Origin of the sequence: Micromonospora sp. DT228 (assembly GCF_049841595.1) — a bacterium.
Lineage (GTDB): Bacteria > Actinomycetota > Actinomycetes > Mycobacteriales > Micromonosporaceae > Micromonospora.
This window is the reverse complement of record NZ_JBNCKO010000007.1, coordinates 1-229151: the sequence shown is the minus strand read 5'-3', so window position 1 is coordinate 229151 and position 229151 is coordinate 1. Positions and strand designations below refer to the sequence as shown.

At 71.3% G+C, this 229151-nt stretch carries 200 protein-coding genes, 3 pseudogenes and 2 riboswitches; of the genes and pseudogenes, 101 read left to right on the top strand and 102 right to left on the bottom strand.

Features of this window, described 5'->3' with window-relative positions:
- The first annotated feature begins 289 nt into the window (after positions 1-289).
- Entirely contained in the window at positions 290-2926 is a 2637-nt protein-coding gene (locus ACLQ29_RS16945) for an ATP-binding protein (RefSeq protein ID WP_425772488.1), read from the top strand.
- Between the two features lie 48 nt (positions 2927-2974).
- Here ACLQ29_RS16945 and ACLQ29_RS16940 read toward each other — a convergent pair whose 3' ends face one another.
- From ACLQ29_RS16940 to ACLQ29_RS16915, 6 genes are all read right to left on the bottom strand, one after another.
- On the bottom strand, positions 2975-3835 hold the full coding sequence (locus tag ACLQ29_RS16940) for an oxygenase MpaB family protein (RefSeq protein WP_425772487.1): 861 nt from the start codon (positions 3833-3835) through the stop codon (positions 2975-2977).
- Complete coding sequence (locus ACLQ29_RS16935; RefSeq protein WP_425772486.1) at positions 3832-5046, bottom strand: MAB_1171c family putative transporter; 1215 nt, start codon at positions 5044-5046, stop codon at positions 3832-3834. The genes ACLQ29_RS16940 and ACLQ29_RS16935 overlap by 4 nt, the downstream gene beginning before the upstream one ends.
- A 7-nt stretch (positions 5047-5053) precedes the next feature.
- Positions 5054-5578 carry a hypothetical protein gene (locus ACLQ29_RS16930; RefSeq protein ID WP_425755811.1) on the bottom strand — a complete coding sequence of 175 codons (525 nt, stop codon included), beginning with the start codon at positions 5576-5578 and terminating at the stop codon, positions 5054-5056.
- A 50-nt stretch (positions 5579-5628) separates the two neighbouring features.
- A complete protein-coding gene (locus ACLQ29_RS16925) occupies positions 5629-6144 on the bottom strand; it encodes a hypothetical protein (protein ID WP_425772485.1) in 516 nt (171 codons plus the stop codon).
- Between the two features lie 208 nt (positions 6145-6352).
- On the bottom strand, positions 6353-7513 hold the full coding sequence (locus ACLQ29_RS16920) for a toprim domain-containing protein (protein ID WP_425772484.1): 1161 nt from the start codon (positions 7511-7513) through the stop codon (positions 6353-6355).
- Positions 7514-7615: 102 nt separating this feature from the next.
- A complete protein-coding gene (locus ACLQ29_RS16915; protein ID WP_425772483.1) occupies positions 7616-8476 on the bottom strand; it encodes an ATP-grasp domain-containing protein in 861 nt (286 codons plus the stop codon).
- A gap of 153 nt (positions 8477-8629) precedes the next feature.
- On the opposite strand from ACLQ29_RS16915, the gene ACLQ29_RS16910 reads away from it, so the two are divergent.
- A complete protein-coding gene (locus ACLQ29_RS16910) occupies positions 8630-8890 on the top strand; it encodes a hypothetical protein (protein WP_425772482.1) in 261 nt (86 codons plus the stop codon).
- 26 nt (positions 8891-8916) lie between these two features.
- Here the strand turns inward: ACLQ29_RS16910 and ACLQ29_RS16905 are convergent, their stop codons facing one another.
- Entirely contained in the window at positions 8917-9558 is a 642-nt protein-coding gene (locus ACLQ29_RS16905; protein WP_425772481.1) for a class I SAM-dependent methyltransferase, read from the bottom strand.
- Between the two features lie 88 nt (positions 9559-9646).
- Here ACLQ29_RS16905 and ACLQ29_RS16900 point away from each other — a divergent pair, with 88 nt between their 5' ends.
- A complete protein-coding gene (locus ACLQ29_RS16900) occupies positions 9647-10243 on the top strand; it encodes a helix-turn-helix domain-containing protein (protein ID WP_425772480.1) in 597 nt (198 codons plus the stop codon).
- Here the strand turns inward: ACLQ29_RS16900 and ACLQ29_RS16895 are convergent.
- From ACLQ29_RS16895 to ACLQ29_RS16865, 7 genes are all read right to left on the bottom strand, one after another.
- Positions 10240-12927, bottom strand: coding sequence for a bpX6 domain-containing protein (locus ACLQ29_RS16895; protein WP_425772479.1), 2688 nt, complete (start codon positions 12925-12927; stop codon positions 10240-10242). The genes ACLQ29_RS16900 and ACLQ29_RS16895 overlap by 4 nt on opposite strands.
- The gene (locus tag ACLQ29_RS16890; protein ID WP_425772478.1) at positions 12927-14579 is read right to left on the bottom strand and encodes a hypothetical protein; all 1653 of its coding nucleotides are present in this window, start codon (positions 14577-14579) and stop codon (positions 12927-12929) included. The genes ACLQ29_RS16895 and ACLQ29_RS16890 overlap by 1 nt, the downstream gene beginning before the upstream one ends.
- Positions 14576-14986 carry a hypothetical protein gene (locus tag ACLQ29_RS16885; RefSeq protein ID WP_425772477.1) on the bottom strand — a complete coding sequence of 137 codons (411 nt, stop codon included), beginning with the start codon at positions 14984-14986 and terminating at the stop codon, positions 14576-14578. The genes ACLQ29_RS16890 and ACLQ29_RS16885 overlap by 4 nt, the downstream gene beginning before the upstream one ends.
- Complete coding sequence (locus ACLQ29_RS16880) at positions 14983-16134, bottom strand: AAA family ATPase (RefSeq protein WP_425772476.1); 1152 nt, start codon at positions 16132-16134, stop codon at positions 14983-14985. Before ACLQ29_RS16880 ends, ACLQ29_RS16885 begins: the two co-directional genes overlap by 4 nt.
- A 121-nt stretch (positions 16135-16255) precedes the next feature.
- Positions 16256-16897 (bottom strand): hypothetical protein, encoded by a 642-nt coding sequence (locus ACLQ29_RS16875; protein WP_425772475.1) that lies wholly within the window; start codon positions 16895-16897, stop codon positions 16256-16258.
- Complete coding sequence (locus ACLQ29_RS16870; protein WP_425772474.1) at positions 16894-17643, bottom strand: hypothetical protein; 750 nt, start codon at positions 17641-17643, stop codon at positions 16894-16896. Before ACLQ29_RS16870 ends, ACLQ29_RS16875 begins: the two co-directional genes overlap by 4 nt.
- Positions 17640-18353, bottom strand: coding sequence for an ABC transporter ATP-binding protein (locus tag ACLQ29_RS16865; RefSeq protein WP_425772473.1), 714 nt, complete (start codon positions 18351-18353; stop codon positions 17640-17642). The genes ACLQ29_RS16870 and ACLQ29_RS16865 overlap by 4 nt, the downstream gene beginning before the upstream one ends.
- 112 nt (positions 18354-18465) lie before the next feature.
- On the opposite strand from ACLQ29_RS16865, the gene ACLQ29_RS16860 reads away from it, so the two are divergent.
- Complete coding sequence (locus ACLQ29_RS16860) at positions 18466-19314, top strand: sensor histidine kinase (protein ID WP_425772472.1); 849 nt, start codon at positions 18466-18468, stop codon at positions 19312-19314.
- The gene (locus ACLQ29_RS16855) at positions 19311-19976 is read left to right on the top strand and encodes a response regulator (RefSeq protein ID WP_425772471.1); all 666 of its coding nucleotides are present in this window, start codon (positions 19311-19313) and stop codon (positions 19974-19976) included. Before ACLQ29_RS16860 ends, ACLQ29_RS16855 begins: the two co-directional genes overlap by 4 nt.
- A gap of 187 nt (positions 19977-20163) precedes the next feature.
- On the opposite strand, the gene ACLQ29_RS16850 is transcribed toward ACLQ29_RS16855, so the two are convergent.
- The gene (locus tag ACLQ29_RS16850) at positions 20164-22341 is read right to left on the bottom strand and encodes a HelD family protein (RefSeq protein WP_425772470.1); all 2178 of its coding nucleotides are present in this window, start codon (positions 22339-22341) and stop codon (positions 20164-20166) included.
- 527 nt (positions 22342-22868) lie between these two features.
- On the opposite strand from ACLQ29_RS16850, the gene ACLQ29_RS16845 reads away from it, so the two are divergent.
- The gene (locus ACLQ29_RS16845) at positions 22869-23819 is read left to right on the top strand and encodes a hypothetical protein (protein WP_425772469.1); all 951 of its coding nucleotides are present in this window, start codon (positions 22869-22871) and stop codon (positions 23817-23819) included.
- Between the two features lie 48 nt (positions 23820-23867).
- On the opposite strand, the gene ACLQ29_RS16840 is transcribed toward ACLQ29_RS16845, so the two are convergent.
- Genes ACLQ29_RS16840 through ACLQ29_RS16830 form a run of 3 tightly spaced genes read right to left on the bottom strand, consistent with a single transcriptional unit; the run spans position 23868 to position 26093 of the window.
- A complete protein-coding gene (locus ACLQ29_RS16840; protein WP_425772468.1) occupies positions 23868-25457 on the bottom strand; it encodes a serine hydrolase domain-containing protein in 1590 nt (529 codons plus the stop codon).
- Positions 25458-25475: 18 nt separating this feature from the next.
- Entirely contained in the window at positions 25476-25751 is a 276-nt protein-coding gene (locus ACLQ29_RS16835; protein WP_425772467.1) for a hypothetical protein, read from the bottom strand.
- A gap of 3 nt (positions 25752-25754) precedes the next feature.
- A complete protein-coding gene (locus ACLQ29_RS16830) occupies positions 25755-26093 on the bottom strand; it encodes an ArsR/SmtB family transcription factor (RefSeq protein ID WP_425772466.1) in 339 nt (112 codons plus the stop codon).
- 192 nt (positions 26094-26285) lie between these two features.
- Between ACLQ29_RS16830 and ACLQ29_RS16825 the strand changes: the two genes are divergently transcribed.
- Positions 26286-27659, top strand: coding sequence for a serine hydrolase domain-containing protein (locus tag ACLQ29_RS16825; protein WP_425772465.1), 1374 nt, complete (start codon positions 26286-26288; stop codon positions 27657-27659).
- Between the two features lie 76 nt (positions 27660-27735).
- On the opposite strand, the gene ACLQ29_RS16820 is transcribed toward ACLQ29_RS16825, so the two are convergent.
- The 3 genes from ACLQ29_RS16820 to ACLQ29_RS16810 are packed head-to-tail and all read right to left on the bottom strand — an operon-like array spanning position 27736 to position 30881.
- A complete protein-coding gene (locus ACLQ29_RS16820) occupies positions 27736-29271 on the bottom strand; it encodes a hypothetical protein (protein ID WP_425772464.1) in 1536 nt (511 codons plus the stop codon).
- A 9-nt stretch (positions 29272-29280) separates the two neighbouring features.
- Positions 29281-30300 (bottom strand): hypothetical protein, encoded by a 1020-nt coding sequence (locus ACLQ29_RS16815; protein ID WP_425772463.1) that lies wholly within the window; start codon positions 30298-30300, stop codon positions 29281-29283.
- Complete coding sequence (locus ACLQ29_RS16810) at positions 30297-30881, bottom strand: PadR family transcriptional regulator (protein ID WP_425772462.1); 585 nt, start codon at positions 30879-30881, stop codon at positions 30297-30299. The genes ACLQ29_RS16815 and ACLQ29_RS16810 overlap by 4 nt, the downstream gene beginning before the upstream one ends.
- Before the next feature lie 168 nt (positions 30882-31049).
- Between ACLQ29_RS16810 and ACLQ29_RS16805 the strand changes: the two genes are divergently transcribed.
- The 3 genes from ACLQ29_RS16805 to ACLQ29_RS16795 all read left to right on the top strand — a co-directional run bounded on the left by ACLQ29_RS16805 (position 31050) and on the right by ACLQ29_RS16795 (position 34230).
- Complete coding sequence (locus tag ACLQ29_RS16805) at positions 31050-31280, top strand: hypothetical protein (RefSeq protein WP_425772461.1); 231 nt, start codon at positions 31050-31052, stop codon at positions 31278-31280.
- Between the two features lie 333 nt (positions 31281-31613).
- Complete coding sequence (locus ACLQ29_RS16800) at positions 31614-33068, top strand: hypothetical protein (protein WP_425772460.1); 1455 nt, start codon at positions 31614-31616, stop codon at positions 33066-33068.
- A 262-nt stretch (positions 33069-33330) separates the two neighbouring features.
- On the top strand, positions 33331-34230 hold the full coding sequence (locus ACLQ29_RS16795) for an S-4TM family putative pore-forming effector (RefSeq protein WP_425772459.1): 900 nt from the start codon (positions 33331-33333) through the stop codon (positions 34228-34230).
- Positions 34231-34300: 70 nt separating this feature from the next.
- Here ACLQ29_RS16795 and ACLQ29_RS16790 read toward each other — a convergent pair whose 3' ends face one another.
- Positions 34301-35365 (bottom strand): SMP-30/gluconolactonase/LRE family protein, encoded by a 1065-nt coding sequence (locus tag ACLQ29_RS16790; RefSeq protein ID WP_425772458.1) that lies wholly within the window; start codon positions 35363-35365, stop codon positions 34301-34303.
- A 320-nt stretch (positions 35366-35685) separates the two neighbouring features.
- On the opposite strand from ACLQ29_RS16790, the gene ACLQ29_RS16785 reads away from it, so the two are divergent.
- Positions 35686-36078 (top strand): hypothetical protein, encoded by a 393-nt coding sequence (locus ACLQ29_RS16785; protein ID WP_425772584.1) that lies wholly within the window; start codon positions 35686-35688, stop codon positions 36076-36078.
- Positions 36079-36223: 145 nt separating this feature from the next.
- Here ACLQ29_RS16785 and ACLQ29_RS16780 read toward each other — a convergent pair whose 3' ends face one another.
- The 3 genes from ACLQ29_RS16780 to ACLQ29_RS16770 all read right to left on the bottom strand — a co-directional run bounded on the left by ACLQ29_RS16780 (position 36224) and on the right by ACLQ29_RS16770 (position 40983).
- Complete coding sequence (locus tag ACLQ29_RS16780) at positions 36224-37333, bottom strand: glycosyltransferase family 2 protein (protein WP_425772457.1); 1110 nt, start codon at positions 37331-37333, stop codon at positions 36224-36226.
- Between the two features lie 30 nt (positions 37334-37363).
- Complete coding sequence (locus ACLQ29_RS16775; RefSeq protein ID WP_425772583.1) at positions 37364-39070, bottom strand: hypothetical protein; 1707 nt, start codon at positions 39068-39070, stop codon at positions 37364-37366.
- A gap of 344 nt (positions 39071-39414) precedes the next feature.
- Positions 39415-40983, bottom strand: a complete 1569-nt coding sequence (locus ACLQ29_RS16770) for a mucoidy inhibitor MuiA family protein (RefSeq protein WP_425772456.1) — start codon at positions 40981-40983, stop codon at positions 39415-39417.
- Between the two features lie 117 nt (positions 40984-41100).
- Here ACLQ29_RS16770 and ACLQ29_RS16765 point away from each other — a divergent pair, with 117 nt between their 5' ends.
- The 4 genes from ACLQ29_RS16765 (at position 41101) to ACLQ29_RS16750 (ending at position 44077) form a co-directional block, all read left to right on the top strand.
- On the top strand, positions 41101-41766 hold the full coding sequence (locus tag ACLQ29_RS16765; protein ID WP_425772455.1) for a GAD-like domain-containing protein: 666 nt from the start codon (positions 41101-41103) through the stop codon (positions 41764-41766).
- On the top strand, positions 41763-42023 hold the full coding sequence (locus tag ACLQ29_RS16760; RefSeq protein ID WP_425772454.1) for a DUF7161 family protein: 261 nt from the start codon (positions 41763-41765) through the stop codon (positions 42021-42023). The genes ACLQ29_RS16765 and ACLQ29_RS16760 overlap by 4 nt, the downstream gene beginning before the upstream one ends.
- Positions 42024-42081: 58 nt before the next feature.
- On the top strand, positions 42082-42969 hold the full coding sequence (locus tag ACLQ29_RS16755) for a helix-turn-helix transcriptional regulator (protein ID WP_425772453.1): 888 nt from the start codon (positions 42082-42084) through the stop codon (positions 42967-42969).
- A 103-nt stretch (positions 42970-43072) separates the two neighbouring features.
- Positions 43073-44077, top strand: a complete 1005-nt coding sequence (locus ACLQ29_RS16750; protein WP_425772452.1) for a hypothetical protein — start codon at positions 43073-43075, stop codon at positions 44075-44077.
- A 130-nt stretch (positions 44078-44207) separates the two neighbouring features.
- Here ACLQ29_RS16750 and ACLQ29_RS16745 read toward each other — a convergent pair whose 3' ends face one another.
- Positions 44208-44636, bottom strand: a complete 429-nt coding sequence (locus tag ACLQ29_RS16745) for a hypothetical protein (protein ID WP_425772451.1) — start codon at positions 44634-44636, stop codon at positions 44208-44210.
- 290 nt (positions 44637-44926) lie between these two features.
- Here ACLQ29_RS16745 and ACLQ29_RS16740 point away from each other — a divergent pair, with 290 nt between their 5' ends.
- The 3 genes from ACLQ29_RS16740 to trpA all read left to right on the top strand — a co-directional run bounded on the left by ACLQ29_RS16740 (position 44927) and on the right by trpA (position 47837).
- On the top strand, positions 44927-45724 hold the full coding sequence (locus ACLQ29_RS16740; RefSeq protein ID WP_425772450.1) for a GntR family transcriptional regulator: 798 nt from the start codon (positions 44927-44929) through the stop codon (positions 45722-45724).
- Positions 45725-45855: 131 nt separating this feature from the next.
- Positions 45856-47058: a tryptophan synthase subunit beta gene (trpB, locus tag ACLQ29_RS16735; protein ID WP_425772449.1), complete on the top strand. Its 1203-nt coding sequence runs from the start codon at positions 45856-45858 to the stop codon at positions 47056-47058.
- Positions 47055-47837 carry a tryptophan synthase subunit alpha gene (gene trpA, locus ACLQ29_RS16730; RefSeq protein ID WP_425772448.1) on the top strand — a complete coding sequence of 261 codons (783 nt, stop codon included), beginning with the start codon at positions 47055-47057 and terminating at the stop codon, positions 47835-47837. The genes trpB and trpA overlap by 4 nt, the downstream gene beginning before the upstream one ends.
- A 66-nt stretch (positions 47838-47903) precedes the next feature.
- Here the strand turns inward: trpA and ACLQ29_RS16725 are convergent, their stop codons facing one another.
- Positions 47904-48380, bottom strand: coding sequence for a hypothetical protein (locus ACLQ29_RS16725; RefSeq protein WP_425772447.1), 477 nt, complete (start codon positions 48378-48380; stop codon positions 47904-47906).
- Positions 48381-48667: 287 nt separating this feature from the next.
- Here ACLQ29_RS16725 and ACLQ29_RS16720 point away from each other — a divergent pair, with 287 nt between their 5' ends.
- Positions 48668-49144 carry a cupin domain-containing protein gene (locus tag ACLQ29_RS16720; RefSeq protein ID WP_425772446.1) on the top strand — a complete coding sequence of 159 codons (477 nt, stop codon included), beginning with the start codon at positions 48668-48670 and terminating at the stop codon, positions 49142-49144.
- Positions 49145-49528: 384 nt separating this feature from the next.
- Complete coding sequence (locus tag ACLQ29_RS16715) at positions 49529-52528, top strand: glycoside hydrolase family 95 protein (protein ID WP_425772445.1); 3000 nt, start codon at positions 49529-49531, stop codon at positions 52526-52528.
- Positions 52529-52783: 255 nt separating this feature from the next.
- Here ACLQ29_RS16715 and ACLQ29_RS16710 read toward each other — a convergent pair whose 3' ends face one another.
- Positions 52784-56242 carry an alpha-glucuronidase family glycosyl hydrolase gene (locus ACLQ29_RS16710; RefSeq protein WP_425772444.1) on the bottom strand — a complete coding sequence of 1153 codons (3459 nt, stop codon included), beginning with the start codon at positions 56240-56242 and terminating at the stop codon, positions 52784-52786.
- A 142-nt stretch (positions 56243-56384) separates the two neighbouring features.
- Positions 56385-57467: a LacI family DNA-binding transcriptional regulator gene (locus ACLQ29_RS16705; RefSeq protein WP_425772443.1), complete on the bottom strand. Its 1083-nt coding sequence runs from the start codon at positions 57465-57467 to the stop codon at positions 56385-56387.
- 185 nt (positions 57468-57652) lie between these two features.
- Here ACLQ29_RS16705 and ACLQ29_RS16700 point away from each other — a divergent pair, with 185 nt between their 5' ends.
- The 4 genes from ACLQ29_RS16700 to ACLQ29_RS16685 are packed head-to-tail and all read left to right on the top strand — an operon-like array spanning position 57653 to position 61765.
- Complete coding sequence (locus ACLQ29_RS16700) at positions 57653-58873, top strand: ABC transporter substrate-binding protein (RefSeq protein WP_425772442.1); 1221 nt, start codon at positions 57653-57655, stop codon at positions 58871-58873.
- Positions 58870-59982, top strand: a complete 1113-nt coding sequence (locus tag ACLQ29_RS16695) for an ABC transporter ATP-binding protein (protein ID WP_425772441.1) — start codon at positions 58870-58872, stop codon at positions 59980-59982. The genes ACLQ29_RS16700 and ACLQ29_RS16695 overlap by 4 nt, the downstream gene beginning before the upstream one ends.
- Positions 59979-60878: an ABC transporter permease gene (locus ACLQ29_RS16690; protein WP_425772440.1), complete on the top strand. Its 900-nt coding sequence runs from the start codon at positions 59979-59981 to the stop codon at positions 60876-60878. The genes ACLQ29_RS16695 and ACLQ29_RS16690 overlap by 4 nt, the downstream gene beginning before the upstream one ends.
- Positions 60878-61765, top strand: a complete 888-nt coding sequence (locus tag ACLQ29_RS16685; RefSeq protein WP_425772439.1) for an ABC transporter permease — start codon at positions 60878-60880, stop codon at positions 61763-61765. The genes ACLQ29_RS16690 and ACLQ29_RS16685 overlap by 1 nt, the downstream gene beginning before the upstream one ends.
- Before the next feature lie 19 nt (positions 61766-61784).
- Here ACLQ29_RS16685 and ACLQ29_RS16680 read toward each other — a convergent pair whose 3' ends face one another.
- On the bottom strand, positions 61785-63356 hold the full coding sequence (locus ACLQ29_RS16680) for a gluconokinase (protein ID WP_425772438.1): 1572 nt from the start codon (positions 63354-63356) through the stop codon (positions 61785-61787).
- A gap of 311 nt (positions 63357-63667) precedes the next feature.
- On the opposite strand from ACLQ29_RS16680, the gene ACLQ29_RS16675 reads away from it, so the two are divergent.
- Positions 63668-63886: a hypothetical protein gene (locus ACLQ29_RS16675; RefSeq protein ID WP_425772437.1), complete on the top strand. Its 219-nt coding sequence runs from the start codon at positions 63668-63670 to the stop codon at positions 63884-63886.
- Between the two features lie 153 nt (positions 63887-64039).
- Here ACLQ29_RS16675 and ACLQ29_RS16670 read toward each other — a convergent pair whose 3' ends face one another.
- The 3 genes from ACLQ29_RS16670 to ACLQ29_RS16660 all read right to left on the bottom strand — a co-directional run bounded on the left by ACLQ29_RS16670 (position 64040) and on the right by ACLQ29_RS16660 (position 66652).
- Positions 64040-64753, bottom strand: a complete 714-nt coding sequence (locus ACLQ29_RS16670; protein ID WP_425772436.1) for a hypothetical protein — start codon at positions 64751-64753, stop codon at positions 64040-64042.
- A gap of 109 nt (positions 64754-64862) precedes the next feature.
- Entirely contained in the window at positions 64863-65525 is a 663-nt protein-coding gene (locus ACLQ29_RS16665; RefSeq protein WP_425772435.1) for a response regulator, read from the bottom strand.
- Positions 65522-66652: a sensor histidine kinase gene (locus ACLQ29_RS16660; RefSeq protein WP_425772434.1), complete on the bottom strand. Its 1131-nt coding sequence runs from the start codon at positions 66650-66652 to the stop codon at positions 65522-65524. The genes ACLQ29_RS16665 and ACLQ29_RS16660 overlap by 4 nt, the downstream gene beginning before the upstream one ends.
- 215 nt (positions 66653-66867) lie before the next feature.
- Here ACLQ29_RS16660 and ACLQ29_RS16655 point away from each other — a divergent pair, with 215 nt between their 5' ends.
- The 4 genes from ACLQ29_RS16655 to ACLQ29_RS16640 all read left to right on the top strand — a co-directional run bounded on the left by ACLQ29_RS16655 (position 66868) and on the right by ACLQ29_RS16640 (position 71585).
- A complete protein-coding gene (locus ACLQ29_RS16655) occupies positions 66868-67785 on the top strand; it encodes a carboxymuconolactone decarboxylase family protein (RefSeq protein WP_425772433.1) in 918 nt (305 codons plus the stop codon).
- Positions 67786-67794: 9 nt separating this feature from the next.
- Positions 67795-68247 (top strand): DUF6220 domain-containing protein, encoded by a 453-nt coding sequence (locus ACLQ29_RS16650; RefSeq protein WP_425772432.1) that lies wholly within the window; start codon positions 67795-67797, stop codon positions 68245-68247.
- Positions 68244-69980: a multicopper oxidase family protein gene (locus ACLQ29_RS16645; protein WP_425772431.1), complete on the top strand. Its 1737-nt coding sequence runs from the start codon at positions 68244-68246 to the stop codon at positions 69978-69980. Before ACLQ29_RS16650 ends, ACLQ29_RS16645 begins: the two co-directional genes overlap by 4 nt.
- 159 nt (positions 69981-70139) lie before the next feature.
- Complete coding sequence (locus tag ACLQ29_RS16640) at positions 70140-71585, top strand: non-reducing end alpha-L-arabinofuranosidase family hydrolase (RefSeq protein WP_425772430.1); 1446 nt, start codon at positions 70140-70142, stop codon at positions 71583-71585.
- Positions 71586-71759: 174 nt separating this feature from the next.
- On the opposite strand, the gene ACLQ29_RS16635 is transcribed toward ACLQ29_RS16640, so the two are convergent.
- Positions 71760-72707 (bottom strand): aminoglycoside phosphotransferase family protein, encoded by a 948-nt coding sequence (locus tag ACLQ29_RS16635; protein ID WP_425772429.1) that lies wholly within the window; start codon positions 72705-72707, stop codon positions 71760-71762.
- 153 nt (positions 72708-72860) lie between these two features.
- Between ACLQ29_RS16635 and ACLQ29_RS16630 the strand changes: the two genes are divergently transcribed.
- From ACLQ29_RS16630 to ACLQ29_RS16615, 4 genes are all read left to right on the top strand, one after another.
- Positions 72861-73475: a dihydrofolate reductase family protein gene (locus ACLQ29_RS16630; protein ID WP_393368530.1), complete on the top strand. Its 615-nt coding sequence runs from the start codon at positions 72861-72863 to the stop codon at positions 73473-73475.
- Positions 73476-73521: 46 nt separating this feature from the next.
- Positions 73522-74196, top strand: a complete 675-nt coding sequence (locus ACLQ29_RS16625; protein WP_425772428.1) for a DUF6891 domain-containing protein — start codon at positions 73522-73524, stop codon at positions 74194-74196.
- Positions 74197-74318: 122 nt separating this feature from the next.
- Positions 74319-75212 (top strand): SGNH/GDSL hydrolase family protein, encoded by an 894-nt coding sequence (locus tag ACLQ29_RS16620; RefSeq protein WP_425772427.1) that lies wholly within the window; start codon positions 74319-74321, stop codon positions 75210-75212.
- Positions 75213-75299: 87 nt separating this feature from the next.
- Positions 75300-76778, top strand: a complete 1479-nt coding sequence (locus tag ACLQ29_RS16615; RefSeq protein ID WP_425772426.1) for a protein kinase domain-containing protein — start codon at positions 75300-75302, stop codon at positions 76776-76778.
- A gap of 118 nt (positions 76779-76896) precedes the next feature.
- Here the strand turns inward: ACLQ29_RS16615 and ACLQ29_RS16610 are convergent, their stop codons facing one another.
- From ACLQ29_RS16610 to ACLQ29_RS16600, 3 genes are all read right to left on the bottom strand, one after another.
- Positions 76897-77919 carry a glycoside hydrolase family 11 protein gene (locus tag ACLQ29_RS16610; protein WP_425772425.1) on the bottom strand — a complete coding sequence of 341 codons (1023 nt, stop codon included), beginning with the start codon at positions 77917-77919 and terminating at the stop codon, positions 76897-76899.
- Positions 77920-78334: 415 nt separating this feature from the next.
- On the bottom strand, positions 78335-79477 hold the full coding sequence (locus ACLQ29_RS16605; RefSeq protein WP_425772424.1) for an RNA polymerase sigma factor: 1143 nt from the start codon (positions 79475-79477) through the stop codon (positions 78335-78337).
- A gap of 7 nt (positions 79478-79484) precedes the next feature.
- A complete protein-coding gene (locus tag ACLQ29_RS16600; RefSeq protein ID WP_425772582.1) occupies positions 79485-79892 on the bottom strand; it encodes a YciI family protein in 408 nt (135 codons plus the stop codon).
- A gap of 194 nt (positions 79893-80086) precedes the next feature.
- Here ACLQ29_RS16600 and ACLQ29_RS16595 point away from each other — a divergent pair, with 194 nt between their 5' ends.
- The 12 genes and pseudogenes from ACLQ29_RS16595 (at position 80087) to ACLQ29_RS16540 (ending at position 94230) form a co-directional block, all read left to right on the top strand.
- Positions 80087-80542, top strand: a complete 456-nt coding sequence (locus ACLQ29_RS16595) for a Fur family transcriptional regulator (protein ID WP_425772423.1) — start codon at positions 80087-80089, stop codon at positions 80540-80542.
- Positions 80539-82815, top strand: a complete 2277-nt coding sequence (gene katG / locus ACLQ29_RS16590; RefSeq protein ID WP_425772422.1) for a catalase/peroxidase HPI — start codon at positions 80539-80541, stop codon at positions 82813-82815. Before ACLQ29_RS16595 ends, katG begins: the two co-directional genes overlap by 4 nt.
- A gap of 156 nt (positions 82816-82971) precedes the next feature.
- Entirely contained in the window at positions 82972-83649 is a 678-nt protein-coding gene (locus ACLQ29_RS16585) for a hypothetical protein (protein ID WP_425772421.1), read from the top strand.
- A 173-nt stretch (positions 83650-83822) separates the two neighbouring features.
- A complete protein-coding gene (locus ACLQ29_RS16580; protein WP_425772420.1) occupies positions 83823-84641 on the top strand; it encodes a basic amino acid ABC transporter substrate-binding protein in 819 nt (272 codons plus the stop codon).
- Between the two features lie 122 nt (positions 84642-84763).
- Positions 84764-85558: an amino acid ABC transporter permease gene (locus ACLQ29_RS16575; protein ID WP_425755930.1), complete on the top strand. Its 795-nt coding sequence runs from the start codon at positions 84764-84766 to the stop codon at positions 85556-85558.
- A 5-nt stretch (positions 85559-85563) separates the two neighbouring features.
- Positions 85564-86403 (top strand): amino acid ABC transporter ATP-binding protein, encoded by an 840-nt coding sequence (locus ACLQ29_RS16570; RefSeq protein WP_425772419.1) that lies wholly within the window; start codon positions 85564-85566, stop codon positions 86401-86403.
- Between the two features lie 306 nt (positions 86404-86709).
- Positions 86710-87714: a multicopper oxidase domain-containing protein gene (locus tag ACLQ29_RS16565; RefSeq protein WP_425772418.1), complete on the top strand. Its 1005-nt coding sequence runs from the start codon at positions 86710-86712 to the stop codon at positions 87712-87714.
- A gap of 23 nt (positions 87715-87737) precedes the next feature.
- The gene (locus ACLQ29_RS16560; protein WP_425772417.1) at positions 87738-91682 is read left to right on the top strand and encodes a ThuA domain-containing protein; all 3945 of its coding nucleotides are present in this window, start codon (positions 87738-87740) and stop codon (positions 91680-91682) included.
- A gap of 8 nt (positions 91683-91690) precedes the next feature.
- Positions 91691-92194 (top strand): annotated as a pseudogene (locus ACLQ29_RS16555) (cupredoxin domain-containing protein); the annotation flags it as partial.
- A pseudogene (locus ACLQ29_RS16550) lies at positions 92195-92656 on the top strand (OmpL47-type beta-barrel domain-containing protein); the annotation flags it as partial.
- Positions 92651-93220, top strand: coding sequence for an OmpL47-type beta-barrel domain-containing protein (locus ACLQ29_RS16545; protein ID WP_425772581.1), 570 nt, complete (start codon positions 92651-92653; stop codon positions 93218-93220). The pseudogene ACLQ29_RS16550 and the gene ACLQ29_RS16545, both read left to right, overlap by 6 nt.
- A gap of 32 nt (positions 93221-93252) precedes the next feature.
- Positions 93253-94230 (top strand): hypothetical protein, encoded by a 978-nt coding sequence (locus ACLQ29_RS16540; protein ID WP_425772416.1) that lies wholly within the window; start codon positions 93253-93255, stop codon positions 94228-94230.
- Positions 94231-94298: 68 nt separating this feature from the next.
- Here the strand turns inward: ACLQ29_RS16540 and ACLQ29_RS16535 are convergent, their stop codons facing one another.
- Both ACLQ29_RS16535 and ACLQ29_RS16530 read right to left on the bottom strand, forming a co-directional pair.
- Complete coding sequence (locus ACLQ29_RS16535) at positions 94299-95453, bottom strand: DUF1996 domain-containing protein (RefSeq protein ID WP_425772415.1); 1155 nt, start codon at positions 95451-95453, stop codon at positions 94299-94301.
- 270 nt (positions 95454-95723) lie between these two features.
- Complete coding sequence (locus ACLQ29_RS16530) at positions 95724-96251, bottom strand: hypothetical protein (protein WP_425772414.1); 528 nt, start codon at positions 96249-96251, stop codon at positions 95724-95726.
- Positions 96252-96585: 334 nt separating this feature from the next.
- Here ACLQ29_RS16530 and ACLQ29_RS16525 point away from each other — a divergent pair.
- The 3 genes and pseudogenes from ACLQ29_RS16525 to ACLQ29_RS16515 all read left to right on the top strand — a co-directional run.
- A pseudogene (locus ACLQ29_RS16525) lies at positions 96586-96933 on the top strand (MerR family transcriptional regulator); the annotation flags it as partial.
- Between the two features lie 336 nt (positions 96934-97269).
- A complete protein-coding gene (locus ACLQ29_RS16520; RefSeq protein ID WP_425772580.1) occupies positions 97270-101733 on the top strand; it encodes a DUF6531 domain-containing protein in 4464 nt (1487 codons plus the stop codon).
- 1 nt (position 101734) lies between these two features.
- Positions 101735-102178, top strand: coding sequence for a hypothetical protein (locus ACLQ29_RS16515; RefSeq protein WP_425772413.1), 444 nt, complete (start codon positions 101735-101737; stop codon positions 102176-102178).
- 28 nt (positions 102179-102206) lie between these two features.
- On the opposite strand, the gene ACLQ29_RS16510 is transcribed toward ACLQ29_RS16515, so the two are convergent.
- Together ACLQ29_RS16510 and ACLQ29_RS16505 are read right to left on the bottom strand one after the other, a co-directional pair.
- A complete protein-coding gene (locus tag ACLQ29_RS16510; RefSeq protein WP_425772412.1) occupies positions 102207-102386 on the bottom strand; it encodes a hypothetical protein in 180 nt (59 codons plus the stop codon).
- A gap of 7 nt (positions 102387-102393) precedes the next feature.
- Positions 102394-103488: an ROK family protein gene (locus ACLQ29_RS16505; protein WP_425772411.1), complete on the bottom strand. Its 1095-nt coding sequence runs from the start codon at positions 103486-103488 to the stop codon at positions 102394-102396.
- A 50-nt stretch (positions 103489-103538) separates the two neighbouring features.
- On the opposite strand from ACLQ29_RS16505, the gene ACLQ29_RS16500 reads away from it, so the two are divergent.
- Positions 103539-104756, top strand: coding sequence for an MFS transporter (locus ACLQ29_RS16500; RefSeq protein WP_425772410.1), 1218 nt, complete (start codon positions 103539-103541; stop codon positions 104754-104756).
- 27 nt (positions 104757-104783) lie between these two features.
- Here ACLQ29_RS16500 and ACLQ29_RS16495 read toward each other — a convergent pair whose 3' ends face one another.
- Both ACLQ29_RS16495 and ACLQ29_RS16490 read right to left on the bottom strand, forming a co-directional pair.
- Positions 104784-106112, bottom strand: coding sequence for an alpha/beta hydrolase (locus ACLQ29_RS16495; protein WP_425772409.1), 1329 nt, complete (start codon positions 106110-106112; stop codon positions 104784-104786).
- 92 nt (positions 106113-106204) lie between these two features.
- Positions 106205-107590 carry a serine hydrolase domain-containing protein gene (locus ACLQ29_RS16490; RefSeq protein WP_425772408.1) on the bottom strand — a complete coding sequence of 462 codons (1386 nt, stop codon included), beginning with the start codon at positions 107588-107590 and terminating at the stop codon, positions 106205-106207.
- A 177-nt stretch (positions 107591-107767) separates the two neighbouring features.
- Between ACLQ29_RS16490 and ACLQ29_RS16485 the strand changes: the two genes are divergently transcribed.
- Positions 107768-109144, top strand: a complete 1377-nt coding sequence (locus ACLQ29_RS16485) for an FAD-dependent oxidoreductase (protein ID WP_425772407.1) — start codon at positions 107768-107770, stop codon at positions 109142-109144.
- Between the two features lie 21 nt (positions 109145-109165).
- Here ACLQ29_RS16485 and ACLQ29_RS16480 read toward each other — a convergent pair whose 3' ends face one another.
- From ACLQ29_RS16480 to ACLQ29_RS16455, 6 genes are all read right to left on the bottom strand, one after another.
- The gene (locus tag ACLQ29_RS16480) at positions 109166-109642 is read right to left on the bottom strand and encodes a heme-degrading domain-containing protein (protein WP_425772406.1); all 477 of its coding nucleotides are present in this window, start codon (positions 109640-109642) and stop codon (positions 109166-109168) included.
- A gap of 28 nt (positions 109643-109670) precedes the next feature.
- A complete protein-coding gene (locus ACLQ29_RS16475) occupies positions 109671-111131 on the bottom strand; it encodes an SDR family NAD(P)-dependent oxidoreductase (protein WP_425772405.1) in 1461 nt (486 codons plus the stop codon).
- Positions 111132-111262: 131 nt separating this feature from the next.
- On the bottom strand, positions 111263-112168 hold the full coding sequence (locus ACLQ29_RS16470; protein WP_425772404.1) for a siderophore-interacting protein: 906 nt from the start codon (positions 112166-112168) through the stop codon (positions 111263-111265).
- Between the two features lie 27 nt (positions 112169-112195).
- Entirely contained in the window at positions 112196-114304 is a 2109-nt protein-coding gene (locus tag ACLQ29_RS16465) for an iron ABC transporter permease (protein ID WP_425772403.1), read from the bottom strand.
- Complete coding sequence (locus ACLQ29_RS16460) at positions 114301-115284, bottom strand: ABC transporter substrate-binding protein (RefSeq protein ID WP_425772402.1); 984 nt, start codon at positions 115282-115284, stop codon at positions 114301-114303. The genes ACLQ29_RS16465 and ACLQ29_RS16460 overlap by 4 nt, the downstream gene beginning before the upstream one ends.
- A 34-nt stretch (positions 115285-115318) precedes the next feature.
- Positions 115319-116152 (bottom strand): ABC transporter ATP-binding protein, encoded by an 834-nt coding sequence (locus ACLQ29_RS16455; protein ID WP_425772401.1) that lies wholly within the window; start codon positions 116150-116152, stop codon positions 115319-115321.
- A gap of 114 nt (positions 116153-116266) precedes the next feature.
- On the opposite strand from ACLQ29_RS16455, the gene ACLQ29_RS16450 reads away from it, so the two are divergent.
- Positions 116267-119446 (top strand): BTAD domain-containing putative transcriptional regulator, encoded by a 3180-nt coding sequence (locus ACLQ29_RS16450; RefSeq protein ID WP_425772400.1) that lies wholly within the window; start codon positions 116267-116269, stop codon positions 119444-119446.
- A 1-nt stretch (position 119447) separates the two neighbouring features.
- On the opposite strand, the gene ACLQ29_RS16445 is transcribed toward ACLQ29_RS16450, so the two are convergent.
- Positions 119448-120275 carry an ABC transporter permease gene (locus tag ACLQ29_RS16445; protein WP_425772399.1) on the bottom strand — a complete coding sequence of 276 codons (828 nt, stop codon included), beginning with the start codon at positions 120273-120275 and terminating at the stop codon, positions 119448-119450.
- Positions 120272-121252, bottom strand: a complete 981-nt coding sequence (locus ACLQ29_RS16440; protein WP_425772398.1) for an ATP-binding cassette domain-containing protein — start codon at positions 121250-121252, stop codon at positions 120272-120274. The genes ACLQ29_RS16445 and ACLQ29_RS16440 overlap by 4 nt, the downstream gene beginning before the upstream one ends.
- A gap of 278 nt (positions 121253-121530) precedes the next feature.
- On the opposite strand from ACLQ29_RS16440, the gene ACLQ29_RS16435 reads away from it, so the two are divergent.
- The 4 genes from ACLQ29_RS16435 to ACLQ29_RS16420 all read left to right on the top strand — a co-directional run bounded on the left by ACLQ29_RS16435 (position 121531) and on the right by ACLQ29_RS16420 (position 124730).
- Positions 121531-122067 (top strand): DinB family protein, encoded by a 537-nt coding sequence (locus tag ACLQ29_RS16435; RefSeq protein ID WP_425772397.1) that lies wholly within the window; start codon positions 121531-121533, stop codon positions 122065-122067.
- Positions 122068-122112: 45 nt separating this feature from the next.
- The gene (locus ACLQ29_RS16430; RefSeq protein WP_425772396.1) at positions 122113-122724 is read left to right on the top strand and encodes a dihydrofolate reductase family protein; all 612 of its coding nucleotides are present in this window, start codon (positions 122113-122115) and stop codon (positions 122722-122724) included.
- A gap of 257 nt (positions 122725-122981) precedes the next feature.
- A complete protein-coding gene (locus ACLQ29_RS16425) occupies positions 122982-123923 on the top strand; it encodes a hypothetical protein (protein ID WP_425772395.1) in 942 nt (313 codons plus the stop codon).
- A gap of 297 nt (positions 123924-124220) precedes the next feature.
- The gene (locus tag ACLQ29_RS16420) at positions 124221-124730 is read left to right on the top strand and encodes a pyridoxamine 5'-phosphate oxidase family protein (protein ID WP_425772394.1); all 510 of its coding nucleotides are present in this window, start codon (positions 124221-124223) and stop codon (positions 124728-124730) included.
- Positions 124731-124789: 59 nt separating this feature from the next.
- On the opposite strand, the gene ACLQ29_RS16415 is transcribed toward ACLQ29_RS16420, so the two are convergent.
- From ACLQ29_RS16415 to ACLQ29_RS16360, 12 genes are all read right to left on the bottom strand, one after another.
- Positions 124790-125527, bottom strand: a complete 738-nt coding sequence (locus ACLQ29_RS16415; RefSeq protein WP_425772393.1) for a GntR family transcriptional regulator — start codon at positions 125525-125527, stop codon at positions 124790-124792.
- 921 nt (positions 125528-126448) lie between these two features.
- A complete protein-coding gene (locus ACLQ29_RS16410) occupies positions 126449-127252 on the bottom strand; it encodes a methyltransferase (protein WP_425772392.1) in 804 nt (267 codons plus the stop codon).
- Positions 127253-127279: 27 nt separating this feature from the next.
- Positions 127280-128050 carry an ABC transporter ATP-binding protein gene (locus ACLQ29_RS16405; RefSeq protein WP_425772391.1) on the bottom strand — a complete coding sequence of 257 codons (771 nt, stop codon included), beginning with the start codon at positions 128048-128050 and terminating at the stop codon, positions 127280-127282.
- Positions 128050-128793 carry an ABC transporter ATP-binding protein gene (locus ACLQ29_RS16400; RefSeq protein WP_425772390.1) on the bottom strand — a complete coding sequence of 248 codons (744 nt, stop codon included), beginning with the start codon at positions 128791-128793 and terminating at the stop codon, positions 128050-128052. Before ACLQ29_RS16400 ends, ACLQ29_RS16405 begins: the two co-directional genes overlap by 1 nt.
- Positions 128790-129809, bottom strand: coding sequence for a branched-chain amino acid ABC transporter permease (locus ACLQ29_RS16395; RefSeq protein ID WP_425772389.1), 1020 nt, complete (start codon positions 129807-129809; stop codon positions 128790-128792). Before ACLQ29_RS16395 ends, ACLQ29_RS16400 begins: the two co-directional genes overlap by 4 nt.
- Entirely contained in the window at positions 129806-130702 is an 897-nt protein-coding gene (locus ACLQ29_RS16390) for an ABC transporter permease subunit (protein WP_425772388.1), read from the bottom strand. The genes ACLQ29_RS16395 and ACLQ29_RS16390 overlap by 4 nt, the downstream gene beginning before the upstream one ends.
- On the bottom strand, positions 130699-131892 hold the full coding sequence (locus tag ACLQ29_RS16385; RefSeq protein ID WP_425772387.1) for an ABC transporter substrate-binding protein: 1194 nt from the start codon (positions 131890-131892) through the stop codon (positions 130699-130701). The genes ACLQ29_RS16390 and ACLQ29_RS16385 overlap by 4 nt, the downstream gene beginning before the upstream one ends.
- A 49-nt stretch (positions 131893-131941) precedes the next feature.
- Positions 131942-132346, bottom strand: a complete 405-nt coding sequence (locus ACLQ29_RS16380) for a roadblock/LC7 domain-containing protein (RefSeq protein WP_425772386.1) — start codon at positions 132344-132346, stop codon at positions 131942-131944.
- A gap of 16 nt (positions 132347-132362) precedes the next feature.
- On the bottom strand, positions 132363-134756 hold the full coding sequence (locus tag ACLQ29_RS16375) for a sensor histidine kinase (RefSeq protein ID WP_425772385.1): 2394 nt from the start codon (positions 134754-134756) through the stop codon (positions 132363-132365).
- Between the two features lie 253 nt (positions 134757-135009).
- Positions 135010-135492 carry a helix-turn-helix transcriptional regulator gene (locus ACLQ29_RS16370; RefSeq protein WP_393368649.1) on the bottom strand — a complete coding sequence of 161 codons (483 nt, stop codon included), beginning with the start codon at positions 135490-135492 and terminating at the stop codon, positions 135010-135012.
- A gap of 239 nt (positions 135493-135731) precedes the next feature.
- A complete protein-coding gene (locus ACLQ29_RS16365) occupies positions 135732-137024 on the bottom strand; it encodes a cytochrome P450 (RefSeq protein ID WP_425772384.1) in 1293 nt (430 codons plus the stop codon).
- A 397-nt stretch (positions 137025-137421) separates the two neighbouring features.
- Positions 137422-139776, bottom strand: coding sequence for an AbfB domain-containing protein (locus ACLQ29_RS16360; RefSeq protein ID WP_425772383.1), 2355 nt, complete (start codon positions 139774-139776; stop codon positions 137422-137424).
- A 285-nt stretch (positions 139777-140061) separates the two neighbouring features.
- Here ACLQ29_RS16360 and ACLQ29_RS16355 point away from each other — a divergent pair, with 285 nt between their 5' ends.
- Both ACLQ29_RS16355 and pdxY read left to right on the top strand, forming a co-directional pair.
- Entirely contained in the window at positions 140062-140856 is a 795-nt protein-coding gene (locus ACLQ29_RS16355; RefSeq protein ID WP_425772382.1) for a S1 family peptidase, read from the top strand.
- Between the two features lie 139 nt (positions 140857-140995).
- Positions 140996-141847, top strand: coding sequence for a pyridoxal kinase PdxY (pdxY, locus tag ACLQ29_RS16350; RefSeq protein WP_425772381.1), 852 nt, complete (start codon positions 140996-140998; stop codon positions 141845-141847).
- Positions 141848-141933: 86 nt separating this feature from the next.
- Here the strand turns inward: pdxY and ACLQ29_RS16345 are convergent, their stop codons facing one another.
- The 9 genes from ACLQ29_RS16345 to ACLQ29_RS16305 form a co-directional block, all read right to left on the bottom strand.
- The gene (locus ACLQ29_RS16345) at positions 141934-142266 is read right to left on the bottom strand and encodes a putative quinol monooxygenase (RefSeq protein ID WP_425772380.1); all 333 of its coding nucleotides are present in this window, start codon (positions 142264-142266) and stop codon (positions 141934-141936) included.
- 10 nt (positions 142267-142276) lie between these two features.
- Positions 142277-145669: an ATP-binding protein gene (locus tag ACLQ29_RS16340; protein WP_425772379.1), complete on the bottom strand. Its 3393-nt coding sequence runs from the start codon at positions 145667-145669 to the stop codon at positions 142277-142279.
- The gene (locus tag ACLQ29_RS16335) at positions 145666-146400 is read right to left on the bottom strand and encodes a hypothetical protein (RefSeq protein WP_425772378.1); all 735 of its coding nucleotides are present in this window, start codon (positions 146398-146400) and stop codon (positions 145666-145668) included. The genes ACLQ29_RS16340 and ACLQ29_RS16335 overlap by 4 nt, the downstream gene beginning before the upstream one ends.
- Positions 146397-147500 (bottom strand): endonuclease domain-containing protein, encoded by a 1104-nt coding sequence (locus ACLQ29_RS16330; RefSeq protein ID WP_425772377.1) that lies wholly within the window; start codon positions 147498-147500, stop codon positions 146397-146399. Before ACLQ29_RS16330 ends, ACLQ29_RS16335 begins: the two co-directional genes overlap by 4 nt.
- A 74-nt stretch (positions 147501-147574) precedes the next feature.
- Complete coding sequence (locus ACLQ29_RS16325; RefSeq protein WP_425772376.1) at positions 147575-148993, bottom strand: WGR domain-containing protein; 1419 nt, start codon at positions 148991-148993, stop codon at positions 147575-147577.
- 140 nt (positions 148994-149133) lie between these two features.
- Positions 149134-150180, bottom strand: a complete 1047-nt coding sequence (locus tag ACLQ29_RS16320; protein ID WP_425772375.1) for a polysaccharide deacetylase family protein — start codon at positions 150178-150180, stop codon at positions 149134-149136.
- Between the two features lie 418 nt (positions 150181-150598).
- Positions 150599-151183 (bottom strand): histidine phosphatase family protein, encoded by a 585-nt coding sequence (locus tag ACLQ29_RS16315; protein ID WP_425772374.1) that lies wholly within the window; start codon positions 151181-151183, stop codon positions 150599-150601.
- Positions 151180-151950, bottom strand: coding sequence for a CbtA family protein (locus ACLQ29_RS16310; protein WP_425772373.1), 771 nt, complete (start codon positions 151948-151950; stop codon positions 151180-151182). The genes ACLQ29_RS16315 and ACLQ29_RS16310 overlap by 4 nt, the downstream gene beginning before the upstream one ends.
- A complete protein-coding gene (locus ACLQ29_RS16305; RefSeq protein ID WP_425772372.1) occupies positions 151941-152144 on the bottom strand; it encodes a CbtB domain-containing protein in 204 nt (67 codons plus the stop codon). The genes ACLQ29_RS16310 and ACLQ29_RS16305 overlap by 10 nt, the downstream gene beginning before the upstream one ends.
- Before the next feature lie 57 nt (positions 152145-152201).
- Positions 152202-152276, bottom strand: a riboswitch (cobalamin riboswitch).
- Between the two features lie 292 nt (positions 152277-152568).
- On the opposite strand from ACLQ29_RS16305, the gene ACLQ29_RS16300 reads away from it, so the two are divergent.
- The 4 genes from ACLQ29_RS16300 (at position 152569) to ACLQ29_RS16285 (ending at position 156674) form a co-directional block, all read left to right on the top strand.
- Positions 152569-153447: an amidohydrolase family protein gene (locus ACLQ29_RS16300; RefSeq protein WP_425772371.1), complete on the top strand. Its 879-nt coding sequence runs from the start codon at positions 152569-152571 to the stop codon at positions 153445-153447.
- Positions 153448-153755: 308 nt separating this feature from the next.
- A complete protein-coding gene (locus ACLQ29_RS16295) occupies positions 153756-154763 on the top strand; it encodes an ABC transporter permease (protein WP_425772370.1) in 1008 nt (335 codons plus the stop codon).
- Between the two features lie 40 nt (positions 154764-154803).
- On the top strand, positions 154804-155856 hold the full coding sequence (locus tag ACLQ29_RS16290; RefSeq protein ID WP_393368693.1) for an ABC transporter substrate-binding protein: 1053 nt from the start codon (positions 154804-154806) through the stop codon (positions 155854-155856).
- Positions 155856-156674: an ATP-binding cassette domain-containing protein gene (locus tag ACLQ29_RS16285; RefSeq protein WP_425772369.1), complete on the top strand. Its 819-nt coding sequence runs from the start codon at positions 155856-155858 to the stop codon at positions 156672-156674. The genes ACLQ29_RS16290 and ACLQ29_RS16285 overlap by 1 nt, the downstream gene beginning before the upstream one ends.
- Before the next feature lie 185 nt (positions 156675-156859).
- Here ACLQ29_RS16285 and ACLQ29_RS16280 read toward each other — a convergent pair whose 3' ends face one another.
- On the bottom strand, positions 156860-157582 hold the full coding sequence (locus ACLQ29_RS16280) for a FadR/GntR family transcriptional regulator (RefSeq protein ID WP_393368698.1): 723 nt from the start codon (positions 157580-157582) through the stop codon (positions 156860-156862).
- 9 nt (positions 157583-157591) lie between these two features.
- Entirely contained in the window at positions 157592-158986 is a 1395-nt protein-coding gene (locus ACLQ29_RS16275; protein WP_425772368.1) for an L-fuconate dehydratase, read from the bottom strand.
- A 554-nt stretch (positions 158987-159540) separates the two neighbouring features.
- Positions 159541-159757: riboswitch (cobalamin riboswitch) on the top strand.
- Positions 159758-159953: 196 nt separating this feature from the next.
- Between ACLQ29_RS16275 and ACLQ29_RS16270 the strand changes: the two genes are divergently transcribed.
- Positions 159954-162272, top strand: a complete 2319-nt coding sequence (locus ACLQ29_RS16270; RefSeq protein ID WP_425772579.1) for a ribonucleoside-diphosphate reductase subunit alpha — start codon at positions 159954-159956, stop codon at positions 162270-162272.
- A 59-nt stretch (positions 162273-162331) separates the two neighbouring features.
- On the top strand, positions 162332-163327 hold the full coding sequence (locus tag ACLQ29_RS16265) for a ribonucleotide-diphosphate reductase subunit beta (RefSeq protein WP_425772578.1): 996 nt from the start codon (positions 162332-162334) through the stop codon (positions 163325-163327).
- Positions 163328-163903: 576 nt separating this feature from the next.
- Here ACLQ29_RS16265 and ACLQ29_RS16260 read toward each other — a convergent pair.
- Positions 163904-164818, bottom strand: a complete 915-nt coding sequence (locus tag ACLQ29_RS16260) for a MerR family transcriptional regulator (protein WP_425772367.1) — start codon at positions 164816-164818, stop codon at positions 163904-163906.
- Between the two features lie 118 nt (positions 164819-164936).
- Here ACLQ29_RS16260 and eno point away from each other — a divergent pair, with 118 nt between their 5' ends.
- The 3 genes from eno (at position 164937) to ACLQ29_RS16245 (ending at position 169708) form a co-directional block, all read left to right on the top strand.
- Positions 164937-166202 carry a phosphopyruvate hydratase gene (gene eno, locus ACLQ29_RS16255; protein WP_425772366.1) on the top strand — a complete coding sequence of 422 codons (1266 nt, stop codon included), beginning with the start codon at positions 164937-164939 and terminating at the stop codon, positions 166200-166202.
- 163 nt (positions 166203-166365) lie between these two features.
- Positions 166366-166863 carry a GNAT family N-acetyltransferase gene (locus tag ACLQ29_RS16250; RefSeq protein ID WP_425772365.1) on the top strand — a complete coding sequence of 166 codons (498 nt, stop codon included), beginning with the start codon at positions 166366-166368 and terminating at the stop codon, positions 166861-166863.
- Between the two features lie 271 nt (positions 166864-167134).
- Positions 167135-169708, top strand: a complete 2574-nt coding sequence (locus ACLQ29_RS16245) for an ATP-binding protein (protein WP_425772364.1) — start codon at positions 167135-167137, stop codon at positions 169706-169708.
- Positions 169709-169769: 61 nt separating this feature from the next.
- On the opposite strand, the gene ACLQ29_RS16240 is transcribed toward ACLQ29_RS16245, so the two are convergent.
- The gene (locus ACLQ29_RS16240) at positions 169770-171284 is read right to left on the bottom strand and encodes a cellulose binding domain-containing protein (RefSeq protein WP_425772363.1); all 1515 of its coding nucleotides are present in this window, start codon (positions 171282-171284) and stop codon (positions 169770-169772) included.
- A gap of 323 nt (positions 171285-171607) precedes the next feature.
- Here ACLQ29_RS16240 and ACLQ29_RS16235 point away from each other — a divergent pair, with 323 nt between their 5' ends.
- Positions 171608-172984, top strand: a complete 1377-nt coding sequence (locus ACLQ29_RS16235) for a hypothetical protein (RefSeq protein WP_425772362.1) — start codon at positions 171608-171610, stop codon at positions 172982-172984.
- A 91-nt stretch (positions 172985-173075) separates the two neighbouring features.
- On the opposite strand, the gene ACLQ29_RS16230 is transcribed toward ACLQ29_RS16235, so the two are convergent.
- Entirely contained in the window at positions 173076-173429 is a 354-nt protein-coding gene (locus ACLQ29_RS16230) for a TraR/DksA family transcriptional regulator (RefSeq protein ID WP_425772361.1), read from the bottom strand.
- A 109-nt stretch (positions 173430-173538) separates the two neighbouring features.
- Between ACLQ29_RS16230 and ACLQ29_RS16225 the strand changes: the two genes are divergently transcribed.
- Together ACLQ29_RS16225 and ACLQ29_RS16220 are read left to right on the top strand one after the other, a co-directional pair.
- Positions 173539-174129, top strand: a complete 591-nt coding sequence (locus ACLQ29_RS16225) for a TetR/AcrR family transcriptional regulator (RefSeq protein ID WP_425772360.1) — start codon at positions 173539-173541, stop codon at positions 174127-174129.
- 120 nt (positions 174130-174249) lie between these two features.
- Positions 174250-174600 carry a DUF1330 domain-containing protein gene (locus ACLQ29_RS16220; protein ID WP_425772359.1) on the top strand — a complete coding sequence of 117 codons (351 nt, stop codon included), beginning with the start codon at positions 174250-174252 and terminating at the stop codon, positions 174598-174600.
- Between the two features lie 63 nt (positions 174601-174663).
- On the opposite strand, the gene ACLQ29_RS16215 is transcribed toward ACLQ29_RS16220, so the two are convergent.
- From ACLQ29_RS16215 to ACLQ29_RS16195, 5 genes are all read right to left on the bottom strand, one after another.
- Positions 174664-175881, bottom strand: a complete 1218-nt coding sequence (locus ACLQ29_RS16215; protein ID WP_425772358.1) for a ferritin-like domain-containing protein — start codon at positions 175879-175881, stop codon at positions 174664-174666.
- On the bottom strand, positions 175878-176723 hold the full coding sequence (locus tag ACLQ29_RS16210) for a phosphate/phosphite/phosphonate ABC transporter substrate-binding protein (RefSeq protein WP_425772357.1): 846 nt from the start codon (positions 176721-176723) through the stop codon (positions 175878-175880). The genes ACLQ29_RS16215 and ACLQ29_RS16210 overlap by 4 nt, the downstream gene beginning before the upstream one ends.
- Entirely contained in the window at positions 176723-177892 is a 1170-nt protein-coding gene (locus ACLQ29_RS16205; protein ID WP_425772356.1) for an acyl-CoA dehydrogenase family protein, read from the bottom strand. Before ACLQ29_RS16205 ends, ACLQ29_RS16210 begins: the two co-directional genes overlap by 1 nt.
- 76 nt (positions 177893-177968) lie before the next feature.
- Positions 177969-178913 carry an ion transporter gene (locus tag ACLQ29_RS16200; protein ID WP_425772355.1) on the bottom strand — a complete coding sequence of 315 codons (945 nt, stop codon included), beginning with the start codon at positions 178911-178913 and terminating at the stop codon, positions 177969-177971.
- A 50-nt stretch (positions 178914-178963) separates the two neighbouring features.
- Positions 178964-179800, bottom strand: coding sequence for an alpha/beta fold hydrolase (locus tag ACLQ29_RS16195; RefSeq protein WP_425772354.1), 837 nt, complete (start codon positions 179798-179800; stop codon positions 178964-178966).
- Positions 179801-179862: 62 nt separating this feature from the next.
- On the opposite strand from ACLQ29_RS16195, the gene ACLQ29_RS16190 reads away from it, so the two are divergent.
- Together ACLQ29_RS16190 and ACLQ29_RS16185 are read left to right on the top strand one after the other, a co-directional pair.
- Positions 179863-180561 (top strand): TetR/AcrR family transcriptional regulator, encoded by a 699-nt coding sequence (locus ACLQ29_RS16190; protein ID WP_425772353.1) that lies wholly within the window; start codon positions 179863-179865, stop codon positions 180559-180561.
- A gap of 141 nt (positions 180562-180702) precedes the next feature.
- On the top strand, positions 180703-180894 hold the full coding sequence (locus ACLQ29_RS16185; protein WP_425772352.1) for a hypothetical protein: 192 nt from the start codon (positions 180703-180705) through the stop codon (positions 180892-180894).
- A gap of 69 nt (positions 180895-180963) precedes the next feature.
- On the opposite strand, the gene ACLQ29_RS16180 is transcribed toward ACLQ29_RS16185, so the two are convergent.
- Entirely contained in the window at positions 180964-181821 is an 858-nt protein-coding gene (locus tag ACLQ29_RS16180) for an NAD(P)H-binding protein (RefSeq protein WP_425772351.1), read from the bottom strand.
- A 96-nt stretch (positions 181822-181917) separates the two neighbouring features.
- Here ACLQ29_RS16180 and ACLQ29_RS16175 point away from each other — a divergent pair, with 96 nt between their 5' ends.
- Positions 181918-182304, top strand: coding sequence for a winged helix-turn-helix transcriptional regulator (locus ACLQ29_RS16175; RefSeq protein WP_425772577.1), 387 nt, complete (start codon positions 181918-181920; stop codon positions 182302-182304).
- Here ACLQ29_RS16175 and ACLQ29_RS16170 read toward each other — a convergent pair.
- Positions 182301-182693 (bottom strand): EamA family transporter, encoded by a 393-nt coding sequence (locus tag ACLQ29_RS16170; RefSeq protein WP_425772576.1) that lies wholly within the window; start codon positions 182691-182693, stop codon positions 182301-182303. The two genes, ACLQ29_RS16175 and ACLQ29_RS16170, sit on opposite strands and share 4 nt — an antisense overlap.
- Positions 182694-183028: 335 nt before the next feature.
- Here ACLQ29_RS16170 and ACLQ29_RS16165 point away from each other — a divergent pair, with 335 nt between their 5' ends.
- Positions 183029-184417, top strand: a complete 1389-nt coding sequence (locus tag ACLQ29_RS16165) for a PLP-dependent aminotransferase family protein (protein WP_425772350.1) — start codon at positions 183029-183031, stop codon at positions 184415-184417.
- A gap of 39 nt (positions 184418-184456) precedes the next feature.
- On the opposite strand, the gene ACLQ29_RS16160 is transcribed toward ACLQ29_RS16165, so the two are convergent.
- On the bottom strand, positions 184457-185419 hold the full coding sequence (locus ACLQ29_RS16160; RefSeq protein ID WP_425772349.1) for a helix-turn-helix transcriptional regulator: 963 nt from the start codon (positions 185417-185419) through the stop codon (positions 184457-184459).
- A gap of 430 nt (positions 185420-185849) precedes the next feature.
- Here ACLQ29_RS16160 and ACLQ29_RS16155 point away from each other — a divergent pair, with 430 nt between their 5' ends.
- From ACLQ29_RS16155 to ACLQ29_RS16145, 3 genes are all read left to right on the top strand, one after another.
- On the top strand, positions 185850-186512 hold the full coding sequence (locus tag ACLQ29_RS16155) for a hypothetical protein (protein WP_425772348.1): 663 nt from the start codon (positions 185850-185852) through the stop codon (positions 186510-186512).
- Between the two features lie 124 nt (positions 186513-186636).
- Entirely contained in the window at positions 186637-188634 is a 1998-nt protein-coding gene (locus ACLQ29_RS16150; protein ID WP_425772347.1) for a Xaa-Pro dipeptidyl-peptidase, read from the top strand.
- A 196-nt stretch (positions 188635-188830) separates the two neighbouring features.
- Entirely contained in the window at positions 188831-190339 is a 1509-nt protein-coding gene (locus ACLQ29_RS16145) for a phosphoesterase (RefSeq protein ID WP_425772346.1), read from the top strand.
- A 107-nt stretch (positions 190340-190446) separates the two neighbouring features.
- On the opposite strand, the gene ACLQ29_RS16140 is transcribed toward ACLQ29_RS16145, so the two are convergent.
- Positions 190447-191028, bottom strand: coding sequence for a MarR family winged helix-turn-helix transcriptional regulator (locus tag ACLQ29_RS16140; protein ID WP_425772345.1), 582 nt, complete (start codon positions 191026-191028; stop codon positions 190447-190449).
- A 115-nt stretch (positions 191029-191143) separates the two neighbouring features.
- Between ACLQ29_RS16140 and ACLQ29_RS16135 the strand changes: the two genes are divergently transcribed.
- From ACLQ29_RS16135 to ACLQ29_RS16125, 3 genes are all read left to right on the top strand, one after another.
- Positions 191144-192877: an LLM class flavin-dependent oxidoreductase gene (locus tag ACLQ29_RS16135; RefSeq protein ID WP_425772344.1), complete on the top strand. Its 1734-nt coding sequence runs from the start codon at positions 191144-191146 to the stop codon at positions 192875-192877.
- A 63-nt stretch (positions 192878-192940) separates the two neighbouring features.
- Complete coding sequence (locus ACLQ29_RS16130; protein WP_425772343.1) at positions 192941-193579, top strand: ArsR/SmtB family transcription factor; 639 nt, start codon at positions 192941-192943, stop codon at positions 193577-193579.
- Positions 193576-194856 carry an MFS transporter gene (locus ACLQ29_RS16125; RefSeq protein WP_425772342.1) on the top strand — a complete coding sequence of 427 codons (1281 nt, stop codon included), beginning with the start codon at positions 193576-193578 and terminating at the stop codon, positions 194854-194856. The genes ACLQ29_RS16130 and ACLQ29_RS16125 overlap by 4 nt, the downstream gene beginning before the upstream one ends.
- Before the next feature lie 51 nt (positions 194857-194907).
- On the opposite strand, the gene ACLQ29_RS16120 is transcribed toward ACLQ29_RS16125, so the two are convergent.
- From ACLQ29_RS16120 to ACLQ29_RS16110, 3 genes are all read right to left on the bottom strand, one after another.
- The gene (locus ACLQ29_RS16120; RefSeq protein ID WP_425772341.1) at positions 194908-195603 is read right to left on the bottom strand and encodes an alpha/beta fold hydrolase; all 696 of its coding nucleotides are present in this window, start codon (positions 195601-195603) and stop codon (positions 194908-194910) included.
- Between the two features lie 39 nt (positions 195604-195642).
- Positions 195643-196023, bottom strand: coding sequence for a VOC family protein (locus tag ACLQ29_RS16115; RefSeq protein ID WP_425772340.1), 381 nt, complete (start codon positions 196021-196023; stop codon positions 195643-195645).
- Positions 196024-196114: 91 nt separating this feature from the next.
- Positions 196115-196537, bottom strand: a complete 423-nt coding sequence (locus ACLQ29_RS16110; protein WP_425772339.1) for an MmcQ/YjbR family DNA-binding protein — start codon at positions 196535-196537, stop codon at positions 196115-196117.
- Between the two features lie 153 nt (positions 196538-196690).
- On the opposite strand from ACLQ29_RS16110, the gene ACLQ29_RS16105 reads away from it, so the two are divergent.
- Positions 196691-198493 carry an acyl-CoA dehydrogenase gene (locus ACLQ29_RS16105; RefSeq protein WP_425772338.1) on the top strand — a complete coding sequence of 601 codons (1803 nt, stop codon included), beginning with the start codon at positions 196691-196693 and terminating at the stop codon, positions 198491-198493.
- A 12-nt stretch (positions 198494-198505) separates the two neighbouring features.
- On the opposite strand, the gene ACLQ29_RS16100 is transcribed toward ACLQ29_RS16105, so the two are convergent.
- Both ACLQ29_RS16100 and ACLQ29_RS16095 read right to left on the bottom strand, forming a co-directional pair.
- Entirely contained in the window at positions 198506-198682 is a 177-nt protein-coding gene (locus ACLQ29_RS16100) for a hypothetical protein (protein WP_204945194.1), read from the bottom strand.
- A 129-nt stretch (positions 198683-198811) separates the two neighbouring features.
- Positions 198812-199531 carry a spermidine synthase gene (locus tag ACLQ29_RS16095; RefSeq protein ID WP_425772337.1) on the bottom strand — a complete coding sequence of 240 codons (720 nt, stop codon included), beginning with the start codon at positions 199529-199531 and terminating at the stop codon, positions 198812-198814.
- A 126-nt stretch (positions 199532-199657) separates the two neighbouring features.
- Here ACLQ29_RS16095 and eccB point away from each other — a divergent pair, with 126 nt between their 5' ends.
- Positions 199658-201034 (top strand): type VII secretion protein EccB, encoded by a 1377-nt coding sequence (gene eccB / locus ACLQ29_RS16090; RefSeq protein ID WP_425772336.1) that lies wholly within the window; start codon positions 199658-199660, stop codon positions 201032-201034.
- 29 nt (positions 201035-201063) lie between these two features.
- Here the strand turns inward: eccB and ACLQ29_RS16085 are convergent, their stop codons facing one another.
- Genes ACLQ29_RS16085 through ACLQ29_RS16070 form a run of 4 tightly spaced genes read right to left on the bottom strand, consistent with a single transcriptional unit; the run spans position 201064 to position 204940 of the window.
- The gene (locus ACLQ29_RS16085; RefSeq protein WP_425756049.1) at positions 201064-201669 is read right to left on the bottom strand and encodes a class I SAM-dependent methyltransferase; all 606 of its coding nucleotides are present in this window, start codon (positions 201667-201669) and stop codon (positions 201064-201066) included.
- 54 nt (positions 201670-201723) lie between these two features.
- Positions 201724-202590, bottom strand: coding sequence for a carbohydrate ABC transporter permease (locus ACLQ29_RS16080; RefSeq protein WP_393368786.1), 867 nt, complete (start codon positions 202588-202590; stop codon positions 201724-201726).
- Complete coding sequence (locus tag ACLQ29_RS16075; RefSeq protein ID WP_425772335.1) at positions 202590-203549, bottom strand: carbohydrate ABC transporter permease; 960 nt, start codon at positions 203547-203549, stop codon at positions 202590-202592. The genes ACLQ29_RS16080 and ACLQ29_RS16075 overlap by 1 nt, the downstream gene beginning before the upstream one ends.
- A complete protein-coding gene (locus ACLQ29_RS16070; RefSeq protein WP_425772334.1) occupies positions 203546-204940 on the bottom strand; it encodes an ABC transporter substrate-binding protein in 1395 nt (464 codons plus the stop codon). Before ACLQ29_RS16070 ends, ACLQ29_RS16075 begins: the two co-directional genes overlap by 4 nt.
- Before the next feature lie 115 nt (positions 204941-205055).
- Here ACLQ29_RS16070 and ACLQ29_RS16065 point away from each other — a divergent pair, with 115 nt between their 5' ends.
- From ACLQ29_RS16065 to ACLQ29_RS16045, 5 genes are read left to right on the top strand one after another with little or no spacing between them, the layout of a single operon-like run.
- Complete coding sequence (locus ACLQ29_RS16065) at positions 205056-206093, top strand: zinc-dependent alcohol dehydrogenase (protein ID WP_425772333.1); 1038 nt, start codon at positions 205056-205058, stop codon at positions 206091-206093.
- The gene (locus ACLQ29_RS16060; RefSeq protein ID WP_425772332.1) at positions 206094-206915 is read left to right on the top strand and encodes a TIM barrel protein; all 822 of its coding nucleotides are present in this window, start codon (positions 206094-206096) and stop codon (positions 206913-206915) included.
- The gene (locus tag ACLQ29_RS16055; RefSeq protein ID WP_425772331.1) at positions 206912-208267 is read left to right on the top strand and encodes an MGH1-like glycoside hydrolase domain-containing protein; all 1356 of its coding nucleotides are present in this window, start codon (positions 206912-206914) and stop codon (positions 208265-208267) included. The genes ACLQ29_RS16060 and ACLQ29_RS16055 overlap by 4 nt, the downstream gene beginning before the upstream one ends.
- A 48-nt stretch (positions 208268-208315) precedes the next feature.
- Complete coding sequence (locus ACLQ29_RS16050) at positions 208316-208714, top strand: NUDIX hydrolase (RefSeq protein ID WP_393368801.1); 399 nt, start codon at positions 208316-208318, stop codon at positions 208712-208714.
- A 42-nt stretch (positions 208715-208756) separates the two neighbouring features.
- On the top strand, positions 208757-209296 hold the full coding sequence (locus ACLQ29_RS16045) for a DUF2267 domain-containing protein (protein WP_425772330.1): 540 nt from the start codon (positions 208757-208759) through the stop codon (positions 209294-209296).
- An 80-nt stretch (positions 209297-209376) separates the two neighbouring features.
- Here ACLQ29_RS16045 and ACLQ29_RS16040 read toward each other — a convergent pair whose 3' ends face one another.
- Complete coding sequence (locus ACLQ29_RS16040; RefSeq protein WP_425772329.1) at positions 209377-210606, bottom strand: hypothetical protein; 1230 nt, start codon at positions 210604-210606, stop codon at positions 209377-209379.
- 26 nt (positions 210607-210632) lie between these two features.
- Positions 210633-211148, bottom strand: a complete 516-nt coding sequence (locus tag ACLQ29_RS16035) for an NUDIX hydrolase (protein WP_425772328.1) — start codon at positions 211146-211148, stop codon at positions 210633-210635.
- Between the two features lie 65 nt (positions 211149-211213).
- Between ACLQ29_RS16035 and ACLQ29_RS16030 the strand changes: the two genes are divergently transcribed.
- Positions 211214-211705: a type II toxin-antitoxin system PemK/MazF family toxin gene (locus ACLQ29_RS16030; protein ID WP_030336385.1), complete on the top strand. Its 492-nt coding sequence runs from the start codon at positions 211214-211216 to the stop codon at positions 211703-211705.
- 69 nt (positions 211706-211774) lie between these two features.
- Here ACLQ29_RS16030 and ACLQ29_RS16025 read toward each other — a convergent pair whose 3' ends face one another.
- Entirely contained in the window at positions 211775-212419 is a 645-nt protein-coding gene (locus ACLQ29_RS16025) for a flavodoxin family protein (protein WP_425772327.1), read from the bottom strand.
- 138 nt (positions 212420-212557) lie between these two features.
- Between ACLQ29_RS16025 and ACLQ29_RS16020 the strand changes: the two genes are divergently transcribed.
- A complete protein-coding gene (locus tag ACLQ29_RS16020; RefSeq protein ID WP_425772326.1) occupies positions 212558-213577 on the top strand; it encodes a phosphotransferase enzyme family protein in 1020 nt (339 codons plus the stop codon).
- A 155-nt stretch (positions 213578-213732) separates the two neighbouring features.
- Positions 213733-215160: a rifampin monooxygenase gene (rox, locus tag ACLQ29_RS16015; protein ID WP_425772325.1), complete on the top strand. Its 1428-nt coding sequence runs from the start codon at positions 213733-213735 to the stop codon at positions 215158-215160.
- Positions 215161-215256: 96 nt separating this feature from the next.
- On the opposite strand, the gene ACLQ29_RS16010 is transcribed toward rox, so the two are convergent.
- A complete protein-coding gene (locus ACLQ29_RS16010; protein WP_425772575.1) occupies positions 215257-215907 on the bottom strand; it encodes a GGDEF domain-containing protein in 651 nt (216 codons plus the stop codon).
- A 267-nt stretch (positions 215908-216174) separates the two neighbouring features.
- Between ACLQ29_RS16010 and ACLQ29_RS16005 the strand changes: the two genes are divergently transcribed.
- From ACLQ29_RS16005 to ACLQ29_RS15995, 3 genes are all read left to right on the top strand, one after another.
- Positions 216175-216414, top strand: coding sequence for a DUF397 domain-containing protein (locus ACLQ29_RS16005; protein WP_393368818.1), 240 nt, complete (start codon positions 216175-216177; stop codon positions 216412-216414).
- Between the two features lie 149 nt (positions 216415-216563).
- A complete protein-coding gene (locus tag ACLQ29_RS16000; protein ID WP_393369127.1) occupies positions 216564-217445 on the top strand; it encodes a helix-turn-helix domain-containing protein in 882 nt (293 codons plus the stop codon).
- Positions 217446-217534: 89 nt separating this feature from the next.
- Positions 217535-218377, top strand: coding sequence for an SAM-dependent methyltransferase (locus ACLQ29_RS15995; protein ID WP_425772324.1), 843 nt, complete (start codon positions 217535-217537; stop codon positions 218375-218377).
- 33 nt (positions 218378-218410) lie between these two features.
- On the opposite strand, the gene ACLQ29_RS15990 is transcribed toward ACLQ29_RS15995, so the two are convergent.
- Entirely contained in the window at positions 218411-218812 is a 402-nt protein-coding gene (locus tag ACLQ29_RS15990; RefSeq protein ID WP_425772323.1) for a winged helix-turn-helix transcriptional regulator, read from the bottom strand.
- 77 nt (positions 218813-218889) lie between these two features.
- On the opposite strand from ACLQ29_RS15990, the gene ACLQ29_RS15985 reads away from it, so the two are divergent.
- The 6 genes from ACLQ29_RS15985 (at position 218890) to ACLQ29_RS15960 (ending at position 224484) form a co-directional block, all read left to right on the top strand.
- Positions 218890-219822, top strand: a complete 933-nt coding sequence (locus ACLQ29_RS15985; protein ID WP_425772322.1) for an NADP-dependent oxidoreductase — start codon at positions 218890-218892, stop codon at positions 219820-219822.
- 150 nt (positions 219823-219972) lie between these two features.
- Positions 219973-221037, top strand: coding sequence for a LacI family DNA-binding transcriptional regulator (locus tag ACLQ29_RS15980; protein ID WP_425772321.1), 1065 nt, complete (start codon positions 219973-219975; stop codon positions 221035-221037).
- Positions 221038-221039: 2 nt separating this feature from the next.
- Entirely contained in the window at positions 221040-221243 is a 204-nt protein-coding gene (locus ACLQ29_RS15975; protein ID WP_425772320.1) for a hypothetical protein, read from the top strand.
- A gap of 98 nt (positions 221244-221341) precedes the next feature.
- On the top strand, positions 221342-222784 hold the full coding sequence (locus tag ACLQ29_RS15970; protein WP_425772319.1) for a protein kinase domain-containing protein: 1443 nt from the start codon (positions 221342-221344) through the stop codon (positions 222782-222784).
- Between the two features lie 33 nt (positions 222785-222817).
- The gene (locus ACLQ29_RS15965; protein ID WP_425772318.1) at positions 222818-223459 is read left to right on the top strand and encodes a histidine phosphatase family protein; all 642 of its coding nucleotides are present in this window, start codon (positions 222818-222820) and stop codon (positions 223457-223459) included.
- Positions 223460-223608: 149 nt separating this feature from the next.
- Positions 223609-224484, top strand: coding sequence for an alpha/beta fold hydrolase (locus ACLQ29_RS15960; protein ID WP_425772317.1), 876 nt, complete (start codon positions 223609-223611; stop codon positions 224482-224484).
- An 89-nt stretch (positions 224485-224573) separates the two neighbouring features.
- On the opposite strand, the gene ACLQ29_RS15955 is transcribed toward ACLQ29_RS15960, so the two are convergent.
- Positions 224574-225014, bottom strand: a complete 441-nt coding sequence (locus ACLQ29_RS15955; RefSeq protein ID WP_425772316.1) for a VOC family protein — start codon at positions 225012-225014, stop codon at positions 224574-224576.
- Positions 225015-225050: 36 nt separating this feature from the next.
- A complete protein-coding gene (locus tag ACLQ29_RS15950; protein ID WP_425772315.1) occupies positions 225051-225773 on the bottom strand; it encodes a carbon-nitrogen hydrolase family protein in 723 nt (240 codons plus the stop codon).
- 82 nt (positions 225774-225855) lie between these two features.
- Between ACLQ29_RS15950 and ACLQ29_RS15945 the strand changes: the two genes are divergently transcribed.
- The 3 genes from ACLQ29_RS15945 to ACLQ29_RS15935 all read left to right on the top strand — a co-directional run bounded on the left by ACLQ29_RS15945 (position 225856) and on the right by ACLQ29_RS15935 (position 228512).
- The gene (locus ACLQ29_RS15945; protein ID WP_425772314.1) at positions 225856-226641 is read left to right on the top strand and encodes a DedA family protein; all 786 of its coding nucleotides are present in this window, start codon (positions 225856-225858) and stop codon (positions 226639-226641) included.
- Between the two features lie 72 nt (positions 226642-226713).
- Positions 226714-227877: a sensor histidine kinase gene (locus ACLQ29_RS15940; RefSeq protein WP_425772313.1), complete on the top strand. Its 1164-nt coding sequence runs from the start codon at positions 226714-226716 to the stop codon at positions 227875-227877.
- Positions 227868-228512, top strand: coding sequence for a response regulator (locus tag ACLQ29_RS15935; protein WP_425772312.1), 645 nt, complete (start codon positions 227868-227870; stop codon positions 228510-228512). The genes ACLQ29_RS15940 and ACLQ29_RS15935 overlap by 10 nt, the downstream gene beginning before the upstream one ends.
- Positions 228513-229151 lie beyond the last annotated feature (639 nt).

Genomic DNA, 229151 nt, shown 5'->3' with positions numbered 1-229151 from the left:
CTCGATCTTCTCGAGACGACGGATCTGGATCTTCATGGCGACACCTCCCTCCCGGGTCTTCCGACTGAACCGACCAGGACCGGCGGAGGCCGGCTGGTGCCCGGACCAGCACCTCGGTGAAGTCTGTGGCGGGCCGCCGGGCCGTGGGTGAATCCCGGACGATCCCGGATGGCCAGCATCGGTGCCCTCCGGTGCGCTCGGCGGATCAAGGACAAATCAGGTGACGCCGCCGGACCGTGCGGGTCTAGTAGGAGTACAAGCCCGAGATCAGGACCGTGCAGGAGCCGCCGTGACCGAGTCGCTGCCGAGTGGAGGCGGTGTGGCGCCGCCGGATCCCGGGCCTGCCGACTCGCTTGACGAGGTGGCCCAACGACTACGGATGTTGAAGGTGTGGGCCGGTGACCCGTCCTACGACACGATCAAGAGTCGGATCAACGCCGCCGGGAAGGCCACCGGCCGGCCCGGTGGTGTGCTGGCCCGGCGGACGACTGTCGCCGACTGTTTCCGGGACGGTCGACGGCGGCTCAACACCGATCTGGTGATCGCCATTGTCGAGGCCATGCATCCGGACGTCGGGTACGTGGCGCAGTGGCGGCAGGCGCTTCGGGTCGTCGGCGGGGAGGCCCGGGCGGCAGCGCAGGTACGGGTCCAGGACGACCTGCCGCAGGACCTCGTCGGCTTCGTCGGTCGTACCGCCGTGGTGAACCGGCTCCGACGGGAGCTACACAGGAGCGACCTGGACGACGGCCCGGTCGTCCTGGCGATCCAGGGCATGGCGGGCGTCGGCAAGACCCAACTCGCCATCCACGCCGCGCATGCCGTGCACCGGCGGAAACCCTTCGACCGGATCCTCTTCGTCAACCTGCGCGGGTTCCACCCCGATCCCGGTCAACCGCCGGCCGACCCGGCCTCGGTCCTGGAGGGCTTCCTGCGCCTGCTCGGCGTCGCCGGCCAGCAGATCCCGTACGACCTGCCCGCCCGGGTTGCCGCCTACCGCCGCATCCTGGCCGGCACCCACACGCTTGTGGTGCTGGACAATGCCAGCGACGCCGAACAGGCCCGCCCGCTGCTGCCCGACACCCCGGGCTGCCCGGTGCTGATCACCAGCCGACGCGACCTCGGCGACCTGCCGTACGCCACGCGGCTCACCGTGGGCCTGTTCACTCCGGACGAGTCGGCCGCGCTGCTCGCCGAGGGCGGCCCGCCCCTCCCCGCCGGCCCCGACCCGAACGCGGTGGCCCGGATCGCGCAGCGGTGCGGCCACCTCCCCCTCGCGCTCGGGCTGGTCAACGCGCACCTCAGAAGCACCACTGGCTGGACGCTCACCGATCACGCCGACCGGCTCGACGAGCGTCACCACCAGCGCCGCCTCGACGTCAGCGTGGAGCTCGCCTTCGACCTCTCCTACCGGGAGCTACCCACCGAACGGCGACGGCTGCTGCGTTTCGTGGCGGCACATCCCGGCGACGACTTCGATGCCCGGGCCGTCGCCGCCCTCACCGGCGTCCGCCCGTCCGACGCGGAGGTCCACCTGCGCCACCTGCACCGGGACCACCTGCTGCAACAGGCCGTCCCCGGTCGGTACGCCCTGCACGACCTCATTCGCGCGTACGCCGCCAGCCGGTGCGGCGACGAGGACCCACCGCCCGAACGGCGGGCAGCCCTGACCCGTCTGTTCGACTACTACGTGGCCACCACGGCCGCCGCCGTGGGCGTCCTCTACCCGGCCGGATCGCACCGCGAGCCGTCATCCGGTGGCGTGCGCGTCTCGGCTCCGCTCGACTCGGACACCGCCCGCGGCTGGCTGGACACCGAGCGCCCGGCTCTGGTCGCCGTCGCCGCTCACACCGCCGCCCACGGCTGGCCCTCCCACACCACCCGGCTGTCGGCCAGCCTCTTCCCGTACCTGCACGGCGGGTATCCCACCGACGCCCTCGCCATCCACGAGCACGCCCGTACCGCCGCTCGCCGTGCCGGTGACCCAGCCGGACAGGGCCACGCCTCGACCAGCCTCGGCGCCACCTACGCGCAACTCGGCCGCTACGGGCCGGCCACCGAGCACCTCCAGCAGGGCCGGAGCCTGTTCCGACGGGTCGGCGACCAGGTCGGCGAAGCCCGCGCGCTTGTCAACCTCGGTGTCATCGAGTCGCAGCTCGGCCGCAACCGATCCGCCGCCGCCAGCTACGGCCAGGCCCTGACCCTGTTCCGGCAGGCCGGCCACCAGGCCGGGGAGGCACACGCGCTGAACAACCTCGGTGAGGTCGAAGCGCAACTGGGTCAGTACGGGCTGGCCGCCAAGCACGTGCAACGGTCGCTGATCCTGTTCCAGCGACTCGGTGGCCGGACCGGCGAAGCCTGGACGCTGAACACCCTCGGCGACATCGAGATACGGCTGGGTCGGCACCTGGCCGCGGGGATCCACCTGGAGCGGGCCCTGGCCGTGTACCGCCAACTCGGCAATCACACGGGCACGGCCTGGACGCTGAACAGCCTCGGCACGCTGCACACCCGTCTCGGCCAGACCAGCTGTCATCATCAGCAGTCGCTCGACATCTTCCGCGAGACCGGCGAACGGTACGGGGAAGCCAGCGCGCTCAACGGAATCGCCGAGGCGGCTCGTGTCACGGGCAACGTCGCCGACGCCCTTGCCCACCACGGCGCGGCACACGCGATCGTCGTCGAGATCGGCGCGTATCACGAGCACGCCCGTACCCACGCCGGCCTCGGTCACGCCCACCGCGCTCTCGCGGCCCCCACGTCCGCCCGTGCGCACTTCCAACGGGCGCTCACCCTCTACGCCGACCTGGACATGCCCGAGGCCGAAGAGATCCGCGCCCACCTCACCGCCCTCGACAGCGACGGCGTCGGGCCCGGGAGCCCGGACCTGACGGGACAGCTCCTGCTGAGCGCCGTGAGCTGCGGTTGACGACCACCACCGCACGGCCGCAGACGAACCACCGGCCAGACACACGCCCTACTCGGGTACGCGGTCGGGCCGCGGACCGAGCTGGCTGATCTCGTACCCGTCGGGGTAGCTCCTGGCGTTGATCCCGTCGGCGAACAGCGCCGTCTTCCGGGGCGCTCCGAACCACCGCTGCGCCCTGGCCCGCGTCTTCAGACCGAGGTGCAGGCCGGCCCGGACCGGCCACGCCGGCGCCTCGACCCGCATCGCGCGGCGGAGCGGCGCGTCGTACATCGCGCTGACCAGCGCGTTTCCCAGCGGCGCGAGCATCCGGGGGATCCGGGTGAGCATCAGCATCCGGGTGGCCCGCTCGATGGCCGCCGCGTCGTCGTTGGGCTGGAGGTGAGCCGCGTCGTGGGCGTCGAACCAGGTCTCGAACTCGTCGTACGACCCGGGGATGTCCGTGATGCCCATCCGCCGGCCCAGCTCCCGGTAGAACAGGTACGTGGCCTGCCGCTCGTGGCAGCAGGGCGGGCGCCAGCCGTACGTCTGCAACCACCGGGTCGGGATCACCACGAGGCAACCCAGGACGTAGCGGAAGTCGTCGTTGCCGATGTCGTACGGGCGGTGGATCTGGTTGACGCGCCGCAACGCGTCCCGGCCACGAGGCTGCTCGAACCCGTTGAGCACCATCTCGTACATCAGCAGGCCGGTGTCGTCGATTCGCTTCTGGGTGCGGTCGGTCAGCTCACCGGTGGTCGTGTGCACCGCGGCGATGGCGGGGATGGAGAAGGACCTGTTGAAGGCCAGGTTGAGCCCGAGTTTCAGGTCCCACGGAAACTCGTGACGCAGCATGGTCTGGTAGATGGCCAGGTAGTCGCGCTCCGGGTCGAGAGCACGGGTACGGGTCAGGTTCGCGTAGCGGCCTCTCATCGGCGGGCGTCTCCAGCGGTGAGCTTCCGGGTCGTGGCGAGCGTCTGCGCCACCACAGGTGAGCGGGCATAGGCGTCGGTGACGAGCGTCAGCCACGCCACCTCGCCAGCGTAGCCATCGTCCGGGCGGTGCAACTCGTCCGCTGGCTGCGGGGTGGCGGCCACGAGACCGGCGCCGTGCCGACGCAGCGCGCAGGCCAGGTGTGCGGCCTCGACGGCCGCCTGCCGTTCCTGTGTGGTCAGTCCGGCCTGCTCGGCGAGTTGCTCGGCCAACGTCGTCACACCGACGTCGCTGTACGGGCGCAGTGCCAGGCGGCCGTCGCGGATCTCGGCAACCCGGCGGGTCAGCGCGTAGTCGATGTCGCGCGCCGCCGTGAGGGGCCGGCGCAGGGCGGGGTCGAGTTCCAGCTCGGGCAGGGCCGCGATGAGGTCCCGCCAGAGCGGTTCGAGCCGTCGGTAGGAGTGGAAGTCCTCCCACCGGCGCGTGATCCGCAGGGTGGGCCCCCACGCGGGCATGGTGAGGCCGATCGTGATGAGCAGCGCGCCGATGGTCACCAGGACCGCGGCGATCTGTCGCTCGCCGGTGGGTTGGTGGCCGGCCCAGTAGGCGACGAGATACGCGATCTTGTTGACGCTGTAGAGCAGCGCGAAGGCCGCGCCCACCGCGGTGATGCGCAGGCCACGGCGCAACCAGGGCCGACCGCAGATCTTCGCGAAGCTCCAGCACAGCCGGGTGATGTCGAAGCAGTAGGCGAAGAAGCCCAGCACCAGGAAGATCAGCAGGTAGGCGGTCACGACGGGGTCGGTCGCGTACTCGACGGTCAGCAGCACCGGGTCGTCATAGCTGAGGGTGTAGGCGAAGAGGCCGGCCATGACGAGGAACGCGAGCCCGGTGATCCACACCCAGACGCGGGCACGGGCGGCGGCCTTCGCCGGAGGAAGCGCGAAGTGCAGGAGCATGATCTCGGCGTTCGCCGAGATGGTCAGCGCGCAGCCATGGGAGATGACCTTGGCCAGGTTGGGCAGGCCGGACGCCTGGTCGATGGTGGTCGCGATCGGCGGGATGGCGGCGGTGATTCCGGCGGCGAAGGCTCCGAGGCCCGCACAGATCGCGCGGCGGGCCCGGCTCGGGTGCCGACGCTGGAGTCGCACCATGTAGGCGACGGCGATCCAGCCGGCGATGGCGCACACGGTGTACAGGACGGTATCCATCGCTCCGCTACCAGTGGGGGTGCTCGAGTGAGTGCCGCAGCCGGCCGTACAGCTCGGCGTCCTGGCCGTCCAGCGGTTCGTCGTCCACGTCGCCGCGCCCGCCACGGAGCCGACGCAGGAGCAGCGAGCCGATCATCTCGGCCTCGCGTTCCTCGGCCGCGGCGTAGTTGCTGCGGCCGAGGCTGCGCTGGACCAGTTGCGGGTCGAGGTCGGGCAGCAACAGTCGGGACGCGTCCGCGTCCAGTACCTCGGTCGCCCGGTGGCCGGCGAGCAGGTGACCCAGCTCGTGGCCGATGATCAGCTGTTGGTGCAGCGGCGAGGTGTCCTGTTCGAAGAAGATGGCGTCGAAGTCGCCGGTCGGCACGCACATCCCGCACACCGTCTGCGCCGGCAGCTTGATCGGCACCAGGTGGATGGGCCGGCCGCGGCGTTGGCCGAGGACGTCGCAGAGCGTCTGGATGTCGAACGGCTCCGGCACCTCGAGTTCGGCGACGATCCGCTCGCAGCGCTTGCGTAATCGGTACAACCTCACGTCAGCGTTCCCCTGCTCGTCGACGTACTCCCATCGGAGGATGTGCACGGCTAGGTGCGCTCGCCGGGCGCGGAACCGGTGACGCCAGCACCCTCGGCCACGGCTCGCAGGCGGACCACCATCTGCTCGATGAGCTGGGTGTCGGTCGCCGAGAGGCCGTTGTCGGCGAGCACCTGGCGCAGCGCCACCTGCTTGACGTCCATTCGACGCAGCTCGCTGAGCAGCGTGATCTGATCCTGTATTCGCCGCGCCGCCGCGTCGTCGACGAAGTAGCCCGAGTTGACCCCGAAGGCGGCGGCCAGGGCGCGGACGTGTGAGGTGCGGGGATCACGTGCCACCCCGCGGCGTAGCTCTCCGATGTAGGCGGCGCTGATCGTGACACCTGTCTCGGCCGCGGCTATGTTGATCTTGTCAGCGATCTCCTTGTTCGTGTACTTGCGCCCCGGCTCGTCGGAGTCGCCGAGCTCATCGCGAGTGGGGCGGATCTCGTCGAACAGGTATTCGAGCCTCGCGGCCAGCGTGTCGAGGGGCGGCAGCTCCTGCGCTGTGTGCCGATCGTCGGCCATGATTCTTCACCCTCCAGGCACCGAAACGACAGTGTCGCAGACGCATGCGGCAACGAAACAGATGTTGACACCCGCACGGAACGTGAGCGTATGCTCGCTCCTGTTTGGAGCAACACGTGTTGAGCGGTCGGCCAATCTGCTCAACACCCGTTGCGTGGCGGATGAACCCGACGTCCGCCAGCCGAACGGGGAGGCGCCGTGGGAGGGGTCAGCTCCGCAAGGAGCACAACGGGGGGACTCCTCCTGCGCCCGCGCCTGGCCGGGCCGAGTGCAGGGTGTCCTCCAGGTGTGCGATCGCGGCGATCGCGACGGTGTCGACGCCGGCCCCGGTCGTGGCGACGATGCGCCGGGCGAGCCGGATCGCGTCGTCCGGGCTGGCGGCCTGAAACAGCAGCGGCACCAGGACGCGGACGGCGGCGCACCTGCCCTCGATGTCCTCCAGCAGGCGGGGATGCCGCTCGACGAGTCGGGTGAGGCGGTGGTCGAGCACCGCGTCGAGCATGGGACGGGCCCGCCGCCGCAGGGCGGTCCGTAACTGGGCCCTGCCGTTCGGCCGACGGAGCAGGTCGGCCGGGTCGGCGCCGGCGGCGAATTCGGCCACCAGCAACGGGCCGGGCAGGCGTTGCTGCCGCAGCAGGCGCCAGGCCCGGTCCACGGCGGCGAAGCCGGCCGGGTCCGCGTCGAATGCCGCGACGACGCCCTGCGCGGCGCCGGGCAGATTCCGCAGTATCGCGGCCTGGTCGTCGGTGAGTGTGGTGCCGCAGGGCGCGACGGCCACCGCCCCCGAGGGGCCCGACCGGGAGTACGACAGCCACACCGCGAGGACGTCGGCCGGCCCTTCCACCAGGACCGGTGTCCATCGTGCGCGGATACGCTCCTGCTGCTCGGCGATGCCGAACAGCAGCCGTCCCTTGTCGTAGATCGCGCTCCGCGGGCTGTTGATGTACTTCGGTACGCGCACCATCGAATCAGGGCGGCAGCGGCCGAGGAACGCCACGGCCTGCCCGGCGGGATCGCGTACCGGGAACAGGATCCGGTCGCGGAAGACGTCGATGAGCCGGTGCGGGTCCGATCGGGTGCGCCGTGCCACGCCAGCGCCTACCACCTCCTCCGCCGTGAAGCCGGCGGCGAGCAGGTGGTCGGTCAGCGAACTCCAGTCCGGTGGGGCGTATCCGACCCGCCACGGCCACTCCCGCTGGACGAGAACACCGAGGCCGCGGTGGGCGAGATACGCGCGCGGGCCGTCGGCCTGTCCCAGTTGGGCACGGTAGTACGCCACCGCGGCCTCGACGGCCGCCAGGAGCCGCGCGGACTCGGGCCCGCTGCCGCGTACCGGGGATGTCGGATGATGGGGTCGGGGAACGCCCATGGCCTACCTCCGGTGTCCACGCTAGCGGCAACCGGTCCCTCCCGGCCAGGAGCGCTGCGCTGCCCGTGACGAAGCCACCGTGGACCGGCGGCGAGCGCGGGCCTACTGCTGCCCGGGCGGCCCGCCGGCCCAGAGCGCGGCGACGAAATCGTCGGCGCTGATGGTCGTCGGTCGGTCGCTGACCTGACCGTCGCCAAGTTCGATCACGCGCCAGATGCCGTCGTCGCGGCGGGCGAGGTCGACGGTGACGAACGGCAGGTCGAGGGCGGCGATCAGGGGGGTGAGGGTGGTGAGGTCGAGGCCTGGGGGTGGGAGGTCGTCGGGGCTGTCGGGGTGTGCGCCGACGAGTACGCAGGCGCCCCCGATCCACCAGGTGCGTACCTCGGCGGTGGTGAAGCGCTCGAAGGCGCGCAGGACGAAGCCGCCGGTGAAGTCGTCAGCGCGGAGCTCCCGGAAACGGCTGGCCACCCGCCAGGCGGGGGAGGGGTCGGTGAGGTCGGGGATGAACGCCGCCTCGTGCCAGTGGTGTTTCATCGACTTCGTGTAGTCGCGCAGCACGGCGGCGCCGCTGCCGAGCCGGGCCCGGGCCTCGTCGAACGCGGTCCGTTGGGCGCCTGTCGTCCAGGTGGAGGTGGGGGTGACCGGGGCGAGGCGGTCGTACCAGCCGGGGAGTTCGTGGGCGCGGCGGTACTGCTCGGCGCTGGTCCGCAGGGTCACGCCGCGGGCGGCGAGGGCGTCGGCGAAGCCCGCGTACCTGTCGCTGCGGAGCATCCACCCACGGTAGACGGCGACACCGCCGGCGGGCACGGCGGTGACCGCGGCCTGCGGCTCGTCGCTGGCCAGCGCGTCGTGGTCGACCACCGCGACCTCGATCCCGGCGGCGCGAGCGGCGTGCGCCTCGGGCGCGAAGTGGTCGTCGGGCCGGCGCGGCCGTAGGGGGTTCGCGGGGACCAGCAGCAGCATCCGATCATCGTGCCGCAACTACGGCAACGGGCTCCATCCGAGATTCGATCGGCCCGGCCGGTGACTACGCCAACGTCGGCGATCACGGCACGTCGTCCCGGTGTCCCGATAACCTGATCAACCGCCACGGGCGACAGCAGACAGGAGCAGACAATGACGCTGAACAGCACGGTGGCCGAGGCGATCGCCGAGCAGGCTCTGGCGGAGTTGCAACAGGTGCCCTACCCGGCACTCGTGCCGCTGCTCGACGACAGCAGGAAAGCGGTCGTGACCGGTGCCGACGGCAGGCAGTACCAGGTGGTGACGTACGCGTTGCCGGACGTGGATGACTGCGTGCGTGTGGTCGTCGCGGTCGACGACGGCGGGCGTTCGGCCTTCAAGCCCCTGGTCCGCGACATCATCGTCGCCCCCTGACGGGGCGACCCGGACCACCGGGCGGGTCAGGGACGGCGGTTGGCTCTGACGACCACGTCGTGGATCGAGGCTGAGTGGCCGCCGTGCCCCGGCAGGGCCCGGTGCGACTCCCGAGCGGTCACGACCTCCCAGACGAGCGGGTCGAGGCGCGCGGTGATGTCGGCGGCTGTCACCGAGGCCGAGGCGGGCGGCCCGGCCTCGTCGTGCCCGTGCCCGCCGGAGGCGTGATCCTGGTGGTGGAGGTGGCCGACGATGAGCAGGGTGCCGGCGGGGGCCACCCAGGACGCGATGCGGTCGTAGAAGTCCAACTGCGGCATGGCGGGATGCGCGTAGTGGGTGGTGACCAGGTCGTACCGTGTGTCCGGCTGCCACCTCGCCAGGTCCGCCTCGACCCACCGCACGCGGGCGCCGACGTCGCTGGCGGCGGCGCGCTCGGCCGCGCGGGCGAGCGCCGTGGTCGCGACGTCCGCCGCGGTGACCTGCCAGCCGCCGGTGGCGAGCCAGATGGCCTCGGCCCCGGCGCCGCAGCCCGCGTCGAGGGCCGTTCCGGGCGATAGATCACCGATCTCCCGCACCAGGTGCGGGTTGGGCTGGCCGGCGGCCATGGCGGCGGCACGATCGCCGTCCCAGATCTGGTCCCAGTAATCCTTGTCGAACGAGTGCGTCATCAAGGTCTCCGTTGGTGGTAGGTGCGCTCAACAGTGACCAGAAGCGGACGGATCCGCAAAATTTTTTGCCAAATGGCAAACTGGGGCGATGGACGAGTCGACTGACCGGACCCTGGACGCCGTCGGGCCGAGGCTCAAGCAGCTACGGCAGCGCCGCGACATCACCCTGACCGACCTCGCCGCGGAGACCGGCATCTCGACAAGCACCCTCTCCCGGCTCGAGGCCGGCCTGCGGCGTCCCACCCTCGAACAGTTGCTGCCGCTGGCCCGCGCGTACGGCGTCACCCTCGACGAGCTCGTGGACGCGCCGCCGACCGGCGACCCACGCGTCAACATGCGCCCGCTGCCCACCAGCGACGGCTCCACTGTCGTGCCGCTGACCCGCCGGCCCGGAGGCATCCAGGCCTACAAGTTCGTCCTCCCGGCCGGGCGCGACGACGCCGAACCCGACCTTCGCACCCACGAGGGTTACGACTGGGCCTTCGTCCTCAACGGCCGACTCCGGCTCGTGCTCGGCGAGCACGACCTCATCCTCGAACCCGGCGAGGTCGCCGAGTTCGACACCCGCACCCCGCACTGGTTCGGCGCCACCAGCTCAGGCCCTGTGGAGTTCCTCAGCCTCGTCGGCAAGCAGGGCGAACGCGCGCACGTCCGCGCCGCCCCCCAGCGCCACGAATCCAGTTAGAGACGCGTACGCAGGCAGGCGACGGCATGGCGGCGCGTGAGGTCGACGACGACAAGCCTGCCGCTCTCCTCCCACACGGTGAGGGTGTCGGCGTGGCGTCGCACGCCGATCGCGCCGACGGAGGGCGGAAACGCCACGCGCAGGTTGCCGTCGGCGATCTCCACGGTGGTGTCGGTGGGGCGGTCGACGCGCATGCCCCCGCCGGTCAGCAGGGTCGGCTTCGCCGCCACCATCCGGGTCGGCGCACCGTGCCCCCGTACCTCGTACGTGTCGGTGTGCTCGTCGTGGCGGGTGGTGATCAGCGCCGAGGAGGCGAGCAGCGCGACGCTGGCGAGGCCGTCGAGGTCGACAGGTCGGCGCATCCGCAGCATGAGCGCGGGCAGGTCCCAGCGCCACACCTCGGTGTGGTCCGCGTCGGCGCCCGGTTGACGGGTGAGCCGGACCAGCGCGGCGAGGCTGGTCGGGCTCCGGGCGATGTCGAGCACCGCGATGCCGGGGTCCAGTTCGCGCCACGTGACGCGGGGGACGTCGGCGGTCAGGTCGACGAACGCGATGCCGTCGTCGTCGACCACGGTGAGCAATGCGCCGTCGTAGCTGGGCAGCACGTGGTGCGCCGTGATGGCGACGGGGGGCCGCAGCCGGCGGGTGCTCAGGTCCAGGGCGCGGACTTCGGCGGAGGTGCCGCGCCGTGCGACGAGCAGGACGTTGGCGCCGTGATCGGCGACGACGAGTTGGTGTGCGGGTACGTCCCACCGGGCCCGGGTGCGGCCGTCCAGGCCGATCAGGCGTACCCCGAACTCGCCGTGTGCGGTCAGGATGGCGCGGCCGGCGAGCAGGACCGCGTCGTGGATCGGCAGTTGACCGGCGTCGCCGGCCGCCGTGATGTCGACCGGGGTGTCCGATCCGGGCACCCTGCTCGCGGGCAGCGGTGGCAGGTCGGCGGCGGCCAGCCGGTCGGCCCGGTCCCGCAGCCGGCCGGCGACCCGCCTGCGCTCGCCGGCGTCTCCGCCGGGGTCCCCTGCCGCGTCGCGGACCAGGAGACGCAGCGCGCCCGTGCACAGCCGGCGGTCCGCTGCCCGGTCGGTGCAGCGCAACTCGCCAAGCGCGGCCGCGAAGCCGCGCTGGGCCGGCGTCAACTCCCGGTCCCGAGAGTCGAGCAGCGCGAGCGCGGTGCCCACGCTGGTGGCGGTCGGGCGCCAGGTGACCAGGTGCGCGAAGAGGTACCCCGCGGTGTGGCCGCTGAGCGCCATCCCGGCCTGGATGTTCGTCACCACGAGCGGGCGCAGCGCGTCGTCGGGCCAGGCCGCCTCGACGGCCCCGAGATGATCGTCGGCGGCCTGCCGCGCGCGTACCCACTCGGCGCGCAACTGGCGGGCCGCCGCGACGTCGACGCCGGCAAGGCGCTCGACGGCCGCGGCGAACGCGCCCCGGGCCCGCGCCACCCGCAGCGCGCGGTCGCGGTCGCCGGCCCGCCACCACAGCCGCACCGCCAGGTCCGGATCGAGGTCCCGTCCCTCGGCGAGCGTCGCGGCGAGCCGGTACCTGCGGTGTCGCTCCAGCAGTCCGACCGCCTCGGCCGGCAGGTCGAGCAGATCCGCGAGGACGAACGCGGATTCCTCGACCCGGCCGGCACCGTCGAGTTCCGTGGCCGCCTGCCGGTAGAGCGTCCGGAGGTGGTGCTGGATCCCGACGTCGAACGGGACCCCCGCTCCGCCCGGGAGATGCGGGTGCGGCACCAGGTCGCCGGTGCGTGGGCGGGGGAGCCGGAGCGTCGGTCGCCCGCCGGAGCCACCCATCGCGATCGCCTCCCGCAGGGCGCTGTCCCAGTCCCGGCGGGCGAATGCGGCATCGAGTCGCCGTAGGTAGCGGTGCTGCGCGTTGCGAGCCAGCAGGGCGGCGCGGCTGGCCAGCACGAGCCGGGCGAGCAGCGCGTTCCACCGTCCACCCGACGAGGTGCCGCGACCGGTTGGCGGTGCGCCGACGTCCGCCGACGTCGCGGGGCCCCGGGCGATCAACCTGGAGATGCCCCAGAGCAGGCCCGCGCCGGCGCCGACAACAAGCATCGGGTGCGCCGCCGCGACGAGCGCGGCGAGGCCGTACGCGAGGACGGCCGCGCCGATCGCGACGATCTTCGCGACGAGGGTGTCGGGGAGCCGGCGCCAACGGCGTGATCGGGTGGACGCGGACAGCAACCGGCGGGTCCGTCGCGGTGGCGACGCGACACCGGCCACCGCGCGTAGGTCGGGTGCCGGTGGGGGTGGCTGCCAGGGCGCTGGTGTCGCCGCCGCGGCGACCGGGCGGTCCAGTGCCGCGAGCGGCTCGATCCGCAGGGCGGTCAGGTCGATCCACGAACTCCTGTCGACGCGGGGCAGGGCCGCCCGGTTGACAACGGTTGTCGTGCCCGCGTGCGGGAGGAGCACGTCCCCGTCCCGGGCACCCTCGACGGGGGTGCCGTGCGGGTGCAGGACGCCAGCCCTGTCGACGAGGACGAGACCGGGGGCCAGCTCCGCGCGTACCGGGACGGCCTGGTCGAACTCCAGCAGCCACGCCCCGGTGGGCAGGTCGAACAGCGCGCCACCCGGCCGCCAGGTCTCGACGACCCGCCGGCGCGCCTCGACCTCCCCGAGCAGGGGTACGTCGATCAGCAGGGCGCGGGCCGGGAGCTGGCCACGAAACGCGCTCATCAGGTGCTCCGGACCGTGCGCAGGACCTGGTTCGTGGCGAGGTCGGCGATCTCGATCAGTCCGTCCGGCCGTGGCACGGCCAGCCACGGCTTGCTCGGATGCACCGCCGGAGCGCCCACCCCGCCCGACCAGCGGGTGAGCGTCTGGGTTCGGGCCGGCGAGACCAGGCGGACGATCAGTCCGCTGCTCGACAGGGTCACCAGGTGGGGGCCGTCGATGTCGACCAGACCGACGACCGTCGTACCCTTGGCGATCGTCATGTCGCTGACCGGCCCGGACGCGGCGTGGATGCGCCAGGTGGCGTCCCCCACCGACCAGGCCGTCCTCGACCCGGCACCGAGGACCACGCGGGAAGTGGTGGGAATTCGCACCCCGGCGGGCAGGCCGCTGGCCCGGATGTCGGTGCCGCCCCGCCAGGCCAGGCGGGGGGCGTCCAGCTGCCGGCCGGGGGCGACCGCCACATAGGACGACAGCGCGCGACCGGTGGACAGGTTCCACCACCCACCACCGAACGCGCACAGCAGGTCACCGCCGAGGACGTAGAGCGGCGACAGCGGCCCCTCGGCAGCCGCCTCGACATCGGCGACGGACAGGCCGATGGCGGTCAGCGGCACCGCGAGGTCCTGCGTGCTGCCCAGCGCCTTACCGATCACGACCGGCCGCAACGTCTCGTCGACGCAGCTGAGGATGACGAGCCGCCGACCCAACCAGGAGGCGGCCAGCGCCGGGCCGGGCAGGTGGTGTCGTCGCGGACGGCCGGTCGGCACCCGGACCGAGACGACCTCGGCCGGTCCGTCGCCACGGGCGATCAGGTACGGCGCGGCGCTCGCGAACGTCGGTGTCCGCAACGACCCCACGGCCGGGCCGACGGGGACCGCGCGGAACGCGGTGCCGCGCAGAATCCGCAGCGCGACGTCACCGCGCGGCAGCGGGAGATCGACGTGCCGATCACCGACGACGGCCCGGACGCCTGTCGCTCCGTCGACACCCCACTCCTGCTCGTGACTCACCAGCACCCGATGCCGGTCGGGCAGGTCGCCGGCGAGGTGCGGCCCGGTCAGCAGCCAGGCCTGATCGGCGGCGTCCACCTGCTCGGTCCACTCCCGGACTGTCGACGCGTCCGGCTCGGTGGCTCGGCGGGCGGCCAGCCAGCCGCCGAGCTGTCTATTGAGGTCACCGTCCCGCCAACTGCCCGGCCGTTCACCAAGCACTCCCAGCACCAACGACCGCCCCTGGCTGGTGGCCCGGCGATGCAGCACGACGAGCGCGGCGAGCTGGACCAGCCGGGCGGCGCCCAACTGCTGCGGGCCGGTGTCGACGAGGACGACCACCCGTCCGCGCGTCACCGGGGATCGGGTGGCCGTCGCCAGGTACAGCAGTTCCCCGTCGGCGGCGCGGCGGACGAACTCGTCAGGCAGCTCCTGCCACAGCTGCAACTGCGACGGGAGTAGCCGCTCGATGGTGCCGCGCGGTGCCAGCCCGTCGTAGCCGTCGGGTTGGCCGTCGTCCGTGGCGGTGCCGTCCGCGCCGGAGAACAACTCGTCGATCCGTCGGACGAGCGGGCCCATGGCGAGCGCGACGTCGGCCGCCAGTGCCGACAGTGCCGGCGCCCAGGGGGCCAGCGACGCCGGGAGGGTCCGGTGGTCGGTCATGCGGGCGCCAGCCATCCGGGGTCGAGCGGCTCCTGCGGCAGCGGGCCGGCCAGGACCAGGCCGGGCAGCAGCGCGAGCAGTCCGGCCGGCTGCTGGGTGAGGTGGCGTAACGGCTCGCGCAGCAGGTCGGCGCACGGCCAGGGCTCGGCGAGCGTCGGAACCAGCACGCCACCGTCCCACCCGAGGTAGACAGCGCCATCGGCCCACGGCAGATCCGCCAGGTCACCGAGCACGATCAACCAGCTCTGCTCCCGGCCCGCGCAGGCGCGCAGGCGGGCCCCGGCGGTCACCCGCAGCAGCGTGTCCGCGCGCAACTCCGGCACCACCGCGTCGGCCGCGACCACGGCGGCGGCGGGAAGCGCGACGTCGCGCCCCCGCCAGCGCAGGGACACCTGTGCTGCGCTCACCGCTGGATCGCGGCGACCAGGAGGCCGCGCATGTCCCGCAACGCCGACGGGGCATCGGCCAGGACGAACTCCGCGTCGATCTCCCGCAGCGTCGCTTCGAGGCGCAGCCGGTCATCGTGCGTCAGCGGATCGGCGCCCACCTCGTCGAGCAGGCGGCGGCCGGCATCGACAAGGCGCGCCGCGCGGGCCTGTCGACCCCGGGCGAACTCCTCGGCCGCGTACACCAGACTGCCGTTTCGTCCCTGTGCCAACAGGTCGGACAGCGCCTCGCGGGCCGACGCCTGGGCGTCGAGGGTCGGCGCGATCAGCGGGAGCACCCAGAGATCGTCGGCGGTCGCCGTGGTGCGTCCGTCCATTGCCGCCGCGGCGGCCACCAGACGCTGCGACCGCACGACCCGGCGGTCACTGAGCGGTACGCCCGCCTGGCGCAACTGACGGATCGCGGCGGCCAGCAGGCCCCGCACACCCCGGAGGTCACAGTCGTTGGCCGCCCGGGACAGCCGGTCCACCGCCGGCAGCAGCGATCCGGTCGGGTCGGCCGGCCGGGCAGCCGCCGCCCAGCCCACCTCCAGCAGCTCGTCCAGTCGCGCGTCCGGGACCGGGGTGACGAAGACGCGGGCCAGGAACCGGTCCGCGAACGCGGCGAGAGCCGGATCGTCGGGCAGGCTGTTGGCAGCGCCGACGCAGACCCGCAGCGGGCACGACAGGAGAGTCGAGCCCCGCCGGAACACCCGCTCGTTCAGGACGCCCAGCAGGGTGTTGAGGACCGCCGTCGAACCGAGGAAGACCTCGTCGAGGAACACCACCTCCGCCTCGGGCAGCATGCCCGCCGTCTCGAACTCCACCGACCCCTCGCGCAGCCGGCGCAGGTCGACCGGGCCGAAGATCTCGCTCGGCTCGGTGAACCGTCCGAGCAGGTACTCGAAGTAGCGACCGCCGAGCTGGTCGGCGGTGCGCCGGACGGCCTCCGACTTGGCGGTGCCCGGCGGGCCGATGACGAGCACGTGCTCACCGGCGACGGCGCTCAACGCCACCACCTCGGCGACCACCTCCCGGTCGACGAGGCCGGTTCGGGCCCGCGCGATGGCCTCCCGCACGGCGACGGCGTCCGTCGACAGAGGAACGGGCTGCCTGGAGATCGTCTGCACCGACGAAGTCTACGGAAACCGCACGTCGACGGCGCACCACATATTGTGCCGGCCGGCGTCGTGGACGTTCCGCGATGTTGTGCCGGCCGGCGTCGTGGACGTTCCGCGCCGACGTCAGGTGTCACGCGTCGCGGCGACGGAACGTCAGCGCGGCCACGGTGAGGGCGGCGAACGTCCATGCGATCGTGGCGGCGGCGCCGTGCGACGGGTCGAGGGCTGCGGTGTCCGGCAGGTAGGCGGCACTGGCGGTGGACCCGGCCCGCAGCAGCGGGCCGGCGACGAAATACAGCCCGAGCAGCAGGATCGCTGCGGACACGGCGCTGCGGACGATGCTGCCGACCGCCGCCGCCAGCAGTGTGGTGAGCGTCAGGTACCCGGTCGCGGCGGGCGTCCAGCCCGCCCCGTCGGCCGGCAGGGTGCTGGTGGCCGCCGTCGCGGCGGCCACCGGGAGCGTCAGCGCGGCCAGCGCGAGTGCCTTCGCCGCCTGGAGGGGCAGACGGCGGGGCATCGCGAGCAGTGTGGTCCGGATCTGGTCGCCCTCCTGGTGCTCGGACGTGGCCGCCAGCACGCCGAGCACCAGGAAACCGGCCTGGGTGTAGCCGAGTGGACCCAGGGCTGCGTTGTCGCCGAGACGATCACCGTGGGACTCGGCGGACGCGTACGCGTACGTCAGCAGGACGGTGGCGGCCCAGGTCAGCAGCGCGGTCCGACGCATCGACGGCAGGGTCAGCAGTTTGCGCAGTTCGGCGCGGGCGGCGTTCACGCGTCGCGCCGCTGGAACAGGATGGCGCCGACCGCGAGCAGCGCGAGGATCCAGGCCGTCATCACCAGGCCGGCGGTCACCGGCGCAACCTCGACGGGGAAGTCCGCGCTGTGGATGAACATCTGCGCTCCGACGATGTCCGGTAGGTAGGAGGCGAGGTCGGTGACCTTTGTCAGCAGGTACGAGACGGACACCACGGAGCTGTTGATGATCAGCAGTGTCAGCGGCACGATTCCGTTGCGGGTGATGAGCGTGATCGCGTACGCGAGAAGCGCGGTAAGCGTCCAGTAGAGGATCGCGGCGGCGACGCGCGTCGGGGCGGGTACCGGCGCGTGGTCGCCGTGCAGCAGCTGGGTGAGGGTGAGGGTGGCGGTGGTGGTGACCGCTGCCTGTGCCGCGACGACGAGCATCAGCGCGATGGTCTTCGCCGCGAGCAGCCGCAGCCGGTTGGGCACCGCGGCGAGGGTGGCGGTGAGCTGGCGCGCGCCGGGGGCGTCCCGAGCGGTGGACGTGTATTCGCTGCTCACCACGACGACCCCGAGGACCATCGGACCGATCAGGCCGATACCCAGGTCGCGCAGGCCCAGGTCGGACGTGTCGGTGAGGGTGCCGTCGGCGATCGCACGGCGGGTGTACGGCGCGTTCAGCAGGACGACCACGGGTGCGACGAGCGTGCCCAGCACCAGACCGACCCAGGCGGTGGGCAGGCCGAGAAGCTTGCGGATTTCGGCGCGGACCAGGTTCACCACGGGCCACCCGCCTCGGTGGCGGTCAACGCGAAGAAGGCGTCCTCCAGGGTGCGGTGACCGCCGGTGACGTCGGCGAGCCTGCCGTGGGTCACGACCCGACCCTTGTCGATCACCACGACGTCGTCGGCGATCTCCGCCAGTTCGCCCATCAGGTGACTGGAGAGCAGGACGGTGCGGCCCTCTGCGGCGCTGTCGCGCAGGAATCCGCGCATCCAGCGGATCCCGGCCGGGTCCAGCCCGTTGACCGGCTCGTCCAGGACCAGCACCTCCGGGTCACCGAGCAGCGCGGTGGCGAGCCCGAGCCGGCGGCTCATGCCCAGGGAGAAGCGCCCGGCGCGCTTGCGCGCGTCGCCGGTCAGGCCCACGATCTCGAGGACCTCGTCGGCGCGGGAGTCCGGCAGGCCGTTGCTGGCGGCCACCCAGCGCAGGTGGGCGCGGGCCGTGCGGGCCCGGTGCGCGCCGCTGCCGTCGAGCAGGGCGCCGACAGTCGTCAGCGGGCGGTCCAGTTTCCGGTACGGGTGTCCGCAGATCAGCGCGGTGCCGCTCTGCGGGCTGTCCAGGCCGAGCAGGATCCGTAGCGTCGACGTCTTGCCGGCGCCGTTCGGACCCAGGAAGCCGGTGACCCGGCCGGGTCGGGCCTCGAAGGCGACGTCGTGCAGGATCCGCGTCCCGCTCTTGGTCTTGCTGACGCGATCGATCGTGATCATGGGTCGAGTCAACAGGTGAGCCACCCCGCACACATCGGACCGTTCTCGGATCCCCGCGGCCCGGTCGGTCCACGGACCGTCAGACCCTGGTCTGAGAACTACAGTCGGGCAGGTGAACGTCCACCCGCGCCCCTCCGGGCGGTCCAGGACCGTGCCGGTGGTCGCCGTGGTGGTCAGCGTGCTGGTGATGGCCATGTGCACGGTCGGCACGCAGGGCCCGCTCGCCGTCGTGCTGCCGCCGCTGATCGTCGGCGGCGCTGTCGCGGCCGCGGTGTGGGCGGTGCGGCGGTCCCGCGCCGACCGCACCGCCTACGAGTCGCGGCTGACCGCCTGGGCTGCGTCCGAGGCGGTGCTCGCCGAACGGTTGCGGATCGCCCGCGACCTGCACGACATCGTCTCGCACGGCCTGGGTCTGATCACGGTCCGCGCGGCGGCCACCCGGCACCTGCCCAAGCCGGCCGAGGTGCAGGTGGCGCTCACCGACATCGAGGACGCGAGCCGGCACGCCACCGCCGAGCTGCGCCGCATGCTCACCGTCCTGCGGGAGCCGGCCGCCGCCGGCCGCCGTGCGCCGGTGGACAGCCTCGACGACCTGCCCGACATCGTGCACGCGGCGTCGCTGGCCGGGATTCGGGTACGGCTGACGGTCGAGCAGCTCGGCCCGGTGTCACAGGGCGTACAGGTCGCCGTCTGCCAGACCGTGCGGGAGGCGCTCAGCAACGCCGCGCGGCACGCGGGACCGACCGACGTGCGGGTGTCGGTGCACCGGGACGGGACCCACGTGGTGGTCACGGTGGCGGACACCGGCCCGTCAGTGGACGGTTGGCGAGCGTCGCCGGGCGCCGGCCATGGGCTGGCCGGGCTGCGGGAACGGGTCGGCAGTCTCGGCGGCGCCCTGTCGGCGGAGCGGGTCGACGCGGGCTTCCGCCTCACCGCGCGGATCCGGGACGAGGCGGCGTGAGCGACATCCGGGTGCTGCTGGTGGACGACCAGGCGCTGCTGCGACACAGCCTCGCCATGATCATCAACAACGAGCCGGACCTGGCCGTCGTCGGCGAGGCCGGTGACGGCGCACGGGCTGTGGCGTGCGCCCGCGCCACCCGCCCCGACGTCGTCCTGATGGACGTTCGGATGCCGCACCTGGACGGCCTCACGGCCACCCGGCGCATCTGCGCCGACCCCGCCCTGTCCACCGCCCGCGTCCTGGTCCTGAGCATGTTCGAGCTCGACGAGTACGTCTACGAGGCGTTGCACGCGGGAGCCTCGGGGTTCCTGCTCAAGGACGCCCGCCCCGACGAGCTGATCGAGGCGATCCGCCGTACCCACCGTGGTGAGTCGCTGTTCGCGCCGTCGATCCTCACCCGGCTCGTCGCGCACTACGTCACGGCGCCCCGACCTGATCGGCCGACGCCGGCACTGCGGCGGTTGACCGGCCGTGAGGTGGAGGTGCTGACACTCATCGGTGGCGGCCTGTCGAACGACGAGATCGCCACCGCCCTGGTGATCTCGGTGAAGACGGTGAAGACGCACATCACGCACCTGATGGCGAAGCTGGCCGTACGGGATCGGGCGCAGCTCGTGATCGCGGCGTTCGACGCGGGCCTGGTGCGGCCGCGCCGCTGAACCCGACGGGTTCTGGGTCAGCTAGGGCGTGTGTCAAAGTCCTCGGTCGAGCCGAGGCGGAGTCCAGGCGGCGGTCCGGCAAGGCGGAGATTGGTCCGGATACCGGTGTTGTATCCGGACCAATCTCCAACGCGGCCGGTCGTCGTCTGGGCCCGCCGCAGGCCGGCCAGGGGCTTTGACACACGCCCTAGGCCGGTGTGAGGATCACCTGGCCGAGTTCCTGGGTGCATCGGGTCAGCGCGACGTAGAGGCCGTTCCAGCCACGCGGTTCGGCGGCGATGCCCTGCGGGTCGACGAGGAGCGTGGCGTCCCATTCCAAACCCTTGGCCTGTGCGGCGGTGAGCACCGGCACGTCGCTCAGCACGGCCAGGAGTTCGTTGATGCGGTCGGCGGGGGCGACGACACCGACGGTGCCGCCACGCCACCGTTGCCGAAGCTGTCGCACCGCCTGGGCGGCGGCGCCGGCAAGCTCGGCGGGTGTCGTGGTGAGTTCCCAGGGGGCGATGCCGGAGGAGCGCACCGCCCGTGGTGGCGCGTTGTGGCTGCCAGCTCTCGTCAACACCGGCCCGGTGAGATCCATGACCTCACGCGGGGTCCGGTAGCAGATGGTCAGTTCCGCGGCGGTCCAACGGTCTCCGAAGACAGCCTGCACCGCTTGTGCCCAACTGCTGTGCCGGTGCGCCGCCTCCGCCTGGTCGATGTCACCGACCGCGGTGATGGAGCGACTGGGACAGCGCCGTACGACCATCTGCCACTGCATCTCGGACAGCTCTTGCGCCTCGTCGATACAGACATGGCCGTACACCCAGCCGCGCTGTCGGCGAGCGCGGTCGGCGACGAACTCGCCCTGCGGTTGCGGGGCTTCGACCTCACCCAGCAGGTCGGCGAGAGCGTCGAGCAGGGCGATGTCGCTCGATGCCCACTCGGCTGGCTCGGCCGAGACGGCGGTGATCTCCGCCGGGGACAGCCGCGGTGCGAACCGGGCCAGCAGGGTGCGGTCGGTCAGGAGAGCACCCAGCAGGGTCTCGACATCGAGGGTGGGCCACCAGGCCTCGACGAACCGGGCGATGCTGGCGCTCCCGGCGATCCGCGAACGAAGATCCTCGACCTCCTCCTCGGAGAGCACGCCGTTGACGTCGCTGCCGGTGGGGGCCCTGCCGAGGTGGTGCTCGCGCGTGAGGCTCCGGTCGACGCGGGCGAGGATGTCCTCGAAGCCCTCCTCCATCTCGTTCATCAGCGTCTCGCGCTGCTCGACGACGGCGTCGGCGAGGAGGTGGTGCAGCTGCTCGGCGAAGACCGCGCGGGCGCGATGGTACGGCCGACCCTGCACCGCCGAGGCGAGCGCCTGCGCCACCGTCGCGGCGGCGATGGCGTAGAACTCACCCTCCCAGCGCAGCTTCAGCTCACGGGGCCGGGGGAGCAGCGACGTGACGTAGCTTTCCAACGCGTGTTGCCAGAGGGCCCGGCCCTTGATCTCGGCGAGCTGCCGGCTCTCGTCGCGGCCCACCCGGATCCCCGGCAGCAGGGTGTCGCAGGTCGCCGAGACGACTGCGGTCTCACCGAGCGCGGGCAACACCTGGGCGATGTACTGGAGGAACCGTGGCGAGGGGCCGAGGACCAGGACCGCCTGCTCGGCCATCGCCCGGCGGGCGAACAGCAGGTAGGCGACGCGGTGCAGGGCAACCACGGTCTTGCCGGTGCCCGGGCCGCCCTGAACGATGAGCGGGCCGGTCGCCTCGGCCCGGATGATGTCGTCCTGCTCGCGTTGCAAGGTGGCGATCGCCGTCGACATGTGGCCGGTGCGCCGCTGGTCGAGGGCGGCCAGGAGAGCGCCCTCACCGACGAGTTCCGCCGACAGGGTCCCGTCCAGTGGCTCGTCGTCGACGCCGACGACTGTTGATCCGCTCGTCCGGATGTGCCGGCGTCGTGCCTGGCCCTGCGGGTCAACAGCCGTCGCGGTGTAGAACGGCCGAGCCGCGGCGGCACGCCAGTCCACGAGCAGTGGCTCACTGTCCTCGCCGTCGTCGCGCAGACCGATGCGGCCGACGTGCAGCACCGTGCCGTCGAGGCCGTCGAGGCGGCCAAAGACCAGCCCTTCCCGTGCTCGCCGTAGCTCTTCGTACTGTTGACGGAGCATGCGCTGTCGGGCCTGCTCCACCGGGTCCAGGGCCTCGGCGGAAAGCTCCACCCGGAGGTGGTCGACCAGCCTGTCGCGCCGGGCCGTGGCCAGGTCGAGAAACGACTGTTCCTCGGCGACCGCGGATCGGCGGGCGACGTCCTCCGCGGCGGCACTCGGTGGTGCGCCGTCGGAGGTCTCCTTGCTGACGCCAGCAGTGCCGTTGTGCGGAGCAGAATCCTGGCGCATTCGCAATCCCCGTGCTTGTGGTCCCCCGGGCCGCGGATGAGCCCGCAGCCTATTCCCGAGCGAGCATAGAGCCGTTTTCCCTCGTCGGCCAGAAGATCTGTCGCCAGAGACGGGAATCTCAATGCCTTGCGAAAGGTGGCCTCAGTCTATCTGTATTCGTTTTGACATTTCGGTGATTACCTGATCTGAAGGCGGATACTCCTGTCGGCTCGGTCGGCCCTCGCCGCCAGGGGCTGGACAGGCATCGCCAAAGCCTTACGCCGCAACACCTGCCGACCGCTCGCGATCCTCGGCGTCACCTCGTCCCGGAGGCCCGATATCTCCAACACGGGTCGGTGGAGGCCCGGCTCGGCAGCGGCTGGGCGAGCTGTTCCAGCAATACCGGCCAGCGGAGTTGGCGGTGCTGTTCGACTATTTCGACCGCGCCGCCGATGCGCTTCTCACCGCCACCCGCGAGGTGCGCGCGCATACGGCCCACCGCAGCGGCCCGCCCTCCTGAGACGACGACGGGGCACTAACATCCCCTCGTGATCGAAGAGCTGATCGAGAAGGTGGCCGCCGAGGACGACGAGGCCGTCGAGGAACTGTCCGCCATCGCGGACACGGACCCGCGGAGGCTGGCCCCGCACCTCGGGTACCTGCTCGATCGGGACGTGCTGTGGCCGGCGACCTTGTATCGGGCGGCGGAGGTCGACGTGGTCCGCCGGGTCATCGAGCGGATCGATGGCGGCACCACGCCGGACGACCTCAACGAGCTGCTCCTCATCCTGGCGCACACCGCTCACCCGCTGGCCGAGAGCGCCATGCGTCGCTGGACGGCGCAACCGCCGGCCGGCGCGGAGGACCTGCACGTCGGTGCGCTGGGGTACGCCGAAGAGGCCGGTTGGACGATCGGCTCGGACGGCAGCCGCCGGGATCTGTGCGGCGGCACCGCGTACCAGTGGGTCATGCGCGAGACGCCGCCACGCGCGGACGGGCCCACCTGCCCGTGGTGTGCGTCGCCGTTGTGGATCGCCGCGGATCTCGACACCGCGGAACCTGCCGTCGGCGCCGCGCTGGCCCACACCGGCTGGACCGGCCGGCTGGTCCTGGAGACCTGCCATTTCTGCGTTTGCTACACGACGCTGTACAGCCAGGTCACGCCGGCCGGCACCACCACGTGGTGGCCCGGCAACACCCGCCCGAGCTACATCGGTTCCACCGAACCGGAGCATCCGCCGACGCTGGCGCCGATCCTGGGTCCGGCTCGGAAGAGTCCCTATCAGGCGAGCGCGTGGGATCGGGGCGGTTCGACCCTGGGCGGCGCGCCCGAATGGATCCAGGACGCCGAGCACGCCGACTGCCCCGGTTGCGGCCAGAAGATGGACTACGTGGGTCTGGTGGGCGGCGCGGACCTGGACGACTACGGCGAGGGTGCCCACTACCTACACCTGCACCAACCGTGCGGGTTCGCCGCCGTGAACTACCAGCAGAGCTGAACCCGGTAAGCGCTCGCGGGTTCGTGGCGGACGGTGGGAAGCCTGCCGTCACGTTGTCCGAACGGCCGTCCGCGGACGTGGTGTCGGGTCGGTGTCCGTCGGACGTGTGGTTGCCATGCTGGACAGGCCCATGGCCAGTCGGGTCAGGGCCAGTGCGGTTGCCAGGGCGACCACGGCGATGATGGCGTGACCGAGGTCCGGTGCCCACAACTGGAGCTTGGCGAGGTCGGCGCCCTGCCAGAAGGACGGCACCGTGGCGGCGCCGGCTGCCACGGCGGCGGATCCGCAGGTCCAGGCGGTGGTGGCGATGATGGAACGGACGCGCGAGCGGGCCGGTGGGATGGTGCCGTGCCGGAGTCTGCGGATAAGGCGGGTCGAGGACCAGACCAGGGCGGTGATCAGCACCACGGCGACGCCGAGCAGGCCGGTCAGCACCCAGACGTGAACCGGGTCGGCGGCGGCGGCCGTGGGTGTGCCACCGTGCAGGATGCGGGCCAGATTGAACGCTCCGGCGCTGAGCGGAGCATCCATCGGCAGACCGTAGATGTTGGTCATGACGATGACGGCCAGGTTCGACTCGGGTACGAGCACGAGGTGGGTGAAGTAGTCCGGGGTCGCACCGGCGTGCCAGACGATGCGGGTGCCGACGCCGTCGAGGGTGCTGTTCCTCCAGCCGAACCCGTAACTGCCGTGACCTGTGGACACGGTGCCGGTGTGCATCTGTTTCGTGCTGTCGGCGCCGAGAATCCGGGTGTCGCCGTAGCGGCCACCGTTGAGCTGCGCGATCGCGTAGTGGGTCAGGTCGTCGAGGCTGGCGGCGAGGAAGCCGTACGGCACTCCGGCGGTGTCGAACGGCGCGGCGAAGCGCCGCGGTTGGCCGAGGTAGTAGCGGTGTCCGGCCGGGATACCGACCGCCCGGGCCTCCTCGACGGTGGCCGCGGAGTGCGTCATCTGTAGCGGGTCGAGCACGTGGCGGCGCAGGTAGGCGCCGAAGGTGCCGCCCGTGACGTCCTCGACGAGCGCGCCGAGAATCATGTAGTTGGCGTCGCTGTACTCGTAGCGCTGCCCGACGGCGGCGGTGGGTCGCAGCGTGGCCAGGTCACGCACGGATCGGGTCAGGCCGCCGGGTCGGTTGTCGTACCGGTCGGTCAGGCCGGTGCTCCAGACCTCCGGTAGGCCGCTGGTGTGGGTCAGCAGGTGGCGGACGGTGACCGTTCGGGCGGTGTGCGCGTCACCAAGCGTCAGCCACGGCAGGTAGGTCGACGCCGCGGTGTCGAGGTCGACGCGGCCGGCCTCGACCAGTTGCGCCACCGCGAGCGCGGTGAACGACTTGCTCGTCGAACCGAGCAGGAACGGTGTCCGTGCGGTCATCGGACGGCCGTCACCGTCGACACCCCAGGCGCCGCTTCGGAGCACCTTGTCGCCGCGTACCACCGCGTACGCCAACCCGGGTGCCTTGATCTGCTCCAGGTAGGCCTGCAGGTAGTCCTCGGCGGCGGCCAACTCGTCGCCGGGTGCGGCGCGGTCGGGCACCGGGTTGACGGCGAACGGCGCGGGCGTCGTGGCCAGCACCGCCAGGCAGCCGGCCACCGCGACCAGACGCCCGGCCTGCCGTCGTAATCGTGTGTAGTGGCTCATGTCGCACGTCCTTCCGCGTCAGCCGATCTGGCTCAGGAGCCTTTCCAGCGCGGCCAGCCGATGCCTGACCTCGCCGAGTTCTGCCCGTACGCGCGTGAGTTCGTCGGCCATGGCCTGGCCTCCGTCGGCGCTCCGCTCGGCCAACAGCCGGTAACCCTCTTCCCGCGTCGCGGCGTAACGGGCGCGATAGAGGCCGAGCCCGACGAGGCCGGCGACGACGATCACCGTCGCCACGATCACCGCCGAGGCGATGGTGGAGGTCTGCGCCATGTCCAACGCCATCTGCTGGGTCATTGCTCACTTCTCCTGTTCTCTGGCCGGCTCCACGCCGGTCAGGGTCTGCGCGGCCAGCGCGACCGCCGCCAGGTCCAGGGACACCGTGAACGGCGTGGCCTGGAAATACTTCACCGAGCTTCCGTCCGGTGCGGTGACCAGTTCACCGGTCACGAGATTGGCTGCCTCCAGTTTCTGCAGGTGCATGTAGAGCAGCGGTCGGTTCATCTGCAGCCGCCGTGCGAGCTCGCTGACGTAGGTGCGACCGTGGCTGAGGGCGGCAAGGATCCGCAGTCGGTGCGGGCTGGCCAGCGCGGCCATCAGCGACACCAGCTCGTCACCGGTCCGCGGGGTGCCGCTCATTCAGAGGCCCTTCCTCGGCGCGGGTGTCAGATCTTCCTGACACGGGGGTGTCAGGGAAGTCTGACACCGTCGGTGAGTGGTGTCAACGCGGCCCCATGCCGCGTCTGTCACGCGGTTCACCGCGCATCGTCTGCGGGAGGCTGGACGCGTCGGATCGTGACAGGGCTGTGCGGGCCGCCGTAGGTTGCCCACATGTCATCGATTCCGACGCCGCTGCTACCCGAAACCCGACGCGCGTTGCTCCACCGGCTGGCCACCGGCCAGGTGGCGGGTCGGGCGCCTTCGGTCGTCGCCGCCGTGGTGCGTGACGGCCATCCGGAGTGGATGGACGGGCGCGGAACGGTGGACGGCAGGGTGCCGGACGGCAATCTCCAGTACCGGATCGGCTCGATCACCAAGACTCTCCTGGCGGTGCTTGTGCTGCGCCTGCGCGACGAGGGGCGACTCGCGCTCACCGACCCGCTGGCCGAGCACCTGCCCGGCACGGCGGCGGGCCAGGCCACGATCGGTGCGTTGCTGGGGCACACCGCCGGGCTGATCGCCGACGCGCCCGGCCCGTGGTGGGAACGAACCCCGGGCGCGCTGCGACAGACCCTGGCCGACGTGCTGGGCAGCGAACCGCAGGTGCATCCGGCCGGGCAGCGCCACCACTACTCCAGCACCGGCTACGCGCTGCTCGGCGCGCTGGTGCAGCGGGTTCGGGGCCAGGCGTGGGGCGAGGTGCTGCGGCGCGAGGTGCTGGAGCCGCTCGCGATGACCCGCACCACCCTGCTGCCGGTCGCGCCGCATGCCACGGGCTGGGCGGTGCATCCCTGGGCCGATGTGCTCCTCGCGGAGCCCGCCGTGGACACCGGTCTGATGGCGCCTGCCGGGCAGCTGTGGTCGACCGTCACAGACCTGGCCAGGTTCGCCGCGTTCCTTCTCGACGGCGACGACCGGGTGTTGCATCCGGACACCGTCGCGCAGATGCGCACCCCGGCGAGCCCACCGGAGGCGACGGACTGGGACAGCGGCTACGGGCTCGGCATGCAGATGCTGCGCCGCGACGGCCGGTTGTTGGCCGGGCACACCGGCTCGATGCCGGGCTTTGTCGCGGCCGTGTGGGTCAGCCCCGACGACGCGTTGGGAGCGGTCGTCATGGGTAACGTGACCGCCGGCCTGTCCGCCGGTGCTCTCGCCGCCGATCTGCTGCAGACGGTCGCCGAGCGGGAGCCACGGATCCCCGCGCCGTGGCGACCGCTGCCCTCGGTCGACCCACAGCTCCTGGATCTCGCCGGCCCGTGGTACTGGGGACCGGCCCCTTTTGTGCTGCGCCCGCAGGCTGATGACGTCGTGGAGTTGGCCCCGCTGTCCGGCGGGCGCGGCACCCGGCTGCGCCCCACCGGCGACGGCGACTGGGAGGGGATCAGCGGCTACTTCGCCGGCGAACGACTGCGCGTGTGCCGCGACGCGGCGGGCGCCGTCAGCCACCTCGATCTTGGCACCTTCGTCTTCACCCGGCAGCCCTACGACCCCGCGGCGCCGGTGCCCGGCGGTGTCGACCCGGCCGGTTGGCGGGCCGGCTGACAAGCGCCGGCGCCGGTCCTTCAGAAGGCACTGCGCCTCCGCGACGGCGGTCCGACGTCGCGATACCGAACCAGGCTCAGCGCAGCGCCATGTGGACGTCGGTGAGGAAGCGGTCCCGGTCGTCACCGTGGGCGATTGCCGCGTTGTAGACGGCGTCGATCGCAGCGGCCAACGGGTCGTCATTCGCCAGGGCGATCAGGGCGGGGAACGCGGCGGCCTGCTGAAGCGCCTCGGTGACGGTGTGTGCGCCGGATGCCGTCGAACCGAGGTGCAGTGTGACGGTGGTGTGGGGCACCTCGGGATCGGACAGGAGCCGGTTGAACGCGGCGACGCCGCCCTGGTCGGTGAAGGACCGGGGCAGTTGATGGCCGGCCTCGGCGGTGGCGAGCGCGTCGGCGACCCACCCGATCTGTTCCAGCCCGGCCACCCGCATCGCGAGACGGGCCGCCCAGCAGGCTGCCCCGTGCTGGCGGGCGGCGGGCAGCGCCTCGATGCGGTCGAGCAGCCGACGGTCGATGCGGGCCAGGGACCGCGCCTGGCCGAGGAGTCCGCGGACACGATCCGACGGCGGAGCACCTCCCCACCGCTCGGCGTCGCGCTGGGCCCGCAGGCGGCGGTACTTTTCGGCCAACGCGGTCGCCTCGGCGGCCTGCCCACGCAACGTCTGCACCCACGGGTACGACCCGGCGGCGTCGAGCAGATGGTCCCAGATCAGGCCGAGGGCGAAGGCGTGCCGGCCCAGCACTCCCTCGTGCCGCAGCGTGAAGCCGTCGGGGCCGGACGTCAGCCGTACGGTGCTCGGCTCGTCGTCCGGCATCGTGACCAGCGGATCAGGGAAGATCGGTTCGTCTGCGGTGGACCACGACCACTGGAGAGTCTCGTCGTCGACCCGCTCCAACCGGACCTCCAGGTCACCGACGGGCAGCACTCCCACCGGGACCTCGACCGGCGCGAGCCGGTGGCGGACCACCGCCACCCGGGACAGGTCTGCGTCGTCCTCGTACGGATCAGGAGGCAGCAGGGCCGGACGGCCGGACGGGCGCGGCACAAGTGACAGCATCGCCCGCTCTGCGGCCTTGGCCGGCTTCTGCTCCCAGTCGCGACTGCCCGGGTCGGCCCGCACGGTGCGCCACGGCGTCTCCTCGGACACCGCCCAGATGTGCAGCTCGTGCCGCTCGGGCGGATCGTCGTCGGTGCGTACGGTCTCGTGCAGGCGGTCGCGCGCGTGCACCCGCACCCGGATCAACCCGCGCGGGACAGCGACGTCGGTGAGGGCCTCCGCGGCGCCGCCCATCAGGCCGACGACCGACAGCCGGCCGCTGGGACTGAAGAGGGTCGCCTCACTGATCGCGTCCCAGCCGACGTCGACTCCCGTCGGGGGCCCGGACAGGACACGCACGCGCGCCTCGATCCAACCGGTGTGTATGCCGCAGAAGCCGGTGAACTGATACGGCGACACGACATGCAGCAGGCTGTCGCCGAGGGTGTAGATCCCGATGCCGGACGCGCCCGGCACGGCGGACACCTCGTACTGGCAGTGGCTGACGGACAACCTCGCCCACCTGGTCACGGATGCCGGACTTCGATGATCCGTGTCGGTCACGTCGGCCACGCCCAGATCCTACGGCCGGCCCGGGATGTCTGGTGGGGGCGGCGGGTCGGCGTGACGGACGATGTCGCGGTAGACGGCGAAGGCTGGCTTGGGTTGGTAGGTGTCGGTGACGAGGCCGAGAGTCCCGGTGGGTTCCGTGGAACTGCTGTCGGCGTCCCTGAGGCTGAACAGTTCGTAGTGGGTGATGTGCAGAATTCCCTGTTCGGTGCGGATGACACCGAGCATGTCCGCCAGTGAGTCGCACTGTGCCTGCTCGGTGCGTCGTGACCCGCTCGGGGTCCCGTTCTCCACGATGTGGATGGGAGTGTCGGGCGGGATGTGCGCGCGGGGCAGCGACACGCCCCGCAGGTGGTGCAGGGCGTGGGTGGTGAGGGACGCGGTGTCTCCCGGGTTCCCCCGGGGGGCGACGGGTGCGAAGGCGTCGGGGTACAGGCCCAGGCCGACGTAGTCGACGTGGGCCGCGAAGTCCTGGTACGGGACCGAGGACAGGTACGACCAGAATCCGTCGTCGCCGCCCAGCCATTCCGGTGGTTCGGCGACGGAGAAACCGACCCGCACGTGCTGGAGCCCTCGCCGGTCCAGTGCGGCGCGCGCGTGCGGGATGCCGAGGACCAGGGCTTCGCGTACGCCGGGGGAGCTTCCGTCGATGAGCGGGATGGGGAAGTTCGGCTCGAGCGTCACCTGGAGGTAGCGCGTCAGGTGACCGTAGCGGTCGATGACGGTGTCGAGGAAGACCAGCCATCCGGCGAGGTCAGCGGTCCGGGGAAGGTAGCTGACCACGAGGTCCAGCTCGCGGTTTCCCTCGACGTACCACTCGTCGGGCATCGTGAGGTGCGCGAGTTCGTGGTCGGCGCCGAGCGAGGTGACGACGTCCGGCGGTGCGGTGTCACCGAAGAAGTGCACGTACTCGCGGACGACGAAAGCGCGACCGCCCGAGACGTCGTCGACGAGGTGGCGGATCGCGGCGACATCGGGAGGGAGGGAGCAGACGGTGCCGGCCCGGCCGCCCGGATAGATACCGAACTTCATGCTTCTGCGCTCCCACGGGTGTCGGGTTGCTGGGTCGGCCAGCCGATCTCGTGCGACCGGATCCGCCGCACCAGGGTCCTGATCCAGGTGGCTTCGGTGGCGACGATGGTGCGCCAGTAGGCGACTTCGAGCATGTGTACTTCGAGCACGTCGGCGTCGGGCAGCCCCGAAAGGGCAGCCAGTTCCTGGTCGAGCCGGTCGGCGCGACCGTCCAGGATGCCCGCCGCCTGGTCCTTGGGGAGAACACCGACGTAGGCGACCGCCATGACGAAGTCCACGGACGCGGCCGGGGACTCGCGCACCCCAGCCTCGACCTTGTGGCGGAAGTCGGCGAGGCCGGCGGCAGTCAGCTCGTAGGCCGTACGGGGTGGGCGGTTGCCTATCCGCTCGGGCTGGCGGGAGGAGACCGTGCCTGCCTTCTCGAGCGTTTTCAGCAGAGACGTGACAGTGCTGCGGGTGACCGGGAGGTGGCCGTATCGCTCGCGTAGTCGTGTCGTGATGTCGTAGCCGTGCGCCGGCTGCTCGACGAGGAGTCCGAGGATCGGCAACACCAGGCTGTTGCGTGACGCGTCCAGAGGCACCCAGGCAACCTATAGGCGTATACGTCTAATCGCAACACCAGCGGGTAACCGTCGCTCGGACGGGGCTCGGCGTTGCGATACTCTCCAGGCGCCCACACCGGGGTCGAGCAATCCGCGTCCGCCGGCCTCCGATGGCCGACAGGGCGCCCCAGTTCCAGGGAGATACCGATGCCGGAGCCTGAGCTGCCCGCGCACGACGACCACCAGGCGGATGCCGAGACCACGGCCGAAACCACTGCCGAGGCCGAGGCCGACCAGCCTGCCGCTCCCGCGAATCGGGCTGCCCGACGCGCGAAGGGCAAGGGCACCTCGCCCCAACCGCATGGAAAGGGTCAGCACTTCGGCGGTCGGGGCTCGGTCCAGAGCCCGCGGCAGTGGGGTAACCGGCGAAGCGGCTGACCCGTCGTCAGCTGACGGCTCCCCGGTCGCTGGCCGCCCTCCTTCTGCCTCGCCTGGCTTCGGCTGGAGTGTTGGGGCATCTGTACCTAATGTAGGACTTCTTCGCATAAGACCCTTTAACGCGAGTCTTGCTCCACTACGTTCATGTCGAGAGCGACAACCGATTTGTCGCTGCCTGCACGGATTGTTACGTGCGGAGACATGGTGTACGGAGAAGGGCTAGGTAGCTCGATGTCCAACCATCGACACCCGAACGTCAGCGAGGTAGCGGCAGATCAATCGGCTCCCCCGAAGAGGCGGCGGGCACGTTGGCTCGTCGCCGGAGTGGCCGGGGTGGCTGGGCTGGCCGCCGTCAGCGCGCCGGCAGGGGTGACCGGAGCGCTCGGAGCGAGCGGCAGCAGACTCGTGGACGCCGGGGAGCAGGTCCTCGCCGCGAGCACCAGTCGGGTGACCGGCGACGACGACAGAGGGCAGGACCGGGGCGGCACGGACCACAAGGACGACGACCGCCGGGGCGAGGACTTCACGGACGTACCGTGTGGCGCCAACGAGCTGATCGCGGCGCTCGTCCGCGCGAACGCCGGCCACGGGGCGACACTCAAACTCGCCGGGAAGTGCACGTACACGCTCAACGCGTCCGCACCCCAACCACCTGTGCCCTTCGGCCCCATCGGCCTGCCGATCATCACTCAGCGGGTCACGATCGACGGGAACGGCGCCACCATCGTCCGCGCGGCCAACGCCGCGCCGTTCCGGATCCTCGAGGTGGGAGCCGGCGGCGACCTGAACCTTCGCGACGTGACCATCAAGGGTGGTCAGGACACGAGTGGGATCGGCGGCGGTGGAGGTGGCATCCGGATCGACGTCGGCGGCAGGGCCACCATCGAGAACACCGACGTGGTCTTCAACCGGACCAACGGCTCGGGCGGCGGAATCTCCAACTTCGGCGACACCAGGATCCTCGGCCGGAGCGATCACGGCGCGGGCAAGGACCGGGACGGCAAGGGCCGAGACGGCAAGGACCGGGACAAGCACGGGGACGACGAGAGCAAGATCAGTGACAACGCCGCCCTGTACGACGGCGGGGGCGTCTACAACAACGGCAACCTCACCGTGCAGAACACCAGAATCAGCGACAACAACACGATCGGTGTTGTCACCGTCCTGCCGATCGGTGGCACGGGCGGCGGGCTGTCCAACTCCAGCGTCGCCGTGCTCGACAACGTGCGCGTGCACCACAACACCTCGGGCTTCCGGGGCGGTGGCATCCGCAGCGGAATCAACGCCACCACCACGGCCAGGAACATCGAGGTCAGCGAGAACGCGACAGGCAGCGAAGGTGGCGGAATCTTCAGCGACGGCGTCTTCCACCTGGAGCACAGCAAGATCAGCCGGAACAGCGCCGGCCAACGTGGCGGCGGGATCTTCAACCAGATCGGCCGGTTCGTGGCCGAGGACACCCAGATCAGCGAGAACGCCGCCAGCACGTTCAGCACAATCGAGCACGGCGGCGGCGTCTACGTCGGCAGCGGCATCGTCGTGCTGCGGCACACCCACATCAACCGGAACAAGGCCGTCGGCACGAACTCGCAAGGCGGCGGGATCTACAACGCCGGCACCGTCAACCTCCACGAGTCAAAGGTGACCGAGAACGTCTCGGCCCTGGCGCCGGGCGGGATCTTCAACGAGGGCGGTCAGGTCACCGTGGATGAGAAGTCGGTCATCAGCGAGAACCGGCCCACCAACTGCACGCCCAGCGCGCCGCCCGTCCCCGACTGCTTCGGCTGACCATCCTCTCGCCCGGCTCGTCGAGGACAACAGGCACCGACAGCGGTACGCCGCATCCGGTCCCGCTCGGGTTCGATCACAGGATCGGGCTCGTGGCGGGACCGGATGCGTGTTCCGTTCCGCCGGTGAACAGCCGGGCCCGACAGCACGTGACGACGTGAGGTCCGGTCGGAGTCGCCGATCAAACGGACGGTAGCGCCTCGATCGCTGATCGTGTCACCATCTGGGGCAGGGGTGGACCGCTGGGCGCTCGGAGGTTCCATTGGCAGACACGCGGCGGATCAACCAGTTGCAGAACGACGACAGTTCCCTGCTGCTCTTCCGGGCCATCGCGGTGGCGCACCGCTACACGCAACGCGCCCAAGCGGTCAGTCTGTCGATGTCACTCGTGGTGGCGAGCCTCGGCGTCGTGGCCAAGGTGGCGCAACCCCCGCTGCAACCCGTTGTCTCGATCATCGGTGCGCTCTGGGCCGGCGTCTACGCGGTCGTCCTGGCTCCCCTGATCGGTCGTCACCTGCGCATCAGCGCGACGTTGCAGGAGATGCTGGACACCGACCTGTTCGGCCTGCCGTGGAACGCGGTCCTGGTCGGTGAGCGACTGTCCGAGGACGAGTTGAGCCGCCTCAGCCGGCGCTTTCGCGGCGACGACGCGCGCTTGCGGGACTACTACCTGGTCGCGACCGTCGCCGCTCCGTACGACGTGCTCTTCTGTCTGGAGCAGAACCTGGCGTGGGGCTCGCGGGTCCGGCGACGCTTCGCCGCCGTGTTGCTCGGTGTCATCGCGGTCTGGTGTGTGGTGGGTGTGGCCGTGGGTCTCGTGACCGAGAGTACGGTCGGCAGCCTGGTCGGCGTGTGGTTCGTGCCGTCGCTGGGTCTGCTGCTGTCCTGTTCGGACATGGCCCGCGCGCAGATCCTGACCACCCGGGATTCCACCCGGGTGCTCGGCCTGGTGCGCGCGGTCACCGAGGAGCCGTCGCCCGTGATCGCGGACGACCAGGCGTTCGCCGTGTTCGCCAGGCAGGTGCAGGATGTGCTGTTCGTCGCCCGCCGGCAGCAGCCGCGGATGCCGCAGTGGTTCTTCCGCCTCTTCCACGACGATGATCTGACCGACTTCCGGTACAAGATGCAGGTGCTCGAACAGCGCGTGGGTGTCAATTCCTAGCGAAAGCGCGTGCGTCTCCCGATCGGGCGCGGGCCGACGGGGTGGGGTCGGCTCGCGCCCGCGACGACCGTCAGTACGGGTATCCGGGGACGTTGAGTCGCACGCTGTACAGGCCGGAGTCGTTGCGCTGGCCGGAGGTGATGTAGAGGGTCTGCCGGTCGGTGCCGCCGAAGGCCACGTTCGTGGTGCCGGAGTTGCCGGCCCGGATCGTGCCGAGCTGGGCGCCGGTGGGGGAGTAGACGTGGACCTGGCCGTCGTATCCCGACGTCCAGTACACGTTGCCGGCGCAGTCGATCGTCCCGCCGTCCGGACCGCCGACGTAGTTCACGAAGACAGTGCGGGCGCTGGTGCTGCCGTCGGGCGCGACGGCGTACTTGTAGATCTTGTTCTCGGAGTAGGCGCCCACGTACAGCGTGGTCCCGTCGGGTGAGAGCGAGATGCCGTTGGGCTGGCGCAACCGGTCGTCGACGAGCGACACCTGACCGCCGGAGACACGGAAGACGCTTGTGCGGCCGTTCATCTGGTCGGAGCGGTTGCCGCGCTGGAAGTTGGGGTCGGTGAAGTAGACGACGCCGTCGGACCGGACCGCGACGTCGTTCGGCGAGTTGAACGCCCGGCCCTGGTAGTTCGCCGCGACGGTGCTGCGGGAGGAGTCGCTCAGCCGGTACGCGGACACGCTCCGCTGGTCGTGGGTGGCCGCGATGAGCTGCTGGGCGTCGGCGCTGAGGGCCAGGCCGTTGCTGCCGGCGTTGGGGATGAACGTGTCGAAGGTCGACGGCGGCGTGAACCGGCGGATCGTCGACGGCTGGACGTTGTACGGCCCGGTGCCGGCGGCCATGTCGGACATCAGCAGGTAGCCGCCGTCGGCAACCCAGACCGGCCCTTCGAGGAACGAGAAACCACCCTGGATCCTCGTGGCCGACAGTGAGCTTGCCGGCAGCGGTGATCCGTATCCGACCCCCTCCGGGCAGACCCCGGGCGGTGCGCCGGGCGGACCGGCGAGCGCGGCGTGAGCGCCAACATTTGCGGTGTCCACGGCTGTCGAGGGCGTGGCGGCGGCGCCTGTGGCGAACGGCGCGGCGCCGACCGCGAGGCACAGTCCGGCGAGTGCGGCAATTGTGGGACGCCAGGTCATCGAATGCTCCAATCGGCGTCGGCCGTTGCGTGGACCGGCGGTAGGCGGTGTGCGAGGACGCGGGTGACCGGCACGTTGGGGGTGCGGGCCGCCGATGTGTCACCAGGCAGCCTAAGTGACGAACGAGCGAGTCGCATCGGTTTCGTGCCGGTTAATTCGCCGTGAATCACTAAGACGCTGGTCAATGCGTAAACGTTGGGTAGATATTTCCCGGTCGTACCACAGTGGATCCTCCCGCGGCCCGGATCGTTTCAACGGCCCGGGCCCGTGGGTACGCTCCCATCCGCTGATCCCTCGATCGACGGAGACCTATCGTGATCATGGCTTTGCTGCTCGACCTCGCCAACATCGTCGGCGGCTTCCTGCTCGCCGTCGCTCTGCTGCGGCTGCTGCCGCGCGTCGGCGACGACCTGGGCCGCCTCGCCGGTCGGGCCGCCCCGATCGCCTGGGTGGTCGGCGTCGTGGCGCTCGTGACCGGCGGCTACTACCTCATCGTCCACCTGGTGTCCGGGCCCCGGGTGTTCCACTTCGAGGTGGTGGGCATCGGCGTCGGGCTCGCCCTGCTGTGGGAGCGGCTGACCGGACGACCGGCGCCACGCGGCGAGCAGGCGACCGGGGCCACCGGGGCGACTGGGGTCCGCCTCCTGCTCGCGATCTTCGGTCTCATCGCGATCGTCGTCGGCATCCAGGGGCTCTTCACCCCGGACGGCTGACCGGGCCGCCCGCACGACAGGCGGACCGCCGTCGGCCCGTCATCAGCCATCGGCTGCCTCCCCGGACCGTCGCACCGGCACAGGTGCCGCGTGATCCGGGCGGATTGGACGGCCTCGTCGAGGGCGGCCGGGTGACATCGACGGATTAGCTGGCGTCGCCGGTCGTGGCCTCTCCGGTGGCCGGCCGCTGGGAGGGCCGGCGGAACGGGTCCTCCCGGCCCGGCACCGCCTGCTGACCCCGGTCGGTCGACCGCGGCGCGGGCTGCGACGGCATCCGCGGCGACTCGCCGGCCTCGGTGACCAGGCGCTCGGTCTCCTGCACCAGATAGTGCGGTCGGCGCTTCGTCTCGTAGTAGATCCGGCCGATGTACTCCCCGATCACACCCAGGATGGTCATCTGGATGCCGCCGAGACCGATCACGCTGACGATGATCGTGGTGTAGCCGGGAACGTCGATGCCCTTCTCGACGGCGTCCGCCACCACCCAGGCCATGTAGACGAGTGCGATGAGGGTGAGGAACATGCCGCCGTAGATCGCCAGGCGCAGTGGCCGGTTGTTGAACGACAGCAGGCCGTCGAACGCGTAGTTGAACAGCTTGCCGAACGTCCACCTGCTCCGCCCCGTCTGCCGGGTCTCGTTGCGGTGGGCCACCACCACGGTGCGGAAGCCGATCCAGGAGAACAGCCCCTTGGAGAACCTGTTGTATTCCGGCATCGACAGTATCGCGTCCACCGCGAGCCGGGACAGCAGCCGGAAGTCGCCTGCCCCGTCCTGCAGGCGCACGTCGATCCACCAGTTGATCATCCGGTAGAAGGACCGCGAGGCGACCATGCGAACGAACCGGTCACCCCGCCGGTCTCGGCGGGCGATCACCTGGTCGAAGCCCTGCCGATACAGTGCCACCATCTCGGGCAACAACCGTGGCGGGTGTTGCAGGTCGGCGTCCATGATGACGACCGCGTCGCCGGTGGCCCGCTGCAGGCCGGCGAGCATCGCCGCCTCCTTGCCGAAGTTGCGGCTCAGCGACGTGTAGCAGACCGTAGGGTCGGCGGCGGCGAGGCGGCGCAGCGCCTCGAGGGTGCCGTCCTCGCTGCCATCGTCGACGTACACCACCTCGACATCGAGGTCGGTCAGGTCGGCGAGCGTGGCCGTGACGGTCTCGTGCAGGCGCTCCACCGACGATTCCTCGTTGAAGCAGGGCACCACGATGGACAGTCGCACCCCGCTCACCCCGCCCGACCTGTGCTCGGGCATCCGCCGCCGGTGTCCGCGGCGCACTCCCGATCAGAGTCGGTAGAGCAGCGTGCCATCGAGATCCTCCCGAGTGATGCCCAACCCGTCGATGGGCCGGGTCGCGATGCCCTCCCACGGTGTCCCCGCCGTGCGGTCCGGCACGGCGACCACCGACCGCACGCCGATCCCCCGCAGGTACGCCACGCTGGCGGCGTCGGGGAACGACGCCACCGCGATCCGGGTGTTCGCCTGGCTGACCGGCTCGAACCCGGCCAGCCCGTTGGTGATCCGCGGGAACCCGTCGGTCGTCCACAACATGTACGCCAGGTCGCCCACGCTGCCCGCGGGCAGCACCAGGATCGGGTCCTGCGCGGCCCGCATCGCGGCCGGTGGCGGAGTCACCGTCGGGTGGGGTGTCCGGTTGACGCCCTCCAGGGTGACCAGGGCCAGCGGCACCAGCAGGACCAGCGGCATGAGCACCCGCGTCCAGCGGCGGGCCGAGGACTGACCCGATGATGTCGAGGGCTCACCAGGCGATGTCGAGGTCTGGCCCGATGATTGGGCCAGCGCCGTCACCGCTCCCGCGGCCAGCAGCGCCAGCAGCAGGCTGGTCCAGTGCATCATCCGGCCCGGCGTGCGCAGGGCGTCCCAGCCCGGCAGGGAGGTGGACAGGGTCAGGTAACCCGGGTTCCCGTCACCACCGAGGGTCGAGCCCAGGCCCAACAGCACCGTGCCGAGCACACCGAGGCCCAGCGCGATCCGGTGCCGAGCCGGGTACGCCGAGATGAACAGGCCAGCCGCGGCCAGCGCGATAAGCGTTATCCCCGGCAGCAGCGCCATCTCCGGCGGCCAGGACAGCTGTTCGCGGGCGGCGGCGTGCCGCTCACCCCACAGCCACGAGTCGGCGGGTGCGGTCACGAACCCGATGAGCGGGGGAGAGAACATCTTCGTCCACTCCAACCCCCGTTCGGCCTGCGGGTTGAGGTCGACGACGCGCAGGTAGACCAGACCGAGCAGCACCGTCGCCGCGCCGAACACGCCGCCGCCGGCCAGATCCGCGAGCAACAACCGCCGACCGAACGGCGGCCGCTCCCGCTTACGCCACCAGGACCAGCCGTAGAAGCCGGCCGCCACCAGCACCGCGGCCAGCAGGAAATAGACAAGTGGTAGCCCGATGCCGAAGCCGAGCGTGATCTGCCAGGCGGCCACGAGCCACCCGGCCAACGCCCAGCCGGGCCGCCGTCGCTCGGGCCGGTAACCGTGGCGCAGCGACCAGCCATGCCCACGGGCCAGCATCGCCAGGCACAGCGCGATGCCCCCGCTGGACAAGATGTTGAGGTGGCCGGCGTGCGCCAACCGCCAGGGGGCGAACGCCCACGCGATCCCGGCGACCGCCCCGCCCCACCGGTTGGCGCCGAGCTGCCGCGCCAGCACGTACGCCCCGAAGGCCGCGAGCGCGTGCAGCAGCACGTAGAGCACGTTGTACCGGATCACGGCCGCCTCGAAGCCGGAACCGATCATCCCGATCGGGGCGTACCCGAGCAGGGTGTCGCTGTAGGCGAACGTGTATTTCTCCGGGAAGAACGTGTTCGAGTTCCAGAGGTCGGCCGGACTGCTGAAGAGCGCATGCCCCGCCCAGGCGACCTGCCACGCCTGCAACGTCGGGTCACCGAGGTCGTTGGGGATCGTGCTCGCCGGATGCCGCAGCGTCGGCCAGGTCAGCACCACCGACAGCAGCAGGCTGCCCAGTGCCGCCACCGTCCACTCGGGGCGGGCCCAGCGCCACCGACCCCACCGGCTCGGCGTCCGGTCGTCGGACGTTTGTTCGGGGCTCGTGTTCTCGGCGGTTGCTGCGGCGCCGGTGGACCGGGTATTCACGCGATAGATCCTGTCCGATGGTGGGAACCTTGTCCATGCTGTCCGACGCGTGGGTCCGCGCCGTGTCGCATGCGGGGGACGCACAGCCTGGTCATGCGGTGGTCACTCATTGAACACGAGGACCCAGGCGGCCACGCAGACCGGCTCGGTCTCGCCCTCGATCTCCTGCGCAACCCTGCCGGTCCTGGTGACGAGGTCCGGGTGGCGGCCTCGCCCATCTCCGCCTACTCCCGCCAGCCGGTCAGCTCCACCCCCTTGGCCAGCTCCACCCGGAAGCCGATGGCGATCTCACCGCTGTCGCCCGGGGCGAGCGACAGCCGCCAGGCCAGCTCTCCCAGCTCCGTACGCTCCGCCGGCGGCGGCGCCAGGTTCGTCTCCCGCACCACCACCGCCTCGTCGCGGGACACCGGCAACTGGTCGCGTACCTCGATCGTCGCCGTCCGCGGCGTGTGGTTGGCCACGGTGATCCGGTAGTCCATCTCCCGCCGCCGCGTCGACCCGAGCGCGGCCCTGGTCTCCGAGCGCCGGTGCAGCTTCCGTTCCACCCGCAGCCGGTCGTCGACGCCGAGCCCCAGCTCGATCTCCTCGCCCGGCGCCCACATCGGCAGCCCGCTGGCCGCGACGAAGTCGGCGCCGTGGAAGACCGCCGCCGGACCGGGCAGCATCGTGTGCTCCGACGTGTTGCGTACCGTGGCACGCAGGTGCGCCTCCGCGGCGCGGACCGGCACGCTCACGTGGTCCAGTCGGGCCGGCAGCTCCAGCACGGCGATTGTGGCTCGGTGCGCGCTGCCGTCGGCCGGCACCGCCGCCGGCCGGGCCGGCCGATAGGTGGCGGCGCTGACACCCTGCTCGATCTGGGCGACGCTCTCCTGCAACCGGGGCCGGGGCGCCGAGTTCCGGGCCATCGCGCCGCCCGGTGCCGGTGGCGGCATTCCGACCGGCATGGCCGCCGCCGCGCCCGCGACCGGCATCGGCCGAAGTCGGTCGAGATACCAGGGCGAGAGTTCGGGTACGACTGTCGTCGCCGCCGGCCGCGCGGTCGAGAGCTTAAGCTCGCACTCCGGCCAGTCCTCTCCGGTGTTCTGGCTGACCAACCCGAACCAGGTGACGGTCATGGTGTCCTCGACCAGCCGCAGGTCGTAGGAGGGTCGCCACACCGCGCCGTCGACCAGGTAGGTCAGCTCCAGTTCCACCTCCGCGTCGTCGGCCGTCACCGAGACCGTCACCTCGGCGGCCAACCGGTCCGGCGTCCGCTTGCCGCGCGCGGCGTTCAGGTCGCGCTCGACCGCGGCCAACTCCGCGACCAGGTCGGTGCGCCGCCGAGACAGCCCGCGCCGCCGGCCGCGTGACTCGGCGAGCTGACCGGCCACCGAGTCGCTGAAGGCCGCCACGTCGGTCGGCGCCGCGTCGCCGGAGGCCAACGCCCGGGCGTACGTGCCACCGGCGCGCTCGGCCAGCCGGGTGAGGAACTCCCCGCGCTGTTCCTCGATTGCGTCCGCGTCCGCGACCTCGGCCAACTCGTCGTTCAGCTCGCGGCGTCGCTGCTCGAGGTGGACGATCTGCGGGTCGGTGCTGTGGGCCTGCCGCCAGGTGGTCACGTCCACACCGAGGACCGTGGCCGCGCCCCGACCACCGACCCGGATGGAGTCGCGCCGCAGGCCGAGGGGGAGTGGCGCGACGCGTACGCGGTGCTCGCCGGCGGTCAGCCGAGGGCTGCCCCGGCGGGTGACCCGGGCCCGGTCCGGATAGACGGTGACACCGACGATGGGCGCGTCAATCTCTGTGCTCTCCACGGCGCGAGGGTAATCCAGGCGCGCGCACCACCACCCGGCCATCCATCCGTCGCCCCGACCGCCCGTACGCTCGGCCGGGCGGGCGCCTGATCCGCGAGACGAGGGGGAGGTGAACCGGTGGTGCGTGATGACGTGGCGGAATTGGCGGAGATCTGGGGGCCGCCAACCTGGTCGGCTCCGGTCCGCGCCGAGCGGCTGGCTCAGTTCGCGGGCGCGGTGCCGGATCTGCTGCTGGCGTGTTGGCGTAGGTACGGATTCGCCGGCTTCGGCGACGGGCTGTTCTGGTTGTGTGATCCCGAGGTGTGGCAGCCGGCGGTCGACGCGTGGACGAACGGCCTTGTCCTACCGAGCGAAGAACGATGGATCGCGGTGAGCCGCAGCGCGTTCGGCGATCTGCAGGTGTGGGGGCAGCAGACGGGTGCGCGGTTGTCGATAAGCGCGCAGCACGGGTGGGTGATCCATACGGATCGGTCGGCCGGCGAGATGTCGGACGATCGCCGCGACGACCGGCTCTACGCGCTGCTGATGTGCCAGGACCGCCGCAGTGTCGACCTGTGCGGCGCCGATGGAGAACCGTTGTTCGACCGGGTCCTCGCACTGCGTGGCCCGGTCGGCCCCGACACCGTCTACGGCTTCGTCCCGGCCCTGGGTCTCGGCGGGGCGCTGCGCCCCGACCGGGCGGAGATCTGCGCCGGACCCGTCCATCTGGAGCTGCTCGCCGAGCTCTCCGAGCGTCGCGTCATGGACAACGAAGATCTTCTGCACCTGTGGCTGGACCGATGACGGTGTGGCGGCGAGTGCGGGCCACCGACACGGGCCTCAACGGGCGCGCCGCGCGCCTGCTGACCAGTGAGCCGACCGACGACGCGGGATGGCCGGCCGACCTGCCGGCCGGTGCGACGGAGGTGGTCATCGTCGAGGACACCCCCAGCCCGACAGCCACTCTGCGGGTGCGGACCAGTGGGGACGACGCGCCGACGAGTGCGCGGGTCAGGTTTGACCAGCTCGCCGTACCTGAGTCGGGCGGAGCAGGGTGCTGAGGTGCCTAACCCTGGCAGGATGTGGTTGCCGCCGGGAGAGGTCGCAATACTTCGAGTCATGAACGCGAGAGGACAGCTCGGCGATTTCCTCCAGGCCCGACGCTCCCAGCTGAGGCCGGAGGACGCCGGCGTGGTGACCTACGGCGACCGGCGGCGCGTCCGAGGGTTGCGCCGGGAGGAACTGGCCCTCCTGGCCGGAGTGAGCGCCTCGTACTATTCGCGCCTGGAGCAGGGTCAGGCCGTCAACGCCTCACCCGAGGTCCTGGAGGCGCTCGCTCGGGCCCTGCAGCTCGACGAGGCGGAACGTCGCCACCTGACCGAGCTCGCGGCCGGGACCCGGCGTCGGCCCGCCGTCCGGCGTCCGCCGCCGGAGCGGGTGAGCCCGGCGGTACGCCAGCTCGTGGCGACGCTCGGTGACGTACCCGTGGTGGTGCTCGGTCGTCGTGCCGACGTGCTGGCCTGGAACGTCGGCGGCCACGCCCTGTTCGCCGGCCATCTGGACAACACGCTCCCCGAGCGACCGAACCAGGGCCCGAACATGGCGCGGCTGGTGTTCCTGGACGCGCACACCCGTGACCTGTACGTGGACTGGCCCACGAAGGCCCGCGCCGTGGTGGCGACGCTGCGGATGGTCTCCGGGCAGCACCCGAACGACCCGTCGCTGGCCGCGCTCGTCGGGGAGCTGACGGTGCGGAGTCCGGAGTTCGGCGCCATGTGGGCCGACCATCGGGTCAAGGCCGGCGGCGGCAGCGCGTACGAGATGCGCCACCCGCTTGTCGGCACGATGACCGTGACCCAGCAGGCACTGCGGACCGAGGACGGTCAGACGGTCGTCGTCGCCACCACCGAACCCGGCTCGGCGTCGCACGCCGCGATGACGTTGCTCCTGCACGGCGCTGTCACCTCCCGCGCCGGCACTCGGCCGCAACCGGCCATGCGCGAATAGCGCCCTTTTCCCAACGGCTCGAAAACGAGGTGCTCCGCAAGGAGCGCCGGACCCTTCGCGCCCTCATCAGCCGTGACAACACGGTTTTCCGAGAGGAACAGAAATGCGCAAGAGAATGATGACCCTCGCAGTGGCCCTCGCGGCGGCCGGCGTCAGCGTCGTGACGGTTGCGCCGTCGAGCGTCGCCCAGGCGGGGCCCGCACGGGCAAGCGCCGTCGGACCGGCCGGGCCGTCGACCGCGCCGCTGCCCTCGCGGATCGCGGTCCACTTCGATCTGGCGAACGGGCAGATGCCGGAGAACATCGCCATGGGCCCGGACGGCACGGCGTACGTCACCTTCGCGGCCGCCCGGCAGGTCGTCGCCGTCACCCCGTCCGGTGCGACGCGGATCCTGGCGACCCTGCCCGCGCCGGCCGACGGCGGTGTGAACACGCCGGTGCTCGGGTTCGCGCTGACCACCGGCATCGTCCGGATGGCCGACGGGACGCTCTACGTCCTCTACGCCAGCGGCGACGCCGCCACCACCGGCCTCTACCGGCTGCGCCCGGGCCGGGTTCCGCAGCGCATCGCCGCCCTGCCGGCTGCCGGACTGCCCAACGGCCTGGCGTTCGACGCGGTGGCGAGCAGGTTCTACGTCACCGACTCGGTGCTGGGCACGATCTCGACAGTCCCCCTGCAGGGCGGCCGCGTCGAGGTGTGGTCCTCGGCGCCGGAGCTCGCCTCCACGGGTTTCCTCGGCGCCAACGGCATCAAGGTACGCCCCGACGCGATCTGGGCGACGAACCTCGACCAGGGAACGTTGCTGCGCATCCCGCTGCGGCACAGCCGTCCCGGACCCGTCCGGGTGGTGGCGACCGGCCTCGTCGGCATCGACGACTTCGACTTCGCGGGCGCCGGTGACCAGCAGGTCGTCGCCGCGCTCAACGGGCCGAACACGCTCGTGAGCATCGACGCCGCGGGCCGTTCCCGAACGCTGATGAGCGGCGCCGACGGGTTGCAGAACCCGACCTCGGTGGCCGTCCGTGGCCGCACCCTCTACGTGCTCAGTGCCGCGTACACCACCGGCGCCGACCCCAACCTGGCCCTGGCCACCCTGCCGCGCCGCTGACCCGTCACCTTCCAGGAGGTCCCCTTGCTCGAGATCAAGCAGTGGGGTCGGTTCCCCCGTTACTGAACACGCGGGTTTCCCGCCGCCGTCGTACGACGGCGGCGGGCGCTCGTGCGTCGGGGCTTTCCCGTCATCGGGTCGGGTTTGTGGTCGTGGGGCGCCAGGCCAGCCAGCCGCGGCAGAGCACGTAGGCCGCGGCGACGACGGCGACCAGCCCGATGTCGATGAAGGCCGACAGGCGTGCCTCGGCAACGTCGCCGATCGCCAGGCCGAACACCACGAGGGCGGTCTTGCCGGCGAGCACGATCTCCCAGACGCCCGCCGACTGGCGCGGCCTGATCGCGAGCAGGGCGAAGAGCCCGGCGAAGATGGCGAAGCTGGAGACTCGCCAGCCTTCGATGAACAGGCGGTCGTCGGGCGCGTTGAGGGTCAACAGGACGCCGTTGACGAACGCCCCGAGGGTGGCGAGGGCGGCGACGGCCGCGAGTCCACGACCGATGCGGTCGGCGGAGCGGGCGGGGGCGGTGGTGTCGGTGCGCAAGGCGGTCGCGGTGGTCATGAGAACCCCATCTCTGCGATACGAATTTAACTTACATCCGTTAACTTACACACTTACCTAACGGCTGTAAAGTGATGGGTCGTGGGATGTCGAGGGGGTCGCGGGTGCGACCGCGCTCCACCGCTGCTCAGCCGGCAGGTCAGCCACCCGGCGAACCGCCCGCGCGGTGCGACCCGCGCGTAGCCGGCACCGGACCTCGGCCATACGCTGGCACCCGGAAGAGGGAGGTGGCGCGCCGCACGCGTCAGGCGGCGCGGCCCGCTCCGTTGCGACTCAGGGCTGGGTAGTGCATGCGCGTCATTCCGGGCAGGACTCCGAAGTACATGGTCATCCGCGACGACCTGATCAAGCGGATCAGCAGGGGGGAGTTCGCCCCCGGTGACGCGCTGCCCGGCCAGCGACACCTGAGCGAGCAGTACGGCGTCAGCCTCATGACGCTGCGGCAGGCCCTGGACGAGCTGTGTGACCGGGGAGTGGTGGATCAGCTTCCCGGTAAGGGCACCTACGTCCGGGCGATGCCGGTCCCGTACTCGATGGGCAACCTGCGCAGCCTCGCCGACGACCTGCGTGCGCACGGCATCGAGGTGCTGACCCGGGTGCTGGCCCGCGACGTCGTCGCGGTGCCCGACGAGCTCGCCGCGCGGTTGGGGATCCCCGTGGGCGACAAGGTGCTCACGCTGGAGCGGGTCCGGGTCGTCCGGGGCGCTCCGCTGATCCATCAGGTGTCCTATGTTCCGCAGCCCTTCGGCGACCTGCTCCAGGGCGTCGACTTCGAGAAGAACGAGCTGTACGCCGTGCTCGCCGAGCGGGCCGGCGCGGCGGCCGTGCAGGCCGAGGAGACGATCTCGCCGGTGCTCATGCCCGAACGCATCGGTGATCTGCTCGGACTCCCCGAAGGCGTTCCGGCGATGCGCAGCGAGCGGATCACCCGCGACGCCGACCGGCGCACGCTTGTTGTCGACGTCGCCATCCTCGCGGGAGACAGCGTCGTGATCAGGAACATTCGCGAGGTCAGCGGCAATCAGATCAGCTACGCGGTCGGTGCTGGCACCGGGCTGTCCGGGGCTGGCGGCCCCGGACCGGGCTGACGGGAGGGGCGGCGGGAGCCGCCGCGCGCCCGCCTCAACTGTTCTAGAACTACTTGTCGACAGATCTAGAACACCGCTCGGTTGCCCTGCTATAAAGACCTCATCGTTCTAGAACTGTGAGGGGATGTGCCGTGGATCAGCTCCTACGCTCCGCCCGCCCAGCAGCCCAAACCGACCCCCGTCGACCCTCGGGGCTCGGCAGGTTCGGTGACTACGGCGGACGCTTCGTGCCGGAGTCGCTCGTTCCGGCCTGTGTCGAGGTCGAGCGGGCCTTCACCCAGGCCTGGGCGGATCCGCTGTTCCGCGGCGAGCTGAACCACCTGCTCTCCGTCTACGTCGGCCGGCCGACGCCGCTGACGCCCGCGCTGCGACTCTCGGCGGAGCTGGGCGTCAACCTGCTGCTCAAGCGGGAGGATCTCACCCACACCGGCTCCCACAAGATCAACAATGTGTTGGGGCAGGCGCTGCTGGCCCGGCGGATGGGCAAGCGGCGACTGATCGCCGAGACCGGCGCGGGCCAGCACGGCGTGGCCACCGCCACCGCCGGTGCCCTGTTCGGCATGCCGACCACCGTCCTGATGGGCGCGAAGGACATCGAACGGCAGCAGCTCAACGTCTTCCGGATGAAGATGCTGGGCGCCGAGGTGGTGCCCGTGACCTCCGGCAGCCGCACCCTCAAGGACTCCTGCAGCGAGGCCCTGCGCCACTGGGTCACCTCCGTCGACGACACCTACTACTGCTTCGGCTCGACGATGGGCCCACACCCGTACCCGTGGATGGTCCGCCAGTTCCAGCGGGTGATCGGTGACGAGGCCCGCGCGCAGTGCGCGGTCGACCTCGTCACCGGCACCCCCGACTACGTCGTGGCCTGCGTCGGCGGCGGGTCCAACGCGGCCGGCACGTTCGCCGGCTTCATCGACACGCCGGCCCGGTTGTTCGGTGTCGAGGCGGCCGGTGGCGCCGCGATCAGCGCCGGCACCCCCGGCGTGTTGCACGGCTTCCGCTCCCTGGTGCTGCAGGACGAGCACGGGCAGATCAGTGAGGCCCACTCGATCGCCGCCGGTCTGGACTACCCGGGCGTGGGGCCGGAGCACGCGTACCTGGCCGAGTCGGGTCGGGCCACCTACGTGACGGTGGACGACGGCGAGGTGCTCGCCGCCACCCACCGGCTGGCCCGTGCGGAGGGCATCCTCTGTGCGCTGGAATCCGCCCACGCGGTCGCCTGGGTGATCCGTGCCGCCGGTGACGGCACGATCCCCCCGGGTGCGACGGTGCTGCTCACGCTCTCCGGGCGGGGCGACAAAGACATGGCGACCCTGATGGAGCTGTCGTGAACGCGCTGGAGATCCGGGCCCGCGCCGCCAAGGCCGCCGGCCACAAGCTGCTCGTGCCGTACGTGACGGGTGGTGTCACCGGGAACTGGACCGACCTGTTGCGGGCCGCCGTGGACGCGGGCGCCGACGCCATCGAGGTTGGCCTCCCGTTCTCCGACCCCATTCTGGACGGACCTGTCGTGCAGGAGTCGTCGCACCGGGCCCTGCTCCGGGGCGTCACCACCCGGCAGATCCTCGACGAGGTCACCCGGCTCGCACTGCCCGTGCCGTTGATCGCGTTCACCTACGCCAACCTGGTCCTGCACGGCGGGGCCGACCGGTTCTGCGCCGCGCTCGCCGACGCCGGGGTGGACGGTCTGATCGTGCCGGACCTGCCGGTCGACGAGATGGAGCCGGTCTCCACGGCGGCGGCGGGCAGCATGCTCGACCTCGTGCTGCTCGCCTCCCCGGCGACCGTGCCGCAGCGCCTGGACGAGATCGCCACGCGCAGCCGGGGCTTCGTCTACGCGGTAAGTGTCATGGCGACCACCGGCGAGCAGTCCACGTTGGGCCAGGCCGGCGAGCGGTTGGTGACATCGCTGCGACAGGCCACGGATCTGCCCGTGGTCCTCGGCTTCGGGATCTCCGGTCCGCAGCAGGCGGCCGAGGCCGTCGGGTACGCCGACGGGGTCGTGGTGGGCTCGGCGCTCATGCGTCGCGTGCTCGACGGGGCTCCGGCGGCGGAACTTGGTGATGTCCTGACCCAGCTCCGGACGGCGCTGGACGCGACCGCCCGGTGACGGCTGACCATTGCGGTGGAGCGACTCACCGGGTCCGACGGCAGTGGTGCCGTCGGACCCGGCCGCTCAGCGGTCGTGACAGCCGACCTTGTCGCCGATCTCCGCCGGGATGCCGAACGGGCTGCACTCGAGAGCGCTGCCCTCGCCCAGCTTCCGCCAGGTGCCGTCCGAGTACTCGAACACCATCACGCCGTCGCCCTGCATCCCGGGGTCGACGGCGCGAATACCCGCGGTGGCCCACCGGCGGGCGCACTTGATGTGGTCGGGGTTGATCCGGTGGGTGGCGCTGTTCAGCCCGGACGCCCGCTGTAGGGTCGCGGCACCGACAGGACAGGCGGTCTCGGTGGTGGTCGGCGTCGCGGCCACCGCACTGCGGGTCGGCGACGCGCCGGTGGTCGGCCGCGCAGCGGAGGCGGACGTGGCGCTGGGTACGGGTGACGTAGTGCTGTCGCCGGCTACCGGAGTGGCCGGGGCGGTGGTGCAGGCCGCCAGGCCTGCCAGCAGGGTGACGGGTACGAGGGCGCGGAGCGCGGTGCGGGTCATCGTTCCTCCGGATCAGCAGGAATGGCGGTTTCGCGCTACACGCGGTCCAGTCGACTGTGGTTGCAGTCGATCTGACATGCTGCGCGTTGCTTGCTCGTGACGATCCGCATACCGCTGGTCCCCTTACTCTTAAGCTTTTTTGAAGTCCCGTGGCTCAGCTAGGCGGCTGGCCGGCCGGCTTACTACCCCCATCCCGTCTGGATCATCCCCGCTCTGCGAGCCGGGCTGAACGTCCTTGGCGCTGTAGGCCCGCTCGGTAACCTGCAGGCTGTTTCGGGAGGATCGCCATGACCTACACGGCAGAGTTCGGTGCGGCCAGCGCCACGTACCACCCCGAGGGCGGCCAGGAGCGGGCGATGATGAGGTCCGGCACGGTCGGTCGGTTCGTCGCCCCCGGCAGCGCCACCCAGGGGCGCTTCGGCCTCTACGAGTGGCGGATGCCGGCGCGCGCCGGCGGAGCCGAGGCGCACTTCCACCGGACCTTCTCCGAATCCTTCTACGTGGTGTCCGGGACGGTGCGCCTCTACGGCGGGTCGGGGTGGACCGACGGGCGACCCGGCGACTTCCTGCACGTGCCCGAGGGCGGCGTGCACGGCTTCCGCAACGACAGCGACGCCGAGGCGGTGATGCTGATCCTCTTCGCGCCTGGCATTCCGCGCGAGACCTACTTCCGCGAGCTTGCCGAGATCGCCGCGACCGGCCGGACCCTCTCCGAAGAGGAGTGGACCGACCTGTTCGCCCGCCACGACCAGTACCGCGCCTGACGCCGCCACGCCGCACGCCTCCACCGGCCGCTGGTCCCCATCGCGCGCCGACGACGCCCGCTCGCCGCCGTACATCTGATGTATGTGTCGCCGGAGCGGCGTCCGCCGGCGTCTTGCCGGCGCTCGGCGTCGCCGGGCCCGCTGGCGTCGTGACGATCATCCATGACGGCAGGGCCCGGTGGTGCGGATTGTACCCGTCAATCGATCGTTGCCTATTGCGTTGCGCCGGAGTAACCTTCGCGAAACACATCAGATGTCTGGCTGACTCGGGCCCGTCGCTGGCCTGCTCCACAAGGGCCTGGTCGATCCGGGAAGCCGACCCATCTCGGTTACCACAGTTGTCACGCATCGGGGTGGCCGGATCGGTCACCGTTTGGAGGATCGATGTCAGACCTGACCCGACGCCAAGCCCTCAAGATCGGTGCGGCCGGCGCGGGCGGTGCCCTCCTGCCGCTGCCCTGGACGGCCGTCGCCAACGCGGACTCGGTGGCGCCGCCGCAGGTGCTGGCCGCCGGTGACCTCGCGCTCTGGTACGACGAAGGGGCCGGCACCGACTGGCTGCGGGCGCTGCCCATCGGCAACGGTCGGCTCGGCGCCATGGTCTTCGGCAACGTCGACACGGAACGCCTCCAGCTCAACGAGGACACCGTCTGGGCCGGCGGGCCCCACGACCCCAGCAACCCCCGAGGCGCGGGAGCGCTGGCGGAGATCCGGCGGCTGGTCAACGCGAACCAGTGGACCCAGGCCCAGGATCTGATCAACCAGACCATGATGGGTAACCCCGGCGGCCAGCTGGCCTACCAGACCGTCGGCAACCTCCGGCTCGCCTTCGGCTCCGCCAGCGGAGCGTCGCAGCACAACCGGACGCTCGACCTCACCACCGCCACCGCCACCACGACGTACGTGCTGAACGGCGTCCGACACCAGCGGGAGGTGTTCGCCAGCGCGCCGGACCAGGTCATCGCGATCCGGCTGACCGCCGACCGGACCGGCTCGATCAGCTTCACCGCCACCTTCGACAGCCCGCAGCGCACCACGGTGTCCAGCCCGGACGGCACCACCATCGGCCTCGACGGCGTCTCCGGAAACATGGAGGGCGTCACCGGCGCGGTCCGCTTCCTCGCCCTGGCCAACGCCACCGTCAGCGGCGGCAGCGTGTCCAGCTCCGGCGGCACCCTGCGGGTGACGAACGCCAACAGCGTGACCCTGCTGGTCTCCATCGGCTCCAGCTACGTCAACTACCGCAACGTCGGCGGCGACTACCAGGGCATCGCCCGGCAGCGCCTCACCGCCGCGCGGGCCAGCAGCTACGACCAGCTGCGCAGCCGGCACGTGGCCGACTACCAGGCGCTGTTCGGCCGGGTCACCCTGGACCTGGGCCGCACCTCCGCGGCCGACCAGACGACAGACGTCCGGATCGCCCAGCACAACAGCGTCAACGACCCGCAGTTCTCGGCGCTGCTGTTCCAGTTCGGGCGGTACCTGCTGATCTCGTCCTCGCGGCCCGGCACACAGCCGGCAAACCTCCAGGGCATCTGGAACGACTCGCTGGCCCCGTCCTGGGACTCGAAGTACACGATCAACGCCAACCTGCCGATGAACTACTGGCCGGCCAACACCACGAACCTCGCCGAGTGCCACAACCCGGTCTTCGACCTGGTCCGAGACCTCGCCGTCACCGGCACGCGGACCGCCCAGGTGCAGTACGGCGCCGCCAGTGGCTGGGTCACCCACCACAACACCGACGCGTGGCGGGCCACCGCGGTGGTGGACGGCGCGTTCTGGGGCATGTGGCAGACCGGTGGCGCCTGGCTGTCCACGTTGATCTGGGACCACTACCTGTTCAACGGCGACATCGAGTTCCTGCGGACGAACTACCCGGCCATGAAGGGCGCCGCGCAGTTCTTCCTCAACACCCTGGTGACCGAACCGACCCTCGGCTACCTGGTGACCAACCCGTCGAACTCGCCGGAACTCAGCCACCACTCGAACGCCAGCGTGTGCGCCGGCCCCACGATGGACAACCAGATCCTGCGGGACCTGTTCGACGCCTGCGCCCGCGCGAGCGAGATCCTCGACGTGGACAGCACCTTCCGGGCCCAGGTACGCGCCACCCGGGACCGCCTCCCACCGATGAAGGTCGGCTCGCGCGGCAACATCATGGAGTGGCTCTACGACTGGGTGGAGACCGAGCCCAACCACCGGCACATCTCGCACCTGTACGGCCTGGCCCCCAGCAACCAGATCACCAAGCGCGGCACCCCGCAGCTGTTCGAGGCGGCCCGGCGCACCCTGGCGCTGCGCGGCGACGACGGCACGGGCTGGTCGCTGGCCTGGAAAATCAACTTCTGGGCTCGGATGGAGGAGGGTAAGCGGGCCCACGACCTGATCCGCTACCTCGCCACCACCGCACGGCTCGCGCCCAACATGTTCGACCTGCACCCGCCGTTCCAGATCGACGGCAACTTCGGCGCCACCGCCGGCATCGCCGAGATGCTGTTGCAGAGCCACGCGGGCGAGCTGCACATCCTGCCCGCGCTGCCCCCGGCCTGGCCGAGTGGGCGGGTGGCTGGCCTGCGGGGTCGGGGCGGGCACACGGTCGACGTCACCTGGAGCAGCGGTCAGGCCACCGAGATCCTCGTCCGACCCGACCGCTCCGGCACGGTCCGCCTGCGCGCCCGGATCCTCACCGGCACCGTCACCGTGGTCGACACCGCCGACGGTACGGCGGCCCGGGTCACCCGGATCGAGTCCGACCTGATCGAGGTCACCGTGCAGGCCGGGCGCACCTACCGGGTCACCAGCACGGGCGTCGCCCTACCGACGCTGGAGCAGAGCTTCAGCAACGTCGGCATCACCAGCGACAGCAACACGAACGTCGGCAACTTCGACGGCGGTGGGGCGTCGCTCTCGGCGCAGGCCCTGGCCGCTGCCGGTGCCAGCCCGGGAGGCACCGTGAGCCGCAACGGCGTCAACTTCCGGTGGCCAAGCGTCAGCTCGGGCGCCGCCGACAACGCCATCGCCTCGGGCCAGACGATAGGCGTGACCGGCACGGGCAGGACCCTCGGCTTCCTCCTGACCGGCACCTACGGCGCACCGTCGGGCACCGGCACGGTGGTCTACGCCGACGGCACCCGCCAGACGTTCACGCTGAGCACGCCCGACTGGTACGGCGGGCCGAGCTCCGCGGGGACCGCGGCCATCGTGTCCGCGTACCAGAACCGGCCCAACAACCAGCGGCAGAACACGGCCGCCTGCGTCTACTACGTCGGTGTCGCGTTGCAGAGCAAGGCGGTCGCCTCGGTCGTGCTGCCCAACATCAGCGCCCGGCCGGCGACGAACGTGTCGACGATGCACATCTTCGCCATCGCCATCGGGGGCTGACGGCGACAGATCCCGCTCGGGGGAGCGAGACCGGGCCCGTCCCTTCTGGGGACGGGCCCGGTCGCGGCTTACGGCGCCGCGGTGGCTCGCCAGGGCGTGTGTCAAAGCCCCTGGCCGGCCTGCGGCGGGCCCAGACGACGACCGGCCGCGTTGGAGATTGGTCCGGATACAACACCGGTATCCGGACCAATCTCCGCCTTGCCGGACCGCCGCCTGGACTCCGCCTCGGCTCGACCGAGGACTTTGACACACGCCCTAGCGGATGCGCTCGCCTCGGCTCGCGACCCGGAAGTAGTCGAAGGCGACGTCGAGGTCGGTGGAGGTGCCGGCCCGGTTGAAGGCCACCAGCCCGGCCTTCGTCGTCTCGACGTTCAACGTCGTGGAGCCGATGTAGCGGTAGATGCTCCCGTCGCGTGAGTAGTAGGCGCGGTAGCTGTCGCCGATCTTGGTGAGTCGGAGCCAGATGGCGCCGTCGGCCCCGACGATCCGCTGGGCGTCCGCGCCGGTGATCTCCACAGTCGACGTCGCGCCGTTCTGCTCGCGCAGCAGGACGAGCCGGACCTTGTTGACGGCCGCGGTCGCGCTGCCCATCTCCCAGGCGAGCTTCACGTAGTTGTTGTCGTCGGCGTACCCGATGACACCGCCCTGTTCGTTGTTGGCGGCCAGCGGGCGGGAGAAGACGACCTTGGACTCGGCCGTCCAGTCACCGTCGACGTCCTGCAGGGCCAGGTTCTTCGCGGTGTTGGTGCCGCCCTGCAGGTCACCCTGCTGCGCGGTGATGACGAGCGACCCGTCGGCCAGACGCCACCGGCTCTCGTCCGGTCGTACCCACTGCCACTGGGAGCCGAGTGCGGCCGAGCCGAACTCGTCGCTGCCCGTGCTCGTCGTGTTCAGGTCCACCGTGTAGACCGACGTCGCCGCGCCGTTCGTGACGGTGACCCGAGCCTGCCCGGTGGCGCTGCTCGCCTGCTCGACGGCGACCGAGGCGGCGGGATCGGCGGCCTCGGCGGTGACCGTCGGCACGGCCGTGGCGCCGGCCGGGAGGAGGGCGTTGTAGTGCAGCGTCGTCGGCGCGAAGGAGGTCAACGGCTCGCCGCCCACGCGCAGGCTCGTCAGCGTCGTGTCGGGCACCAGGTTGAAGACGTAGTTCTTCACCAGCGGGCCGAAGAAGCTCTCCGTCGTGACCTTGACGACCGCCTGCCCGGGAACGGTCACCGCCTGGGACACGATCTGGTAGCGCGCCTTGCGGTCGGCCGTCCGCACCTTCGTGATGGTGGGGGAGCCCCCGGCGCGAACCGGGATGGTGTACGAGGCGTCGGACAGGTTGAAGCCGCCGAACGTCTTCCCGTTCACGACGATCGTCGCCGATAGGGGCGCGTCGTCGACCGGGATGTCCCGCCCGCTGAACTCCTTCCAGTAGTTCACCGACGTGTCCCGCCAGTCGGCGGCGTCCGTCTCGTGGACGGCCAGCTTGGCGCGTACCTCCGCGAACCGCCGTGCGTCGATGTCGACCTGGAGCGTCTCCCAGGTCTCCCGCATCCAGGTCACGTACTGCACGCCCATCTGGTAGCGGTAGACCAGCTCGTCCCAGAACGGCCGGCCGCTGTCCATCCGATGGCCCCACGGCACGTGGTGGAACCACATCAGCAGGTTCTCCGGGACCGAGTCGATGTCTCCGTAGCGCCGCTGGAGGCGGGGGAAGTACTGGGCGGCGAGGTTGCTGCCGGTGGGGGAGCGGTCGTAGCCGAGGCCGACGGTGTCGGCCTGGTTGTAGTAGACCGGGCTCCAGTCGTCGCGGCCCGCCCAGTCGGCCGGGTCGGGACGGTAGTGGGCGCCCTCGGCGAACTGGTGGCCGATGCCCAGCGGCGTCTGGTAGCTCACCAGCGCCTCCCACGACCCCATCATCATCGTGCGGATGGTGTCGACGACACGCCTGTCGTTGCCCCAGGTCATCCGGACCCAGTCGGTCGCGATGTCCGCCGAGTCGAGCGTCCAGTTCCACGCCTGACGGCCGAAGGCGAAGAGGTTGGCCTGGGCGAAGTGGTGCCCGGTCAGGTTGTCGGCGTTGCCGAGGTTGGCGACACCCACGATGGCGGTGTCCGGATGGTGCTGGGCGCTCCCGTCGACGATGTTGCCGACCAGGCGCTTCTTGAGCAGCTTCCCGTTCGCGTCGGTCGCGTACGTGTCGGTCTTGAGGATCTCCTCGTACATGGGGCCGAGGTAGGTGAGCATCCAGTTCTGGCCCGTGTACTCCTGCGTGATCTGAAACTCCAGCGCCTGGTTGGTGTTCTCCATCCGGCCGAACATGGGGTGGATGGGCTCCCGGGCCTGGAAGTCCAGCGGCCCGTTCTTGGTCTGTAGGAACACGTTGTCGGCGAAGCGGCCTCTGCTGCCGTCCGGCTGGACCTCGTCGTCGATCGGCCCGAACTCCAGGTAGGCCCGCTTGAGCCGGTCGTTGTCGACCTCGGCGTTGTAGACGAACGTCCGCCAGTGGACCGTCATCCCGAGTGGCGCGACAGCCGCGCCGATGGCGTTGGCGCCGTCGCCGTGGTCGTACCCGAAGTCCTGCGGGCCGGGCTGGCCCTCCGAGTTGGCCTTCACGGTGAAGCCCATGAAGTCCGGGATGGCGGCCTGGATCTGCTGCGCCCGGCGCTGCCACCAGCCCCGGAAGTCGGTGCCGTACGGGTCGAGTTGGCTGTTGGTGAGCGTGTCCGGTGCGAACCGGGCGTCCGTGGGGGCGGTGTAGCGGATCGACAGGCCCAGCTTGATGCCGTACGGACGCAGCGCGTCGGCGAGGGCCGCCTCCTGCGCGATCCGAGCGCTGGTCAGGTACGCGTTGTCGGCGTTGACGTTGTTGATGGTGATGCCGTTGATGCCCAGCGACGCCAACGCGCGTGCCACGACGACGTAGCGGTCGAGGATGACGGGCAGGTTGGCGCCGGCGCTCGCCCCGGTCGCCGCGAAGTTGAAGATCGCCCCGGTCTCGCCGTTCAACCCGCCCAGTCCGGAGGCGTTGTTGCCGGCGTAGAGGCGCTCGGTCTCCCAGTTGTTCAGCAGTCGATGCTTGATCTTGGGTGACTCCGCGATGCGGAGGTGGTCGATGGGCTTCTGCGTCTGCGCCAGCCGCAGGAAGGCGTAGGTCCCGTAGAGCGCGCCGAGGTCGGTGTTGCCGGCGATGACGGTGAACCGGTCCTTGCCGCGAGACAGCGAGCGGACGAGGTAGCCCTCGTCGCCGACCCCGGCCAGGTCGCGGGCCGGGACGAGGCGGCGCACCAGCGGCGAGCTGGCCGGCGTGCCCACCACGACAGCGCCATCGGGGACCCGGTCGCCGCTGACCTCCGTCACGGGTGCCGCCCGGTCGAGGAGCCCGCCCAGGCCGCGCACCAGCTCGTCGCGGGCCGCGCCGAGGGTGGTCTCGGCCAGCTTCTCGGTGGAGCCGGGCGCCATGGCGAGGTCGGCCGTGTGCCGGTGGACCCGGGTGGCGTCGGCGTTCTCGACCACGATCGACGTGGCGGTGCGGCGGTAGTCGCGCAGCAGCTTCGGGTCGCTGACCGGCACGTATCGCAACCACAGATCGGAGCCGCCGTAGGTGTCCGGCGACTCGGCGGCGGTGGCGGGCGTGGTGGCGACGGCGAGGGTGGCCGCCACCGTGGCGAGCGCCGTGCCGAGCACGACGAGAACTCGCCGCAGCCTGGGCACCGGACCTCGGTTCATTGCCTTCTCCTCTGTTGTCCGACGGAGACGTCGATCGGGACGGCGCACGAACGCAGTGATGCAGATGAATGGAAGGTGCGCCGATCCTGTCCGGGGTGTCGCGGGCTGGGCAAGGAGTTGTCGTTTCTTGTCGCGCGTGCCCTCACCACAGGTGCGCCGCCGGGTTGGGCGCCGGCCGCTGCCGTGCCCAGGGCGACCGGGCCCGACCCGGGCTCGGGTTGCGCGCGGCTGTGGAGTGGCGGACCACGAGGCGGACCGGGAGGACCATCGGTCGACCGGTGTGCCCGGGTGCCCCCTCGATCATCGTGAGCAGGTGTCGGGTCGCGGCCGAGCCCTCCGCGTACAGGGGTGCCGCGACGGTGGTCAGCCCGGGTGTGACGATGTCGGCCGCGACGATGTTGTCGAAACCCACGATGCTGACCTCACCCGGGATGTCGACGCCCCGCGCGCCGAGACCGCGGATGAGGCCGATCGCCATCTGGTCGTTGAAGGCGAGGACGGCGGTCGCCGGCCGGGCGCACAACTCCTCGGCGGCCCGCTCGCCGCCCGCGATTGTCGGGCTGAAGGGGCCGATCTGGCGTACCTTGATCTCCAGCTCCATGCCGGCCTCGAGGAGCGACCGCCAGCGGATGCCGTTCGGCCAGGAGGCCTCCGGCCCGGCGACGTACGTGATGTGGTCGTGCCCCAGCTCACCAAGGTGCTCGACGGCCCGCCGCACACCCCGGGGGTTGTCCGTCACGACGCAGGGCACGTCCGCGATGGCGCGGTTGAGGACCACCACCGGCCGCTGTTTGGCGAACATCCGGATGGCCGAGTCGGACATCCGGCTGCTGGCCAGCACGATGCCGTCGACAGTCGACATGGCCCGTTCGATCGCGGCCCGTTCCCGTCGGTCGGACTCCTGGGCGTCGATCAGCACCGTGGTGTATTCGCCGTCGGCCGCCGCCTCCTGGGCGCCGCGCGCGATCTCGGCGTACACCGGGTTGGTGATGTCGGCGATGACGAGCGCGATCATGTGCGTGCGTGCCGTGCTCAGGGTGCGCGCGAGGGGGTTGGTCCGGTAGCCCAGCCGCTCCGCGACCTGCCGGACCCGCTCGGCGGTCTCGGAGTTGACGCGGCTCGGCCTGGAGAAGGCGCGGGACACCGTGGACGGTGAGACGTCGGCTTCGCTCGCGACGTCGTAGATCGTGACCCTCTTGTCGGGCGGCCTGGTGTGGTCGGGCATCTGCATGCTCCTCCCAGCTACGCGCCGTGATCATGGTATGACGGCGGTGAGTGCTCGGCAATGCCCTCGTAACAAACCAGTGCCGCGAACGCATTCGCGCGAGGCAATACATGGCAACCCATTGCCGTCGCGTCACGCCGGCTGCCTCAATCAGCGGGGATGACACCTGGCGGAGGGAACAGCTCATGGGTATGACGCGGCGCGGCGTTCTCCTGGTCACGGGATCGTCGGTCATCGTGGGCGCGGTCGGGTGCGGGGCACCGGACGGTCCCGGCAAGTCCACCGGCGACACCACGGGCGAGGTGCCGCAGCGGCCCGGCCGGGCCGTGACGCTCAACGTCCTCGACGTTGCCGGCAACCTCCAGCTGACCCAGGGGATGATCGACGACTTCGTCGCCAAGAACCCCGACACGATCTCCCGGGTGACCTATTCGAAGGCGCCGGCGCCGGAGCTGGCCGGCAAGATCAAGGCTCAGCAGGGCGCGAACCGGGTGGACATCGGCCTCGTGCTGACCGGCGTCGACGGGCTGGCCGCCGGGATCGAACAGGGCCTCTGGCTCGACCTGTTGCCGACGTTCCAGGACCGCCTCGGCGGCATGCGTGACTACCTGGAACCGGCCGCCGCCATGCAGAAGCTCGCCGGCAACTCCGGCGTCACGGTCACCTACTACCCGTCCGGCCCGCTGCTGGAATACCTGCCGGCCCGCCTGGCCACGCCACCGACAAGCGCGCCGGCCCTGCTCGACTGGGCCAGGGCCAATCCCAAGAAGTTCCAGTACGCCCGGCCGGCCAACTCCGGCCCCGGTCGTACGTTCCTGATGGGGCTGCCCTACATCCTGGGCGACGCCAATCCCAAGGACCCCACCGCGGGGTGGGACAAGACCTGGGCCTTCCTCAAGGAGCTGGGCCAGTACGTGGACTACTACCCGTCCGGCACGACCGAGACGATGAAGAACCTCGCCAACGGCACGGCGCACCTGATCGTCAGCACGACCGGCTGGGACATCAATCCGCGGGTGCTGGGCACGGTGCCGAAGGAAGCCAAGATCACCCCGATCGAGGGATTCCACTGGGTCACCGACGCGCACTACGCCGTGCTGCCCAAGGGCGTCTCGACCGACACCCAGGCGGCGGTGCTGGCCCTGCTGGCGTTCATGCTCACCCCGGAGCAGCAGGCCAAGGCGTACGACGAGGGCTACTTCTATCCGGGCCCGGCGGTGAAGGACGTCGGGCTCACCTCGGCGCCGCAGAAGAGCCAGGACGCGATCCGGGAGTTCGGGCGCCCCGAGTACGAGGCGCTGATCGCCGGGAACCCGACCGAGGTGCCACTCGACGCGAAGAGCCTCGTGGCCGCGTTCAACCGCTGGGACCGCGAGATCGGCGGCGGGAAGGTCAAGCAGGGATGAGTGCCTTCTCCCAGCTGCGGTTGGACGGGGTGTCCCGGCGGTTCGGCGGCCAGGACGCGCTCACCGAGCTGGACCTCACCATCGAGACGGGTGAGTTCATCGCCCTGCTCGGCCCGTCCGGCTGCGGCAAGTCGACGGCCCTGAACTGCCTGGCCGGGCTCCTTCCGTTGACCCGGGGGAGCATCTGGCAGGACGAGCGGCGGATCGACACGCTGCCACCGGAGCGCCGGGGCTTCGGCATGGTGTTCCAGAGCTACGCCCTCTTCCCGCACCTGACGGTGCGGGCGAACATCGCCTTCGGGCTGCGCATGCGGCGACTGCCGAAGGAGGAGATTCGCCGGCGTACGGCGGAGGCGGTGCGGCTGGTGCGGCTGGAGGACCACGTCGACAAGCTGCCCGGTCAGCTGTCCGGTGGGCAGCAGCAACGCGTCGCCATCGCCCGCGCCGTCGTGTTCGAGCCGTCGCTGGTGTTGATGGACGAACCGTTGAGCAACCTCGACGCCAAACTGCGGCTGGAGATGCGGACCGAGATTCGCCGGCTGCACCAGTCGCTGGGGCTCACCACCGTCTACGTCACCCACGACCAGGAGGAGGCGCTCTCGCTGGCCGACCGGCTGGTGGTGCTGCGCGAGGGGCGGGTGCAGCAGATCGGGTCACCGCGCGAGTTGCACACCCGCCCGGCGAACTGGCACGTCGCCGACTTCATGGGTTACCGCAACCTGTGGCGGGGCCGGGTGGTGCGGCGCGACGGCACCGGGGCCACTGTCGAGTCGTCCGGGCACCGCCTGCTCGGCGAGGCCGTCGGCGACCTCGCCGACCACGCGGACGTGGTGGTCGCGGTACGCCCCGAGGACATCCGCGTCGACGCCGCCGGGGAGGCAGCCAACGCCCTGTCGGCGACCATCGAGGTGGTGGAATACCAGGGCCGCGAGTTGGCGGCCGAGGCGCGTACCGACACGGGTCAGCGGCTGCACCTGCGTACCGAGCAGCGGATCGCGCCCGGTGACCAGGTCAAGCTCGCCATCGACCCGCGGCGGCTGCTCGTCTATCCCGCCGGCGCGACAGCGGAGACCGACCGCCTCGCGGACGTCGCGGTGGCGACGCGGTGAGCGCCGCCGGGCCCGGCCGACCGTTGGCGCACTGGCAACACCGCCTCGCCGAACGGGGCATCGATCGCCAGCTCGTCCTCTTGGTGCCGGCGCTGGTCTTCGTCATCGCCCTGTTCCTCTACCCGTTCTTCTACGGGCTGTCGCTCTCGTTCCAGCCGACCGACGGCGGGCCGTTCAGCGACTACGCCAGGTTCTTCTCCGACGCCTACGAGCGGGGCACGATCTGGATCACGCTGCGGATCGCGCTGCCCGCCGCGCTCCTGAACGTCCTCGCCGCCGTGCCGATCGCGTACCGGATGCGCGGCCGGTTCCGGGGCAAGCGGCTGGTCACCACGCTGCTTGTCGTGCCGATCACCCTCGGCACCGTCCTCACCGCCCAGGGGCTGCTGAACTTCCTCGGCCCGACCGGGTGGTTCAACCGGATCCTGCTCGCCACGCACCTCGTCGACGAGCCGGTACGACTGACCCACAACTACTGGGGTGTGTTCTTCTCGCTGGTGATCACCGGCTTTCCGTTCGCGTTCCTGCTGGTGCTCTCCTACCTCTCCGGCATCGACCCCACCCTGGAACGGGCGGCCGCGACGTTGGGGGCGGACTGGCGTCGCCGGTTCACCCGCATCACCCTCCCGCTGCTGATGCCTGGTCTCGCCACGACCTTCTGCCTGACGTTCGTGCTGGCGTTCAGCGTGTTCCCGTCGGCCGTCCTGGTCGGCAACCCGGCCGGTGAGACGCGGGTCATCTCCCTCGCCGCGTACCAGGCGGCGTACGAGCAGTACGACTACCCGTACGCGTCGGCGATCGCCATGATCATGGGGTTCGTCGAGCTGGTCGTCATCGCGGTCGTGCTGGCCGCCCGCAGCCGTTTCTACACCGGCGCCACCGGAGGCAAGGGCTGATGGCTACGACCACCCAGGCGCCACCGGCGCGACCCCCCGCCACCGACGGCAGGCGTCGACGCGTCACCGCGCGCCCGGCCGCCTGGCTCGTGTGGGGCGTGGTCATCTTCTTCTTCGTCAACCTGCTGGGCGTCGTGGCGTCCGTGCTGGTCAGCTCCTTCGGCAAGCGCTGGTTCGACACCTGGCTCCCGGACGGCTACACCACGAGCTGGTACGGCCGGGCCTGGGACGAGTTCGCCCTCCTGCAGGTCATCGTCGTGACGCTTGAGGTCTCCGTACTCGTCGTGGGCCTCGCGCTGCTGATCGGTGTGCCGGCGGCCTACGTCCTCGCGCGGCGGTCCTTCCCCGGCAAGCGGCTGATCTTCCTCGTGTTCCTGCTGCCCATCCTCATGCCCCCGATCACGTACGGCATCCCGCTGGCGACAGTCCTCTACAAGTTCGGGCTGGCCGGGAACATGTCCGGTGTGGTGCTCGCCAACCTCGTACCGTCGGTGCCCTTCGTCATCCTGACCATGACCCCGTTCATCGAGCAGATCGACCCGCGCATCGAGAGCGCCGCGCGGATGTGCGGCGCGGGCCTGCGTACGGTGTTCCTCAGGGTCCTCACGCCGTTGCTCGTGCCGGGCATCCTCGCCTCGGCGATCCTCGTCCTCGTCCGGACCGTCGGCATGTTCGAGCTGACCTTCCTGACCGCGGGCCCCGACTCGCAGACCCTCGTCGTGGCGCTCTACTACTCGATGTCCGCGTCCGGGATCCGGGCGCAGCAGTCGGTGGACGCCATGGCGGTCATCTACACGTCGATGATGCTCGTGCTGCTCGTCGTCGCACTGCGCTACGTCAACCCGACCCAGCTCGTGGCCCAGGTCAAGGAGGACCCCGAGCACTGACGCCCGGCGGCCGGCGTGGTCAACCGCCCACCACGTCCCGGTACGCCGTGGTGGCCCGCCAGCCGACGCCCGGCCCGGCCGCCACCTCGTCGAGGATCTCGCCGGCGCGGCCCACGACCGTGCGGAGTGCCGGCAACTTCGCGCGCAGGCCGCGGTAGGTCGCGGCAAGGGTCGGGTCGACCGCGACCGGCTCGGCGCGGGCACTCGCAGGACTGAGCAGAGTGACGGCCTCGGTGAGATCGGCGGCCAGGCCGATCGCGAAGAGCCCGAGCGCCGCCGCGCCGAGGGCGGCGTCATCGTCCTCGCCGGCCACCTGGGTCGGACAGTCCAGGACCGCGGTCAGCACCGCACGCCACAGTGGTGATCGGAACGCGCCGCCGGCCAGCCGAACGCTTGTGACAGGCGTCAGCTCGGCCAGGCGGTCCCGCACGCCGCCGAGGTGCAGGCACACACCCTCCAGCGCGGCGCGTACCAGGTGACCTCGGGAGTGCTCGCTGCGCAGGCCCAGATACGCTCCCGGCGGGCCGGAACCGGCAGCCGGCGCCAGGTAGGGCAGCATCACCAGACCATCGCTGCCCGGGGGAATCCGTTCGGCGAGGGCCAGCAGCTCGGGCGCGGCGAGCTGGTCATCGGACGCCGGCCGACTGTCGGGTTCGAGGGCGCCACCGGCCCACCGCACCACGTTGCCGCCGTTGGTGACCGTCTCGCCGACCACCCACGCGTCCTCGGTCAGCGCCGCGCAGGAGAAGATCTCCGCCGGGTCGACGAGCGGCGCCGCGACGACAGTCCGCAGGGCCCCGGTGGCCGCGAGCGTCAGACCGGCGACACTGCTGTCGATCGCCGCCATGCCCAGGCTGCTCGACGGACCGTCGGCCGCTCCCATGACGACAGGTGTGCCGGACGGCAGGCCGACCGCCTGCCCGGCCGCCGAGGAGAGCCGCAACACGCCGGTCGTGGGCAGGACCGGGGGCAGTTGGTTGCCGGACACCCCGACAAGATCGAGTATGGCCGCGTTCCACACCCGCCGGTGCACGTCGAACATGCCGGTGCCGGACGCGGACGACAGCTCGGTCACCAGCGTGCCGGTCAGCCGATGGACCAGGTAGTCCTTCAGGCCGATCCACCACCGTGTCGCGGTGCAGAGGTACGGCTCGTGGCGGGCGAACCAGAGGAGCTTGCACAGCGGGCTTCCCGGGTGCACGGGCGTGCCGGTGACCCGGTGCAGCTCCCGACTCTGACCGGAGACGCGCAGGTCGCGGGCCACCTCCGCGGACCGCGTGTCCCGCCCGGTCAGCAGCGGCGTCACCGGGCTGAGTGTCGCGTCCAGCCCGATCACGCCGTACCTGGGGGAGCTGACCGCGAGGGCGACGACCTCCGCCCCGGCGGTGTCGGCGACACACGCGGACACCGCCGCCAGGGTGGCCGCCACCAGCACGTCGGGGTCCTGGACCTGCCAGCCGGGCAGCGGTTGGAGCAGCGGGTACGCCCGCGTCCGGACGTGTCGGGCCGAGCCGTCCAGCGCGAACGCGCCGGCCCGCACGGCGGTGGCGCCCACGTCGACCCCGAGGATGACACGACGCTCCGGCCCCATGAGCACATGGTCGAGCGGTGTTCGACGGGTGGGCAAGCGGTTGCGCACAGTTGTCGCGTCGTGCGGGCCGCCGCGTGCGGCGTGGTGCCGGCGACTGCTGTAGGCGTGGAGCCAGGCGGGCAAGGTAGGGCCGGGCCTTCCTGACGGTGACACCGAGTCTGGTGCAGGGGACGTGCCAGAGGCGGGCCTGGTAGCCGGACCTGCCCGCTGCGCCGTCGATGCGGTAGCGATCGGCCCACCGCTTAGCCGCAGTCGTGCCGGGCGATGCCGGTCAGCCACCGGCGGACCCATCCCTCGACGGCGTGAGTTGGATGGCACGGTGCCTGGTCGTCGCGCCTGTCGAGCTGCCCCACCAGTGGGGCGGGCATGCCCGTGGCCGGTTGCGTGCCCGTGGCCCGCCGCGCGGTTGTGGCCCCGCCGCCTGGCAGTCCGCCTGTCGTGCCCTGGCTGTCATCCTCGGGGCGCGGACCGAGGTGAGCGCCGCCCGGGCCAGCGCCGCCCCACGGATGGGGCAGCTCGACAGGCACTGACCAGCACCCCCTGCCCAGCCGCGGGTCGGGCGTCCGCGCGACACCACCTAGCCGTGTCCACGCTGACCTGAAAGCGTTCCGCGGAGCGGCGCGGCGGCCAGCTAGGCGAACCAGCACGTCCCTGAGCGCCGTTGAGGTAGCGCCCAAGGGTGCTCAGACCAGGAAGTTCTCCCGCATCTTCGCGCCCAGGTTGATGCCACCCACCGCGCGAGGGCCGGCCGGGTCGTGCACGCTGACGGTGTTGTTGCGCCGCATCAGCTCGCGGACCGCGGGCGGCAGCCGGGGCGGGTCGTCCATGGCCGCGATGACCTGCCCGGCGCTCAGGATCAGTCGGTCGGCCAGGGCCGCGGCGTCGGTGTCCACCCGCACCCGGCCGTACTCCCAACCCGCCGTGGTGAGGTCGAGCACCTCGAACACGCGGGTCACCAGCGGGTTCGGGTCGGTCACCCGGTCGAGTCGAGGCGCCTGGCTCCCGACCACCTCGACGGCGGCGGCCACCTGGGCGTACGGATGGAATCCGCACGGCAGGCCGAACAGTGGCCACCGCAGGGCCGAGCCGGCCTCCTTCCACAGCGGCCGGTAGTTGCGGCGGTGCACCAGGAGCCGCCGGCCGGTCCGCCGGTGGAACTCCTGGGCCTGGGCCTGGAGGTCCGCGTGGGCCTCGTCGGCGACCTGACTCACGATCCGGGCCGCCACCACCAGGCCGTCGTCGCTGTCCAGTGTCTCGGTGAGCGCCTCGACCTGATCGGGAAACCGGATCTGGGCGTGGGCGCCGTACCGGGACTGGACGTCCCGCAGCAACGCCTGCTGGCGTCCCGGATCGAGCTGGACTCGCCTACCACCCAGCAATCGCCGGAGCCAACGCATGTCGCCTCGATTCAGCAGAGCCGTCGCGGACGGCGGCAATGTTAGTGCGTCGTACCTTCCTCCTGTCGCGAAGGGTGGCCGGGCGAAGCGTTCCGGACGTCGAGGGTGGTCACCGGCGGCGCGGCGTGACCAAACCCGACTCGTACGCCCACACGACGAGTTGGGCGCGGTCACGGCAGTGCAGCTTCGCCATCGCCCGATTCACATGTGTCTTGGCGGTCAACGGGCTGATCACCATCCGTGCGGCGATCTCGTCGTTGCTCAGCCCGCCCGCGACCAACTCGACGATCTCCTGCTCGCGGGCGGTCAGCACGTCCCGCCCGGCCGCCGGCTCGGCCGGCGGTGGGCCGGACACGAACTCGCTGATGAGCGTCCGCGTCACGGCCGGTGCGAGCAGCGCGTCGCCGCGCGCCACGATGGCGATGGCCTGCAGCAGGTCGGTGGGGTCGGCGTCCTTGAGCAGGAAACCGCTGGCGCCGGCGCGGAGAGCGGCGAAGACGTACGAGTCGAGCCCGTAGTTGGTCAGGATGAGAACGTGGATCGCGGCGAGGTCGGGATCGGCGGCGATCCGCCGGGTGGCTTCGATACCGTCGAGCCCCGGCATCTGCACGTCCATAAGCACCACGTCCGGCCGCAGGCGTCGCGACAGGTGGACGGCGGAGGCACCGTCGGCGGCCTCGCCGACGACCTCCAGGTCGTCCTCGGCGTCGAGCAGGGCCCGGAAACCGGCTCGCATCAGCGCCTGATCGTCGACGAGCAGGACCCGGATCATGCGGGCTCCTCCAGCGGGATCGTGGCCCGTACCGTGAATCCGTGGTCGTCGTTGGCGGCGGCCCGCAGGGTGCCGCCCAGTCCGGTCACCCGTTCCCGCATGCCGCGCAGGCCCACGCCCGGTGTCGTCGGGTGCGCCGGTGACGCCTGGCCGTCGTCGGCGACCGAGAGGGTGAGCTGCGCCGGGGCGTACTCGACATGGACGCTCGCGGTGGCGGGGCCGGCGTGGCGGGCCACGTTTGTCAGTGCCTCCTGGACGACCCGGTAGCCGGCCTGGTCGACCTCGTCGGGCAGCTCCCGGGGCTCACCGGCGACGGTCACCCGCACCGGTACGCCGACCGCCCGGGTCCGCTCGGCCAGCTCGTCCACCCGGGCCAGCCCGAGGCGATCCTCGCCGTCGGGCGAGCGCAGGACGTCGAGGGTGGTGCGCAGCTCCCGCATCGCGGCGCCGCTGGCCTCCTGGATCGCCAGCAGGGTGGCCGACGGCTCCTCGCCGTGCTTGCGGGCGAGGTGCACGGCGATCCCGGCCTGCACCTTGATCACGGAGATGCTGTGGGTCAGGGAGTCGTGCAGGTCGCGGGCGATGCGCAGGCGTTCCTCCCCGGCACGACGCAACGCCATCTCCTCGCGGGTGCGTTCGGCCTCGATCGCCCGCTGCTCGACCTGTTCCAGGTACGCCCGGCGCTGCCGCGCCACCAGCCCGGCGATGTTGGCCGCCACGAACCAGCCAAGCATCAGGGCCGTCCAATCGACGATCAGCCGGGCGGGCCCGGTGGTCGGCCTCGACCAGATGTCCCGGGCGAGGAACCCACCGAGGAAGGCGAAACTGGCGGCGGCGGCGGCCACCCGGTGCCCCCGCCAGCCGGCGACGTACACCGCGCCGAGCACAGGGAACGCGGCGGACACTCCCGGGCGCACCCGGATGTGGACGGCCATCATGGCGACGGTGACCACGCCCAGCGCCACCACCGGATACCGCCGGCACGCCGCCACGGCGACCGCCATGGCCACGACCAGGGCGACATCGAGCGCCCCGACCGTGGCGGCGTCCGGGGTGAGCGCGGCGTTGCCGAGCAGGAGGGCACCGAGGACCAGGCCACCGAGGGCGTACGGCAGATCGCGACGCATTGCCGAACTGTAGAACGGGTTGTCCGGGTGCGGCATCCACCGACCGCGGTAGCCGGGCGTACCGCGGACGCGGTAGCGGCGCCTGGTCAAGTGCCTGCGGCGGCACGACGTTTTCCCGGCTCGCCGAGGCAAGCATCGAGCCCATGACATACCGCTTTACCACCCCAGTGAGAGCGTCGGCCGCGACCGGCCGGACCGCGCAGGTTTACCGGCAGATGTCGGACGACTTCCCCGGGCCACTGCCCACGTTCCAGGTGCTCGCCGCCGTGCCGGAGGTGCTGGCCGCGACCTGGGCGCTGATGCGCGAGGCCCTGCTCGCCGGGGACGCGTCCCGGGTCGAGCGCGAACTCGTTGCGGCGGCGGTGTCCCGGGCCAACCGCTGTCGGTTCTGTGTGGACGCCCACACGATGCTGCTGCACGCGCTTGGCGAGCCGAAGCTGGCCGAGGTCGTCGCCCGGGACGGGACACCGGCCGGGGCACGGCAGGCCGCGCTCGTCGGTTGGGCGCAGGCGAGCCGCAGCCCTCGGGCCACCGACTGGACCAGCCCGTACCGCCCGGAGATCACCGGCACCCTGCTCGCCTTCCACTTCATCAACCGGATCGTGTCCGCGCTGCTCGCTCCCGACCTGCTCCCCGCTGGGCTGCAACGCTCCCCACTTGTGCGCTCGGTCGGCGGCTGGCTCTGCGCCAGGGCGGCCCGGGATCCGAAGGAACCCGGCCGAAGCCTCGCGCTCCTGGACGCCGGCACGACGGCGTCACCCGGTTGGGCGGGGGACAGCCCGGTCGGCGTCGCCTACGCGGCGCTGACGGACGCCGCCACGCGGGGCGGGGACCTCCTGGGCGATGTGGCACGCCAGACCGTCACGGCCACCGTGCGGTGGGAGGACGGGCGGTTTCCGGCCAGGCCCGCGGACTGGGCCGTCGACCTGGTCCGGGACGTGCCGGGCGCCGATCGCGTCGGCACGAGGATCGCCCTGCTGGCGGCGTTCGCGCCCAGCGCGATAAGCGTCGGCGACGTCGCTCTCTGGCGACTCTCCCATCCGGGCGACGTCGACCTCGTACGGCTTGTCGCCTTCGGGGCGATCACGGCCACCGATCACGTCGCCCGGGCACTGGCCTCGGCGCACCAGTAGGAGATCGCCATGCGTAAGGCATTCGTCATCACCAGCGCCCTGTTGCTCGTCGCGTTCGGCCTGCAGTTCGTCTTCGCCGCCGTGGGTGGGTTCACGAGACCCGCGGCCGACGACACGTACGTCCTGCACAGCGTCAACGGCATGGCGGTCATCCCGGCCCTCACCCTGCTCACCGCGCTGTGCGCGGCACTGGCCCGGGCGCCGGGCCGGCTCATCGGGCTGACGCTCCTGCCGATCGGCCTCGTCATCGTGCAGGCGCTCCTCGCCATGCTCGCCGCCGCGTCCACCGACGCCGCGGGCGTCAGCACCCCGCTCGGACCGATCCTCGGTGGGCTGCACGCCCTCAACGGGATCATCGCGGTACACGTCGTGGTGGCCGTCCTCCAGGGGGCACGGAAGCTGACCGACCCGGCACCGGCCGACTCCACCGCCGACGTCGTCCGCAGCGGAGAGCCGGCATGACCACCGGCACGCTGCTCGCGGTCGATCTCGTGCTCGCGGTCCTCACGGCCGCCGCTTGGCTGGGCGGCGGCGCGGCAGCGGCCGTCCGGCGTCGCCCGCTCGCGCTGGCGCTGGCGGCGTTCGCCCTGCTCGCCACGCTCTCCCGCGCGATCACGATCGTCGCGCTCGCTCGCGCCGGCTGGTGGTTCGCGGCGGAGAAGGTCCTCGTCGCCGCCCCGCTGTCGCTCGCGGCGGTGGCCGTCGCCGGGCCGCGGTTGCTCCCGGTCCCGGGCGACGTCCGGTCCGTCGCGGTCCCGCTTCTGTTCGTCGGGTACGCCACGAGCAGTGCCCTGTTGGTGACGGTCCTGCACGGCTACCCGGCGTCGGTGGGCGCGGGGCTGCTCGCGGTCGCCGGGGCTGTCGCGGCGACGGCCGTGTCCTGGCGGGCTCTCGGCGCGCGCCCGTCCCGGGCGATCTCTCGGGTGGCGCTCGTGGTGGCGGTCGGGGCGTTGGTGACCGGGACCGGACTGACCGTCGTCCCGGCCGCGCCCGTCGTTCCCCATGACCACGGGTATCGGGCGGCGCGGACCACCGACGAACCGACCCGACGGTTCACGCTGACGGCCGGGACCGCCACGGTGAGCGTGAGTGGCCGAGACGTCGCGGCGTGGGCGTTCGACGCGCAGGTACCCGGGCCGGAGCTGACCGCCACCGTCGGCGACGTGGTGGAGGTGACGCTGCGCAACCGGGACATCGGGCGAGGCGTCACGCTGCACTGGCACGGGTACGACGTGCCGAACAGCCAGGACGGCGTGCCGGGCGTGACGCAGGCCGCGGTGCTGCCCGGCCAGGAGTTCGTCTACCGGTTCCGCGCCGACCAGGTCGGCACGTACTGGTATCACACGCATTCGGTCTCCGACGTCGGCGTGCGGATGGGCCTCTACGGAGTCCTGGTGGTCCGCCCGGGGCCGGTGGCCGGCCTCGACGTCACGATCCCGGTGCACACGTTGGCGGGCCGGCCGTTGCCCGACGCGAGGGTGGAGCGGGTCGCGGCCGGCACCCCCGTACGACTGCGGCTGGTCAACACCGACAGCACGACGCACCGCTACGCGGTCGCCGGGTCGGCGTTCCGGGTCGCCGCGATCGACGGCGTCGACCTGCGGGGCCCGACGTCAGTTGTGGACACCGCCGTGCTGATCCCGGCCGGAGGGCGTTACGACCTGGTCTTCGACGCGCCGGCCACGCCTGTGGCGTTGTTCGTCGACGGGCGGGCGGTCTACTCGACCGGCCCGGTGTCGACGCCGCCGGGCGACTGGCCGGTGTTGGATCCGCTCAGCTACGGCGTCGCCTCCGCGGTGCCGTGGTCCCGGTTCGACCGGACGTTCACCCTCGTTCTCGATCGCGGCCTCGACCTGCACGACAGGCTTCCGCGCTACGCGCACACCGTCAACGGCGCGACCGACCCGGACATCCCGCCGCAGGTCGTCCGCCTCGGCGACGTCGTCAGGTTCACGATCGTCAACCGGTCGGCGACCGTGCACCCGTGGCATCTGCACGGCCACCACGTCCTGGTGCTGGCCCGCGACCGGCGGCCGGCGGCCGGCAGTCCGCTGTGGCTGGACTCGTTCGACGTCCGACCGGGCGAGGTGTGGGAGGTGGCGTTCCGGGCCGACAACCCGGGAGTGTGGGCCAACCACTGCCACAACCTGGCGCACGCCGATGCCGGCATGACGACGCACCTCATGTACTCGTGATCCGCCGGCCGATACGGAGATCGAAGCTTGTGAGTTCGAGGTTGAGGGTATGGGAGCGCTCCCGTAACATACCTGTCGCGGCCTGTTAACGCTCACAAACGCGACTACGCCAGCTACCACCGCCAATGCGTGGCCGCCGTCCCCTCAGGAAGGTGCTCTATGACCAGATCCAGATACACCAATGTCGGTCTGGCGTCGGCCGGCGTTGCCCTGCTCGTGTCGGCGACGGTTGTCGCGGCGCTGCCGGCCGGTGCCGCAGCGGCCGGCTGTTCGGTGAACTACACCGTCCCGTCGCAGTGGCAGGGCGGCTTCGGCGCCAACGTGGCGATCACCAACCTGGGTGATCCGGTGACCAGTTGGACGTTGACGTGGTCGTACGCGGCCGGGCAGACGGTCACGCAGGCGTGGAACACGTCGCTGACGCAGAGCGGCTCCGCGGTCACCGCGAAGAACGTGAGCTACAACGGCGCGATCGGCACCAACGCCACCATGTCGTTCGGCTTCAACGGATCGTGGACGGGCAGCAACCCCGCGCCGACGAGCTTCGCCCTGAACGGCGTGACCTGCGGTGACGGCACCACGCCGACGACCCCACCGCCGACGAGCCCGCCCCCGACGGACCCGCCGCCGACGAGCCCGCCGCCGACCACTCCGCCACCCACGACGCCGCCCCCGACGACCCCGCCGCCGACCCCCTGCGACCTCCCCTCGACGTACCGCTGGTCGTCGACGGGGTCGCTGGCGAATCCGAAGTCGGGCTGGGTGTCGCTGAAGGACTTCACCGTCGCGCCCTACAACGGCCAGCAACTCGTCTACGCGACCACGCACGACTTCGGCAAGAGCTGGGGTTCGATGAACTTCAGTCTCTTCTCGAACTACTCGCAGATGGCCTCGGCCACCCAGACCGGGATGAACTCGGGGACCGTCGCGCCGTCGTTGTTCTACTTCGCCCCGAAGAACATCTGGGTGCTCGCCTACCAGTGGGGTGGGCCGGCGTTCTCCTACCGGACCTCGACCAACCCGACCAACCCGAACGGCTGGTCGGCGCCGCAGACGCTGTTCAGCGGCAGCATCACCGGCTCCGGCACCGGGCCGATCGACCAGACGCTGATTGCCGACGACACGAACATGTACCTGTTCTTCGCCGGTGACAACGGCAAGATCTACCGGGCCAGCATGCCGATCGGGAACTTCCCGGGCAGCTTCGGCAGCAGCTACACGACCATCATGAGTGACACCCAGAACAACCTGTTCGAGGCCCCGCAGGTCTACAAGCTGAAGGGTCTGAACAAGTACCTCATGATCGTCGAGGCGATCGGTTCGACCGGCCGCTACTTCCGCTCGTTCACGTCCACCAGCCTGAACGGTACGTGGACGCCGCAGGCCGCGTCCCAGAGCAACCCGTTCGCCGCCAAGGTCAACAGTGGTGCCACCTGGACCAACGACATCAGCCACGGTGAGCTGCTGCGCACCAGCGCCGACCAGACGATGACTGTCGACGCCTGCAACCTGCAGTTGCTCTACCAGGGTCGTTCCCCCAGCTCAGACGGCGTCGACTACGGCCTCCTGCCGTACCGGCCCGGTCTGCTGACCCTGCAGCGCTGACACTGCCTGATTGCGAAACGGGCGGGCTCGGCGAACGCCGAGCCCGCCCACCGAGATCCGGTGCAATCTCCGCGACCCTGACGGCTGTCCCGTGGAGGTCGACCAGGGTCTCTAGCATGGCAGTCGAAGATCGTGATCACTGCTGGACGGGGGCACGCCAGGACGTAGTCACTGTCATGGGCGAGGCCTGGTGACAGCGCTGGCCACGTATTCGGAGAGGATTTCGCCGAGGACGCGCTGCGCGTCCGCGAATTCTTCCGCGTCCTCGGGATCTTCCAACGTGTAGGAGCAGCAGGTGGCGAGAGTTTTCCAGAGGGCCCACCCACGTCCGCGTGCCCACGTCGCGTCATCCACCGACAGCCGCGTGCGGAATGCCTCGCGGCCGTCATCGGTCAGCAACGTCCAGGCAATCGCCAGGTCGCAGGCCGGGTCACCGACACCGCATGTCCCGAAGTCAATGACGGCCGCCAACTGGCCGTCGGCAACGAGAAGGTTTCCCCGGGCGATGTCGCCATGGAACCAGCGGTCCACACCGTCCCAGCGGGCGTCGAGCGCCCTCGCCCAGATCTCGCGAACCAGCTCGGCATCGACGTGGCCGTGCAACTGCATGAGCGCACGCTGCACTTCCTTGTCGTAGGTGTGCAGAGTCCCGCCCCGGAACCAGTTGTGGACACCCGGCTGCGGACCGCCAGCGGCGTCGACACCCTGCAGGGCCGCTAGGAAGTCGGCGAGGTCGATCGCGAATCGCACCGGGTCGGCGATACGGTCCACGCTCGCGGGCTCGCCGTCGAGCCACTGGTAGATCGACCAAGGATAGGGGTAGCCCGCATCTGGTTCGCCTTTCGCCACCGGAGCGGGGATGGGCTGCGGCAGCCTGGGGGCGAGGGCGGGGAGCCACAGATGTTCCTTGTCGACCGCTAAGGCGTACTCGGCAGCGCTGGGCAGACGCACAAGCCTTTCGGGGCCGAGGTGGAAGGTCCAGTTGTCCCAGCCGCCGATGGCTACCGGGGTAATCGGCAAGCCAGCCAGGTGCGGGAACTGGTCGGCGATGAGCAGACGCACCTGTTTCGCGTCGACGGTGATGCGCTGCGGCGGGGAACCGAGATCCGGAATCTCACTCACTGACCCATTCTCGTCGACCATCGCCGCAGTAGGGCTCTCGCCCCCACGGGCGCGAAACGCCGAAGTCTTCGTGAGGGGCGGACGCTGACGGGAGAGTTTGGGATGATGCGCCGGTCTACCCGCGACATCACCTGAGCTGAAGGGATTCCCGCGATGGCACCTGTCATCTCCACACTGTTCATCTCGGCCGACGGTGTGGCCGAGATCGACCCCGACTGGCACTTCCCGTACTTCGACGAGAACATGGGCCGCGCCGTCACCGAGGACTACGACACCGCCGACGTGCTGCTCATCGGCCGGGAGACCTACGACAGCTTCGCCGGCGCCTGGCCCGGGCGTGAGGCCGCGGGCGGCGAGGACGCGCCGTTCGCCAAGCAACTCGGCGACATGCGCAAGGTCGTGGTGTCGCGCCAACCGCTGGAGTTCTCCTGGCGCAACTCGGAGCTGATCGCCGGTGATCTCCTCGATGCCGTCGCGTCGCTCAAGGCCGACGACGGGGTGCGCGGCATCCTCATCCCCGGGTCCATCTCCGTCGTGCAGCAGTTGCTCGCCGCGGGGCTTGTCGACGAGCTGCGCCTGCTCGTGCATCCGGTGGCGGCGCGCAAGGGCCGCAAGCTGTTCGACGAGGGTGACGCGGCGTACCACCTGCGAGTGGTGGCGACCGAGGCGTTCCCGACGGGCGTGCTGCGGGTGATCTACGCCCCGGGCGCGGCACCCGGTAAGGCCGGCTACGACGATGTGAAGGAGCAGGTGCCGGCCGGGCAGTAGCCACCCTTCGCGGGGAGCGTCGTAGGCCCGTGTGACCATCGTCGCCGTGACTGGATGGACATACAACGATCGCCCCGAGGGCGCCCGGTTCCTGACCGACCGGATTCCCGAGCCGGGGCGCGGTGCGATCGAGGACGAGATCTGGGCCTGGATCGTCCGTGGTGAGACCGACGCCGACGAGTTCGTCGACTACTTCGACGACGACGAGGAGCGTTGCGGCGCGACGGACGAGGAGCTGATCGCGGCGCACGAGAAGGCGTCCGCTGCGCGGCGGGCGCAGCAGCGGGGGTGGGGTGAGGTGCGGAGCAACCTCACCCGCGCCTTCGCCGAGCTCAACGAGCTGGGTGTGCTGGCCCGGGAAAACTTCAGCTGTTGTGGCACCTGCGCGAGCGCCGAGATCCATGACGAGCGGGACGCCTCCCGGCACTGGCACGGCTATGTCTGGTACCACCAGCAGGACACGGAGTCGTTGATCGCCAGCGACGACGGGTCGGTCTACCTCGGCTACGGCGCCTACCCGTCGGTCGACTTCGACGAGGTCGCCTACGCCGACCTGTCGGAGGCCGACCAGCAGGCCCGCTATCAGGCCGACCTGGAGCGGCTGCTTGACGACGTCGTGTTCCCGGTGCTGCGCGGGCACGGCATGCGGGTGGAGTGGAATCGCCAGCAGTCCAGGCGGGTCCTGGTCACCGGCGCCCAGTGGTACGCGCCCCTGGTCTGAGCGCCATCGCCTCATCCCACACCCCAGAAAACCATTTAATGAGGCTCATCGATATTGACGTGCGGCGTCGGCGGCGAAAGGATCTCGGCACCACCACCCCCGTGATCCCTCTGGGAGGCGTCATGACCCGTCCCCGCCTGCCCCGCCTACGGGCGGCCACCCGGTTGGCCACCCTCGCCGCGGCCGCCGCCGGCGTGCTGCTCACCGTCGCCACACCCGCAAGCGCCGCCGTTCCCGCCGGCCGGTACGTGGCGCTCGGCGACTCGTACACCGCCGGTCCGCTCATCCCCACCCAGGTCGACCTCAACTGCCTGCGCTCCAACCGCAACTACCCCTCGCTGGTGGCCGCCGCCGCGGGCTCGTCGTCGTTCGCCGACGTGAGCTGCTCCGGCGCCACCACCGACGACATCCTCTACGGGGGCAGCGGCCAGTTGGGCACCGCGCTGCCACCGCAGCTCAGCGCGGTCACCTCCAACACGGCCCTGGTGACGGTGCAGATCGGCGGCAACGACATCGGCTTCTCCGGCATCATCGGCGACTGTGCGCAGGCGAGCCTCAGCAGTCCGCTCGGATCGCCGTGCAAGAACCGGTACACCGCCGGAGGCGTCGACCAGTTGCAGGCACGCATCGCCGCCGCCACGCCGAAGGTGACGGCCGTGTTGCAGGCGGTCCGCCAGGCCGCGCCGGGCGCGCGGGTCGTGGTCCTCGGTTACCCGGCGATTCTGCCGGACACCGGTTACGGGTGCTGGCCGGTCGTCCCGATCGCCTACCAGGACGTGCCGTACCTGCGTGGCATCGAGAAGTCGCTGAACGCGATGCTGGCGAGCACCGCGACCGCCAACGGCGCCACCTACGCCGACGTCTACGCCCCGTCCATCGGGCGCGACGCGTGCAAGGGCAGCGGCACCCGGTGGGTCGAGGGGCTGGTGCCACAGAACTCGGCCGCCCCCTTCCACCCGAACGCCAGGGGTGAGCAGGGCATGGCAACCGCCCTGCTCGGCAGGCTCAACAGCTGACCGGCGCGAAACGTGCCGACCCGGCCCCGTCGCACCGCGGCGGGGCCGGGTGCTTGGAATTCGCCGATCCGGGGTACCGGATGACTCATGCCGAGTATGGGACAACTCGTCGGAGATCGTTACCGCCTGGTCGAAAGCATCGCCAGTGGCGGTATGGGGGATGTGTGGCGGGCTGTCGACGAAACCCTGGACCGCTGCGTGGCGGTCAAGATGCTGCAGGCTCGGCTGGTCAGTGACGTCGGCTTCGGCGAGCGGTTCCGCCGCGAGGCCCGCGCGATGGCGGCCCTGCGCCACCCGGGTGTCGCCCAGGTCTACGACTACGGTGAGGTGTCAGGGCCCGGAGAGCCGGTCCTCGCCTACATCGTCATGGAGTGCGTGCAGGGTCAACCTCTGTCGGAGCGGATCGCCGCCCTCGGCCGGCTGGACGTGGCCGAGACGATGTCGATCGTCGCGCAGACCGCCCGTGCCCTGCACGCCGCCCACGAGGCCGGCATCGTGCACCGGGACGTCAAACCCAGCAACCTGATCATCGAGCCGGACGGGCACGTCGTACTCGTTGATTTCGGGGTTGCCGTGACCTCGGAAGCGGCGAGCCTGACCGGGACGAACCAGGTCGTCGGCACCGCCCTGTACATGGCGCCGGAGCAGATCTCGAAGAACGAGACGACATCGGCGATCGACATCTACGCGCTGGGCGCCGTCGCCTACCACTGCCTCGCCGGTAGGCCCCCACACCAGGGCGAGAACGCGGTCGCGGTGGCGCTGCGGCACCTCGAGGAGGAACCCGCGCCGCTGCCCGACGGGATCCCGGCGGCGGTCCGTCGGCTGGTCGCCACCGCGATGGCCAAGGAGCCCTCTCGCCGATTCCCGACGGCGGCGACCCTCGCCACCGCGGCGCAGACCTTCGCGGGTCCGCCCGAGGAGGTGGTCCGGGCCGCCACCGAAGTGACGTCGATCGAGGCGGGAGCGCAGCCCCCGACCGCGCGGCGGACGGGCGTCGGTGCCGCGCCGAGTCGGAGGGCCGGTCCTGGGCCTCGGGCGATCGCGGTGCTGCTCGGAGCGTTGGCCGCCGGGGCTGCCGTCCTGGTGCTCGCCGACCCCACCGGGCTGATGTCCGGCCCGGGCGGGCAACCCTCGACGCCTCCCGGGGCGCCGCCGTCGGTGGCGCCGCAGGGGGACCACGGTCCCGGTGGCGGCGGCGGCCAACCCGCCACGCACGGCCCGGCGGGCCTGCCGGTTCGCGCGTCCGGATCCCCGACCCCGACGGCCTCCCGTCCCGCGGGCGAAGGGCCTGCCGGCCGGCCCACACCGTCGAACGACAGCGGGGTGGAGGCATCCGGGTCCGCCACGCCGGAGAGCGCCGATGCCGAACCGACGGCAGACGCGACGGGCGGACCGACGGCGGCGCCCACCCGCGGACCGGCCGAGGAGTCGACGGGCGGACCGACGGAGGAGTCGACGCGGGGGCCGGCGGACGACCCGTCCGGGGACGCGGCGGAGGACCCGTCCGGGGGGCCGACGGCGGGGGAGTCGGCAGCCGCCGAGAGCACGGCGCCGCAGGGCTGACAGACGCGACCACCGCGCGCCGCCCGAGGTGGACGGCGCGCGGGCGGTACGCGGACACGCGCTGGCGTGGCGGCCGGAGCCGCCACGCCAGCGCTGTGCTGTCAGACGCTGATCAGGCTCAACTGGTCCGGCAGGAGATCGTCGGCCAATTCCAGTTGCCGTTGGCCATGACCGTTATCCCGAAGTTGTTGCCGTTGCCGTTCGGGGTCGCGGTGACGGTGCCGCTGGTGCCGCTGACCGAGGCGTTCCAGCTGTTCTGGATGCTCTGGCCGCCGCCCAGACCGAGGCTGACGACCCAGCTGTTGGTGCCGCTGACCGCGACGTTGAGATTGAACCTGTCACCCCACTGCTGACCGGCGGAGATCGTCGCGTTGCAGTTGCCGGTCCCCGGGTTGCCGGTGGTGGGCCCGGAGGTCGGGTTGCTGCCGCCGCCCTCGCGGACGGTGACGTCGGAGCTGCCGCTGCTCTGGTAGCCCTCGGTGGCCATGATCTGGTAGGCGTGGTTGGTGCCGAGGTTCAGGCCGGCGCGGGCCCAGGCGTCGAAGTGGTTGGCGGTGGTGATGGTGCCGCTGGACCGCTTCTGCTGGCGGACGCTCCAGTACTGGTAGAACGTCTGGTTGCCGTCGATCGAGGGGGCGTTGGTCCGCAAGCTGCGCAGGATGTCGTAGGTGCCGCCGTCAGTGGTGACCGTGCCCATCCGGGTGGCGCCGTTGCTCGGGTTGTAGCTGCCGAAGTTCTCCACCACGTAGTACTCGATGAGCGGGTTGCGCGTCCATCCGTACAGGGCGAGGTAGGTGTTGTTGTTGCCCGGGTTGTAGTTGGCCGAGTAGCTGACGGTCCGCCGGCTGCCGGTGGCCCAACCCTTGCCGCCGACCCAGTTGTTGGTGCTGCGGTCCCAACTGCTGGAGTAACGGCCGTCGGCGCGCAGCGTCATGCTGGCGTTGCCGCCGTCCTTCCAGAAGGAGAAGTAGTAGCCGTTGTGCGTGCCGGTGAGGCTGGAGGTGAGCGTCCGGTCGGCCTCGGCGTACGCGTTGGTGGCCGTCATCGTGCCGGTGACGGCCAGGACGACGGTGCACGCGGCGCCGAGGAGAAGCCGCATGCGGCCGCGCCGTCTCGGTGTGGTGTGGCTGGTGTCGGTCATGTAACTGTTGCCTCCTGGTGACGGCTGGCGGGGGCCAGCAGTGCGGTACGGCCCGCAGGCTGTCGGTGGCCCGGGACGGCCATCGGCGTGTACCGCGTGGTGGTGGCCGGTCGTTCTGCGCGACGACCGGAGGAGTGGGTCGCGGTGACTGGTGCTGACGGCGATTGAGGCCCGTCGATGGCGACCGTATTAACCTGGCCGTCGACTTGTCAACAATTTTCGGAAACACGGCCGTCATCGCGCGGTGACCGGCAATCTGCCGCAGGGCGATGTCTATCCAGGTCAGTAGTCGATCAGAAGCTGCCGTGCACGTGGGAGAAGCGCGCTGACCGAAGAGGGCACCGGAAACAGTGGCCGGAAACTTCCGGAGACTTTCCGGACCTCGGCACCGCGGCAGTCGACAGGCGCGAGCTGGTCAGCGGCGGCGGGCGTTGAGTCGGGAGGCCTGCCGGGTCAGGTGGTCGCGCTCGGCCAGGTTGGACGCCTTCCGGGCCGCCTCGGCGTACAGCCGGGCTGCCGTCGCCACACTGCCGTCGCGCTCGTGCAGGTACGCGGCGACCGCCGTGAAGCGGGGCAGCGCGTCATCCAGCGCCGCGAGCGCCGCGAGACCGGCGCGCGCGCCGTCGGCCTCGCCGACGGCCACCGCGCGGTTGAGCCGGACGATCGGGCTGTCGGTCAGCCGCGCGAGTTCGTCGTACCACTCGACGATCTGCACCCAGTCGGTCTCCTCGGCGGTGGGCGCGTCGGCGTGCAGCGCCGCGATGGCGGCCTGGGCCTGGAACTCACCCAATCGGTCGCGCGCGAGAGCCGCCTGCAGGATCTCGACGCCCTCGGCGATCGACGCGGTGTCCCATCGGCCGCGGTCCTGCTCGGCCAGGGGCACCAGGTCGCCGTCGGGCCCCTTCCGGGCGGCGCGCCGGGCGTGGTGCAGCAGCATGAGGGCGAGCAGCCCCGCCACCTCGGGGTGGTCGATGGCGGCCGCGAGCTGCCGGGTGAGCCGGATGGCCTCGGCGGCGAGGTCGACGTCGCCGGAGTAGCCCTCGTTGAAGACCAGGTAGAGGACGCGCAGGACGGTGGCGACATCGCCGGGTTGGTCGAACCGCACCCCGGAGACGGTGCGCTTGGCCCGGCTGATGCGCTGCGCCATCGTCGCCTCCGGCACCAGGTAGGCCTGGGCGATCTGGCGGGTGGTCAGCCCACCGACGGCGCGCAGCGTGAGCGCGACCGCGGACGACGGCGTCAGCGACGGGTGGGCGCACAGGAAGTAGAGCTGGAGGGTGTCGTCCACCGCCGGGGTGGGGCCGGGCGGCGGCTCCTCGTCGACGAGGTCCTCGCGTCGGCGGCGGGCCGCGTCCGCCCGGGTCGCGTCGAGGAACCGGCGCCAGGCCACGGCGACCAGCCAGCCCTTCGGGTCCCGCGGCGGGTCGGCCGACCAGACGCGGACCGCCTCGACGAGCGCGTCCTGTACGGCGTCCTCGGCCGCCGCGAAGTCGGCTCCGCGGCGGACGAGGACCCCGAGCACGCTCGGCGTGAGGCTCCGGATCAGGGCCTCGTTCATGGCCGGGTCACTCCGTGATGGTGGGCGGCTCGGTCAGGAACGGGCGCAGCTCGAGCCACTCGTGGATCGGCTTCCCGTCCTTACCGGGGGCGGCGGACAGCTCCCCGGCCAGCTCGACGGCGCGCTCGTAGCTGTCGACGTCGATCGTCATCCAGCCGGCGATGAGGTCCTTGGTCTCGGCGAACGGGCCGTCGGTGACCGGCGGGCGACCCGCACCGTCGTAGCGGACCCAGGCGCCCTCGGGGGCGAGGGCCTGGCCGTCGACGAACTCGCCGGTCTGCTCCAGCCGTGCCGCGAAGTCTCTCATGTACGCCACGTGCGCCGAGATCTCCTGTGGCGTCCACTGGTCCATGGGTACGTCGTTGACCCCGGCCGGGCCGCCGCGGTAGTGCTTGAGCAGCAGGTACTTCGCCATCGTGTTCTCCTCGGTGCGGGTGCGGCCGTTCGTGGCCACGTTCACCCCTGGGACGGAGCCGGTCGCCGGTTCTCGACATGGCCGCCCGGATTATTTTCCTCTCGCCGCGCGGCGCGGGTGACATCTGTCGACACGGCGGCGCGAAACCGGCCAAAACTTGATTCGTTCCAGAATAGTGAGCTAGTGTTCGCCGGGTGATGTCCGACTTCGAGGCGCAACTGCGGGCCGCCTCGCTGCGGGTGACCCGACCCCGACTGGCGGTGCTCGCGGCGTTGCGCGACCATCCGCACGTCGGCACCGACGCGGTGATCGCGCTGGTTCGGGCGGATCATCCCACGGTCTCCCACCAAGCGGTGTACGACGTGCTGCGCGTGCTCACCGACGCTGGTCTGGTCCGGCGTATCCAGCCGGCCGGCGCGACCGCCCGCTACGAGTCCCGGGTCGCGGACAACCACCACCATGTCGTGTGCCGCTCCTGCGGCGCGATCGCCGACGTCGAGTGCGCCGTCGGTCACGCCCCCTGTCTCACCGCCTCGGTCGACCACGGTTTCGTGATCGATGAGGCGGAGGTCGTCTACTGGGGCATCTGTCCCGACTGCGCGACCGCACGCACGCCCCAGAGATCCGCAAGCTCGGAAGGAAGTACATGAGCGACACCCAGGACAACGGCCCCACCAGCGCGCAGGGCGTAGACCAGAAGGCAGCCGCCGGCTGCCCGGTCGCGCACGACTCGGTGACCGCGCACGGCAGCGAGAGCGAGAACCCGGCGATCGACTCGCCGACCCCGAAGACCGGCGGTCGTCCGCGCACCAACCGGGACTGGTGGCCCAACCAGCTCGACCTCTCGGTGTTGCACGCCCACTCGTCCAAGGGCAACCCGCTGGGGGAGGACTTCAGCTACGCCAGGGAGTTCGCCAAGCTCGACGTCGAGGCCCTCAAGCGGGACATCACCGAGGTGCTCACCACCTCGCAGGACTGGTGGCCGGCCGACTTCGGCCACTACGGCGGCCTGATGATCCGGATGAGCTGGCACGCCGCCGGCACGTACCGCATCGAAGACGGCCGGGGCGGTGCCGGCGACGGCGGTCAGCGGTTCGCGCCGCTGAACAGCTGGCCGGACAACGCCAACCTGGACAAGGCCCGCCGGCTGCTGTGGCCGGTCAAGCAGAAGTACGGCCAGCAGATCTCGTGGGCCGACCTGCTCGTGCTCGCCGGCAACGTCGCCCTGGAGTCGATGGGCTTCAAGACCTTCGGCTTCGGCTTCGGTCGCGAGGACGTCTGGGAGCCCGAGGAGATCTTCTGGGGCCCGGAGGACACCTGGCTCGGCGATGAGCGCTACGCCTCCGAGAAGGAGATGGCGGCCGGCGTCGGGTCCACCGAGATGGGTCTCATCTACGTCAACCCGGAGGGTCCTCGCGGCAACGCGGACCCGGCCGCGGCGGCGCACTTCATCCGCGAGACCTTCGGCCGGATGGCCATGAACGACGAGGAGACCGTCGCTCTCATCGCCGGTGGCCACACCTTCGGCAAGACCCACGGCGCCGCCGTCGCCGACAACCACGTGGGCCCGGAGCCCGAGGGCGCCCCGCTGGAGTCGCAGGGCCTGGGTTGGCTGAGCACCCACGGCAGCGGCAAGGGCGCCGACACGATCACCAGCGGTCTCGAGGTGACGTGGACCGACGTGCCGACCCAGTGGAGCAACCGCTTCTTCGAGATCCTGTTCGGCTACGAGTGGGAGCTCACCACCAGCCCGGGTGGCGCGAAGCAGTGGGTCGCCAAGGACGCCGAGGCGATCATCCCGGACCCGTTCGACCCGGCCAGGAAGCACCGGCCGACGATGCTCACGACCGACCTGTCGCTGCGCGTCGACCCGGCGTACGAGAAGATCTCGCGCCGCTTCCTGGAGAACCCCGACCAGTTCGCGTTGGCCTTCGCCAAGGCGTGGTACAAGCTGCTGCACCGCGACATGGGCCCGATCGAGCGTTTCCTCGGGCCGTGGGTGGCGGAGCCGCAGTTGTGGCAGGACCCGGTCCCGGCCGTGGACCACGAGCTGGTGGGTGACGCCGACGTCGCCGCGCTCAAGGCGAAGATCCTGGACTCCGGTCTGACGACCGCCCAGCTGGTCTCCACCGCCTGGGCGTCCGCCGCGAGCTTCCGCCACACCGACAAGCGGGGCGGCGCCAACGGGGCGCGGATCCGTCTGGAGCCGCAGCGCAGCTGGGAGGTCAACCAGCCCGAGCAGCTGGCGACCGTCCTGAAGGCGCTGGAGGGCATCCAGCGGGAGTTCAACGAGGCCGGCGGCGCGAAGATCTCGTTCGCCGACCTGATCGTGCTGGCCGGGTCGGCCGCCGTCGAGAAGGCGGCCCGGGATGCCGGCGTCGAGGTGACCGTGCCGTTCCGGGCGGGTCGCACCGACGCCACCCAGGAGCAGACCGACACCGACTCGTTCCGGGTCCTGGAGCCGCGGGCCGACGGGTTCCGCAACTACCTGCGTCCGGGTGAGAAGACCCAGCCGGAGGTGCTCCTCGTCGACCGGGCCTACATGCTCAACCTGACCGCGCCGGAGATGACGGTCCTCGTCGGCGGTCTGCGGTCGCTCGGCGCCAACACCGGTGGCAGCCAGCACGGTGTCCTCACCGACCGGCCGGGTGTGCTCACCAACGACTTCTTCGCCAACCTGCTCTCCCCGGGCACCCGGTGGAGCGCGTCGAAGTCCGACGAGCACGTGTACGAGATCCGCGACCTGGCCACCGACGAGGTGAAGTGGACCGCCACCGCGGTCGACCTCATCTTCGGTTCCAACTCGCAGCTGCGCGCCCTCGCGGAGGTCTACGCCAGCCAGGACGCCCGCGACAAGTTCGTGGCCGACTTCGTGACCGCCTGGACCAAGGTCATGGAGCTGGACCGGTTCGACATCGCCTGACAGTCGGACACCGACGAGCCCCGGCCGATCGCCATCGGCCGGGGCTCGTCGGGCTCGGCGGCGTCACCGCCACCTCGATGCCGGCGGCACTATCGACGGGCGTCACGTGTGGCGGCTAACCTGTGGCCCCACACACCATCGATGTGAGGAGATGCGATGGCGCGTCGCACCGGCCGGCCCTCCTACCTGTCGGACAAGCCCGATGTGCGTCGTCGCCGCATGGTGCGCCTCGTGGCGGTCACCGGGGCGATCGCGCTCGTCACCGCCCTGGTGGGTGGGCTGATCGGCTACCAGGTGGGGCGACCGGACGCCGTCGAGGCGTCCATCGCGTCCATCAAAGAGGCCGACGCCAAGCGGGACGCTCAGCAGATCGTGGAGCTGACGGAGACGGCCCGCAAGGTCAGCGCCCAGGTCGCTCCCATCCTGACCGCCCTCAAGACGGACACGTCAGCCGGCCGCGCACCGGATCCGGAGCAGGCCAAGCGGTGGCAGGAGACCATGCGGGAAGCCGCCAAGCCGTTCGCTGACCCGCCGTCGGGGTCCACCGCCACGAACGTGGCGCGAGGTGGGCTGCGCGGAGCGCTCCAGCAGGCGGCCCTGGCTGTCGACTCCTATGCGCTGGCCGCCAGCGTGCCGGCGGCACAGCGGGCGGCCCTGTTGGACATCACCGCGCGGCAGGCGGCCGAGGCCGTCACGAGCTGGTCGGTCGCGGCGACCCAGCTCGACCAGGTGAGCGTCGACGCCGGCCACGGCCACCAACACGTGTTCCTCAGCACAGATCCCGAAGGATCGGCCTTCACCCCGGACGGGGCGCCCGAGGGCACCGGCGGTTGAGGGCTCGTTGCTGCTCGGGTGTCGGGTTTCGCGGCGGCCGGCGCTGGCCCGCCGGCCGGGCGGCTCGGCGCGATCTGGGACCGGCTCGCTGAATCGGGTACCGTCGCCTGTCTCAAGTCTCAGCACCAACCTGGCTTCCGGTGACCGGTGAGCCGAACCGGAGGGACACAGCCGTGAGGTTCCAGAGCGCTGTTCGGCATGCCGGACTCGTCGTGGCGGTCGCCGCCCTCGCCGTGACGGCGGGATGTGCCAAGAAGGACGACAGTGAGGTCCAGGCGAGCGGGGTCAAGCTGGTCCAGGCGGGCAAGCTGACCGTCTGCACCCACCTGCCGTACCCGCCGTTCCAGTCCAAGGACGCCAGCGGCACGGTGACCGGCTTCGACGTCGAGATCATGGACCTGGTGGCCAAGGACCTGGGCGTCGCGCAGACGATCATCGACACCCCGTTCGAGGGGATCAAGTCCGGTCAGGACCTCAACACCGGCAAGTGCGACGCGGCAGCCGCCGGCATGACGATCACCGCGGAGCGGCAGAAGGTCATGAACTTCTCCGACCCGTACTTCGACGCCACCCAGGCGATGCTTGTGAAGACCGGCAAGGCGTACAAGTCGCTCGACGACCTCCGGGGCAAGAAGGTCGGCGTCCAGGCGGCCACCACCGGTCGCGACTACGCGAAGAAGTTCGAGGCGGAGAAGGGCCTCAAGCTCGTCGAGTTCGAGGATCTCGCCGCCGAGCAGCAGGCCGTCGCCAACGGTCAGGTCGAGGCCGCCATCAACGACCTGCCGGTCTGGAGCGAGTACCTCAAGAAGAACCCGGGCGGGTTCCAGGTGGCCGCCGAGTTCGACACCGGCGAGCAGTACGGCTTCTCGGTGAAGAAGGACGGCAACCCGGAACTGCTCAAGAAGATCAACGAGGCGCTGGCCAAGGCCAAGCAGGACGGCTCCTACGACACGATCTACGAGAAGTGGATCGGCAAGCGGCCGAGCGCGTGACAGCGGCTCCCAGCAGCGGAGCGCGCGTCAGGCGCGTCCAGCCGCAGAGCGCGCGTCTGCGCACTCAACAGCAGAGCGCGCGTCCTGCGCGTCGGTAACCTTCGGGAAGGCAACGAGCGAACGTGAAGCTGCGACGCCGCCAGCGGGAGCGGCTGTCCCTCGGGCTGCAGTACCTGGTCTTCATCGCCATCATCGCCGCGGTGCTCTTCGCCGCGGACTGGGACCGGTTGGCCGACGCGTTCTTCCGCGTCGACATCATCACGTCGATGTTCCCGACGATCATCACCGTCGCGTTGCGCAACACGGTGCTCTACACGCTCGGCGCGTTCGCCTTCGGCCTCGTGTTCGGCACCGTCCTCGCGCTGATGCGGCTGTCCCGGGTCGCGCCGTACCGCTGGCTGTCGACGGCGTACATCGAGCTGTTCCGGGGCCTGCCCGCGCTGCTGGTGCTCTTCCTCGTCGGGTACGGGATCCCCATCGCCTTTCCCGAGCGCGAGATTCCGGGCGGCGTGTTCGGCTCGATCGCGATCGGCCTCGGCCTGACCGCCGCGGCGTACATGGCGGAGACCATCCGGGCCGGCATCCAGGCCGTGCCGAAGGGGCAGATGGAGGCGGCCCGCACCCTCGGCATGTCGCACTTCACCGCCATGCGCACGATCGTCGTCCCGCAGGCGTTCCGGATCGTGATCCCACCGCTGACGAACGAACTCATCCTCCTCACCAAGGACTCGTCGCTGGCGTACGTGCTGGGTGTGACGGCGCAGACCATCGAGGTCACCAAGTTCGGTCGGGACATGCTGAACGACCGGGTGAACGCCACCCCACTGCTGGTGGCCGGTCTCGCCTACCTGATCATCACCCTGCCGCTGTCCCAGGTGGTCCGCCGCCTCGAACTGCGCTACGCCAAGGCCCGGTGACCCGCATGACGAGCACTGAACAGCGTCCGGCCGTCGAGATCCGCGACCTGCACAAGTCCTTCGGGCCGCTCAAGGTGCTCAAGGGCATCGACTTCGAGGTCGGCCAGGGCGAGGTGGTCTGCGTGATCGGGCCGTCCGGGTCCGGTAAGTCGACGCTGCTGCGCTGCGTCGACCTCCTCGAAGAGCCGACGGCCGGCAGGATCTGGGTCAACGGGGTCGAGATGACCGACCCGGACGTCGAGATCGACGCGGTGCGCCGCGGCATCGGCATGGTCTTCCAGGCGTTCAATCTCTTCCCGCACCTGACCGTGCTGAACAACCTCACCATCGCCCAGCGCCGGGTGCTGCGGCGCGGCCGGGCCGAGGCCGAGCGCGTCGCTCGGGCCAACCTGGACCGCGTCGGGCTGACCGACAAGGCCGACGCGTTCCCGGCGCAACTCTCCGGTGGGCAGCAGCAGCGGGCGGCGATCGCCCGGTCCCTGTCGATGGAGCCGAAGCTGATGCTCTTCGACGAGCCGACCTCGGCGCTCGACCCGGAGTTGGTCGGCGACGTGCTCACCGTCATGCGCAAGCTGGCCGAGGACGGCATGACGATGATGGTGGTGACGCACGAGATGGCGTTCGCCCGCGACGTCGCCGACCGGGTCGTGTTCATGGACGGGGGCGTGGTGGTCGAGCAGGGGCCGCCGCAGGAGGTGCTCGGCAACCCGAAGCACGAACGGACCCGTGCGTTCCTCTCCCGGGTCCTCGACCCGACCCGTGTCGCGCAGCTCGGTCAGCCCGAGCAGTCGCCGGAGCCGCCGCAGGCGCCGGGCCTGCCGGCGGGCGACCGTCACCAGCTCTGACGACCCCTTTCGTACGTCTGTCCGCCGGGCTGCCCCATCGAGGGCAGCCCGGTGTCGTGCGGTGTGCGCAGGCTCTGTGTCAGGATCATGTCAATCGAAGTACGTCGTAATGTCAAGGTAAACTTTTTGCAATCAGACCTGGACTTTCGTCGATGGACTACATAAGTTGCAGACATCCACCGAAAGCTCTGAGTCTTCCGAGCAAAGTCCGCGACGAGCCTCACCTCAGTCGTGCTGCCGCCCCGTGCTCGGCGGTCGTTGCACCCTGCCCTCGTCGCGTCTTCGCCCGGTCGGGAACGGAGACCCATGGACGATCACGCCACTGGCTCCCATCGTCACCTGTCCCGCAGATCCCTGATCGCCACCGGGGCGCTCGCCGCCGGTGCGCTGGGGGCGGCCGCCCCCGCGATCGGCACCGCGTTCGGCCCCAGCCCCGCCCGGGCTGCCGCCGGCGTCACGAAGAAGGTCACCATCTACGCCGAGCAGTTGCCCGGCGGCCTGTTCGGCTACGGTCTGGCGCCCGGCCAGGCCACCGTGCCGGGTCCGCTCCTGGAGATCTACGAGGGTGACACCCTGGAGATCACCCTGGTCAACACCACAAACCAACGGCTCTCCATCCATCCGCACGGGGTGGACTACAGCACCGACTCGGACGGCAGCCCGCTGAACGCCTCGTTCAACAACCCGGGCGAGACGCGCACGTACGTCTGGCGCTCGCGGGAGATGGTCGCCGCGGCGGGCCGCCGGTTCATGCCGGGCAGCGCCGGCTACTGGCACTACCACGACCATGCCATGGGCACCGACCACGGCACCGCAGGGGTGGCCAAGGGGCTGTACGGCGCGCTGATCGTCCGCCGTCGCGGCGACATCCTGCCGGAGAAGCAGTTCACAGTCGTATTCCACGACATGACGATCAACAACCGGATGGCACCGGAGACGCCGATGTTCGAGGCGAACCTGGGCCAGCGGGTGGAGTGGGTCGCCATCGGCCACGGCAACCTGTTCCACACCTTCCACCTGCATGCGCACCGCTGGGCGGACAACCGCACCGGAATGCTGGAGGGACCGAGCGACCCGAGCCTGGTCATCGACAACAAGGATCTCAACCCGGGCAGCTCGTTCGGCTTCCAGGTGCTGGCCGGCGAGGGCGTCGGACCGGGGGCGTGGATGTACCACTGCCACGTGCAGAACCACTCCGACGGCGGCATGGCCGGGATCTTCCTGGTGCGCAACGCCGACGGCAGCATGCCACCGGGCGCCGAGGAGGCGATCCACCGGTTCCAGGGCCACACCCACACGCACGCAGGCTGACCCAACCGAAAGTGGGGACGGGGATGACCAGAAAACCACGACGACTCCTTGCCGCGATAGCGGCCTTCGCGGCACTGATCCCGGCATCGACGGCGGCAGCCGCACCGGGAGCGGCGGCCGCGCCCCGAACGGCTGCCGCCCCGCAGGCGGCGCGGACCGCGGTCCTCGTGTTCCACGGCCCGGTGGCCGAGCAGCAGGACCCGGTGACCCGTGCGGTGGACACCATCAAACAGCTTGGCGTCAGTCATGACATCGATGTCACGGCCACCACGGACCCGGGCGTGTTCACCACGACCGGGCTGTCCGCGTACCGCAGCGTGGTCTTTCTCTCCGCGACGGGCGCCGCGCTCAACCGCGACCAGGAGTCGGCGCTACAGAGCTACCTGAAGGCCGGCGGCGGCTTCGTCGGCATCGCCGACGCCGCCCGCGCCCAGGTCGACTCGGCCTGGTTCACCGGCCTGATCGGCACCCGCCCGGCGGGTGCCATTCCGGTGGCCGAGCCGGTGGCCGCGGTGACCGCCAGCGGCGAGAACCCGCCGACCGAGACCAAGGAGAAGCTGACCGACGGCGACGCCAACACCAAGTGGCTGGTCCGCACCCCGACGGCCTGGGTGGCGTACCAACTGGCCGCGCCCACACGGATCACCGGGTACGCGCTGACGTCGGCCAACGACTTCGTCGGGCGGGACCCGAAGGACTGGACCCTGCAGGGTTCCACCGACGGGCAGAACTGGTCCGATCTGGACCGGCGCACCAACCAGACCTTCGGGGACCGGTTGCAGACCCGCCGGTTCGACATCGCCACGCCGCAGGAGTTCACCCGCTACCGGCTGAACATCACCGCCAACAGCGGTGAGCCGCTGATCCAGCTCGCCGACCTGCGCCTGTTCACCGGCACGGCCACCGCGCCGCCGCCGACCCCCGTGAACCGGGCGGTGGTCGACATCCTGGACCGCAAGCACCCGGCCACCGCGTCGCTGCCGATGACCATCACCCGGTCCGACCGCTGGGACAACTGGGACCCGAACCCGATCGGCAGCGTGCACACGCTCGCCCAGGTGCAGGAGCGGCACTACGACCCGGGGCCGGCCGCCAACGGCCCGTTCCACCCGGTGTCCTGGTGCCGGGACTACGACGGTGGCCGCTCGTTCTACACCGGCATGGGCCACACCGAGGGCAGCTACGGTGAGGAGGCGTTCCGCGCACACCTCGCCGGGGCGCTCAACTGGACCACCGGTCGCGTACGCGGCGACTGCCAGGCCACGATCGCCGCGAACTACAAGGTGGAGCGACTCACGGCGGCCAACCAGACCGGGCAGTTGGACCAGATCGGCGAGCCGCACGGGCTCACCGTCGCGCCGGACGGCACGGTCTTCTACGTCGGCAAGGCGGCCTGCCCGAGTGGCTCGATCGCGGACTGGAACGACCCGAAGGTCGGCCTGGGCTGCGGCACCATCCACTCCTGGGACCCGCGGACCAAGCAGGTCAAACTGCTCACCACCCTGGAGGTGATGGGCAACCGGGGCAGCGGCTCCGAGTTGGTGAAGAACGAGGAGGGCCTGCTCGGCATCGTGCCCGACCCCGCCTTCGCCGACAACGGGTGGCTCTACGTCTACTGGATGCCGCACGAGTCGATCGACCGGGTGCAGCGGGTCGGGCAGCGCACCGTCTCGCGGTTCACCTACGACCGTGCGGCGCAGACCATCGACCAGGCCACCCGCAAGGACCTGCTGACATTCCCGGTGCAGATCCACAGTTGCTGCCACGCCGGCGGCGGCATGGCGTTCGACGCCAAGGGCAACCTCTACGTCGGCTCCGGCGACAACAACTCCTCCGAGGGGTCGCAGGGCTACTCCGGCAACAACTGGACCCAGGAGTACCAGGGCATCTCCTTCCAGGACGCCCGCCGCACCTCGGGCAACACCAACGACCTCGCCGGCAAGATCATCCGGATTCACCCGGAGGTCGACGGGACGTACACCATCCCGGAGGGCAACCTCTTCCCGCCGGGCACCGAGAAGACCCGCCCGGAGATCTACGTGATGGGCGTGCGCAACATCGCCCGCCTCCAGATCGACCCGGAGCACCAGTGGCTGACCGCCGGCTGGGTCGGCCCGGACGCCGCGTCGCCCAGCCCCACCCTCGGCCCGGCCAAGTACGAGACCGCCACCATCATCACCTCGGCGGGTAACCAGGGCTGGCCGTACTGCATGGGCAACCGGCAGCCGTACCGGGACCGCAGCAGCACCGACGCGAGCGTGCTGACCGGCTGGTACGACTGCGACAACCTGAAGAACACCTCCCCGCGCAACACCGGACTCGTGGACATTCCGGCGGCCCGGGACAACATGATCTGGTATTCGCCGGACGGCGGCGGCCCGGTCTTCCCGAAGCGCACCGACGGCAGCGGCCTGCCCACCTACGTCGCGGCCGACGCCACCTACACGCAGCCGTACCTGCGCGGCGGCGGGCAGGCCATCATGTCCGGCCCCACCTACCACCGCGACCGGGTCGACCCGAACAGCACTGTGGCGTGGCCGGCGTACTGGGACGAGAAGTGGTTCATCGGCGACCAGTCGAACGCCGCCAACCGGGTCGCGGTCACCGTCGACGAGGCCGGAGTGCCGACGGCGGCCCCGCCGGTCCACGCCGAGACGCTGCGCGCCATCATCCCGAGCGGCAACGGCGACACCCGCCTGCAGAGCTGGATGGACGCCACGTTCGGCCCGGACGGCGCGCTCTACCTGCTGGACTACGGAGGCGGGTTCTTCAGCCTGCACCCCAACCAGAAGCTCATCCGGATCACCTACACCGGCGGCGCGCCCACCCCGGCACCGGCGGCGACCTCCGTGGCCGTCCAGAACAAGCCCCTGACCATCGCCTTCGACGGCGCGCGCTCCGGCGGCGTCAGCCACCGGTGGGAGTTCGGCGACGGCGTCACGTCGACCGAGGTGAACCCCCGGCACTCGTACGCCAGGGTCGGCACCTACACCGCGAAACTGACGGTCACGTACGCCGACGGTGAGACGGCGACGGTGCAGACCACTGTCACGGTGGGCTGCGCGGTCCCGGACGACCGGCAGAACGTGTGGCTCGACGACACGGACACCGGGGTGCCCAGCCGCACGGTCGGGCAGGGCTGCACGGTCAACGACCTGATCGACGACGAGAGCACCTGGGCCGACCACAACAGTTTCGTCCGCCACGTGACCGCGGTGACCCGCGCGCTCCAGGACGACGGACTGCTCAACGCCCGCGAGAGCGGCACACTGACCCGGCTGGCCGCCGCGTCCGAGATCGGGCGCAACGGACACACCGGGTACGAGCCACTCTTCGACGGCACCGCCGAGTCGCTACGCGGCTGGCAGCAGGCGCCGACGGGATCGTTCAGCATCCAGCCGGACGGGTCGCTGCGCTCCAGCGGCGGCCTCGGCATGCTCTGGCACACAAAGGAACTTGCCGACTTCTCACTGAAGCTGCAGTTCCGCGACATCGCCCCCGGCACCGGACGGGCCAACACCGGCGTCTTCATCCGGTTCCCGGACCTGCGAACCCCGCTCGACCAGCGGCCACCGGACAGCTGCGGCACCGTCGGTTCGGCCCGGACCTCGCCGGCCTGGATGGCCATCTACTGCGGACACGAGATCCAGATCTACGACGGTGAGACAGGTGAGCCGCAGAAGACCGGCTCGGTCTACAACTTCGACCCGGTGCCGCTCGCCCAGGCCGGTGTCACCCCGAAGAACGAGTGGAACGACTACGAGATCCGCGTGGTCGGCCAGCACTACACGATGATCCGCAACGGCGTGGTGATCAACGAGTTCGACAACACGCCGGGCAAGCAGTCCTCCCGTGCCGGCGATCCGCCGACCGACCTGCGGCAGTTCCTCAGCGGCTTCATCGGTCTGCAGAACCACGGTGACAACGACCTGGCCGAGTTCCGCAACATCCGCGCGCGGGAACTCTAGGAGAAACGATGACCCGACGACTCACGGCCGCGCTGTCGGCGCTCCTGCTCACGGTGATCCCGATTGCCGCCAAGCCCGCCAGCGCCGCCCCGCGCGTCGCCGCGGACCAGGTGTTGACCTGGACCGCCGACGACAACATCACCCGCTACAAGTCCGCCCCCGCCCAGGCGGTGGCCGGCGCGACCACAATCATCTGGGAGAACAGCGCGGCCACCGGCAACACCACCGGGATGCCGCACACGCTCACCTTCGACACCAGCACCGAGGGCTACAACCACGACGTCACGCTCAACATCCTGGCCAGCCCGTTCGACGCCAACGACGGACGCCACCAGGCGACGGTGAATCTGACCCCGGGCCGGTACCGCTACTTCTGCTCGATCCCGGGCCACAGCCAGATGGTCGGCGAACTGGTGGTCACCGACGGCGGAGGTGGCGGCGACACCACCGCGCCGACCGTCGACGCCGCCGTGTCGGGTGACCGCGACGGCGACGGCAACTACCTCGGCGCGGCCACGGTGACCGTGACGGCCACCGACGCCGACTCCGGTGTGGCCACCGTCGAGTACCAGGTCGACGACACCAGCTTCCAGCCGTACACCCAGCCGGTGCGGGTGACCGCGATCGGCGACCACTCGGTGCAGTTCCGCGCCACCGACCAGGCCGGCAACACCAGCGCGGTCGGCTCGGTGTCGTTCCGGATCGTCGAACCGACCGAGGAGGACACCACCGCGCCGGTGGTCACGGCCACGCCGACCGGCGAGCAGGACGGCGACGGCAACTACATCGGTACGGCCACCGTCACGCTGACCGCCACCGATGCCGGGTCCGGCGTCGCCACCATCGAGCACGCGCTGGACGGGGGAGCCTTCACCGCGTACGCGAACCCGATCGTCGTGACCACCGTGGGCATGCACATGCTGCACTACCGGGCCACCGACGTCGCCGGAAACACGTCGGCGGAGCAGATGCTCCACCTCACCGTCGTGGAGCCGCAGGCCGAGGACACCACCCCACCCACGGTCGCCGCCACGGTGGCGGGTGACCAGAACGACGACGGCGCGTACGTCGGCGGCGCGACCGTCACCGTCACCGCCACCGATGACGGCTCGGGTGTGGCGTCGATCGAGTACGCGCTCGACACCGGCGGCTGGACCGCGTACGCCGGCCCGGTCGCGGTCCGCAGCGTCGGGGCGCACACAGTGCGGTACCGGGCGACCGACACCGCGGGGAACACCGCCACCGAACAGTCGGCCACGTTCACGGTGGTGGCCGACGGCACCGACGGCTGCCCCGCCTCGGACACCCGGGCCACGGTGATCATCGACGGTGACGACACCGGCGTGGCGAACGTCGACACCGGCGACGGCTGCACCATAAACGATCTGATCGACGAACACGCCGACTATCCCGGCCACGCCGACTTCGTCCGGCACGTCGAGGCGGTCACCGCCGCGCTCGTGACCGGCGGCACGCTCAACCGGCGGCAGCAGGGCGCCATCGTCCGGGCCGCGGCCCGATCGGACGTCGGCGCATGAGTCCTCGAACCTCATCGACAGGGAGTACAACGATGCCCGGACGTACCGTCGCCAAGCTGGCCACCGTGAGCGCCGTCGTCGCCGCCTCGGTGTTCGCGGTGGCGCCCACCGCACACGCCGACCTGGTCACCCACTGCATCGGCACCGGCGGTGCCGTGACCGTTCCCAACGACCTGCTCGTGCCGGCCGGCGAGTCCTGCGCCCTGACCGGCACCACGATCACCGGCAACGTCACCGTCGCGGCCGGCGCCAACCTGGTGGTCGCCGGTGGTCGGGTCAGCGGTGAGGTACGCGTCGCCGCGGACGGCTACCTCGACGCCACCGAGACGACAATCGACGGTCAGGTGGTGTTGGCCGCCGGCGGCTACGGCATTTTCCTCAAGGGCGCCAGCAGCGGCAACGTGACGGTGCGGCCGAAGGGCACCGCGACCGTCGACAGCTTCCTGTTCGTGGAGCAGTCGACGATCGCCGGGACGGTCACCGCCGGCGCCGGTGAGGTCCGGCTCGACCGCGGCACCCAGGTGCAGCGCAACCTCAGCAGCACCGGCACCTACTACACCGACGTGCACGACTCGTTCGTCGACGGCACCCTGTCGGTGCTGAACAGCGCCACCGGCAGCGTGGTGTGCGGCAGCGCGGTCCGCGGTCGGGCCACCTTCGCCGGCAACCTGGGTGGTGTGCAGCTCGGCCCGAACGGCACCCTCGACAGTTGCGCCTCCGGCGGCTACTGGGGCACGGACGTCAGCGTCACCAACACCACCGGCGGTGTCACCGTCGACGACAACATCATCAACGGTGGGTTGACCGTGACGTCCAACGACCCGGCCGCCCAGGTGGCCGCGAACAACCGGATCCGTGGCGGCGTGACAGGTGAGCAGGCGGCGGCGAGCAGCAACGTGGCTGCCCGGGTGGCCGCCCCGGACCGCGAGGAGGCTGGCGACGAGCGGGCTGAGCTTCGCCGTACCTCGGCGGTGCGGGAGGCCACCGAGGCGGGCGCCGCCCGGCTCTAGTCGATTCATGCGACAACGGCCGGTCACCCCCGAGTGGGGGTGACCGGCCGTCGCGTCGTGCTCGTCGGTCAGAAGTTACCTGCCGAGTTGCACTTCACGCCCTGGTCGAGGCAGTTGCGCACCCGTGCGGCGAGCGCCTCGTCCTTCCAGGCGTTGAAGAAGTCCGCGTGCATGGAGAACGAGGTGCCGGACGCGAGGGTGATGCCGTCCGTGTTCGCGCTCAGCGGGTACGAGATCACGAACGACACCGAGGGAACCGGCACCGGGTGGCTCTTCGGGCAGGCCCCGGTGTGGTCACCGTTGGCCATGTGCGCCTTGTGGTCGGGGCTGTCCAGGTGCTTGCCGTCCCAGCAGTCCGGGAAGGTGATCTGCCGGACGATGTTCGCGGTCTTGGCGCAGACCGGGAAGGTCTTGTCGGCGCTGCGGCCGACTTCGCCGCCGATGCCGGCGCACCAGAAGTGGTTGCCCTGCTTGTCCGGGGTGTCGACCTGGTTCTTGGCGTTACCGGTGATCATTCGCAGGCCGAACGGGAAGGGTTGGGTCTTGCTCGGGTCCTTGAGACGGGATCCGTAGTAGACGGTCACCTCCGTCGGGTCCACGACCTTGCCGTTCTGGTACATGGTGGGCACCCAGTAGGCGGACTGGTCGTCCGGCGAGTTGCACGTGGTTGCCGTCGACGCCCGCAGCGACTCGGCTGTCGAGTTGGCGTCGGTCGACGTGTTGCCCCAGAAGGTGTGGTTGTGCGAGCCGCCGACCAGCTTCGGCAGCACGATCGGGTCGTCGCTGTTGTGGTGGCTGGTCTTGCAACCGACGTTGAACTCGGGCACCTTGACCGGGTTGCCGGTCACCGGCTTGGGCTTGCGGGCGAAGAACGCACGCGTCGCGGATGCCTGCGCGGCCGGGTCGATGGTGATCCAGCCACCGGCCACGGTCGGTGGGGCGGCGCCGGTCGACGGGGTCACCGGCTTTCCCGAGGCGGACGGGGCCGCCGAGGCGCTCGGCGTGCCCGGCGCACTCGACGCGCTCGGCGGGGCAGCGGCGTCACCGGGGACACCGGACGCCGGTGCCTCCGGGCCGGACGAGCCAATGCCGGTGTCGCTCGATGGACTGGACGCGCCGGGGGTGCCCGGGGCCTCCTTGCATCCGCCGGCAAGCGCCACGCTCAGCAGCAGCAGCGCGGTGGCGGAACGACGTTTCCCAGGGGTGGATCGCAGACTATTCAACAGGGGTGCACCTTTCTTCCGAGCGAAGAATACGAGTGCGACTCCTGTTCGCTGCCCACCGGGCCGATTAAATCTCCCTTAAATGTCGTTCCGCGATTGCCCGAGCGGCTGTGCGCGACGGTCTAGCTGTCAGATCAATCTCATTTCCCTGATTCTTCTCCAAAAACTGTAATCGGCGACCGCGCCGCCACTCGTCACTTTGAGTGGCAGGCAGCCCCGGTGCCGATCGCGCTATTCCTCGGCCCTCGGTTGGCCGCGACGGCCACCTGGTCAGCAACCGTCGCGGGCCTTGCGCAGGAAGGTCTTCCGCGACATGACCTTCGTGGACTCCCGCCCGCTCGGCGCCAGCACCTGGCCCGCGCCGATCCGCGGGAGGTCCTCGAGCGTGAAATCTACCGAGATGATGCCAAGTCCACCGACGCTGTAGGTGACCCCTGGCCTGAATTCGGCGAGCGGTTCGACGTCCACCACACGGCCCAGCGCCCCCGAGAAGTAGTCGGTGGCCTCGTCGACCGTCCAGCCGTCCGGCGGCTGACCAAGCAGGGCAACCTCCACGACATCGCTCGTGGGTCGGCCGCCGATGCGCCACCTGAAATCCGGGTGATCGGTCCCGTCGTCCGGGTATTCCTGGTAGACGCTGAGCCCTGCGACAATGCCGCCGCAGTGCACCAGGACAGCGACCGGCTGGCCATCATGGACGGCGAGGCCGACGAGAGGCTCGTCGGGAGGGGTGCAGGCGGCCAGAAGGCCGAGTAGCGGCAGGGATAACAGAATCCACGGGAATCGTCTTCTGCGCATGTCGTCAGCATTCCGAGGGAGCATCACGCTCCGATTCCCTCATGGTCACGAAAGGTAGACAGGCGGGGTGGGCTATGACTGCCCGGCGGGGCGGTCGCCGGTGACCAGGTTCGTGTAGATCGAGATCCCGGCGTTATTGATCAACAGGGTGAACTGCCGGGCGAAGTGCCGGCCGAGGCACGATTGGCGCCGGTGACCAGCGCGATCACCGGTGATCTTCCTGATGGGTGCCTGCTGGCAGGTTCAACGACGAGCGGTACGCGGGCTACGCTGGAACCTGACGCTGACGTTAGAGACAAGTTGTGTGACTGGTGTCACCGACGGGGGAGGGCCCATGCGCATCGGAGAGCTGGCCGCGCAGACCGGGGTGTCCGCGCGAGCCCTGCGCTACTACGAGGAGCAGGGACTCCTGACGGCCGAACGGAGCAGCGGCGGTCAGCGCCACTACCTCGACAGCGCGGTCGACCGGGTGCACCTGATCCAGATGCTGTACGCCGCCGACCTGTCCAGTCGGACCATCCTGGACCTGCTGCCCTGCGTCGACGCGCAGGTCAACACCCCGGAGTCCCGGGCGCTGCTGCGCGCCGAACGCGACCGCATCGATCAGCAGATCGCCCACCTCCGGCAGGCCAGGGACCGGCTCGACGCGGTCATCGCTCACAGCGAGAGCCCGGCGAGCGGCTGCACTCGGGCGGAAGCCGACGCCCTCGTGCCTGAGGACCGTGCCCGCAAAGGTTCGCCACCATTGAGGGGCGCCGCGATGGTGCCGGTCGCCTGACGCGAGGTCCCGCCCAGGCCGCTCGGTGAAGGTCCCGTGGGACGGCTGCCTCCGGTAGGCCCGGATTGTGCCAGCTTCCCATCGCCGTCTGATGTCGCCTGCGCAGACTGTGCGAGATATGCGACTGAAGATGTCATCCACGTTTGTCGCGTGTCTATCTTCGATGCGTAGTGCGGCTTGTTGGCGTGGACACGGGGGAGGTCCGACGCGGTGGCTGAGTTTCCGGCGCATTTGTTCAAGATGGATGGTGATCCGTCGGCGGTTCGGTCGTCGGCGTCGCGGTGGCAGGGTTTTGGTTCGGCGGCGTCGCAGGCGGCGGGGCAGATCACGGGTTTGGACACGTCGCAGTTCGTGGGCCCGGAGGGGGATCTGTTCCGGGAGGGGCTGAATGCCCAGATGCCGGGGCATTTGCGGGTGACTGGTGATGCGTTCGGCAGGGTGTCGACCGGGTTGACGGTGTTTGCGGGGTCGTTGTCGTCGTTGCAGGATCGGATGCGTCCGTTGGCGCAGCGTGCGCCGGGTTTGTGGGCGGCGTTGCAGGCCGCCCGGGGGCGGGCTGATCGGGCGAGGCAGGCTGATGAGCGTCATGAGCGGGAGGTCGCCGACCGGCCGCCCGAGGAAGCCGCGGCGGCGGCGCCGGATGCGTATCGGTCGGACGCGGGTGCGGCGGGTTCGGCGTTGTCGCAGGCGCAGCGGGACTGGGACGAGTGTGTGGCCCAGGCGGGTGCCTTGCGGGGTGAGTTGTCCACGGCGGTGCGTGATTGCGTGCGGGTGGTCAATGACGCGAAGGGTTTGCGGTTCAAGGAGAACCCGAAGTGGTGGGATCTGAAGGGTCAGTTCACCAACTTCGTGCGGGACAACCAGGAGTTGTTGGCGCAGCTGTCGGGCGCGTTGAAGATCGTTTCGCTGGTCGCGGGTCTGCTCGCTTTCATTCCGATTCTCGCCCCGATCATGGGGCCGATCGCGATCGCGGCGGGTGCGGCGGCTCTGCTGATCGATGCGTCGCTGTATGCGGCGACGGGTAAGGGCAGTCTCACCAACCTGTTGATCGATACGGTGATGACGGTCGTGCCTATCGGTCGGCTCGCGATGCTGGGAAGACCGGTGTTGGCCCTGGCCAAGAAGGGGCTGCCGACCCTCGCCAAGGGTTTGACCAAGGCGCGGGCGGCGCTTCCGAGCATGCCCCGCCCGAGCATTCCTCTGGGGTTGCGTAAGTGCGCGGGTGATCCGATCGACGTGGCCAGTGGCGAGGTGGTGCTCACCCAGACCGACGCCGAGCTACCGGGTCTGCTCCCGTTAGTCCTCAGCCGTAGCCACGTGTCCTCGTATCGGGTTGGTCGGTGGTTCGGGCCGTCCTGGGCGTCGACGCTTGATCAGCGGGTCGAGGTCGACGAGCAGGGGGTGTGCTTCGTCGCCGAGGACGGGATGGTCCTGTCCTATCCGACGCCTCTGGATGGCGGCGGGCAGGTCATGCCGGAGGCGGGTCCCCGCTGGCCGCTCACCCCGACCCCGGACGGATTCCGGGTCGACCAGCCGGAGACCGGTCGCGCCCTGCACTTCCAGGTAGTGCCGGACTTTCAGGTAGTGCCGGACTTTCGGGCGGTGTCGGACCAGCCCGAGCCCGAGGGCGGTCAACCCGAGCCAGAGGGTGACGGCGACGCCGTTCGGGTGCTACCCCTGACAGCCGTGACCGACCGCAACGGTCACCGGATCGACCTGCACTGGCGCGACGGTGTGGTCACCGAGGTTCGGCACAGTGGTGGGTACCGGATCGCCGTGGACACCCTGCACGGACAGGTGACGGCGCTGAGTCTGCTCGACGCGGAATCGTCGGGTGACGCCCGGACCCTCGGCCGGTTCGGCTACGACGAGGCCGGTCACCTCGCCGAGGTGATCAACGGGTCGGGGCTGCCGCTGCGGTTCGGCTACGACGACGACGGCCGGTTGACCCTTTGGCAGGACCGTAACGGGCAGGAGTACCACTACACCTACGACGAGCAGGGACGCTGCGTCGCCGCCACCGGCTCCGGCGGATACCTGTCCGCGCGGTTGCACTACGACCCGGTCGACCGGAAGACCACGGTGGACGACTCGCTCGGCCACACCACCGTCTACGAGCTGACCGAGCGTGGCCAGACCGACCGGGTCATCGATCCGTTGGGTCATGCCACGGCCTTCACGTGGGACGGGTCTGATCGGAAGCTGTCCGAGACCGATGCTCTGGGGCGGACAACTCGTTGGTCCTACGATGACGACGGCAATCTGGTCGAGGTCACCCGCGCGGACGGCAGCCGGGCGACGGCCGCGTACAACGACCTGCATCAACCGGTCGTGGTCACCGACGTCGACGGTGCCCTCTGGCGTCGCGAGTACGACGAGCGCGGCAACCTGACCATGGTCACCGATCCGATCGGCGCGACCACCCACTACCGCTACGACGAGGCTGGTCACCTCAGCGGGCTGACCGACGCCCTGGACGGCACTCTGGTGGTGGCGACGGATCCGGTGGGGTTGGTCAGCCAGGTCACCGAACCCACCGGAGCGGTGTCGACCTACCGGCGGGACTCAGCGGGACGGGTTTCCGAGGTCACCGACCCCGTCGGGGGCACCACGCGTCTGGGTTGGACCGTCGAGGGGCGGCTGGCCTGGCGGCGTGGCCCGGACGGGGCGAGTGAGGAGTGGACCTACGACCCGGAAGGCAACCTGGTCACTCACACCGACCAGGCCGGGGCGACCACCGAGTTCGAGATCGGCCCCTTCGACCTGCCGGTGGCGCGTACCGGGCCGGACGGTGCGCGGTTGGCGTTCGGTTACGACACGGAGTTGCGGCTCACCACGGTCACGAACCCGCACGGGCTGACCTGGCGCTACGACTATGACCCGGGCGGGCGACTGGTCGCCGAAACCGACTTCAACGGCCGGACGCAGACCTACACGCACGACAGTGCCGGCCAGGTCACAGCCCGGACCAATGGGACCGGGCAGACCATCGAGCTCGTCCGCGACCTGCTGGGCAACGTCGTGGGGAAGCGCACCGCCGAGGGCATCACCACCTTCGGGTACGACCCGGCCGGCCGGCTGCTGCACGCCACCGCACCCGAGGCCAACCTCCGGTTCGACCGCGACCCACTCGGTCGGATACTCGCTGAGATCCGCGACGAGCAGACCATCACCTCGTCCTACGACGCGCTCGGCCGCCGGACGTTCCGACGTACCCCCGCCGGGGTCGACAGCGCCTGGGAGTATGACGCCGGCCACCGGCCGGTGGCGCTGCACACCGGTGGCGCGACGGTCAGCTTCACCCACGACGCGGCCGGCCGGGAGACCCGGCGGACCGTCGGCGGCCTGGCTCTCACCCAGAGTTGGGATGCCAACCACCGGCTGCTCTCCCAGATCCTCACGGCGAGCCCTTTCGTCAGCGACGTGCCGGACCTGGTCGCCCACCGGGCCTACCAGTACCGCGCTGACGGTTACCTGACCAGCGTCGCCGACCAGGTCACCGGGGAGCGGCGGTTGGAGTTGGACCGGGCCGGCCGGATCACCGCGGTGCAGGCCGCCGACTGGACCGAGCGGTACGCCTACGACGAGGCCGGCAACGTGGCCAGTGCCGCCTGGCCCGGTGGGGATGGCGACGGCGGCGCTCGGGGTGAGCGGGAGTACACGGGCACCCTGATCCGTCGGGCCGGGAACGTGCGCTACGAACATGACGCCGCGGGCCGGGTCACGCTGCGCCAGCGCAAGGAACGCTCGACCAAGCCCTCGACCTGGCGCTACACCTGGGACAGCGAGGACCGACTGACCGCCGTCACCACCCCGGACGGCACCCGATGGCGCTACCGGTACGACGCCCTGGGCCGCCGGGTCGCCAAGCAGCGCCTCGACGCCGACGGCGGTGTGGTCGAGCAGGTCGACTTCGCCTGGGACGGCCCCCGCCTGATCGAGCAGACCCACCGCCGCGACGACGGCGACCGGACCAGCACCTGGGAGTACGCCCCCGGCACGTTCACCCCGATCAGCCAGACCGACGGCCCAGGCGACCAGGACGAGGTCGACCGCCGCTTCTACGCGATGGTGACCGACCTGGTCGGCACACCCACCGAACTGGTCACCCCCGACGGCCAGGTCGCCTGGCAACAGCGCACCACCATCTGGGGCATCCCGACCCACACCAGTGCCACCGGAGTCGACTGCCCACTCCGCTTCCCCGGCCAGATCCACGACCCGGAAACCGGCGCCTCGTACAACTACCACCGCTACTACGACCCAGACACCGCCCGGTATTCCTCTGCCGACCCACTAGGCCTCGATGCGGGGCCCGACTCGCATGCCTACGTCGACAATCCCACGCATCGAATTGATCCGTTCGGTCTTGTCCCCTGCCGGGTTCCGCACCGTTCGACTCCACGAATGGAAGACGGAAATCTCAAGGAGGGTTGGATTCATGTGGATGCCAGGCACGTCTCCGGCAACCATCCGAATGGGCCGGGGGACCTGTTTGCCAGTGGGACCACGCGTGATCAACTTACGGCCGCAGCCGAGACGGTCGTCCAGCGGGGAAGCCGAATCTCCGATCCGGCCCGCCGGTTGCAGACTTTCGAGAAGAAGATGAAGGTAAACGGTGTTCGGGACTGGGTCAGAGTAATTGTTGATTCCGACGACGCAAATCGCGTGATCACCATATTTCCGGTTCGGCAGGGAGTGTAGCGTGCGCTTCGAGTTTTCAAGGCACCAAGATGGGCCGGCCGCCTCGTCGTTTGACCTGGGTGATCTGCGAGTGGTCGTGGATTCGGCGGACGTCTCGTCGGCCGGGCATCGGCCGAGTAGGTCAATGATGATCTACCTGGGCATCGTTCAACTGGTCGATGGACTCTCGGAGGTGGCAGAGGGGAATGCCTCGCGCTTTCTGTTCGTGGGCCCCGATTCATCATTCTCGTTGAATTTTCAGCGAAAAAATGACGTGCTGACCGTGACGGCCGGAAATGCGTTGATAGGCTCCGCATCGATGTCGGATGTCCTCACTGCCTTGCTGTCCGGGATATCGACCTTCCTCAAGGATCCCGGCAACGAGCTTGCCGTCAATGAGCCTGTGGCCGAAGATCTGGAGGCGACGTTGCGGCGTCTGCGGGGTCTGGTGGGTTCATCCCGATGACCGGCCAGTGGGCGGGAGGGTGTTGACCTCAGTCGCTGCGAACCATGGCGACCCGGCGGCCGGCGTGGGTGCCGGCTATGCGGTCCACGAAGCCGGTCACGGCCGCGTCGAGTTGAACGAGCAGCGCCCCCTGCGCGATGCCCTGTGCCGGTGCACCGCTGCGTGCTCCGCGACCGGCAGCGGATTCCGCGGCGGTGCGGGGCGTCATCGCGCGCTCAGCTCTGGGCGAGTTCCGGGATGCCGTAGTGCTGGTCGAGGATCTGCATGGCGGCCCCTGCGGCGATGGCGTCCGCGCCGAGGCTGGACACGGTCACCCGGGTGCGGAGCCAGTCCACGCGTCGCGCGTCCGCCTCGACGGCGTCGGTGACGGCCGCGAGGTAGGTCTCCGGATGCCGGAGGAGATCCGCGCCCGCCAGCACCACGTGGGCGAGGTCGAGGGTCTGGAGCAGGTTGACGACGCCCACGGCCACGACGCGGGCGGCACGGGCCAGGTCACCGGCCTTGGTGGCGTGGTGGTGCACGATCTCCAGGCATCCGTGCCGGCCGCAGACGCAGCGGGGACCGTCCAGGTCGACGACCGTGTGGCCGAACTCTCCCGCGTTGGTGTGCGCGCCACGGTGGGCCGCGCCGCCCAGCCAGAAGCCCCCGCCGATTCCGGACTCGATCATGATGAGCGCCGCGTCGCCGAAGGTCGCGCCGTGTCGCCAGGCTTCGGCCGTGATCCCCGCGGTGACGTCCTTGTCGAGGTGGACGGGCAGCCCCAGGTGCTTCTCGGCGATCTCCCGCAGCGGTACGTCGTGCCAGTGCCGCAGGCCGTGGGCGCCGCGGACCAGGCCGTGGGCGTGGTCCAGTGGGCCGATCATGCCGATGCCCACGCCGGTGAGCCGGCCCCGGATGTCGGTGCTGCCGGTGATGGTGTCGACGCCGGCGGTCAGGGCGTCGAGAAGCTGTTCCGGGGTGAAGTCGTCGGGCAGTGGGCTGACCGTCGAGTGGCGCACGGTGCCGGCGAGGTCGACCAGGGCCAGCCGCAGCGTGCGCCGGGCGACGTGGGCGCCGATGGCGTAGCGGCTGTCGGGGACGAGTTCGTAGACGACCGCGGGCTTGCCGACGCCCGGCCGGCGCGCGGTGGTGGGGCGGATCAGTCCGGCGGCGCTGAGGCGGGCGATGACCTTGGAGACCGCCTGTGGGGTCAGGCCGGTGGCCTGGACCACAGTTGACCGCTCGAACCGTCGAGCGGTACGACCCACGCCCAGCACCAGTGCCTGGTTGTAGCCGCGGAGGAACCTGACGTCCGCAGTGATGCGAGTCATCTCGACACCCTATTACGCAACGCTGTTGCTAAATTTTCTCGGTGATCGAGATGAGCAGAGGTCGACGGGTGGCGGCGCTTGTCGCCCTGGCACTGGGTGGCGTCGCGATCGGCCTGACCGAGTTCGTGGCGATGGGCCTGCTGCCCGACATCGCGCGCGGTCTGCTCTCGCGGGAGTACGCCCAGTCGTCGTCGGGAGCTGTCGCCCGAGCGGGTTGGATGATCACCGCGTACGCGCTCGGCGTGGTCGTGGGCGCGCCCCTGATCGCCGCGCTGAGCGCGCGCCTGCCCCGCAAGAGGCTCGTGCTCGGGCTGCTCGTCCTCTTCGCCGTCGGCACGGTCGGCTCCGCGGTCGCCCCCACCTTCGACCTGGTGCTGGTGGCGCGGTTCGCGGCGGCGCTTCCGCACGGCGCGTACTTCGGCGCGGCCGGCCTGCTCGCGGCGTCGCTGATGGGTCCCGGTAACGAGGCCCGGGGCTTCGCTACCGTGCTCAGCGGCCTGACCGTGAGCAACGTGGTCGGCGTACCCCTCATCACGCGGCTCGGGCAGGCGACCAGCTGGCGCGTCGCGTACCTGGTCATCGCCGGTGTCTTCGTGCTCACCCTGCTGGCGGTGCTGGCGGTCGTCCCGGAGGTCGCCGCGGCTGCCGACGGCTCGCCGGCTGCCGAGTTGCGGTCGCTGCGCACCTCGCAGGTCTGGCTGGTCGCCGCGACGGGCGCGGTCGGTTTCGCCGGGTTCTTCGCCGTGGACAGCTACATCGCGCCGGTGACCACCGACGTCGCCGGGCTCTCCGCCGCGACGGTGCCGTGGGCGCTCGTCGCGGTGGGCCTCGGCATGACCGTCGGCAATGCACTGGGTGGGTGGTTCGCGGACCGTGACCTGCGGCGGAGCATGGTCATCGGGTTCGTCGCGATGATCGTGAGCATCACCGCGTTCAGTCTCGTCGCGGCAAACCCGGTCGGCCTGTTCGTGGGCGCGTTCCTGGTCGGTGCGACGAGCCTCTACCTCGGCCCGGTCCTGCAGGCCCGTCTGATCACCGTCGCCCCGGGCGCGCAGCTGATGGGTGCGGCGGTCAACCAGTCGGCCATGAACATCGCCAACAGCCTGGGCGCCGCCCTGGGCAGCGTCGCCATCGCCGCCGGGCTCGGTTATCTCGCGCCCGCCCGGGTGGGCGCGGTCCTCGCGGTCCTCGGGTTGGCCCTGGGGCTGGTCAGCTTCGCCGTCGGCCGGCGGACGCGCGAGCGGGTCCCGGCCACCGTCGCGAGCTGAGGTGGCCGGAGACCCACGGCGGGCGGCTCAGAAGTCGTCGACGTTCACCGTCACCCGATGGGCGCTCGACCTCCAGTTGGGCACGTTGAGCACGACGTGACCGCCGCCGCGTTGACCCACCGTGATCCCGACGAGGCCGAGGTGCGCCGGGGCGGCCGGGATGAACACGTCCATGCCCGTGATGAAGGTCTGGCTGAAGAACTCCGGCAACGGGGCGGACAGGTCGGTCACACCGTCGCTGCCGTCGTCGAAGGCGAAGATGCCGATCGTCCTCTTGGCGCGTGGCGTGTTCGCCGCGTTCAGGACATCCCTGCCGTTGATCCAGAGGTGGTCGCCGGCGTCGCCCTGGTCGCCCCACCACTCCTTCTGACGCTGGATCGTCAGCGCCGTGTGTCGGTCGCTGGTGTCGACGAGCGCGCTGAGGCCCTCGCCCGGCACGCTTGTCGCGAGGCGCAGGAACGAGTCCGAGCGGCGGAACGGCTGGAAGTAGAAGTGGTGCGTCGGCGCGCCCGCGCGCACGATCGCGAACTCGTAGCGGGCCGTGGCGAGGACCGGCACGGGGCCGAACGCGCCGTCGCCGCTCAGGGGCGCCCGATGCGCGGGCCGCTGCGACAGCCGACCGCCGGTCAACGGGTTGACCGGGTAGACCTCCAGGGTCGCGTCGGTGACGCCCACGTTGCTCGGGAACAGCACCGCGCGGCCGGAGACCCGGGCGGTGCCGAAGAGCTGCGGCACGATCCGCGTCGTGTGTGGCGGGCGACCACGCAGGAATCGGAAGATCTCGTCGAACGACTCCGGCGACGACACGGTCTGGGTGTGTGACTGGTCGGGGAGGTGCACGTTCGTCGCGCCGACGATGGCGCGGGCCGGGTCGCCCTCACCCCAGATCGCGAGGGTGGGCACCCCACCGGGTGGGGTCGTCGCGGTGCGGCCGTCCAGGTTGACGTAGTGCGCCACCCGGGCCGCGCGCGTCGGTGAGCTGTTGAGGTAGCCCTGCATGACGAAGGTGCCCAGGGAGTGCGCGAGCAGGTCGACCCGATCCGCGCCGGTGGCTGCCAGCAGGCGGGTGATCCGCGCGTCGAGACCCGCGTACACCTGGGGCAGGATCGTGGCGATGTTCGGCGAGTCGTACTCGTGGGCCTCGATGATGTCGATCGGATAGCCGTTGCTGGTCAGACGTTTGGCCTGGGACTGGAACTGCGCCGCGGATCCCGCGCTGCCGTGCACGAAGACCACCGGACGGTACGCCGGCGGGGCGGCGGCCTCGGCGGCACGCGGGACGGGGGCGACGGACAGGCTGGCGGCGAGCGCGACCCCGGCCACCGTGGCGAGCAACCTCCGGCGAGACGTGTGCATCGATCCTCCACCGTTCGAGACGAAGTATTTGCACTTCTAGCGCAAGTATCGTGTCAGGGTGAGGTTCGGCGGTCCACACCTTCCGCCCTTGCTCAGGCGACCTCTTTGGCGAGCAGGTCGCCGACCGCCGCGCGGACCGGATCGGGATTCGACCAACTCCAGTTGGGGTGCGCGCGGTTGGTGAGCAGGGCGAGGACGAGCTTGCGGCGGGGATCGACCAGGAGCGAGGGGCCGGCGAAGCCGGTGTGACCGAAGGTCCGGGCCGAGGCGAGCCGGCCCATGAACCAGCTCTGGTTGAGGACGACGCCGAGGCCGTGGGCGGCGGTCCGGTTGGGCCGCTCCGGGTCGACGGCGGGTTTTCCGGCATTGTGGTTGGTGAGCATCCGGCGCACGGTGGCCGCGCCGAGGATCCGCTTGCCCCGGTGGGTGCCCCCGTCGAGGAGCAGTTGACCGATCGCCGCGAGCTCGGTGGCGGTCGCGAAGACGCCGGCGTGACCGGCGACGCCGCCGAGGTGGTTGGCGGCGTCGTCGTGGACGGTGCCACGGAGCAGGCCGCGCGACGATCGGGCGTCGGTGGCGACGAGTCGGCCGGTCTTCGCCGTGCCCGACAGCCACGTGTTGGGGGTGAAACCGGTGTCGCGCAGGCCCAGCGGGCCGGTGAGGCTGCTCTTGAGCGCCTGGTCGAGCCGCTGGCCGGTGACCTTCTCGACGATCTTGCCGGCGACCATGAGCCCGACGCTGGAATAGCGGAACGTGTCCCCGGGCACGGCGCCGGAGACCAGCCCGGTGGTGAGCACGGCGTTCCAGCGGGCCGCGTTGCCGGCGAGGCCGGTGACCTTGGCGCCGACGGGCAGGCCGCTGGTGTGGGTGAGCAGCATCTCGACGGTGACGCGTTCCGTGCCGGTCCCGGTGAAGCCCGGCAGGTAGTCGCGGACCGGGGCGCCCAGGTCGACGCGGCCCTTGTCGACCTGCTGCAGCAGCAGGATGGCCGTGTAGACCTTCGTCACCGAGGCGAGGTCGAAGATGGAGTCGGGGCGCATCGCGACACGCTGGCCCGCCGGGAGGAGCTTCGGGCCGGCGCCGTAGCGCAGCGCCTCCCCGACGGCGGTGTGCACAGTCGTCTTCCCATCGACCAGGACGACCGCGACGGCACCGGGGAAGCCCTTGTGCGCAACCGTCTGGCCGGTGGCGGGGAGGTGCTTGCGCAGCAGCGCCGTCACGCCCTGCGCGTATCGGGCCTGGCCGGCTGGCACGCCACCGCCACCCGGTGTCGCGGTGGCGCTCGGCGAGCCGGACGGCGCCGCGCTGTTGCCCGCCGAGCCGAAGCCCACCCGGTTTCCGGCGGCGTCGGTCGCGGTCGCCGCGTCGCCGGGATCGCCCAGGCCGGGCTTCGGCGCGCCGTCGTCGGCGCAGCCGGCGAGGGCGGAGGTCACGGCGGCCAGACCGCCCCCGAGCAGAGTACGACGTGCGATGGGCATGCCGGGAATCGTGACAGTTGACATCGACGTCCGCCAACCGAGCCCTCCAACCTCGGCCATGCCCACCCGCCGGTCAGCAGCTAGTCACCATGCGGACACGTTCGGTAAATGTGCGGTGCTTGTGCAACGATCGGCGGGCGTCACCCCGACCGACCATCCATACCCTTGGAGAGCACGATGTCCCTCTCCCGCGCCCGGATCTTCGCCGAGCTGAACGCGGTGCGACCCCCCGACCAGCCGACCCCGGTGCTGGGCACGGCAGTCGTGGTCGGCGGCAGTGTCGCCGGCCTGCTGGCCGCTCGCGTGCTCTCCGACTACGCCGACAGCGTCGTCATCATCGACCGGGACGACCCGCAGGTGAGCGGCGCGCGTCCCGGTGTACCCCAGGGGACGCAGCTGCACGCGCTGCTGCCCGGCGGCTTCCTCCAGTTCGAGCGGCTGTTTCCGGGCTTCCGCGAGGAGGCCCTGGCGCGCGGTGCGGTCGAGGCGCCGCCCGCGGCCAGGCGCAACTACCTCGACGGTCGCCTGCGGGTCGTCGTCCCCGACGACGCCGACAGCCTGGCCGGCAGTCGCCCGCTCCTGGAGGGACTGATCCGCCAACAGGTGCTGCGACTGCCGAACGTCAAGACCGTCACTGCCCGTGCCACGGGTCTCGTGTTCGACGGCACCGTGGTCACAGGTGTGCGCTGCGACGTCGGCGGGGTGCCCGGCGTGGAGAGCGGCGACCTCGTGGTGGACGCCATGGGGCGGTCGAGCAAGCTGTCGGCCTGGCTGGAGCAGGCCGGCTGGGACCGACCGGTCACCCGGCGGATGACCGTGCACCTCAACTACGCGACAGCCCTGTTCCGCCGCCCGCAGACGGCCCCGTCCTCGACCGTCGCACTGGCGCTGAACACCCCGAAGATGGCCTCGGACGTGGCCGGCGCCGCGTTCTTCGCCATCGAGGACGGTCGGTGGATGGCCATGATGGCCGGCTACGGGGACCACCGCCCCGGCAGCACGGCGCAGGATTTCGTCCGCCGACTACGGGAGCAGTTTCCGCCCGAGTTCGGCGACGTCGCCGGCCAGGAGATGCTCGGCGACGTCCAGACCTACCACCACGCCGACAGTCGGCGGCGGGACTTCCACGCGCTGGGGCGGTTCCCGGGCGGGCTCGTCAGCGTGGGCGACGCCGTCGCATCGTTCAACCCGGTCTACGGACAGGGCATGACGGCGGCGGCCCTGCACGCGGCCTGCCTGTCGACGTACCTGCGCGGCCGGCCGGATCTGACCGCCCCCGCACGCGAGTACTTCGCGTTGCAGAAGATCGTCGTCGACGCCGCGTGGTCGACGTCGACCTCGGCCGACCTGGCGCTGCCGCACGTCGACGGGCCCTACCCGCGCGGGCACCGCATCACCAGCTGGGCCAGCCGGCAGATCATCGCCGCGACCGTCACCGACGTGGCGATCGCGCGACGGTTCAACCAGGTCGTCTCCATGCGGGAACACCCACTCACGCTGGCCCGGCCCGGTGTGCTCCTCGGCGCCCTGCGGGCCAACCAGCGCGCACGCTGACCGGGGGCTTTGACGCCGGCCCTAGCGGGGCAGCTTGCGCAGGATGTCGACGACGAAGCGGTGGTCCTCGAGCTGCGGGAGCCCGGACACGCCGACCCAGCCCACCACGCCGGTGCCGCGTACCCGCAGCGGCACCGCACCGCCGGCCGCGGCGTAGCGGGAGGCCGGCAGACCGAACTTCTCGGCCAGCGTCACCTTCTTGTCCTGGCACAACCGGGCCATGTAGAGCGAGGAGTGCTCGAACCGCATCACCACCCGCCCCTTGCGACGCAACCACCCGTCGTTGTCCGCCGTCGACCCGGGCAGGCCACAGTGGAACAGCTGGCGACCGGCCCGCCACACCCCCACCGAGACCGGCAACCGCTGTTCCCGGGCGGCGGCGACGGCGAGTTGCCCCAGCTCGTACGCGTCGGTCTCGGACAGGCCCGCGAGCTCCAGCTCGGTCTCCTCGCGCAGCAACTCGTCCAAGGTCGGCCACGATTCACGATCAGCTGACATGACTCTCCTCATCGTCCGTACCCGGCGATCACCAGGCGCAGGGCGCGTAGTCCTTCAGGAAACAGCCGTACAGGTCCTCGCCCAGCTCGCCGCGGACGATCGGGTCGTACACCCGGGCCGCGCCGTCCACCAGGTCCAACGGGGCGTGGAAGCCCTCGTCGGCCAGCCGCATCTTCGTCGGGTGCGGGCGTTCGTCGGTGATCCAGCCGGTGTCGACGCTTGTCATCAGGATGCCGTCGGTAAGCATCTCCTGTGCGCTGGTGCGGGTCAGCATGTTCAACGCGGCCTTCGCCATGTTCGTGTGCGGGTGCCCCGGCCCCTTGTAGCCGCGGCCGAACTGGCCCTCCATCGCCGACACGTTCACCACGTACTTGCGTCGGGCCGGCGCGGCCGCCATCGCCGGCCGGAGCCGGCTGACCAGCACGAACGGCGCGGTGACGTTGCACAGTTGCACTTCGAGCAGCTCGACCGGGTCCACCTCCTGCACCCGCTGGACCCAGCTGTTGACCGAGTCGAGGTCGGGCACGAGACCCCCGGCGTCGATGGCGGTGGACGCGGCGATCCGCTCCGGTGAGGCGGAGCCGCTGGTGAGCGCCAGCGCGGTGAGCGCGTGCGGGGTGAGCGCCGTCGACTGTGGCCCGGCGGTCAGGCTGCCCACCGGGCCGCCCTGGCCGTCCGGCTTGGCGAACGTGATCAGCTCCGGCAGCGGGCCGTCCGGCAGCGCCGCGGCCTCGGCGGCGATGAGCTGCGCGTACGCCCCGGGGGAGCGGCGGACGGTCTGCGCCGCGTTGTTGATCAGGATGTCCAGGGGGCCCTGGCTGCTGACCGAGTCGGCGAGGGCGATCACCTGGGCGGGGTCGCGCAGGTCGATGCCGACGATGCGCAGACGGTGCAGCCAGTCCCCGCTGTCGGGCATGGCGGCGAACCGGCGGACCGCGTCGTGCGGGAACCGGGTGGTCACTGTCGTGTGCGCGCCGTCGCGCAGCAGCCGCAGCGCGATGTACATGCCGATCTTCGCCCGGCCGCCGGTGAGCAGCGCGCGCCGGCCGGTCAGGTCGGTACGGGCGTCGCGGCGCTCCCGGTTGAGCGCGGCGCAGGACGGGCAGAGCTGGTGGTAGAAGGCGTCCACCTCGCGGTAGCGCTGCTTGCACACGTAGCAGCCGCGGGGGTTGTGCAGGAAGCCCGCCGTCTCGCCCGCGGCGGAGGACGCGAGCGGGATGCCCTGGGTCTCGTCGTCGATCCGCCCCGGTGCGCCGGTGGCGGTGGCCTCCGTCACCGCGCGGTCGGCGGCGAGGATGGCGTCCCGCCGTTCCTCGCGCCGCCGCTGCTTGATCACCTTGTAGAGGCGGGCGGTGGCCCGCTGCACCCGCACCACGTCCGGGTGGTCCGAGGGCAGATCCTCCAACGCCTCGAAGACGCTGAGGCAGGCCTCCAGCCGGCTTCGGTCAATGCCCTCTTGACCGTTATCGGTAACGTTGTCCACCGTCATGCGTCTGTGTCTCGTCCCGTATCCCGTGCCGGTCCAGCCGGCCCGCCCCAAGTCCGACCCGAAACTGTACGCACCTCGTGGGCCGCGCCGCACCTCGCGTGCGCCTGTCGTCCTCGTGGCGGCGGTGGGCCTCAGGCGTCGTCGGCGCGGCCGAGACGCCAGTAGCCCATGAAGGCCACCGCCCGCCGGTCCAGGCCCCGCTCGGTCACCAGGTGCCGGCGCAGGTTCCGGATGACGCCGGCCTCCCCGGCGAGCCACGCGTACAGCGGTGTCGCGGTCACCTCGTCGGGGACCTCCCACAGGATCTCGGTGTCGACGTCCACGTCCGCGACCGGCTGGGCCGCCCGCGCCGTCCCCGGGGCCAGCAGCTCTTCCGCCGCCACGGCGACGGCGGGTACGAGCTGGCTGCCATGGGCGTCGACGCCCCGGGGCAGCCAGCGCACGTCGACGCCGGGGGGCGCGGCAAACGGCAGCACGTCGTCGCCGTCGGGCACCTCCAGCAGGACCACGCCCCGGGCCTCGCGGGGCAGGCGCTCGCAGATGCTGGCGATCGCCGGCACGGCCGTCTCGTCCCCGGCCAGCAGCAGGCTGCTCCCGGCCGACGGGCGGAACTCGGCCCCGCCGTGGTCACCGTCGTACGCGGAGTCCGGCCCGACGATGGCGATCTGGTCGCCCTCGCTCACCCGCCGCGCCCAGCGCGTCGCCGGCCCGCCGTCGCCGTGCAGCACCAGGTCGACGTCGACCTCGGCCAGGTGCGGTCGGACGGCCCGCGCCGTGTAGGTACGGATCGGGGGGCGTCGGTGCTCGGGCATGCCTCGCCAGGTCGCGTACCAGTCCGCGCCCTGGGGAAGATCCACCCCGCGCTCACCGGGCAGCGGCAGCGCCAGCTTGATCCGCTGGTCGTCACCGTTGTCGGCGAAGCGGTCGAGGTCCGCTCCGGTGAAGGTCACCCGGGTGAAGGACGGGCTGAGTCGGCGTACCGCGCGGACGGTGACGGCGAACACGCGGTACGGCGCGATGGGCAGGGTGTCGGTCATGGTGCCTCTCTCGACTCGGGCCGGCGTCTACCGGGTGGGGCTCGCCACGGCGCGGGAGCGCCACAGCAGCCAGACGAAGTACGGGGCGCCGATCATGGCCGTGACCAGGCCGGCGGGAATCTGGGCCGGAGCGATGACCGTCCGGCCGAGGGTGTCGGCGATGCTGACCAGCGCCGCGCCGAGCAGGGCGGCCACCGGCAGCACCCGGGAGTGCCGCCCGCCGACGAGCGCCCGCGCGGCGTGCGGGGCGACCAGTCCGACGAAGCCGATGACCCCGACGGCCGAGACGGCGGTGGAGGTGAGCAGCGCCGCCGCCCCGAGCGCGACCAGCCGGGTGCGTTCCAGCCGGACGCCCAGCACCCGGGGAGTGTCGTCGTCAAGCGCCAGCAGGTCGAGGTCGCGACGGGCGGCGACCACGGCCGGGGTGAGCACCAGCAGGGCGATCAGCACCGGCAGCACCTGGGTGGGCATCCGACCGTAGGTGGAGCCGGACAGCCAGGTCAGCGCCTTGCCGGTGTTCCACGGGTCGAAGGCGACGACGAGGTACGTGATGACCGCCATCCCGCCCTGCCAGGCGCCGAAGCCGATCAGCACCAGCCGGTCGGAACTCAGCCCGCCGCGCCAGGCCAGGCCGTAGACCAGGGCGAAGGCCAGCATCGCGCCGAGTCCGGCGACGCCGGAGACGGCCCACACGCCGGCCAGCGGCACGAAGGTGAGCAGGGAGACGGCTCCCAGCCCGGCGCCGGCGGTGATGCCGAGGATGCCGGGTTCGGCGAGCGGGTTGCGGCAGACCGCCTGCACCGTGGTGCCGGCGACCGCGAGCGCCGCGCCGGCCAGGACCGCCGCGGCGACACGCGGCCACCGCTGGTCCAACACAAAGGTGTACGCGGGCCCGGTGCTGCCGTTGACCCAGTTGACGACGTCACCGAGCAGCACCCAGGTGTCACCGGCGAGCATGCCGACCGTCACGGCGCTGACGGTGACCACGGCGGTGACGGCGACGACGCCGCGGTGGAACGCGGCGGAGCGGACCGCCGCGTGCCCGCCGGGCGGGCGGCGGGTGGGGCCGGCGTCGCGGTGCCGGCGCGCCAGCCAGATCAGGATCGCCGCGCCGAACAGGGTGGTGACCACGCCGGTGGGGATGTCGACCCCGGCCTGCCCGCCCATCACGGCGCGCAACAGCACGTCCGAGCCGAGCACGATGATGACGCCGGCGATGCCGGACAACGGCAGCAGGATGCGGTGCCGGTGCACCCCCGGCACCACGGGGCCGAGCAGCCGGACGATCACCGGGGCGCACAGGCCGACGAAGCCGACCGGACCGGTGAGGGTGACGGCCGCGGCGGACAGCAGCACGGCCAGCACCATGACGGTGAGCCGGGTACGCCGCACGTCGAGCCCGAGCACGGTGGCGGTGTCGTCGCCGAGGGCGAGGATGTCGAGGCGGTGCCCGAGCAGCATCACCATGACGATCGCGGCGACGATCACCGGGGCCAGTTGGGTGAGCGCGGTCAGGTCGCTCTGCACCAGCGAGCCGTTCCCCCAGGCGAACAGGCCGATGGTGGCCTGTTCGAACAGGAGCAGCAGCAGGGTGGTCACCGACCCGAGCGCCAGGGCGGTCGCCGAGCCGGCGAGGATGAGCCGGGTGGTGCCGGCCTGCCCGCCGGAGGACATCGCCAGCACCAGACCGGCGGCGGCCAACCCCCCGCAGAAGGCGAGGCCGCCGGCGGGCAGCGCGGGGAGCGAGACACCGAACGCGGCCACCGAGACGATCGCCAGGTGGGCGCCCGCGTTGACCGCGAGGGTGTCGGGCGAGGCGAGTGGATTGCGGGCGATCGACTGCAACGCGGCTCCGGCGAAGCCGAGCGCGACGCCGATGGCCAGCCCCGCGAGCAGTCGGGGCAGCCGGGCGGCGATCAGGACGCGGGCCGCCTCGTCGTCGGTGCCGGTCACGAGCCGCAGCAGGTCCAGGGCGCCGACGTTCGAGGTGCCCTGGGTGAGGTGCACCGCGCCGACCACGAGCAGCAGCAGGGTCGCGGCGACGAAGACGACGGCGACGCGGGGCGCGGCCGGGCGTCCGTCCGGAGCCGGCCGGGTGGCCGGCTCCGGGCGTGGGGGTGCGCTGAGCACGCTCACCCCGCGTACGTCGTGACGAGTTCGTCGATGTACTGCTTGCCGGAGAGCGGCCCGCCGAAGGTCCAGATGCCGTTTGGCATCTTGTGCAGGTTGCCCTGCCGGACGAAGGGCAGCGACTTCCAGATGGCGTTGCCGGCGAGACCGTTGGCGAACACGTCGTCGCCGTCGGAGGCGCTGTAGAAGAGGCGCAGGTTCGGATCCTTGAGCACCGTCATGCCCTCGACGTCGGTCTGGCCCAGGCCCCACACCTCGTCGGTCTTGCCGGTCCAGGCGTTGGTGAGGCCGAGCTGGATGCCGATCTGGGAGACGAGCGCGCCCTTGCCGAACATCCGGATGCTGACGGTGCTGCCCTCCTTCCAGCCGTCGGCGATGGCGAACGGCTGGCCGGCGGCACCCGCGTCGGCGATCTTCTTCCGGCCGTCGGCGATGGCCGCGTCGAAGTCGGTGAGCAGTTTCTCCGCCGCGGTGGTCCTGCCGACGGCCTTCGCGATCATGGTGAGGTCGTTGCGCATCCGGCCGAGGTTGTCGGTGGCGTCGCTGCCCTTGGCGACCACGACGGGGACGTACTTCTCCAGTTGGCTGATCAGGGTGGCGCCCCGGTCGTCCTCCATCACGACGAGGTCGGGTTGGAGGGCGACGATCGAGTCGACGCTGGGCTCGCCACGAGTGCCGACGTCCTTGACACCCGGGTCGAGCTTCGCGGCGGTGACCCAGGTGCCGTATCCCTTCGGGTCGGCGACGCCGACGGGCATGACGCCGAGGCTGACGAGCATCTCGACCTCGCCCCACTCCAGCCCGACGACCTTTGTCGCCGGGGCCTTGAGGGTGACCTCCTTGCCCCGGCCGTCGGTGAGGGTGACCGGGCCGCCGGCCGCCGAGGCGGAGGGGTCCGGCGTTGCGGCGTTCTCGGTGGTGCCGCAGGCGCCGAGCGTCAATGCGGCGACGACGGCGAGAAGGGCTGTGAAACGGGTACGGGTCATGACGGTCTTTCTCTGTTGCGGATGAAAGGGGTGTTCAGACCAGGGCGCGGATCGGGTGCCGCCCGACCGGGCGGGTGGTGACAAGTCCGCTGAGCGGATCGGTGGTCACCTCGATGCGAATCCCGTAGGTCTCGGTGAGGGCGTCCTCGGTGAAGACCGCGGCCGGGGTGCCGGTGGCGCGGACCCGTCCGTGGTGCAACAGGACGACCTCGTCCGCCACGGCGGCTGCCTGGTTGAGGTCGTGCAGCACGACGCCGACGGCGACGTCGTGGTCGTTCGCGAGGTCCCGGACCAGGTCGAGGATCTCCACCTGGTAGCGCAGGTCGAGGAACGTGGTGGGCTCGTCGAGAAGCAGCACCGGGGTGTCCTGGGCCAGGCAGGTGGCCAGCCACACGCGCTGCAGCTCGCCGCCGGACAGTTCGTCGACGGGGCGCTCGGCCATCGTCGCGACGCCCGTGACGTCCATGGCGCGGGTGATCGCGGCGGGACCGTGCGGGTCCTCCGCGCGCCAGCGCCCCCGGTAGGGGTGGCGACCGTAGCCGACGACGTCGCGGACGGTGACCCCGCTGGGCACCGGCCTGCTCTGGGCGAGCAGGGTGACCCGCCGAGCGAAGTCCCGGGACGGGAGGCTGGCGGCGTCGACACCGTCGGCGAGGTGGACCAGTCCGGCCTCGACGGGGTGCAGTCGGGCCAGCGCCCGCAGCAGCGTGGACTTGCCGCTGCCGTTCGGCCCGACAAGTGCGGTCACGGCACCCGCGCGGAGTCCGATCGCGGCACCGTGCACCACCGGCACACCGTGATAGCCCAGGTGGAGGTCGACGCCGGACAGGCTGCGCTCCCCGTTGACCGACGCCAACTCGTTCTGCATTAGGTGAGGCTAACCTAAGGAAATGCCCGCGTGTCAAGCCGGCCGCAGGGGTCCGTGGTCCGCCGGGCGCCCGTCGGTGGTGGGGATGGTGCACGCGTGAGGGATGCTGGTTCCGTGCAGATCAAGACCCTGGGCCCACTCGCCGTCGACGGCCGGCCGGTCCGGGGTGAACGGCTCGCGGCGGTGGTGCGCGCGCTCGTCGATGCGCGGGGGCGCGCGGTCTCCACGAGTCTGCTCGTGGACGCCGTCTGGGACGGGACGCCGCCCGACGACGCCACCGGCGCCGTCCAGGCGCTCGTGTCCCGAGTTCGCCGTCTCGGCCTGCCCGTGGTCGCGGTGCCGAGCGGCTACCGGCTGCCCGCCGAGGAGGTCACCGTCGACGCGGTCGAGGCGCGCACGCTCGTCGACCGGGCGCGAACCGTGTTCCACTGTGGCGACGTCCGTGCCGCCCGCGGCTTGGCCGATCAGGCGCGGGCCCTGTTCCCCGAAGTCCCGGAGCTGGTCACCAGCGAGGACACCCGCCTGTTCGCGGATGTCACGGCGCTGCGCGCGCAGGCGGCACTCGTCGGTGTGGGCGCGTTCGACGAGGTGGACCTGCGCCGGCTCGTCGCGCGTACGCCCCCGGACGAGCCGTCGGTAGCCCTGCTCGTCCGGGTGCTCGCCGCCCAGGGGCGCGAGGCGGAGGCGCTGGAGGTGGTCGAGCGACTCCGGGCCGAGCTGGCCGACCGGTACGGCACCGACCCGTCCTCGGTGATCACGGACGTTCACCTGGCGTTGCTGCGCGGCGAACTCACCGCCCCGCCCGTCGCGGCGCCGCCCCGGCAACCGGCGCGGATCACGCTGCCCGCCGCGTGGCGCCGCCCCATGGCCGCCCTCGTGGGGCGGGAGCGAGACGTGAAGGCCGTCACCGACGGGCTCGCCGAGACCCCTGTCGTGACGATCGTGGCGACCGGTGGCGCGGGCAAGACCCGGCTCGCCGCCGAGGTGGCGAGGCGTACGGCAGCGGCCGGGCGGGCGGTCCGCGTGGTCGAGCTCGCCGGCCTGCGCGCGCCCGAGGAGGTGCTGCCCACGGTGCTCGCCGCGTTGGGCGGTGCGGACACCACGGCGACCGGTGCCAACCTGGGCCTGGAGCGGCGGGTGCTGAGCCCCGAGGAGCGACTGCGCGCCGTCGCGCCGGACCTGGACGGGCTGGTGGTGCTGGACAACTGCGAGCACGTGCTCGACGCGGTGGCCGTCGTCGTCGCGGACCTGGTCGCGGCGGCCTCGCCGGAGGTCGCGGTGCTCGCGACGAGCCGCGCCCCACTGGGCCTGGTCGGCGAACTGGTCCACCGACTGACCGCGTTGCCGGACGCCGACGCGCTCGCGCTCGTCGAGTCCCGGGCACGGGCCGGCGGCGCCGTGCCGACCTGGGACACCGCGCGGGCGCTCGCGCTGTGCCACCGGCTCGACAACCTGCCGCTGGCCCTCGAGTTGGCCGCCGCGCGACTGCGGCACATGCCGATCGACGACGTGCTCGCCGGGCTGACCGACCGGTTCGCGCTGCTCGACGACGCCCTACGCGGCCTGCCCGAGCGGCACGCGAGCCTGTGGGCGTTGGTCGACTGGAGCAGGGAGCTGCTCGCCGAGGACGACCGGGTCCTGCTGGAGCGGGTCGCGGTCATCCCCGCGCCGTTCACCGCGGACCTCGCCGCCGCCGTCGCGCACGCCCCGGACGTACGTCGCGGCCTGGCGACCCTCGTCGAACAGTCCCTGTTGACCCTGGTCGAGGGGGACGGCCCGCCGCGCTACCGGATGCTCGAAACGGTCCGCGAGTACGGCGAGGCCCGGCTGGACGCGGCCGGCGCCCGGGATCAGGCCATGGCCGGTCTGGTCGGATGGGCGCGGGAGCAGGCCGTCGCACTGTCCGGCCGCTTCATCGGCCCCGGCCAGGTAGAGGCGTTGCACAGTTGCGCGGCCGAGCAGGACAACCTGGTCGCGGCCCTGCGGTGGGCGATGGGAGCGGACGACGAGCCCGACGCCGTCGACGTCGCCACCGCGCTGTTCCACCTCTGGTCGGTGCGTGGTCTGCACCTTGAGGTCCTGGCCTGGGCGCGCGGGCTGCTGCACATCGACGACCCGCGGCGGCGTCTGCGGTCGGCGATCCTGCGCGGCACGGCCAGCGGTCGGCCACTGCCCAACGCCGAGCGGCTGGCCTGGATGTGCGTGGTGATCAGCGTCAACGCCGGCGTCAGCGCCGACCTGCGGCCCGCCGTGCTCGCCCGCCGGGCGCTGCGGACGCTGCTGGCCGAACGTCCCGGCGAGGTGTCGTCCCGGCTGACCGCGCTCGCGTCGGCGCTGCCCGGCTTCGACGCGTCCGACGTGGAGCAGAGCCTGAAGAGCGCGACCGAGATGATCGCGCACCCGGACCCGTACGTGCAGGGGCTGGGGCTGTTCGCGCGCGCCGCGGTACGGGAGAACGGCGGCCTGCCGGAAGCGTCGGTCGGCGACGCCGAGCAGGCGTACCACCGCTTCGAGGCCGCCGGCGACCACTGGGGCATGGCGATGGCGGCCGGTGCCGTCGGGCAGTTCCTCGTCCCGAGCGGGGATGCCCGTTCGGCCGAGTGGCTGACGCGCAGCGTTCACCACATGGAGTTGGTCGGCGCCACCCAGGACGCGCGGTCGATCCGGGTCCGGCTGGACGTGCAACTCGCCCTCACCGGCGACGCGGAGGCGGAGCGGCGACTCGGCGAGACGGCCGCGCTGGGCCAGGCCGAGCAGATCGACGCCGCGCAGGCGCTGCTCGGCCTGGCGCACCTCGCCTGGCAGCGCGACAGGTACGACGAGACGCTCGCCCACGCCGACGAGGTGATGCGCGTCCTCGCCGGCTGGGTCGGACCGCAGCCGCAGCCGCGCGTGATGCTCCGGGCCACGGCGGCGATCATCTACCTGCGGGTGGCCCAGGCTGGGCGGGTGTCGGGCAACGACGTCACCGTCCAGGCGGCCGCGATGCTGTCGCTCGCCCGCGACGACGCGCTGACCTCGCGGGACCTGCCGGTGATCGGGGCGTGGGCGTCGGGCGGCGCGGAACTCGCGGCGTACCGGGGTGACGCCGACGCCGCCCGCGAACTGGCCGTACTCGCGAAGCGGATCGGCACCCAGATCGAGATGTTCTTCCCCTTCGAGAACGGCGAACGGCTCAACGCCATCCTCGGGAACGAGGAGCAGCGTGAGCCGTTGGTGGCCGCGTGGCGCGAGCGGCCACCCGCCGCGGTCGTCGCCCGGATCCGCGAGCTGATGGACGACCTGCTCGCGTAGGTCAGATCTTCTTGCGGTACGCGCGCAGCGCCAGCGGCATGAACACGATCACGAAGCCGGCGCACCAGGCGAGCGTCCACCAGACGTGGTTGCCGAGCGGGGTGCCGAGAAACAGGCCGCGTACCGATGCCACCAGGTGCGTCATCGGGTTGACGTTGACGAACGCCTGCATCCAGCCCGGCAGGGTGTTGGCGCCGACGAAGACGTTGGACGCGAAGCTCAGCGGCATGATCAGGGCGAACATCACACCCTGCACGGCACCCGCAGTACGCACCTTCATCGACACGAGCACCGGCAGCCAGCTCAGGCAGAGCGCGAACAGCACCGCGAGCAGACACCCGGCGATCGCCCGGAAGGGGTCGGTGTCGATCCGGAAGCCCATCACGTAGCCGATCGCGAGGGTCGACACCGTGACGATGACGTACCGGACGACGTCGCCGAGGACCGCGCCGACAAGTGGTGCGGAGCGAGGGATCGGCAACGACCGGAACCTGTCGAAGATGCCCTTGGCGATGTCGGTGTTCAGGTTGACGCCGATCGCGATGGCACCGGTGGCGATTGTCTGCGCCAGGATGCCGGGCAGCAGGAACTGCAGGTAGTCGTGTGTCGATCCGGCGACCGCGCCCCCGAAGACGTACACGAAGATGATGAGGAACAGCACCGGCTGCAGGGTCACGTCGATGAGCGCCTCGGGCGTACGCCAGGTCTTGATGAGACTGCGCTTGGCAAGCGCCAACGAGTGCCGGACCAGCCGGAACGGTCGCGGGCTCGGGGCGGTCGTCGAGAGCGCCCGATTCCTGGTGGGTGGTGCGTCGATCAGAGTGCTCATGCCGCGACCTCCGTGGGGCGGGTGGTGTCGTCTTCTGCTGCCGTACGCCCGGTCAGGGTGAAGAACACCTCGTCGAGGCTCGGCAGGTGCAGGGAGAGTTCGGTGACCGCGATGCCGGCGGAGGCGAACCGCGCCACGCTCTCGGTCAGGGCCGCGTCGTCGGTGACCGGCACCGCGAGCACGCCCTTGCGGATCTCGTCGGCGGGCGCGCCGGAGCCGACCTCGGTCAGGATCGCGGCGGTTCGGGGCAGTTGCGCCACGTCGGCCGGACGGACCTCCAGGGTCTGCCCGCCGACGACCCGCTTGAGCCCTTCGGGGGTGTCGTGCGCGATGACCCGGCCGTGGTCGATCACCGTGATCGCGTCGGCGAGCGCGTCGGCCTCCTCCAGGTACTGCGTGGTGAGCAGCACCGTCGAGCCGTTACCGACAAGCGAGCGGACCACGTCCCACATGTCCTCGCGCTTGGCCGGGTCGAGGCCTGTCGTCGGCTCGTCCAGGAAGATCACGTCGGGGGAGCCGACGAGGCTGGCGGCCAGGTCCAGCCGGCGCCGCATGCCGCCGGAGTAAGTCTTGGCCGGCCGGTTCGCGGCGTCGGTCAGGTCGAACCAGTCGAGCAGTTCGGCGGCCCGCTTCCGTGCGCCCGTACGCCCCAACTCCAGCAGGGTGCCGAACAGCTCCAGGTTCTGCCGCCCGGTCAGGTCCTCGTCGACCGAGGCGTACTGGCCGGTGAGGCCGATGCTCTGCCGAACGCGCTCGGCGTCCCGTACCACGTCGAAACCGCCGATTCGGGCGGTTCCGCCGTCCGGGGCCAGCAGGGTGGAGAGGATGCGGACGGCGGTGGTCTTGCCGGCGCCGTTGGGGCCGAGCACCCCGAGCACCGTCCCGCGGGGAACCGCGAGGTCCACGCCCTGCAGCGCCCTCGTCTTCCCGAATGTCTTCACGAGGCCCTCGGCCTCGATCACCAGGTCAGTTGTCATGCGGACAGCCTGCGCGGCTCTGCTGACACCGCCCCGACACGCCACCGACACCGGCTGACACGGGCAGCGGGCGGGTCCGCGGCCCCCGCGCGGTGATCGACTCGACTGTCGCGAGATCGCCGTATCCACACGCCCACGACACCCCGATCCCAGCAGAACCGAGTCGATCACGTCGCGCGTACACAGGACCAGGTCAGACCCCGGTACGCGCCCACGGCCCACGGCCGTCGCGTTCGCGAGGGTCGTCGTCAGGCTGTCGTCATGTGTAGGTTGCGGACGTGACAAGAAGCGAGCGAATCGCGGACCAGCTGGACCGGCACTGGCAGAAGAACCTGCGGCCGCGGCTGGACGGTCTTGCCGACGAGGAGTACTTCTGGGAGCCGGTGCGTGGCTGCTGGAGCATCCGTCCACGTGGCACGTCGGCCGCACCGATGTCGGTAGGTTCCGGGGAATGGACGATGGACTCCGCGTCCCCTGACCCGGTGCCCGCGCCGGTGACCACGATTGCCTGGCGGCTGGCGCACATCATCGTTTCCTGCCTGGGCTACCGGGTCGAATGGCACTTCGGCGGCCAGGAGGCCGACTCGCTCGCCTACGCGGGGACCGCCGACGAGGCGCTGAAACAGCTCGACGAGATGTACGGCAGATGGGACGCGGGGGTCCGCGAGCTCTCGGACGTTGACCTGGAGAATCCGCCCACGGCGGGTCCCGAACGGTTTCCCCTGGAGGGCATCGTCCTGCACGTCAACAGGGAGCTGATCCATCACGGCGCCGAGATCTCCCTGCTGCGCGACCTCTACCGCTGGCAGGACTGAACGTGACGCTCCGTCGACGGACGTCTACGGGTAAAGGAGGGCCCGATGGGCCGCACGGTGTTGAGCATGAGCGTGTCGTTGGACGGCTTCGCCGCCGGCCCTGACGTCACCCGCGAACAACCGATGGGCAGAGGCGGCGAGCGGCTGCACGAATGGCTGTTCCAGGCTGACGGGGATCGCGCTGTGGCGGCAGACGGCGTCACCCCGGTCGGGGTCGACGCCGCGCAGGTACGAGAGCGTCATGCCACGACCGGCGCCGTGGTGATCGGCAAACGGACGTTCGATGTCGGCGTGGACCTGTGGCAGGACACCCCGTTCCCGGTGCCGTCCTTCGTGGTCACCCGCGAGTCACGCGACCCGTTGCGGATGAAGAGCGACGTCTTCACATTCGTCAACGACGGACTCCACAGCGCGCTGCGCCAGGCGCGACAGGCAGCGGGCGACCGGAACGTCCTCATCATGGGTGGACCCACCACATGTCGACAGTTCGTCAAGGCCGGGCTGGTGGACGAGATCCACGTCCAACTCGTACCGGTGTTCCTCGGTGCCGGCACGCGCCTGTTCGACGACCTCGGCACCGCCCACATCGAACTCGAACGGACCGCGGTGATCGAATCACCACACGTCACGCACCTGCGCTTCCGCGTCCCGAGGTGACCGCTCGGCGTCGGCCGGACCGCAGGGCGGACTCGACGTCCGCCGTACGGACCGGCCGGCGCCTGCGCGGCCGCGCCGATTGTCGAATTCGCGATATGCTGGCGGCGGCAGAGCGCCTGCCCGCGCCCGATGTGGTGGCCCACGCCCGACCGCATGCTGGGGCCAAGAGTCTCCGACTCCGCGCCGTCGTGTCGACTCCCGGCGTGCCGGTCACGCCGACCGTTCGGTGGAGTGCGTGGGGCTGCACCGGAGGCGTCATGTCTGATCACCACCCGCGACGGACCCCCACCCCGGGACGTGCCCGCAAGCGCGCCATCCGCGAGCACGCCGCCCAGACCGGTGTCGCCTACTCGGTGGCCGCCCGCCACCTCGAGTCGGTCGGTCTGCGACCCGGCGAAAACCTCGCCACGTACGGGCGGACGATCTATCCGATCGGGTTCGACCCGCATCGCCAACTGCTCGTCGAACGCCGTGAGCGGCGGCCGTTCGAGGAGCGGGTCTCGGACACCAGGCGGGCCGTGGTCCTGCCTCACGGCCGCGCGCGGCACCTCGTCGAGCGGTTCCCGCCCAGCCGTGGGCGTACGGGCAGCGGAGTGGGCGCGCTCTACCACGGCGAGGGCCGGGTGGAACTGCTCGCCATGGTGTACGTGGTGATCGCGGCCGACTCCCCGGGGCTGCTGCCGGAGGTGGGGGATCTCGCCTGGATCGCGGAGCTGGGCGAGGACACCGCGCTCGACACGGCCTGCGCCGAAATCGACCGCGAGGCCCGCCGGCTACTCGATCGGGAGCCCCTGGCGCTCTGGTCGGTCATCGAGGCGGCGCTGGCCGTCGCCGAGCAGAGCGCGGACTGGCAGATCCGCCAGGAAGCGACCCGGCAGGCCGCGCTGCTGAACACGATGATGACGCCGCGGATCGGTCACGCCGGCGAGCCGTACGTGCCAGGGCTGCCCGTCGCCGGGGTCCGGCAGATCCTCGACGCCCTGCTCATCGTCGCCGACGACGGACACGCGCCGGGCACCCGGGTACGCCTGCGCAGGAATCCGGACGACGCGGGGTTGGCCACGATCGTCGAGGCCACGTGGGGGTCGTCGGGTCCGCCGGTGGGCTATCTCGTGTGGCTCGACGGGGCGACGGCGCCGCTGTCGGCCCGCGCCGACGACCTGATCGTCCTGGCGGACCAGGAGTCGCTTCCGCGGTGAGTGAGGGCCCGGAGCGGCGGTGGCCCCATCAACACCTCCCGGCAGGGCCAGACCCGCCCGCGCGAACGCCCGTACAGCCTCGTTGCCTGGGCCGTCGCCCGGCGAATCAGGCAACGGCCAGGCGAAAGACCTGCCGAGAACCGCCCTCTGGGCCGGGATCGACGGTCTTGGCCGGGGTGAACCACGGCGTTCGGAGAGGGCAAGCGCTCCGCTGAGTCGGCTGGGCGCTCTGCCGGTCTTGGTAGCCGATCGGCTCAGCAGTATGAGTAAGGTGCTCGTCATGATCAAGGACCCGGCATGCCGTTGACGAATCCGTGGCTTTCCGTGCCCTCGCCGGCTGGGCGGCTCGATCGCGAACGCCTCGAAGAGCGCATTCTCAACCTGCTGTCATCGCAGAACATGTGCGTACTCGCGACCGCGGGACCGGACGGGCCGCTGGCCACCCCGGTGCGGTACTACTCGCTTGGCTTCACCGTGCTGTTCACGGCCGCGCCGCGTTCGCCGAAGATGCGCAAGATCGCTGCCGATCCGCGTGTGTCCGTCGGGATCTTCGCGCCGCTGGTCGGGCTGGCCAGCAGCCGTGGGGCTCAGTTGTTCGGTTCCGCCCGGGTGCTTGACCCGGGTCATCCGGACCGTGCGCACTACTGGGAGGCGTTCCGATGGGAGAACGAGCACGCCGAGCGGGGTCGATTGCTGTCCGAGCCGCCCGAGGACACCCTGGTGGCCGTTGAGGCGGAGCGCATTGTCTATACCGAACACTGGCTGCGACGTGAAGGTTTCGCACCCCGCCAGTTCTGGCGTTGCTGAAGACCACCGCCCGCGCATCGCGCGGCTCAGGTAGCAGCGGCGCGATCACCACCCGCGACCTAGCTGAGGTCGATCAGGTAGTCCAGTTCAACTCGGTCAGCACGCATCACGATGTGCGCTACCTCGGCTACCCAATCGTCCACGTAGGTCTGTCTGGTGATGACGATCACGGGCACCCCACCAGGGATGCGCAGCGCCTCGATTTCGACCGGGGATGGCATCCTCCAGGCGGGACGTTCGCGAACGCTCGTGATGGTGTGCCCAAGGCTGTAGAGCTGCGACGTGTTGCCACCAGGCCAAGGCTCGTTCGCCGGGTCGGCTACCGGGGTGCCAGCCACCATGTCCAGCAGCAGGCGTGAGACGGACATCTGTTGCGGCACGCCGTGGGTACGAAAGAGGAAGTGACGTTCGAGGAGCATCGTTCCTTGCTCCACGTTGAACAGTTCGGCCACTGCCGCACTGGCCGGCACCTCCCGAAAGTCCGCATCCACGTGATAGGCCGGCCACGTCACCTGCTGGTCAACCGTGAAAGACGTGCCGAGTTCTCCGCTTCGGACCTGCTCCAGCTCTTTGCGGTACCGCTCTGAGGCCACCCGGCGCACCGGCACGATCGGACGCGCGTAGGTGCCACGGCCCACCTCCGTCAGCACCAGGCCTTCAGAGCGCAGCAATGCCAAAGCCTCACGAACGGTTCCGCGGGCGACTGAGAAGTCAGCCATCAACGTCGACTCACTGGGCAGCAGTGAGCCAGGTGGGATGAGGCCATCCTCGATGCGGCGGCGTAGCTCGTCAGCCACCTGACGGTATCGACGGGGCTGCTGGTGCGGGGTAGGCACGCTCGTCACCGTACTCCCGATCTTCCTGAGACGACCTCTGTGCCACGACACGATGACAACCTGTCTGGACAGGTTGCATAGACAGGCATAATCTAGCAACGAGGCCGGCACGGAGAGTGATCTAGGGGTAGGTGCCTGTGCCGGTCCCCAGAACCAAGGAAGGCCACCCGTGCGCCGATGGAAATGGTTCCAGAGGGCTGATGAGCCGATCGATGTGGTTCGACGCCCCGCTGACCAGGCCGTAGCGTGCGGCCCTCCTGCGCTGTCCGGGGAACCGGATAAGGCGACCAGCCGGAGGCAGTTACGCAAACGCCGTAACCAGCAAAGCGGCCGGCATGATGCTTGAGCAGCCTCGCCCGGAACCGCCGTTCACCGTGATCATGGCTGGGTTCGTCGTCGACCTCCACAATCGCGCCACGTGCCCGAGTTGCCAGCCTGACGGCTGCCCGAAGCTGAGGGCTGCCGAGCTGACGTTGAAGGTGTGGCGGGCAAGGAAACCCGCGTGAAGGCAGGTGACATGCTGCGGCTGGACCGAGCTGTCAGCGTGCAGTTCCTACACCCCATCACGGTGCAAGTCATCAGGGTTCTTGACTGGGTCACATACGACGGATGGGCTTGGATCGACTGCTACCAGCTCGGCCCAAGCGGTGACGCCGTCGCGCGACGCTCGCTGTTCATTCAGCCGGCGCGAGTGCAGTACGTACCGCCTGCACTGTTTCAGGGGTGCCCGGCACTACGGGCACAGGCCGGCCGGGCTCCCACGCGGGGAGCCCGGCCGGTGGGGTCGACGCCGTCGTAGCGCGGTCCGGAACGCAGCGGGGGGCGTGCTGCGGCGGGAGCGGTACGTACGGCGCGACCGCTCTCCGCGCGGTGTCCGCCCGCTCAGCTCGGCAGACGACCCCGTGTGGAGACGAAGTGGTACGACATGACGGCGAACCCGGGATCGCGGACCAGCCGGCGGAAGGCGTGCAGTTGTTGGGGCGCCAGCCCGGCGGCGAGCAGGTCGGGCTCCAACTGACGGGAGTTCGTCTCGTAGAGCGACGTCCCGGTCGATCCACCGGCCCAGCTCTGCGAGTGGGTGATGGTGTCCACCTCGGTGAGACCGGCGAGGGCCATCTCGGTGTGCACGTCCTGCGCCCACCCCAGGTCTGCGCCGTGGTCCTCCAGGACACCCATCATGGCGTCCATGACCTGCGCGAAGAGCTTCGCGGCATCGTCGGTCGGCGCGGTCAGCACCCGCGGCAGCGCGGTGCAGTCGAACTCCTCGACCACCAGCCACCCGCCGGGAGCCAGTGCGCCGGTGAGCGTCCGGAGGACCCGCCGTCGATCGGGAAGGTGCAGCAACACCAACCGGGCGTGGATCAGGTCGAACGCGTCCCCGGGTGGCGGTTCGGTACGCACGTCGTGCCGGCGTACGCGCAGGTTGCCCTCCGCGCGGAGGTGCGTGGGATCGATGTCGGTGGCCAGCACGCGGCCCTGGCCGCCGGTCGCGCGGGCGATCCGCCGAGCCATCGAGCCGCCACCCGCCCCGACCTCCCAGCAGGTAGCGCCGGGTCGCAGCACCGGGCGGGCCAGGCGACGCGTCGTGATCGGATCCAGGAAGGACTCCAGCGCGTGCATCTGGGGAACGGCGTCGGGTGCGCCGTTGTCGAACGTGTACGCGCCATCGCTCGTAGCGGTTGTCATGGGTGTCTACCTCTCCGAGAAGGGTGACTACGGGGTGTCGGCCCAGAGCCGAGGGGCCGCTCGGTTGGGTGGGGGCGGCGGGGAGGCGGCGACGCTCAACATCGCCGCGAGCGGCGCCGGATCGACGCGGGCCCCGGCCGTCGGTCGGTCGTAGACCACCCGGCCGTACTCCAGCACCGCCACCCGGTCCGCGATCTCGATCGCGTGCTGGAGTTGCTGCTCCACGAGCAGCACGGTCAAGCCGTCGGCGGCGAGACCGTTGACGAGTTCACGGACCCGCGCCGCCAGATCGGGCGAGAGGCCCTCACACGGTTCGTCGAGCAGCAGCACCCGTGGTTGGCCGAGGAGCGCGCGGGCTATCGCCAACATCTGCTGTTCGCCGCCGGAGAGTTCGCAGCCACGGTGTCGCAGCCGCGCCGCCAACCGGGGCAGCAGGTCGAGGGTGCGGGCCACCGTCCAGCCCTCGCCACCGGGGGCGGCGGCCCGCCACGGTGCGGCCGCCAGGTGCAGGTGCTCGGCCACGGTCAGTCGGGAGAACACCCGTCGGCCCTGCGGGACGAGTCCGACGCCGGACTGGGCGACGCGGTGTGGTTGTCGGCCGGCCACGTGCACACCGCCGATCTCGATGCGACCGCTGGAGGCCCGCACCAGCCCGGCGATCGTGTGTACGAGCGTGCTCTTGCCCGCACCGTTGCGGCCCACCACGGCCTGGATGCTGCCGGCACGCACCCGCAGGCTGACCTCGTGCAGCACCATCCCTCCGGCGTAGCCGGCGCACAGGCGATCCACCGACAACATCAGGCCACCCCGTCGCCGTAGGCCTGCCGCACCAGCGGCGAGGAGCGGATCTCGTCGGGCGTCCCGGCGGCCAACGTCCGGCCGTCGCGCAGCACGGTCACCGTGTCGGACAGGGCGTACACGAGGTCCAGTCGATGTTCGACAAGGAGCACGGCGACGGCCCGGGGCAGTGCCCGGAGCAGCTCGACGAGCCGGCCGACCTCGACGGCGGACAGCCCGGCCGCCGGTTCGTCGAGCAGCAGCAGGCGGGGGCGACCGGCAAGGGCCATGGCGATCTCCAACTGGCGTCGTTGCCCGTGGGCGAGGTGCCCGGCGGGCACCGCCGCGACATCCGCGAGCCCCATCTGGTTCAGCAGTGGGCCGGCCAGGTGCTGTGCGGCGCGTCGGCCTCCGCCCGGCCACCACCGGCGGCGTGGGATGACCCGTGGCAGCGCGGCCACCACCACGTTCTCCGTCGCGGTGAGGGTCGCGAAGACCGCAGGTCGTTGGTGAATGCGGTTGATGCCCCGCCGCGCCCGGGCCGCCGGACCGAGCCGGCCGATGTCCCGTCCGTCGAACCGCACGGTGCCGCGCTGCGGTTTCGTGGAACCACCGAGGACGTTGAGCAGGGTCGTCTTACCGGCCCCGTTCGGGCCGATCAACGCGTGCCGCTGGCCGTCGTGGATGCACAGGTCCACGCCGTCGAGCGCGGCGAGCGAGCCGTACCGCACGCTGACCTCCTGGGCGTCGAGCAGGCCGGTCATCGGCGCAGCTCCCCGACGGTGGCCTGCTCCTGGGCGACGGACGGGTCCGGCTGTGGTGCCGGGGCGCCCGACGGGCGCAGCCTGCCCCGGGCCCGGATGCCGCCGCCGGGCAGCAGGTAGACCGTCGCCACGAACAGCAGCCCCAGCACCAGCGGCGCGTGGCCGGGCAGCACCCCGAACAACCAGTCCCGGACGGCGATGACGAGCGCCGCGCCCACCAGGGCGCCACCGACCGAGGCGGTGCCGCCGATGACGACACCGAGCAGCAGCAGCGCGGACGTGTCGAAGCCGAAGTCGGCGGGGGAGATGTACTGCTGGGCGACGACCAGGAGCGAGCCGGCCGCGCCGGCGATCGCCCCGGCGGCGACGTGCGCGCCGGAGACGTAGAGCGGCATCCGGTGACCGCTGGCCCGCAACCGCGTCTCGTCGTCCCGGCCGGCACGCAGCAGCAGCCCCGCCCGGGTCCGCAGCAGCGCCAGCACCGCGCCGACGAGCGTGGCCACGACGACCAGGGCGTACAGGTAGCGCGCCTGGTCGCTGGCGAGCGGCGGGAGCCCCCAGAAGGGGCGGACCGCGGCGATGCCGGCCAACCCGTCCGTGCCACCTGTCACCGACCGCCACCGGCCGAGGACGGTGACGGCGAGTTCACCGATGGCCAACGTGATCATCAGGATGATCACCCCCCGGGCGTGCACGACGAGGGGCACGGTCAGCGCGGCCAGCACCGCCCCGGCGGCCGCCGCGACGGCGAGCTGCACGACGCCGACGTCGGAGACCCGGCTGCCGACCACGGCACACGCGTAGGCGCCCGCCGCGTACGGCGCGGTCTGCCCGAGGGTGGGCATGCCGGCGACGCCGGTGAGCAGGGCCACGCTCACCCCGACCAGGGCCAACGCCAGCGTCCGGGCGAGGATCGCCGTGGTGTAGTCGTCGACCACCCAGGGCGCCACGACCAGGCCGGCCAGGACGAGCGCCGCGACGGCGCCCCGCGCTCGCCGAACCACCTCGTCCCTCATACCGCCCTCCACCTGCCGGCCAGGCCCCGGGCCCGCACGGCCAGCACCCCCGCCATGGCGGCGAACAACAGGAACGGCGCGGCGGACGGCAGCAGCGCCACGCCCAGTGTCTGGATCTCGCCGATCGCGAGCGCCGCCAGCAGGGTGCCGCCCATCGACCCGAGGCCGCCGAGGACGACGACCACCAGGGACAGCAACAGGACGGTGTCGGCGGTGTCCGTGCCGGGGCCGATGATCGGCGCGCCCAGGACCCCGGCCGCACCGGCCAGCGCGCCGGCGGCGGCGAGCACACCCGCGCGGATCCGCGCGGGGCTCACGCCCAGGCAGGCGACCATCTCCGGGTCGTCGACGGCCGCGCGGACCAGCATCCCGGCCCTGGTGCGCCGCACCACCAGGTAGAGCGCGACGGCGAGCACCGCCGCGACGACGATGAAGACCAACCGGTACGCGGCGTAGCGGTGCCCGGCGACCACCACCGACCCCTCCAGGACGGCGGGCACCCGGACCTGCGGATCGTCGGGCCCGAAGCCGGCGACGAGCAGGCTGCCGCCGGCCAGTGCCACACCGAACGTCAACAGCGCCTGACCGAGGTGGTTGCTGGTGGCGACAGGTGTGAGCAGGCCGGCCAGGAGCGCACCGGCGGCGGCGGCGGCCAGCACGCCGACGAGCAGCGCCAACGCCAGGCTGGCCCAGCCACCGTCGAGCACCGCCGCGGCGGTGTAGCCGCCGATCGCGTAGAGCAGGCCGTGCGCCAGGTTGAGGATGTTGGCGACGCCGAAGCAGAAGACCAGGCCCGACGCGGCGACGAACACGAGCAGCCCGTAGGCGACCCCGTCCAGCGCCGGGATCAGGTACGGGTCGATCCGGTTCAGGCCGGCCGCCACCGTGGTCACCGGCCGACGGTCGCGAGGTCACCCACGACGGTGTTGGACAGCGCGCGGCCGTCCTGGCGGACCTGCCGCAGGTACCACTTCTGCACCGGGGAGTGCGTGGTGGTGGAGAACTGCCAGGTGCCACGCGGGCTGGCGATCTGGCCGAGCTGGCCGATGGCCGTGTTGATGGCGTCCGGAGTCGGGTTGCTCCCGGCGGCGCCGACCGCCCGGTCCAGGACGGCCGCCGCGTCGTACGAGGCGAGCGCGTAGGTCGTCGGCGACCCGTCGTGCTTGGCCTTCCACGCCGCCACGAAGGCGCGGTTCTCCGCGTTGTCCAGGTCGGGTGAGTAGTTGAGCACCGAGAAGATGTCCCGGGCCGCCTCGCCCTGCGCGTTGAGCACGCCGCCCTCGGTGAGGAACCCGGCCGCGTACAGCGGGACGTCCTTGATCTCGGACTGCGCGTACTGCTTGACGAAGTCGACGGCGGCGCTGCCGGCGTAGAAGGTGTAGACGGCCGCCGCGCCGGAGGCCTTGATGCGGGCGAAGTACGGGGTGAAGTTGGTGGTGGCCGGGAACGGGGTGAAGGTGGTCTTGCCGTCGGTGTTCGCGAGTTTCCCGCCGATCTTGCCGAACGTGTCGGTGAATCCCCGCAGCTCGTCCCAGCCACCCTGGTAGTCCGGGCCGATCGCGTACACCGAGCCCTGCACGTTGTCGCGGACGTGTTGGGCGATCGCCTCCCCGGGCTCGTCGGAGAGGTACGAGGTGTGCCAGACCCGGGAGACGTCCTTGAGTTCCGGTCGCCCGTTGGAGCCGACGAGCGGCACCTTTGTCTCGTCGAGCAACGGGGTGACCCCGGCGACCGAGCCGCCGCCGACGATGCCGGTGAGCACTGACACCCGGTCCTGCTTGAGCAGTTTGGTCGCCGCCGGGACCGCGGTCTGGGCGCCGTTGCCCTCGTCGGCGACAACGAGGTCGACCTGTCGACCGCCGAGCTTGCCGTCGTGGGTGTCCAGGTAGAGCTGGAAGCCGTCGCGGATCTCCGTACCGACGGACTGGTACGTCCCGGACAGCGACGCGAGCAGGCCGATCTTTATCGGGCCGCCGGCACTCGTGCCCGGCGCGTCGTCGCCGCAGGCCGTGCTGGCGGTCAGGACGACCGCCAGCAGTGTGGCGGTGAGGGCATGGCTGCGCCCAGAGGTGAGGTGAGGCATGTCTGAACTCCAGAGGAAGAGGGTGTCCGGCGTGGGGGCGCCGGGGTGGTCAGCGGCTGCGGGCGAGTGCCGCCCGGGCCGCGGGGGTCAGGGCGTCGCCGATGCGGTTGGCCAGCTCGGTCATCTCGTAGGAGACCTTGCCCACGTCGCACTCGGGCGCGGCGAGCACCAGCAGCGAGGCGCCGTCGTTGAAGGCCATGGAGAACATGAACCCGCCCTCCAGTTGCGTGACATTGGAGATCACCGCGCCGGCGTCGAAGAAGGCCGCCGCCCCGCGCAGCAGGCTGACCAGTCCGCTGCCCGTCGCGGCCAACTGGTCGGCCCGGTCCGGGGGCAGGTCACGGGTGGACGCCACCATCAGGCCGTCGCTGGAGATGGCGATCGCATGGCTGACCTCGCTCGCGCGCGCGGCGAAGCTGTCCAGCAGCCAGCCGAGGTCCTGTTGGTCGCTCACGTGCTCTCCTGTCGCGTCATGATGTGTTGCCGAGGTTGATCGGGGTGCGCCTGCGGTTCGCCACACCCCGCGCGTACGCGGCCATCGCCGTCGCCACCTGGGCCGGGTCGCGGTACTCGGACCGCTGTTGCTGTTGGGGCACGCTCACGCCGCCGGGCACGAGATGCCGTTGCGGCTCCCGTTTGGGCAGGCCCGCCGTGGTGGTCGTGGCGACGTCGGGGGTGTGCGCCTGGGCGGCGGTGTGCCAGGCCTCGTCGGCGGGGCTGGACCACTCTCGGTCGTCGGTGCCGTCGGCGGCGTCCGTCTGGAACCAGTGGTTGACCTCTTCGAAGATGAGCAGCTCCTCGGTGGGCGCGTCACCCCGGTCCGGGGGTGGGGGAGTCCGTCGGAACACCGGTGCCGCCGGCAGGACCCGGTCGGCCGGAGGACGTCCGGCGGTGGGCTCGGGACGCGGCTGGTACGGCGGCGGCGGGCTGGCGGTGCGCGCGGCCCGCCGCGAGAGGCGGCCGGGCGCGAGCAGGTACTCCTCCGGTGGTAGCGACCGGATGATCGCCGCGGGCAGCGTCGCCTCGGCGAGAGTGCCTCGTCGGGGGCCGCGTCGCAGTTGGACGGTGGCGCCCAGCCGGGCCGCGAGCTGGCCCACGACGACAAGTCCCATCGCCCGTACGGCCGCCACGTCGATCGCCGGTGGGCGAGCCAGGAGGTCGTTGAGCTGCTGCATCCGCTGCGGGGACAACCCCATGCCCTCGTCGCTGATCTGGACGATGACACGGTCGCCCAGGCTTCGACCGCTCACCCAGGTCTCGCTGCCGGGCGGCGAGTACGTCGTGGCGTTGTCCATGAGTTCGGCGAGCAGGTGCACGACCTCGTCGACGGTCTTCGCCGCCACGGCGACGTCCCCGTCGATCATGCCGAGCCGGATCCGCGCGTAGTGCTCGATCTGGGACAGCGCCGCCTGGAGCACCTGTTGCAAAGGGACGTCGCGCGGGCGTACGCGGCCGGCACCGACGCCGCCGAGCACGAGCAGGCTGGCGTTGATCCGTCCCATCCGGGTCGCCAGGTTGTCCAACGTGTACAGCTGGTGCAGCCGGTCGGGATCGGTCTCGTCGCGTTCGACCAGGTCGACCTGGGCCAGCACGGCGTCGACGAGCCGCTGTTCGCGGCGGCTCAGGTGGATGAAGATGTCGGCGGTGTTGGCGCGCATGACGGCCTGCTCGGCGGCGGTCCGCACGGCGGCCTGGTGCACCGCGCTGAACGCCTGACCCAGCTCGCCGATCTCGTCGTCGCTGGACGGTTCGAGGGCGGCGGAGGCCTGTTGACGGGCCAGCCTGTGCGGGTCGACGGCGGCGCTGCCCGGTTGCTGGAGCTGGGCCACCACGGCGGGGAGCTGTTCGAAAGCCACGGCGTTCGCCGCGTCCCGGAGGCGATGCAACCGGCGGGTGATCTGCCGGGCGACGGCCCAGGTCACCAGCGCGGTGAGGAGCAGCGCCAGCAGGACGCCGACGGCCTCGGCCACGGCCCGGCGGCGCTGATCGGCGTGCGCGGCCCGGACGTCGTCGCCGACCGCGGCGTCGGCCCGTGCGCGCAGGTCGGCCAGGCGGGCGGCACGCGCCTGGGTGGTGGAGACCCAGCCGGCGGTCTCCAGTTGCAGGCGTGATCCCGGCTGGGTCCGCGACACCTCGTCCTGCATTCGTTGCAGAGTGAGCGCCTCCTTGCCGGTGCCGGCCTGCTCCCACCAGACGCTCCACTCGGGCGGGGCCAGGGCCAGGAACGACAGGCTCGACTCGGTGTAGCTGGTCCGGGCCGCGGTGATGTCCTGTTGCATGGCGGGGGTGAGTTCGCCGCCCGCGACCGCGCGCAGCACGGCGACCTGCTGTTGACCGAGGGCCTCGGCCGTCTTCGACAGGGCCGCCGAGGCGCGGATCCCGTCGGCGAGCGCGGCGTTGACCACGCCGTGCGAGATGTTCTCCCGGAAGCTGATCAGGTCGGCGATCGCGATCCGGTAGCTGAAGGTCATCGCCGAGACCGAGGCGTGCGCCGCGGTGCGTACCTGGGTGCGCAGCGGGGCGAGGCTGTCCAGGGCCGCGTCGATGCGGCGCAGGAGAGCGCGGTTGGCGCCGGCGCCGGAGGGCAGCCGGTCGCGCTGTGCGCGGTAGCGCGCGACGGCGTCGTCGGTGGCGGCCAGCTCCACGCCGAAGGTGTCCTGCTGCTCCGGCGTGGGGTAGGTGAGTAGGTCGGCGGCGGCGATGCGTTCGCGTTGCAGCCGGTAGGCCAGGTCACCGGCCTCCGCGCCGACCTGTGCCAGGATCCGCAGGTCGCTGGCGCGTACGGTCTGGCGTGCGCTCTCGGTCAGCGCGAGACCGGCGAAGCCGATCACGGCGACGAGTGGTGCCGCGACGATGAGGCGCATCCGCCCGGCTATCTTCCAGCCGCGTTGGCGCGTCGGGTAGGGTCTGGCCGCGTGGGACCGGGTGCTCGACGCCAAGATTGACTCCCACGACTCGTCGATGACGGTCTATCCGCACGTTGCCGAATGCAAGTCCCATTCGGCCGGAAGCCGCGCTCGTAGACCAGACCTGGCCGTGGTACAAACTGCCCGTACCAGCATCTGTACCCATCGTCAGCGCCCGGTGACGCCGCGAGACCGATCGGGAACGGTGTGGTCAGCGCTGGTCGTCGAGGGGGTCGGCCCGGGGGTGTCGCCGCTCCGCGTCGTCCTGGTCCGGTGGGCCGTTGAGCACCTGACCGATCAGTTCCCGCAGCTCGTCGATCGCGTCCACCACGGCGCCCGGGTCGCGCGCGTCGCGCCGGGCGCGCTGGCGCGGCACCGGCTGATCCCGCCGGGCTGGCTCCGGGGCGCGGGGGCCCCGGCGGCCGTCGGCCGCCAACTGCTCGGCGGCCACCTGTGGCCACAACGCCGCGAGCCGGCCGCCGGTCCCGAGTACGTCGTCGCAGCGCAGCGCGAACTCGTGACTGCCGAACCGGCGACCCGACTCGACCGCCGCCACCGTCTCCCGGCTGAACCGCACCAGATCCGCCAGGGCTCGTTGGGTCAGACCCCGGCGAACGCGGCAGTTGCGCAGTTCCCAGCGGAACCGCTCGCTGGCCACGGAGGGAGCAGAGCTCGACGGGGACGTGTGCTCCATGCGCTCACCTTCGTGGCTACGGGGAATCAGCAGCGGACGCCAGATCGAGATTCGCCGATGAGCTGAACAATCATAGAGGGCAATTCTTAACCCAGGATGCGATGGGTGTGAAGATGTTCACCGACATGAATCGCCGGACAAAGCGGAAAAGGTGCCCGCGCGGGGCCGAGCTGCGTCGGGCCAGGTGAGCGACGCCGCTCGGCCGGCGCGCGGGTGAGCCTGCTGGCGCACGCTCACGGTCAGGCGGCAGCCGCTTCGGTGGCCGCCGCACCGCGCGTCGCCGCAAGGTCGGCGGGCGCCCTGATATCGATGACCGCGATCAGCGAGTGGTGGGCGCGAAACGCGACATTGGGTTTGTATGAGCGTTGTCGCGCAGTCGCCAGACGGAGGCCGGGAATGGCCTCGGTGAGTCTGGTGATGGTGATCTCGGCCTCCAGTCGTGCCAATCCCGCGCCGATGCAGAAATGCGGGCCGTGGCCGAACGACAGGTGATTGCCCACGTCCGCCCGGTCGGGCGCAAACCGGTCCGGGTGGGTGAAGACCGCGGGGTCGCGGTTTGCCGCCCCGATCAGCAACAGGCAACGCGCCCCGGCGGGAATCGTCACCGTCCCCAGGGTGACGTCGCGGCTGGTCACCCGCAGCCAGCCGTCGATGGCGGGCGCGAACCGCAGGGTCTCGGCCACGAACGCGGGGACGGCACTCCGGTCGGCGGCGAGGTCCGTCCAGTGCCGGGGACTGGACAACGCCTGGTCGAGGGCGTGCGCGAGCAGGCCGGCGGTGGTTTCGTGGCCGGCGACCAGGAGGTTGAAGGCCAGGCTCGCCACCTCGGGCACGGTCAGCACCGCGTCGTCGTCGTCCCGGTAGGCCAGGGCGCGGCCGATGAAGTCGTCGGCCGGGTGTCCACCGTCGACGCGCCGACGGACCAGATCCTCGCAGTAGCGCCAGAAGTCCAGCAGGCCCTGCGCCAGGCGTACCTGCTCGGCCGGGTCCGGTTGCCCCCAGACCAGGGCTATCTGACCGTCCGCCCAGCTCCGGATCCGCGCGACGTCGACGTCGGGCACCCCGAGGATGTCCAGGACCACGAGCAGGGGAAGCTCGGTGGCGAGCTCCGGGATCAGGTCGACCCGCTCGCCCTGACGGGCGGCGAGCCGGGAGACCAACTGGTTGACCCGCCGCCGGACGATCGCGCCGTACTCGGCCTCGACCCGCTCGGTGGTGTTCGCGAAGGTCGCCCGCAGGGCCCGGCGGGTGCGGGGATGCACGGGTGGGTCCGCGGCGGCCGTGGTGGGTGGCGCGTCGAGCTGCATGAGCACGCTCATCGCCTCCGGGCACACCTGGTAGACCGGGGCGAGCGTGAGGGCGTTCGTGAACGTCGTGGCGTCGGCGAGGGCACGTCGGACGTCGGCGTGCCTGCTGATCAACCACAGGTCCAGGTCCTCGGCGTGGTGCACCTCGCCGGGGTCGTCGAGAATTCGCCGCCAGATGCTTGCCGGATCGGTGAGATAAGCTCCGGCGAACGGATCCAACCGCATGGAACGCCTCCTGGTGAACGCGGCGCGAAAACCGGCAGCGCCTCCATTCGGCGATTCACGTCAGTCGGGCCGATAATGGCGCGCAACTGCCTCTGGCTCTTCACGGTGCGCTGAGCGGATGGGCAAGTCAAGATTGGTCAGCATCTATTTATTGCGGCCTGATTGCGTATTGCAACGGACGGCTGAGGTCGGCCGGATGCAAGTTGCGGCTCGGTCCTTGCCACCGTCCCCATGACCGGAGAAACGACCTCCGGTACGCCAGGTGACGCCCGTGTCCGGTCGCGGCCCGACCGGGAAGGCGGGACGCGCGACAGCGGCCCGGCCCGTCGCGGGAGGCTCTCCGCCAGGTCGGAGCCTCCCGCGACGTGCCAGCGTCACGCGGTCGTCGCCTGCGGGGTCAGGGCGCCCACGGGGTGGCGATGGCCCAGGTGCTGTCGGCGGTCCACAACGTCGGTGTGTTGTACGCGTCGCCGCCGGTGCCGTTGCTGAGCCAGATCTCCGAGTCGTAGTGCCGCAGGTATCTGCCCCGGAAGTTGTACGACTCCAGCGACACGCCCGTGCCGGTCAGCCCGACGCGCGCGCACCAGGTGGCGTCGGCCCGCAGGAGCGCCGAGCCGTCGTCGGGTGAGTTGCGGACCCGGGAGTTCTGGTGGCGCAGGTACTGCCCGGGGAAGTTGACCGACTCGAACGAGTAGCAACCGGTGCCGGCCAGGCCGGCCCGGATGGTGTACGTGGCGTCGGCCTTGAGCAGGCTGGAGCTCGCGGCGTCGACCACCTCGGTGTAGGCCAGGCTGTCCCGGTGCCGCAGGTAGCGGTTGGTGAAGCCGGGCGTGGTCACCCGCAACGACCGCCGGGTGTCGACCGGCAGGGCTACCGGCACCGAGCTGCCGATGGTCTTCGAGGCGTTGATCAGGGCGGTGTTGGCGGCGCGCACCCGCGCCTGATCCATCTTGGTCACCTGCCGGTCGTAGGTGAGGAACCCGTTCAGCTCGCCCTCCAGATCGGTGATCTCGGTGTAGATCGAGGCGCTGAGCCCCTTGCCGAGCATCAGGTTCTGACTGCCCTGCACCAGCCCCACGTACCGGTCGGTGAGGGCGCTCGAAGTCGACTGCCACTCGTAGGCGAAGAAGCTGCCGCTCGGGCTGTACTCGTGGCCCGGGGTGTGCAGGCCCAGGCCGCCGAACTCACCGAGCACGGCGATCCGGCTGCTCGACGGCACGGGGGAGTCCGGCCCGAGGTAGACGTGCCAGTCGTCGATGTCACCGTTGCCGGGGTCGCCGAGGGACTGACAGCAGTTGTGGCCGCTGTGCGGGTTGACCAGCCGCGTCGGGTCCTGGTTCTTGATGTTCTGCGCGACCCGCCGGGTGTCGGTGAGGGACCGCTCACCCCAGCCCTCGTTGTAGGGCGTGTACGCGACGACGGCGGGCGAGCTGCGGTGCTCGTCGACGATCTCGCGTGCCTCGGCCTCGAACTGTGCCTGCTGGGCGTCGGTCGGGTCGACGTCCTGCGCGGTCAGCGACGGGATGTCCTGCCAGACAAGCAGGCCGAGGCGGTCGGCGTGGTAGAACCAGCGCTGCGGTTCGACCTTGATGTGCTTGCGCACCATGTTGAAGCCGAGATCCTTGTGCTTGCGCAGGTCGAAGGCGAGCGCGGCGTCGGTCGGGGCGGTGTAGAGCCCGTCCGGCCAGAAACCCTGGTCGAGGGTGCCGACCTGGAACACGAACTGGCCGTTGAGCTTGGGGCGCAACACCCCGTTGACCAGGCCGGTGGTGATCTCCCGCATGCCGAAGTAGTGCGTGGTCCGATCCACCGCGCTGCCCCCGGCGCCGCGCAGGGTCACCCGGAGGTTGTAGAGGAACGGGTCGTCGGGTGACCAGCGGCGCGCGTTCGGCACCGGGACGCTGAACTCGCTGAAGCCGCCGGTGGCCGAGCCGACCACTGTGCTCCCGTTCAGCGCCTCGGCGAGCACGCTGTGGCCGCTCACGTCGCCCCGGGCGAAGACCCGGACCCGCAGGGTGTTGGTGGCGAGGTTGGGCTGGACGTCGACGCTGGCGATGGAGGTGGTGGGCACCGGCTCCATCCACACCGTCTGCCAGATGCCCGAGCTGGGGGTGTAGAAGATGCCGCCGGGCGTCTTGGTCTGCTTGCCGAGGGCCGGCAGGCTGCCGTTCTGTCGGGTGTCGGTGGGGTCCCAGACCTTGACGACGATCTCGTTCGTGCCGGCGCTGAGCTGGGGCGTCACGTCGAAGGTGAAGGCGTCGTAGCCGCCGGTGTGCGCGCCCACCCGGACGCCGTTGACCCAGACGGTGCTCTGCCAGTCGACGGCCCCGAAGTGCAGCAGGGTCCGCCGACCCGACCAGGTGGTCGGGATGGTCACGGTACGCCGGTAGAACAGGTAGTTGCGGTTGTCGTTGGCGGCCCGCTGGATGCCGGAGAGGGCGCTCTCCACCGGAAAGGGCACGTTGACCCGCTCGGGCAGGTTGACGCCGAACTGCGGGGCGTCGTCGGTGGCCGACTGACGTAGCTGCCACTCGCCGTTGAGGTTGAGCCAGTCCGGCCGGGACATCTGCGGGCGCGGGTACTCGGGCAGTGGTGTGCCGACCAGCGCCTGGCTGGTCCAGGGGGTGGTCAGTGGCGGTGTCTTGGCCGGTGCGGCGTACGCCGGCCGGGTTGGCGCGGCGAGAACGCCGACGACCAGGGCGAGGATGAGCAGCAGCGGCAGGGCGGGGCGGATGGGGACCTGACGTGTCATGCCGTCTCCGAGGGGCGAGTCGCTGCGGGCGGTACAGCCAGGCCCGAAGCGCGTGGGTGGTGGGCATCGGGTGGTCCTAGGCGCATAGACATCCGTCATTTCTTGTACAACGTTATAGAGCCGCGATGGTCCTGTCGTCAACGCCCGTGCGCCGAGGCGAGATCCATAGCCTCGGTGGTACGACCCAGAGAGGATGGCCCGCTAGATCCATATCTCTCAATATGATGACCGCTATCTCGAATGGGGTGCGCTCACGAGGCGTGCCATCCTGATGCGGAGGAATGCATGGTTCGCTGGCGTACCCTCACTGGCCTGTTGGCCACCGCGTTGGCCGCGGTGACCGCGGCCAGCCTCACTCTCACCGCGCCGGCCGCGGCGGCCGACAACCCCATGACGCCGAACGTCGTCGGTGGCACCCGCGCCGCCCAGGGTGAGTTCCCGTTCATGGTGCGGCTCTCGATGGGTTGCGGCGGGGCGCTCTACAGCCCCCGGCTGGTGCTCACCGCGGCACACTGCGTGGGCTCGACCGGCACCAACACCAGCATCACCGCGACCCTCGGAGCGGTGGACCTCCAGTCGTCCAGCCGGATCACCGTCCGGTCCAACTACGTCTACCGTGCCCCCGGCTACAACGGCGCCGGCCGCGACTGGGCGCTGATCCGGCTGGCCACCCCGGTGAACGGGCTGGGCACCCTGCCGATCGCCACCACGACCGCCTACGACAGCGGCACCTTCACCGTCGCCGGCTGGGGCGCCGCGCGTGAGGGCGGCGGCCAGCAGCGGTACCTGCTCAAGGCAACCGTCCCGTTCGTCAGCGACTCCACCTGCAACGCCAACTACGGCGGCGACCTCATCCCCGCGCAGGAGATCTGCGCCGGCTACGCCAGCGGCGGCACGGACACCTGCCAGGGCGACTCGGGCGGCCCGATGTTCCGCCGCGACGGCGGCAACGCCTGGATCCAGGTCGGCATCGTCAGCTGGGGCAACGGCTGCGCCCGGCCCAACTACCCGGGTGTCTACACCCAGGTGAGCTACTTCGCCTCGTCGATCGCCTCCGCCGCGGCGAGTCTCGGCGGCTGACCGTACGACCGCGCGGGCGGCCCGGACGACGAGGTCCAGGCCGCCCGTCGTGCCGGCACCGGGTGGGCGGCGAGTGGGCCACCCGACAGATTCGGCGGGCCGTGCGTGCGGCACCGGCCGCGACGACGATGATGGGCCGGTGAAGATCCTGTCCATCCAGTCGTCGGTCGCCTACGGTCACGTCGGCAACTCGGCGGCGGCCTTCCCCCTGCAACGGCTCGGGCACGAGGTCTGGCCCGTCGTGACCGTGCACTTCTCCAACCACACGGGCTACGGCGCGTGGCGTGGGCCCATGCTGCCGGCTGCGGACGTGGCCGAGGTGATCGCGGGCATCGAGGACCGGGGGGTCCTCGGCAGCGCCGACGCGGTGCTGTCCGGCTACCAGGGCGACCCGGCCATGGGCGCGGTGATCCTGGACGCGGTGGAGAAGGTCAAAGCGGCAAACCCGACCGCGGTGTACTGCTGCGACCCGGTGATGGGCGACGTCGGACGGGGGATGTTCGTCCGGCCGGGCATCCCGGAGTATCTGCGGGACACCGTCGTGCCCCGCGCGGACATCATCACCCCGAACCATTTCGAGCTGGACTTCCTCGCCGGCCGGGCGACGAACTCGCTGGCGGAGGTGCTCGACGCGGTCGACGTGGTGCGGGCGACCGGGCCGCGCCACGTCCTGGTGACAAGCGTGCTGCACGGCGACCTGCCGCCGGGCTCGCTGGAGGTGGTGGCCGTCTCGGACGAGGGCGCCTGGGCGGTGACCACCCCGCTGCTGCCGATCAACCCGAACGGCGGGGGCGACGTCACCGCGGCGCTGTACCTCGCGCACCTGTGCACGACCGGTTCACCAGCGACCGCGCTCGAACGCACCATCGGCTCCGTCTTCGCCGTTCTCGAGGCGACGCTCGCGGCGGGCACCCGGGAGATCCAGCTTGTCGCCGCCCAGGACGTGATCGCCGATCCGCCGGCCCGGTTCAGCGCCCGCCGGCTCCGCTGAGGCAGCGGGTCGGGAGACGCCAGCGACGGCCGACGGCCCCGGACCGCGACGATGGTCAGCGGCCGGGACCCCGTCCCGAGCGACGTTCAGCGGCCCTCGGGTACGGCCATCTCGCCGAGCAGCGACCAGTCCTCCTGCGGCACGGTGACGTTGACGATGCGCGGCGTCTCGGCCAGGTGCGGCGGCAGGGTCTCCTGCGCCGCGCGGAAGTGGGCGGACCGCACGTGGGCGGCGCCGGCCTGGTCGTCGCGGAACGCCTCGACAAGCACGTACTCGCTCGGGTCGTCCAGGCTGCGGGACCAGTCGAACCACAGACAGCCCGGCTCGGCCCGCGTCGCCTCGGTGAACTCGGCGGCGATCTGCGGCCACCGGTCGGCGTGCTCGGCCAGGACCCGGAACTTGGCGGTAATGAAGATCATGGGCCTCAGGCTACCCAGCCGGGTGGGCGCGGGCGACGACCTCCTCGGGAGTCAACGGCGCCTTCGGATGGTGGGTCAGGCACAGCGGGGTACGGACCTTGACGAACGAGAATCCCTCCCCGGCGGCGTAGAACTCGCCGCTGTTGAGCAGGCCGATGTCCGGAAGTCGCCCGCCCTTGGCCTCGGCGAGCTGCCGGGCCGCGTCGATCTGCGCGGGCGCGTTGAGCAGCCCGAAGAACTGCGTCGTCGCGTTTCCGGAGATCTGGTTGTGCAGACCCTTGGGAGCCTGGGTGGCGAAGACCAACCCGAGCCCGTACTTGCGGGCCTGCGAGGCCAGCGCGATCGTGCTGGCGGTGCAGGCCGTGGTGCCGGTCGACGGGGCGAGCGTCTGCGCCTCGTCCATCACGAACAGCCCACCCAACGGCCGGTCCCCGGCCGGATGCCGTTTGATCCAGGCGAAGAGGGCCATCTGCAACTGGTTGACGAAGCTCTGCCGCTGGTGGTCGGAGGTGAGGCCGACGAAGCTGATCACCGACACCCGGGCACGCCGCCCCGGCGAGGGGGTCAGCAGCAGCCCCGGATCGGCAGGTGCGCCGACCCCACCGAAGAGCGGATCGGTCACCATCGCCGCCTTGAGCGCCTCGGCCAACTCCTCGGCGAGCTTTCCGGCGCGGGCCAGCCGACTGACCCCCTCGGGCAGGTCGGTGAGGAACTCGGTGAAGCCGGGCAGACCCACCATCCCGCTTCGCGCGTAGGCCTGGAGGGCCTCGGTGAGGACGGCCTTGCCCTGCTGGGCGAGCCTGCTCGACCGATCGACGCCGGCGCGGGGCGCGAGCGCCTCCACGGCGGAGCGGACCGCCTGGTCGAACTCGTCGGGCCAGTCCCGCAGTGAGGTGAAGTCGGGCAGCGGTTGGAAACTCAGCGGCCGACCGGCGGTGACTCGGGGCGTCCACACCACCACCTCGACGTGTGCCAGGTAGTCGGTGGCGCGTTCGGCGTCGCCGGGATCCCAGCCGCTCGGTGGTGCGGGCCACGCGTCACCGAGCCGGGCGAGGTCGTTGTTGGGGTCGAGCACGATCGCGGAGACTCCCTCGCGGGCGCACTCCTCGACCAGTCGACGGATGAGCACCGTCTTGCCCGAACCGGACCCGGCGAATACGACTGTGTGTCGGCGCAACGATTCCAGGGCCACCGTGAACGGATGGCCGCCGTCGACGGTCCGCCCGAGCCCGATGGTCGCACCGTTGGCGTCGACCACGAGGTCGCCGGAGTCAGCGGGTCCGGCCACGGCGATCGGACCGGTCGACCGCCCACCGGTCCCGTCGTCGACCGGCGCGCTGGTCGGGCCGGCCTCGCCGCCCGGCCGAAGCGCGGTGCCGCCCGGCCGAAGCGCGGTGCCGCCCGGCGGAGGCGCGGTGCCGCCCGGCGGAGGCGCGGTGCCGCCCGGCGGAGGCGCGGTGCCGCCCGGCGGAGGCGCGGTGCCAACCGACGGCGGCTCGGGACCTCGCGGCGGCGGCAGCCCGTCGTCGGGAGCTGCCGGTGGTGCGTCGTCACGGGGCTGCTCGGGGCCGGGTAGGACCGCCCGAAACAGTTCGGTGCCGCTGGCATGACGACGCGACACCAGCCACTCCTGCAGGGCCGTGGACGGCTCGTTCGCCAGCACCCGCAAGGCGGCGAAGACCCGCAGGTCCGCCTCCGGCACCCCGCGCCGCACGCCGCCGGCCGCGTCGAAGCCGGTCAACACCTCGGTGGTACGCCTGCCGGTCGGCCACCCGCCGTTGCGCAGCAGGATCAGTCGCCGTTGGGGTAGGTCCCGGTCCAGTCCGGCGAGTGTGCAGGCGGCCTTGACTCGTGCGGTCACCGCGATGGCGTTCGGGTGCGCGACGGCTCGGAAGCACCAGTGCGCCTCGTTCTCGGTAGCCTCGTCGAGCACCTCGATCAACCGACCGTGCAGAGCGGGCTTGCGCCCCGGCGGCGGATCGTACTTGTAGGTCGCACCGGTCGGCGCCTGCTCGGCGATCCAGGCGGCCAGGCCGGCGGCGAGCAGCCGCGGCATGTGCTCGTCCTCGCCAGCCGGATCGACGGCGGCCGACACATCCGCGGCCTCGACCAGTTCGGCGAACCGTTCGTCCAACTCGCGCAGGCGGCGTTCGACAGTCGTCGGGTCCGCCGCCGCGCCGCGCACGGTGCCCGCCGTCGGCGTCGAGTCGGTGCCGTCGATGAGTCGGTCGAGTTCGACCACCTCGCCGTGGTCACGGCACCAGGCCACATGCCGGTCCACCCGGCGCAGCAGGGCGCGTGGCGTCAGGGTGGGCGCGTCGGCGAAGGCGGCCGGGGCGATCGGCCAGGTGGGGTGGGGTGGCACGAAACGCGGACCGCCGAACGCGGCGGCGAGGCGCTTCGCCACGATGGCCTGCCCGATCTCCGGGGTGGGGATCCGGTCGGGCAGGGTCGCCGCCCGGAAGCGGTCACCGACCGGAGTGGGCACGGTACGTGTCATCAGCACCCAGGTGTCCGGCAGACACGAGACGACGACGAGCGTACGACGGGTGATGTCGCGGAGCTTGAGGAGGCCGTCGGCGATCGGACCGAGCACCTTGGCCTGCCCGTCCTCCAGCCCCTGATGCTGGTTGAGCAGTGAGGTGCTGGTTTGGGCGAACAGCGTGTCGAGCTGATCCACGGCGATCACCGTGGGGTCCAGGGTCAGGGCCATCAGCCGGGAGATGTCCTGCACGATCTGCTGTGGGGGGCGGATGGCGCCGCTCAACCCCCACGCCGCCCGCGCGGCCGGGTCGCCTGGTTCGGAGATGAGGTGGGCGTACCCCACGTCCTGTGCCTCGAAGTCGATGGCACCGTGCAGGACGAGCGCCCGAGCGGTGTCCTGGGCGTCTCGCCCGACCTCCCGGTCACGGGCGCGCAGTGCCCAGATGAAGGCGTCGAGCTGCGCACGGGTCACCGGTCGGGCACCGGCGACCGCGTCGCGGACCTCCACCGGCAGGCCGAGCTGAGGGGTGAGTCGGCGCAGGAAGGTCTTCAGCTGGGTGCCCCAGCCGACGTGGGCGCGGCCCATGCCCTCCACCAGGGCCAGGGCGACGCTTTCCCAGAACGTCTTGCCGCTGACCATGTCGACGAGGAAGAAGTAGCCGCCGTCACGCTGGATCCGCTCGCGTACCGCCCCGAGCAGGTGCGTCTTTCCGGCACCGGCGCGGCCCTGCATGGCGACGCCGAGCGGCATGCTCGTGTCGTCGGTGCGGGCCCGCGCCACCCCGCGCAGGATCTCCGCGGCCACCTTCTCGTGCAGCTCCGGTACGTTGTGCGGGCTGGGTCTCCAGACGTCGTCCGGGGTGACCGCCGGGTTGAGACTCACCGCTTCCAGCGCGGCCCGCTGGTCGTCCGAGATCATGCCGGGCCGATCGCCAGGGCGTGGTTGTCCTCGTTCCCGATGCGAACGGCCGCGGCGCGGTCCCGCGCGGTCAACGACTTGGTGTTCGCCACCGGGATGATGCGGACGTCCGCCCGACCGACCATCGCCCGCAACGTCGCGTCGAGGGATGCCCGCTCGGTGTCGGCAAGCCGGTCGCGGACGTCGGCGAGGCCGACCCAGTCGCCCGGCGCGGTGGCGAGTTCCCCGTACGCCGCCCGAACCAGCGCCTCCACCTCCGCCGGAGAGACCGGTGCCGCCGCTGCGGGTATTGCCGCCGTGGGTGCTGCCGCCGCCGCTGCGGGCGCCGGTGCTTCGTGTCGCGGCTCGCTTGTCGCCGGGGCCGTTGCCTCCGTGTGCTTGAAGAAGTCGCCGTGGCTGACGCGGAGCCGGTCCAGCGAACGGTGCAGGTTGGACAGGACGACGAACAGCGACCGGGTGGTGGAGCCGCCCTGCTTCGGCGGGGTGGAGGTGTGCAGGTGACGGATCACCCGCCAGCCCTCGTCGGTCAGCTCGTGGGCGAACGGCCGGTGCGTCCGATCGGTCTCCACCAGACCCAGGTCGACGAGCTTCTTGTTGTCCTGGCCGGTCAGCGTGAAACCGGCCAGCTCCTTCAGCTCGACGTTTGTGACTCGGCGCGCCTCGACCATCAGCACCACGAGGGCGTTGATCTGGTTCGGCGTCAGGTGCGGGACGTCCGCCGGGCTGGTCATGATCTCTCATCTCCATGGGTGTGCGTGCCGTCGGCGCGTCGCCGGGCCAGCAGCCGACGGATTCCGTCGACCACCGCCGGCGCGTCGGTGAGCACCTGCTCGTTTGTGAAGCGGAGCACGTCCAGCCCGAGGAGTTGCAACTGCACGTCCCTCCGCCGATCGTTGGCGAAAGCGATTCGCCCACGATGCTCCGGGCCGTCCACCTCGACCGCAAGACCCTCGACGGGCCAAAAGAGATCCAGCCGGTACGACGCACCCAGCAGATGCCACTCGTAGGTGTGGTTCCACCGCCGGCCCCGCGCCCAGTCGTGCGGTGCGAGCGCGCGTTCCAGTGCCTGCTCGGCCGCGCTGTCACCACGCGGCACGCCCGCGATCGGCGGCCAGGCCAGCACCGTCGGGCCCGGCTGTGCGGACGTGGCCGGCGGCCGGTCGGTCGAGCTGGCCAACTCGGCGAATCGCGCCGGCACCAGCATCGGCACCGACCGCACCCGGTCGGCATGGCGTAGCGGCCCGCCGGCCAACCACACGGTGAAGCCGCCGTGCCGCACGAGCCATTCGGCGGCGGCCACGAGTGCCCGCTCGGCATCCGCGCCCAGGTCGGGCAGAGCGATGACGAGTACGCAGCCCTCCCGGTCGTACGCCTCGGCGAGCACGCGGGCGAGCCCGGCGGCGCGTACCCCCGGGGCGAAGTGGGACCGGCCGGCGGGCCGGCGCGGACCGCGCAGCGCACGGTCGGCGAGGTCGGCGAGAAACGGGCCGAAGTGTCGGGAACGGGCTGCGGCACGGGCCGCGAGGGCGCGTACCGCCGCCACGCCGAGCGTGCCCTCGCTCTCGAACCGGTCCGCGCCGGTCAGCCACCTGGGGAACATGGCGAGCGCCGCGGTGTCCAACTGGTCGAGGAGGTCGTCCACGAGGTCGACGAGCGGACCCACAGTCGTGGGCCGGAAGTGCACGACCGCCGGCGCCGCCGACGGCAACGGGTCGAGTGCCACCCGCAGCACCTCGGGGTCGACGGCCGGCAGATGACTCACCCGCCGCGTGGGCGGGGCGGCCCACCAGGCCCCGTCGGCCCGGCCGTCGGCCTGGACGGGTTGCGCCATGCCGGCACCCTATGACACCGGCGAGGCCGACCGGTGTCCCGTCGGTGTGCCGGCTCGACGGCCGCGACCGACAGTCAGCGCAGGCGGCGGATGTCGCCGAACGCCCGGTAGAACCCGCCCCGGCTGGACTCGCGGACCTCGGTCACCAGATAGCGGGCGCCCGGCTCGCGAATCCCCTTGGGGAACTGCACGGACCAGTCGTGTCGGTAGCCGTCGGACAGCACCTGGACCCGCAGCCGGCCCCGATCGTCCAGGCACTGCACCACCACGCCCGCGCCCGAGTCGCTTGTCACCTCGACGATCGTCGGCCGCACCGGCAGTGGCGCCTGGCGGGGGGCCTTGACGTCGCGCACCTCGGGCACGTCCCCGGCCTGGGCCGACCGGATCGCCGGCTCGCTCGCGTCGATGCAGGCCAGGTAACCGCCGGTGGTGACGACGTAGAGCCGGTCGTCGTGGTACTGCATCGAATACGCCGAGCCGCAGCCGGTGCCGAGCTTCCACAGCCGGGTGCCGTCCGCGTCGAAGCAGTAGATCGAGGACTGGCTGTCACCGGCGAAGACGTAGCGGCCGCCCTCGGCCGTGGCGCAGGAGAACACCGGGGCGTCGCACCGGTAGCTGCCCTCGTGTCGACCGGCCTTGGACAGCCGCACCACCTCGCGGGTGCTGGTCCCGGCGAACACGCTGCCCCGCTCCTGCCAGCCGAACAGCACCGAGCCGGTGCTGGTGTGCCACAGTTCCTGGCCGGTACGCCACTCGTAGCCGGTCACCCCCCGCGAATGGCCGTGGTAGATGGCGTCGTCGTCGCACCGCACCATCCAGGCCGACCGCCCCTGCCCGGGCCTGCGCCACAGGAACTCGTCCTCGTGGTCGACGGCGGTGATCCCGCCGTCGGCATCCGAGACACCCAGGACGCCGTCGTGGATGTCCAGCCAGTAGATGTCGATTTCCGGGGCGATCGCGTACGCCACCCGGGGCACCTTGCCGGAGAGGTCGTAGACGTTGCCGTCGTCGCAGCCGGCGTAGATCCAGGCGTCGTCGGCGACGATGCACTTCACCCCGTCGGGAAGGCGGACCTGCCCGCGCACCCGGGCGTCGTGGTCGAGCGTGGTGATGACACCGTGCTCGTTGCCGACCATGCAGTGTCGCCCGTCGACGAAGATGCCGAAGGCGGGAGCGCCGGAGTCGTAGCGCCAGAGCACCGGGGCGGTGTGGGCGGTGGAGCGGGTGCTGACGATCTGCCGCCGGGAGACGGTGCGCTTCTGTCGGACGCCCGGGACCGCCGGCGCGTAGCCCTTGCGGACCTTCTCCCCGATCTTCTTCGCCGCGGCCGCTCGCGCCCGCGCGTTGTCGGGGTAGGAGTTGGCCTTGACCTGCCCCTGGTCGCCGATCCGGCCGTAGCGCACGGTCAGTGTGGCGTTGTCGACGATGACCTCGTAGAACTTGTGCGCACCGTCCACTTCGGACAGTTCGAGGTAGGTCGTCTCCTGGGACATGAGGGCCTCCGGGGGTCAGCGACCGACCTGGGCGGGCCGGCGCGGCGACAGTGCCCACACGTTAACGACCGCCACCGACACAATCGGCGGGTGCCCGGAGAGCACCGGGCACCCGCCGACACCGAATGGGCCCGGTGCGGTCAGCCCGCGGTGCAGGAGCGGACCTGCGGACGGGCGCTGCTGTTGCCGTTGGTCATCGTGGTGAAGCCGAAGGTGTTGCCGCTGCCGTTGGACCGCATGGTCATCACCGTGCCGCTGCTGTCCCAGGTGGCGGAGCCGTTCCAGATGGTGGAGACCCGCTGCGGCGCGGTGAGGGCCACCACCACCGTCCACGTGGTGGCGCCGCTGACCGTCACCGACGTGTTGTACCTGTCGCCCCAGACGTTCGTGGTCGTCGCCGTCGCGGTGCAGCCGCCGGTGCTGGGCGGCGGGGTCGCCGTGCTGGGCGGCGGCGTGCCGGTGCTGGGCGGCGGGGTCGTGCCGTCGGGCGCGACCGCGCGACCGGTGGACGGCGAGATCATGCCGGGGCACAGGTTGCGGCTGGTCAGGTTGGCCATGATCTGGGGGATCGCGTCGCGGGTGTTCTGGATCCCGTCGTGCATGAGGATGACCTGACCGGCCTGGAGGCGGCTCGCGTTGGACACGATCTGGCTGACGCTCGCGCCGTTCCAGTCCTGTGAGTCCACGTCCCAGATCACCTGGCGCATGCCGAGCGAGGACGCGACCGACTGGAGGGTGCCGTTGGTCTCCCCGTACGGCGGACGGAACAACTGCGGTCGGACGCCGGTGGCCGACTGGATCGCCGAGTTGGTCTGGGACAGGTCGGACTGCATCTGCGACTGGCTCATCGAGGTCATGTGGGCGTGGTCCCAGCTGTGGTTGGCGACCCACATGCCGGCGGACACCTGCGCCTGCGCCGCGGAGCGGTTGTTCTGGACGTTCTGCCCGACGTTGAACATCGTGGCCCGTACGCCGTTGCCGCGCAGGACGTTGAGCAGCGCGCCGGTGCTGCCGGTCGGTCCGTCGTCGAAGGTGAGGCCGACGTAGCCGTTGCAGGTGGCGGCGCTGGACGGGGTCGAGGTGGCGGCGAGGACGACGCCGCACGCCGCGACGGCGGTGGCGAGGACGGCCAGTGCCGCGCGCAAACGCCTCGACCGCAGGGCCGGGCCGGGGGAGACCTTGCTCATCTGATGCCCCTTCTCGCGGGCCGGACGCGCCTGGAACGCGGGCGGCGCGGTCCGGTCGGGTGTGGGTGAGTGGGGAGGCCAACCGAATCCGTCGCGAAGCCGATCGCATTGACCTCGATGGATCGGAGTATTACAGCGGGATTTCCGATGCGTCAACAAGTTCCGGTAGTCCTCCGGAACACGGCAGCGGCGCCGCTTGAGGCTCCACCCCGTGCTCTCCTAGCATAAGCGGCCGGGACGCAGGGGTTCGGTCATCGGTCGATCAATCCGGCAGGCGTATCGACAGGCCCAATAATCCGGAAAAGTCGCCGGAAGTATCGGTGACCCGGCCGGCATCGCCGCACCGTGATCCACTCGGTTTCCCGACCATCGGTGGGCCGTGTCCACGGCCCGCCCCGCCCGGTCGCGAGGGGTGACGTCAGGGGCCCAGCCGCAGTTGCCAGCGCGTGCCCTGGCTGGTGAGCCGGACGATCGCCAACGGTTCCACGTCCACCTGCCGGTACGTCGACACCGGCAGGTCGAGGGCGTGGACGACAGCGACCCGGAGCACCAGCGGATGGGTCACCGCGACAATCCGCCCGCCGGCTGCGCGCTGCCCGTCCAGCCAGCGACCGACCCGGTCCCGCACCGTCGTGACGGATTCGCCCCCGTGTGGCGCGCGGTCCGGTGCGGACAGCCACTCGTGCAGCGCCCGCGGCTGCTCGACGGCGATCTCCTCGAGTGCCCGTCCGGTCCAGTCGCCGTAGTCACAGTCGGCCAACGCCGGTTCGATGGTGGGCAGCAGGCCGAGAGCGTCGGCGGTCTGGGTGGCCGCCGCCGCCGGACTGGACCGGCAGGCGGTGCCGGCACTCGGGTGCCCGGGTCGGTCCGCTCCGTCGTGGGCCAGGGCGCGGGCGGCGCGCAGGCCCCCCTCGTCCAGGCCGTCGTCGGGCCCACCGAAGCGGGCCCGACGCAGGGCGACGGTGTGACCGTGGGCGACCAGCCGGAGGCTGGTGCCGGTCAACTGCTCGGCAGCGCGGTGGCGGTCCGGCGGCGCGGGTCGCGGTGCATCAGGGCCGCGAACAGCAGGCCGATCCCGGTCCAGAGCACCACCTGAGTGCCGAGCGAGGCCAGCCGGAAGTCCCACAGCAGGGTCGCCGGGAAGTCCGCCGGAACCTCCTGGAAGGAGGGCATCACCACATAGGACACCACGGCGACCAGCAGGAACCCACCGGCGGCCGCGGCGGCGCGCTGCCACAGCGGCGCCGTGCTGCCGACCGCCCGATAGCCGAGGGAGCCGGCCCACACCGCCACCAGGCCGAGCACCACCATCAGCAGGTAGGTGACGGTGCGCTGGTTGATGGTGGCCGGGTCGCCAACGGCCGGCGGGTTCGCCGGATACTTCAGGAACGGCACGATCACCGCGCCGAGCAGCGCCGCGCCGGCCAGCAGCAGGCCCGAGCGGCCGTCGTCGTAGGTCCGCCTCCGGCGGGACAGCAGGACGTACGCCGTGGCCAGCAGGCCACCCATCGCGGCGCCGAACAGGCTGGTGGCCAGGAACAAGCCTCCGCGCTGGCCGGTCCGGCTGACCAGGGCGTCCTCGTGGTCGTGCCCGCCGGCTGCGGGCTCGGCGTGCGTCGCCGCCTCCTCGATCGCGATGGCCGCCTCGACGCGCGGTTCGCCGGCGACATAGGCGAACGCCCCGGCGAGCAGGCCGGCGAGCAGGCCGGCGAGCAACCCGCGGACGAGGATGGTGACGAACGAAGGGGCGGTGGTGGACGTCAGTGGCACGGGACACCCAGCAGGTGCCGGCCGTCGTGCATCAGCTCGTGCAGGTACGTCCCGCTGCGCGAGACCGCTCCCTGATCGAAGGCGACGAGGTAGGCCAGCAGGCTGAGCAGGACGACAGTGGCGAGGACCGTCCACAGCAGACGGGTGGTGCCAGCGGGGTGCACCAACGGCTGGCTGGACGTGGAAGTAGACATCAGACACGAACCTCCCCGGGGATGACGCGTCCCCATCGCAAGGCTGCGGACGAGCGAGCGTCCTGGCTCGCGGCCCCATTGAGCCGGGACCGCTTACAGTGGCGCGACCGCGCCGGACTCACACCGGCTTCCCTCGCGTCGCCGCAGATAGTGGGTCGACGGTATCGGGGTCGCCGCAGGCGGTCAACCCGATCCTGTGAGCAGGGCGGCAGTCCACGCTGAGCAGCGGTATCGACAAGCTTGAATTCTAAAGATATGATGCTTGGTTGCGCCGAAGCACCCACTCGGCGGCCCCGCAGGCCTCCTGTTACCGCTAACATGGTCAAACTGCCGGATCGGTTCTGAAACACCGAGTCGACCCGGACGTCTGACCAATGACTGGGCGGGGTGGGGGAGAGCACGTGAGCACGCCAGGACAAGTTCGATGACGAGCACCGAGGCCACGTCGGACCAGGGCATCGTCGACGCGCACCATCATCTCTGGGTCCGGGCACGGCACCCGCAGCCCTGGATCGATCCGCACACCATGGCCGTGATCGACCACGACTTCACCCCGCTCGATCTCGCCCCGGTGGCCCGAGCCGCCGGAGTCACCCAGACCGTCGTGGTGCAGTCCATCGCAGCCCGGACGGAGACGCCCGAGCTGCTGGGCATCGCGGCCGACGATCCCCTCATCGCCGGCGTCGTCGGCTGGGTCGACCTCACTGCCGACAACGTCGGCGATCGCCTCGACCGGCTCCGGGCGGCGCGCGGCGGTGAGCGACTGGTGGGCATTCGCGACCTCGTCCAGTCCGAGCCCGACCCGGCGTACCTCGACCGCCCGGACATCCGGCGGGGCATCGCCGCGGTGGGCGCCGCTGGCCTGGCCTTCGACCTGCTGGTACGCGACCACCAGTTGCCGGCGGCCACCCGGCTGGTCCGCGATCTGCCCGAGATGCGGTTCGTCCTGGACCACCTCGGCAAGCCCTCGCTCGGGCACGCCGGCCTCGGCGACTGGCCGCGCGACCTGCGGGCGCTCGCCGCCGAGCCCAACACGACGGCGAAGCTCTCCGGTCTGGTGACCGAGGTGGACGGCCCCTCCTGGACGACGGCGGACCTTCGGCCCGCGGTCGAGCACGCGCTCGACGCGTTCGGCCCGGCCCGGCTGATGTTCGGCTCCGACTGGCCGGTGTGTCTGCTCGCCTCCTCTTACCCGCGCTGGGTCGAGGCCCTCACCGAGTTGCTGGACCCGCTGGGTGCTGACGAGCGGGCGGCGATCTGGCGGGAGACGGCCCGCCGGGCGTACCGGCTGGACCCGGCCTGATCTCGCGGCGGCGCGCCGACTGACCAGCGGCACCTCGGGCCGGACGTGTCGAGGAGCGGCGGTTTGATCGGACGTATGCCGTGGCCGGGCCGGGTAACGACGACAACATCCCCGTAAGACCTTGGCAACATGAGTCAATGCGTGGCAAGGTAACGCCTGATCGAGGGAAACATCCGACCTATCTCGACGGGTACGTGGGCACAAGCCCGCGTACCCTGCCGGAAGGTTCGGTGGGTCAGAGGTTGCCGGCTCGTCGGGGACTCCCCCGTCCCGCGCTGGCACCACGGTTGGGGAGGTCAGATCCGACGATGAGCACCGTCGAGGCATCCGCCGGCACGCAGCGCGGCGAACTCAGCGACTGGTTCCGCGAACGGATCTCCCACGCCGTCTCCGAGTTGACCGCCGCGACCGCGCTCGTCGTCCTGTTCATCGCGCTGACCTTCGCCAGTCCCTATTTCCTGACCGCGGACAATCTCTTCAACATCGGAGCGCAGACCGCGGTGATCGCCATCATCGCCACGGCGCAGACGATGGTCATCATCACGAAGGGGATCGACCTGTCCGTGGGGTCGGTCGCCGCGCTCGCCGGCGTCGTGGGAGCGATGGTCGTGCGCGATCTCGGCTTCTCGCTCTGGGCGGCGACCGTGGTCGCGATAAGCGTCGGCGCGCTTGCCGGTCTGCTGAACGGGCTGCTGGTGACCGTGGCCCGGATCCCGCCGTTCATCGCGACGCTGGGCACGATGTCCGTGGGCCGCGGTCTCGTCTTCATCATCACCGGCGCCGTCGGCGTCTACGGCCTGCCCCGATCCTTCCAACTGCTCGGCAACGGCGAGATCCTCGGCATTCCGTTCGCCGTGCTGATCACCGTCCTGGTCGCGGTCGGGGTCGCCTTTCTGCTCTCCCAGACCCGCTTCGGTCAGTACACCTACGCGATGGGCTCCAACCTGGAGGCCGCTCGCCGCTCCGGGGTCCGGGTGGGGCGTCACCTGACCGGCGTGTACGTGCTGGCGGGCGTGCTGGTCGGGCTGGGCGGCATGATCGCCGCCTCCCGCGTCAACTCCGGCCAGCCCAACTACGGGATCTCGTTGGAACTCGATGTCATCGCCGCCGCGGTCATCGGCGGCGCCAGTCTGTTCGGTGGTCAGGGCCGGATCGTCGGGACCATCATCGGCGCGTTCCTCATCGCCCTGGTGCGCAACGGCGCTGTCCTGCTCGACATCAGCATCCACTACCAGCAGGTGATCGTCGGCCTGATCATCTGGGCCGCCGTCTACTTCGACCAGTACCGCCGCCGGCGGCTGGAATCACGGGGTTGACATGCCATTCCGAGACTCCGAACGGGAAAGGACACACACCATGGCGCACACCACCACCAGCCGGCGGACGCGACGGTCGATCCTGGGCGTACGGGCGGTTCTGGCCGCGGCCGCGGCGACCGCTCTGCTCAGCGCCTGCGGCGGGGTCGAGGTCCGCGACGGGGGCGACGGCGCGACGAAGGACGCGAGCGGCCCGTTGAAGCTCGCCGTCGTGCCGAAGGCCGTCGGCGCCGACTACTGGAACACCGTGAAGGCGGGCGCGGAGTGCGCCGCGCAACGCGCGGGGGACGTCACCGTGCAGTGGGACGGGGTGACCACCGAAACCGATGTCGAGGGCCAGGTCAACCTGATCCAGAACTTCGTCACCAAGAAGGTCGACGGCATCGTCTACGCGGCGACCGACTCCAGCGCGCTGGCGCCCGCGACCGACCAGGCGCTCGCCGCGAAGATCCCGGTCGCGATGATCGACTCTGGCACCAGCCCGCAGCCGTCGAGCGTGCCGCTGTTCGCCACCGACAACCGTGCGTCGGCCACCGAGGCGGCGAAGTTGCTCGCCACCGAACTCGGCCCCGGCAACCACCAGGTGGCGCTCGTCGAGTTCCAGCCGGGATCGCAGACCAACACCGAGCGGGTGGACGGCTTCAAGGCCGGCCTCGCCCAGTATCCCAACCTGAAGCTGGTCGGCCAGCAGCCCAGCCGCAGCGACGTCAACGAGGCACGGCGCGTCACCGAGAACATCCTCACCGCCAACCCCAACCTCGCCGGCATCTTCGCGGCCAACGAGCCGAGCGTGCTCGGCGCCGCGCAGGCCATCCAGGCGGCCGGGAAGTCCGGCAAGGTGGTCATCATCGGGTGGGACGCCGCCCCGGACGAGATCGCCGGGGTGCGCAGCGGCCAGATCTCGGCGCTGGTGGTGCAGAACCCGTTCAAGATGGGCTACTTCGGCGTCGACAAGATGGTCAAGCACCTGCGGGACAAGGCGCCGCTGGCATCGGCCGACACCGGCGTCACGTTCGTCACCAAGGAGAACATCGACTCCGCGGAGATCAAGGCGGTGCTCGAGCCGAGTTGCGCCAACCCCCCGGTGCAGTGATGGGTACGACCCCGACGGCTACCGCCGACAGCGACACGCAACCGACCTCCGAGGATCCTCCGGTCCTCGAAGCCCGTGGCATCGTCAAGCGGTTCGGGCACGTCGAGGCGCTGCGCGGCGCCGACTTCACGGTCCACCGGGGCGAGGTCGTCGCGCTGATCGGTGACAACGGCGCCGGAAAGAGCACCCTGATCAAGACGCTGTCCGGTGTGCACCCGCCCGACGAGGGCGAGATCCGGGTGGATGGTCGGCCCGTCCAGTTCTCCACGCCTGTCGACGCCCGGCGTGCGGGTGTGGAGACGGTCTACCAGGATCTCGCCGTCGCCGACGATCTCAGCGTGGCCGCCAACCTCTACCTGGGCCGAGAGATCCTGCGCTCCGGGCCGCTCGGCCGGCTGGGTCTGCTCGACAAGCGCGCCATGCGGCAGGGCGCCGCCGCGGCCCTCGACGAACTGGGTGTGCGGATCCCTCGGGTCACCACCCCGATCGCGATGTTGTCAGGTGGGCAGCGACAGTGCGTCGCGGTGGCCCGCGCCATCATCTGGGCGACGAACGTGGTCATCCTCGACGAGCCGACCGCGGCGCTCGGTGTGGTCCAGACCGGGCGGGTGCTCGACGTCGTCCGGCGAGCCCGCGACGCCGGCATGTCGGTGGTGCTGGTCAGCCACAACATGCCGCAGGTGCTCGAGATCGCCGACCGGGTCGAGGTGCTGCGGCTCGGCCGCCGGGCGGCCCGGCTGCGCGCGGACGAGGTCACCACCGACGACCTGGTCGCGGCGATGACCGGGAGCACCGGCGGAGAGCGGGACGACCGCTGAAGTCGTCGACCGGGGCGCGCGCGATCACGTGATCGAGGGCGCGCCCCGGAGCCGCCGGGCCGCGGCGGGTGGCGAGCGCGCCGTGGAGGCGCGGGTGGGTGGCTAGCGCGCCGCGGAGCCGCGGGCGGGTGCGTAGCGCGCCGCGGGCGGGTGCGTAGCGCGCCGCCGTACGCCGGGGAGTTTGTTCAGAACCGCGCCGGCTCGACGTTTGCCTCACCGTCGTCGGGTTGCCCGTGCAGTGATTCCTCCACCCCGATCAGGTGGTTGGCCATCCGGATCCGGGCGCGTTCCGGGTCCCGGGCCACCAGGGCCTTCAGGATCGCGACGTGCTCGTCGTGGGTACGCCGGTCCGCGCCCTCCTCGTGCAGGCTCCGCCAGAGCCGCCCGCGCAGCGTGCGCCCGGCGAACGCCTCGATCAGACCGACGAGCACCGGATTGTCGGCGTGCACCGCGATGATCCGGTGGAACGCGATGTCGATCTCCATGATCCGTTCGTGCTCCTGCGGCGACCGACCGGCGATCCGCGCGGCCTCGTCGAGGAGCACCCCCGCCTGGGCGAGGGCCTCGTCGGTGATCCTGGTCGCCGCCAGCCGGGCGGCCTCGCACTCCAGCAGCCGCCGGACGATGTGGACGTGCCGTGCGTCGCCCTGGCCCTGGAAGTCGACCACGAAGCCCATCGGGGCCAGCAGCTGCGGCGCGTCGAGGTTCGTGACGTAGGTGCCGTCACCCTGGCGGATGTTGACGATGCCGAGGATCGACAACGCCGACATCCCCTCGCGCAGCGACCCCCGCGAGACGCCGAGCGACTCGGCGAGGTCCTTCTCGATGGGCAGGCGGTCCCCGGGCTTGAAGTGCCCTTCGAGGATCATCCGCTTGATGCCGTTCACCACCTCGTCGGTGCGCGACATGACATCCCCCTAGCGGCCGGCGGGCGTGGCCGTCCCACCCGCGATCACGTACGACTCCGGAGAAGACACCGTAGTCGGGTCTGTCGTCGCCCAGTAGCCGCCGTCGGGGAACCGGTAGAGCTCGACCGACTCCTGGCGCATCCGGGTGGAGTAGCCGGGCTGGCGGGGCAGGACGTAACCGCTGCCCGAGCCGGTGTCCTGGATGATGCACGGGTCGGTGAAGTGCTCGTGCAGGTGGTCGACGAACTCGGTCACCCGGTTGGTGAGATCTCCGGAGATCGCGACGTAGTCGAGCACCGACACGTGCTGGACCATCTCGCACAGCCCGACACCGCCGGCGTGGGGGCACACGGGGATGTCGAACTTCGCGGCGAGCAGCAGCACGGCGACGATCTCGTTGATGCTTGCCAACCTGCCGGTGTCCAGTTGGCAGAAGTCGATGGCCTCGGCCTGGAACAACTGCTTGAACATCACCCGGTTGTGGCAGTGCTCGCCGGTGGCGACTCCGATCGGAGCGACGGCGCGGCGGACGGCGGCGTGGCCCAGGATGTCGTCGGGGCTGGTCGGCTCCTCGATCCACAGTGGCTCGAACTGGGCGAGGGCCTTGACCCACTCGATGGCCTGACCGACGTCCCACACCTGGTTGGCGTCGATCATCAGGTTGCGGTCCGGGCCGAGGATCTCCCGGGCGATGCCGCACCGGCGGATGTCGTCCTCGAGGTTGGCGCCCACCTTCAGCTTGACGTAGCCGTAGCCGGTGTCCACCGCCTCCTGGCACAGCCGGCGCAGCTTGTCGTCGCCGTAGCCGAGCCAGCCGGCCGAGGTGGTGTAGGCGGGGTAGCCGGTCCGGTCAAGCTCGGCGAGACGGGCCGCCTTCGTGCTCTCCTTGGCGCGCAGGATGGCCAGTGCCTCGTCCCGGGTCAGCGCGTCGGACAGGTAGCGCAGGTCCGCGATGTCGACGAGCTCCTCGGGGGACATGTCGACGAGCAGTCGCCACAGCGGCTTGTCGGCGACCCGGGCGACCAGGTCCCACGACGCGTTCAGCACGGCGGCCAGCGACAGGTGGACGACGCCCTTCTCCGGGCCGAGCCACCGCAGTTGCGAGTCGGAGGTGAGCAGGCGGTAGACCGCGCCCATGTCCGACGCCATCGTCGCGACGTCCACGCCCACGAGGCGCTGTGCCTGGTGGACGGCCGCCGCGACGACGATGTCGTTGCCCCGGCCGATGGTGAACGTCAGACCGTGGCCCGCGAGTGGCGCACCCGTGCTGTCGACGCCGTCGGTGTGCAGGACGACATAGGCCGCCGAGTAGTCGCCGTCCTTGTTCATGGCGTCGGAGCCGTCAGCGGTCAGGGAGGTGGGGAAGCGGACGTCTTCGACGGTGACGGCGGTGATCTGCGGCATGCGCTCCTCGCCCGGTTAGGCTAAAGATCAGATGATCTCTGGGAGTATACGGAGGGTCAATCCGACGAGTCAACGACGTCGATCACCCAGGAATCGAAGACATCTAATGTTTTTTCCGCGCCGCCGATTCGTCGACGTGCCGGCGGCCTGGTCGCCGTGCCTGGTCTGCACGCCCGGCCGGAGTCGCGGAGGTGTTCGTCGCGCTGGTAGACGCCCTGACTCTCGACGACGCGGCAGGCCGCTGAGGCGCCCCGAGACCGATGGGGACGGTGGCGCGGGAAGTGGATAATGGTCCAGAAGATTGGATGTCCACTCCGGAAAGTTGCATTGACGGCCGAGTATGGGTAGGGGTCTTTACATCTAAAGACTTAATACATCACACCTTTCCGAATGTCGACACCCGCTCGGCCTGCCGTGTGCCGCGCGGGCGTTCGCCGACCCTGAGTCGGCCGGACCCGGCCCGGCCGGCGCGGCCGGTGACGACCATCACGGGCGTCGCCGTCGACACGCCCGAGACCGACATGTGGGGTGTGACAACGGCAGCGTCCCTATATATGGTGTCGAGCGCAGCTGGTTCGACCGCTCAGCCCGAGCGGTCGAGGCAAGAGGGAACCCGGTGGAAATCCGGGACTGTCCCGCAGCGGTGAGTGGGAACGACAGCCGTCATGAGCACTGGGCCACGAATCGGCCTGGGAAGCGACGGCCAGTAGGAGACCGGCCAACCCGGTCGTGCCCACGAGTCCGAAGACCTGCCAGCGCGCCGCGTACCCACACCCGGGTGAGCGGCGGTCCGAGGCCGCGTGGGACGGCCGACGCCACCTGACCCACGCCGTGCCGGCGTGGCGTCCGCCGGTGTCTGTCTCCACGCGTTCGAGGGGCCATCAGGTCTCGAACTCGCGAGGAGTGAGTGGTGACAGTCACCGAGGTAGTCCCGGCAGTCGGCGACGCGGCCGTGCGGCGGACGCCGATGCAGGTCCGCAAGCGCGACGGCGCCACCGAATCCGTGGACGTCAACAAGATCGTCCGGGCGGTCGAGCGGTGGGCCGACGACCTGACCGACGTCGACCCGATGCGCGTCGCCACCCGCACGATCAGCGGCCTGTACGACGGCGCGACGACTGCCGAGCTGGACCGGCTCTCCATCCAGACCGCGGCCGAGATGATCGGCGAGGAACCGCAGTACTCCCGCCTCGCCGCCCGGCTGCTCTCCAGCTACGTCGGCAAGGAGGTGCGTCGGCAGGGCGTCACCTCGTTCAGCGCGGCGATCCGGGTCGGCCACGCCGAGGGCCTGATCGGCGACGACACCGCCGCGTTCGTCGCCGCGCACGCCCCGATGCTCGACGACGCTGTCGATCCGGACGGTGACCGGCGGTTCGAGTACTTCGGTCTGCGCACGGTGTACGACAGGTACCTGCTGCGCCACCCCACCAGCCGCCTGGTGCTGGAGACCCCGCAGTACTGGCTGCTGCGGGTGGCCTGCGGGCTGTCCCAGACGCCGGACGAGGCGGTCGACTTCTACCGACTCATGTCCAGCCTGGCCTATCTGCCCAGCTCACCGACGTTGTTCAACTCCGGCACCCGGCACACCCAGATGTCCTCCTGCTATCTGGTCGACTCCCCACGCGACGAGCTGGACTCGATCTACCAGCGCTACGCCCAGGTCGCCAACCTGTCCAAGTTCGCCGGCGGCATCGGCATCGCGTACTCCCGGGTCCGGTCCCGGGGCGCCCTGATCCGCGGCACCAACGGGCAGTCCAACGGGATCGTGCCGTGGCTGCGCACGCTGGACGCGAGCGTCGCCGCGGTCAACCAGGGCGGCCGGCGCAAGGGCGCGGCCTGCGTCTACCTGGAGCCGTGGCACCCGGACATCGAGGAGTTCCTGCAACTGCGGGACAACACCGGCGAGGACGCCCGGCGCACCCACAACCTGAACCTGGCCAACTGGATCCCGGACGAGTTCATGCGCCGGGTCGAGGCCGACGAGATATGGTCGCTGATCGACCCGCACGAGGTGCCCGAGCTGCCCGACCTGTGGGGGGAGCGTTTCGACGCCGCGTACCGGGAGGCCGAGGCGCAGGGTCGCTACGTGCGGCAGGTCCCGGCGCGGGAGCTGTACGGGAAGATGATGCGGACCCTGGCCCAGACCGGCAACGGGTGGATGACGTTCAAGGACGCCGCCAACCGGCTCTGCAACCAGACCGCCGAAGACGGCAACGTGGTGCACCTGTCCAACCTCTGCACCGAGATCATCGAGGTGTCCAGTGACGCCGAGACCGCCGTGTGCAACCTCGGCTCGGTGAACCTCGCCGCGCACCTGACCGACGGCGGCATCGACTGGGAGCGGCTGCGCGCGACGGTCCGTACCGCCGTCACCTTCCTCGACCGGGTCATCGACATCAACTACTACCCGACCGCGCAGGCGGCGGCGAGCAACCCCCGCTGGCGGCCGGTCGGGCTCGGGCTGATGGGCCTGCAGGACGTGTTCTTCGCGCTGCGACTGCCGTTCGACTCCCCGGCCGCGCGGGAGCTGTCCACCCGGATCAGCGAGGAGCTGTACCTGACCGCGCTGGAGACCTCCGCCGACCTGGCGCGCGAGTTCGGCGCGCACCCGGCGTACGCGCAGACCCGCGCCGCGCGTGGCCAGTTGCAGCCCGATCTGTGGGGCGTCCAGGGCACGCAGACCGCCAGGTGGGACGCGCTGCGCCAGCGGGTCCAGGTGGACGGGCTGCGCAACTCGCTGCTGGTGGCGGTCGCCCCGACCGCGACGATCGCGTCGATCGCCGGGTGCTACGAGTGCATCGAGCCGCAGGTGTCCAACCTCTTCAAGCGCGAGACCCTGTCGGGGGAGTTCCTCCAGGTCAACACCGCGCTGGTCCGCGAGCTGAAGGCCCGTGGCCTGTGGACCGAGCGGATCCGGTCGGCGATCAAGCGGGCGGAGGGGTCGGTCCAGGACATCGCCGAGCTGCCGGTCGGCGTCCGGGAGTTGTTCCGCACCGCCTGGGAACTGCCGCAGCGTGCCCTGATCGACCTGGCCGCCGCCCGCGCCCCGTTCATCGACCAGTCCCAGTCGCTGAACCTGTTCCTGGCCGCACCGACCATCGGCAAGCTCTCCTCGATGTACCTGTACGCCTGGAAGGCCGGGCTGAAGTCCACGTACTACCTGCGCTCCCGCCCCGCCACCCGGATCCAGCAGGCCACCGTCGCGGTGCTCGCCCCGGTGGCGGCCGACGCGGAGGCGCTGGCCTGCTCGCTGGAGAACCCCGAGTCGTGCGAGGCCTGCCAGTGACCCCCGCCGACACCACCACCACCGCCGACGCCCGCACCACCGACACGAGGACCACGCACATGCTGCTCGACCCCGGGATGGACCTCACCCTCCGCCCGATGCGTTACCCGCACTTCTTCGACAGGTTCCGCGACGCCATCCGCAACACCTGGACCGTCGAGGAGGTCGACCTGCACGCCGACCTCGCCGACCTGGACAAGCTGTCGCCGGCCGAGCGGCACCTGGTCAGCCGGCTGGTGGCGTTCTTCGCCACCGGCGACACGATCGTCGCCAACAACCTGGTGCTCAACCTCTACCAGCACGTCAACAGCCCCGAGGGTCGCCTCTACCTGTCCCGGCAGCTCTTCGAGGAGGCCGTGCACGTCCAGTTCTACCTCAACCTGCTCGACACGTACGTGCCGGACGAGACCGAACGCTTCGAGGCGTTCGCCGCCATCGAGAACATCCCCTCGATCCGCCGTAAGGCCGAGTTCTGCTTCCGCTGGATCGACTCCCTGGGCGACCTGCGGGAGCTGCGGACCCGGGACGACCGCCGGACGTTCCTGCTCAACCTGATCTGCTTCGCCGCCTGCATCGAGGGGCTGTTCTTCTACGGAGCGTTCGCGTACGTCTACTTCCTGCGCTCCCGCGGCCTGCTGCACGGCCTCGCCTCCGGCACCAACTGGGTGTTCCGCGACGAGTCGATGCACATGGCGTTCGCCTTCGACGTCGTCGACACCGTGCGCGCCGAGGAACCGGACCTGTTCGACGACGACCTCGCCGACCAGGTGCGGCAGATGCTCGCCGAGGCTGTCGAGTGTGAGGTGCAGTTCGCCGAGGACCTGGTGGGCCACGGGGTGCCCGGCCTGACGTTGGCCGACATGCGGGAGTATCTCCAGCACGTCGCGGACCGCCGCCTGGCCCAGCTCGGCATCGCCCCGCACTACGGGTCGAGCAACCCGTTCGCGTTCATGGAGCTGCAGGACGTGCAGGAGTTGTCCAACTTCTTCGAGCGGCGGGTGTCGGCGTACCAGGTCGGGGTGGCCGGCACCGTCGCCTTCGACGACGACTTCTAGGAGCGTCGTGCGGGAACGCCCGTGAGGAACGCCCGTCTGCGCCGATCTTGCAGCTTCTGTCGTCGATATGCGTGCAATGCTCTCTTATGTCGCGACAGGAAGTGCAAGATCGCGGGGAAGGGGCGGTCCGGTCCCTCCGATCATGGAGTTGTGGCGCCTGATGTGGGTTGTGCAGGCACTTTGTCACCCACCACAACTCCATGATCGACGAGGCGGTGCGGGGTTGGCGAACAGCGGGTTCAACTCTGCGCTTCTGCGACGTAGACACCTTTGCCTGGATGGCCCTCGACCAACTCGCGGCCGTGCCGATCGATGAACCGGTGAGTCGGGCAGACGAACTGTTCGCCGCGATGCGGACGCTTGATGCTCATTGGACTCGGGCATGTGGCCAGCCGTGGCGTTCAGGCAGCTGCCTTGGGTGCACGAGTCAAAGCGAATGTCGTCAGCTCGATTGGTCGTTGGGTGTTGTGGCGGACGCCGCATCGATCATGTTGCAGAAGTAACGATTGTCGTTTCACGGGATCGAGGACGTCGCCGGCGCCACGGTGAGCACCGCGGCGAGTTCGACGACGACTGCTAGGCGGCGACCGATCCCGGGGCCTGGCGTCGCTTGGTGAGCCACCGCATCACGTGCAGTGGGTGCGACGCCGGGTCCGGAATCGGGTGGAAGACGTGTTCCACCTCGCCGTCGGCGATGATCAGGGTCAACCGCTCGTAGAGCGTCATGTCGCCCGCGGTGCGCGTCGGCAGCCGCAGTGCGGCGGCCAGGCTCAGCCGCGGGTCGGGGATCAGCGGGTAGGGCAGCCGCAGCCGGTGGGCGAGTTCCCGCTGGTAACCGGTCGACTGCGCGGACAGGCCGTACACCCGCGCCGCGCCGGCCGCGCGGAGTTCCGCGTGGTGGTCGCGGAACCACGCGGCCTGCTCGGTGCTGCCCCGGGCCCCATGGACCTCCAGCAGACCGTTGGGCAGATCGACGCCGGGCCGCCCGGTCAGGGGGTACACGAAGATGACGCTGCGCCCGACGCCGAGCGCGCCGAGATCGACAGGTCGGCCGTCGGTGCCGTAGAAGGACAGCTGCGGCAGGCGGGTCCCGACCAGCGCGGCAGGGTCGGCGCCGACCGTGTCACCGCCGGGGACGACCTGGGTCGCGGCCGCGTCGAGGCGCGCGTCCAGCGCGTCCCGCTGGGCGGTCAACCTGCCGATCCGCTCCTGCAGGCCGGTGATGGTGCTGCGGTACGTGGCCACCGCCGCCGCGCACACGTCGGCGTCGTCGGCGCCGCCGGCTATCGACTCGACGAACGGGCGGGTCTCCTCGACGGTGAGGCCGAGCGCCATCAACTCGCGGATCTGGGCCACCAGGCGCACCGCGATCGGGTCGTACTCGCGATAGCCGTTGCCCAGCCGTCGGGGCACGACCAGCCCGGCCGACTCGTAGTACCGCAGGGCCCGAACCGTCGTCCCGGTCCGTCGTGCCAGTTCACCCACCCGCATCCCGCGACCCTAAACCCGCACCCCGGGGTACGGGTCAACGTGTCGATCATCGCGGTGCCAGGACCGCCGTTTCCTGCCAGTCTGGCGGTGAAAAGGCATCCTGAGCAGGGAGTGTGTGATGACGGCAATCAGCCGGGTACGGGGTCGGCAGATCCTCGACAGCAGGGGCAACCCGACGGTGGAGGCCGACGTGGTGCTCACCGACGGGTCGACCGGGCGCGCGGCCGTGCCCTCCGGGGCGTCGACGGGAGCGAACGAGGCTGTCGAACTGCGCGACGGGGACCACACGCGCTTTCACGGCAGGGGCGTCACGACGGCGGTCGCCGCCGTGAACGGTGCGATCGCCGACGCGGTGATCGGGCTCGACGCGGAGGACCAGGCGCTCGTCGACGAGACGATGATCGCTCTCGACGGCTCGAAGGACAAGAGTCGACTGGGCGCCAACGCGATCCTCGCGGTGTCCCTGGCGACGGCCAAGGCGGCGGCGATGGCGCACCGGCAGCCGCTCTACCGCTACGTCGGCGGGGTGGGGGCCCGGCTGCTGCCGGTGCCGATGATGAACATCATCAACGGCGGCGCGCACGCCGACAACCCGCTGGACTTCCAGGAATTCATGATCGCTCCGGTCGGGGCGCGGACGTTCGCCGAGGCGGTCCGGATGGGCGCGGAGGTCTTCCACACCCTCCGGAGGTCCCTGGCGGCGGCCGGGCACAGCACGAACGTCGGTGACGAGGGCGGCTTCGCGCCGACCTTCACCGACGCGGACGAGGCGTTGCGTTTCGTGCTGCGCGCCATCGAGGACGCCGGCTACGAGCCCGGCGCCGACCTGACGATCTGCCTCGACCCGGCCAGCTCGGAGTTCTTCCACGAGGGCGTCTACGACTACGTCGGCGAGGGGCGGGCGCGCACCGTCGAGGAGCACGTCGACTACCTGCTCGACCTGGTCTCCCGGTACCCGATCAGCTCGGTCGAGGACCCGATGGCCGAGGACGACATCGCCGGGTGGAAGCGGCTGACCGCGCTGGCGGGGGAGCGGGTGCAGTTGGTCGGCGACGACGTCTTCTGCACCGACGTCGACCGTCTGCGCGACGGGATCGAGGGCGGTTACGCAAACGCGATTCTGGTCAAGGTCAACCAGATCGGCACGCTCACCGAGACTCTCGCGACCGTGGACGCCGCCCACAAGGCGGGCTACCGGGTGGTGATGTCGCACCGCTCGGGCGAGACCGAGGACACCACGATCGCCGACCTGGCCGTGGGCGTCGGCTGCGGCCAGATCAAGACCGGGTCGCTGTCGCGCTCCGACCGCACCGCCAAGTACAACCAGCTCATCCGCATCGAGGAGGAGTTGGGCGACCGCGCCGTCTACGCCCGAACGCGTTAACCCCGACCGCCCTCATCCCGCGATCTTGCACTTTCTGTCCCGACACGAGGTGCATTCCACGTGTATCGGCGACAGAAAGTGCAAGATCGGCGCCGGTTGGGCGTCCCTTGAGTGACGGGCCTAGGTTGACGTGGACAGCCTTTGACCTGGAGGGAACCTGCTGATGGCTGACATCACCGTGCGTTCCATGACTGCCGCCGACGCCGAGCGGGTGCTGGCGATCTACCAGGCCGGCCTCGATGCCGGCAACGCCAGCTTCGAGACCACCGCGCCGACCTGGGCGGCATTCGACGCGGCCCGGTTGACCGGGCACCGGTTCGTGGCCGTCGACCCCGACGGCACCGTTCTCGGCTGGATCGCCGTCTCGCCGACCTCGACCCGCGCGGTCTACGCCGGTGTGGTCGAGCACTCCGTCTACGTGGATCCAGCCGCCCAGGGCCGCGGCGTCGCCCGGCTGCTGTTGGACGCGCTTGTCACCTCCACCGAGGCCGTCGGCATCTGGACGATCCAGTCCGGGATCTTCCCGGAGAACACCGCCAGCCTGACGCTGCACCGGCGAGCCGGGTTCCGGCTCGTCGGCGTACGCGAGCGGGTCGGTCGCCACCACGGCCGCTGGCGCGACGTCGTCCTGCTGGAACGCCGCAGCCCTGCCATCACCTGACGACAGTTGACGGCAGCCGTCAGTCGCCCGAGCTCGTCGGTACGGGGTCAGTCCGGCAGGGCCGCCCCCGGGCGTGAGGCTTCCTCGCGCCCGGGGCGCTGCGACAGGGCCGACTGGGGCGGTCGGATCGACCAGACGACAGCGTGGGCGAGGATCGCCGGATTCGCCATGGTGATACTCACACTCCGTGCACAGCGGGCCGCAACTCGTCACGCACATGCGACCATCGATGCACGTTACGTAAGTGCGGGCGTTGGGTGGGTGGGGGAGCATGCCCAAGAGTCAGGTGCGGCGTGACCATTTCGGAGGTCTCCTCAGGACCCTCCGCCTGGAGCGGCGGCTGACCCAGGAGGAGCTTGCCGAAGCGGCCGGTTCCAGTGTCCGCGGCATCCGGGAGATGGAGCGCGGCCGGGTGCGCAGCCCGCAACGACGGACGGTGGTTCTGCTCGCCGACGCCCTGCGGCTGGCGGGGGCGGACCGCGACCGCTTCGTCGCCCTGGCCCGGGTCGAGCGGCAGCCGCACGACCGAGCGGCGGTGCCGGAGGACCGCGCTGAGGCGCCGGGGGACCGCGCTGAGGCGCCGGACGACCACGCTGAGGCGCCGGAGGACCACGCGGCGGTGCCGGAGGATCGCGTCACGGTGCCGGGCGAGCGCGCGGACGTGCCGCACGATCGCGTGCCGGTGCCGCACGATCGCGTGCCGGTGCCGCCCGGCCGCCCGGCGGTGGTCGTACCCGGGGAACTGCCCGCCGCCGTTCCGGACCTGGCCGGCCGGGCGGAGATCCTGGAACGGCTCTCGGCGCTGGCCGCCGACGTCACCGCGGGACGGCCGGACACCGCCTCGGTGGTGGTGCTGCACGGGCCGCCGGGGATCGGCAAGACCAGCCTCGCCGTCGCCGCTGGACATCGACTCAGCCCGGCCTTCGCCGGCGGACAGCTCTTCGTCGACCTACAGGGCGCCTCGCCGGACGGTCCGCTCGACCCGTCCGAGGCGCTGGCCGGACTGCTGCGGTCGCTCGGCGTGCCGGACAGCCGGGTGCCGGTGTCGCCGGCCGAGCGGGGCGGTCTGTTCCGCACCCTCACCCGGGACCGGCCGCTGCTTGTGGTCCTGGACAATGCCGCAAGCGAGGCACAGGTACGCCCACTGCTGCCGGCCGGGCGGGGATGCCTCGCGCTGGTCACCTGCCGGCGTCCACTGACGGGTCTCGCCGGCGCGGTCCGCCTGCCGCTCGACCTGCTCACCCCGACAGCCGGTCGACTGCTGCTCGAGGCGATCGTCGGCGTCGACCGGATCGCCGCCGAGCCGGCCGCGGCCGACCACATCGTCAAACTCTGCGGCCGGCTGCCGCTGGCCGTGCGGATCGCCGGCAACCGCCTCGCCAGCCGTCCGCAATGGTCGGTTGGCTGGCTGGTGGACCTGCTCCGCGACCAGCGTCAGCGGCTGACCGTGCTGACCGCCGGAGACCTGGGCGTCCGATCCGCGTTCGAGGTTTCCTACCGGCAACTGGACCCGACGACCGCGCGGGTGTTCCGACGGGCCTCGTTGATTCCCGGCACCGACTTCGAACCCGCGCTGGTCGCCGCCGTGGCCGGCACCGACGAGGAGACCGCGGCGGCGGCCCTGGAGGAGTTGGTCGAGGCCAGCGTCCTGCTGACCATGGGGGACCGGTACCAGTTCCACGACCTGGTCCGGCTCTACGCCCAGGAACGCCTCGACGCCGAGGAGCAACAGGCCTGCCGGGCGGCGGCGCACGAGCAGATGGTCGGCTGGCTGCTGCGGCGTACCCGGGAGGCCGGCTTGATGTTCGAACCGGTCGCCTGTCGGGTCGACTCCTCGTTCGACGACGATCGGGCGGCGGCGTACTGGTTGGATCGGGAGTCCGGCAACTGGCTGGCGGCGCTGCGCGACGCGGCCCGGCGTGGTCGGCACGCCGACGTGGTCGCGGTCACCAGGGCTCTGCACTGGTACTCGGACGCCAACAGTCACCGGCACTCCTGGGACGAGATCTTCTCGCTGGGAGTGGCCGCGGCCCGTGCCGCCGGTAGCCCCCGTGACGAGGCCGTCCTGCTGAACTTCCTGGGCTGGGCCCGGTACTTCTGCCGGGACCGCAACACCGACGGGCTGGCCGCCCTGGCCCGGGCGCTGGAACTGGCCCGCCGGATCGGGGACCGCCGGGAGGAGGCGTGGGCGCTCGCCTACACCGCCGCCATCCTGATCCGCATCGGCCGCGGCGGGTCGGCCGTCGACAGTTGCCGCCGGGCCGTGAGCCTGTTCCGCGAGATCGGGTACGCCCTCGGCGAGCACAGCGCGGCGAGCGTGCTGGGCGGAGCGCTGGCCACGCTCGGCCGGTTCTCCGAAGCGGCCGAGTTGCACCGCGACGTGCTGGCGTTCTACGCCCAGGGCAACGGTCTCAGCCGTACCGGCGCGGCGGTGGCCCGGGCCGGCGCGATGATGAATCTCGGCGCGGACCTGGCCGGGATGGGCCGGTGGCGGGCCGCCGCCGACGAGTACGCCCGCGCCCGGCAGGTGTTCAACCGGTCCGGCGCGACGTTCAGCGAGGCCATCGCCATCCACCGGTACGGGCTCGCGCTTGAGGCGTTGGGCGAGGTCGACGCGGCGGCCGAGGCGCTGCGGGCGGCGCTGGCCCTGTATGCCGCGCTGTCCTGCCCGTGGTGGGAGGCGCAGACCCTGTCCGCGCTCGCCGCGCTGGCCGGCTCGGCTCCGGGCCGGGCCGCCGACGCCCGCCTGCTGCGCGAGCGGGCGCTCGACCGGTGCGGCGAACTGGACGCCCCGGAGGTGCGGACCCTGCGCGCCACCCTGCGACGCGAACTGGCCGAGTCCTGATCCCGGACCCGGGCCGGGCCCCGCCGACGATGCGGCGGGGCCCGGTGTGCAGGGACAGCTGTCAGTTGCAGGTGGTGCCGTTGAGGGTGAACGGTGCCGAGGTGGCGGGGGGACCGCTCGCGGTGAAGCCGAAGTTGACGGCGCCGCCGGTCGGGATGCTGGCGTTGTGGTTCTCGTTGGTGACGGTCACCGCCGAGCCGGCCTGCTGGAAGACGCCGTTCCAGTGGCCCTCGACGAGCTGTCCACCCGGGAAGGCGAAGCCCAGCGACCAGCCGTTGGCGGCCGGGCCGTCGTTGTAGACGGTGACGCTGGCGCTGTAGCCGGTGACCCACGAGTTGGTGACGACGAAGGAGACCCGGCAGGTGCTGGCGATCTTCGTCGCCGGCACGATGTTGCCGTAGTCGTCGCGGGCGGTGGCGAAGTCCTGGAAGCCGAAGCCCCGACCGGCCGATCGGGTGGTGGTGCCGGCGGCGAGCACGGTGCCGTTGGCGTTGACGGCGTAGACCGGGCCGCCACTGTCGCCGCCCCGGGCGGCCTCGTTGCCGTCGAGCTGGGTGGCCTCGACGAGGTCCTCGATGTCGTCGTAGTGGTAGTCGACCCGCAGGTTGCAGACCGGGCCGCCGATGGCACCCGCGGAGGTGTAGCCGGACTGGCACAGCAGTTGGCCGGGGAAGACCTCGGTCCAGCCGATGACCTGGGCGCGGACCTCGTCCTGCTGGCCGCCGACGTAGAGGTGGTTGCCGGGCGCGGACGTCGAAATGATCATCGTGTCGTGGTCGTCATTGCTGTCGACCGCGTAGCCGACCAGGGTGCCGGTGCCGGTGGTCTTGTTCCAGCCGACGTGCCAGGGTGAGCCGATGGCCCCGCAGTGTTCGGCGGTGAGGAGGTAACCGGCGTTGGTGTCGGCGTTGCGTACGCCGAAGCCTGCGGTACACCCGGGCGTGGTGAACCCGATGCCGGCCCCGCCGTCGAACGGCGCGGCGTCGTTGGCCCGTGACCGTTCGACCATCTGGTCGCGTTCGACGAGGCTGGTACGCACGCCGGTGACCGGTAGCTTCGGCAGCTTGGCGCTCGGGGTGTGGTCAACGGCGATCTCGATGCCGCTACCGTCTGTGCGCAGCCGGACCGAGTGGCTGGCGTCCGTCGGGTCGGCCTCGACCACCGGCGTGAGTCTGGTGGCCGCCTTGCGCAGTTCGGCGCGGGAGTAGGTGGCGTTGGCCACCTCGACCGGCGCGGCGCGGCGGGCGGCGGTGACGGCTGCGGCGATGTCGGTGGGCGGCGCACCCTTCCACCACAGGGTGACGTGGTCGTCGACCAGGCCGATGCCCGCATAACCGCGCGCCGGCGCGCGGTCCACCGCGGTGCGGATGACATTGGCCGCGTCGACGAGTGGGGCCTGGGCGACCATCTGGTCCAGGGTCTGTGCCGGGATGATGTCGAGGAGGGACTTGGCGGCCCCAGCGGCCCCCGGTTGGCCGGACTCCGCGTACGCGGAGGTGGGACCGGTGAGCGCCGTCGCGCCGACCAGTGCCCCGACGACCACCGTGTGGGTGATCGCTTTCCGTATTGATGTCATGCCGCTGAGTCAAGCAACAGCCGCTGCCGGGTGGCAGGCAGGACGCCCGGCAGGAGTCAACATGCCGGCGGTCCTGCCGGCAGTCGTGCCGGGCGGTGTGGCGGCAGACAGTCCCATTTCACCACGGAATGCGGCTGTTGGCCGTCACTAAGAGTGTTGGCATCAACACATAGCGATCAATGTGCGTGATCGGGTCTGCTGCAACAGGCGTGTCGACACCGGACGGCACGCCACAGCGAAGACCTACGCAAGGGGGAATGTGCATGCTAGGCAACGGACGCCAGCTTCGGCGCGGTCATCGTCTGGGGCTGGCCTCCTTACTCGTGACCGTGGTGGTGATGGCGTCGTCCGCGCAGCCGGTCCATGCCGCCAACCTCGGCAGCGAGCCGACCCTGCCCTACACGCAGCCGAACAACGCCAGCCTGCCCAGGGCTGGATGCGACACGACCGCCACCGACCCGAAGAGTCCGCCGGTCAACAGTCCGGCGGCACTGCAGGTGATCTACGCGTGGAATGACTCCACCGGCAACCAGTACTCGGCGAACGTCGAGCACGCTGCCCGTGTGATGGACCGCGTCGACTGGCTGTTCGACCAGGCCAGCAACTACGACCAGCACTTCAAGATCAGCTGCCGATCGACGACCACCAGCACGTACAACCAGTACGCGCAGGCGATGGTGGTGCCGGAGAAGATCGACACCCTGAGCACCGACTTCTGGGCGATCGCCGGCGACCTGTCGGCCAAGGGCTACGACGACCCCAACCGCTGGTACGTGATCCTGACGGAGTTCCCCGCGCCATCCCTCTCGGCACACTGGTGTCCGACAAGCGGAGGTCACGGCTGTGTCTCCATCGTCGAGGCGTGGGACAGCGGAGTTGTCGGGCACGAGATGACCCATCTGCTCGGCGCCGGCCACGGCTACAAGACCGAGAACGTCTGGCAGGACTCCAACAACAACTGGCAGGCCGAGCAGTACTGCCCTGACATCACGATGTGCTTCACCGACTGGTGGGCCTACGACATGGCCTACCGTCAGAACTACGACCCGAGCGAGACCAGCGCGACGTTTTATGTCGACAACTATCCGTCCGAAACGGTGCGGAACACTGCGAATCACCCGCTGCTCACCTCGCCGGTGTGCTGCGACGTCGGCGCCAACAACGACCTGCTGACCGCGCAGGAGCGGACCATCGAGGCGCAGGCGCCGGGCACCTCGAACCCCACCGGGTTCACCACCGCAGGCTCCGGGGCCACCATCTCGGTGACGCCGCAGGGCTCGTTCACCGGCATCTCCGCCCGCTACTTCGACAACCGTCGCTCGCTGCAGTTCGTCAGCTCACCGCAGTCGGCGGAGAAGTCGGTAGTGGTGAGTCGTAAGCCGTCGGTGACGGTTGGACACAAGTACAAGTTCTACGTCCAGCTACGCGCCAACTCCGGCACCGCCGCGCTGCGCATGCGGTGGTACAACTCCGGCGGCACGCTACTGTCCACGTCGACAAGTAGCTCGTTCGGCCTGACGTCGAGCTGGATCGAGCGGTCCTACGAAGCGGTCGCACCGTCGAACGCGGCCACCGTGCAGATCTCCGTGGTGGCGCCGGCCGGTGGTTCGCAACCGGCGACCCTGACCATGAACGTGGACACACTGCAACTCACCGACTGCAGCGCCAACCAGAACTCGCTGTGCCGCCCCACCACCTGATCCCAGTCGGGTGATCCGGTCTTTCCCCACGTCGCGCTCGCGCGACGTGGGGAAAGGCGTGCGGGACGCCGTCGGGTGGCCGCCGGCACCGTCACCGCCGGCTGGCGCAGGCCACGCAGGTACGCGCCGACGGGCGGGCCAGCAGGCGTTCGGCGGGAATGGGACGGGCGCACCGTTCACACACGCCGTAGCTGCCGTCGTCGACCCGGCCCAGCGCGACGTCCAGCTCGGCCAGGCGGTGGCGGGCCGCGCCCAGCACGGCGGTGAGCTGAGCGCGTTCGAAGGCGATGGTGCTGCCCTCGGGGTCGTGTTCGTCGTCGGCGTTCGACGACCGGGACGCCTCGAAGAGGCTCCGCAGGTCGCCCTCCAGGGCAGTGGCCTGGGCCTCGGTCTGCTCGCGCAGCCGCAGCAGTGCCTCGCGAACCGCGCTGGAGTCGCTGGTCATGGCCCTCCACGGTACGGCGGGATGACAGCGGTCACATCGCTGGCATTCCGAGACGACCGGTCATATCGTAGTGGTGTCGACCAGGACCCGAGCGAAGGAGCGTCACGACATGCCACGACCCAAGTCGTCGACCTCCGCCGGGACCAGGCAGCGGTTGTCCGACGCCGCGTTGGATCTGTTCCACATGCGTGGCTACAACGGGACGAGCGTTCAGGACATCGTCGCCGCCGCCGGTGCGCCCAAGGGCACCTTCTACAACCATTTCGCCAGCAAGGAGGATCTCGCCCTCGACTCGGTGGCGAGATACTCGGCGGCAATGGGGCTGGAGATGCTCGACGAGAGGCGGGCCGGGACGCCGCGCGAGCGGATCGTCGGTCACCTGCGATATATCACCGGCCTTGGCGACACGATGGGGGATCGGGGTTGCCTGCTGGGCAACTTCGCCAGTGAGATTCCGGCGCACAGCGATGCCTTGCGGGCTGCCGTCGACGCCGGTCTCAGTCGCTGGGTCGCCGTGCTCGCCGTGGCGATCGAGCAGGCGCGAGCTGCCGGTGAGGTGCACGGTGACGAGCCCGCCGGTGACCTGGCCGGCTTCATCGTCTCCAGCTACGAGGGTGCGGCGGCGCGGGCGAAGGCCTCCGGTGACCTGACCGCCCTCCACGAGTTCCTCACGATCACCACGGGGCGGATCCTCACGTGATTCGCGCCGGATCCAAACCGTAATAGTCCGCGTTGTCCTGTTTGCCGCGGACTGCATCCAGTATAAGACGACCGGTCGTACGTATTCGACCGGGTAACCATCACCCCATAGGAGTGCGACATGAGCACGTACCTGATCAACCACCTGCGTATCCCGGGTGGAGTGCCGACCGAGGAGTCCCTGCGTTACCTGGAGCAGGTGGAGGCCACCACCAAGCCGTACGGCGCGAAGTGGCTCGTCCTGGACGCCCAGGTGCAGGTCATCGAGGGCTCCTGGGAGGGCTCGGCGGTCCTGATCGAGTTCCCGGACGCGGAGACCGCGAAGGCCTGGTACAACTCCGCCGAGTACCAGGCGATCCTGCCGCTGCGCGTCAACCACACCATCAACGACCTGGTCCTGGTGGACTCCGTCGGCTCGGACTTCACGGTGGCCGGCTACGCGCGTCAGATCCGGACCCTGCTCGGCCAGTGACAACCGCTCGCTGACCTGCCGTCGGGCGATCCCCGCGCACGCCGTGGCAGGCGCGGGGATCGCCTACATGAAGTTGCGGGTGTGCAGGGCCGAGAGCGCGGCGGCCTCGTCGGCCCGGAAGCCCAGGCGGACGAGCCGGCGCTGGCGGCCCTGATCCATCGCGTGTTGCAGGGCCTGCACCCGGTCGAAGCCGGCGGACACCTCGTCCGGATGCCAACCACCCGACGCGAGCACCACGAGCGCGTCGAAGACGTCCGCGTTGAGGCCCGCGGTGTCGACGAGCGCGTCGTGGCGGCGGTGGATGGCCGCCCGCAGCCGATCCCGCAGCAGCGGGTCCAGTTGTGCCTGATGTTCCAGGTGCGCCATGCCGAACAGCACGTGCCGGCGCTCGTCCTGCATGGCGAGCCAGCAGATCCGGCGCGTCACCGGGTCGGGGGCGAACTGGTGCAGGAAGGACAGCAGATCGACGAAGCTGCCCTCACCGAGCACGGAGAGCAGGAACGAGGCGAGTGCGAAGTCGGACTCCGCGACGAGCGTGAAGAGCGACTGCCGGCCGCCGGCCGACGACGTGCCCAACTCGACGCCGCGCAGGAGTGCCCGCCGGCTGAACACCTCCATGTGCCGCGCCTCGTCGGCCATCTGCACGGCCAGAAGCTGCGCCACCTCCCGAAAGTGCGGGTGGATGCGCCCCACGAACCGGGCCGGTACGACGAGGGCGGCCTGCTCGTTCTCCACCAGGTAGGTCATCACCTGCACCACCGCGGCCTCGACGTCGGCCGGCAGCACGAACGGATCGTTCCACGGCACCGCGGCCTGCGGATCCCACTGTCGGGCCGCCGCCTGCGCGTACAACTGAGGGGCGATCTCGGCCCACACCAGGTCCCGGTCGTCCAGGTCGAACCGGGCCTCGGGCCCGCCGGCCTCGAGCAGCGCGCCCCGGGCGCCGAGCCCCCAGCGCGCCGGGGGGCGGCTGCTCAGCGCCGACGGCAGCGCGGGCCCGGCCCGTTCCGCGCCGAACCAGCGGTCGTCATCCGCCGTCCCCCGCACGACCACCGCCACCAGCTCGCTGCTGTCGCCGCGATCCGGCGATTCGACCCGATGACCCCGACCACGGCACCAGGCGGGCAGGTGTACGGGCAACGCCGGGTCGCGACCGAGCACCGCCACCCGGCCTCCGGGTGGCAGGCCGGCCAGGGCGCGTTGCACGAGCAGGTGCGCTCCCCGGCCGAAGCCCAGATCGCCGAGGTGGACCTCGACGTCGGCGGCCGGCGTCCCGCTCACGGCCGATAGTCCGTGGCCGTCACCCGCCCGTCGGGAGAGTAGAACCCGCTGACGTCGACCGCCCTGGCGAGCAGGGTGTACCCGCTGGTGCGGCCATCCTTCCAGGCCGTCAGCCCCTCCAGGTCGAGCAGCGGACGCACCTGCGGATCGGCGTACGACATGCCGAGCAGCAGCGTGCCGAAGAGCTGGACCCCGGCGGACTCCGGATCGCGGACCGTCATGTTGCAGTGGTCGTAGGGCGCGGTCTGCCCGACGATCCGGGTGCCCTCGGGCGGCAGCGTGCCCTCCCGCACGAACGCCAGGTGGTTGGCGTCGATCATGCACGCGGCGTCGACCTCCCCGCTCAACAGGGCGCGGGCCGCGTCGCGCTCCCCGCCGACGTGGTCGCCGTGCAGGCCGACACCGACGTCGAAGCGGCGGACGTCGACGTCGACGCCTGCGGTCGCGAGGTGGCCCAGTGGGATCAGCGTCGCCTGTGGACTGTCCACCGCGCCGACGGCCACCCGCCTTCCGGCGAGATCCGCGACCTGTCGCACCGGGGAGTCGGCACGCACCACCACGACCGAGGTGAGATCCTGGTCGGTGTCGCGCATGGTCAGCGCGTGGACGGCGGTGCCGGTGGCTGCCGCCAGCCGTTCGGCCCGCAACCAGGCCAGCGGCGAGTTCCACGCCGCGTCGATCCGGCCGGCGACGAGATCCTCGACCTGTCGCTCGTAGTGCGAGTAGAGGACGAAGTCGAAGTCCAGGCCCCGCCCGCGCAACCAGGCTCGGAAACCCGCCCAGATGGTCACCACCTTGGGGTCGTACGCGACAGCGCCCATCAGGACCCTCGGCGCCGACATCAGCGGTTGGCCTCGTCGAACAGGGGCAGCCCGGTGGCGACCCGACCGACGAAGTCGTGCAGGGCGTCGGTGGTCGGTGCCATCACCCGGGCCGCGCGCGCGTCGCGGAAACGGCGCTCCAGGCCCAACTCCCGGCGGAACGCGCTCCCGCCGCAGAGCTGCATCGCGCCATCTGTCACGTCCGCGACGGTCTCGCCGGCGAGGGCCTTGACCTGCAACACCCGCAGCATCGCGTCGTCGCGGCCGGTCTCCAGCGCGGTGAGGGTGTCGCCCAGGAAAGCGCGCAGAGCGTCCGTGCGGATCATCAGTCGGGCGAGGTCGCGGCGAGGAACTGGCGCGTCGCGCAGGGCGGCGCCGGTGTGCGTGAGCGTCGTCCCGGTGAGATGCCGACAGGCCTCGGCGACCGCGCTGGCGGCCAGACCCAGACAGAACGCGGCATTGAGCACCAGGAACCAGGGGAGAACAGCGCCCAGTGCGGTGTCCAGCCCCGCGCCGTCGGCCGCCATCATCGCCGTCGACGGGACGCGGAGCCCGTCGGCGGTCATCGGCCGGGAGCCGTTGCCGCGTAGGCCGAGCCCGTCGAAATCGCCTGCCACGGTCAGGCCGGGGCTGTCGGCGGGCACGAGCCAGAGCGTCATCGGCCCGGCGTCGCGGGACAGCGGGAGGCTCGACCAGACGTAGCTGTTGGCCTCGCCGGCCGAGGTGACCCAGCTCTTGCGGGCGTCGAGGCGGACCGTGCCGTCGTCGGTGGTGCTCGCGGTGCCGGTCGGTGACCAGAAGTGGCTGCGCGAACCGTACTCGGAGAAGGCCAACGTGGCGAGGTGGCCGCCGGTGGCGATGGCCGCGCGGACCTCGCGCGGGCCGTGCGCCTCGACGACGGCGGTCGCCGCGTAGTGCATCAGCACCACCATCGCGGTGGACCCGCACTCGGCGGCCAGCCGCTCGACGACCTCGGCGACCACGCGCATGCCGTGACCGCCGCCACCGACCTCGGTCGAGGAGGCCAGGCCGAGCAGGCCGGCCGCGGCGAGGGCGTCGACACCCGGTCGGGGGAAGGCCCCCTCCCGGTCGACGATCACCGACCGCGGGCGGATCACCTCGTCGATCACCGTGCCGAGGGGGTCTGCCACGGCGGCGTCGGGATGGGCGCTGTCGACACGCGTCGTCATGGCGGTGCCCTTCGGCCTAAGCGGTGGGACCGCCGTCGAGACTATCCGAAGGGGAGTACGGAGCGCGAGGGTCGGATCACCGTCTGGTGCGGCCGTCCCGGTGCGGCCGGCCGTGCCCGTCGTCCCGGTCGATCCGCAGCTCGCGTTCCAACTCGGCGATGACCGCCCGCAGGTCGTCCAGCCGCTGGGTGAGCGCGATGCGGTCCACCTCGTCCGGTACGCCGTCGCCGTCCTCGTCGTAGTCGGGGGCCAGCCGCTCGGTCATCTCCAACCGGCGTGCCTCCTCCATCGAGTTGACGATGACGGCGATGAGGATGTTGAGCAGCAGGTTGACGGTGATGACGACGTAGCTGACGTAGTAGAGCAGCGTCCACGGCGAGATGGCCATGCCCTGCTCGATGAGGTCCGGCAGCGTCTCCAGCGACAGCAGCACGAACAGCGTCAGCAGCGACTTGCCGATGTCGCCGTACTCGTCCGGGTACCGGCTGCCGAAGATCAGCCAGCCGGCCATCCCGTACACGTAGAGGGTCACCACGGCCAGGGCGAGGAAACCGGTGACGCCCGGCAGGCTGCGCCACAGCGCGGAGACGATGGTCCGCAGGCCCGGCGAGAACCGCACCAACCGGACCATCCGGGCGACCCGTACGACCCGCAGCAGCGCGGGATCGCCGTGCAGGCCCGGTATGAAGATCGCCGCGATCACCACGAAGTCGAAGACGTTCCAGCCGTGCCGGAAGAAGTCCTGCGGACGCCTGCCGTACGCCGCCAGCCGGACGCCGATCTCGACGACGAAGACGGCACGGAACACCAGCTCCAGCCAGTGCAGCGCGGTGCCGGCAGGCGTCAGGTCGTCGTACGTCTCCAGGCCGAGGACGACCCCGTTGGCGAGGATGACCACCACGATGACGATCTCGAAGGGTCGTGACCCGGCGAGTCGGGCGCAGTGCGCGGCCCAACGGGATCGGTGCCGCTCGGGTGGGCCCGGCTCACGCCGCTGGGCGGGCACGGGGCTGGCGGGCATGCCCGCCAGCCTAGCCAAGATCAATGCTCGCGGGCGACCGTGTGATCCGCTCAGGCGTGGCTCGTCCGCTCCGGCGTCACCGGGGCCGCGAAGAACTCGGCGAGCGGGTCGACAATTCTGGGGTACGCCCGGTTGACGGCGTCATGTCCGCTGCGCGGAATCGTCAACGTCCGCGCCCGCGGCAGTGCGCGGGCCAACGCCTCGTTCTGACTCGGGTAGTAGGGCGGACCGTCGGCACCACACGCCAGCAGCACGTCGGCGGTCACCCCGGCCCACTGGCTGGCCGGGCCGTCGTGTGCTCGGATCAGCGCCGTCTCGTCGAGCGTCAACGGCAGCAGCTCGGCCATCGTCCGGCCGATCGGGGTGCGCATGAACGCGCGGATGATCGCGATCCGTACGCCGAACGGGAGCTTCCCGGCCGCCATCTGTGGGTTGAGCCCGGCGGCCGTGATGGCGAGGGCCCGGGCGACGTCGCCGGCCCCTAGCGCCGCCTGGGCCGGTGCGAGCCACGCCGACGGTGGGCCGCCGTCGATGCAGACCGCGGCGTCGTAGAGGGCGAGTCGGTCGATGGGCAGTCGGAGCGCGGCCTCGAGCGCGATGAAACCGCCGGAGCTGTGGCCGATGACGTTGCCGGACCCGGTGTGCTCCAACACCACGGCGAGGTCGTCGATCTCCTGCTCCACGGTGTACGGCATCGACCTGGGTGGTGCGTCGGCCCGTCCCCGTCGGTTGTAGAGGTGCACGGTGAACCGGTCGGCGAGCGCCGTGGCCAGCCGGCGGTAGACGTCGATGGTGACACCGCCGCCGTGCACCACGACGATCCCGGGTCCGTCCCCCGTCGAGTGCAGTACGACGCTCGCGCCGTCCCGTGCGCTGATCCGTTCCATGATCGTCCACCCTTCCGCGGCGACAACAACTGCGAACGACGTTTGCAGTTTACAGTAGAACAGTGAGCGACGCATCCACCGGAGCCGACGACGGCGACACCGCTCGACAGCCGATCTGGAACAGGCCCGAACGCGGCAGCCGCGGCCCCGCCCCGGCGCACAGCCGGGACGCCATCGTCGTGGCCGCCATCGCCCTGGCGGACAGCGAAGGGCTTGCCGCGGTGTCGATGCGCGCTGTCGCCGGCGCGCTCGGCACGGGAGCGGGATCCCTCTACCGCTACCTGTCGTCACGCGACGATCTCCTGGACCTGATGACCGACCGGGTCGTGGGGGAGTTGCGGCCCTATCCGGAGGCCGAGGAGGGCTGGCTGGACTCGATGCTGCTGTTGGGCCGCCGGCAGTTGGCGCTGCACCGTGCGCACCCGTGGCTGATTGAGGTGAGTCACCGGACATCCGGCATCGGTCCCGAGAGCCTGGCCTGGTTCGACAACTGCATTCGGATCCTGGAGCCGGTGCCGGCAGTTGTCACCGCGAAGTTCGAGGCGATCGCGATGATGAACGGCGTGGTGACCCTCTTCGCCCGCAGCGAGGCCGCCTCCGGGGCGTTCAGCTTCGCCGGTGCCGACCTCGCGGCGTACCCGCACCTGGTCGCGGCGTTCCGCCAGCCCTCCGCGCCCGCGCCCCGAACGGATCTCTTCGAGCGGGCCCTGCGCGGTCTGCTGCGCGGTCTGCTGCTCGCTGAGCCGTCCGAGGCGGGCTGACAGTTGGCGCACAGGGCGGGGTCGGCTGTTCCGTCCCCCGACGCGGCCCCGACTGGTCTAGGTTTTCGGTGGTGGCGAGACCGGTCGGTGAGCGTCGACGGGCGACGAGAAGGTCGCACGTGCGCTGGTGAGAGGTGTGCGATGGCAGATTCTGATCTTGCCGACCTGCGGGAACGGGCCGCCGGCGGTGACCGGGACGCGGTCGACCAGCTCGTCGAGGTGGCGGCGGAGCGGGCCGACGTCGGTGAACTTCGACGGCTCGCCGACGCGGGCAATCGCGACGCCGCCGACGTGTTGGCCGAGCTCACCGACCAGGAGGACGAGGCGGAGTAGACGCCGTACGCCGGGCGGGCGACGGGGGAGTGCGCCCCGTCGCCCGCCCGACATCACCTCCGGTGGTGGTCAGGCCCGCGCGGCTCGGACGGCGTCGCGCAGCGGGGTGCTCGGCCGGCCGAGCAGCCGGCTCAGGTCGTCGCTGTCGGTCGCCAGCTCACCGAGGGCGATCGAGTGGTCGAGCGCGGCGACGAACCCGGCGGTGCCGGCGTCGAGCCCGACGTTCTCCAGGGTCGAGGCCAGCTCGGCGGCCGACAGGTCCCGGTGGACGACCGTCGTGCCGGTGACCTCCGTGACGGCCTCGGCCAACTCGTCGAAGGTGAACGCGGTCCCGCCCAGCTCGTAGACGGCGTCACCGTCCTGGGGGCGGGTCAGCGCCGCGACGGCGGCGCCCGCGTAGTCCGCCCGGGTCGCGGCGGAGATCTTGCTGCCCCCGCTGGCGCCGAGGATCGTGCGGGTCTGCAGGTACTGCGGCAGTTGGTCGGTGTAGTTCTCGATGTACCAGCTGTTGCGCAACACCGTGTGGGTCAGACCCGACGAGGCGAGGACCTCCTCGGTGGCCCTGTGCTCCGGGGCGAGCGGGTTCGTGGTGGTGTCGGCCTTCAGGATGCTCGTGTAGATCAGGCGCTCGACCCCGGCGAGGGTGGCCGCCTCGATGACCGCGGTGTGCTGTGCGACCCGCTGACCGGGAGTGTCGCCGGAGATGAGCAGCAGGCGGCGTACGCCGGCCACGGCGCCGGGCAGCGTCGACGGGTCGTCGTAGGTGGCCTGGCGGATCTCGACCCCGCGCGCGGCCAGGTCGGCGGCCTTCTCGGGGCTGCGGACGATGGCGGCGATCTCGGCGGCGGGTACGCCGGAGTCGAGCAACTGCTCGATCACCAGGCGGCCCAGCCGGCCGGTGGCGCCGGTGACGGCATAGGTGGGCATGGGAACCTCCGGTTGACGGTGACGATTTGCAAGCACTTACGAATCTATAGCACAGGCCGAAAGGTAACCGTCGGGTAGGCTGGTGAGGTGAACGACATGCCGGCCCAGGACCCGGCGGGGCCTACCCAGGAATTCGTCAGCGATGTCTTCGCGCGGGGATGCACCTCCCGCGCCGCCTTCGAGGACGTCACCTCGAAGTGGGCCTCGCTCGCCCTGCTGGCGCTCGGTGAGAGCCGCTACCGGTTCAACGCGCTGCGTCGCCGCATCGACGGCATCAGCGAGCGAATGCTCTCCCAGACCCTGCAGACCCTCGAACGCGACGGAATGCTCACCCGCGAGGTGCTCACCGCGATCCCACCGCGCGTCGAATACTCGCTGACCCCCCTCGGCGCTCGGGTCGCCGAGCAGTTGCGCGGCCTCGCCGACCTGCTGGAAGCCTCCGTGCCCGAGGTGCAGACGGCCCGCGCACGGGAGCGAAGCTAGGCGGGCACCGACCCGCGGCTGCGCTGGGTCAACACGACGCACCCCAGGACCGCCAGCGCCGCCACGATCGAGGTGGGGGTGACAGTCTCGCCGAGCAGCAGTGCTGACCACCCCAGGGTGAGCACTGGCTGCGCGAGCTGGACCTGGCCGACCTGCGCGATGCCGCCCCGGGCCAGCCCCGCGTACCAGGCGAAGAAGCCCAGGAACATCGACACGAGGGTGAGGTAGCCGAACGCCGACCAGCCGAGAGCGTCGGCGTGCGGCGGATCGGCCACGGCGGCGACGACCGTGAGGGGCACGGTGGCGGGCAGCGAGAGCAGCAGCGCCCAGCAGATCGTCCGGGCGCCGCCCAACTCGCGGGCGAGCGCGCCGCCCTCGGCATAACCCAGACCGCAGAGTACGACCGCCGCGAGCAGGAACGCGTCGGGCCGGGATGACCGCTCCGCGTACCGTGCCGCTGACGCCGAGGGCGACGACCACCAGCCGCCGCCACTGCCCCCGGTACGGCCGTGGTGCCGCGGTGAGGCGCAGGTACGCCCAGGCCAGTAGTCCCGCTCCGACGGCGCGGCCGAACGCGACGAACCACGGATTGAGCTGCTGCACGGCGAGGCGGGTCGCGGGCAGGGAGAGGCTGAAGCCGAGCACGCCCAGCGCGCCGAGTACGAGGCCGCCAGCGTGATCCACCGTTACCGTGGCGGGTGCAGTAGCGCTACTCTTGTCCGTCATGGAGAACGATAACGCAGGCGATCGCGTTATCCACGATCTGCGTGCGCTGGCGACCGCCGCCGGTCCCGGCACCCGGCTGCCCTCGGTCCGTGAGCTGACCGCCCGGCACCAAGCCTCGCCGGTCACCGTCACCGAGGCGATCCGGCGGCTGGTGGCCCAGGGCCTGATCGAGACGCGACCCGGTCGAGGCACATTTGTGGCTACCCCGCCGACCGCGCAACGCGTACCCGACCTGTCCTGGCAGACCGTCGCGCTCGGTCCCCGACCGCGCGGCGAGGATGAGATGCAGGGACTGCTGGCGCTGCCGCCACCCGGGGCGATCCCGCTGTCCGGCGGCTACCTGGACGCGGAACTGCAGCCGGCGGCCGCGCTCGGCGCCGCCCTCACCCGCGCCGCGCGCCAGCCCGCTACCTGGCAGCGTGGGCCGGTCGAGGGGCGCGAGGACCTGCGCGCCTGGTTTGCCCGCGAGACCGGCACGGGGCTGCGGGCCGAGGACCTGGTGATCTGCCCCGGCGGTCAGGCCGCGCTGTCGTCGGCGATGCGGGCGCTTGCCGCCCCCGGCGATGCCCTGCTGGTCGAGTCGCCGACCTACCTGGGCGCACTCGCCGTGGCGCGGGCGGCCGGACTCCGGGTGGTGCCCGTGCCGGTGGACGCCGACGGGGTACGCCCCGACCAGCTCGCCGCCGCGTTCACCCGCACCGGCGCGCGGCTCTTCTACTGCCAGCCGCTGTACGCCAACCCGCACGGCACGACGCTCGCCGGCCACCGTCGGGCCCAGGTCGCGGCGGCGGTACGAGACGCCGGGGCGTTCCTGATCGAGGACGACTACGCTCGCGACCTCACCATCGACGGCCAGGCCCCGCCGCCACTTGTCGCCGACGACCCGGACGGGCACGTCGTCTACCTGCGGTCGCTGACCAAGTCGACCGCACCGGGGCTACGTGTCGCCGCGCTCGGCGCCCGTGGTCAGGCCGGCGCGCGGTTACGGGCTGCCCGGTTGCTCGACGACTTCTTCGTCGCCGGCCCACTGCAGCAGGCGGCGCTGGAATTCCTCAGCTCCCCGGGGTGGCCGCGGCACCGCCGGGCCCTCGCCACGGCGCTCCGGGCCCGTCGGGAGGCGCTGCTGACCGCGCTGCGGCGGCACCTTCCCGGCCTTTGTCCACAGTCGCTGCCGCGCGGTGGTCTACACCTCTGGGTTCGCCTGCCCGACGGCACCGACGACGTGGCGGTGGCCGCCGCCGCTGCCGTCGGAGGCGTCACCGTCTTCCCGGGCCGCCCCTGGTACGCCGCCGAACCCCCGGCACCGTACCTGCGCCTCACCTACGCCGCCACCAGGCCCGAGCTGATGGACGAGGCGGTGCGCCGCCTCGCTCACGTGCTGCGCTGAGTCGACGAGGGTCGGGGCGCAGGTGGTCACCTCGCCGGCTCAGGCATGGAGCGTCTCGCGGGGCGGCACGCCGTAGCTGGCGTGGTACCGGGCCGTGAACCTGCTGTGGCTGGCGAACCCCCATCGACTGGCGATCGCCGAGACGGTCTCCTGGCGCGGGTCGGCGCGCAGCAGGTCGTGGTGCGCCCGAGCGAGCCGGATCCGCCGCAGGTACGCCATCGGGGTGGTGCCGCGATGACGGCGGAAGGCCAGTTGCACCGCCCGCAGCGAGACGCCCGCGGCAGCGGCGATGTCGGCCGCGCTGATGTCCCGGTCGGCGTGGTCCTCCATGAAACTGATCGCTCGCCGCAACGTGGCGGTGCTGGCGTCGTGTCGGTCGGCGGCGGTCGGTTCGGTGAACGCGGTGTTCGGAAAGACCGCGAGCGCCGCCGCGGCGAGCATCCGCGCGGCGTTGCCGATCACCAGCGGTTGCGCGCCGGCGGTCGGGTTGTTCAGGACGACGTCGCTGACGAAGCTGGTGGTGGTGCGCCACTGCCGGGCGAGGGCCTCGTCGGCGGGACCCAGGTCGGTGAATCGGATCCGACCGGGTCGTCGGGCCGGCGCGGTGGTGGCCACCTGCTCCAGCACCGCCAGGTCCAGCACGCAGAGCTCCACCTCGCCGGGATGCCAGCGTACGGAGCAGGGCTCCGCCGGCCTGGTGACGAGGAAGACGTCGCCGGGATCGAACCTGTTGACCGATCCGGCGCAGACGCGGTCGACGCGGGCGGTGCGGGTGCGCCCGACGACCAGCCCGTCGAGGGTGCTGGCGCCGATGTCGAGGTGCCCGCTCTGCCGGGTGGTCGCGATGGCGAACGGGCCGGCGTCGACGCGGCGGTGGGTGAGCCGGAATCTGTTCCTGCTGTCCAGGCGCAGTTTCGGGTCGTACGTCGCGGACAGGAACTCGTGGATCGCCACCGGGTCACGGCTGTCGAAGTGTCGGGTCTGCAGTGGTGCTGACGTCATCCGCTGTCTCCGTCCGGTGAAAGAGCCGCCGGGAGGTGAGCTGGTGCCGGCGGCCAGCTCGGAACGTGCCGAGGTGTTCGGTGGTGACTCGGCATGGCGGTGGCCGGCGGTGCAGTGAGGTGGAACGTCGCGAGCGGGACGGCAGCGACCGGTCGAAGTGGCGTCGTGACTGGCTGGTCGGGCGAGGAGCTAAGGGGACGCAATATCCGTAGATGGGAATGTCACCATACGACAATCACCGTCAGTCGTCCTACCAATCACCGCAGTGTGTCGGCCTGCCGACTTCGCTTTCCGACTAGCCCGTCTGCGGGTTCTGCGTCTGCTGTCCTAGCCATCGTCGCGGGCGACAGCGAAATCTTGTTCATCATTCCTCGGCGTCGCGGGGCGATCGGGCCCCCGCCGGGTGACCGGCCCACGAAAGGGGTGCGCCTTGGACAATACTGATCCTGACCGCGTCGTTCGACTGGCCGTGGCGGAGGCGCTGGCCCGGGTGGTGGACGAGGACAGCCTGGGGCTGGGCGAGAGCGACGCCGTGCAGCGACTCGGGGCCGACCTGCGCGAGGTGCTGCGCCGCGCGCTCGACAACCGCGTGCCGCTGACCACGCCGGGCTTCGTCGACCTCTGCCGTGACCTTGGTCTGAGCCGCGAGGCGTTCGACCTGCTGGGGCACTACCTGATGACCGCTCTGTTGGCCCACCACGTCGGGCCGGACGCGCTGATCCGGGTGGGTGTGCTGCTCGGCACCGTCGGGCGTTACCTGCCGGGGGCCCGCCCGAACGCACCCCGGAACGGGCGCCCGATGCCGCGCCGACGCGATGTGCGCGCGGACAACAGCGTCGTCGGCCGGTACCGCCGCGCGAAACTGCCGGAGCACCTGCCCAACCCACCGAGCTGGACCTGCACCGGATGTGGTCGCGAGTGGCCCTGCGCCACGAAGCAGAGCCAACTGCTCGCCGAGTTCGGCGGAGCGCGTACCGCCCTCGCGGTCTATCTGGGCTCCTGCCTCGTCGCCGCCGCCCAGGATCTGCCCACCGTGCCGCTGCCCCGGGTCCGGCTCCGATTCCTCGGTTGGCTGCCCCGCGCCCGGATCTGAGCAGGCCGACCGCCCGGCCGCCCGGAAACTGTTTGTCCGGCACCGGGTCCGCCGCGGGCACTAGGCTAGACAAGCATCGATTCGATGGAACGTGATACGTGCGTCGGTCCCCGGGAGGACATCGATGAGGTTCGCGCCGCTGTCCGTCGGCACCCGCGCACGGGTCGCCGCCATCCTGGTCGGCCTTCTGGGGGCGGCACTGCCCGGGACCCCGGTGGTCGCGTCACCCCGGGCAGCCGAACCAGCGGCGGCCCAGCCCCAGCCCCAGCCCCGCCCCCGTCCGCCGCACGTGGTGGGCGACCAGACCGTTCCCGTCTACTCCTACACCGACGCCATCCGGGAGAGCGTCTGGGTCCAGACCCGCGCCGACAGCGATGGTGACGGGGTGCCCGACCGGGTGGCGGTGGACCTCGTCCGACCCCGGGAGGCCGCCGCCGCCGGCGTACGCGTGCCGGTCATCATGGACGCCTCGCCCTACTACCTCTGCTGTGGTCGGGGCAACGAGGGCGAGCTGAAGACGTACGACGCGGCCGGCGTGATCGCCAAGGCCCCGCTCTTCTACGACAACTACTTCGTCCCGCGCGGGTACGCCTTCGCCGCCGTAGACCTGGCGGGCACCGCCCGGTCGACCGGCTGCGAGGACGTCGGCGGTCCCGCCGAGGTGGGCAGCGCCACCGCGGTGATCGACTGGCTCAACGGGCGGGCCCGCGCGTACGACGCCGCCGGGCGGCCGGTCAGCGCCACCTGGAGCACCGGGCGGGTCGGGATGATCGGCAAGTCGTGGGACGGCTCGGTCGCCAACGGGGTCGCCGCCACCGGCGTGTCGGGGCTGGCCACAATCGTGCCGATCTCGGCGATCTCCAGCTGGTACGACTACATGCGCTACCGGGGGACGCTTGTCGCCACCGACTATCCCGGCTATCTGCACTCCGTCGTCAACGGCCGCCCCGAGGAGGCCTGCGCGCAGGTGTTGGCACGGCTGCGGGCGGACAGCGCCGAGGAGACCGGCGACTACAACGGGTTCTGGGCGCAGCGGGACTACCGGCCCTCGGCCGACCGGGTCCGGGCCAGCGTCTTCCTGGCACACGGCCTCAACGACCTGAACGTCACGACCAACCAGTTCGGCCGCTGGTGGCAGGAGTTGGCCGAGCAGGGTGTGCCCCGCAAGCTCTGGCTGCACCAGACCGGTCACCAGGACCCGTTCGACGTTCGACGCGCCGAGTGGGTGGCCGCCCTGCACCGCTGGTTCGACTACTGGTTGCAGGGGCTGCGCAACGGGGTGATGGACGAGCCGCGGGTCGACCTGGAGACCGCGCCGGGCACGTGGACGACGCAGCGCGACTGGCCCGCTCCCGGCACCCGGGACGTGCGGGTGGCCCTCGGCGCCGGTGACGGTGTGACCGGGACGCTCGGCGGGCGCGGCGCGCGGCCGGGTCAGGAGCAGGAGTACGTCGACGAGTCGTTGTTCGAGGACGAGTTGGTCGCCGCGCCGAACACCGCGACCGCCGGCCGGTTGGTCTTCCTCTCCGGCGCGTTGCCCACCGCGCTGCGGATCTCCGGCAGCCCGTCGGTGCGGCTGCGGGTCCGGGTGGACCGGCCGACCACCGAGCTGACCGCCCGGCTCGTCGACTACGGGACCGCCGAGCGGATTCTGCTCGACGGTGCGGGGGGAGTGCGGACACTTGACACCGAGTCCTGCTGGGGCGCCTCCACCGACGTCGACGACGCCTGTTACCGGGACACCGAGGAGGTCACCGCCGTCTCCGACCACGCCGTGCTGACCCGGGGGTGGCTCGACGCCGCGCACCACCGATCGCTGCGGTTCACCACGCCGCTGCGACCGGACCGCTGGTACACGGTGACGGTCCCGTTCAACGCGTACGACGCGGTGGTGCCCGCCGGGCACGTGCTCGGGCTGGTGCTGGGCCAGAGCGACCCGCAGTTCACCGAGACCACCGACCGGGACGCCACGGTCCGGGTCGACCTCGGTCGCAGCACGCTGGTCCTTCCGGTCACCGGTCGTGCCGGACTGCCCGCCGTCGACGTCGCACCACCGGTGGTGACCGCACCGAGCGACCCGTCGGCCGCGCGGGCGCCCCGCGACACCCGGCAGGTGCCCTGACGCTCCCGGCCGGGCCCTGCCCCGCCCGGCACGCCCTGCGGTCGAGAGGTGACCCGTTGCTATCGTCAACAGGTCTTTTGGCAGGTCAGGCCTGGGTGTTCATCGTGGACCCGCTCCCCGTACGACGGATGTTCACGACGTTCTTCGAGGCTTCTTGATCGAAAGAGCAATTCGCTTGATCGAGGAGAGGCCCGCAGTGCGAGACAATCAACCCGAAGAGACCGAACACGCGCAGCTGTCCCGACGCAAGCTGGTCAAGTACGCGGGCGTCGGCGCGACGCTGGCCGCGGCCAGCCCGCTGGTCGGCGCCAGCGCGGCGTGGGCTGACGAGGATCGTCGGCCGGGCGACGACGCGGGCGACCGGGGCAACTCCAAGAACCGTGTGTGGCGCGCTGGCGACCACCACGTCCACTCGGAGTACAGCGGCGAGTTCGACACCACGAAGAGCCCGATCGTCTTCCACAAGGGCGCGGACGCGGTCTACCCGATCGTCACCAACGCCATCATGGCGAAGAACTTCGGTCTGACCTGGGCGATGTGCACCGACCACGGTGGACCGACCCACTCCAAGGTGAACATCGAGCAGGCGTACCCCGACCTGCTGCGTTCCCGCAAGCTGGTCCCCGAGGTGCTCCAGTTCTGGGGGATGGAGTTCGACGCGCCCTCGCTGGACCACCACACGCTGATGATCCCGCGCCACGACGACGAGGCGAAGCAGCTCTTCGAGCTGGAGAGCCGGTTCGCCAAGTACGACGCGTTCCCCACCGACCCGGCCCGGGACACCGAGGCCAAGATCGTGGAGTTCCTCAAGGTCGCCCGGGGGATGCCACACAAGCCGCTGGTGATCGCCCACCACGCGTCCCGCTCGGCGCCCGGGCTCGGCGTCTACGGCCAGGACACCCCGCGCGAGTTCCGCAACGGCAACAACGCCGCTCCGGACGTCTACATCGGCTTCGAGGGCGCGCCCGGGCACCAGGCCGGCCCCCTCAACGGTGGCAAGCGCGGCGGTTACGGCAACCACCCCACCTACGGCGGCTTCGACCAGATGACCGCCCGGGTCGGCGGGTTGTGGGACTCGCTGCTCGGTGAGGGGCGGCGCTGGTGGATCACCGCGACGTCGGACTCGCACGTGCACTGGACCCGCGGCGGCTCCGACTTCTGGCCGGGCGAGTACAGCAAGACCTACGTCCACGCCCGCCAGGACTACGGCGACATCATGGACGGTCTGCGCAACGGCCGGATCTGGGTCACCACCGGCGACCTGATCCGCAGTCTCGACGTCACCGCCAAATCCCAGGGCAAGACCGCCGAGGTGGGCGAGACCATCACGGTCAGCCGTCGTAGCCGCACCGATGTCGAGATCGAGATCACGTTCCGTCCGTTGGGCGGCGTGAACGCGAACGGGGACCGTCCCGAGGTCCGTCGGGTCGACCTGATCGTCGGCCAGATCACCGGCCCGAGCGCCAGCCTGGACGCCGACACCAACCCCACCACGAAGGTGGTGGCCCGGTTCGGCCCGCGCGACTGGCGTCGGCAGGGCCAGGACTACGTCATCCGGCACACGCTGCGCAACGTCGAGGCCGACACCTACGCGCGGGTGCGGGGCACCAGCACCGACGAGGCCGAGCCGCTCGCCGACGGGCTGGAGAGCCCGTGGGACGACCTGTGGTTCTACTCGAACCCGGTGTTCGTGCACGTGCGCTGATCGCGCCAGCGGCACAGCGGGTCCGTCCGGCCGCGCTCGACGTACCTCGTCGGGGGAGCCGGGCGGGCCCGCGTCGCGTTTCCGCCCGGCGGCGCCCGTCGCCGGGGTCAGTCGGTGGCGCGGCGACGGCCCCGGGCGGCGGTGCTCCGCCCGCCGCGGCCGGCCGGAGCGTCGGTCTGGTTCTCCGTGGGTTGCACCTGCGACACGACCTCGCAGAGGTCACGCAGCGGGTCCGTCGCCTGAACGGAGCAGGCGACCCGCTGGAGCAGTGCCCGCAGCGTCGCCGACTCGGCCGGTGTGAGCGTGCCCAACAGGTGCGACTCGACGTGCCGCAGCGCCAGACGCCGTTGCTCCCAGGCGGCGCGGCCGACGTCGGTGACGTCGACCAGCCGGTTACGCCGGTCTGCCGGGTCCGCCCGACGGGCGACGAACCCGGGCCGTTCCAGGTCGTCGATCAGGTACGTCAGGACGGTGCGGTCGATGCCCAGCTCCTCCGCGATCGCACCCTGGTTTCGGGCCGGCCCGGTGATCGCGGCGGTGAGCACCTGGTAGCCGCGTGGGCCGCCGGGAAAGTCGGTGAGCGCGTGGTCGGCCACCCGGACGTAGCCACGGAAGACGATCCCGAGCATCCAGCCCAGGTCGTCGTCGAGCGGATCGGGCCGGTCCGGCCAGTGCGGGGCACCCGTCATCCCCCGACAATAGCGCAGTGACGAAGACCTTGTTGGCAGAAGATGTTCTGTCTGACATAAGGTTGTGGTCATGACGCTTCGATCGAGGCGTCGCGTGAGATCGGGAGGCTCGCAGATGAGCGACTACGGCCATGACCTGGTCTTCGGATCGTTCGTCACCCCCAGCGGTGACAACCCGACCCGTACGGTCGACCTCGCCGTCCTGACCGAGCAGGTCGGGCTGGACCTGGTCACCTTCCAGGACCACCCGTACCAGCCCGCGTTCCTCGACACCTGGACCCTGCTGAGCTTCGTCGCGGCCCGGACCAGCCGCGTGCACGTGGCGGCAAACGTGACGAACCTGCCGCTGCGCCCGCCGGCGGTGCTCGCCCGCAGCGTGGCCAGCCTCGACCTGCTCAGCGGCGGCCGGGTCGGTCTCGGCCTCGGCGCGGGAGCGTTCTGGGACGCCATCGAGGCGATGGGCGGCCGACGCCTCACCCCCGGCCAGGGCGTACGCGCGTTGGCGGAGGCCATCGAGGTCATCCGCCAGGTCTGGGACGCCGAGGCGCGTGGCGGCGTGCGTGTCGACGGCGAGTTCTACCGGGTGCGAGGCGCCAAGAGAGGGCCGGCGCCGGCACACGCGGTGCCGATCTGGTTGGGCGCGTACAAGCCCCGGATGCTCCAGCTCACCGGTCGCCGGGCCGACGGCTGGCTGCCATCGCTGAGCTATCTCCAGCCGGGCGACCTGACCAGGGGCAACGCGACAATCGACGACGCCGCGCGGGAGGCCGGCCGGTCACCGCGGGACGTGCGCCGGCTGCTCAACATCTCCGGGCAGTTCTCGGCCGCCGGGCGCGGACCACTGAACGGGCCCGCCGAGCAGTGGGCGCGGGAACTGGCCGAGCTGGCGCTGGGGGAGGGCGTCAGCGCCTTCATCCTCGGCAGCGACGACCCCGACGACCTGCGCCGGTTCGCCGGCGAGGTGGCTCCGGCGGTTCGCGAGCTGGTCGCGGCCGAGCGTGATCGCGGTACGGAGCCGGAGCCTGCGCCGCAGTCGGGGTCGGGACGCGCGCCGCAGTCGGGGTCGGGGTCGGGACGCGCGCCGCAGTCGCAGTCGGGGTCGGGGTCGGGGTCGGAGCGTGCGCTGGGGACGGGGCGTGCGCCGGAGCCGGGGCGTTCGCCGCAGTCCGGCACGGGACGTGCGCCGGAGCCCGGCACGGGACGTGCCCCGCAGTCGGGGGTGCGGCCGAGCCGCGCGACGGTGACCGGTGGCGCGTTCGCCGTGGTGCCGACCCCTGACGACGGCGTGCGGCGCAGCGACCAGCAGGTCTGGGACGAGTCGACCCGGCCGACCGGGCCCGCGCCCGACCCGGACCGCACGTACACCCCGCACGAGCAGGCAACCGGGGCGCACCTGGTGCAGGTCCACGACGGCCTGCGTGCCGAGTTGGCCCAGATTCACGATCTGATCGAGCAGGTGGCGGCCGGTGAGATCGACGCCGGCGCGGCCCGGTCGCACATCAACACCATGACGATGCGACAGAACCGCTGGACGCTCGGTGTCTACTGCGAGTCGTACTGCCGGATCGTCACCACCCACCACACCATCGAGGATCAGTCGTTCTTTCCTCGGTTGCGGGCGCGTGACCCCCGACTCGGCCCGGTCGTCGACCGGCTGGAGCAGGAGCACCACGTCATCCACGACGTGCTGGAGGGCGTCGACCGCGCGCTGGTCGCGTACGTCGGGTCTCCGGACGGTCTCGCCGAGTTGCGGGCCGCGGTGGACCTGCTGACCGACGCCCTGCTGTCGCACCTGAGCTACGAGGAGCGGGAGCTGGTGGAGCCGTTGGCGCGGCTGGGCATCGCCTGATCGCCAGGCGGTCCCGCGTGGCTCGAGGTTGCCGGACTCAACGTGAGAGACTACTTTCGAAACATGTCTCTCAAGAATCCGTACGGGGATTTCGAGATCAGCGAGCCACAGGCGTTGCGGGCGCTGGCCCATCCGGTGCGGCTGGCGATCCTCGAACACCTGCAGCGCCACGGCCCGGCCACCGCGACCGGGCTGTCGCCGCACGTCGGCGCCACACCGTCGGTGGTCAGCTGGCACCTGCGGCATCTCGCGACGTTCGGTCTGGTCACCGACTGGGACGGCGCCACCAGCAGACGGGAACGCTGGTGGCAGGCCGTCGCCCGGGGATTCCGATTCACCGTGCCCGACAGCGTCGAGGGGCAGTCCGCCAGCCAACAGTTGCGCGGCGAGATGTTCGCCCGCAACGCCGACGCGCCCCAGCAGTGGCTGCTGCGCGAGGAGCCCCGGCTGGACCCCGAGTGGCGCGCTCTGGCCGGCATGGCCGACACCCGGTTCGTGGCCACCGCCGACGAGCTGCGGCAGCTCGAGGAGTCGATCGAAGAGCTGATCGCTCCGTACGTGCGGCGCAAGGAGGAGTCGTCCCCGGACGGCGCGCGGATCGTCCGGATGCTGCGCTACCTCCTGCCCGAGCCCGGCGATGACGCCCCGCCCGAAACGGACGACGCCCCGGCCGAAACCAGCGACGGCCCGGCCGCGTCGTGAATACCACCGGCGCCGAGACCGTGTGCGCCACCGACGCGGTGCCCCCGCCGGCCCTGCTTCGCGACAGGCGGTTCCGCACCTTCTGGATCGGTCAGACGATCTCCGATTTCGGTGATCGGATCAGCGAACTGGCCCTGCCACTGATCGCCGTCACTCTGCTCACCGCGACGCCCGTGCAGGTGAGTGTCCTCACCGCGTTGATCTGGCTGCCCAACCTGCTGGGCCTGTTCCTCGGCGCCTGGGTGGACCAGCGCACCCACAAGCGGCGACTCCTGATCATCGCGGACCTGGTCCGCGCCGCGGTGCTGTTCAGCCTGCCGGTGGCCTATCTGTTCGGCGCGGTCACCCTGACCCAGCTCTACCTGGTGGCACTGCTCACCGGTGCCGCGGCGGTGCTGTTCGCCATGGCCCGCCAGGCGTTCTTCGTAGCCCTGGTGCCACGATCGGCGTACGTGGACGCGACGAGCAAGCTGAGCATCAGCCGCTCGCTGTCGTTCCTCGCCGGGCCGGCTGTCGGTGGCGGACTGGTCCAGGCGCTGAGCGCGCCGGCCGCGATCGTCGTCGACGCGGTGTCCTTCCTCGGCTCCGCGCTGCTGCTGCGCCGCATCCCGGTGACCGAGCCGCCTCCGCCGCCGCGCCAAACGTCCACCCTCGGCCTGGTCCGCGAGGGGCTCGTGCTGGTGCTGCGGCACCCGGTGCTGCGGGCCGCCCTCGGTTGCACCAGCACGGTCAACTTCTTCACCTTCATCGCAAGCGCACTGCTGGTGCTCTACGCCAGTCGCGAACTAGACCTCTCGGCCGGCGCGATCGGCATCGCCCTTGGATTCGGGGCAGTCGGTGGGCTCGCGGGGGCGGCGCTCGCGCCACGGATCTCGCGTGCCATCGGACTGGGGCGTACCGCGATGATCGGCGTGGTGCTCTTTCCCGCGCCGCTGGCGCTGACCGCCCTGGTGTCCGGGCCGACCTGGACGAAGGTGGCCACGCTGGCGGCCATCGAGGTGGTCTCCAGCGTCGGGGTGATGCTGATGGACGTCAACCTCAACGCCCTCCTCACCGCGGTGACGCCCGACGACGCGCGCGGACGGCGCGCCGGTGCCTACAGCGCGGTCAACTACGGCGTCCGACCGCTCGGCGCGCTTGTCGGTGGCGCGTTGGGCACCACCATCGGGCTACGACCGACCCTGGTCGTCGCCGGCCTCGGTGGTGTGCTCGCCGTGCTGTGGCTGCTCGCGTCACCGGTGCGCCACATCAGGACCCTGGACGACCAGACGGCCTGATGTGGCCCGGATGCGCGACCGCCGCCGCGGTCGTTGGGCGCGGCGGGCCGGTCAGCTGGTTTCCGCCAGCAGCAGTCCGGCCAGCTCGGTGGGCTGGGAGATCATCGGCCAGTGGCCGGTGGCCATCGTGGCCAGTCGCCACGTGTCGCTGGTCAGCAGCTTGGCCACGGTGTCGTTGGGCTCAGGCCCGTCGAGCAGGCACTTGATGTACGTCGCCGGAAGCTCGCCCAACGGCCGGGTCAGCACGGCCGGCTCGCTCAGCGTGGCACCCGGATGCGGCGTGGAGCCCTCGATCAGGCGGGTGACCTGCTCGTCGGTGAGCCCCTGACCGTCGAAGTCGGCCGCAGCGAGCGGCGGCCAGTAGCCGCCGTTGTCGGCGATCAGCGCCTCGAACGCCGACTGCCCCTGCCACCAACCGGACGCGAACGACCCGCCGTCGACCGGCACCTCCGAGTCGACGAAGACCACCCTGGTCAGCCGGTCACCGATCCGCTCGGCGGCCTGACCCACCGGAATGCCCGAGTAGCTGTGCCCGACCAGCACCACATCGCGCAGGTCGCGCCGCTCGACCTCGTCGACGATGTCCCGCACGTGGGTCTGCTGGCCAGCGGCCACGCCCTGCCGCTCGGCGAGACCCGAGAGGGTCAACGGGTAGGTGTCGTGCCCGGCGGCACGCAGTGGCGGCACGACCTCGTCCCATGCCCACGACCCCAGCCACGCCCCTGCCACCAACACGAATTCAGCCATGGCCGGGACCCTAGCGCCGCCCTACGACAGCCTGGCGGGTCAGGGCCAGGTGCGGGCCTGCGCCGCGAAGACCTCCGGTGCGCTCGCCGCCGGCAGCACGCACAGGAGATGCCCACCGGGGGCCCGCAGGATCCGACACTCCAACCACCGCGACACCTCGGTGGCGCCCAGGTCGATCAGGCGGGCGGTCTCGGCCGACACGTCGTCGGTCTCGATGTCGAGATGGTAGCGCGGCGCGTCGTCCACCGCCTGCACGGCCGTGACCAGCCCCGGCAGCGCCTCGTGCAGGCCGACGAACTGCGGCTCCGCCGGATCGGACCGGGTGGTGACGCCGAGCGCGGCCGACCAGAACTCCGCCGCCTGTGCGGCCTCCGCCTCGGGGGCGTCGATCAGCAGGGCGTAGACGCGGCTCCGGTGCATGCGAGGCAGCATATCGGCGGGGGTGCGCTCCGCCGTGGCTCAGTGGCGGCGGAGGGGCGTCGACGAGCATCCGGTAGATCCACACCGGAGCTCAGCCGACCGGCGGCGCCGGGGGACCGACCTGGGCGGCGAGCCGCTTCGGGGCCATGATGCGGTAGCTCTCGGTGAGCAACTCACCCACCTCCTCCCAGTCGGTCTTCCCGTCCAGGATGATGCCCATCACGTTCGGGCTCCAGTCCGGTTTGTAGAAGGGGTGCCCAGTGGCGAGGAGACCGGCGATCTCGTCGAGTGGCGACCGGAAGGTCAGCAGGCAGGCGGGCTGGTCGAGTGCGGCGGCCCGCGCGAGGACCGGCTGGCGATCGGGGTCGACGGTGAGCACGTGGGCGATGGTCCGCTTGCGGATCCGCCAACGGGTGCCCACCCAGGCGGGCTCCTCGTAGGTCTCCGGCAGCCCCAGGCAGATCGGCCGCAGCCGGCCGAGGACCTCGGGCGGGACGTCTCCGGGTTCGGTCACGGGCAGCGACCCTAGCCGGCCGGTGTGACAAGTTCCGCTCGTCGACCGCCGTCCGGCCCGGTGGTGCGCGCCCCGTCGATCCGTCAGGATGGGCCGTGGCGACCCTGGGCCGTCGTCCAGGCTCGACCCACCCCCGTGCCCCTGAGGAGTGCCGTGCCGTCCACCCTGCTCTCCCGCCGAGACCTCGACTTCCTGTTGCACGACTGGTTGGGGGTGTGCCAACTCGTCGAGCGTCCCCGCTACGCCGAGCACTCCCGGGAGACCTTCGACGACGCCCTGGACCTCGCCGAGCGGGTGGCCACCGAGCAGTTCGCCCCGCACAACCGCGCCGCCGACCTCGCCGAGCCCACCTTCGACGGGCAGCGGGTGCGGCTCATCCCGCAGGTCCGCGCGGCACTCGACAGTTTCGCCGAGACGGGCCTGCTCACCGCCGGGCTGGACGCCTCGGTCGGTGGCCTGCAACTGCCGCACGCCGTCGCGGCGGCCTGTTTCACCTGGTTCCAGGCGGCAAACGTGGCCACCTCGGCGTACCCGTTCCTCACCCTGGGCAACGCCAACCTGCTGCTGGCACACGGCAGCGCCGAGCAGGTGGACACCTACGTCCGGCCCATGCTCGACGGCCGGTTCTTCGGCACCATGTGCCTGTCCGAGCCGCACGCCGGCAGCTCACTCGCCGACATCACCACGCGGGCCGAGCCTCAGGCGGACGGCACGTACCGGCTCTTCGGCACCAAGATGTGGATCTCCGGTGGCGATCACGAGCTGGCCGAGAACATCGTCCACCTGGTGCTGGCGCGGATCCCCGGCGGTCCGGCCGGCGTGAAGGGCATCTCGCTGTTCATCGTGCCCAAGGTGCTCGTCGGCCCGGACGGGTCACTCGGCGACCGCAACGACGTCGTGTTGGCCGGGCTCAACCACAAGATGGGGTTCCGGGGGACCACGAACACCCTGCTCAACTTCGGCGACGGCGGGCACACCCCCGGCGGTCGCGCCGGTGCGGTCGGCCACCTGGTCGGCGCGCCGCACCAGGGCCTGGCCCAGATGTTCCACATGATGAACGAGGCCCGGATCGGGGTCGGGGCCGGCGCGACCGCGCTGGGCTACACCGGCTATCTCAAGAGCCTGGCGTACGCCAGGGAGCGGCCGCAGGGCCGTCCGGTCGGTGCGAAGGACCCGGCGACGGCGCAGGTGCCGATCATCGACCACCCCGACGTACGACGGATGCTGCTGGCGCAGAAGAGCTACGTGGAGGGCGCGCTGGCGCTTGTGCTCTACTGCGCCCGGCTGCTCGACGAGCAGCAGACCGCCCCCGCCGAGGCGGACCGCGAGCGCGCGCACCTGCTGCTGGACGTGCTCACCCCGATCACCAAGAGCTGGCCGTCGCAGTGGTGCCTGCATGCCAACGACCTGGCGATCCAGGTGCTCGGAGGCGCCGGGTACACCCGCGATCACGACGTGGAGCAGCACTACCGGGACAACCGGCTCAACCCGATCCACGAGGGCACCCACGGCATCCAGGCGTTGGACCTGCTGGGCCGCAAGATGACCATGCGGGGCGGCGCTGGCCTCGCCGAGCTGACCGCGACGATCGGCGACACCGTCGAGCGGGGCCGAAAGGTCGGCGGCGAGGTGGCCGACCTGGCGGACCGGCTGGCCGCCGCGGTGGACCGCACGACCGCCGTCACCCGTCGGCTGTGGGCCGACGGCGACCCGGTGCTCGCACTGGCCAACGCCACCGCCTACCTGGAGGCGGTCGGGCACGTCGTGATCGCGTGGATGTGGTTGGAGCAGGTGTTGGCGCTGCCGCCGGAGGAGGCCGGCGACGCGTTCCACGCTGGCAAGCGCCAGGCCGCGCGTTACTTCTTCCGTGTCGAGTTGCCCCGCACCGGCCCGCAGTTCGACCTGCTGGACAGCCGGGACCGGACGACCCTCGACATGCGCCCGGACTGGTTCTGAGCGTGCCGGATGTCAGCGTCGGCGGCTCTGGTGCTGCATCGCCTGCCGCCCCTTGACCACGCCCAGGATGATCACGATCACCAGCGCGATCAGACCGATGATGATCAGCCAGCGGACGGCCTCGAGGATCAGCCCGAGCAGGATCAGCACGCCGGCGACCACACCGACGACCCAGAGCAGTGCACGCATGTCCACCTCCGGTAACCGGCCGCGCCTGGTGCGGCGGGCACGGTGTGACCTTTCCCGATCCGGCCGCCACCATGCGCGCGTGAGGTGAAAGGCGCTGCTTGTGATCGAGGGCGGGCCCCGCCGGCCGGCTCAGCCTTCGGCGCGCGCCACGTAGACCGTGTTGGCGGACTCACCGCCGGTGAGCGGGTTCGCGAACGGCACGACGTGCGCCCGTACGCTCGAGAACACCTCGGAGAGCGCCGCGGTGAACTCGGCGTCCGGCGGGTCGTCCGACCAGAGCGCGAAGACCCCCTCGGGGCGCAGCAGGGCGGCCAGCCGACGCAGCCCGGCCGGCGGGTAGAACGCCGCGTGGCTGGGGTGCAGGACGTTGCGCGGGGAATGGTCGACGTCGAGCAGCACGGCGTCGAACCGCCGCCCGGGCACGTCGGCGTCGAACCCGGTAGTGCCGGCCACCGCCGCGAAGAAGTCGGCCTGCACGAACCGGGTCCGCGGGTCCTCGGCGAGCCCTGCCGCGAACGGCAGCAGACCCCGACGGTGCCAGTCGATCACGTCCTCGATCGCCTCGACCACCAGCAGCGAACGCACCCGTGGGTCGCCGAGCGCCGCGCAGGCGGTGTAGCCCAGCCCGAGACCGCCGACCACCACGTCGAGCGAGTCACCGGCCACTTCGGCGAGCCCCAGCCGGGCCAGCTCGATCTCCGCGACCGGGAACAGGCTGGACATCAGGTACTCGTCGTCGAGCTTGACCTCGTACACCTCGACCTGGAGGGCCGGATCCCGGCGCCGGCGCAGGCTGATCGCGCCGATCGGGGTCTCCCGCCAGGCCAGCTCCTCGAAACGCGCGCCCACGGGTGCCCTCTCGCCGCCGGATTCGTCCCCGGATGGTACCGGTTGCCCCGGTGCCGGACACGCAGGGTCCCGAGACATCGACGCAACGCTTATTCTGTGCCCGGCCGATCCACCGGAAGGGACCTCATGCCGTCGCGGCAGGACCAGCTGCACTCGTACCAGTTCAGCGTTCAGCGGGCGGTCGCCGCTCTGGTCATGCGGGAGACCGACCCCGCGCAGTCGCCGTTTCGGCGGCTGGCCGGGGCCGGCCTCGCCAGCGTCCTGGTCGCGGCGATCGGGCTCGGCGGCTTCGCGCTCTACGGCCTGTTCGCCGGGGGTGGCAAGGGCTGGCGCGACCCGGGTGCGGTGATCGTGGAGAAGGAGTCCGGTGCCCGGTTCGTCTATCGCGAGCAGAAGCTGCACCCGGTGCTCAACTACGCCTCGGCGCTGCTGATCGTCGGCGCGGACCGGTCCAAGACCGTGCTTGTCTCCCGCCGCACGATCGACGGCGTGCCGCGCGGGCTGCCGCTGGGCATCGCCGACGCGCCGGATTCGCTGCCCGCCCCCGGCCGGCTGGCCACGGCGGGGTGGACGGTCTGCTCGACGGCTCCCGGAGGTGAGACGCCCCGCTCCGCGCTGCTGATCGGCACCGAGGCCGGCGGCGGCCGGCTGCTGGGCGACGAGGCGTTGCTGCTGCGGCACCCCGACGGCGGGCTGCACCTGGTCTGGCACCAGCGGCGTTACCTCGTCCGCGATCCCAGCCGGGTGCTGGCGGCGCTCGCCACCACCCGCGCGCAGGCGGTGGCGGTGGCGCCCGCGCTGCTCAACTCCCTGCCCGCCGGCAGCGACCTCGCCCCGCTCGACCTGCCCGGGCTGGGTCAGCCCGCCTCCCGGGTGCCGGACGCCGCGATCGGCACGGTCTACCTGGTGAGCAACTCCGGTGGCGGCCGGCAGTACGCGGTGGCCGTCGACGCCGGCGTGGCCGGCATCACCGAGTTGCAGGCCGGGCTGTTGCTGGCCCGCACCGGGCAGGGTGAGCCGGTGCCGATGACGTTGGGCCGATTCGCCGCGCTGCCCATGGTGCCCGACCTCGCGCCGAGCGGCGCGAACGCCCCACCGCCGACCCCGCCCCGGCTGGCGGCTGGCGACGACGGGGCCCTCTGCACCCGCGTCACCGACGACGGCGGGGTTGCCGAGGTGCGCTGGGGCGTACCGCTGCGGGACCTGGCGGCCACACCGCGGACCGCGCCCGGCGGCGGCGCGGTGCTGGCCGACCACGTGGTGGTGGAGCCGGGTCGTGGCGCGGTGGTCGAGGCCGCCGCGGCGCCCGGCGCGTCCGGCGGCGCGGTGTCCGTGGTCACCGACCTGGGCCGACGCTACGTGCTGGCCGACCGGGAGGTGCTGCCGATGCTCGGCTACCGCGAGGTGCGCCCGGTGCGGCTGCCCGCCGGGCTGGTCAGCCTGGTGCCCGCCGGCGCCACCCTCGACCCGGCCGCCGCCCGCGCCGTCGCCGCCCCGGACTGAGGGGCGACGCCGCCCGACCGGGCCGGGTGTCAGTCGGCCGGGCGGCGCAGGACGCTCACCGCGAACGGGGCGTCGTCGCGCCACGGGCGCAGGTCCCAGGTGGCGAAGCGCTGCTCCACGCGCAGCCCGGCGGCCACCGCGTCGGCGTCGAACGCGGTCAGCGGGTAGCCGCGCTCGGTGCCGAAGCCCACCGTCAGCACGCCGTCGGGCCGCAGGTGCTCAGCGACCCGGCGCAGCACCTCCGGCTCGGTGCCGACGGCGACGAAGGCGAGGACGTTGCCGGCCAGCACCGCCGCGTCGAACGGCTCCGCCTCACCCATCGCCGGCAGGTCAAGCTCGGCCAGGTCGGCGACCAGCCACGTCGGGCCGGGATAGTCGACGCGGGCGGCAGCCACCAGGGCGGGGTCGGCGTCCACCCCGACCACTGTGTGGCCGCGCTGGGCCAGCGCGGCACCGACGCGGCCGGTGCCGCTGCCGGCGTCGAGAATCCGGGAGCCGGGCGCGACAAGGGTGTCCACAAGTCGGGCCTCGCCGGCCAGGTCCGCGCCCTCGGCCGCGAGTTTCCGGAACCGATCGATGTACCACTGCGAGTGCTCGGGACCGGTGTCGGTCGCCCAGCGGGTCGGGTTGGCCATACGGCCACCGTAACCGGGCCGGTGGGGATGCGGCCGGTGACCCGGGGGAGACGGTCATCCCTTCTCCGCGCCGCTGGTGAGCCCCTCGGTGAGCAGCCGCTCGCTGGCGAAGAAGAGGATCACGATGGGCAGGGTGAGCACGACCGAGCCGGCCATCAGCACCGTCTTGGGCACCTCCACCCCGTCGGAGAGCAGGGACAACCCGAGCGACACCGTCCACCGGTTGGGTTTGTCGATAAGGAACAACAGGGCGAAGAGGAACTCGTTCCAGGCGATCATGAAGTCGTAGAGCGCGACCGCCATGATCGACGGCATCGCGAGGGGCAGGCTGACGCGGCGGATGATGCCGAGTCGACCCGCGCCGTCGATGGCGGCGGACTCCTCCAGACTGACCGGGATGGTCTCGAAGTAGTTCCTCAGCATGTAGACCGACACCGGCAACGTCTGCGAGATGTAGACCAGCACCAGGCCGAACAGCGAGCCGCGCAGGTCGACGAGGCTGAACGCCACGAACAGTGGGATCGCGATGACGATCGACGGGAACAGGTAGACCGCCAGGAACAGGAAGTCGACCTGCCGCCGGCCGAAGAACCGCAGCCGGGCCACCGCGTACGCGCCGGGGATCGCCACCAGCAGGGTGAGCACGGTCGCCGCGACCGCGACCAGCCCACTGTTGCGGATGAAGGTGAGGAACCCCTGGCCCCCGTCGTCGGTGGCCTTGAGGACCTCGGCGTACGTGGCCACGGTCAGCTCACCGAAGCCGACGAGCAGCGCGCCGGGGTCGAGCAGCAACTTCTCGATGGGACGCACCGAGAGCACAAGCATGTAGTAGAAGGGGAAGACGGTGACCACCAGGAACGCGGCGATCACCAGGCGGCGTAGCCAGCGCAGGCTGACCGTCTCGACCATGTCCCGGTCCATCAGCTCACCCTCCGTCCGAAGAAGCGCAGATAGATCACCACGAACACGATGAGCACCACGGCCAGCACCACCGCCTGCGCGGAGGCCGCGCCGATGTCGGTGCGGGCGGTGAGGAACTCGTACACCCGCACGCTGACCACCTCGGTGCCGGCGGCGCCACCGGTGAGCAGGTAGACGTCGTCGAACTTGTTGAACGTCATGATGAAGCGCAGCACGCCCAGCAGGGCGATCACCGGCAGCAGTTGCGGCAGCAGGATGTGCCGGAACCGTTGGGTGGGGGTCGCGCCGTCGACCCGGGCGGCCTCCTCCAACTCACCTGGCACCGCCTGGAGCCGGGCCAGCAGGAACAGGAACGCGAACGGGAAGTATCGCCACGCCTCGAAGGCGATGACAGTGCTCAGCGCCGTCGACTCCTGGGACAGGAACGGCACCGGAGTGTCCCAGCCCAGCAGGCGCTGGCCCCACGCGTTGACGATGCCGAGCTGCGGGTCGAGCATCACCTGCCACACGAACGTCACCGCGACCACCGGCGCCACGTACGGCAACAGCATGGACGCCCGGACCAGCGTGCGGCCCCGGAACGGCCGGCGGACCACCAGGGCGGCCACCAGACCGAGCAGGATCGACCCGACGGTGCCGCCGATGCTGTAGATCAGCGTGACCCACAGCGTCTCGGCGAAGCCGGGGGTGTGCAGCACCCGGTCGAAGTTGTCCATCGTGAACTCGCCGAACAGACCGGTCTTGCGCAACGTGGCGAGCCGGACCCGCTGGAAGGCGAGCACCACGGTCCACACGATCGGAATGCCGATGACCGCGATGGTGACGAGCAGGGTCGGTGCGACGAGCGCGAGCCCGGCACGGGATTCGCGGCGGCGCAGGGTCAGTGGGCGACGGCGGCCGGCCCGTCCCGGCCGCTCCCGGCTGGGGGAGCGGCCGGTGTCGGGCGCGGTGGTGGTCAATTGACGCCCGCCTTGATGGCCTCGACGTCCTTCTTGGCCCGGCCGGCGGCGGCCGCGGCATCGGACTTGCCGGAGTAGACGTCGGTCAGCGCCTTGGGCACCGGTAGCTCACCGAGCATGGCGCCGACCAGCTTGCCCTGCCCCTGGGTGAGCCCCCACCGCTGGAAGGTGTCCGGGCTGCGGCGCAGGGCGGCGAGCACCTCCTCGCCGAACACGTCGGTGAGGGGCTTCTTCGCGTCCACGCCGGCCTGGCTGGTGTTCCAGGCGGTGAGGTACGCCTCGGGCTCGGCCGTGGTGCCCTTGCGGACCGGGAAACGGCCCTCGGGGGACATGCCGAACCAGCGCGGGTATCCGTCGCTGAGCATGTACTCCACGAAGGACTTGGCCGGGTCGGCCACGGCGCCGTCGAGAACCGCCCACGAGCTGATCTCGCCGTACTGTGCCGGCTCGGTGCCGTTCGGGCCCTTGATCGCGGTGACGAACCCGCTGTTCTTCGCGAGGAACGCCGGGTCGGTCTGACACTGTGGGCAGGTGGGCCTGGCGTCGTTGCGCAGCCCGGCCAGCTCGTCGAGGATGAACGGCGACCAGATGACCATGGCCGCCTTGCCGGCGAAGTACGTTGCCCGGGTGGTGTCCACGTCCTGGGCGCCCTTCACCGAGCTGGTGCGGATCAGGTCGCCGTAGAAGCGGATCGCCTCGACGCACTGGGGTGAGTCGAGGGTGACCTTTCCGGAGTCGTCGGTGAGCTGGCAGCCGTTGGCGAGTGCCAGGTGCTCGAAGGTCTGCTGGGTGAACACGTCGCTGGCGGAGGTCGCCGCGGTGATCCCGGCGACGCCGCCGGTGTTGAGTTTCGCCGCGGCGTCGGTGATCCGCTCGTACGTGTCGGGGGCGGGCAGGCCGGCGGCGGCGAACAGGTCCTTGCGGTAGACGAGCAGCTGCCCCCACCCGTCGCTGGGGACGGAGAGCTGCTTGCCGTCGTCGGAGGTCAGCTCCAGCGCCCGGGGGGAGAACGTCTGCTTGCCCAGCTTGTCGACGACCTCCGCGTTCGCCGATGCGTGCAGCAGCTCGTTGCCGGCGAGCGTACGGATGCCGGCCAGGGAGACCGAGCCGACCACGTCGGGCAGGTCGCCGGCCGCGGCGTTGGCGGCGATCAGGGAGGGGAACTGGTCCTCGTTTACGGTCACGAGGTCGACCTGGATCCCGGTTTTGGCGGTGAAGTCGGCGATGATCGCCTTGGTGGCGGTGACCCGGTCGGCGACGTCTTCCAGGCTCCAGACGGTGATTTTTTTGCTGTTGCTGTCTGGTTCGTCGTCGCCGCAGGCCAGCAGGGTGGACGCTGTCAGTGCCATGATCAGGGTGGTGGCGAGTATCCGCCTCGGAGGTGCTGACATCGGTGGCACTCCTCTCGAAGGGTACATGACGGATTCAACACCTTCGATTGATCAATAACAAGACATATGGCGATTTTTTGCTATCCTGGAGCCCAGTGCTACCGGGATGTGACACATGGGCAACTGGGTCGTCTCTCTCGCCGGGCCTCGACGGATCAGCCTCGAGCCCTGCCCACCGGATCCGCTCGGCCCCGGTCAGGTCCGGGTCCGCACCTGCTACTCGGGCATCTCCGCCGGCACCGAGCTGACCCTCTACCGGGGCAGCAATCCCCGGCTCAGCAAGGACTGGGACGACACCGCCCGGATGTTCGTCCCCCGGCAGACCCCGGTTCCCTACCCGCTGATCGGCTTCGGCTACGAAGAGGTCGGCGAGATCATCGAGGTGTCCCCGGAGGTCACCGACCGGCACCCGGGGCAGCTCGTGTGGGGCATCTGGGGGCACCGGGCCGAGGCGGTGCTCACCGCCGGCGCGGTCCGTCCCCTCCCCGCCGGGCTGGACCCGCTCGCCGCCGTCTTCGCCCGGCCCGGCGCCATCGCGCTGACCGCCGTGCTCGCCGGTGACCTGCACCTCGGCGACTGGGTCGGTGTCTTCGGGCAGGGCGTCATCGGGCTGCTCGCCACCCGACTCGCCGTGCTCTCCGGCGCCCGGGTGGTGGCCGTCGACCCGGTGCCCGCTCGGCTGGCGCACGCCACCCGCTACGGCGCGAGATGCACTGTGGACGCCCGCGTCGACACCGCCGCTGCCGTGCTGCGTCGGGCCACCGACGGTCGGGGCGCGGACGTCTGCCTGGAGTTGTCCGGCGCGTACCCGGCGCTGCACGAGGCGATCCGGTCCACCGCACACGCCGGACGGGTGGTGGCCGCCGGCTTCTACCAGGGCCAGGCCGATGCGCTCGGCCTCGGCGAGGAGTTCCACCACAACCGCATCCAGTTGGTGGCCGCCCAGGTCTCCGGGCCCACCCCCGCGCCGAGCATGGCCGGCCGGTGGACCGGAGACCGGGTGGCGCAGACCTTCATGGATCTGGTGGCTGAACACCGCCTCGACCCGATGCCGCTGGTCAGCCACATCGTCGACGCCAGCGCCGTCGCCGACGCCCTCGCGCTGCTCGACCGCGGCGCCGGTGACGTCCTCCAAGTGGTGTTGAGGTTCTAAATGACCACCATCGCGCTGGCCTGCCAGGAACAACTCCTGCCGGGCACCGACCTGACCCAGAAGTACGCGCTCGCGATCGCCCTCGGCTACCAGGGCATCGAGTTACGCGGGCGCGGCGACCTCGCGTTCGCCCGCCGCCTGCCGGAGCTGCGCCGGGCCCGCGCCGGCGGGGCCGTGCTGCCCACCGTCTGCGTCGAGATGGACCACTTCATCGGCGACTTCGACCCGGCCCGCTCCGCCGACGCCGTCCGTAACCTGCGCTCGCAGCTCTCGGTGATCGCCGAGCTGGGCGGCGTCGGGGTGATGACCCCGGCGTCCTGGGGGATGTTCTCCCGCCGGCTACCACCGTTCGAGCCGCCGCGTTCGCCGGCCGGTGACCGGCAGGTCCTCCTCGACGCCCTCGGCGAGCTGGGCGAGCACGCCAGGTCCGAGGGGGTCACCCTCTTCCTCGAACCCCTCAACCGGTACGAGGACCACATGGTCAACCGTCTCGACGAGGCGGTCGCGCTCTGCGCCGCGCTCGGGATGCCGTCGGTCCGGGTGGTCGCCGACACCTTCCACATGAACATCGAGGAGGACGACATGCACCGCGCGCTGCGTGCCGCCGCGCCGTACCTCGGGCACGTGCAGGTCAGCGACTCCAACAGGTGCCAGCCCGGTGCCGGGCACCTGGACTGGCCGGCGCTGCTGCGGACCCTGCTGGAGCTGGACTACCGGGGCTGGCTGGCCCTGGAGTGCCGGCTGCGCGGCGACCCGGTCCGGGCCCTGCAACAGGCCGCGACGGTCCTGCGACACGCGCAGCCCCGCGAGGCCGCCGCGTGACCGCCGGCGGTGTGACGGCCGACGCCGACCCCGCCCGCACCGGCGGGCCGGCCGACGTCGCCGGGCTGCGCCAACTCGCCGTCGACACGCTCGACGCCAACTGGGAACGCGACCACACCGTGCCCTCGCGCACCCTCTACCCGCACCAGTGGAGCTGGGATTCGGCCTTCATCGCGATCGGGCTGGCCCAGGTCCGCCCCGAGCGCGCCTGGCGGGAGCTGGCGAGCCTCTTCCGGGCCCAGTGGGCCGACGGGCGGGTGCCGCACATCGTATTCAACCCGGCGATGCGGGTCGGCACGTACTTCCCCGGCCCGGAGCTGTGGCGCTCGGCGAGCGTCGCGGGCACGCCCGCCGTGGACACCTCAGGTCTGGTCCAGCCACCGGTGCACGCGCTCGCGGCGTGGCTGGCGTACCAGCGGGCGCCCGATCCCGCCGGCCTGGCCGCGCTGCGCCGGCTCTATCCCGCGCTTGTCGCCCAGCAGCGCTACCTGGCGACGCGGCGAGACGTGGCAGGTGACGGGCTGGTCTGCATCGTGCACCCGTGGGAGTCCGGGTTGGACAACAGCCCGGCCTGGGACGAGCCGATGGCTGCCGTCGCGGCGGAGGCGGCCGTGATGCGCGCGTACCGTCGGCACGACACCGCGCACGCCGACGCCGCGCACCGCCCCACGGACCTGGATTACGCGCGCTACCTGGCGATCGTCGCGGCCTACCGGGACCACGGCTATTCCGACCGCCGGCTGGCCGACGGTCATCCCTTCCTGGTGGAGTGCCCGCTGTTCAACGCGGCGTTCGGGTCCGCCGAACACGCCCTCGCCGAGATCGCCGTGCTCGTCGGCGCCGACCCGGGGCCGCACCGGGCTCGCGCGGCCCAGGTCACCGAGGCGCTGCTCCGCCGGCTCTACGACCACGACACCGGGACGTTCCAGCCCCGTGACCTGCGCACCGACCGGTTGGTAAGCGCCCGTACCGTGCTCGGGTTGACGCCGCTGATCCTGCCCGACCTGCCCGCGCGGCAGGCCGACGCGCTGGCCGTCGAGGCCCGCTCGGCGCGGTTCGGGGTGGCCCGGCGAATGGACCGGCCGTTGCCCACCTACGACCGCACCGCCCGTGACTTCGAGCCGCTGCGCTACTGGCGGGGACCGAGTTGGCTGAACATCGGCTGGCTGGTCCGGCGCGGGCTGCTCGCGCACGGGCACCCGGAGCTGGCCGCCGGGCTGCGGCGTTCGATGATCGACCTGGTCAGCGGGGCCGGCTGCCACGAGTACTTCCACCCGGACACTGGCGCCGGGCTGGGCTCGCCGGCGTTCAGTTGGACCGCCGCGCTGCTGCTCGACCTGCTGGCCGAGTGATCGCGCCCCTGCTGGTAGCGTGCCCGATCTTCGACCGGAAGGGGCGGCGTGCGCGAGATCGACAAGGTGGCCTGGATCCTCATCGAGGACGGGCGGGTGCTGAGCACCCGGTCGGCGGGCAAGGACGTCTGGTATCTGCCGGGCGGCAAGCGTGAGCCGGGAGAGACCGACCTGGAGACGCTGCGCCGGGAGATCGACGAGGAGTTGAGCGTCGACGTGGACGTGGACCACGCCGTGCACGTGGGCACCTTCACCGCGCAGGCGCACGGGCACGCGGGCGGTGTCACCGTACGGATGACCTGCTACCGGGCCGGTTACCAGGGACGGCTGCGGCCAGCCAGCGAGATCGCCGAGATGGCCTGGCTCGGCTACGCCGACCGGCACCGTACCTCGCCCGTCGACCACCTCATCTTCGACCACCTGCGGGCCGAGGACCTCCTGCGCTGACGGCGCCGTTTGTCGCGCCCGGCCGGGGGTAACCGCCCGGACGTGACCGACCGCGACGGGTTCCCGTACTTCATCGACGCGGTGTCCCGCCGGTCCGGCCTGCCGGCCGAGCAGGCCGCCGCACTCGCCCGCGCCGTACTCCAGACGTTGGCCGAGCGGGTGACCGGCGGCGCGCCCGACGACCTCGTCGGGCACCTACCGAACGAGGTCGAGGGCTACCTGACGGGCCCGGCCCCGGACCTGACGGGACCTCTCCCGGACCTGCCCGGCTCTGTCCCGAATCGGGCCGGGGCGATTCTGGACCCGGCCGGGTTGGGCGGACCGGATGACGGTGTGGACGGGCTGGACACCGGCGTCGGGCTGGAGGTCGGCGGGGCCGCCCCGGGTTCTCCACCACCGGACGCCGGCCCGGCGGAGTTCCTACGTCGGGTGGAAGAGCGCGCCGGAGTTGACCCGGCTACCGCCCGAGCGGGAACCGGCGCGGTCTTCGGCACGTTGCGGTCGGCGATGACCGTACGGGAGTTCCGGCAGTTGGTGGCGCGACTGCCGCGCGACGGCGACGCTCCGCGATACCTGCCCTGAGCCGCGCCGCGCCGTGCGGCCCCGGAACACGAGCCACTCATCGCGCCGACGGCGCCGTCCGCGCGCATCTGATCACGGGCTCACGTCCCGGAGTCGGACAGCTCCTCCGGCTCGGTGACCCACGCGGAGAACACCGGCACCCCGTGCCACGGCCCGGTCGTCCCGTCCGGCCGGGCGTCGGTGGCGAGGGCCACCACGGCGTACGGATGGCCGAAGCGCAGCTCCGCGGTGCGGGCCACGCCCTCCGGCGGCAGGCTGACCAACCCGAACATCCCGGTCACCGCGGCCGCCTCGAAGCCGTACCGGCCGTAGCGGGCCAGCGCCGTCTGTCGTGCCTCGAAGCCCCGCACCGGTTGGGCAAGCGCTCCCGCCAGCGCCACCGTCGCCGCCGGAAAGCCCAGCTCCGCAGCGCTCAGGTCGTGCTCGCTGCGGGCCGACCAGCAGGGGAGCACCGCGGTGTGCCGTTCCTCGCGACCGTCGCGGGCCCGGGTCCGGACCCGCTCCTCGCTCAGCGTCCACAGCGGTGTCTCGCCGAGCGGCAGGTCGAACAGCGATCGGCTGCCGGCCGGCGGCGTGCCGTCGGCCGCGCCGACGCTGAGGTCGTACGCGACGGCCAGCACCTCGGCGGGCGACACCTGCGGTGCGGCGGCCACCGAGAGGACGACAAGCCCCGCGCCGTCGCTGCTCTGGGCGGGCGCGGCGTGCACGATCACGTCGCCGACAGGCGTGCCGGACACGATGGCGCACCGGTGGCCGTGGGTCGGGCTGCGCAACACCTGGCGTAGCCGCCGCGTCCAGGCGCTGCCGACGCCGAGCGCGCGGGCGTCGGCGGCGTCGAACGGCGTCGCCCAGGAGATCCGGGTGGCCAGCGCGCTGGCCAGGGCGAAGACCACGTCCGGGCCGACCTTCAGGGGGAACGTGTCGATCAGACCGTCGGTGTGCGCGCACGCCCAGGCGTCCAACCCGGCCTGGTCGGGCAGCGCACCGACCTCGGTCGTCGCGGGCAGCGTGGCCCGCCAACCGGCCGACCCGCCGCCGCCCTGGCCCGCCCGGTGCCAGAGCGCGGTGGCGGACGCGACAAGCGGATGCGGCGCGTCCAGTAGCGTTCGGGCGACCTCCGCCGCGCTGGCCAGGTCGGTGCCCAGAGCGCGAGCCAGGTCCTCGGCGGCCGGGTCGGCGTCGGCCGCGGTGGCGCAGACCGCGAGCAGCAGCCAGGCGCCGAGCGGGGAGGCGACGTGGTGCCGGTCGCCGATCGTGGCGTGCAACCGCGCGGCGTACGCGGCGAGTGGCCCGTGCGGAACGGTCGTCATGCCCCCACTCTGCCCGCCGGCCCGGCTCACGACCACAGCTCGAAGGGCTCGTCGATCTCCTCGCCAGCCAGGAAGGGTGTGATCAGCCGGGGGAGTTGACCGGGGTAGAACCGGTCCGGGCTGGCCACCACCTCCGGCAGCGGCCACCAGCGGAAGTCGAAGTAGTCCTCCCGCTCGTAGTCGAGGCGGTGCGCCTCGTCCACGTCCGGGCCGGGGCCCGCGAGTCGTACGCTGACGACGACCTCGTCCTGGACGTGCCGCACCTGACGGTGCAGGAAACTCGCCCGCCGTCGCCAGCTCGGTGCGCCCAGCTGGTCGGCGGCGACCACGATGCCGGTCTCCTCGCGTAGCTCGCGCACCGCCGTGTCGCGGTAGGTCTCCCCGGGGTCCATGCCGCCACCCGGCAGCTCCCACCACCTGCCCAGCCGGGGATGGTCGGGGTCGTGGGTGTGGAACAGCAACACCCGTTCGGTGTGGTCGACGACCACCACCCGCACCGCACGCCGTTCGAGGATCGGCAGGTCGTCGGGTACGTCAATCATCGGCCCAGTCTGCCGCAGCAACTCCCACGCCGGTGGCCGGCGCGGCGACCGGTAGGCTGCCCGCCGTGGCTGGTCTGTTGAGGAATGTCGCGGCGCGTATCTCCCGGGTGGGCGCGGTGATCCCGTCGCCCCGGCGTACCGGGCCGGCGCCCGCGCAGGTGGCCCGCCGCCGTCAGGTGAGCGCGTTGCAGCGACGGGAGCTGACCTACGCCCCGGAGCGGGACGGTCAGGCCGACCCCGGCGAGATCGTCTGGACGTGGGTGCCGTACGAGGACGATCCCCGGCAGGGCAAGGACCGGCCGGTGCTTGTCGTCGGGCGGCACAGTCGGACGCTGTTCGGGCTGATGCTGTCCAGTCAGAGCGAGCGGGACGGGCAGCGGCACTGGTTCGCGCTCGGGCCGGGTGAGTGGGACCGGGACAACCGGCCGAGCTGGGTTCGGCTGGACCGGGTGCTCACCATGCGGGAGGACAGCATCCGCCGCGAGGGCGCCGTGTTGGATCGGCCCCGCTTCGACCGGGTCGGGCAGGCGCTGCGCGCGGGCTACGGCTGGCGCTGACCGCGCGCCCGGCGCGGTTGCCCCTGTCGAGCTGCTCGCCGGGCGCTGACGGTGGTGCTCGGTGCGTGCCTACTCGCGGCTCGGGCCGACCGCGGCGCCCTGCGCGTCGGGCGGTGGGTACGGCCGGTCGGCGAGCAGTCGTGCCAGGTGCGCGGTATTGAGTGCCAGGGCCTTCGTGGTGCGGCCGGTCGTGTCGGGCTTGGGACCGACGTCGCGGTAGTCCACCTTGTGCAGTGCCTCGCCGACCCAGTAGGTCGCGGCGGCGGCGGCGAGGGTGAATCCGACCTCGTTGAGCGCCTGCTGCACCTCGCCGATGGTGTGGTGCGCGCCGTCCTCGTTGCCGACGACGGCGACGCCGGCCACCTTGCCGTAGGTGAGCAGCCGACCGGCGTCGTCGGTCTCGGACAGCTCGGCGTCCAGGCGTTCGAGGACCATCTTGCAGACGCTGGCCGGCTGACCGAGCCAGATCGGCGTGGCGATGATGAGCACCTGGGCCGCCAGCAGCTTGGCACGGATCGCCGGCCAGCCGTCGCCGTCGCCCTCGTCCGTGGATACCCCGAAGCGCACGTCGTGGTCGACGACCCGGACCAGCTCGCCCTCGACGCCCTGCGCGGCCAACTCGGCCAGCACCTCCCGACCGAGCTGCTCGGAGCTGGACGGGGCCGGTGACGGCTTGAGGGTGCAGTTGAGCACGAGGGCGCGAATCGTCGCCACGTCGGTTCCTTCCCGGCAGTTGTCTGGGGCCGCTGTCTCATACCCGGACAGTGGCCCCGGACACCCCCCACTCGCATCCGGCCGCCGGCTGTGGGACGACCGTTACGACACCCCGGACACCGCTGGCACCATGTCCGCATGAGCGAAGACGTCGCAAGGCAGGTGGCCGAGTGGGTCCGGGCGGACTTCGGTCTCCGGCTGATGACGATGGAGCGGGTGACCCACGGCGCGGACGAGCACGCCCGACTGTGGCTGACGTCCACCACCGACGGCGTCCGGTACGCGGTCAAGCTCAGCGGCGGCGGCACCTCGGCCGGTCTGGCCGTGCCGGCGTACCTGGTCGGACAGGGAGTGCCGGGCATCGCCGCGCCGTTGCGGACCCGCGACGGAGACCTGTCCGTCGACCACGACGGCCACCGCCTCTCGGTGGTGCCGTGGGTCTCCGACCAGCGGGCGCTCGACGGCCCGATGACCGACGCGCACTGGCAGGCGTACGGCGAGGTGCTGGCGGCCGTGCACGCGGTGCCGGTGACCGACGAACTGAGCCGGCTGCTGCCGTCGGGCGGCGCCGCGTACCCCTCGATCGTCGCCGCGACCCGCGCGATGGCCGAGCGGCTGCGCGACCCCGACCCGGCCGACCCCGCCGGTCCGGTGCTCGCCGAGCTCGCGGCGGTGTGGTCCACGGCGGCCGACCGGGTGCGCGCACTGACCGGTGAGGTTGAGCGCGGGGCCGCCTCCCTGCGTGATGGGCCCGCACCTGTCGTCTGTCACGGCGACCCGCACCTGGGCAACCTGTTGCTCGGCGCGGGCGGGCGGGTGTGGCTGATCGACTGGGACGACGCCGTGCTCGCGCCGCCCGAGTGTGACCTGATGTTCGTCCGGGGTGGGGTCCGCGCGTTCGCGCCGGTCACCGCCGGGCAGCAGCGCGCCGTACTCACCGGCTACGGTCCGGCGGACATCGACCCGGCCCGCCTGGCATGGTTCCTCGCGGTCCGCGCGCTCGACGACCTCAGTGACTGGACCCGCCAGGCGTTGGACCCGAACGCCGAGGCGCCCGACCGGGACCGAGCGGCGCGAATCGTGCGGGGACTGGTGTCGCCGGTAGGTCTGGTCACCCTCGCCGTCGCGGCGCTGCGCGACCTTGAGCACCGGCGCTGAGCGGCGACCACGTCCGGGTTTGGCAAGAACAAAGGCGAGGGGGTCGTCCCCTCGCCACTCCCACCATATAGCGCAGCCGGGGCCTTGCGGCAAGACCCGGGTGGTGCAGCAGAATTTTCAGCCGAAGCCCAAACTCGGGAAAATCGGGGGATTCTGTGCTCGATGTGATCATTGCTGGCGGTGGACCGACCGGCTTGTGGCTGGCCAGCGAGTTGCGGCTGCACGGGTTGCGTCCGCTCGTGGTGGAGAAGCAGACCGAGCCGACCAGGTACGTCCGCGCGCTCGGCCTACACGCGCGCAGCCTCGAGGTGCTGGACCAGCGCGGTCTGCTGGAGCGGTTCCTCGCGCTCGGCACGCGGCACCCGGTCGGCGGCTTCTTCGCGGCCATTCCCAAGCCGTCGCCGGGCGGGCTGGACACCGCGCACGCGTACGTCCTCGGCATTCCGCAGACCAGCACCGACCGCCTGCTGGACGAGCACGCCAGCGACGTCGGCGTCGAGATCCGGCGCGGCAGCGAGCTGGTCGGGCTGAGCCAGGACGACCACGGGGTGACCGTGGAGCTGGCCGATGGCACGCGGTTGGGCGGGCGTTACCTCGTCGGTTGCGACGGTGGCCGCAGCACCGTACGCAAGCTGCTCGGCGTCGGTTTCCCGGGTGAGCCTTCGAGGGTCGACACCCTGCTGGGCGAGATGGAGGTGGGGGTGCCACCGGAGGCGGTGGCGGAGGTCGTGGCCGAGGTCCGCAAGACCCATCTCCGATTCGGTCTCGGGCCCCTCGGCGACGGGGTCTACCGCGTCCTCGTCCCCGCCGAGGGGGTGGCCGAGGACCGCGCGGTCCCGCCGACCATCGGGGACTTCAAAGACCAACTGCGGGTGTACGCGGGCACCGACTTCGGCGTCCACTCACCGCGCTGGCTCTCCCGCTTCGGCGACGCCACCCGGCTGGCCGAGCGTTACCGGGTCGGCCGGGTGTTGCTGGCCGGGGACGCGGCGCACATCCATCCGCCGACCGGGGGACAGGGCCTCAACCTCGGAATCCAGGACGCGTTCAACCTTGGCTGGAAGTTGGCCGCCGAGATCGACGGCTGGGCGCCGGAGGGGCTGCTGGACAGCTACCACACCGAGCGGCACCCGGTGGCCTCCGACGTGTTGAACAACACCCGCGCGCAGATGGAGCTGCTGTCGCCCCAGCCCGGCCCTCGGGCGGTGCGCCGGTTGTTGTCGGAGCTGTTGGACTTCGAGGACGTCAACCGGTACCTGCTCGAGAAGATCACCGCGATCGGGGTCCGCTACGACGTCGGCGAGGGCCACGACCTGCTCGGCCGACACCTGCGCGATGTGCGGCTGCGGCGAGGGCGCCTCTACGAGCTGATGCACGCCGGGCGCGGACTGCTGCTCGACCAGACCGGTCGGCTCTCCGTCGCCGGGTGGTCGGACCGGGTCGACCACGTCGTCGACGTCAGCGACGAATTGGACGTGCCCGCCGTACTGCTGCGACCGGACGGCCATGTGGCGTGGGTGGGCGACGACCAGACGGGCCTGCTCGGCCACCTGCCCAGGTGGTTCGGCGTGCCCGTCAGCTGATCGGTCTGCCCCGCGCGGAGCCGGTGGTCGTCGAGCCCGCGACGAGTCGGGAGCCGTCGTCACGGCTCGGCGGTGACCCCGCCGGGTCGACGTCGGTCAGCGTTCGGCCAGGCGGGCGCTGTCGACGAGTTGCCGGGGTGACCGGGCGCCGCCGAGGCTCTTCGCCTGGTACATGGCCGCGTCGGCACGGCTGAGCGCGTCGGTGAGCTGGGCCGGACCGGTCACCGGGGCGAGCCCGACGGACGCGGTGACCCGGACGCTGCATCCGCTCAGCCGGATCGGCGCGGCGACGGTCTCGCTCAGGCGGCGGGTGGCGTGCTCGATCCAGCGCCGGTCGACGGTGGGGGTGGAGAGCAGTCCCGCGAACTCGTCTCCGCCGAGGCGGGCGACGAGGTTGTCCCCGGCGAAGCCGGCGAGCCGCTCGGCCACACTGATCAGCACCTGGTCGCCGGCGGCGTGCCCGTACTGGTCGTTTATCTGTTTGAAGTCGTTGAGGTCGAGCACGACGGCGATCAGCGGCTCGCCGGCCGCGTCGGTGAGCAGGGTGGCCGCGAGGCGGTAGAAGGCGCGGCGATTGGGCAGCCCGGTGAGTGGGTCGTGACTCGCGGCGTGCCGTTCGGCGGCCAGCTCGGCGTGGAGGTGCCCGATCTCGGCCTCGGCGCGCAGCGCCCGGCGGCGCAGTTGCCAGGAGGAGAGCAGGGCGCCAGCGGCACAGATGCCGGAGGCGACACTCATCGGATCCGGCACGAACCCTCCCATCGCCTCGACCGCCTCCAGCCTCTCCTCGACGCGGCGTGCCGCGTCGGGGCCACGTTTTGCCTGATAGTTGCCCCTGCGGGGGTAACTCATAGTGAACGGATGGCCACCGATCACGTGCGTTATCATGCTCGCCGTCCGGTGCAGATGCAATAGCAGATGCACGTGCATGACCGTCCGATGTCGATATGGCACCCCCCTCGCCGTCACCGCTCCTCCCACGGCCACCGGCGGGCTCGTGAGCAGAAAGACGCCTCCATGCAGCAGCCACCCAATGGCGTACCGATCCACCAGTTGCCCCCGTTGACCTGGCAGAAGAGCCGCCGGAGCAACCCCAGCGGCAACTGTGTCGAACTCGCCGAACTGCCCGAAGGAGCGGGCATCGCGGTCCGCAACTCGCGACACCCGGAGGGGCCGGCACTGATCTACACGGTGGACGAGATAACCGCCTTCGTGCTCGGTGCCCGAGACGGCGACTTCGATCACCTCATCAACTGACCGTTCGTCAGCGGGAGCGTCCCGGCGACGGGACCGAATCGCCGGTCCGGAGGAGTTCACCTCACTGTCGGTCCATGGCATGCTTACACGTCGGCCGGGCCGGGGTGCCCGGCCATCACGGGTTGGTGTCCGGAGGTCCGCACGTGACGATGGTTCCTGCCGAGGGTGGCCCGACAACCGGGCCGACGGTGCTCCGGATGCTGCTCGGCGCCCAGTTGCGCCGTCTGCGGGAGTCCAGCGGGGTGACCCGCGAGGGCGCCGGCTGGGAGATCCGCTCCTCCGAATCCAAGATCAGCCGGATGGAGCTGGGCCGGGTCGGTTTCAAGGAGCGCGACGTCTCCGACCTGCTGACCCTCTACGGCGTCACGGAGGAACACGAGCGTGACGCCTTGCTCAAGCTCGCCCGAGACGCCAACAGTCCCGGCTGGTGGCACCGCTACGGGGACGTGTTGCCGACCTGGTTCCAGTCGTACCTCGGCCTGGAGGCCGCGGCCGCGCTGATCCGCAGCTACGAGGTGCAATTCGTGCCCGGCCTGTTGCAGACCCGGGAGTACGCCAGGGCTGTCGTGCTGCTCGGGCACGGCACGGCCGGTCCGGGCGAGATCGACCGACGCGTCGCCCTGCGGATGCAGCGTCAGCAGTTGCTGCACCGGGACAGCCCGCCGCAGCTCTGGGCCGTGGTGGACGAGGCGGCGTTGCGCCGACCGATAGGTGGCGCCGAGGTCATGCGTGGCCAGCTCACCGCACTCATCGAGGCGACCAAATCCCCGAACATCCGGCTCCAGGTGATCCCGTTCGCCGCCGGGGGTCACGCCGCCGCCGGGGGCGCCTTCACCATCCTGCGCTTCGGTGACCAGGAACTGCCCGACATCGTCTACATCGAACAGCTCACCAGCGCGATCTACCTCGACAAGCGCGACGACCTGGACTACTACGCGGTGGCCATGGAACGGCTCTGTGTCGAGGCCGAGCCACCCGAGCGTACGGCGGAGATTCTCGGCCGGCTGCTGGACGACCTCTATCCCGCGTGATCGTCGGGTGGGGCCCCGGCCCGACCCGACGTGGCACTACCATGGTCCGCGAACGGCGACAGTGGACACTCGTCATTGCGGGGGATGCCTTGACCACCGATGCTGCGGGCACGACGGCCGGCTCGCCGAGCGACCGGATCGACACCTCGGTGCCGCACCCGGCGCGCCGCTACAACTACTGGCTGGGCGGCAAGGACAACTTCCAGGCCGACCGTGAGTCCGGCGACGCGATAACGGCCGCCTTTCCGACCGTTCGCACCGCCGCCCTGGAGAACCGCCGCTTCCTGCAGCGGGCGGTGGGCTACCTGGCCCGTGAGGCGGGCATCCGGCAGTTCCTCGACATCGGCACCGGCATCCCGACCGCCAACAACACCCACGAGGTCGCCCAGGCCATCGCACCGGAGTCCCGGGTGGTCTACGTGGACAACGACCCGATCGTGCTGGCCCACGCCCGCGCGCTGTTGAGCAGCTCGCCGGCGGGCGCCACCGCCTACATCGACGCCGACCTGCGCGACCCGCAGCGGATCCTCGCGCACCCGGAGTTGACCCGCGCCATCGACCTGTCGCAGCCGGTCGCGCTCATGCTGGTCGCGGTCCTGCACTTCCTGCCCGACGAGGACGACCCGTACGCGTTGGTGCGGCAGGTGCTCGACGCGCTGCCGCCCGGCAGCTACCTGGCCGCCTCGCACGGCACCCACGACTACCTTCCGCCGGCGGTCGCCGCCGACTTCCGGGCGAGAGCCCGAGAAGGCGGCCCGCACGGGCTGATCAACCTACGCGGCAGTGACGAGTTCGCCCGCTTCTTCGCCGGTCTCGACATGGTCGAGCCGGGCATCGTCTCGGTCGCCGAGTGGCGGGCGGAGAGCGAGCCGCCGCCACGTCCCTCGCCCGTCGAGGTGAGCGTGTACGGCGCGGTCGCCCGCCTTCCCTGACCCGGCCGGGCGACGCCTCCCGAGTGGAGGCGTTCAGCTCCCCGGGGCGTCGTAGTGGGCCCGCGCGGCGTGCACCGCACCGATGTGCGTCTCGGCCCACGCCTTGATCGCCCGCTGCACCGGCAGCAGGCTCTCGCCCAGCGGGGTGAGCTGGTAGTCGACCCGAGCCGGCACGCCGACGGTCACCGACCGGCTGACCAGGCCGTCGCGCTCCAGTTTGCGCAGCGTCTGGGTGAGCATCTTCTGACTTGCCCCGGCCACGGTGCGGGCCAGTTCGCTGTGCCGTCGCGGCCCGTCGGCGAGCGCGCTCACCACAAGCGTCAACCACTTGTCGCTGAGCGTCGCGAGCAGTTCGTGACCCGGGCACTCGGCCAGGAAGGCGTTGTACGAGCGCCGGTCCCGCTCGCGGCGTTCGCCGGCGGTCATGGTGGCCATCGTTTCCCTCCCGGGTACCCAGGGCACCTCGCGGTGCCTTCTTCTCGCCGGATGCTAACGCTTCTAACGTCGTTGGCATGAGAGCTGTGATCGTCCGCCGGTTCGGCGGCCCCGAGGTCCTGGAGATAGCCGACCGGCCCGAACCGGAGCCGGGGGTGGGGCAACTACGGGTGCGCGTCGCCGCCGCCGGCGTCAACCGGATCGACCTGTCCACCCGCAGTGGCGCGTTGACCGCGGCCGGCCTGCTGCCCCCGTTGCCCGTCGTGGGGCTGGGCTGGGATGTGGCGGGGACTGTGGACGCGGTCGGGCCGGGAGTGCGACGGTTCGCGGTGGGTGCCGCGGTGATCGGTCTGCGGGACCTGCTGTCCGCCCCCGGAACCCAGGCCGAGTGGGTGGTGTTGGACGAGTGGGCGGTGGCGCGGGCACCGCGTACCGTCGCCCCGGAGGTCGCGGCGACGCTGCCGTTGATCGGTCTCACCGCGGCCCGGTCGCTCGCCCTCACCGGCCTGGACGCCGGGCGCACGCTGCTGGTCACCGGCGCGGCCGGCGGGGTGGGTGGGCTTCTGCTCGAACTGGCCGCGTTGCGCGGCATCCGGACCGTCGCCGTGGCCGACGCGCGGGACGAGGAGTTGGTCCGTTCGCTGGGCGCGGACTGGTTCGTGGCGCGGACCGACCGGCTCGGGACGGCGGTGCGCGCGGTGGTACCGGGCGGGGTGGACGCGGTGGTCGACGCGGCGGTCGTCGGCGTCGCCGCGCACGAGGCCTTGCGGGGTGGGGGAGTGTTCGTCGCGCTCGTGGCGCCGTTCGCCCCGCCGCCGCTGCGCGCGACCCGGGTCGTCGTGCAGGAGGTCCACGCCGACGGTGCGCTCCTGGCCGAACTGTCGGCGTTTGTCGACACTGGCCAGCTCAGTCTGCGGCTGGCCGGACGGCTGCCGCTGAGCGACGTGGCGGCGGCACACCAGCGGCTGGCCGCCGGGGGGTTGCGGGGGCGCCTGGTGCTGGAGCCCTGAGGCCGACGCCGACGACCGCCGTGCTGGCCGGTTCCGACGTGCTCGCCCGCGGCGGCGGATTCCGGGTCCGGATCCACGTATTGACCGACGCCGACTGGTCGAGCTAGTCTCTGTATCGATACAGACTGAATCGATGCAGAGAGGGTGCCGGTGAAGCCGACCCTGCAGGCCGTGGCCGACGCCGTCGGCGTCTCCCGCAGCACCGTGTCCAACGCCTACAGCCGCCCCGACCAGCTCTCGGCCACCCTGCGCGAGCGGATCCTGGACGCCGCCCGGCAACTCGGCTACCCCGGCCCCAACCCCACCGCACGGTCCCTACGCCGGGGCTTCGTCGGGTCGATCGGCGTGCTGTTCACCTCGCACCTGTCGTACGCCTTCACCGACCCGTTCGCGGTCCGCTTCCTCGCCGGGGTCGGTGTGGCCGCCGAGCGGCACGGCACCAGCATGCTGCTGGTGCCGCTGCCGCCGGCCGTGACCGACGCCCGGCGGGCGGTGGAGAACGCCGCCGTCGACGGGTTCTGCGTCTACTGCGTGGCCGACGAAAAATGGGCATTGGACGTGATCCGCGCCCGCGGGCTGCCGTTCGTCAGCACCGCCGCCCGCGACGACGCCGGCCCGGACGAGCGGTTCGTCGGCATCGACGAGCGCGCCGCCGCGCGTGGTGTCGCCGCACACGTGGCCGGCCTCGGTCATCGCCGGGTGGCGCTGCTCGCCGATTCCGTCGTCCCCGACGCCCCCGCCGGCCCGCTCCGCCTGTCCGGTGTGCACGAGGCGGGGCACCCCACCACCCGGGGCCGGCTCGCCGGATTCGCCGACGCGTTCGCCGAGGTCGGCGTCGAGTGGGCCGACCTGACCCTGCTCAACGCACCGGGCAACAGTCGCCAGGCGGCAGCCGCCGCCGTCGCCGGCCTGTTCGACTCACCGACGCCGCCGACCGCCGTGCTGGCCGGCTCCGACGTGCTCGCTCTCGGTGTGCTCGACGCCCTCGAGCGGCAGCCGGGCAGCACCCGACCGGCCGTCTCGGTGACCGGTTTCGACGATGTCCCCGAGGCCGCCGCGGCCGGCCTCACCACGGTCCGGCAGCCCGCCGAGGAGAAGGGCCGCATCGCCGCCGAACTCCTGCTCGACCCGCCCGCGGACGCCGCGGCCGGCCATGTGTTGTTGCCCACCACACTCGTCGTCCGGGCCTCCACCGGACCTGTCCCGAGGAGCTGACCATGGAACTTCCCACCGGATACGTCACCGCGCTCGACGCCATGAACCGGCACGTCAACTCGGCCCGACCGGACGCCCCGGTCCAGGTCGAACGCGTCCGTCCGGCCCTGCTCGCCCCGACCCGGCAGGCCGCCGCGGTCGCCCTGCGCCGGCTCGCCGACCGCATCCAGCCGCGACCGCTGCCCGCCGCGCCCCGCTGCTCCTGACCCGGTCGAAACTCATTCCGGTACGCACGGGACGAACAGTGTGGGTCCGGGCACGCAGGGTGGTCGAGTGGGGCGTGGCCAGGCAGACTGGTGAGGCCATGTCACCCTTCATGCCCACCCTCCGTCTCCACGACCGCTACGTGCTGCACGAGCGGATCGGTCTCGGTGGCATGTCCGAGGTGTGGCGGGCCGACGACGACGTGCTCGGCCGACCGGTCGCGATAAAGGTCCTCGCCGGGCAGCTCGCCGCCGACCCGCAACTGCGGGCCACCATCCAACGCGAGGCCCGCGCGGCCGCCCGGCTGACCCACCCACACGTGACCCAGGTGTACGACTACGCCGAGGCGACCCTGGCCGGCGGCGTCGTGGTGCCGTACCTGGTGATGGAGCTCGTCGACGGTCACAACCTGGCCGACCGCCTGCGGAACGGGCCGCTGCCCTGGCCGGAGGCGGTCCGGGTGGCCGGGCAGATCGCCGCCGCGCTCGCCGCCGCGCACCGCATCGGCGTCGTGCACCGCGACGTCAAACCGGGCAACGTCATGCTCACCGACACCGGTGCCAAAGTGCTCGACTTCGGCATCGCCGCGCTCGGCGGACTCGACGGCCAGTCCGGCGAGCCCCTGATGGGCACCCCTGCCTACTTCGCCCCGGAGCGACTGACCGCGGGCCCGCCCGATCCGGCCAGCGACGTCTACGCCCTCGGCGCGCTGCTCTACCGCACCCTCACCGGGCAGGCGCCGCTGCCGGTGCAGAGCTGGGAGGACGCCCTCGAGGTGCATCGGCGCGGCACTCCGGTGCCGCCGCTGCGGGTGCCCGGCCTCCCCGCCGACATCGCCGAGCTGACCCTCGCCTGCCTGGCCGCAAACCCGGCCGACCGGCCGAGCGCCGCGCACCTGGCCCGCCGCTTCGGCGCCGGCCAACCTGTCGAGCCGCCCACCGAGCTGCTGCGCATCCAGCCCGTGGCGCACCCGCCCACCCTGATCGACCGCTCGGCGGTCCGTCCCGCCCCGGTCGCCGCCGAGCCCATCCGCCGCCGCTCACGTCGACCCCTCGCCGTGCTGGTCGCGGCCGGCCTCGCCGTGCTGGTCGGCGTCGGCGCCCTGCTCGCCGAGGGGCCGTTGGGCACACCGAGCGCGCCCACCTCACCCCAGGTGGCCGCCCCGCCGTCGTCCTCCGCTCCAAAACCCGCGCCCACCACGCACTCGCCGACGCCGGCAGCGCCCCGACCCAGCGCCAGCACCGCGCCCCCGACCACCGGGCAGGTGCCGGTCAGCCTCCGGGAGGTGACGAGCGAGTTCGCCGCGGTCCTCGCCGGGGCGGTCGCCCGCGGCGACGTCGACTGGAAGACCGCCGAAGACCTGCGCGACGACCTCACCGACCTGAACCGGCACACCAGGGACCGGGCCAAACGGGTCACCGAGTTGCGCGAACACCTCGCCGAGCTGGTGGAACGCGACCGGCTGCCAGCGCAGACGGGCGCCCAACTGGACGCTCTGCTGACCCGGGCCAGCAGCTTCTCCACCGGCCGTACGGACGACTGACAGCGCTGTCGACGCCGCTGGCATGATGTGCCGATGCGGACACGTCTGATCTTCGTACGGCACGGCGAGTCGCTTCACCAGGTCGAGGGAATCGTGGGTGGGCCGCGTGGTTGCCGGGGCCTCACCGCCCTCGGCCACGAGCAGGCACACGACCTGGCCAACCGGCTCTCCCATGACGTCGCTGGCGACGGACCGGTGGCCGTCTACTCGTCCGTCCTGCGCCGAGCCGTCGAGACCGCGCAACCGATCGGCGCGGCGCTCGGCGTCCGACCGGTGGCCGACTGCGGTCTGTGCACCTGGCACACACCCCCGTACGCCGACGGCCTGCCGACCGCCCGCTTCCGGACCGACCACGCGGTGGCCGGTGGGGGTGTGTTCCGACCCTTCGAGGAGGGCAACGAGAGCTGGGCCGAGCTGGTGGTCCGGGTCAGCCGCGCGATCATGGAAATCGCGCATCGACACCGGGGCGCCACAGTGGTGCTTGTCGGTCACAGCGAGACCGTCGAGGGCGCCTTCCACGCGCTCGCCGCGCAGCCGATCTTTCGGGCGTTCGACCTGGACGTCGCCCCGGCCTCGATCACCGAGTGGACCACCGATCACGACCCCGGCGGTTGGCCGCCGGCCCGGTGGACGCTGCGCCGCTTCGGCGACCTGGGCGGCTGGGCCAGAGCGTGATCCAGTAGGGCCGTGCCGGGCCTCCAGTAGGGGCCGTGCCGGGCCTCCAGTAGGGGCCGTGCCGGGCCTCCAGTAGGGGCCGTGCCGGGCCGAGATCGCCGGCACGGCGTGCTCGCCCATCGGTTTCCGCCGGCCGTAGTCTCACCGGCATGACGACAACGCAGACGCACACCCTCGCCGTGTCCGGCGTCGACCTGGTCTACGACGTCCGCGGTCCGCTGCCCCCGTCCGGCGGGCGCCCCGTCCTGCTCATGATCGGTCAACCGATGGCCGCGGAGGGCTTCACCGCGCTCGCCCCGCTCTTCACGGACCGCACCGTGGTCACCTACGACCCGCGCGGCCTCGGCCGTAGTGTCCGCACGGACGGCCGCACCGACCACACGCCGCAGCAGCAGGCGGCCGACCTGCACCGCCTGATCGAGGCCCTCGGGGCCGGCCCGGTCGACCTGTTCGCCAGCAGCGGCGGCGCGGTGACGGCGCTCGAACTCGTCGCGGCCTACCCGGGCGACGTCGTCACGTTGGTGGCGCACGAGCCGCCGATCAACGCCGTGCTTGCCGACGCCGGGGCTGCCGAACGCGCTCGGGCCGACTTCTACCAGGCGTACCAGACGAAGGGCGCGGGCGCGGGCATGGCCGCGTTCATCGCGATGACGTCGTGGCAGGGCGAGTTCACCGACGCCTACTTCGCCCAGTCCGCGCCGGACCCGGTGATGTTCGGCCTGTCCACCGAGGACGACGGCAACCGCGACGACCCGCTGCTGTCGGACCTGTCCTGGGCGATCAGCGACTACCGGCCCGACGCGAGCCGGCTCACCTCGGCGCCGACCCGGATCGTGGTCGCCGTCGGCGAGGAGTCGGCCGGGACGTACACCGCGCGGACGGCCCTCGGCCTGGCGGCCCTGCTCGGCCAGGAGGCCGTGGTGTTCCCGAGTCACCACGGTGGCTTCCTCGGGGGCGAGTTCGGCTATGCGGGCAAGCCGGAGGAGTTCGCGGCACGGTTGCGGGAGGTGTTGGAAGCGGGCTGACCGCCCGAACTACTCGGCCGCATTGTTTCGGCGTGGCCGCAGTGCTGGGCCAGACCCCGCGGTGCGGTCGAGGCGCAAACACCAGCCACTCAGCCGAACCCGACGAGCGCACCGCGCTCGTCGAAGCGGGCCGAGCCGGCCCAGGCGATCTCCCAGCGGTTGCCCTCCGGGTCGGCGATGTAACCGGAGCGCCCACCCCAGGGCCGGTCGGTCGGCTCCGCCACCACCGCCGCGCCCGCCTCGACCGCAGCGGCGAAGGCCCTGTCGACCTCCCCGCGACTGTCGACATTGCAGGCCAGGGTGACGCCGGACCAACCTCCCGCCGGACCGGGCACGCCCGGCGCCGCCTCGGCGGCCAGCTCCGGCAGGGGGAAGAGCGCGAACAGGACGCCACCGAGCAGGAAGGCCGACCAGCCGTCGTCGCTGGCCGGCAGCTCGGGCCACCCCAGGGACCGGTAGAAGGACCGCAGCGCGCCGATGTCGCGTGCTCCCAGCGTGACCACGGACAGGCGGGAGGGGACGGTGCTCATCAGCCGATTCTGCCCGAGGCGTACGACACGTGCGCGTCAGCCGGCGCCGCTTCCCACAGTGTCGGGGAGGGTCACGCCTACCGACTCTCCCGGCTCGGTGCCCGCGCGCGCGAGGACCTGTCCCTCCGGCGTCCACACCCCGGACCGTCCGGCCGCCTCGGTGTAGCCACCGCCGGTCGAGCCGGCGAAGCTCGCCACCGCCACCCAGACCCGGTGGGCGGTGGCGATCCGGTGCGCCCGCTGGTCGGTCACGGCGGCGTCGCGCGCGGACTCCAGCACACCCGCCGCGTAGACGTCGATGCCGAGCGCCGCGGTCCGCTCCGCGTGCGCGGTGACGCCGGTGTCCTTGCAGACGGCCAACCCCACCCGCCAGCCGTCCACGTCCAGCACGACCGGCGCCTCGCCCGGCCGGAACCGATCGGCCTCGGCGGCGCCCAGCCACATCTTCCGGTAGGCCAGCGTCACTCCGGCGCCGGTCACCGCCAGCACCGCGATGTGGTCGCCGGCGACCGGCGCGCCGACCAGGGCCACCGTGTCCGTCTCGGCGCACGCCTCGACAAGCGGCACCAACCGCGGGTCGTCGACCGGCACGACCGGCGCGTCCAACTCGTACCCCGTCAGGGACAGCTCGGGAAAGACCACCACCCGGGCGCGCGCCGCGCGGACCGCGGCGGCGTGCGTCCGCGCGTTCTCCGCGACATCCCGGGGTACGCACCGCGGCTGCGCGACGGCGAGCCGCAGTGGGGTGCGGTTTTCCACACCCCCAGCGGTGTGGTCGAGTCGCGCGGCCGGGCGGTCAACCGCATGGTCGGCTCTCAGGATCACTTCGTACGGTGGGCGCATGATTCGAACGTCCCACGCCTTGCTCGCCACCGGAACCCCCACCGCCGCGGCGGAACCACCGCAGGGTGGCCTCGTCGGTTACGTCACCGACCTGGTGGAGCGGCTCGGCGGGCCGGGCGCCGGCCTGGCCGTGGCGCTGGAGAACCTGTTCCCGCCGATCCCCAGCGAGGTGATCCTGCCGCTGGCCGGGTTCGTCGCGGCGCAGGGCCGGATGAGTCTGGTCGGTGCGATCTTCTGGACCACGCTGGGCTCGGCGGTGGGCGCGATGGCGCTCTACCTGGTCGGCGCATCGCTGGGCCGCGACCGGATGCGCGCCATCGTGGCCCGGCTGCCGCTGGTGAAGCTCAGCGACGTGGACCGGACCGAGGCGTGGTTCCTCCGGCACGGTGTGAAGGCCGTCTTCTTCGGCCGGATGATCCCGATCTTCCGGAGCCTGATCTCCATCCCGGCCGGGGTGGAGCGCATGCCGGTGGGCACCTTCCTGCTCTTCACCACGCTGGGCAGCCTGATCTGGAACACCACATTCGTGCTCGCCGGCTATCTGCTCGGCGACAACTGGCACCTCGTCGAGGGGTACGCGGGCACGCTGCAGAAAGTGGTGATCGTGGTCTGCGCGGCGGCGGCCGCCTGGTTCGTCGGGTCCCGCGTGCTGCGCGCCCGCCGGGCCGCCCGCGACCCCGAGCCGGCCGATGCCGGTCGCGGCGAGCCGGCGCTCGGCGTGCCCGACCCGGGCGGGCGCGGCACCCTCTACCGAAGCGGTTCGTGGACCTCGGACGAGCGCTAGCCCTTCCTGGCTCTGCTCCACCTGTTGGAGCAGGGCCATCGACGGCGGACTCGGCACGGGAGGGGAGGGCAGGTGACCGGGGAGTCTCGGATCGACAGGTGGTGGACCCGTCTCCGACTGCCGCTCGGCGTCGCCGCCGGCAGCGTGACCGCCGCTGTCGAGCTTGCCTTCCTGGTCGTCGCGGCCGCCGCGTCCGCCGTGTCCGCCCCCGTGCCAACGGCCGCTCGTGGGGTCACCAGGCTCACCCAGCGGTACGCCGGATGGCTCGTCCGCCGGGAACGTGACCGACTCCATCGGCTGCTGCTCCCCGAGGGCGAAACGCTCCCGGTCCACCTGGTGGCTACCCGCCGGCAGATCGGCTACCTGGCGGCCCGACTGTTGCCCGGCGTGCTCGGCCTCCTGGCGTACGCGATGCTCGGCGTCGGCCTGGTCTTGGCCGGCATCGTGCTCCGCGCGGCGGTACGCGGTGAACTGTCCCCTGTCGACACACTGGCACAGGTCGCCGTCGGGGTGGCTCTCCTGCTGCTCAACGTCCAAGCTCTCGCCAGCGTCGCCGCGCTGGACATCCGGCTGGCTCGGCGGCTGCTCGGCCCGGGAAGTCGGGCCGAGCTGGCGCGGCGGGTCGACGAGCTGACAAGCAGCCGGGCCGGGGTCCTCGCCGCTGTCGACGCAGAACGGCAGCGCATCGAACGCGACCTGCACGATGGCCTCCAGCAGCGGTTGGTCGCCCTCGGCATGCTGCTCGGCCGCGCTCGGCGGGCCCGCGACGCCGACCGCACCGCCGCCCTGCTCGCCCAGGCACACGAGGACGTGCAGCGGGCCGTCGAGGAACTGCGCGAGGTGGCGTGGCGGGTCTACCCGTCGGCGTTGGAGGGCAGCGACCTCGGTGCGGTGCTCACCATGGTCGCCCGTCGTTCCGAGGTGCCGGTGCGGATCCACTGCGACCTGCCGATCCGCCCCGAGCGGCAGATCGAGACGGTGCTGTACTTCGTGGCCTGCGAAGCGCTCACCAACGCCGCGAAGCACGCCGCCGCTACGCTGGTCGCGGTCGAGATCGGGGTACGGGAGGGGCGGGTCCGGATGCGCGTACACGATGATGGCGTCGGCGGCGCGGACCCCACCGGGCGAGGCCTGGCCGGCCTGGCCCGACGGGTCGCCGCACTCGACGGCCGGCTCTTGGTGACCAGCCCGGTCGGCGGTCCGACCACCGTGCTGGCGGAGCTGCCGTGCGGCTAGTCCTCGCCGAAGACTCGACCCTGCTCCGCGAGGGCCTGACGCGGCTGCTCGCCGAGGAGGAGCACGAGGTGGTCGCGGCGGTCGGCACTGCCGACGAACTGGTCGAGGCGGTCGGACGAACCCGTCCGGAGGTGGTCGTCACCGACGTCCGGATGCCGCCCACCCACACCGACGACGGGCTGCGTGCCGCCCTGGAGATCCGTCGACGCTGGCCCGAAACCGGTGTCCTGGTGCTCTCCCAGTACGTGGAGCGGCGCTTCGCCGGCCGTTTGCTCGCGGACCGTCCCGAGGGGGTCGGCTACCTGCTCAAGGACCGGGTCGCCCAGGTGGACGACTTCCTCGACGCGCTGGACCGGGTGGCCGCCGGGGGCACGGCACTCGACCCGGAGGTGGTTCGGCAGGTGGTGGCCGGTTCGCAACGGCCCGACCCGTTCGCGCGGCTCACACCGCGCGAACGGGACGTCCTGCACGAGATGGCCCAAGGCCACACGAACAGCGCTGTCGCGCAACGGTTGCACGTGTCGCAGAGCGCGGTGGAGAAGCACGTCAACGCCATCTTCGACAAGCTCGATCTCGGCGAGACCACAGGTTACAGCCGGCGAATCCTCGCGGTGCTGCGCTATCTGGGCGCCTGACCCCCGCATCGCTATCTGGGCGCCTGACCCCGCATCCTCAGGCCCGGCCGGGACGTCATCAACCCGGTGTCCGTGATGTCCGGGTGTCGGGTGTCCGGTGTCCGTGGTCTCCGACTTCCGCTGAGGCGAGTGGATCGTGCCCGGTGGCGGCGGCTCGGGGGTCGTGGATGCCGCGTGGTGTGGGTGGTTTGTCCGATCGAGGGTAGTTGTGGGCTGTGACCGGTCGCATCCGTGGGCCGGAATCGTGGCCGGGGCGGGGTCGTTACACATCCTGACGATCGCAGCAACACCGGCTCGCGCCCCCGTGCCTCGGGGTGGGAATGCCCGCCCCCGCTCGGTCGTTGCAGTCCCCACGAACGGCCAGCCGGGCACCGCCTCCACGAGAGCGCGACCGATGGGCCACCCCCGGAATGACCCCGGCCCCCGGGCCGTTACAGATGGACCCGGCGCCACGAGCCCAACCGCTCGCAGGCGGCCGACCCCCAAGACTTCCCCTTGTTTTGTGCAGCGCCGGACGAGGTGCTCACACCCGTGACCGCCGTTTCCCCGATCGGCGTGGCGCGGGTGTTCCTACCCCCGAAGGAGCTACCCCCATGAACACGATCATGCGTAAGAGTGTGCTGTCCGTTGCTGGTCTCG

Bases quoted from the DNA above. Each gene is read 5' to 3' on its own strand.
- ACLQ29_RS16835 (WP_425772467.1), bottom strand. From the start codon at position 25,751: ATGACCCAGCAGATGGCGTTGGACATGGCGCAGACCTCCACCATCGCC.
- ACLQ29_RS16165 (WP_425772350.1), top strand. From the start codon at position 183,029: ATGGAGAACGATAACGCAGGCGATCGCGTTATCCACGATCTGCGTGCG.
- ACLQ29_RS16180 (WP_425772351.1), bottom strand. From the start codon at position 181,821: ATGCCCACCTATGCCGTCACCGGCGCCACCGGCCGGCTGGGCCGCCTG.
- ACLQ29_RS16585 (WP_425772421.1), top strand. From the start codon at position 82,972: ATGGCGCGTCGCACCGGCCGGCCCTCCTACCTGTCGGACAAGCCCGAT.
- ACLQ29_RS16150 (WP_425772347.1), top strand. From the start codon at position 186,637: ATGAGGTTCGCGCCGCTGTCCGTCGGCACCCGCGCACGGGTCGCCGCC.
- ACLQ29_RS15985 (WP_425772322.1), top strand. From the start codon at position 218,890: ATGAGAGCTGTGATCGTCCGCCGGTTCGGCGGCCCCGAGGTCCTGGAG.
- ACLQ29_RS16890 (WP_425772478.1), bottom strand. From the start codon at position 14,579: ATGACCGACCACCGGACCCTCCCGGCGTCGCTGGCCCCCTGGGCGCCG.
- ACLQ29_RS16545 (WP_425772581.1), top strand. From the start codon at position 92,651: ATGCTCCACCTCACCGTCGTGGAGCCGCAGGCCGAGGACACCACCCCA.
- ACLQ29_RS16345 (WP_425772380.1), bottom strand. From the start codon at position 142,266: ATGATCTTCATTACCGCCAAGTTCCGGGTCCTGGCCGAGCACGCCGAC.
- ACLQ29_RS16330 (WP_425772377.1), bottom strand. From the start codon at position 147,500: ATGGCGCAACCCGTCCAGGCCGACGGCCGGGCCGACGGGGCCTGGTGG.
- ACLQ29_RS16460 (WP_425772402.1), bottom strand. From the start codon at position 115,284: ATGACCCGTACCCGTTTCACAGCCCTTCTCGCCGTCGTCGCCGCATTG.
- ACLQ29_RS16655 (WP_425772433.1), top strand. From the start codon at position 66,868: ATGTCGGACGACTTCCCCGGGCCACTGCCCACGTTCCAGGTGCTCGCC.
- ACLQ29_RS16285 (WP_425772369.1), top strand. From the start codon at position 155,856: ATGGGTACGACCCCGACGGCTACCGCCGACAGCGACACGCAACCGACC.
- ACLQ29_RS16620 (WP_425772427.1), top strand. From the start codon at position 74,319: ATGACCCGTCCCCGCCTGCCCCGCCTACGGGCGGCCACCCGGTTGGCC.
- ACLQ29_RS16500 (WP_425772410.1), top strand. From the start codon at position 103,539: ATGAGCAGAGGTCGACGGGTGGCGGCGCTTGTCGCCCTGGCACTGGGT.
- ACLQ29_RS16405 (WP_425772391.1), bottom strand. From the start codon at position 128,050: ATGTTGTCGGTGGATCGCCTGTGCGCCGGCTACGCCGGAGGGATGGTG.
- ACLQ29_RS16160 (WP_425772349.1), bottom strand. From the start codon at position 185,419: ATGACGTCAGCACCACTGCAGACCCGACACTTCGACAGCCGTGACCCG.
- ACLQ29_RS16910 (WP_425772482.1), top strand. From the start codon at position 8,630: ATGACGCTGAACAGCACGGTGGCCGAGGCGATCGCCGAGCAGGCTCTG.
- ACLQ29_RS16210 (WP_425772357.1), bottom strand. From the start codon at position 176,723: ATGTCGGCGCCGAGGGTCCTGATGGGCGCTGTCGCGTACGACCCCAAG.
- ACLQ29_RS16085 (WP_425756049.1), bottom strand. From the start codon at position 201,669: ATGGCCAACCCGACCCGCTGGGCGACCGACACCGGTCCCGAGCACTCG.
- ACLQ29_RS16675 (WP_425772437.1), top strand. From the start codon at position 63,668: ATGGCACGGTGCCTGGTCGTCGCGCCTGTCGAGCTGCCCCACCAGTGG.
- ACLQ29_RS16265 (WP_425772578.1), top strand. From the start codon at position 162,332: ATGCTGCTCGACCCCGGGATGGACCTCACCCTCCGCCCGATGCGTTAC.
- ACLQ29_RS16325 (WP_425772376.1), bottom strand. From the start codon at position 148,993: ATGTCCCAGGAGACGACCTACCTCGAACTGTCCGAAGTGGACGGTGCG.
- ACLQ29_RS16935 (WP_425772486.1), bottom strand. From the start codon at position 5,046: ATGGATACCGTCCTGTACACCGTGTGCGCCATCGCCGGCTGGATCGCC.
- ACLQ29_RS16830 (WP_425772466.1), bottom strand. From the start codon at position 26,093: ATGAGCGGCACCCCGCGGACCGGTGACGAGCTGGTGTCGCTGATGGCC.
- ACLQ29_RS15975 (WP_425772320.1), top strand. From the start codon at position 221,040: ATGGAACTTCCCACCGGATACGTCACCGCGCTCGACGCCATGAACCGG.
- ACLQ29_RS16300 (WP_425772371.1), top strand. From the start codon at position 152,569: ATGACGAGCACCGAGGCCACGTCGGACCAGGGCATCGTCGACGCGCAC.
- ACLQ29_RS16185 (WP_425772352.1), top strand. From the start codon at position 180,703: ATGGCAGATTCTGATCTTGCCGACCTGCGGGAACGGGCCGCCGGCGGT.
- ACLQ29_RS16385 (WP_425772387.1), bottom strand. From the start codon at position 131,892: ATGCCTCACCTCACCTCTGGGCGCAGCCATGCCCTCACCGCCACACTG.
- ACLQ29_RS16740 (WP_425772450.1), top strand. From the start codon at position 44,927: ATGCGCGTCATTCCGGGCAGGACTCCGAAGTACATGGTCATCCGCGAC.
- ACLQ29_RS16280 (WP_393368698.1), bottom strand. From the start codon at position 157,582: ATGTCGCGCACCGACGAGGTGGTGAACGGCATCAAGCGGATGATCCTC.
- ACLQ29_RS16755 (WP_425772453.1), top strand. From the start codon at position 42,082: ATGAACGCGAGAGGACAGCTCGGCGATTTCCTCCAGGCCCGACGCTCC.
- ACLQ29_RS16905 (WP_425772481.1), bottom strand. From the start codon at position 9,558: ATGACGCACTCGTTCGACAAGGATTACTGGGACCAGATCTGGGACGGC.
- ACLQ29_RS16080 (WP_393368786.1), bottom strand. From the start codon at position 202,590: ATGGACCGGGACATGGTCGAGACGGTCAGCCTGCGCTGGCTACGCCGC.
- ACLQ29_RS16665 (WP_425772435.1), bottom strand. From the start codon at position 65,525: ATGATCCGGGTCCTGCTCGTCGACGATCAGGCGCTGATGCGAGCCGGT.
- ACLQ29_RS16175 (WP_425772577.1), top strand. From the start codon at position 181,918: ATGCCGGCCCAGGACCCGGCGGGGCCTACCCAGGAATTCGTCAGCGAT.
- ACLQ29_RS16780 (WP_425772457.1), bottom strand. From the start codon at position 37,333: ATGCCCGAGCACAGGTCGGGCGGGGTGAGCGGGGTGCGACTGTCCATC.
- ACLQ29_RS16220 (WP_425772359.1), top strand. From the start codon at position 174,250: ATGAGCACGTACCTGATCAACCACCTGCGTATCCCGGGTGGAGTGCCG.
- ACLQ29_RS16900 (WP_425772480.1), top strand. From the start codon at position 9,647: ATGGACGAGTCGACTGACCGGACCCTGGACGCCGTCGGGCCGAGGCTC.
- ACLQ29_RS16605 (WP_425772424.1), bottom strand. From the start codon at position 79,477: ATGAACGAGGCCCTGATCCGGAGCCTCACGCCGAGCGTGCTCGGGGTC.
- ACLQ29_RS16445 (WP_425772399.1), bottom strand. From the start codon at position 120,275: ATGAGCACTCTGATCGACGCACCACCCACCAGGAATCGGGCGCTCTCG.
- ACLQ29_RS16195 (WP_425772354.1), bottom strand. From the start codon at position 179,800: ATGGAACGGATCAGCGCACGGGACGGCGCGAGCGTCGTACTGCACTCG.
- ACLQ29_RS16480 (WP_425772406.1), bottom strand. From the start codon at position 109,642: ATGTCAGCTGATCGTGAATCGTGGCCGACCTTGGACGAGTTGCTGCGC.
- ACLQ29_RS16475 (WP_425772405.1), bottom strand. From the start codon at position 111,131: ATGACGGTGGACAACGTTACCGATAACGGTCAAGAGGGCATTGACCGA.
- ACLQ29_RS16805 (WP_425772461.1), top strand. From the start codon at position 31,050: ATGCCGGAGCCTGAGCTGCCCGCGCACGACGACCACCAGGCGGATGCC.
- ACLQ29_RS16135 (WP_425772344.1), top strand. From the start codon at position 191,144: ATGAGCGACTACGGCCATGACCTGGTCTTCGGATCGTTCGTCACCCCC.
- ACLQ29_RS16850 (WP_425772470.1), bottom strand. From the start codon at position 22,341: ATGCGCCAGGATTCTGCTCCGCACAACGGCACTGCTGGCGTCAGCAAG.
- ACLQ29_RS16035 (WP_425772328.1), bottom strand. From the start codon at position 211,148: ATGATTGACGTACCCGACGACCTGCCGATCCTCGAACGGCGTGCGGTG.
- ACLQ29_RS16725 (WP_425772447.1), bottom strand. From the start codon at position 48,380: ATGACCCGCACCGCGCTCCGCGCCCTCGTACCCGTCACCCTGCTGGCA.
- ACLQ29_RS16645 (WP_425772431.1), top strand. From the start codon at position 68,244: ATGACCACCGGCACGCTGCTCGCGGTCGATCTCGTGCTCGCGGTCCTC.
- ACLQ29_RS15970 (WP_425772319.1), top strand. From the start codon at position 221,342: ATGTCACCCTTCATGCCCACCCTCCGTCTCCACGACCGCTACGTGCTG.
- ACLQ29_RS16520 (WP_425772580.1), top strand. From the start codon at position 97,270: ATGGATGGTGATCCGTCGGCGGTTCGGTCGTCGGCGTCGCGGTGGCAG.
- ACLQ29_RS16685 (WP_425772439.1), top strand. From the start codon at position 60,878: ATGGCTACGACCACCCAGGCGCCACCGGCGCGACCCCCCGCCACCGAC.
- ACLQ29_RS16615 (WP_425772426.1), top strand. From the start codon at position 75,300: ATGCCGAGTATGGGACAACTCGTCGGAGATCGTTACCGCCTGGTCGAA.
- ACLQ29_RS16295 (WP_425772370.1), top strand. From the start codon at position 153,756: ATGAGCACCGTCGAGGCATCCGCCGGCACGCAGCGCGGCGAACTCAGC.
- ACLQ29_RS16395 (WP_425772389.1), bottom strand. From the start codon at position 129,809: ATGAGGGACGAGGTGGTTCGGCGAGCGCGGGGCGCCGTCGCGGCGCTC.
- ACLQ29_RS16710 (WP_425772444.1), bottom strand. From the start codon at position 56,242: ATGAACCGAGGTCCGGTGCCCAGGCTGCGGCGAGTTCTCGTCGTGCTC.
- ACLQ29_RS16530 (WP_425772414.1), bottom strand. From the start codon at position 96,251: ATGCGCAGAAGACGATTCCCGTGGATTCTGTTATCCCTGCCGCTACTC.
- ACLQ29_RS16040 (WP_425772329.1), bottom strand. From the start codon at position 210,606: ATGACGACCGTTCCGCACGGGCCACTCGCCGCGTACGCCGCGCGGTTG.
- eno (WP_425772366.1), top strand. From the start codon at position 164,937: ATGACGGCAATCAGCCGGGTACGGGGTCGGCAGATCCTCGACAGCAGG.
- ACLQ29_RS16695 (WP_425772441.1), top strand. From the start codon at position 58,870: ATGAGTGCCTTCTCCCAGCTGCGGTTGGACGGGGTGTCCCGGCGGTTC.
- ACLQ29_RS16365 (WP_425772384.1), bottom strand. From the start codon at position 137,024: ATGCGGTTGGATCCGTTCGCCGGAGCTTATCTCACCGATCCGGCAAGC.
- ACLQ29_RS16825 (WP_425772465.1), top strand. From the start codon at position 26,286: ATGTCATCGATTCCGACGCCGCTGCTACCCGAAACCCGACGCGCGTTG.
- ACLQ29_RS16335 (WP_425772378.1), bottom strand. From the start codon at position 146,400: ATGACCAGCCCGGCGGACGTCCCGCACCTGACGCCGAACCAGATCAAC.
- ACLQ29_RS16425 (WP_425772395.1), top strand. From the start codon at position 122,982: ATGTCTGATCACCACCCGCGACGGACCCCCACCCCGGGACGTGCCCGC.
- ACLQ29_RS16790 (WP_425772458.1), bottom strand. From the start codon at position 35,365: ATGACCTGGCGTCCCACAATTGCCGCACTCGCCGGACTGTGCCTCGCG.
- ACLQ29_RS16320 (WP_425772375.1), bottom strand. From the start codon at position 150,180: ATGAGCAAGGTCTCCCCCGGCCCGGCCCTGCGGTCGAGGCGTTTGCGC.
- ACLQ29_RS16750 (WP_425772452.1), top strand. From the start codon at position 43,073: ATGCGCAAGAGAATGATGACCCTCGCAGTGGCCCTCGCGGCGGCCGGC.
- katG (WP_425772422.1), top strand. From the start codon at position 80,539: ATGAGCGACACCCAGGACAACGGCCCCACCAGCGCGCAGGGCGTAGAC.
- ACLQ29_RS16275 (WP_425772368.1), bottom strand. From the start codon at position 158,986: ATGCCGCAGATCACCGCCGTCACCGTCGAAGACGTCCGCTTCCCCACC.
- ACLQ29_RS16705 (WP_425772443.1), bottom strand. From the start codon at position 57,467: ATGCCCGACCACACCAGGCCGCCCGACAAGAGGGTCACGATCTACGAC.
- ACLQ29_RS16640 (WP_425772430.1), top strand. From the start codon at position 70,140: ATGACCAGATCCAGATACACCAATGTCGGTCTGGCGTCGGCCGGCGTT.
- ACLQ29_RS16140 (WP_425772345.1), bottom strand. From the start codon at position 191,028: ATGACGGGTGCCCCGCACTGGCCGGACCGGCCCGATCCGCTCGACGAC.
- ACLQ29_RS16660 (WP_425772434.1), bottom strand. From the start codon at position 66,652: ATGCGTCGCGATCTGCCGTACGCCCTCGGTGGCCTGGTCCTCGGTGCC.
- ACLQ29_RS16000 (WP_393369127.1), top strand. From the start codon at position 216,564: ATGGTTCCTGCCGAGGGTGGCCCGACAACCGGGCCGACGGTGCTCCGG.
- ACLQ29_RS16225 (WP_425772360.1), top strand. From the start codon at position 173,539: ATGCCACGACCCAAGTCGTCGACCTCCGCCGGGACCAGGCAGCGGTTG.
- ACLQ29_RS16205 (WP_425772356.1), bottom strand. From the start codon at position 177,892: ATGACGACGCGTGTCGACAGCGCCCATCCCGACGCCGCCGTGGCAGAC.
- ACLQ29_RS16005 (WP_393368818.1), top strand. From the start codon at position 216,175: ATGCAGCAGCCACCCAATGGCGTACCGATCCACCAGTTGCCCCCGTTG.
- ACLQ29_RS16270 (WP_425772579.1), top strand. From the start codon at position 159,954: ATGCAGGTCCGCAAGCGCGACGGCGCCACCGAATCCGTGGACGTCAAC.
- ACLQ29_RS16230 (WP_425772361.1), bottom strand. From the start codon at position 173,429: ATGACCAGCGACTCCAGCGCGGTTCGCGAGGCACTGCTGCGGCTGCGC.
- ACLQ29_RS16130 (WP_425772343.1), top strand. From the start codon at position 192,941: ATGTCTCTCAAGAATCCGTACGGGGATTTCGAGATCAGCGAGCCACAG.
- ACLQ29_RS16370 (WP_393368649.1), bottom strand. From the start codon at position 135,492: ATGGAGCACACGTCCCCGTCGAGCTCTGCTCCCTCCGTGGCCAGCGAG.
- ACLQ29_RS16925 (WP_425772485.1), bottom strand. From the start codon at position 6,144: ATGGCCGACGATCGGCACACAGCGCAGGAGCTGCCGCCCCTCGACACG.
- ACLQ29_RS16630 (WP_393368530.1), top strand. From the start codon at position 72,861: ATGGCACCTGTCATCTCCACACTGTTCATCTCGGCCGACGGTGTGGCC.
- ACLQ29_RS15960 (WP_425772317.1), top strand. From the start codon at position 223,609: ATGACGACAACGCAGACGCACACCCTCGCCGTGTCCGGCGTCGACCTG.
- ACLQ29_RS16305 (WP_425772372.1), bottom strand. From the start codon at position 152,144: ATGTCTACTTCCACGTCCAGCCAGCCGTTGGTGCACCCCGCTGGCACC.
- ACLQ29_RS16700 (WP_425772442.1), top strand. From the start codon at position 57,653: ATGGGTATGACGCGGCGCGGCGTTCTCCTGGTCACGGGATCGTCGGTC.
- ACLQ29_RS16100 (WP_204945194.1), bottom strand. From the start codon at position 198,682: ATGCGTGCACTGCTCTGGGTCGTCGGTGTGGTCGCCGGCGTGCTGATC.
- ACLQ29_RS16060 (WP_425772332.1), top strand. From the start codon at position 206,094: ATGACCACCATCGCGCTGGCCTGCCAGGAACAACTCCTGCCGGGCACC.
- ACLQ29_RS16540 (WP_425772416.1), top strand. From the start codon at position 93,253: ATGCCCGGACGTACCGTCGCCAAGCTGGCCACCGTGAGCGCCGTCGTC.
- ACLQ29_RS15955 (WP_425772316.1), bottom strand. From the start codon at position 225,014: ATGAGCACCGTCCCCTCCCGCCTGTCCGTGGTCACGCTGGGAGCACGC.
- ACLQ29_RS16915 (WP_425772483.1), bottom strand. From the start codon at position 8,476: ATGCTGCTGCTGGTCCCCGCGAACCCCCTACGGCCGCGCCGGCCCGAC.
- ACLQ29_RS16600 (WP_425772582.1), bottom strand. From the start codon at position 79,892: ATGGCGAAGTACCTGCTGCTCAAGCACTACCGCGGCGGCCCGGCCGGG.
- ACLQ29_RS16940 (WP_425772487.1), bottom strand. From the start codon at position 3,835: ATGAGAGGCCGCTACGCGAACCTGACCCGTACCCGTGCTCTCGACCCG.
- ACLQ29_RS16375 (WP_425772385.1), bottom strand. From the start codon at position 134,756: ATGCGCCTCATCGTCGCGGCACCACTCGTCGCCGTGATCGGCTTCGCC.
- ACLQ29_RS16020 (WP_425772326.1), top strand. From the start codon at position 212,558: ATGAGCGAAGACGTCGCAAGGCAGGTGGCCGAGTGGGTCCGGGCGGAC.
- ACLQ29_RS16920 (WP_425772484.1), bottom strand. From the start codon at position 7,513: ATGGGCGTTCCCCGACCCCATCATCCGACATCCCCGGTACGCGGCAGC.
- ACLQ29_RS16610 (WP_425772425.1), bottom strand. From the start codon at position 77,919: ATGACCGACACCAGCCACACCACACCGAGACGGCGCGGCCGCATGCGG.
- ACLQ29_RS16495 (WP_425772409.1), bottom strand. From the start codon at position 106,112: ATGCACACGTCTCGCCGGAGGTTGCTCGCCACGGTGGCCGGGGTCGCG.
- ACLQ29_RS15945 (WP_425772314.1), top strand. From the start codon at position 225,856: ATGATTCGAACGTCCCACGCCTTGCTCGCCACCGGAACCCCCACCGCC.
- ACLQ29_RS16815 (WP_425772463.1), bottom strand. From the start codon at position 30,300: ATGAAGTTCGGTATCTATCCGGGCGGCCGGGCCGGCACCGTCTGCTCC.
- ACLQ29_RS16720 (WP_425772446.1), top strand. From the start codon at position 48,668: ATGACCTACACGGCAGAGTTCGGTGCGGCCAGCGCCACGTACCACCCC.
- ACLQ29_RS16490 (WP_425772408.1), bottom strand. From the start codon at position 107,590: ATGCCCATCGCACGTCGTACTCTGCTCGGGGGCGGTCTGGCCGCCGTG.
- ACLQ29_RS16400 (WP_425772390.1), bottom strand. From the start codon at position 128,793: ATGACCGGCCTGCTCGACGCCCAGGAGGTCAGCGTGCGGTACGGCTCG.
- ACLQ29_RS16065 (WP_425772333.1), top strand. From the start codon at position 205,056: ATGGGCAACTGGGTCGTCTCTCTCGCCGGGCCTCGACGGATCAGCCTC.
- ACLQ29_RS16115 (WP_425772340.1), bottom strand. From the start codon at position 196,023: ATGCACCGGAGCCGCGTCTACGCCCTGCTGATCGACGCCCCCGAGGCG.
- ACLQ29_RS16455 (WP_425772401.1), bottom strand. From the start codon at position 116,152: ATGCAGAACGAGTTGGCGTCGGTCAACGGGGAGCGCAGCCTGTCCGGC.
- ACLQ29_RS15990 (WP_425772323.1), bottom strand. From the start codon at position 218,812: ATGGCCACCATGACCGCCGGCGAACGCCGCGAGCGGGACCGGCGCTCG.
- ACLQ29_RS16290 (WP_393368693.1), top strand. From the start codon at position 154,804: ATGGCGCACACCACCACCAGCCGGCGGACGCGACGGTCGATCCTGGGC.
- ACLQ29_RS16420 (WP_425772394.1), top strand. From the start codon at position 124,221: ATGCCGTTGACGAATCCGTGGCTTTCCGTGCCCTCGCCGGCTGGGCGG.
- ACLQ29_RS16410 (WP_425772392.1), bottom strand. From the start codon at position 127,252: ATGACAACCGCTACGAGCGATGGCGCGTACACGTTCGACAACGGCGCA.
- ACLQ29_RS16120 (WP_425772341.1), bottom strand. From the start codon at position 195,603: ATGGCTGAATTCGTGTTGGTGGCAGGGGCGTGGCTGGGGTCGTGGGCA.
- ACLQ29_RS16745 (WP_425772451.1), bottom strand. From the start codon at position 44,636: ATGACCACCGCGACCGCCTTGCGCACCGACACCACCGCCCCCGCCCGC.
- ACLQ29_RS16865 (WP_425772473.1), bottom strand. From the start codon at position 18,353: ATGATCACGATCGATCGCGTCAGCAAGACCAAGAGCGGGACGCGGATC.
- ACLQ29_RS16200 (WP_425772355.1), bottom strand. From the start codon at position 178,913: ATGCCCGCCAGCCCCGTGCCCGCCCAGCGGCGTGAGCCGGGCCCACCC.
- ACLQ29_RS16895 (WP_425772479.1), bottom strand. From the start codon at position 12,927: ATGAGCGCGTTTCGTGGCCAGCTCCCGGCCCGCGCCCTGCTGATCGAC.
- ACLQ29_RS16430 (WP_425772396.1), top strand. From the start codon at position 122,113: ATGGGCCGCACGGTGTTGAGCATGAGCGTGTCGTTGGACGGCTTCGCC.
- ACLQ29_RS16650 (WP_425772432.1), top strand. From the start codon at position 67,795: ATGCGTAAGGCATTCGTCATCACCAGCGCCCTGTTGCTCGTCGCGTTC.
- ACLQ29_RS16505 (WP_425772411.1), bottom strand. From the start codon at position 103,488: ATGACTCGCATCACTGCGGACGTCAGGTTCCTCCGCGGCTACAACCAG.
- ACLQ29_RS16260 (WP_425772367.1), bottom strand. From the start codon at position 164,818: ATGCGGGTGGGTGAACTGGCACGACGGACCGGGACGACGGTTCGGGCC.
- ACLQ29_RS16785 (WP_425772584.1), top strand. From the start codon at position 35,686: ATGGCTTTGCTGCTCGACCTCGCCAACATCGTCGGCGGCTTCCTGCTC.
- ACLQ29_RS16840 (WP_425772468.1), bottom strand. From the start codon at position 25,457: ATGAGCCACTACACACGATTACGACGGCAGGCCGGGCGTCTGGTCGCG.
- ACLQ29_RS16250 (WP_425772365.1), top strand. From the start codon at position 166,366: ATGGCTGACATCACCGTGCGTTCCATGACTGCCGCCGACGCCGAGCGG.
- ACLQ29_RS16670 (WP_425772436.1), bottom strand. From the start codon at position 64,753: ATGCGTTGGCTCCGGCGATTGCTGGGTGGTAGGCGAGTCCAGCTCGAT.
- ACLQ29_RS16470 (WP_425772404.1), bottom strand. From the start codon at position 112,168: ATGACCGACACCCTGCCCATCGCGCCGTACCGCGTGTTCGCCGTCACC.
- eccB (WP_425772336.1), top strand. From the start codon at position 199,658: ATGCCGTCGCGGCAGGACCAGCTGCACTCGTACCAGTTCAGCGTTCAG.
- ACLQ29_RS16240 (WP_425772363.1), bottom strand. From the start codon at position 171,284: ATGACATCAATACGGAAAGCGATCACCCACACGGTGGTCGTCGGGGCA.
- ACLQ29_RS16070 (WP_425772334.1), bottom strand. From the start codon at position 204,940: ATGTCAGCACCTCCGAGGCGGATACTCGCCACCACCCTGATCATGGCA.
- ACLQ29_RS16355 (WP_425772382.1), top strand. From the start codon at position 140,062: ATGGTTCGCTGGCGTACCCTCACTGGCCTGTTGGCCACCGCGTTGGCC.
- ACLQ29_RS16245 (WP_425772364.1), top strand. From the start codon at position 167,135: ATGCCCAAGAGTCAGGTGCGGCGTGACCATTTCGGAGGTCTCCTCAGG.
- ACLQ29_RS16510 (WP_425772412.1), bottom strand. From the start codon at position 102,386: ATGACGCCCCGCACCGCCGCGGAATCCGCTGCCGGTCGCGGAGCACGC.
- ACLQ29_RS15965 (WP_425772318.1), top strand. From the start codon at position 222,818: ATGCGGACACGTCTGATCTTCGTACGGCACGGCGAGTCGCTTCACCAG.
- ACLQ29_RS16440 (WP_425772398.1), bottom strand. From the start codon at position 121,252: ATGACAACTGACCTGGTGATCGAGGCCGAGGGCCTCGTGAAGACATTC.
- ACLQ29_RS16360 (WP_425772383.1), bottom strand. From the start codon at position 139,776: ATGACACGTCAGGTCCCCATCCGCCCCGCCCTGCCGCTGCTGCTCATC.
- ACLQ29_RS16340 (WP_425772379.1), bottom strand. From the start codon at position 145,669: ATGATCTCGGACGACCAGCGGGCCGCGCTGGAAGCGGTGAGTCTCAAC.
- ACLQ29_RS16715 (WP_425772445.1), top strand. From the start codon at position 49,529: ATGTCAGACCTGACCCGACGCCAAGCCCTCAAGATCGGTGCGGCCGGC.
- ACLQ29_RS16680 (WP_425772438.1), bottom strand. From the start codon at position 63,356: ATGGGGCCGGAGCGTCGTGTCATCCTCGGGGTCGACGTGGGCGCCACC.
- ACLQ29_RS16565 (WP_425772418.1), top strand. From the start codon at position 86,710: ATGGACGATCACGCCACTGGCTCCCATCGTCACCTGTCCCGCAGATCC.
- ACLQ29_RS16485 (WP_425772407.1), top strand. From the start codon at position 107,768: ATGTCCCTCTCCCGCGCCCGGATCTTCGCCGAGCTGAACGCGGTGCGA.
- ACLQ29_RS16570 (WP_425772419.1), top strand. From the start codon at position 85,564: ATGACGAGCACTGAACAGCGTCCGGCCGTCGAGATCCGCGACCTGCAC.
- ACLQ29_RS16560 (WP_425772417.1), top strand. From the start codon at position 87,738: ATGACCAGAAAACCACGACGACTCCTTGCCGCGATAGCGGCCTTCGCG.
- ACLQ29_RS16760 (WP_425772454.1), top strand. From the start codon at position 41,763: ATGACGGTGTGGCGGCGAGTGCGGGCCACCGACACGGGCCTCAACGGG.